The organism is Nonomuraea sp. NBC_00507 (genome assembly GCF_036013525.1).
In the GTDB taxonomy this organism is placed as follows: Bacteria; Actinomycetota; Actinomycetes; order Streptosporangiales; family Streptosporangiaceae; genus Nonomuraea.
On sequence record NZ_CP107853.1, the window covers coordinates 7,971,887 to 8,197,073 of the forward strand.

The 225,187-nt window shown below is 69.9% G+C and carries 230 protein-coding genes and 5 pseudogenes (1 of these 235 only partly in view); 121 read left to right on the forward strand and 114 right to left on the reverse strand.

Going from position 1 to position 225,187, the window contains the following annotated elements:
• Positions 1-74 precede the first annotated feature (74 nt).
• Entirely contained in the window at positions 75-617 is a 543-nt protein-coding gene (locus OHA25_RS38430; protein WP_327581821.1) for a TetR/AcrR family transcriptional regulator, read from the forward strand.
• Here OHA25_RS38430 and OHA25_RS38435 read toward each other — a convergent pair.
• On the reverse strand, positions 599-1,195 hold the full coding sequence (locus OHA25_RS38435) for an HXXEE domain-containing protein (protein WP_327581822.1): 597 nt from the start codon (positions 1,193-1,195) through the stop codon (positions 599-601). The two genes, OHA25_RS38430 and OHA25_RS38435, sit on opposite strands and share 19 nt — an antisense overlap.
• A gap of 122 nt (positions 1,196-1,317) precedes the next feature.
• Between OHA25_RS38435 and OHA25_RS38440 the strand changes: the two genes are divergently transcribed.
• Positions 1,318-2,034 (forward strand): hypothetical protein, encoded by a 717-nt coding sequence (locus tag OHA25_RS38440; RefSeq protein ID WP_327581823.1) that lies wholly within the window; start codon positions 1,318-1,320, stop codon positions 2,032-2,034.
• Between the two features lies 1 nt (position 2,035).
• Here OHA25_RS38440 and OHA25_RS38445 read toward each other — a convergent pair whose 3' ends face one another.
• Together OHA25_RS38445 and OHA25_RS38450 are read right to left on the reverse strand one after the other, a co-directional pair.
• Positions 2,036-4,738: an ATP-binding protein gene (locus OHA25_RS38445; protein WP_327581824.1), complete on the reverse strand. Its 2,703-nt coding sequence runs from the start codon at positions 4,736-4,738 to the stop codon at positions 2,036-2,038.
• On the reverse strand, positions 4,738-6,306 hold the full coding sequence (locus OHA25_RS38450) for an FAD-dependent monooxygenase (RefSeq protein WP_327581825.1): 1,569 nt from the start codon (positions 6,304-6,306) through the stop codon (positions 4,738-4,740). Before OHA25_RS38450 ends, OHA25_RS38445 begins: the two co-directional genes overlap by 1 nt.
• A 69-nt stretch (positions 6,307-6,375) precedes the next feature.
• On the opposite strand from OHA25_RS38450, the gene OHA25_RS38455 reads away from it, so the two are divergent.
• Positions 6,376-6,933: a TetR/AcrR family transcriptional regulator gene (locus tag OHA25_RS38455; RefSeq protein WP_327581826.1), complete on the forward strand. Its 558-nt coding sequence runs from the start codon at positions 6,376-6,378 to the stop codon at positions 6,931-6,933.
• Here the strand turns inward: OHA25_RS38455 and OHA25_RS38460 are convergent.
• The gene (locus tag OHA25_RS38460; protein ID WP_327581827.1) at positions 6,927-7,391 is read right to left on the reverse strand and encodes an SAM-dependent methyltransferase; all 465 of its coding nucleotides are present in this window, start codon (positions 7,389-7,391) and stop codon (positions 6,927-6,929) included. The genes OHA25_RS38455 and OHA25_RS38460 overlap by 7 nt on opposite strands.
• 106 nt (positions 7,392-7,497) lie before the next feature.
• Positions 7,498-8,145, reverse strand: a complete 648-nt coding sequence (locus OHA25_RS38465; RefSeq protein WP_327581828.1) for an HD domain-containing protein — start codon at positions 8,143-8,145, stop codon at positions 7,498-7,500.
• A 110-nt stretch (positions 8,146-8,255) separates the two neighbouring features.
• On the opposite strand from OHA25_RS38465, the gene OHA25_RS38470 reads away from it, so the two are divergent.
• A complete protein-coding gene (locus tag OHA25_RS38470) occupies positions 8,256-9,206 on the forward strand; it encodes a GlxA family transcriptional regulator (protein WP_327581829.1) in 951 nt (316 codons plus the stop codon).
• A gap of 13 nt (positions 9,207-9,219) precedes the next feature.
• Here OHA25_RS38470 and OHA25_RS38475 read toward each other — a convergent pair whose 3' ends face one another.
• Together OHA25_RS38475 and OHA25_RS38480 are read right to left on the reverse strand one after the other, a co-directional pair.
• Complete coding sequence (locus OHA25_RS38475) at positions 9,220-9,723, reverse strand: alpha/beta hydrolase (protein ID WP_327591101.1); 504 nt, start codon at positions 9,721-9,723, stop codon at positions 9,220-9,222.
• Positions 9,684-10,331 (reverse strand): alpha/beta hydrolase, encoded by a 648-nt coding sequence (locus OHA25_RS38480; protein ID WP_327581830.1) that lies wholly within the window; start codon positions 10,329-10,331, stop codon positions 9,684-9,686. Before OHA25_RS38480 ends, OHA25_RS38475 begins: the two co-directional genes overlap by 40 nt.
• Positions 10,332-10,441: 110 nt before the next feature.
• Here OHA25_RS38480 and OHA25_RS38485 point away from each other — a divergent pair, with 110 nt between their 5' ends.
• The 6 genes from OHA25_RS38485 to OHA25_RS38510 all read left to right on the forward strand — a co-directional run bounded on the left by OHA25_RS38485 (position 10,442) and on the right by OHA25_RS38510 (position 13,950).
• On the forward strand, positions 10,442-10,624 hold the full coding sequence (locus tag OHA25_RS38485) for a hypothetical protein (protein ID WP_327581831.1): 183 nt from the start codon (positions 10,442-10,444) through the stop codon (positions 10,622-10,624).
• A gap of 27 nt (positions 10,625-10,651) precedes the next feature.
• Positions 10,652-11,518, forward strand: coding sequence for a sensor histidine kinase (locus tag OHA25_RS38490; protein WP_327581832.1), 867 nt, complete (start codon positions 10,652-10,654; stop codon positions 11,516-11,518).
• Complete coding sequence (locus tag OHA25_RS38495) at positions 11,515-12,162, forward strand: response regulator transcription factor (protein ID WP_327581833.1); 648 nt, start codon at positions 11,515-11,517, stop codon at positions 12,160-12,162. The genes OHA25_RS38490 and OHA25_RS38495 overlap by 4 nt, the downstream gene beginning before the upstream one ends.
• A 153-nt stretch (positions 12,163-12,315) precedes the next feature.
• Positions 12,316-12,990, forward strand: coding sequence for a hypothetical protein (locus OHA25_RS38500; RefSeq protein ID WP_327581834.1), 675 nt, complete (start codon positions 12,316-12,318; stop codon positions 12,988-12,990).
• A gap of 52 nt (positions 12,991-13,042) precedes the next feature.
• Positions 13,043-13,252 carry a tyrosine-type recombinase/integrase gene (locus OHA25_RS38505; protein WP_327581835.1) on the forward strand — a complete coding sequence of 70 codons (210 nt, stop codon included), beginning with the start codon at positions 13,043-13,045 and terminating at the stop codon, positions 13,250-13,252.
• A gap of 41 nt (positions 13,253-13,293) precedes the next feature.
• Positions 13,294-13,950 carry a hypothetical protein gene (locus OHA25_RS38510; RefSeq protein ID WP_327581836.1) on the forward strand — a complete coding sequence of 219 codons (657 nt, stop codon included), beginning with the start codon at positions 13,294-13,296 and terminating at the stop codon, positions 13,948-13,950.
• On the opposite strand, the pseudogene tnpA (OHA25_RS38515) reads toward OHA25_RS38510, so the two are convergent.
• Positions 13,922-14,204: pseudogene (gene tnpA, locus OHA25_RS38515) on the reverse strand (IS200/IS605 family transposase); the annotation flags it as partial. The gene OHA25_RS38510 and the pseudogene tnpA (OHA25_RS38515) overlap by 29 nt on opposite strands.
• A gap of 24 nt (positions 14,205-14,228) precedes the next feature.
• On the opposite strand from tnpA (OHA25_RS38515), the gene OHA25_RS38520 reads away from it, so the two are divergent.
• The 3 genes from OHA25_RS38520 to OHA25_RS38530 all read left to right on the forward strand — a co-directional run bounded on the left by OHA25_RS38520 (position 14,229) and on the right by OHA25_RS38530 (position 17,994).
• Entirely contained in the window at positions 14,229-15,545 is a 1,317-nt protein-coding gene (locus tag OHA25_RS38520) for an RNA-guided endonuclease InsQ/TnpB family protein (protein ID WP_327581837.1), read from the forward strand.
• A 46-nt stretch (positions 15,546-15,591) separates the two neighbouring features.
• Positions 15,592-16,428: a phospholipase A2 gene (locus tag OHA25_RS38525; RefSeq protein WP_327581838.1), complete on the forward strand. Its 837-nt coding sequence runs from the start codon at positions 15,592-15,594 to the stop codon at positions 16,426-16,428.
• 294 nt (positions 16,429-16,722) lie between these two features.
• Positions 16,723-17,994, forward strand: coding sequence for a cytochrome P450 family protein (locus OHA25_RS38530; protein WP_327581839.1), 1,272 nt, complete (start codon positions 16,723-16,725; stop codon positions 17,992-17,994).
• 377 nt (positions 17,995-18,371) lie between these two features.
• Here OHA25_RS38530 and OHA25_RS38535 read toward each other — a convergent pair whose 3' ends face one another.
• The gene (locus tag OHA25_RS38535; protein WP_327581840.1) at positions 18,372-19,106 is read right to left on the reverse strand and encodes a GbsR/MarR family transcriptional regulator; all 735 of its coding nucleotides are present in this window, start codon (positions 19,104-19,106) and stop codon (positions 18,372-18,374) included.
• Between the two features lie 262 nt (positions 19,107-19,368).
• Here OHA25_RS38535 and OHA25_RS38540 point away from each other — a divergent pair, with 262 nt between their 5' ends.
• Positions 19,369-19,728 carry a DUF1048 domain-containing protein gene (locus tag OHA25_RS38540; RefSeq protein WP_327581841.1) on the forward strand — a complete coding sequence of 120 codons (360 nt, stop codon included), beginning with the start codon at positions 19,369-19,371 and terminating at the stop codon, positions 19,726-19,728.
• A gap of 78 nt (positions 19,729-19,806) precedes the next feature.
• Positions 19,807-21,048, forward strand: coding sequence for a serine hydrolase domain-containing protein (locus OHA25_RS38545; protein WP_327581842.1), 1,242 nt, complete (start codon positions 19,807-19,809; stop codon positions 21,046-21,048).
• Positions 21,049-21,289: 241 nt separating this feature from the next.
• Here the strand turns inward: OHA25_RS38545 and OHA25_RS38550 are convergent, their stop codons facing one another.
• Positions 21,290-21,712 (reverse strand): DUF4158 domain-containing protein, encoded by a 423-nt coding sequence (locus OHA25_RS38550; protein ID WP_327581843.1) that lies wholly within the window; start codon positions 21,710-21,712, stop codon positions 21,290-21,292.
• 399 nt (positions 21,713-22,111) lie between these two features.
• Positions 22,112-23,053, reverse strand: coding sequence for a tyrosine-type recombinase/integrase (locus OHA25_RS38555; protein ID WP_327581844.1), 942 nt, complete (start codon positions 23,051-23,053; stop codon positions 22,112-22,114).
• Between the two features lie 314 nt (positions 23,054-23,367).
• Here OHA25_RS38555 and OHA25_RS38560 point away from each other — a divergent pair, with 314 nt between their 5' ends.
• Entirely contained in the window at positions 23,368-24,042 is a 675-nt protein-coding gene (locus OHA25_RS38560; RefSeq protein ID WP_327581845.1) for a dienelactone hydrolase family protein, read from the forward strand.
• A gap of 187 nt (positions 24,043-24,229) precedes the next feature.
• A complete protein-coding gene (locus OHA25_RS38565; protein ID WP_327581846.1) occupies positions 24,230-24,364 on the forward strand; it encodes a hypothetical protein in 135 nt (44 codons plus the stop codon).
• 84 nt (positions 24,365-24,448) lie between these two features.
• Here the strand turns inward: OHA25_RS38565 and OHA25_RS38570 are convergent, their stop codons facing one another.
• Complete coding sequence (locus OHA25_RS38570; protein WP_327581847.1) at positions 24,449-25,138, reverse strand: response regulator transcription factor; 690 nt, start codon at positions 25,136-25,138, stop codon at positions 24,449-24,451.
• Complete coding sequence (locus OHA25_RS38575) at positions 25,135-26,013, reverse strand: sensor histidine kinase (RefSeq protein ID WP_327581848.1); 879 nt, start codon at positions 26,011-26,013, stop codon at positions 25,135-25,137. The genes OHA25_RS38570 and OHA25_RS38575 overlap by 4 nt, the downstream gene beginning before the upstream one ends.
• Positions 26,014-26,100: 87 nt before the next feature.
• Here OHA25_RS38575 and OHA25_RS38580 point away from each other — a divergent pair, with 87 nt between their 5' ends.
• The 3 genes from OHA25_RS38580 to OHA25_RS38590 all read left to right on the forward strand — a co-directional run bounded on the left by OHA25_RS38580 (position 26,101) and on the right by OHA25_RS38590 (position 30,310).
• A complete protein-coding gene (locus OHA25_RS38580; RefSeq protein WP_327581849.1) occupies positions 26,101-26,808 on the forward strand; it encodes an ABC transporter ATP-binding protein in 708 nt (235 codons plus the stop codon).
• Positions 26,805-29,108 carry an ABC transporter permease gene (locus OHA25_RS38585; protein ID WP_327581850.1) on the forward strand — a complete coding sequence of 768 codons (2,304 nt, stop codon included), beginning with the start codon at positions 26,805-26,807 and terminating at the stop codon, positions 29,106-29,108. The genes OHA25_RS38580 and OHA25_RS38585 overlap by 4 nt, the downstream gene beginning before the upstream one ends.
• Positions 29,109-29,740: 632 nt before the next feature.
• A complete protein-coding gene (locus OHA25_RS38590) occupies positions 29,741-30,310 on the forward strand; it encodes a TetR/AcrR family transcriptional regulator (RefSeq protein WP_327581851.1) in 570 nt (189 codons plus the stop codon).
• 454 nt (positions 30,311-30,764) lie between these two features.
• On the opposite strand, the gene OHA25_RS38595 is transcribed toward OHA25_RS38590, so the two are convergent.
• Positions 30,765-32,249 (reverse strand): alpha/beta hydrolase, encoded by a 1,485-nt coding sequence (locus OHA25_RS38595; RefSeq protein WP_327581852.1) that lies wholly within the window; start codon positions 32,247-32,249, stop codon positions 30,765-30,767.
• A 193-nt stretch (positions 32,250-32,442) separates the two neighbouring features.
• Here OHA25_RS38595 and OHA25_RS38600 point away from each other — a divergent pair, with 193 nt between their 5' ends.
• The 5 genes and pseudogenes from OHA25_RS38600 to OHA25_RS38620 all read left to right on the forward strand — a co-directional run bounded on the left by OHA25_RS38600 (position 32,443) and on the right by OHA25_RS38620 (position 36,117).
• A complete protein-coding gene (locus OHA25_RS38600; protein ID WP_327581853.1) occupies positions 32,443-32,568 on the forward strand; it encodes a hypothetical protein in 126 nt (41 codons plus the stop codon).
• A gap of 242 nt (positions 32,569-32,810) precedes the next feature.
• Positions 32,811-33,626 carry an oxidoreductase gene (locus OHA25_RS38605; protein ID WP_327581854.1) on the forward strand — a complete coding sequence of 272 codons (816 nt, stop codon included), beginning with the start codon at positions 32,811-32,813 and terminating at the stop codon, positions 33,624-33,626.
• A 30-nt stretch (positions 33,627-33,656) separates the two neighbouring features.
• Entirely contained in the window at positions 33,657-34,535 is an 879-nt protein-coding gene (locus tag OHA25_RS38610) for an alpha/beta fold hydrolase (RefSeq protein WP_327581855.1), read from the forward strand.
• Positions 34,536-34,856: 321 nt separating this feature from the next.
• Positions 34,857-35,507, forward strand: a pseudogene (locus tag OHA25_RS38615) (CocE/NonD family hydrolase); the annotation flags it as partial.
• Between the two features lie 85 nt (positions 35,508-35,592).
• Positions 35,593-36,117, forward strand: a complete 525-nt coding sequence (locus tag OHA25_RS38620; protein WP_327591102.1) for a CocE/NonD family hydrolase C-terminal non-catalytic domain-containing protein — start codon at positions 35,593-35,595, stop codon at positions 36,115-36,117.
• A 66-nt stretch (positions 36,118-36,183) separates the two neighbouring features.
• Here OHA25_RS38620 and OHA25_RS38625 read toward each other — a convergent pair whose 3' ends face one another.
• From OHA25_RS38625 to OHA25_RS38635, 3 genes are read right to left on the reverse strand one after another with little or no spacing between them, the layout of a single operon-like run.
• Positions 36,184-36,804 (reverse strand): DsbA family oxidoreductase, encoded by a 621-nt coding sequence (locus OHA25_RS38625; RefSeq protein WP_327581856.1) that lies wholly within the window; start codon positions 36,802-36,804, stop codon positions 36,184-36,186.
• Positions 36,805-36,819: 15 nt separating this feature from the next.
• On the reverse strand, positions 36,820-38,382 hold the full coding sequence (locus OHA25_RS38630) for an MFS transporter (protein WP_327581857.1): 1,563 nt from the start codon (positions 38,380-38,382) through the stop codon (positions 36,820-36,822).
• Positions 38,383-38,394: 12 nt separating this feature from the next.
• Entirely contained in the window at positions 38,395-39,378 is a 984-nt protein-coding gene (locus OHA25_RS38635; RefSeq protein WP_327581858.1) for a zinc-binding dehydrogenase, read from the reverse strand.
• A gap of 87 nt (positions 39,379-39,465) precedes the next feature.
• On the opposite strand from OHA25_RS38635, the gene OHA25_RS38640 reads away from it, so the two are divergent.
• On the forward strand, positions 39,466-40,149 hold the full coding sequence (locus OHA25_RS38640; protein WP_305918695.1) for a TetR/AcrR family transcriptional regulator: 684 nt from the start codon (positions 39,466-39,468) through the stop codon (positions 40,147-40,149).
• A gap of 30 nt (positions 40,150-40,179) precedes the next feature.
• Here OHA25_RS38640 and OHA25_RS38645 read toward each other — a convergent pair whose 3' ends face one another.
• Positions 40,180-41,505, reverse strand: a complete 1,326-nt coding sequence (locus OHA25_RS38645) for an RNA-guided endonuclease InsQ/TnpB family protein (protein WP_327581859.1) — start codon at positions 41,503-41,505, stop codon at positions 40,180-40,182.
• Positions 41,506-41,529: 24 nt separating this feature from the next.
• Between OHA25_RS38645 and tnpA (OHA25_RS38650) the strand changes: the two genes are divergently transcribed.
• Positions 41,530-41,961: an IS200/IS605 family transposase gene (tnpA, locus tag OHA25_RS38650; protein WP_327581860.1), complete on the forward strand. Its 432-nt coding sequence runs from the start codon at positions 41,530-41,532 to the stop codon at positions 41,959-41,961.
• A 145-nt stretch (positions 41,962-42,106) separates the two neighbouring features.
• On the opposite strand, the gene OHA25_RS38655 is transcribed toward tnpA (OHA25_RS38650), so the two are convergent.
• The gene (locus OHA25_RS38655) at positions 42,107-43,114 is read right to left on the reverse strand and encodes a tyrosine-type recombinase/integrase (RefSeq protein WP_327581861.1); all 1,008 of its coding nucleotides are present in this window, start codon (positions 43,112-43,114) and stop codon (positions 42,107-42,109) included.
• Positions 43,115-44,035: 921 nt separating this feature from the next.
• Here OHA25_RS38655 and OHA25_RS38660 point away from each other — a divergent pair.
• The 5 genes from OHA25_RS38660 (at position 44,036) to OHA25_RS38680 (ending at position 48,655) form a co-directional block, all read left to right on the forward strand.
• Complete coding sequence (locus OHA25_RS38660; protein ID WP_327581862.1) at positions 44,036-45,133, forward strand: NmrA family NAD(P)-binding protein; 1,098 nt, start codon at positions 44,036-44,038, stop codon at positions 45,131-45,133.
• A 12-nt stretch (positions 45,134-45,145) separates the two neighbouring features.
• Positions 45,146-45,349, forward strand: coding sequence for a hypothetical protein (locus tag OHA25_RS38665; RefSeq protein WP_327581863.1), 204 nt, complete (start codon positions 45,146-45,148; stop codon positions 45,347-45,349).
• Positions 45,350-45,864: 515 nt separating this feature from the next.
• Positions 45,865-46,566, forward strand: coding sequence for an SDR family oxidoreductase (locus OHA25_RS38670; RefSeq protein ID WP_327581864.1), 702 nt, complete (start codon positions 45,865-45,867; stop codon positions 46,564-46,566).
• A gap of 30 nt (positions 46,567-46,596) precedes the next feature.
• Positions 46,597-47,631 (forward strand): alpha/beta fold hydrolase, encoded by a 1,035-nt coding sequence (locus OHA25_RS38675; protein WP_327581865.1) that lies wholly within the window; start codon positions 46,597-46,599, stop codon positions 47,629-47,631.
• 49 nt (positions 47,632-47,680) lie between these two features.
• Entirely contained in the window at positions 47,681-48,655 is a 975-nt protein-coding gene (locus tag OHA25_RS38680; RefSeq protein ID WP_327581866.1) for an NmrA family NAD(P)-binding protein, read from the forward strand.
• A 53-nt stretch (positions 48,656-48,708) separates the two neighbouring features.
• On the opposite strand, the gene OHA25_RS38685 is transcribed toward OHA25_RS38680, so the two are convergent.
• The gene (locus OHA25_RS38685) at positions 48,709-49,980 is read right to left on the reverse strand and encodes an aldehyde dehydrogenase family protein (RefSeq protein ID WP_327581867.1); all 1,272 of its coding nucleotides are present in this window, start codon (positions 49,978-49,980) and stop codon (positions 48,709-48,711) included.
• A 152-nt stretch (positions 49,981-50,132) separates the two neighbouring features.
• Here OHA25_RS38685 and OHA25_RS38690 point away from each other — a divergent pair, with 152 nt between their 5' ends.
• Positions 50,133-50,903, forward strand: a complete 771-nt coding sequence (locus OHA25_RS38690; RefSeq protein ID WP_327581868.1) for an NADPH-dependent F420 reductase — start codon at positions 50,133-50,135, stop codon at positions 50,901-50,903.
• A gap of 50 nt (positions 50,904-50,953) precedes the next feature.
• On the opposite strand, the gene OHA25_RS38695 is transcribed toward OHA25_RS38690, so the two are convergent.
• From OHA25_RS38695 to OHA25_RS38710, 4 genes are read right to left on the reverse strand one after another with little or no spacing between them, the layout of a single operon-like run.
• Positions 50,954-52,285: a serine hydrolase domain-containing protein gene (locus OHA25_RS38695; protein WP_327581869.1), complete on the reverse strand. Its 1,332-nt coding sequence runs from the start codon at positions 52,283-52,285 to the stop codon at positions 50,954-50,956.
• Positions 52,286-52,327: 42 nt separating this feature from the next.
• Positions 52,328-53,887 (reverse strand): hypothetical protein, encoded by a 1,560-nt coding sequence (locus tag OHA25_RS38700; RefSeq protein WP_327581870.1) that lies wholly within the window; start codon positions 53,885-53,887, stop codon positions 52,328-52,330.
• 23 nt (positions 53,888-53,910) lie between these two features.
• Positions 53,911-54,921 carry an alpha/beta hydrolase family esterase gene (locus tag OHA25_RS38705; protein WP_327581871.1) on the reverse strand — a complete coding sequence of 337 codons (1,011 nt, stop codon included), beginning with the start codon at positions 54,919-54,921 and terminating at the stop codon, positions 53,911-53,913.
• Between the two features lie 41 nt (positions 54,922-54,962).
• Entirely contained in the window at positions 54,963-55,532 is a 570-nt protein-coding gene (locus OHA25_RS38710) for a dihydrofolate reductase family protein (RefSeq protein ID WP_327581872.1), read from the reverse strand.
• 156 nt (positions 55,533-55,688) lie between these two features.
• Between OHA25_RS38710 and OHA25_RS38715 the strand changes: the two genes are divergently transcribed.
• Positions 55,689-56,039, forward strand: coding sequence for a VOC family protein (locus OHA25_RS38715; protein WP_327581873.1), 351 nt, complete (start codon positions 55,689-55,691; stop codon positions 56,037-56,039).
• An 86-nt stretch (positions 56,040-56,125) separates the two neighbouring features.
• On the opposite strand, the gene OHA25_RS38720 is transcribed toward OHA25_RS38715, so the two are convergent.
• A complete protein-coding gene (locus OHA25_RS38720; protein WP_327581874.1) occupies positions 56,126-56,563 on the reverse strand; it encodes a winged helix-turn-helix transcriptional regulator in 438 nt (145 codons plus the stop codon).
• 130 nt (positions 56,564-56,693) lie between these two features.
• Between OHA25_RS38720 and OHA25_RS38725 the strand changes: the two genes are divergently transcribed.
• Positions 56,694-57,566 (forward strand): aldo/keto reductase family oxidoreductase, encoded by an 873-nt coding sequence (locus tag OHA25_RS38725; protein ID WP_327581875.1) that lies wholly within the window; start codon positions 56,694-56,696, stop codon positions 57,564-57,566.
• An 84-nt stretch (positions 57,567-57,650) separates the two neighbouring features.
• On the opposite strand, the gene OHA25_RS38730 is transcribed toward OHA25_RS38725, so the two are convergent.
• On the reverse strand, positions 57,651-58,376 hold the full coding sequence (locus OHA25_RS38730; RefSeq protein ID WP_327581876.1) for a carbonic anhydrase: 726 nt from the start codon (positions 58,374-58,376) through the stop codon (positions 57,651-57,653).
• A gap of 1,142 nt (positions 58,377-59,518) precedes the next feature.
• Between OHA25_RS38730 and OHA25_RS38735 the strand changes: the two genes are divergently transcribed.
• Complete coding sequence (locus tag OHA25_RS38735; RefSeq protein WP_327581877.1) at positions 59,519-60,334, forward strand: hypothetical protein; 816 nt, start codon at positions 59,519-59,521, stop codon at positions 60,332-60,334.
• Between the two features lie 194 nt (positions 60,335-60,528).
• On the opposite strand, the gene OHA25_RS38740 is transcribed toward OHA25_RS38735, so the two are convergent.
• The 3 genes from OHA25_RS38740 to OHA25_RS38750 are packed head-to-tail and all read right to left on the reverse strand — an operon-like array spanning position 60,529 to position 61,635.
• Positions 60,529-60,696 (reverse strand): hypothetical protein, encoded by a 168-nt coding sequence (locus OHA25_RS38740; RefSeq protein ID WP_327581878.1) that lies wholly within the window; start codon positions 60,694-60,696, stop codon positions 60,529-60,531.
• 15 nt (positions 60,697-60,711) lie between these two features.
• Positions 60,712-60,855: a hypothetical protein gene (locus OHA25_RS38745; protein ID WP_327581879.1), complete on the reverse strand. Its 144-nt coding sequence runs from the start codon at positions 60,853-60,855 to the stop codon at positions 60,712-60,714.
• 45 nt (positions 60,856-60,900) lie between these two features.
• Positions 60,901-61,635, reverse strand: coding sequence for a TetR/AcrR family transcriptional regulator (locus OHA25_RS38750; RefSeq protein ID WP_327581880.1), 735 nt, complete (start codon positions 61,633-61,635; stop codon positions 60,901-60,903).
• Between the two features lie 100 nt (positions 61,636-61,735).
• Between OHA25_RS38750 and OHA25_RS38755 the strand changes: the two genes are divergently transcribed.
• The 5 genes from OHA25_RS38755 (at position 61,736) to OHA25_RS38775 (ending at position 65,047) form a co-directional block, all read left to right on the forward strand.
• Positions 61,736-62,674: an NADP-dependent oxidoreductase gene (locus tag OHA25_RS38755; RefSeq protein ID WP_327581881.1), complete on the forward strand. Its 939-nt coding sequence runs from the start codon at positions 61,736-61,738 to the stop codon at positions 62,672-62,674.
• A 41-nt stretch (positions 62,675-62,715) separates the two neighbouring features.
• The gene (locus OHA25_RS38760) at positions 62,716-63,396 is read left to right on the forward strand and encodes an SDR family NAD(P)-dependent oxidoreductase (RefSeq protein WP_327581882.1); all 681 of its coding nucleotides are present in this window, start codon (positions 62,716-62,718) and stop codon (positions 63,394-63,396) included.
• Positions 63,397-63,476: 80 nt separating this feature from the next.
• Positions 63,477-63,848, forward strand: coding sequence for a DoxX family protein (locus tag OHA25_RS38765; protein ID WP_327581883.1), 372 nt, complete (start codon positions 63,477-63,479; stop codon positions 63,846-63,848).
• A gap of 90 nt (positions 63,849-63,938) precedes the next feature.
• Positions 63,939-64,136 carry a hypothetical protein gene (locus OHA25_RS38770; RefSeq protein WP_327581884.1) on the forward strand — a complete coding sequence of 66 codons (198 nt, stop codon included), beginning with the start codon at positions 63,939-63,941 and terminating at the stop codon, positions 64,134-64,136.
• A gap of 404 nt (positions 64,137-64,540) precedes the next feature.
• Positions 64,541-65,047: a F0F1 ATP synthase subunit B gene (locus OHA25_RS38775; RefSeq protein ID WP_327581885.1), complete on the forward strand. Its 507-nt coding sequence runs from the start codon at positions 64,541-64,543 to the stop codon at positions 65,045-65,047.
• A 423-nt stretch (positions 65,048-65,470) separates the two neighbouring features.
• Here OHA25_RS38775 and OHA25_RS38780 read toward each other — a convergent pair whose 3' ends face one another.
• The 4 genes from OHA25_RS38780 to OHA25_RS38795 form a co-directional block, all read right to left on the reverse strand.
• Positions 65,471-65,680: a hypothetical protein gene (locus OHA25_RS38780; RefSeq protein ID WP_327581886.1), complete on the reverse strand. Its 210-nt coding sequence runs from the start codon at positions 65,678-65,680 to the stop codon at positions 65,471-65,473.
• 70 nt (positions 65,681-65,750) lie between these two features.
• Entirely contained in the window at positions 65,751-66,203 is a 453-nt protein-coding gene (locus tag OHA25_RS38785) for a helix-turn-helix domain-containing protein (protein WP_327581887.1), read from the reverse strand.
• Positions 66,200-67,564, reverse strand: a complete 1,365-nt coding sequence (locus OHA25_RS38790) for an FAD-binding oxidoreductase (RefSeq protein ID WP_327581888.1) — start codon at positions 67,562-67,564, stop codon at positions 66,200-66,202. The genes OHA25_RS38785 and OHA25_RS38790 overlap by 4 nt, the downstream gene beginning before the upstream one ends.
• A complete protein-coding gene (locus OHA25_RS38795; protein WP_327581889.1) occupies positions 67,561-68,112 on the reverse strand; it encodes a hypothetical protein in 552 nt (183 codons plus the stop codon). The genes OHA25_RS38790 and OHA25_RS38795 overlap by 4 nt, the downstream gene beginning before the upstream one ends.
• Positions 68,113-68,258: 146 nt before the next feature.
• Between OHA25_RS38795 and OHA25_RS38800 the strand changes: the two genes are divergently transcribed.
• Entirely contained in the window at positions 68,259-69,449 is a 1,191-nt protein-coding gene (locus tag OHA25_RS38800) for a helix-turn-helix transcriptional regulator (protein ID WP_327581890.1), read from the forward strand.
• Between the two features lie 90 nt (positions 69,450-69,539).
• Here the strand turns inward: OHA25_RS38800 and OHA25_RS38805 are convergent, their stop codons facing one another.
• Together OHA25_RS38805 and OHA25_RS38810 are read right to left on the reverse strand one after the other, a co-directional pair.
• Complete coding sequence (locus tag OHA25_RS38805) at positions 69,540-70,373, reverse strand: class I SAM-dependent methyltransferase (protein ID WP_327581891.1); 834 nt, start codon at positions 70,371-70,373, stop codon at positions 69,540-69,542.
• 171 nt (positions 70,374-70,544) lie between these two features.
• Positions 70,545-70,748, reverse strand: coding sequence for a hypothetical protein (locus OHA25_RS38810; protein WP_327581892.1), 204 nt, complete (start codon positions 70,746-70,748; stop codon positions 70,545-70,547).
• A gap of 55 nt (positions 70,749-70,803) precedes the next feature.
• Between OHA25_RS38810 and OHA25_RS38815 the strand changes: the two genes are divergently transcribed.
• Positions 70,804-71,289 (forward strand): hypothetical protein, encoded by a 486-nt coding sequence (locus OHA25_RS38815; protein ID WP_327581893.1) that lies wholly within the window; start codon positions 70,804-70,806, stop codon positions 71,287-71,289.
• 41 nt (positions 71,290-71,330) lie between these two features.
• Here OHA25_RS38815 and tnpA (OHA25_RS38820) read toward each other — a convergent pair whose 3' ends face one another.
• The gene (gene tnpA, locus OHA25_RS38820; RefSeq protein WP_327581894.1) at positions 71,331-71,762 is read right to left on the reverse strand and encodes an IS200/IS605 family transposase; all 432 of its coding nucleotides are present in this window, start codon (positions 71,760-71,762) and stop codon (positions 71,331-71,333) included.
• A 25-nt stretch (positions 71,763-71,787) separates the two neighbouring features.
• Here tnpA (OHA25_RS38820) and OHA25_RS38825 point away from each other — a divergent pair, with 25 nt between their 5' ends.
• Positions 71,788-73,104 (forward strand): RNA-guided endonuclease InsQ/TnpB family protein, encoded by a 1,317-nt coding sequence (locus OHA25_RS38825; RefSeq protein WP_327581895.1) that lies wholly within the window; start codon positions 71,788-71,790, stop codon positions 73,102-73,104.
• 89 nt (positions 73,105-73,193) lie between these two features.
• Entirely contained in the window at positions 73,194-73,658 is a 465-nt protein-coding gene (locus OHA25_RS38830) for an NAD-dependent epimerase/dehydratase family protein (protein WP_327581896.1), read from the forward strand.
• A 362-nt stretch (positions 73,659-74,020) separates the two neighbouring features.
• Here OHA25_RS38830 and OHA25_RS38835 read toward each other — a convergent pair whose 3' ends face one another.
• The gene (locus OHA25_RS38835; RefSeq protein WP_327581897.1) at positions 74,021-74,716 is read right to left on the reverse strand and encodes a TetR/AcrR family transcriptional regulator; all 696 of its coding nucleotides are present in this window, start codon (positions 74,714-74,716) and stop codon (positions 74,021-74,023) included.
• A gap of 671 nt (positions 74,717-75,387) precedes the next feature.
• Here OHA25_RS38835 and OHA25_RS38840 point away from each other — a divergent pair.
• Complete coding sequence (locus tag OHA25_RS38840; protein WP_327581898.1) at positions 75,388-76,242, forward strand: NAD(P)H-binding protein; 855 nt, start codon at positions 75,388-75,390, stop codon at positions 76,240-76,242.
• Positions 76,243-76,665: 423 nt separating this feature from the next.
• Here the strand turns inward: OHA25_RS38840 and OHA25_RS38845 are convergent, their stop codons facing one another.
• A complete protein-coding gene (locus OHA25_RS38845; protein WP_327581899.1) occupies positions 76,666-77,193 on the reverse strand; it encodes a hypothetical protein in 528 nt (175 codons plus the stop codon).
• A 278-nt stretch (positions 77,194-77,471) separates the two neighbouring features.
• Between OHA25_RS38845 and OHA25_RS38850 the strand changes: the two genes are divergently transcribed.
• Positions 77,472-77,849 carry a hypothetical protein gene (locus OHA25_RS38850; protein WP_327581900.1) on the forward strand — a complete coding sequence of 126 codons (378 nt, stop codon included), beginning with the start codon at positions 77,472-77,474 and terminating at the stop codon, positions 77,847-77,849.
• A 347-nt stretch (positions 77,850-78,196) separates the two neighbouring features.
• On the opposite strand, the gene OHA25_RS38855 is transcribed toward OHA25_RS38850, so the two are convergent.
• Entirely contained in the window at positions 78,197-79,147 is a 951-nt protein-coding gene (locus tag OHA25_RS38855) for a helix-turn-helix transcriptional regulator (RefSeq protein ID WP_327581901.1), read from the reverse strand.
• Between the two features lie 207 nt (positions 79,148-79,354).
• Between OHA25_RS38855 and OHA25_RS38860 the strand changes: the two genes are divergently transcribed.
• From OHA25_RS38860 to OHA25_RS38875, 4 genes are all read left to right on the forward strand, one after another.
• Positions 79,355-79,933 (forward strand): ester cyclase, encoded by a 579-nt coding sequence (locus OHA25_RS38860; protein ID WP_327581902.1) that lies wholly within the window; start codon positions 79,355-79,357, stop codon positions 79,931-79,933.
• A gap of 276 nt (positions 79,934-80,209) precedes the next feature.
• Positions 80,210-81,055, forward strand: a complete 846-nt coding sequence (locus tag OHA25_RS38865; RefSeq protein ID WP_327581903.1) for an SDR family oxidoreductase — start codon at positions 80,210-80,212, stop codon at positions 81,053-81,055.
• Between the two features lie 68 nt (positions 81,056-81,123).
• Positions 81,124-81,606: a nitroreductase family deazaflavin-dependent oxidoreductase gene (locus OHA25_RS38870; protein ID WP_327581904.1), complete on the forward strand. Its 483-nt coding sequence runs from the start codon at positions 81,124-81,126 to the stop codon at positions 81,604-81,606.
• 350 nt (positions 81,607-81,956) lie between these two features.
• Complete coding sequence (locus OHA25_RS38875; RefSeq protein ID WP_327581905.1) at positions 81,957-82,937, forward strand: aldo/keto reductase; 981 nt, start codon at positions 81,957-81,959, stop codon at positions 82,935-82,937.
• 393 nt (positions 82,938-83,330) lie between these two features.
• Here the strand turns inward: OHA25_RS38875 and OHA25_RS38880 are convergent, their stop codons facing one another.
• Positions 83,331-83,588 (reverse strand): hypothetical protein, encoded by a 258-nt coding sequence (locus tag OHA25_RS38880; protein ID WP_327581906.1) that lies wholly within the window; start codon positions 83,586-83,588, stop codon positions 83,331-83,333.
• 75 nt (positions 83,589-83,663) lie between these two features.
• Entirely contained in the window at positions 83,664-84,230 is a 567-nt protein-coding gene (locus tag OHA25_RS38885) for a hypothetical protein (protein WP_327581907.1), read from the reverse strand.
• A gap of 392 nt (positions 84,231-84,622) precedes the next feature.
• Here OHA25_RS38885 and OHA25_RS38890 point away from each other — a divergent pair, with 392 nt between their 5' ends.
• The 5 genes and pseudogenes from OHA25_RS38890 to OHA25_RS61585 all read left to right on the forward strand — a co-directional run.
• Positions 84,623-84,997 carry a hypothetical protein gene (locus OHA25_RS38890; protein ID WP_327581908.1) on the forward strand — a complete coding sequence of 125 codons (375 nt, stop codon included), beginning with the start codon at positions 84,623-84,625 and terminating at the stop codon, positions 84,995-84,997.
• 185 nt (positions 84,998-85,182) lie between these two features.
• A complete protein-coding gene (locus OHA25_RS38895) occupies positions 85,183-86,028 on the forward strand; it encodes a septum formation family protein (RefSeq protein ID WP_327581909.1) in 846 nt (281 codons plus the stop codon).
• A 136-nt stretch (positions 86,029-86,164) separates the two neighbouring features.
• Entirely contained in the window at positions 86,165-87,256 is a 1,092-nt protein-coding gene (locus tag OHA25_RS38900; protein WP_327581910.1) for a tyrosine-type recombinase/integrase, read from the forward strand.
• Between the two features lie 42 nt (positions 87,257-87,298).
• Positions 87,299-87,655, forward strand: coding sequence for a DNA cytosine methyltransferase (locus OHA25_RS38905; protein ID WP_327581911.1), 357 nt, complete (start codon positions 87,299-87,301; stop codon positions 87,653-87,655).
• 14 nt (positions 87,656-87,669) lie between these two features.
• A pseudogene (locus OHA25_RS61585) lies at positions 87,670-87,897 on the forward strand (hypothetical protein); the annotation flags it as partial.
• A gap of 72 nt (positions 87,898-87,969) precedes the next feature.
• Here the strand turns inward: OHA25_RS61585 and OHA25_RS38910 are convergent.
• Entirely contained in the window at positions 87,970-88,611 is a 642-nt protein-coding gene (locus tag OHA25_RS38910) for a gamma carbonic anhydrase family protein (RefSeq protein WP_327581912.1), read from the reverse strand.
• Positions 88,612-88,940: 329 nt separating this feature from the next.
• On the opposite strand from OHA25_RS38910, the gene OHA25_RS38915 reads away from it, so the two are divergent.
• From OHA25_RS38915 to OHA25_RS38930, 4 genes are read left to right on the forward strand one after another with little or no spacing between them, the layout of a single operon-like run.
• Positions 88,941-89,114 carry a hypothetical protein gene (locus OHA25_RS38915; protein ID WP_327581913.1) on the forward strand — a complete coding sequence of 58 codons (174 nt, stop codon included), beginning with the start codon at positions 88,941-88,943 and terminating at the stop codon, positions 89,112-89,114.
• Positions 89,111-89,773 carry a putative 2OG-Fe(II) oxygenase gene (locus OHA25_RS38920; protein WP_327581914.1) on the forward strand — a complete coding sequence of 221 codons (663 nt, stop codon included), beginning with the start codon at positions 89,111-89,113 and terminating at the stop codon, positions 89,771-89,773. The genes OHA25_RS38915 and OHA25_RS38920 overlap by 4 nt, the downstream gene beginning before the upstream one ends.
• A complete protein-coding gene (locus tag OHA25_RS38925) occupies positions 89,770-90,324 on the forward strand; it encodes a hypothetical protein (RefSeq protein WP_327581915.1) in 555 nt (184 codons plus the stop codon). The genes OHA25_RS38920 and OHA25_RS38925 overlap by 4 nt, the downstream gene beginning before the upstream one ends.
• Before the next feature lie 40 nt (positions 90,325-90,364).
• The gene (locus OHA25_RS38930) at positions 90,365-90,547 is read left to right on the forward strand and encodes a hypothetical protein (protein WP_327581916.1); all 183 of its coding nucleotides are present in this window, start codon (positions 90,365-90,367) and stop codon (positions 90,545-90,547) included.
• Positions 90,548-90,628: 81 nt separating this feature from the next.
• On the opposite strand, the gene OHA25_RS38935 is transcribed toward OHA25_RS38930, so the two are convergent.
• The 3 genes from OHA25_RS38935 to OHA25_RS38945 form a co-directional block, all read right to left on the reverse strand.
• Positions 90,629-90,979 carry a DUF6300 family protein gene (locus OHA25_RS38935; RefSeq protein WP_327581917.1) on the reverse strand — a complete coding sequence of 117 codons (351 nt, stop codon included), beginning with the start codon at positions 90,977-90,979 and terminating at the stop codon, positions 90,629-90,631.
• A complete protein-coding gene (gene dnaE, locus OHA25_RS38940; RefSeq protein ID WP_327581918.1) occupies positions 90,976-94,524 on the reverse strand; it encodes a DNA polymerase III subunit alpha in 3,549 nt (1,182 codons plus the stop codon). The genes OHA25_RS38935 and dnaE overlap by 4 nt, the downstream gene beginning before the upstream one ends.
• Before the next feature lie 227 nt (positions 94,525-94,751).
• A complete protein-coding gene (locus OHA25_RS38945) occupies positions 94,752-94,940 on the reverse strand; it encodes a hypothetical protein (protein WP_327581919.1) in 189 nt (62 codons plus the stop codon).
• A gap of 104 nt (positions 94,941-95,044) precedes the next feature.
• On the opposite strand from OHA25_RS38945, the gene OHA25_RS38950 reads away from it, so the two are divergent.
• A complete protein-coding gene (locus tag OHA25_RS38950; RefSeq protein ID WP_327581920.1) occupies positions 95,045-95,371 on the forward strand; it encodes a hypothetical protein in 327 nt (108 codons plus the stop codon).
• A gap of 612 nt (positions 95,372-95,983) precedes the next feature.
• Here OHA25_RS38950 and OHA25_RS38955 read toward each other — a convergent pair.
• Complete coding sequence (locus OHA25_RS38955; protein ID WP_327581921.1) at positions 95,984-96,844, reverse strand: phosphotransferase enzyme family protein; 861 nt, start codon at positions 96,842-96,844, stop codon at positions 95,984-95,986.
• Between the two features lie 812 nt (positions 96,845-97,656).
• On the opposite strand from OHA25_RS38955, the gene recD2 reads away from it, so the two are divergent.
• The 3 genes from recD2 (at position 97,657) to OHA25_RS38970 (ending at position 101,961) form a co-directional block, all read left to right on the forward strand.
• Positions 97,657-99,858, forward strand: coding sequence for an SF1B family DNA helicase RecD2 (gene recD2, locus OHA25_RS38960; RefSeq protein WP_327581922.1), 2,202 nt, complete (start codon positions 97,657-97,659; stop codon positions 99,856-99,858).
• Positions 99,859-99,981: 123 nt separating this feature from the next.
• Positions 99,982-101,181 carry a L,D-transpeptidase gene (locus tag OHA25_RS38965; RefSeq protein ID WP_327581923.1) on the forward strand — a complete coding sequence of 400 codons (1,200 nt, stop codon included), beginning with the start codon at positions 99,982-99,984 and terminating at the stop codon, positions 101,179-101,181.
• Positions 101,182-101,397: 216 nt separating this feature from the next.
• Positions 101,398-101,961, forward strand: coding sequence for an NUDIX hydrolase (locus tag OHA25_RS38970; RefSeq protein WP_327581924.1), 564 nt, complete (start codon positions 101,398-101,400; stop codon positions 101,959-101,961).
• A gap of 156 nt (positions 101,962-102,117) precedes the next feature.
• Here the strand turns inward: OHA25_RS38970 and OHA25_RS38975 are convergent, their stop codons facing one another.
• Positions 102,118-102,873, reverse strand: a complete 756-nt coding sequence (locus OHA25_RS38975) for an SDR family NAD(P)-dependent oxidoreductase (protein WP_327581925.1) — start codon at positions 102,871-102,873, stop codon at positions 102,118-102,120.
• Positions 102,874-103,083: 210 nt separating this feature from the next.
• On the opposite strand from OHA25_RS38975, the gene OHA25_RS38980 reads away from it, so the two are divergent.
• Positions 103,084-104,025: an RNA polymerase sigma-70 factor gene (locus OHA25_RS38980; protein ID WP_327581926.1), complete on the forward strand. Its 942-nt coding sequence runs from the start codon at positions 103,084-103,086 to the stop codon at positions 104,023-104,025.
• 303 nt (positions 104,026-104,328) lie between these two features.
• Here the strand turns inward: OHA25_RS38980 and OHA25_RS38985 are convergent, their stop codons facing one another.
• Positions 104,329-104,616 carry a hypothetical protein gene (locus OHA25_RS38985; protein WP_327581927.1) on the reverse strand — a complete coding sequence of 96 codons (288 nt, stop codon included), beginning with the start codon at positions 104,614-104,616 and terminating at the stop codon, positions 104,329-104,331.
• Positions 104,617-105,567: 951 nt separating this feature from the next.
• On the reverse strand, positions 105,568-106,260 hold the full coding sequence (locus OHA25_RS38990; protein ID WP_327581928.1) for a TetR/AcrR family transcriptional regulator: 693 nt from the start codon (positions 106,258-106,260) through the stop codon (positions 105,568-105,570).
• Positions 106,261-106,511: 251 nt separating this feature from the next.
• Between OHA25_RS38990 and OHA25_RS38995 the strand changes: the two genes are divergently transcribed.
• The 7 genes from OHA25_RS38995 (at position 106,512) to OHA25_RS39025 (ending at position 112,312) form a co-directional block, all read left to right on the forward strand.
• A complete protein-coding gene (locus OHA25_RS38995; RefSeq protein WP_327581929.1) occupies positions 106,512-107,363 on the forward strand; it encodes a sensor histidine kinase in 852 nt (283 codons plus the stop codon).
• Between the two features lie 1,375 nt (positions 107,364-108,738).
• Positions 108,739-109,629, forward strand: a complete 891-nt coding sequence (gene sigJ / locus OHA25_RS39000; protein ID WP_327581930.1) for an RNA polymerase sigma factor SigJ — start codon at positions 108,739-108,741, stop codon at positions 109,627-109,629.
• Between the two features lie 197 nt (positions 109,630-109,826).
• Entirely contained in the window at positions 109,827-110,747 is a 921-nt protein-coding gene (locus OHA25_RS39005; protein ID WP_327581931.1) for an NADP-dependent oxidoreductase, read from the forward strand.
• A gap of 23 nt (positions 110,748-110,770) precedes the next feature.
• A complete protein-coding gene (locus OHA25_RS39010; RefSeq protein ID WP_327591103.1) occupies positions 110,771-111,226 on the forward strand; it encodes a cupin domain-containing protein in 456 nt (151 codons plus the stop codon).
• Entirely contained in the window at positions 111,223-111,384 is a 162-nt protein-coding gene (locus tag OHA25_RS39015; protein ID WP_327581932.1) for a hypothetical protein, read from the forward strand. The genes OHA25_RS39010 and OHA25_RS39015 overlap by 4 nt, the downstream gene beginning before the upstream one ends.
• 105 nt (positions 111,385-111,489) lie before the next feature.
• Positions 111,490-111,726: a recombinase family protein gene (locus OHA25_RS61590; RefSeq protein ID WP_442942223.1), complete on the forward strand. Its 237-nt coding sequence runs from the start codon at positions 111,490-111,492 to the stop codon at positions 111,724-111,726.
• 115 nt (positions 111,727-111,841) lie between these two features.
• Positions 111,842-112,312 (forward strand): YkgB family protein, encoded by a 471-nt coding sequence (locus tag OHA25_RS39025; protein ID WP_327581934.1) that lies wholly within the window; start codon positions 111,842-111,844, stop codon positions 112,310-112,312.
• A gap of 29 nt (positions 112,313-112,341) precedes the next feature.
• On the opposite strand, the gene OHA25_RS39030 is transcribed toward OHA25_RS39025, so the two are convergent.
• Positions 112,342-112,674: an NAD-binding protein gene (locus OHA25_RS39030; protein ID WP_327591104.1), complete on the reverse strand. Its 333-nt coding sequence runs from the start codon at positions 112,672-112,674 to the stop codon at positions 112,342-112,344.
• A gap of 62 nt (positions 112,675-112,736) precedes the next feature.
• Between OHA25_RS39030 and OHA25_RS39035 the strand changes: the two genes are divergently transcribed.
• Positions 112,737-112,973, forward strand: coding sequence for a trehalase-like domain-containing protein (locus OHA25_RS39035; protein ID WP_327581935.1), 237 nt, complete (start codon positions 112,737-112,739; stop codon positions 112,971-112,973).
• A gap of 30 nt (positions 112,974-113,003) precedes the next feature.
• Here the strand turns inward: OHA25_RS39035 and OHA25_RS39040 are convergent, their stop codons facing one another.
• The 4 genes from OHA25_RS39040 to OHA25_RS39055 all read right to left on the reverse strand — a co-directional run bounded on the left by OHA25_RS39040 (position 113,004) and on the right by OHA25_RS39055 (position 118,133).
• Complete coding sequence (locus OHA25_RS39040) at positions 113,004-113,441, reverse strand: hypothetical protein (protein WP_327581936.1); 438 nt, start codon at positions 113,439-113,441, stop codon at positions 113,004-113,006.
• A gap of 14 nt (positions 113,442-113,455) precedes the next feature.
• Positions 113,456-114,115: a tyrosine-type recombinase/integrase gene (locus OHA25_RS39045; protein WP_327581937.1), complete on the reverse strand. Its 660-nt coding sequence runs from the start codon at positions 114,113-114,115 to the stop codon at positions 113,456-113,458.
• Positions 114,001-114,465 carry a hypothetical protein gene (locus OHA25_RS39050; RefSeq protein ID WP_327581938.1) on the reverse strand — a complete coding sequence of 155 codons (465 nt, stop codon included), beginning with the start codon at positions 114,463-114,465 and terminating at the stop codon, positions 114,001-114,003. Before OHA25_RS39050 ends, OHA25_RS39045 begins: the two co-directional genes overlap by 115 nt.
• Before the next feature lie 518 nt (positions 114,466-114,983).
• Positions 114,984-118,133, reverse strand: a complete 3,150-nt coding sequence (locus tag OHA25_RS39055; RefSeq protein WP_327581939.1) for a BTAD domain-containing putative transcriptional regulator — start codon at positions 118,131-118,133, stop codon at positions 114,984-114,986.
• 136 nt (positions 118,134-118,269) lie between these two features.
• Between OHA25_RS39055 and OHA25_RS39060 the strand changes: the two genes are divergently transcribed.
• Entirely contained in the window at positions 118,270-119,406 is a 1,137-nt protein-coding gene (locus OHA25_RS39060) for a serine hydrolase domain-containing protein (RefSeq protein WP_327581940.1), read from the forward strand.
• A gap of 118 nt (positions 119,407-119,524) precedes the next feature.
• Here OHA25_RS39060 and OHA25_RS39065 read toward each other — a convergent pair whose 3' ends face one another.
• Both OHA25_RS39065 and OHA25_RS39070 read right to left on the reverse strand, forming a co-directional pair.
• Positions 119,525-120,919 (reverse strand): Tn3 family transposase, encoded by a 1,395-nt coding sequence (locus OHA25_RS39065; RefSeq protein ID WP_327591105.1) that lies wholly within the window; start codon positions 120,917-120,919, stop codon positions 119,525-119,527.
• 538 nt (positions 120,920-121,457) lie between these two features.
• Positions 121,458-122,582: a DUF4158 domain-containing protein gene (locus OHA25_RS39070; protein WP_327581941.1), complete on the reverse strand. Its 1,125-nt coding sequence runs from the start codon at positions 122,580-122,582 to the stop codon at positions 121,458-121,460.
• A gap of 126 nt (positions 122,583-122,708) precedes the next feature.
• Between OHA25_RS39070 and OHA25_RS39075 the strand changes: the two genes are divergently transcribed.
• The 3 genes from OHA25_RS39075 (at position 122,709) to OHA25_RS39085 (ending at position 126,774) form a co-directional block, all read left to right on the forward strand.
• The gene (locus OHA25_RS39075) at positions 122,709-125,621 is read left to right on the forward strand and encodes a glycoside hydrolase family 15 protein (protein ID WP_327581942.1); all 2,913 of its coding nucleotides are present in this window, start codon (positions 122,709-122,711) and stop codon (positions 125,619-125,621) included.
• Between the two features lie 64 nt (positions 125,622-125,685).
• Entirely contained in the window at positions 125,686-125,979 is a 294-nt protein-coding gene (locus OHA25_RS39080) for a hypothetical protein (protein ID WP_327581943.1), read from the forward strand.
• 33 nt (positions 125,980-126,012) lie between these two features.
• A complete protein-coding gene (locus OHA25_RS39085; RefSeq protein WP_327581944.1) occupies positions 126,013-126,774 on the forward strand; it encodes a GNAT family N-acetyltransferase in 762 nt (253 codons plus the stop codon).
• 194 nt (positions 126,775-126,968) lie between these two features.
• Here OHA25_RS39085 and OHA25_RS39090 read toward each other — a convergent pair whose 3' ends face one another.
• The 5 genes from OHA25_RS39090 to OHA25_RS39110 all read right to left on the reverse strand — a co-directional run bounded on the left by OHA25_RS39090 (position 126,969) and on the right by OHA25_RS39110 (position 133,848).
• Positions 126,969-128,111 carry a tyrosine-type recombinase/integrase gene (locus OHA25_RS39090; RefSeq protein WP_327581945.1) on the reverse strand — a complete coding sequence of 381 codons (1,143 nt, stop codon included), beginning with the start codon at positions 128,109-128,111 and terminating at the stop codon, positions 126,969-126,971.
• Between the two features lie 158 nt (positions 128,112-128,269).
• Complete coding sequence (locus tag OHA25_RS39095) at positions 128,270-129,799, reverse strand: helix-turn-helix domain-containing protein (protein ID WP_327581946.1); 1,530 nt, start codon at positions 129,797-129,799, stop codon at positions 128,270-128,272.
• A 16-nt stretch (positions 129,800-129,815) separates the two neighbouring features.
• Positions 129,816-131,531 (reverse strand): enoyl-CoA hydratase-related protein, encoded by a 1,716-nt coding sequence (locus OHA25_RS39100; protein WP_327581947.1) that lies wholly within the window; start codon positions 131,529-131,531, stop codon positions 129,816-129,818.
• Between the two features lie 689 nt (positions 131,532-132,220).
• Positions 132,221-132,901: a response regulator transcription factor gene (locus OHA25_RS39105; protein ID WP_327581948.1), complete on the reverse strand. Its 681-nt coding sequence runs from the start codon at positions 132,899-132,901 to the stop codon at positions 132,221-132,223.
• On the reverse strand, positions 132,898-133,848 hold the full coding sequence (locus tag OHA25_RS39110) for a sensor histidine kinase (RefSeq protein ID WP_327581949.1): 951 nt from the start codon (positions 133,846-133,848) through the stop codon (positions 132,898-132,900). Before OHA25_RS39110 ends, OHA25_RS39105 begins: the two co-directional genes overlap by 4 nt.
• Before the next feature lie 54 nt (positions 133,849-133,902).
• Here OHA25_RS39110 and OHA25_RS39115 point away from each other — a divergent pair, with 54 nt between their 5' ends.
• A complete protein-coding gene (locus tag OHA25_RS39115; protein WP_327581950.1) occupies positions 133,903-134,085 on the forward strand; it encodes a hypothetical protein in 183 nt (60 codons plus the stop codon).
• A 41-nt stretch (positions 134,086-134,126) separates the two neighbouring features.
• Positions 134,127-135,380 (forward strand): NAD(P)/FAD-dependent oxidoreductase, encoded by a 1,254-nt coding sequence (locus OHA25_RS39120; RefSeq protein WP_327581951.1) that lies wholly within the window; start codon positions 134,127-134,129, stop codon positions 135,378-135,380.
• A 22-nt stretch (positions 135,381-135,402) separates the two neighbouring features.
• Here the strand turns inward: OHA25_RS39120 and OHA25_RS39125 are convergent, their stop codons facing one another.
• Positions 135,403-136,281, reverse strand: coding sequence for a UbiA family prenyltransferase (locus OHA25_RS39125; protein ID WP_327581952.1), 879 nt, complete (start codon positions 136,279-136,281; stop codon positions 135,403-135,405).
• 112 nt (positions 136,282-136,393) lie between these two features.
• Between OHA25_RS39125 and OHA25_RS39130 the strand changes: the two are divergent.
• From OHA25_RS39130 to OHA25_RS39145, 4 genes and pseudogenes are all read left to right on the forward strand, one after another.
• A pseudogene (locus OHA25_RS39130) lies at positions 136,394-136,987 on the forward strand (type III polyketide synthase); the annotation flags it as partial.
• Positions 136,988-137,032: 45 nt separating this feature from the next.
• Positions 137,033-137,455 carry a 3-oxoacyl-[acyl-carrier-protein] synthase III C-terminal domain-containing protein gene (locus tag OHA25_RS39135; protein ID WP_327591106.1) on the forward strand — a complete coding sequence of 141 codons (423 nt, stop codon included), beginning with the start codon at positions 137,033-137,035 and terminating at the stop codon, positions 137,453-137,455.
• A 34-nt stretch (positions 137,456-137,489) separates the two neighbouring features.
• On the forward strand, positions 137,490-138,011 hold the full coding sequence (locus tag OHA25_RS39140; protein ID WP_327581953.1) for an isoprenylcysteine carboxyl methyltransferase family protein: 522 nt from the start codon (positions 137,490-137,492) through the stop codon (positions 138,009-138,011).
• Between the two features lie 4 nt (positions 138,012-138,015).
• Entirely contained in the window at positions 138,016-139,029 is a 1,014-nt protein-coding gene (locus OHA25_RS39145; protein ID WP_327581954.1) for an NAD(P)/FAD-dependent oxidoreductase, read from the forward strand.
• A gap of 327 nt (positions 139,030-139,356) precedes the next feature.
• On the opposite strand, the gene OHA25_RS39150 is transcribed toward OHA25_RS39145, so the two are convergent.
• The 6 genes from OHA25_RS39150 to OHA25_RS39175 all read right to left on the reverse strand — a co-directional run bounded on the left by OHA25_RS39150 (position 139,357) and on the right by OHA25_RS39175 (position 142,517).
• Complete coding sequence (locus OHA25_RS39150) at positions 139,357-139,611, reverse strand: hypothetical protein (protein ID WP_327581955.1); 255 nt, start codon at positions 139,609-139,611, stop codon at positions 139,357-139,359.
• Between the two features lie 710 nt (positions 139,612-140,321).
• The gene (locus tag OHA25_RS39155; protein ID WP_305918771.1) at positions 140,322-140,696 is read right to left on the reverse strand and encodes a nuclear transport factor 2 family protein; all 375 of its coding nucleotides are present in this window, start codon (positions 140,694-140,696) and stop codon (positions 140,322-140,324) included.
• A gap of 42 nt (positions 140,697-140,738) precedes the next feature.
• Entirely contained in the window at positions 140,739-141,035 is a 297-nt protein-coding gene (locus tag OHA25_RS39160) for a DUF952 domain-containing protein (protein WP_327581956.1), read from the reverse strand.
• On the reverse strand, positions 141,032-141,595 hold the full coding sequence (locus tag OHA25_RS39165) for a GNAT family N-acetyltransferase (protein WP_327581957.1): 564 nt from the start codon (positions 141,593-141,595) through the stop codon (positions 141,032-141,034). The genes OHA25_RS39160 and OHA25_RS39165 overlap by 4 nt, the downstream gene beginning before the upstream one ends.
• 20 nt (positions 141,596-141,615) lie before the next feature.
• Positions 141,616-142,197: a TetR/AcrR family transcriptional regulator gene (locus OHA25_RS39170; protein ID WP_327581958.1), complete on the reverse strand. Its 582-nt coding sequence runs from the start codon at positions 142,195-142,197 to the stop codon at positions 141,616-141,618.
• Positions 142,194-142,517, reverse strand: a complete 324-nt coding sequence (locus OHA25_RS39175) for a DMT family transporter (RefSeq protein ID WP_327581959.1) — start codon at positions 142,515-142,517, stop codon at positions 142,194-142,196. Before OHA25_RS39175 ends, OHA25_RS39170 begins: the two co-directional genes overlap by 4 nt.
• A gap of 163 nt (positions 142,518-142,680) precedes the next feature.
• Between OHA25_RS39175 and OHA25_RS39180 the strand changes: the two genes are divergently transcribed.
• A complete protein-coding gene (locus OHA25_RS39180) occupies positions 142,681-143,634 on the forward strand; it encodes a radical SAM protein (RefSeq protein ID WP_327581960.1) in 954 nt (317 codons plus the stop codon).
• A gap of 63 nt (positions 143,635-143,697) precedes the next feature.
• On the opposite strand, the gene OHA25_RS39185 is transcribed toward OHA25_RS39180, so the two are convergent.
• Positions 143,698-143,949: a helix-turn-helix domain-containing protein gene (locus OHA25_RS39185; protein ID WP_127933073.1), complete on the reverse strand. Its 252-nt coding sequence runs from the start codon at positions 143,947-143,949 to the stop codon at positions 143,698-143,700.
• A 659-nt stretch (positions 143,950-144,608) separates the two neighbouring features.
• On the opposite strand from OHA25_RS39185, the gene OHA25_RS39190 reads away from it, so the two are divergent.
• Positions 144,609-145,163: a hypothetical protein gene (locus OHA25_RS39190; protein WP_327581961.1), complete on the forward strand. Its 555-nt coding sequence runs from the start codon at positions 144,609-144,611 to the stop codon at positions 145,161-145,163.
• 201 nt (positions 145,164-145,364) lie between these two features.
• On the opposite strand, the gene OHA25_RS39195 is transcribed toward OHA25_RS39190, so the two are convergent.
• The 4 genes from OHA25_RS39195 to OHA25_RS39210 all read right to left on the reverse strand — a co-directional run bounded on the left by OHA25_RS39195 (position 145,365) and on the right by OHA25_RS39210 (position 149,766).
• A complete protein-coding gene (locus OHA25_RS39195) occupies positions 145,365-147,731 on the reverse strand; it encodes an ATP-binding protein (RefSeq protein WP_327581962.1) in 2,367 nt (788 codons plus the stop codon).
• 348 nt (positions 147,732-148,079) lie between these two features.
• The gene (locus OHA25_RS39200; protein ID WP_327581963.1) at positions 148,080-148,268 is read right to left on the reverse strand and encodes a DUF5999 family protein; all 189 of its coding nucleotides are present in this window, start codon (positions 148,266-148,268) and stop codon (positions 148,080-148,082) included.
• Positions 148,269-148,444: 176 nt separating this feature from the next.
• Complete coding sequence (locus OHA25_RS39205) at positions 148,445-148,960, reverse strand: hypothetical protein (RefSeq protein WP_327581964.1); 516 nt, start codon at positions 148,958-148,960, stop codon at positions 148,445-148,447.
• Positions 148,957-149,766: a MerR family transcriptional regulator gene (locus tag OHA25_RS39210; RefSeq protein ID WP_327581965.1), complete on the reverse strand. Its 810-nt coding sequence runs from the start codon at positions 149,764-149,766 to the stop codon at positions 148,957-148,959. Before OHA25_RS39210 ends, OHA25_RS39205 begins: the two co-directional genes overlap by 4 nt.
• 80 nt (positions 149,767-149,846) lie before the next feature.
• Here OHA25_RS39210 and OHA25_RS39215 point away from each other — a divergent pair, with 80 nt between their 5' ends.
• The 3 genes and pseudogenes from OHA25_RS39215 to OHA25_RS61595 form a co-directional block, all read left to right on the forward strand.
• A complete protein-coding gene (locus OHA25_RS39215; RefSeq protein ID WP_327581966.1) occupies positions 149,847-150,605 on the forward strand; it encodes a MerR family transcriptional regulator in 759 nt (252 codons plus the stop codon).
• A 44-nt stretch (positions 150,606-150,649) separates the two neighbouring features.
• Positions 150,650-150,958: an ArsR/SmtB family transcription factor gene (locus OHA25_RS39220; RefSeq protein WP_305918784.1), complete on the forward strand. Its 309-nt coding sequence runs from the start codon at positions 150,650-150,652 to the stop codon at positions 150,956-150,958.
• 44 nt (positions 150,959-151,002) lie between these two features.
• Positions 151,003-151,284, forward strand: a pseudogene (locus OHA25_RS61595) (SRPBCC domain-containing protein); the annotation flags it as partial.
• A 480-nt stretch (positions 151,285-151,764) separates the two neighbouring features.
• Here OHA25_RS61595 and OHA25_RS39225 read toward each other — a convergent pair.
• The 6 genes from OHA25_RS39225 to OHA25_RS39250 form a co-directional block, all read right to left on the reverse strand.
• Positions 151,765-152,799, reverse strand: coding sequence for a DUF4037 domain-containing protein (locus OHA25_RS39225; RefSeq protein ID WP_327591107.1), 1,035 nt, complete (start codon positions 152,797-152,799; stop codon positions 151,765-151,767).
• Positions 152,800-152,922: 123 nt separating this feature from the next.
• Positions 152,923-154,353: an adenylosuccinate lyase gene (gene purB / locus OHA25_RS39230; protein WP_327581967.1), complete on the reverse strand. Its 1,431-nt coding sequence runs from the start codon at positions 154,351-154,353 to the stop codon at positions 152,923-152,925.
• Between the two features lie 45 nt (positions 154,354-154,398).
• Positions 154,399-155,862 carry a hypothetical protein gene (locus OHA25_RS39235; RefSeq protein ID WP_327581968.1) on the reverse strand — a complete coding sequence of 488 codons (1,464 nt, stop codon included), beginning with the start codon at positions 155,860-155,862 and terminating at the stop codon, positions 154,399-154,401.
• An 88-nt stretch (positions 155,863-155,950) separates the two neighbouring features.
• Positions 155,951-156,532: a hypothetical protein gene (locus OHA25_RS39240; protein WP_327581969.1), complete on the reverse strand. Its 582-nt coding sequence runs from the start codon at positions 156,530-156,532 to the stop codon at positions 155,951-155,953.
• 13 nt (positions 156,533-156,545) lie between these two features.
• A complete protein-coding gene (locus OHA25_RS39245) occupies positions 156,546-156,998 on the reverse strand; it encodes a hypothetical protein (RefSeq protein WP_327581970.1) in 453 nt (150 codons plus the stop codon).
• A 313-nt stretch (positions 156,999-157,311) separates the two neighbouring features.
• Positions 157,312-160,623, reverse strand: coding sequence for an efflux RND transporter permease subunit (locus OHA25_RS39250; RefSeq protein ID WP_327581971.1), 3,312 nt, complete (start codon positions 160,621-160,623; stop codon positions 157,312-157,314).
• A 107-nt stretch (positions 160,624-160,730) separates the two neighbouring features.
• On the opposite strand from OHA25_RS39250, the gene OHA25_RS39255 reads away from it, so the two are divergent.
• Positions 160,731-161,186, forward strand: coding sequence for a MarR family winged helix-turn-helix transcriptional regulator (locus OHA25_RS39255; protein WP_327581972.1), 456 nt, complete (start codon positions 160,731-160,733; stop codon positions 161,184-161,186).
• A gap of 60 nt (positions 161,187-161,246) precedes the next feature.
• On the opposite strand, the gene OHA25_RS39260 is transcribed toward OHA25_RS39255, so the two are convergent.
• On the reverse strand, positions 161,247-163,538 hold the full coding sequence (locus OHA25_RS39260; protein WP_327581973.1) for a HelD family protein: 2,292 nt from the start codon (positions 163,536-163,538) through the stop codon (positions 161,247-161,249).
• 145 nt (positions 163,539-163,683) lie between these two features.
• The gene (locus OHA25_RS39265; protein ID WP_327581974.1) at positions 163,684-164,724 is read right to left on the reverse strand and encodes a LacI family DNA-binding transcriptional regulator; all 1,041 of its coding nucleotides are present in this window, start codon (positions 164,722-164,724) and stop codon (positions 163,684-163,686) included.
• 125 nt (positions 164,725-164,849) lie between these two features.
• On the opposite strand from OHA25_RS39265, the gene OHA25_RS39270 reads away from it, so the two are divergent.
• On the forward strand, positions 164,850-165,611 hold the full coding sequence (locus OHA25_RS39270) for an SDR family NAD(P)-dependent oxidoreductase (RefSeq protein ID WP_327581975.1): 762 nt from the start codon (positions 164,850-164,852) through the stop codon (positions 165,609-165,611).
• A 23-nt stretch (positions 165,612-165,634) separates the two neighbouring features.
• Here the strand turns inward: OHA25_RS39270 and OHA25_RS39275 are convergent, their stop codons facing one another.
• Complete coding sequence (locus OHA25_RS39275; protein WP_327581976.1) at positions 165,635-166,105, reverse strand: pyridoxamine 5'-phosphate oxidase family protein; 471 nt, start codon at positions 166,103-166,105, stop codon at positions 165,635-165,637.
• 141 nt (positions 166,106-166,246) lie between these two features.
• On the opposite strand from OHA25_RS39275, the gene OHA25_RS39280 reads away from it, so the two are divergent.
• Positions 166,247-166,612 carry a cupin domain-containing protein gene (locus OHA25_RS39280; RefSeq protein WP_327581977.1) on the forward strand — a complete coding sequence of 122 codons (366 nt, stop codon included), beginning with the start codon at positions 166,247-166,249 and terminating at the stop codon, positions 166,610-166,612.
• 10 nt (positions 166,613-166,622) lie between these two features.
• Here OHA25_RS39280 and OHA25_RS39285 read toward each other — a convergent pair whose 3' ends face one another.
• The gene (locus OHA25_RS39285; protein WP_327581978.1) at positions 166,623-166,964 is read right to left on the reverse strand and encodes a VOC family protein; all 342 of its coding nucleotides are present in this window, start codon (positions 166,962-166,964) and stop codon (positions 166,623-166,625) included.
• A gap of 98 nt (positions 166,965-167,062) precedes the next feature.
• On the opposite strand from OHA25_RS39285, the gene OHA25_RS39290 reads away from it, so the two are divergent.
• Both OHA25_RS39290 and OHA25_RS39295 read left to right on the forward strand, forming a co-directional pair.
• Positions 167,063-167,377, forward strand: a complete 315-nt coding sequence (locus OHA25_RS39290; protein WP_327591108.1) for an ArsR/SmtB family transcription factor — start codon at positions 167,063-167,065, stop codon at positions 167,375-167,377.
• A complete protein-coding gene (locus OHA25_RS39295; protein ID WP_327581979.1) occupies positions 167,374-167,796 on the forward strand; it encodes an SRPBCC domain-containing protein in 423 nt (140 codons plus the stop codon). The genes OHA25_RS39290 and OHA25_RS39295 overlap by 4 nt, the downstream gene beginning before the upstream one ends.
• Here OHA25_RS39295 and OHA25_RS39300 read toward each other — a convergent pair.
• The 4 genes from OHA25_RS39300 to OHA25_RS39315 are packed head-to-tail and all read right to left on the reverse strand — an operon-like array spanning position 167,793 to position 170,369.
• Complete coding sequence (locus OHA25_RS39300; protein ID WP_305918797.1) at positions 167,793-168,005, reverse strand: hypothetical protein; 213 nt, start codon at positions 168,003-168,005, stop codon at positions 167,793-167,795. The two genes, OHA25_RS39295 and OHA25_RS39300, sit on opposite strands and share 4 nt — an antisense overlap.
• Positions 168,006-168,008: 3 nt before the next feature.
• On the reverse strand, positions 168,009-168,743 hold the full coding sequence (locus OHA25_RS39305; protein ID WP_327581980.1) for an alpha/beta fold hydrolase: 735 nt from the start codon (positions 168,741-168,743) through the stop codon (positions 168,009-168,011).
• The gene (locus OHA25_RS39310) at positions 168,740-169,351 is read right to left on the reverse strand and encodes a LysE family translocator (protein ID WP_327581981.1); all 612 of its coding nucleotides are present in this window, start codon (positions 169,349-169,351) and stop codon (positions 168,740-168,742) included. Before OHA25_RS39310 ends, OHA25_RS39305 begins: the two co-directional genes overlap by 4 nt.
• Positions 169,352-169,397: 46 nt before the next feature.
• A complete protein-coding gene (locus tag OHA25_RS39315; protein ID WP_327581982.1) occupies positions 169,398-170,369 on the reverse strand; it encodes a helix-turn-helix transcriptional regulator in 972 nt (323 codons plus the stop codon).
• Between the two features lie 44 nt (positions 170,370-170,413).
• Between OHA25_RS39315 and OHA25_RS39320 the strand changes: the two genes are divergently transcribed.
• The 4 genes from OHA25_RS39320 to OHA25_RS39335 all read left to right on the forward strand — a co-directional run bounded on the left by OHA25_RS39320 (position 170,414) and on the right by OHA25_RS39335 (position 177,667).
• Positions 170,414-171,184 (forward strand): DeoR/GlpR family DNA-binding transcription regulator, encoded by a 771-nt coding sequence (locus OHA25_RS39320; RefSeq protein WP_327581983.1) that lies wholly within the window; start codon positions 170,414-170,416, stop codon positions 171,182-171,184.
• Complete coding sequence (locus tag OHA25_RS39325; protein ID WP_327581984.1) at positions 171,181-172,371, forward strand: MFS transporter; 1,191 nt, start codon at positions 171,181-171,183, stop codon at positions 172,369-172,371. The genes OHA25_RS39320 and OHA25_RS39325 overlap by 4 nt, the downstream gene beginning before the upstream one ends.
• A 149-nt stretch (positions 172,372-172,520) precedes the next feature.
• The gene (locus tag OHA25_RS39330) at positions 172,521-172,853 is read left to right on the forward strand and encodes a trypco2 family protein (RefSeq protein ID WP_305918803.1); all 333 of its coding nucleotides are present in this window, start codon (positions 172,521-172,523) and stop codon (positions 172,851-172,853) included.
• A complete protein-coding gene (locus OHA25_RS39335) occupies positions 172,853-177,667 on the forward strand; it encodes a tetratricopeptide repeat protein (protein WP_327581985.1) in 4,815 nt (1,604 codons plus the stop codon). Before OHA25_RS39330 ends, OHA25_RS39335 begins: the two co-directional genes overlap by 1 nt.
• 30 nt (positions 177,668-177,697) lie before the next feature.
• Here OHA25_RS39335 and OHA25_RS39340 read toward each other — a convergent pair whose 3' ends face one another.
• The 6 genes from OHA25_RS39340 to OHA25_RS39365 all read right to left on the reverse strand — a co-directional run bounded on the left by OHA25_RS39340 (position 177,698) and on the right by OHA25_RS39365 (position 183,474).
• Positions 177,698-178,459, reverse strand: a complete 762-nt coding sequence (locus OHA25_RS39340) for a TSUP family transporter (RefSeq protein ID WP_327581986.1) — start codon at positions 178,457-178,459, stop codon at positions 177,698-177,700.
• Positions 178,460-178,681: 222 nt separating this feature from the next.
• Complete coding sequence (locus tag OHA25_RS39345; protein ID WP_442942224.1) at positions 178,682-179,821, reverse strand: M20 family metallopeptidase; 1,140 nt, start codon at positions 179,819-179,821, stop codon at positions 178,682-178,684.
• A 593-nt stretch (positions 179,822-180,414) separates the two neighbouring features.
• Positions 180,415-181,032 carry an ATP-dependent Clp protease proteolytic subunit gene (locus tag OHA25_RS39350; protein WP_305918806.1) on the reverse strand — a complete coding sequence of 206 codons (618 nt, stop codon included), beginning with the start codon at positions 181,030-181,032 and terminating at the stop codon, positions 180,415-180,417.
• Position 181,033: 1 nt separating this feature from the next.
• Entirely contained in the window at positions 181,034-181,597 is a 564-nt protein-coding gene (locus tag OHA25_RS39355) for a ClpP family protease (protein ID WP_305918807.1), read from the reverse strand.
• 155 nt (positions 181,598-181,752) lie between these two features.
• On the reverse strand, positions 181,753-182,613 hold the full coding sequence (locus tag OHA25_RS39360) for a DUF2268 domain-containing protein (RefSeq protein WP_327581988.1): 861 nt from the start codon (positions 182,611-182,613) through the stop codon (positions 181,753-181,755).
• A 90-nt stretch (positions 182,614-182,703) separates the two neighbouring features.
• Positions 182,704-183,474 carry a hypothetical protein gene (locus tag OHA25_RS39365; protein WP_327581989.1) on the reverse strand — a complete coding sequence of 257 codons (771 nt, stop codon included), beginning with the start codon at positions 183,472-183,474 and terminating at the stop codon, positions 182,704-182,706.
• Positions 183,475-183,529: 55 nt separating this feature from the next.
• Here OHA25_RS39365 and OHA25_RS39370 point away from each other — a divergent pair, with 55 nt between their 5' ends.
• Genes OHA25_RS39370 through OHA25_RS39395 form a run of 6 tightly spaced genes read left to right on the forward strand, consistent with a single transcriptional unit; the run spans position 183,530 to position 188,406 of the window.
• Positions 183,530-184,531, forward strand: coding sequence for an AAA family ATPase (locus tag OHA25_RS39370; protein WP_327581990.1), 1,002 nt, complete (start codon positions 183,530-183,532; stop codon positions 184,529-184,531).
• Positions 184,528-185,472 carry a DUF58 domain-containing protein gene (locus OHA25_RS39375; RefSeq protein WP_327581991.1) on the forward strand — a complete coding sequence of 315 codons (945 nt, stop codon included), beginning with the start codon at positions 184,528-184,530 and terminating at the stop codon, positions 185,470-185,472. Before OHA25_RS39370 ends, OHA25_RS39375 begins: the two co-directional genes overlap by 4 nt.
• Entirely contained in the window at positions 185,469-186,416 is a 948-nt protein-coding gene (locus OHA25_RS39380) for a VWA domain-containing protein (protein WP_327581992.1), read from the forward strand. Before OHA25_RS39375 ends, OHA25_RS39380 begins: the two co-directional genes overlap by 4 nt.
• Before the next feature lie 11 nt (positions 186,417-186,427).
• Positions 186,428-187,033, forward strand: a complete 606-nt coding sequence (locus OHA25_RS39385) for a class I SAM-dependent methyltransferase (RefSeq protein ID WP_327581993.1) — start codon at positions 186,428-186,430, stop codon at positions 187,031-187,033.
• A complete protein-coding gene (locus OHA25_RS39390; RefSeq protein WP_327581994.1) occupies positions 187,030-187,569 on the forward strand; it encodes a TrmH family RNA methyltransferase in 540 nt (179 codons plus the stop codon). Before OHA25_RS39385 ends, OHA25_RS39390 begins: the two co-directional genes overlap by 4 nt.
• A 36-nt stretch (positions 187,570-187,605) precedes the next feature.
• Positions 187,606-188,406, forward strand: a complete 801-nt coding sequence (locus OHA25_RS39395) for a glycerophosphodiester phosphodiesterase family protein (RefSeq protein WP_327581995.1) — start codon at positions 187,606-187,608, stop codon at positions 188,404-188,406.
• 40 nt (positions 188,407-188,446) lie between these two features.
• On the opposite strand, the gene OHA25_RS39400 is transcribed toward OHA25_RS39395, so the two are convergent.
• Positions 188,447-188,866 (reverse strand): DJ-1/PfpI family protein, encoded by a 420-nt coding sequence (locus OHA25_RS39400; protein WP_327581996.1) that lies wholly within the window; start codon positions 188,864-188,866, stop codon positions 188,447-188,449.
• Between the two features lie 145 nt (positions 188,867-189,011).
• Positions 189,012-189,164 (reverse strand): hypothetical protein, encoded by a 153-nt coding sequence (locus OHA25_RS39405; RefSeq protein ID WP_327581997.1) that lies wholly within the window; start codon positions 189,162-189,164, stop codon positions 189,012-189,014.
• Between the two features lie 388 nt (positions 189,165-189,552).
• On the opposite strand from OHA25_RS39405, the gene OHA25_RS39410 reads away from it, so the two are divergent.
• From OHA25_RS39410 to OHA25_RS39420, 3 genes are all read left to right on the forward strand, one after another.
• A complete protein-coding gene (locus OHA25_RS39410; protein ID WP_327581998.1) occupies positions 189,553-190,917 on the forward strand; it encodes an MFS transporter in 1,365 nt (454 codons plus the stop codon).
• 217 nt (positions 190,918-191,134) lie between these two features.
• Positions 191,135-191,752: a hypothetical protein gene (locus tag OHA25_RS39415; protein ID WP_327581999.1), complete on the forward strand. Its 618-nt coding sequence runs from the start codon at positions 191,135-191,137 to the stop codon at positions 191,750-191,752.
• A 125-nt stretch (positions 191,753-191,877) separates the two neighbouring features.
• Positions 191,878-192,222, forward strand: a complete 345-nt coding sequence (locus OHA25_RS39420) for an RNA polymerase-binding protein RbpA (RefSeq protein ID WP_125637410.1) — start codon at positions 191,878-191,880, stop codon at positions 192,220-192,222.
• 86 nt (positions 192,223-192,308) lie between these two features.
• Here OHA25_RS39420 and OHA25_RS39425 read toward each other — a convergent pair whose 3' ends face one another.
• The 4 genes from OHA25_RS39425 to OHA25_RS39440 all read right to left on the reverse strand — a co-directional run bounded on the left by OHA25_RS39425 (position 192,309) and on the right by OHA25_RS39440 (position 198,606).
• Positions 192,309-192,803 carry an FxsA family protein gene (locus OHA25_RS39425; RefSeq protein ID WP_327582000.1) on the reverse strand — a complete coding sequence of 165 codons (495 nt, stop codon included), beginning with the start codon at positions 192,801-192,803 and terminating at the stop codon, positions 192,309-192,311.
• Positions 192,804-192,863: 60 nt separating this feature from the next.
• Positions 192,864-193,613, reverse strand: a complete 750-nt coding sequence (locus OHA25_RS39430; protein WP_327582001.1) for a polyprenol monophosphomannose synthase — start codon at positions 193,611-193,613, stop codon at positions 192,864-192,866.
• A gap of 2 nt (positions 193,614-193,615) precedes the next feature.
• Complete coding sequence (gene lnt, locus OHA25_RS39435; protein ID WP_327582002.1) at positions 193,616-195,673, reverse strand: apolipoprotein N-acyltransferase; 2,058 nt, start codon at positions 195,671-195,673, stop codon at positions 193,616-193,618.
• Between the two features lie 740 nt (positions 195,674-196,413).
• Complete coding sequence (locus OHA25_RS39440) at positions 196,414-198,606, reverse strand: HelD family protein (RefSeq protein ID WP_327582003.1); 2,193 nt, start codon at positions 198,604-198,606, stop codon at positions 196,414-196,416.
• Positions 198,607-198,930: 324 nt separating this feature from the next.
• Here OHA25_RS39440 and OHA25_RS39445 point away from each other — a divergent pair, with 324 nt between their 5' ends.
• Genes OHA25_RS39445 through OHA25_RS39470 form a run of 6 tightly spaced genes read left to right on the forward strand, consistent with a single transcriptional unit; the run spans position 198,931 to position 205,583 of the window.
• Positions 198,931-200,127, forward strand: a complete 1,197-nt coding sequence (locus tag OHA25_RS39445) for an ROK family transcriptional regulator (protein ID WP_327582004.1) — start codon at positions 198,931-198,933, stop codon at positions 200,125-200,127.
• 22 nt (positions 200,128-200,149) lie between these two features.
• Positions 200,150-201,481: an ABC transporter substrate-binding protein gene (locus tag OHA25_RS39450; protein WP_327582005.1), complete on the forward strand. Its 1,332-nt coding sequence runs from the start codon at positions 200,150-200,152 to the stop codon at positions 201,479-201,481.
• Between the two features lies 1 nt (position 201,482).
• On the forward strand, positions 201,483-202,421 hold the full coding sequence (locus tag OHA25_RS39455; protein ID WP_327582006.1) for a carbohydrate ABC transporter permease: 939 nt from the start codon (positions 201,483-201,485) through the stop codon (positions 202,419-202,421).
• Positions 202,418-203,314 carry a carbohydrate ABC transporter permease gene (locus OHA25_RS39460; RefSeq protein WP_327582007.1) on the forward strand — a complete coding sequence of 299 codons (897 nt, stop codon included), beginning with the start codon at positions 202,418-202,420 and terminating at the stop codon, positions 203,312-203,314. Before OHA25_RS39455 ends, OHA25_RS39460 begins: the two co-directional genes overlap by 4 nt.
• Positions 203,311-204,570 (forward strand): 6-phospho-beta-glucosidase, encoded by a 1,260-nt coding sequence (locus OHA25_RS39465; RefSeq protein WP_327582008.1) that lies wholly within the window; start codon positions 203,311-203,313, stop codon positions 204,568-204,570. Before OHA25_RS39460 ends, OHA25_RS39465 begins: the two co-directional genes overlap by 4 nt.
• A complete protein-coding gene (locus tag OHA25_RS39470) occupies positions 204,570-205,583 on the forward strand; it encodes an N-acetylglucosamine kinase (protein ID WP_327582009.1) in 1,014 nt (337 codons plus the stop codon). The genes OHA25_RS39465 and OHA25_RS39470 overlap by 1 nt, the downstream gene beginning before the upstream one ends.
• 187 nt (positions 205,584-205,770) lie before the next feature.
• Here OHA25_RS39470 and OHA25_RS39475 read toward each other — a convergent pair whose 3' ends face one another.
• The 9 genes from OHA25_RS39475 to OHA25_RS39515 form a co-directional block, all read right to left on the reverse strand.
• Complete coding sequence (locus OHA25_RS39475; RefSeq protein WP_327582010.1) at positions 205,771-206,448, reverse strand: FadR/GntR family transcriptional regulator; 678 nt, start codon at positions 206,446-206,448, stop codon at positions 205,771-205,773.
• Positions 206,445-207,572 (reverse strand): L-talarate/galactarate dehydratase, encoded by a 1,128-nt coding sequence (locus OHA25_RS39480; RefSeq protein ID WP_327582011.1) that lies wholly within the window; start codon positions 207,570-207,572, stop codon positions 206,445-206,447. The genes OHA25_RS39475 and OHA25_RS39480 overlap by 4 nt, the downstream gene beginning before the upstream one ends.
• The gene (locus OHA25_RS39485; protein ID WP_327582012.1) at positions 207,569-208,969 is read right to left on the reverse strand and encodes a glycosyltransferase 87 family protein; all 1,401 of its coding nucleotides are present in this window, start codon (positions 208,967-208,969) and stop codon (positions 207,569-207,571) included. The genes OHA25_RS39480 and OHA25_RS39485 overlap by 4 nt, the downstream gene beginning before the upstream one ends.
• A 170-nt stretch (positions 208,970-209,139) precedes the next feature.
• On the reverse strand, positions 209,140-209,616 hold the full coding sequence (locus tag OHA25_RS39490; RefSeq protein ID WP_327582013.1) for an Lrp/AsnC family transcriptional regulator: 477 nt from the start codon (positions 209,614-209,616) through the stop codon (positions 209,140-209,142).
• Between the two features lie 23 nt (positions 209,617-209,639).
• Complete coding sequence (locus OHA25_RS39495; RefSeq protein WP_327582014.1) at positions 209,640-210,233, reverse strand: GTP-binding protein; 594 nt, start codon at positions 210,231-210,233, stop codon at positions 209,640-209,642.
• A gap of 449 nt (positions 210,234-210,682) precedes the next feature.
• Positions 210,683-211,012: a hypothetical protein gene (locus OHA25_RS39500; protein WP_327582015.1), complete on the reverse strand. Its 330-nt coding sequence runs from the start codon at positions 211,010-211,012 to the stop codon at positions 210,683-210,685.
• Positions 210,979-211,218 (reverse strand): hypothetical protein, encoded by a 240-nt coding sequence (locus OHA25_RS39505; RefSeq protein ID WP_327582016.1) that lies wholly within the window; start codon positions 211,216-211,218, stop codon positions 210,979-210,981. The genes OHA25_RS39500 and OHA25_RS39505 overlap by 34 nt, the downstream gene beginning before the upstream one ends.
• Positions 211,219-211,369: 151 nt before the next feature.
• Positions 211,370-211,579, reverse strand: a complete 210-nt coding sequence (locus tag OHA25_RS39510; protein WP_327582017.1) for an AAA family ATPase — start codon at positions 211,577-211,579, stop codon at positions 211,370-211,372.
• A 67-nt stretch (positions 211,580-211,646) separates the two neighbouring features.
• Positions 211,647-212,420, reverse strand: coding sequence for a protein phosphatase 2C domain-containing protein (locus OHA25_RS39515; protein WP_327582018.1), 774 nt, complete (start codon positions 212,418-212,420; stop codon positions 211,647-211,649).
• A 27-nt stretch (positions 212,421-212,447) separates the two neighbouring features.
• Here OHA25_RS39515 and OHA25_RS39520 point away from each other — a divergent pair, with 27 nt between their 5' ends.
• Positions 212,448-212,795 carry a DUF6968 family protein gene (locus tag OHA25_RS39520; protein ID WP_327582019.1) on the forward strand — a complete coding sequence of 116 codons (348 nt, stop codon included), beginning with the start codon at positions 212,448-212,450 and terminating at the stop codon, positions 212,793-212,795.
• Between the two features lie 6 nt (positions 212,796-212,801).
• Here the strand turns inward: OHA25_RS39520 and OHA25_RS39525 are convergent, their stop codons facing one another.
• Entirely contained in the window at positions 212,802-213,911 is a 1,110-nt protein-coding gene (locus OHA25_RS39525; protein WP_327582020.1) for a M24 family metallopeptidase, read from the reverse strand.
• A 144-nt stretch (positions 213,912-214,055) separates the two neighbouring features.
• On the opposite strand from OHA25_RS39525, the gene OHA25_RS39530 reads away from it, so the two are divergent.
• Entirely contained in the window at positions 214,056-215,267 is a 1,212-nt protein-coding gene (locus OHA25_RS39530; protein WP_327582021.1) for a PP2C family protein-serine/threonine phosphatase, read from the forward strand.
• An 84-nt stretch (positions 215,268-215,351) separates the two neighbouring features.
• Positions 215,352-216,245 (forward strand): 5'-3' exonuclease, encoded by an 894-nt coding sequence (locus OHA25_RS39535; protein WP_327591109.1) that lies wholly within the window; start codon positions 215,352-215,354, stop codon positions 216,243-216,245.
• A 36-nt stretch (positions 216,246-216,281) separates the two neighbouring features.
• Here OHA25_RS39535 and menD read toward each other — a convergent pair whose 3' ends face one another.
• The gene (menD, locus tag OHA25_RS39540; protein ID WP_327582022.1) at positions 216,282-217,943 is read right to left on the reverse strand and encodes a 2-succinyl-5-enolpyruvyl-6-hydroxy-3-cyclohexene-1-carboxylic-acid synthase; all 1,662 of its coding nucleotides are present in this window, start codon (positions 217,941-217,943) and stop codon (positions 216,282-216,284) included.
• Positions 217,940-218,833 (reverse strand): o-succinylbenzoate synthase, encoded by an 894-nt coding sequence (locus OHA25_RS39545; RefSeq protein ID WP_442942225.1) that lies wholly within the window; start codon positions 218,831-218,833, stop codon positions 217,940-217,942. The genes menD and OHA25_RS39545 overlap by 4 nt, the downstream gene beginning before the upstream one ends.
• A 109-nt stretch (positions 218,834-218,942) precedes the next feature.
• Here OHA25_RS39545 and OHA25_RS39550 point away from each other — a divergent pair, with 109 nt between their 5' ends.
• From OHA25_RS39550 to OHA25_RS39560, 3 genes are all read left to right on the forward strand, one after another.
• Entirely contained in the window at positions 218,943-220,088 is a 1,146-nt protein-coding gene (locus OHA25_RS39550) for an AMP-binding protein (RefSeq protein ID WP_327582024.1), read from the forward strand.
• Between the two features lie 43 nt (positions 220,089-220,131).
• Positions 220,132-220,461 carry a hypothetical protein gene (locus tag OHA25_RS39555; protein ID WP_327582025.1) on the forward strand — a complete coding sequence of 110 codons (330 nt, stop codon included), beginning with the start codon at positions 220,132-220,134 and terminating at the stop codon, positions 220,459-220,461.
• 175 nt (positions 220,462-220,636) lie between these two features.
• Entirely contained in the window at positions 220,637-222,028 is a 1,392-nt protein-coding gene (locus OHA25_RS39560) for an RNA polymerase sigma factor (RefSeq protein WP_327582026.1), read from the forward strand.
• A 68-nt stretch (positions 222,029-222,096) separates the two neighbouring features.
• Here OHA25_RS39560 and OHA25_RS39565 read toward each other — a convergent pair whose 3' ends face one another.
• Entirely contained in the window at positions 222,097-222,495 is a 399-nt protein-coding gene (locus OHA25_RS39565) for a hypothetical protein (RefSeq protein ID WP_305918846.1), read from the reverse strand.
• A 114-nt stretch (positions 222,496-222,609) separates the two neighbouring features.
• On the opposite strand from OHA25_RS39565, the gene OHA25_RS39570 reads away from it, so the two are divergent.
• A complete protein-coding gene (locus tag OHA25_RS39570; RefSeq protein WP_327582027.1) occupies positions 222,610-223,170 on the forward strand; it encodes a TetR/AcrR family transcriptional regulator C-terminal domain-containing protein in 561 nt (186 codons plus the stop codon).
• Between the two features lie 197 nt (positions 223,171-223,367).
• Entirely contained in the window at positions 223,368-223,559 is a 192-nt protein-coding gene (locus tag OHA25_RS39575) for a DUF5999 family protein (RefSeq protein WP_305918848.1), read from the forward strand.
• Between the two features lie 9 nt (positions 223,560-223,568).
• Here the strand turns inward: OHA25_RS39575 and OHA25_RS39580 are convergent, their stop codons facing one another.
• The gene (locus tag OHA25_RS39580) at positions 223,569-224,159 is read right to left on the reverse strand and encodes an alpha/beta hydrolase family protein (protein WP_327582028.1); all 591 of its coding nucleotides are present in this window, start codon (positions 224,157-224,159) and stop codon (positions 223,569-223,571) included.
• Between the two features lie 81 nt (positions 224,160-224,240).
• Between OHA25_RS39580 and OHA25_RS39585 the strand changes: the two genes are divergently transcribed.
• Positions 224,241-224,594, forward strand: coding sequence for a hypothetical protein (locus tag OHA25_RS39585; RefSeq protein WP_327582029.1), 354 nt, complete (start codon positions 224,241-224,243; stop codon positions 224,592-224,594).
• Between the two features lie 10 nt (positions 224,595-224,604).
• Here the strand turns inward: OHA25_RS39585 and OHA25_RS39590 are convergent, their stop codons facing one another.
• Positions 224,605-225,187 carry the 3' portion of a hypothetical protein gene (locus OHA25_RS39590; RefSeq protein ID WP_327582030.1) on the reverse strand. Its footprint extends 206 nt past the window's final position, so the window shows 583 of its 789 coding nt (coding positions 207-789); its start codon lies off the right edge, out of view; its stop codon occupies positions 224,605-224,607.

Here is a 225,187-nt window from a genome sequence, read left to right on the forward strand (position 1 = left end):
CTTTCGTCGCATGCCAACGATTGTTGACCTAGTCGGCTAGCAAAGTCAACCAGTGTTGGCCTACAGTTGTTGGCATGAGAAGATCGGCAGCAGAGACCAAGGCGGTCATCCTGACGGTGGCGCGCGAGCGCTTCGCCGCCGACGGGTACGAGAAGACGACGATCCGGGCGGTGGCCACCGAGGCCGGCATCGACCCGGCGATGGTGATGCGGTACTTCGGCTCCAAGGAGAAGCTGTTCGCCACGGCCGCGGAGTTCGATCTGCGCCTGCCTGACCTGAGCCGGGTGCCGCCCGAACGCCTGGGCGAGACGATCATCCGGCACTTCCTGGGGCGGTGGCGCGCCGATGACGCGCTCCAAGTGCTGCTGCGTGCGGGGGTGACGAACGAGGCCGCGGCCCAGCGGATGCGCGAGGTGTTCGGCGCCCAGCTCGCCCCGATGCTCGTTGCCTTGGCCGGGGATCGGGCGGCGGCGAGGGCGGTCCTCGTGGCCTCGCAGGTGCTGGGGATGGCGCTGTGCCGTAACATCCTGAAATTTCCTCCTGCGGTTGACATGTCGGATGAGGAGGTGGTCGAGTGGCTCGCGCCGACCCTGCAGCGCTACCTGACCAGCGCATGAGCCTGCTGCTCCTCGGCTTTGAGCAGGCGGTTCTCTTTGATGAGGAAGTAGATGAGCAGGCCGCTCATGATGAAGTGGCCGCCGGCGGTGTACAGGCCGGGGAAGTAGCCGCCCTTGATGATCGGGAAGACGAAGTGGGCGATGCCGTTGAGCAGGCCCGCGCCCAGGGCGTACCACCACAGGAAGAAGTTGGCCGCGCGGATGCGGTAGAGCGCTCCTGCTCCGGCGAAGAAGTAGAGCGCGCCGAAGCCGAAGACGAAGACCAGCAGGAACTCCTTCTCCGGCCAGTCCCGCGGCGAGTCAAACAGCTCGACGATCTCGTGCGGGAAGCCGCCGGTGTACTCCTCGGCCATGTGGATGAGTTGGAAGCCGACCGCGCACAGGTAGAGGGCGATCACCTTTCTGGATTTCACCGGCCGGGCGTAGCTGAAGGCCATCCAGCCGCTCCAGGCCAGCACGCTGGCCACCACGAGGACGACGGCGCCCTGGAGGGGCAGGGTCAGCAGGGCCCAGGCGCAGAAGGCGACCGCCAGGATCGCCATGACGGTCGCCGAGTAGGGCTCGGGTCGTTGGGGCATGGCCCTGACCTTAGGAACCTCGAGGTGACCGCCGCCTCCGTCACGTGACTGATGTTCGTTCGCGGTCACATCAGTCAGCTGACGGAAGCGATCCCGAGCGGGCTCTGGCTAGTGTCTGCGCCATGAGGCTGATCAATGACCACTTGGCCGTCAAGGCCCGCGCGCTGCCCCCGACCGGCGACGGCTTTCTCCTGCTGGCCGGTGAGGTCGGCTCCTGGCGTGGCCCCTTCGCCGCCGCCCCCGTGCGGCTGGCCGCCCGCCTCAAGGCGCTGGCCTCAGGCCTGGAGGCGCGCGAGGTGAACGTGTTCCGCGCGGTCCTGCGCCCGCCCGGTGAGGGGGAGGAGGTGCTGGCCGCCCGAGGTCTCCGGCCGGCGCGTTTCGACCTCGTCGTGCTGATCCGCACCGCGTCGGTGGAGGCGGCCCTGGAGCTGCGCGAGAGCGCCGCCTACCAGGAACTCGCCGAGACGTTCCGTGCGGCCGCCCGCCATACGCACCAGATCGTTGCCGCCAATGCCGGACGGCTCGGCGACGTGGACCACCGCCAGGATCATTGCTTCCTGTTCAACTACTTCTACGCCGACGACCGCGAGACCCTGCTGCGGGTGTGGGAGTACACCGCCGGATGGTTCCAGGCCAAGACCGCGTTGCCCAACTCCGCGCTGATGCGGCCGGTGGACGGCGAGCCAGCCGACTACGGGCTCGTCAATCACGCGAGCTGGCCGAACTGGCGGACCTTTCTGCCGAGCCTGATCTTCCGGCCCACCTTCCGCAGTTTCGTGCTGGCCAACTTCAAGGCCAACGGCATCGCCGCGCAGCCGATCATCTACCGCCGGGTCTGACCTACGTCAGTTCCAGCCTGGCCAGTTCGGCACGGGAGGAGACGCCCAGCTTGGGGAAGGCCTTGTACAGGTGGGAGGCGACCGTGCGCGGGCTGAGGAACAGCTGCGCGCCGATCTCCCGGTTGGACGCGCCCGTGACGGCCAGCCGTACCACCTGGAGTTCCTGCGGGGTCAGTGCGGCCAGCGGATCACCGGCGCGGGCACGGTCCGGCAGGGAGGCGCCGGTCGCGCGTAGCTCGGCGGACGCGCGGACGGACCAGGGGGCGGCTCCGAGCCGGTCGAAGGCCTCCACCGCGGCCCGGAGCTGAGTGCGCGCCTCGGCGCGGCGCCTGTGGCGGCGCAGCCATTCCCCGTAGACCAGCCGGGTGCGCGCCTCGTCGAAGGGCTGCTCTCCCTCGGCGTGCAGGGCCAGCGCCCGCTCATACAGCCCCTTGGCTTCGCCGTCCGGGGCCAGAAGGGCACGGATCCGATGCAGGACGGCAAGCGGCCTTGCCTCGCCTGTGGCCTTGGCCCACTCCGCATAGAGTTTCAGCCTGCCTTGCGCGCGCTGCGGGTCGCCCGCCCGGACAGCGGCCTCGACATAGTCGGGCCAGGCATAGCGCCACAGGAAGGCGTGGCGCGCGGGACCGGTCGACGCCCGCTCCACCCGGTCGAGCACCGCCTCGAAACGGCCCGCTCCCAGGTCGAGCATCACTCGCGCGTACTCCGCCCAGTAGGTCCCCGGCATCCACCTGCGCTGTTCGGCGTCGCGGAGCGCCTCCTCGGCCATCGCCTCGCACTCCTCCTGTGCGCCGGCGACCGCCGACAGCCAGGCGTGCATGCCCGCCAGGTAGCTGCTCCACTGCGGCTGGCCGATGTCGGCGGCCAGGTCCAGTCCCGCGGCCACCGTGGCCCGCGCCGACCGGTGGTGCCCGCTGACGAGCTGGGCAATGGACAACATCGTCATGGCCTGGGGCATGCGTCCCAGCCGTCCTCCCGCTCGGCAGTCCTCCACAATCCGGGAGGCGCCCTCCCGCAAGCCGTCGTGATCGGCGCGGACAGTGGCCTGGAAGGTGAGGATGAACCACACCTCGAAGGGGATGGAATCGGCCGGGCCCGGTGTCCGGTAGGCGAGCGTGGTCACTGCGTCCCCCTCGATGATCAGGCGGAAGGCGCGGTTGAACGTGCGCACCACCTCGGCCAGCCCGCCACCGTCCGGACACAGTTCCTCGGTACGGCGGGCCAGCGCGAGCTGGTCGGGGCGGGGCGTGCTGGCCCAGGTGTAGAAGCCCGCCAGGCTCAGCAGCGACAGCTTGGCAAGCTGGTCGCCGGCCGCCTCGGCTCCCTCGTGCAGCAGCCGCACGCCGTTCAGCGGCCGGCCCGCCTCGATCTCCAGCTTCGCTCTCACCTGGGCCAGCTCGGCCGGCACGGACCCCGCGAGCGTGACTCCCTCCGCCAGCCGCAGCGCCTTGGCGACCAGCTCACCCGCGCGCTCCCACAGCCCCGCCTCGGCCGCGGCCCCGGCTGCGGCCGTCCACCGGCGTACGGCCTCGGCCGGATCGACCGACAGCTCGGCCCCGCGCGCGTAGGCCGCCGACACCGCTGTCTGGCCTCCGCGCTGCCGGGCGCGTAACGCCAGGCGCTCCAGCTCGCGCGCCACCTGTTCGTCGGGCTGCAGCGTGACAGCGGCCAGGTGCCAGGCCCGCCGGTCGTCGTCGACGGCTTCCGCCAGCGCCCGGTGCGCCGCCATCCGGACGCCGATGTCACAGACCAGGAGCACCGCCGTACGCACCAGCGGATGGCGGAAGGCGACGCCCTCCGGGCCCACCCTTGCCAGGCCGGCCCGCTCGGCCTCGGCGAAGTCGGTCAGCGAGGCACCGAGCAGGCCCACCGCCCGCGCGAGCACGCTCAGCGCGGCGCGGTCGTCGAGGGCTGCCACCAGCAGGCAGGAGCGGGTGGCAGCGGGCAGCTCCGCGATCCGGTCGCGGAAGCCGGTCAGCACCCGGTCGGTCACCGGCTCGGCCGTACCGAGGGTGAAGGACATCGGGACGAGCGCGCCCTTGCGCTGCTCGGCGGTGAGCATGCGGGGCAGCTCGACCAGGGCGAGCGGGTTGCCGCGAGCCTCGGTGAGGAGTTGGTCGCGTACGACCGGCGGCAGGTCGGATGCCTGCTCGGCGAGAAGCCGCCGGGCCGCCTCGGTGTCGAGCCCGCCCAGCCGCAGCTCCGGCTGCCCCGGGGTGGGCAAGCCCTCGCGCGCGGCGAACAGGACGGCCACCGGCTCGGTGTGCAGGCGGCGTGTGGCGAACAGCAGGGCGTCGGCCGACTCGCCGTCGAGCCACTGGGCGTCGTCGACCAGGCACACCACCGGGCCCGCCGCGGACAGTTCCACGAGGAGGTTGAGCGTCGCCAGCCCGACGAGGAAACGGTCACCCCGGGTCGGGCCGCCGAGGCCGAGCGCGCCGCGTAGCGCCTCGGCCTGCTGGGGTGGCAGTGCTCCCAGGTGGTCGAGGACCGGGCCTAGCAGCAGGTGCAGGGCGGCGAACGGCAGGTCGGCCTCGGCTTCGACACCGTTGACCCGCAGCACCCGTACCCGCGCATGCGTGGCGGCGTAGTCCAGGAGGGCCGACTTGCCGATGCCCGCCTCGCCACGCACGATCAGCGCGCCGGAGCGCGCGTGCAGCAACTCGTCAATGATCGCTTGTTCGGCCTGGCGCCCGTACAACATCAGATCGTGCTCGCGACGGTGAGCGACAGGGTTTGGTCGAGGTAGGTGTCCACGATGCTGGGGTCCTCGGTGCGTAGCGCGATGTAGCCGTCGGGGCGGATCAAGAGCAGGGTACCGGGGCGGGCCCGGTAGAGCCGGGGGGCCTCCTGTCCGATGAGTGCCAGCGGGAGGTCCGCCCGCCCGGAGCGCACGATCTGCAGGGGGCTGACGTGCGGGCTTCGGGGGGCGGAGAGGGCTTGGGCGGTCTGCGGGCCGAAGCCCAGCAGGGTCCAGTGCGTGCCGCGGGTGACGTCGAAGAGGCGGAGCGGGGCGCCGTCGGGGGTGGCGCCACGGGCGTCGGGCGCGCGGTCACCGGCCTTGGGGCCGCGACGCGGGCCGCCGGCCGCGGTGAGCGGCGAGTCGGGGTAGGCGAGGTCGAGTTGGCTGGTCATGGCCAGCAGACGGTTCATGATGGCGGGCAGCTTGACGAGCGGGAAGAGCACGCGGTCGCGCAGGAAACGGCGCACACCCTTCAGCGCGAAGATGGATTCGAAGCCGCGTGAGCTGCCGGCGATGACCTTGGCCGCGATGGGGATACGTTCGGTGCCGTAGCTGTCGAGGATGGTGTCGGGGGTGCCGGACAGGGCAGCGGCCAGCTTCCAGCCGAGGTTGTAGGCGTCCTGGATGCCGGTGTTCATGCCCAGGCCGCCGGCCGGGGAGTGCACGTGTGCGGCGTCGCCGACCAGGAAGACGCGACCGAACCGATAGCTGCCGACCATGCGGGCGTTGAAGCGGTAGCGCGACAGCCAGGACGCGTCCGACAGCGTCACATCCGCCCGGCCGGATCGTTCACGGAACAGCTCGCGGAACAGTTCCAGGCTGGGCTCGCCGTCGGGGCCGGGGTGCGCGCTGGCCTGGAACTGCCAGGCGGCGTCGGCGTTCGGCAGCGGCGCGACCGCCAGGTAGGAGCCGTCCTGGCCGAACCAGGCGTAGGAGGCGTCCGCGGCCAGGCCGTGGATCTTCACGTCGCCGACGAAGAAGACCTGGTCCTCCTGGGTGCTCCCGTCCATCGTCGCGCCGAGCAGGTGCCGCACGCTGCTGTGCCCGCCGTCGCTGCCGACCAGGTAGCGGGCCCGGACCGTCTGGCCGCCGGCCAGCGTGGCGGTGACACCGTCGCCGTCCTGCGTGAAGGCTCGCAAGGCGGCACCGTAGAGTACGTGGCCGCCGAGGGCGGCCAGCCGGTCGCGCAGGATCTGCTCGACCCGCCACTCGGGCAGCATCACTAGGTCGGGATACGGCACGCCCGGCCGCGGCCCCGTAGCGGTGGCCGTGGCAAGCTCCACCAGGAGCTCGTCGCCCTGGTGGAGCCGGAGCGGTAAGCCGATGCTGCCACCTGCCAGGATCTCGTCGATCACTCCGAGGTCGTCCAGCACCTCCAGGCTGCGTGGCTGGAGCCCCTTGCCGCGCGATCCGATCGCCGGAGCCTCGCCGGCTTCGACCAGGATGTGGTCCACTCCGCGGCGGGCGAGCTCGATGGCCAAAGTTAGCCCGGTCGGGCCGGCGCCGGCGATCAGGACTTGAGTGTTCACCAGAGCATCTCCTCAATCACTACATCATAGTACGACGTTGTAGTACGACAATGTAGTATGGTCAAGCACGTGCCCAGGGAGAGTGATCGACGCCAGCTGCTGGCCGACACCGCGATGCGACTCATCGACGAGGGAGGCCTCGCCGCGGTGACCCACCGCGCCGTCGACGCGGCAGCCGGAGTCCCGGTCGGCACCACGTCCAACTACTTCCGCACGCGGGCCGCCCTCTACGAGGCGATCGCCCACCGGATCCTGGACCAGCAGCTCGCCGCCCTGCAGGCTGCGCCGGTGTCCCCACTCGACCGGGAAGGCCTCGTCGACAGCCTCACGGCCGCCATCGACGCCGGGGACGGCCCGGCGCGCAACCGCTATCTGGCCCGGTTCGAGCTGTCGCTGGAGGCCGCCCGCAACCCCCGGCTGGCCGCCCTCATGCGCGACCTGCGCTCGGTGACCCTGCGCATCCGTACCGCCCAGCTCCGCGCCATCCACCCCGACGCGACCGACGAGCAACTCGACGCCCTCGGCTCGCTGCTGACCGGAGTGACCTTCGACCGCATCACGCTCGGCGTGCCCAGCATGAACACCCGTACACTCGTCGACGCCCTGATCACCGGCTTCCTTCAGTAGTAATGACGCATCAGCTCGCCCGCCCAGGCCGGCTGGACGATCTCGCCCTGCGGCCCGAACTCGGCCATATAGGGCTTGATGTCCAGCACCGGGCTGCCGTCGATGGCATCCAGCCCACGGACATGGACATCCAGTCCCTCCACGCCGAGCAGACGGCAACGAGAGACACCCAGCAGGTTGGGACGGTTCCTGCCGCGCTGGGCAAAGATGCCAACCTCCGGCCATTCCGGGTTCCCCCGCGGCCGGCGGGCGGAGAAGACCACCGAGGCCGGATCCACCAGATGGAACTGGAAGATCACCTCCAGGTGCGAGAACTCGTCCAGACCGGCAAGGGCATCGGGCCGGAATCGGGTCGCGTCGAGGCGGACCAGCGCCTGCTCGGTGTTCCAGTCGTCGTCGAACGCCTCGCTCCTCCCGCCGATCACCGTTCCGACCGGCTGTAAAGTGATGTGCTCCATGGCGATCCTCCATTGATCGGGTGGCTCCTCACGACCGTACGGGCCGGCAGGCTCGCCCGGATCAGTCATCTGACTGGTATGCCGACGGGACACAACATGCGCCTGCTCAAGCCCCCCAGCGGGAGGCGTGTGCCGCGAGTTCCAGACTTGTCGGGGCGCCGAATTCCCCTCGCTCCCGGGAGAGTTCGTAGGCGGGGGTATAGCGGGCGGCGGCTTGCGGGGCGCGTGCTGCGTGCCGGACGATGTCGTCGACCAGCGCGGTGACGATGTTCAGCCTTGGGTAGCGCAGGTGGATGGCCTCGCCCTGCGCGTCGGTCACGAAATCGACCCCAATGCCGAAGTCGCCACCCACGCCGCCGCGGGTGAGGTAGGCCAGCGTTCCGTGACGTTCGGCGATCCCGGGCGAGGTGTGCAGGGCGATCGCCTCCCAGACTGCGTCCGTCTCGCGCATGCCGTAGCCGTGCCTGGTGAGGAAGTCCGCGGCCATGTCGGCGCCTTCGACTTCGAAGCGTTGCTTGCCTGGAGCCGACGGCGAGGTGCCAAGGTCGTGCAGGACGCAGGCGTAGAAGAGAAGATCGGCGTCGAAGTCGGTGCCGGCCGTCAGCCCCTCGTGGTCGGCGAGCAGGACGGCGAACAGGTAACTGCGGATGCTGTGGTTGGCGACGGGTTCGCTCTCGCATGACCGGATGTGTTCGACGGCCTGGCGGGTCACAGGATCGTTGGGCAGCGCCGGGATGAGGTGGGCGATGTTCATGGTGTGACCGTAGGGGCGGGCAGGTCACCTCAGTCAGTGGCACTGATGCCACGTAGCGATAGAATCGTGCCATGGTGGGTCACGGATCGGATACCGCGCATCATGTGGTCGTGCTGGTCCTCGCGAACGTTCTCCCGCTGGACCTCGGAATTCCGCTGCAGGTCTTCGGCAGTTGGGAGGGCGGGCCGTACCAGCTGACGGTGTGCGCTGAAAGACCGGGGGTCGTCCCCTTGCACGGCAGTCCAGCACTGTCCATCGAGCATGGCCTGGACTGTCTGGAATCTGCCGACACCGTCATCGTTCCCGGCCAGGCCGACCCAGGTCCACCCTCCGCCGCGGTCCGCGACGCCCTGGCGGTCTCGGCGGCCCGGGGCGCCCGCATGGTGTCCATCTGCACGGGCGCGTTCGTTCTGGCCGCCGCAGGGCTGCTCGACGGACGCCACGCCACCACACACTGGCGGTACGCGGCGTCCCTGGCCCGTGCGTACCCACGGGTCATGGTGGAGCCGAAGGTGCTGTACATCGACGAGGGCGAGGTGCTGACGTCGGCCGGGGTCGCCGCAGGACTGGATCTGTGCCTGCATCTCATACGCCGCGACTTCGGAGCCCGCGCGGCGAACCAGCGGGCCCGCATGCTCGTCACCGCCCCGCACCGCGCCGGCGGTCAAGCCCAGTACATCGACCTGCCAGTACAGCCCCACCGTTCGAGAGGGCTGGCACAGCTGGAGGAGTGGGCGCTCCTCCACCTGGACCAGCCACTCACTGTGAACCACCTGGCGCAGCAGACCGGCATGTCCCGCCGGACGCTCATCCGCCGCTTCAACGCCGAGATCGGGCAGCCACCCATGCGATGGCTCCTGGAAGCCAGGCTCAGCCGCGCACGAGAATTGCTGGAGTCCACCGACCTCACCGTGGAAGGCGTGGCACGGCGTTGCGGCCTCGGCACACCGGTCAATTTTCGCACGCTGTTCAAAGAGCATGTCGGCGTCCCACCCAGCGTCTACCGCGATACCTTCCATCCCGCCATGGCAGAGAGATCTCCGAGTGGCAAGAAGCCATAGTCTTGGGGGGCGTTTACCAGGTCTTCACCTCGGGGAAGTCCTCCGACGGCCCGTCCAGCGGGGGCTGGGGCCGGCCCTTGAGGTGCAGGTCGAGGAAGGCCGTGACGTACGTGCGAGTGATCGTGATGGCGCGTTCTCCGTCGAGCGCAGGCGCAGGCAGTCCGAGTTGCGGCTGGAGCACCGCGTAGTCGATGAAGCTCATGTGCTCGGCCCCGGTCACCGTCAGCCAGCGCTTCCAGTTGCCAGTCACGTGCGGCCAGAAGGTGTCCCATGAGGTGTCGCTGCTGCTGGAGTGTGGCTGGTGCCTGGGGTTGCCGATCATCATGAAGGGCTTGTCCAGCGGCTTGGCCGGGGTCTTGGGGTTGTAGGTGCCGTCGAGGTTCACCGCGGCCTTGATCCGTGTGGAGAGGGGCAGGAGTTGGGCGGCGCTCTGGCCGCCGACCGAGTGGCCGACCATGGCGATGTTGTTTTCGTCGATCAGCCGGTTCCAGCGCTTGCTCTTGCCGAGCTGGTCCAGGACGAACTCGGTGTCAGCGCCCTGACCCGGGCGACCTTGGCTCCGGTCTCGGGGGTCTGGCCGGCCTTTCCCGCCTCGAAGGTGACGGTCCGGCCGTCGGGGAAGGTGGTGGCCACCGACTCGTAGGTGTGCTCGATCCCGGCGACCAGGTAGCCGCGGCTGGCGAACTCCTCGGCCAGCGAGGTCATGGTCGCCCGGGGCAGCGACATGCCGGGGGACAGGACGACCAGCGGCCAGCCGCCCCTGCGCTTCAGTGCCGGGGTGTCGACGCGGGCGTGGGTGGTGGTGTTGGCGAGCGTGTCGGCCGGGATGTCCTCGAGCTGCGGCACAGCTCTGATGATCAGTTCGGATTCCTGGGGAGTGACGTAGCGGGCGAGCTTGCCGCCGCCCTTCCTGGTCGGGTACCAGAGGGAGACCATCAGCTCGCGAACGATCCGGTCAGAGACCCATGGGTCGGGGCGGCTGGAGTCGACCAGGTGCAGGTCCGTTCTGCCCACCGGGTAATCGCCGGTCGGCGCGGGGAGGGCGGTCGCGGGCGTGGCGGCCGAAGCGGGGGAAGCGCTCAACGCAGACACCACGAGCAGGCTCGCGGTCAGGATCTTCTTCATGCGGTCAACCCTGCCGTGCGGCACCGCCGTACCGTCCCCGGCGAAAGTCACACGGCACCCGCGACTTTCGTAGGGGTATCTCGCACTTGTCGCGCATGCAGCCTCTCAGCATGCTTGACCAGGCCTGGAGGATCGTGGAGCGGGTCACGCCCTGGGCGCTCGGCGTGGTGGTCTTCCCGCTGTCCAGGGCGGCGGCGGCCGGTTCGATGGGAGTGCGGTCGGAGCTGCCCGTGCCGGTGCTCACAGTCGTGGCGGTGGGATGCGGCGTGGCCGCGGCCTTCGCCAGGCGGTAGCTGTGGCCGCTGGTCGCGGTGGCCGCCGTGGCCTACGCATGGCTGGTGATGTGGCCCGCCGCCGTCGTGGCCTCGTACTACGCGGGGGTGCGCCTTCGCCGCCGTGACCTGTGGCTGTATGTCGGCGCACTGGTCGCGGGCACGGCCGCCAACGTCGTGATCTTGGGTGGCGCCATGCTGGGGCTGCCGCTGGTCGCCGGGCTGTGGGTGCGCGCCAGGCGGCAGGTGATCGACGCGATGCACAGGCAGTCCGAACAGTTGCTGCGCGAGCAGGTGCTCCGCGCCGACCAGGCACGCGACCAGGAGCGGGCACGCATCGCGCGGGAAATGCACGACGTGGTCGCCCACCGGGTCTCCCTGATGGTCCTGCACGCGGGCGCGCTGGAGGTCAACGCCTCCGATGCCCGTACGGTCGAAGCCGCCGCGCTCATCGGCGCAGTCGGCAGGGAGGCGCTGACGAACCTGCGTGAGGTGCTCGGCGTGCTGCGCTCGCCCGCTCCGGAACGCGGCCCGCAGCCCACGCTGGCCGACCTGGATCGGCTGCTCGACCAGTCGCGAGCCCTTGGAATCGTGGTCAACCGCCACGACGAGGGCGAGGCCCGCCCGCTGCCGCCCACCGCCGAGCGCACCGCATACCGGGTGGTCCAGGAGGCGCTCACCAACGTGCACAAGCACGCGGGCGACGCCGAGACCGAGGTTCATGTCCGGTACGGCAGCGCAGAACTGGCGGTTCTCGTCCGCAACCGGCCTTCGCTCACCGGCGGCGGCCTGCCCGGTTCCGGATGGGGCCTGGTCGGGCTGCGCGAACGCGTCGAACTGGTCGGCGGCAGGCTGGAGGCCGGGCCGCGCGCGGAAGGCGGATTCCAGGTGCTGGCCGAGATCCCCACGGCATGATCCGCGTCCTGGTCGCCGACGACGAGGCCCTGGTCAGGTCCGGGCTGCGGATGATCCTCGAAGCGGCGGGCGACATCGCTGTTGTCGGCGAGGCGAGCGACGGCGACGAGGCCGTGAGCGCCGTGACCCGGCTCAAGCCACACGTCGTCCTCATGGACGTCCGCATGCCAGGCGCCGACGGCCTGGCCGCCGCCGCCCGCATACTCGCCGCTCCCCATCCGCCCAAAGTGATCATGCTGACCACGTTCGACCTGGACGAGTACGTCCACGAGGCCCTTCGCCTGGGCGCCGTCGGCTTCCTACTCAAGGACACCCCGCCGCGCGACCTGGCGACAGCCGTACGCACGGTCGCCGCAGGACAGGCCATGCTGTCGCCCACGGTCATCAAGCGGCTGATCGGCTCTTTCGTGGACAAGGCGCCCTCGCGCGCCGAGTCCGCCCGCCGACGGCTCTCGTCGCTGACCGCCCGGGAAGAGGACGTGATCAGAGCGCTGGCACGCGGCCTGTCGAACGCCGAGATCGGCCGTGAGCTGAGCCTGACGGAGGCGACGGTGAAGGCCCACGTCAGCCGGGTCCTGGCCAAGCTGGGTCTGGCCAACCGGGTGCAGGCAGCCATCCTCGTGCACGATGCCACTCTCGGCTGACAGGCGGGGTGCCGCCCTCAGATGTACGTGATAACAGCCCATTATCACGTACATGAGCCGTCAGCGATCATGGCCGACCTGCGGACCCGCCGCTGCGGGCCGTGCGCGATTCGGACACGTTATCCGGTACATCGCGTCTAGGGTGGGCACCCGATGACCGCGCCCAACCGGAAGATCACCGCGCTGCACGGCGATGACGTCAACCTCGCCGACGCCGCGGACAGGTTCCTGTCCACCAACCGGATGGCCAACCCCAACACCCACCGCGCCTACGCCTCCGCCATCGACCGGATCGTCGCCGAACTCGGCGGCGGGACCCGCCACCTCGCCGCGGTGAGCGACGAGGAGATCGGCGAGGCGCTCTTGGCCCTGTGGGGCGGATGTGCGCCGGCGATGTGGAATCGCAACCGGGCTGCGGTGTCGACCTGGCTCACCTGGTGCGCCACCAAGAAGCGGTGGGCCGCCCCCTCCGTCCCGGCCGACGCCGAACGGCGCCGCGAGCACCTCGACCAGACCAAGGCCGTCACCAAGACCACCATCCAGCGGCTGCTATCCCGCCGCGACCTGCCGCTGCGCGAAAAGGCCTGTGGCGGATGCTGTATGAGACCGCCGCCCGCGCCTGCGAGATCCTCTCCCTGGACGTGGAGGACCTGGACCTGGAAGGCCGGTGCGCTCCCCTTCGCTCCAAGGGCGGCGACACCGAATGGGTCCACTGGGACACCGGCACCGCCCGCCTCCTACCCCGGCTACTGCGCCTGCCTGACGGCCACCCCGACGGCCCCACCCGCACCCGCGGACCGCTGTTCCTGTCCGCCGCCCCAGAACTGAAGACCTCTGCCCGCACATCGGCCGGGCCCGCCTCGGCTACGACCGCGTTCGCGTGCTCTTGGAGGAGTACGCGGGACTCGATCCGCACCAGCTCCGCCATTCCGCCGCCACCCACCTCGGCGAGGCCAAGGTGCCTCTGCAACTCATCATGGCCAAGACGCGGCACAAGAACCCGCGCACCGCCATGCGCTACGTCAAGCCCGGCGGCGAAGCCGTCGCCGAGATCACTGCCATCCTCGGCCTGCCCCGCCGTACCCACTGAAGAAGCTCCCACCAGCGACAACCCGCTTCAAGATCCACTCAATGTGGGTTTTGGGCTTATGTGGGCCGGATACCATCTACGGCCGCTACCTCAGCACCAACGACGGCACCCCGCTCGGGTTCAAACGCCAGGGCACCGCGCTGGCCACCTTCAGCCTGCCCGACCTACGGGTGACCTCGGTCCGGCAGATGCCCGTCAGCGACTCCATGACCTGGGGCTCGGCGCTGTTGGAGGACGGCGGCTACAGCTACATCTACGGCAGCGAGTACGCCGAGGGCGCCAAGTTCGTCCACCTGGCCAGGGCCAAGGCCGGCGACCTCGGCGGCCCGTGGGAGTTCTGGACCGGCAGCGGCTGGTCAGACAAGGAAAGCGACTCCGCGCGCATGGTCAGCGGCGTCGGCGAGGGCATGTCGGTCAGCAAGGTCGGCAACCAGTACGCGATGATCACGCAGGAGAACAACGACCTGTTCAGCGGCTGGCTCGTGGCGTACGTGTCCAACGCGCCGACCGGGCCGTTCAGTGGGCCGACGTACCTGTACGAGGCGCCGGAGCCGGAGATCAGCAACCGGCGGCAGTTCGTCTACGTCGGCCGCCACCATCCGGAGTTGTCCGACCCCGGCAAGCTGCTCCTGACCTACGACGTCAACGCCTGGGACCCCGAGGATCTGCGCGGGCCGAGACCCCCTTCAAGGAGTTGACGAGGGGAGGACAGGGCGACCTTGGGCGGGTAGCGGACGAGGAGGTGGACGTGGTCGTGTGCGCCGTTGAAGTCGGTCAGTTCGCAGTCGAACTTCTCGCACACCTCTTTCATGATCTGTTCGCAGCGTTCCAGCATCGGGCCGGTGAAGACGTCCTGCCGATATTTCGTGACAAACACCAAATGCGCGGACAGGTCGTGGACGCGGTGACGTCCGGTTCTGATGTCGGGGTTCGGTTCCCATCGCGGTGACATACACCAAACGATAGAATGCGCTGCGTGGAGCGGGAGAAACGCAATCGCGCTCATGTTGCGCGCCTGGAGTTGGACCAGCGGCAGAGCGCCGTGTTGGACGGTCAGGCGCACAACGCGCGCCTACTGTGGAACCTGCTGCACGAGTTCTTCACCTTCCGGCAGGGCCGGTTCGCGTCCCTGGCCCAGTGCGACGAGGCCATCCGGGCCGCCCGTAAGGAGATCGACTGGCTCAAGGATCTGCCCGCGCAGGCGGCGCAGGCCGTGCTGAAGACCTACCGGCAGGCGTGGGCGAACTACTTCAACCCCGACCACCCCGCCGGGCGCCCCACGTTCAAGAGCCGCTTGCGCTCCCGGATGGCCGTGGACGTCCCCCAGGCGCGGGACCTGAACATCACCCGGATCGACCGCCGGTGGGGCGCGGTCACCATCCCCAAACTCGGCCGCATCCGCTTCCGGTGGACCAAGGACCTGCCCGGGGTCACGACAGGAGGCCCGCACGGGAAGATCACCGGGGCCCGATTGGTGAAGGAGGCAGGCGGGTGGCACATCGTGTTCCGTATCCAGACCGAGCAGCCGGTGCCCGCCCCGCATCCGGGGCCGCACACCGCGATCGACCGGGGCATCGCCGTACCCCTCGCCCTGGCAGGCGGAGAGAAGATCTTCCACCGTGACCGGTGGCTGTCCGGCGGGGAACAGCAGCGCCTGCTTCGTCTAGAGCGCAAAGCCGCCCGCCAGAAACGAGCCGCGAAACCCGGACAGCCCGCCAGTAACCGGCTGAAGCACACCTACGACCAGATCGCCCGCCTGCGCGCGAGAGCCAAGCGCCGGGCCATCGACTGGCAGCATCAGACCACCGCCGAGCTCACCGACCGGTTCTCCGTCATCGTGCTCGAAGACCTCAAGGTCAAGAACATGATGGCGAGCGCCTCCGGCACCATCGAAGCGCCGGGCAGGAACGTCGCCCAAAAACGCGGCCTGAACCGGGCCATCGCCACCGAGGCGTGGGGACGCACCGCCGAGTTCCTCACCTACAAGGCCACCGATAAAGGCGGCAAGGTCGTCCTCGTCCCGGCGCCGGGCACCAGCCAGGAATGCCACGCCTGTCACACGATCATCGAAGGCTCCCGCGAGAGTCAGTCCCGGTTCGTGTGCAAGAATCCAGCCTGCGGGTGGATCGGCAACGCTGACGTCAACGCCGCCCGCACCCAGTTGCATCGGTACAACTCAGCCGCCGGACGGGCGGTCACTGGACGTGGAGGCCCTGCACCACTGGGGCCGCTGAAGCGTCAAGAACCTCATGGCGGGACTACCCGCACCACCCCGCACGGGGTGGCCGCGTAGCGGCCATGAGAATCCTCCCCATTCATGGAGAGGAGCACGTCAATGGGTGGAGTTCAAGCCGAGTGGGACCGGCACGTGGTACCGGCTCGCCTGGCCGGCCACCTGGCACGAGGCCAGCATCGGCGCGCCGCTGTGGCGCGGCTACTCCTACGACTTCCGGGTGATCGCGGTCAACCGCGACGGCGAGAGCCCGCCGAGCTCCTCCGTCTCCGCGGTGCCGGACTACCCGAAGCCCCAGCCACCCAGCACCCTGTATCACACCGACGGACCCGGGTGGTCACGGATCTCCTGGAACGACAGCGGCTCCGACGTCATGTACTGGCTGTACTACCGGCCGGCGGGCAGCGGATCCTGGACCCGGGCCCGCTACCCCCTCGCCGAGTCGGAGATCACCCTGAGGTACCTGCCGATCGGCAGGTACGACGTCAGGGTGACCGCCGTCAACATGAGAGGCGAAAGCGCCGCCAGCCCCACGATCACGATCCGCCTGAAGCCGTCGAAAGCCCACATGCTGGCGATGCTCACGGAGATCTCGACCGCCGGGTGGAATCGCTGGCTGGGGCTCGACGGCGGTGACCCCTACTACATCGACGGCTACGAGTGGGACCACAGCACCGACCTGTGCTCGGGCAGTCCGGACCGGCCGGTCCTCGGGCTCGCCCCGTTCGAACGGGTCGACTGGCGCAAGCAGTGCGCGCGTCATGACTTCGGCAACCGCAACTACAAGGCCATGGGCGCCTTCGACTACAACCGGAAACTGCGCATCGACCGGATGTTCTACCGGGACATGCTGGTCGCCTGTGACGCGCAGATCGTGCACCACGTCAAGTGCATCGGGCTGGCCCACGTGTACTACGCGGCCGTCCTGAAGCTCGGCACGTGACGCTGAGCCGGTCCCGGTGCCAGCCGGGACCGGCTCACCGATGCGAGACCGCGTTCACCACATGCCCGGCCGGCCCGAGCCGCCACAGGACTCACCCCCTGGGTTCCCTGGGTCGCGCCGGCGTGGTGCCGGGCGGCAACCAGGCGCCGGTGCTCATTCCCAAGACACGCCCGGCACGGAATATGGCCTGGTCGGCAGGTGGAAGCTGCTCGGAAGTAAGACCGTTCGCTACTTGGCGTGGTTAACAGTGGCACGCACAGTAAGTATGACATTTGGTCAAAGGAGTTGTTGCCGATGCACATCCCCCTCCAACTGCCGGCTCCGAACGAGCGGACATCCCAAACGATCCGCCGCTATCGCGACGAGATCGGCCCCGTCCTGCGGGTCGAACTGCCGGGCAAGGTGCCCGTCTGGTTGGTGACCTCATATGACATGATCAACGAGGTCCTCGCGAACGACGGCATCCTCTACAGCAAGGACCCCAGGAACTTCACGGCCTTGCACGATGGCAGCATCCCCCCCGACTGGCCGCTGCGCCAGATCATCGAAGGCAAACATCTCCTGACCAAGGACGGTGCGGACCACCATCGGCTGAGAGGTCTCATCAACCACGCCTTCACGCCCGGCCGCGTGCAGGGGCTGACCTCACGCATCCAGAAGATGACGGACGCGTTGCTCGACCGGATGGCCGCCGAAGGCGGCGTGGTCGACCTCGTGTCCTCCTTCAACGCGCCGCTGCCCCTCACAGTGATCTGCGAACTGTTCGGCGTTCCGGAGGACGAGCGACCCCAGATCCGCGAGTGGGGCAACGTGCTGGTGTCGCACACCGCCGCTCCGGAGGAGTCCCTCGCCGCGAACAACGGGGTGCTCGGCTACCTGGCCGCCTTCATCGAGCGCAAGCGCCACGAACCCGGCGACGACCTCACCACCGGGCTCATCCGCGCACAAGAGGACGACGGCGACCGCCTATCCGAGGACGAGATGCTGTGGATCATGTGGCATATGCTGATCGCCGGTCACGAGACCACCGTGCACCTGATCGGCAACGCCGTCATCGCCCTGTGCTCGGACCCGAAGCAGCTCGCGCTGGCGCGTACGGAGATCGCCTGGGAGCAGGTGGTCGAGGAGACGCTGCGCAGCCGCACCTCGGTGGTGGGCATCATGTTGCGCTACCCCCGGCATGACGTGCAGCTCGCCGGGGTGACGATCCCGGCCGGGGAGGCCATCATGGTCGGCCTCGCCGGAGCGGGCACGGATCCGGCCAGGTTCGGCCGGGAAGCCGAGCGGTTCGACGTCACACGGGAGCCGGAGATGCATCTGGCGCTCGGCCGCGGTCCGCACTTCTGCCTCGGTGCGCCGCTGGCCAGGCTGGAAACACGCATCGCGCTGGCCTCATTGTTCGGCAGGTTCCCCGAGTTGCGCCTAGCGGTCGGGACGGACGAGATCGTCTACAACTCGTCGATCATCACCGAGGGACCGGTCAGGCTGCCGGTGGTTCTCGGTCCCGCGAGGGGCGTGCCCGGCGCGACCTCGTGCAGCTCGGCGTCGGCCCACGATTTCACGTAGGCAAGCGGAGTGACGCGACGGGCGGCAGGGAAGAAGGCCGCTCGGGCCAGTTCGTCCACAGGCAGGTTCGCCAAGCCCCCGCAGCACGGAACCCTCCCTGTCGCGCGTCGAGATGGACAGGCACACGCGGTCCGCGGAGCCGGCACGCCGGAAAGACCCGATCGGCCCGTTGAGGAGGAATAACCAAGTGAACGGCCTGCCCGAACATCTTGGGCGGTCGGGCCAGGCTGATCATCGCCCGCTGGAGTGTGCAATCCGCGGCGTCGGCAGCGCGGTGGGCCAACTCAAAGCGAAGGACTTGCTGTCCTCGCGGGTCAGCTTGGCCCACAGCCCAAGTAGGGCTGGAAGGGGCAGCCGGTGGATTTCGCATGATTGCTTTATTCGGACAGGGGTGCACGGGCGTTCCGGTCGGCCTGGTTCTGCTGCCACTGCTCCATGGCCTGTCGGAGGGGCACGTTCACCAAGCGTAGGAACTCGGCGGCGACGCCGAAGCGCGCGCCGGCCGGGGTCGCAGCCCCGAGGATCTGGGCCGCGCGCTGCGATGCGGCGATCAGGGTGTCGTTCTGCTGCATGGCCGCGAGGGTGGAGCGGACCCAGAGCTCGTCGTCAACGACGTAGCGCTCGCGGCGCCCGCCGGGAGTGCGTTCCCGCTTGATGAGCCCCTGCTGTTCGAGGAAGGCGACGGTCTGTGAGATCGACGCGGGGCTGACGTTAAGCCGATGGACCAGCTCGGCGGCGGTGAGGGTGCCGGAGTCGGTGACGTACAGGCAGGCCAGCACCCTGGCCGTCATCCGAGGCATGCCCTGCTGTTCGAGGAGCGTGGCGAAGGATTCGGTGAGGTCCTGGACCGCCCGGGGATCGCGCCCGTGACTGCTGTCGCCAACCGGCGGCGCCGGGGACTTGGCCTGGCGGTGCCGGCGGGCCCGCTGCTGGGTGGCCTCCTGCGCCCGCTGAGCCCTGTAGTCGTCGGGTCCGCCGTTGCGGGTGACCTCCCGCATGATGGTGGAGGCGGGCCGCCCAAGACGGCGGCCGATCTCTGTGTAGCCGAGCCCTTCGGCCAGCCCGGCAGCGATCTGCTGACGGTCCTCGCTGGTGAGCCTGTCTCCGGGCATCGACGCTCGTCTCCCATCTGCGTGCGTGCGCGGGCTCGGCGCCCGCTCTCCCGCCGCACAGTATGCATTCACTCGCACATCATTGCAATCCAGAAGCTTGATCACCTATTGCATTCAGTCTCATATTCATTGCAATCTTGGTCACATACCTGGGCTGTACAGGCTTTTTGGCGCCGAGAAATGTTGACCGAAGTTTGAATGCAATGTATTGTCACAAACGTTCAGCGATACATGAACGTCTGGCACAAAGGAGGCAGAGGATATGTCTGACATCGCAATGGGTGGCTTCATCGCGAGGATGATCGGCCCCAAGCGGCGGTGGCGGCAGTACAAGGCGCGCGTGGGCCAGCTCCCGCCGGACTACCGCACGGCGGTTGAAGCGATCGAGCGGCACATGATGCACTTCGTGCCGACTGACGGCGACAGCGACGCGTCGCGGTTCGAGAAACTCGCCGCCCTGTTCGAACAGGCTGCGGCGAACGGGACGCCGATCCGCGAGATCGTCGGGCAGGATCCGGTGAAGTTCGTCGAGGAGTTCGTCCGCGACTACTCCGACGGCGGTTACGTCCCCGCGCGTGCGCGCAAGCAGCTGACCGACGCCATCGCGCGCGTCGCCGCCTGAGACCGCCGGACTCCCGACTCTCGTGCGTGCCGCGCCGGGACGGGTCTTGCAAGATCAGACATTGTGTAAAGGAGATTCATGATGGGACACAGCAACAGCGGCTTCTCCAAGACCGGGCTGGACAGACTGCGCGACGTGCTGGCACGGCATGTCGAGTCCGGGAAGATCCCCGGGCTGGTCGCCCTGGTCAGCCGGGGCGAGGAGACCCACGTTGAGACGATCGGGACGATGTGCCATGACGGTGGCGCGCCGATGCGCCGCGACACCATCTTCCGGATGGCCTCGACGACCAAGCCGGTCGGGGCGGCGGCGGCGATGGTGCTGGTGGACGAGTGCCGGCTGCGGCTGGACGACCCGGTGGATCCGTGGCTGCCCGAGCTCGCCGACCGGCAAGTGCTGACGCGGCCCGACGGACCGCTGGACGACACAGTGCCGGCGCGGCGGCCGATCAGCGTGCGGGACCTGCTCACCTCCACCAACGGGCTCGGCATGGACATGACCGCGCCGGGCACCCCGATCATGGGCGCGCTCTTCGAGCGGGGCATCTACGGCCAGGAGGACGGATGGCTGCTGCCCGCGCCGGACCCGGATGAGTGGATGCGCCGCCTCGGCACATTGCCGCTGATCTGCCAGCCCGGCGAGCGGTGGATCTACAACCTCAGCAACGACGTGCTCGGCGTGCTGGTGGCCAGGGTCACCGGCCAGTCGTTCGAGGAGTTCCTGCGCGAGCGCATCTTCGACCCGCTGGGCATGAAGGACACCGGCTTCCACGTGCCCGCCGACAAGATCGACCGGCTGCCGCCGCTGTACGCCCCCGACTGGCAGACCGGAGAGTTCCGCGTGGAGGACCCTGCCGGAGGGGGACACCACAGCACGCCTCCGGCGTTCCAGTCCGGCGGCGGCGGACTCGACTCCACCGCCGACGACTACCACGCCTTCTTCCGGATGCTGCTCAACGGCGGGATTCACGACGGCGAACGGATCCTGTCCCGGCCCGCCGTCGAGATGATGACCACCAACCAACTTCCACCCGAGCAGCTGGCCGCCCGAGTGGCCTTCGGCCGCGACTCCGTCCATCGGGGGTATGGCCTGGGACAGCACGGCGGCTGGGGCTTCGGCATGGCGGTGCGCACCTACCGGGGCGACTACGCCCCCGTCGGCCAGTTCGGCTGGGACGGCGGCAGCGGCACCACCGTCTACGCCGACCCGCACCACCAACTCGTCGGCATCCTGCTCACCCAGACCGGCATGTCCACCCCGGATTCGGCGCGGGCCATCCACGACTTCTGGACCACGCTCTACCAGGCCATCGACGACTGACAGCCCATCCTGCCTGGTCGAGTCGGTCCGATAGAAAGACTTGGCCAGGCTGCGGCCTTCGAGCGCGCACCCTTGTTGGTCATGTCCGGAAACGGGAAGTGTGGCTCAAACGATCAACAAGTTGCCGTCATACGCTGCCGAGCGAGCCGAGAGCACCGATGCTCAGCCGAGCGCTCTCGGCACTGGCACCAGCGCCCTTTTGATCAAGCAGCCAGCTCGACGTCGGTGAAGTCGACCTCTTTTAGCAGGGGATCGAACGGGTCTGGCTGGTGGTGTAGTTCGTCGGTGGCGTACGCGCCGAAGCGGCTGACGTGGCGAAGATCGTGGCGTTCACCTCAGCACGGATGCTGGTGGCCAGGTCCTCCAGCGTCGTGTACCCGAGCAGTTCCAGCCGGAGGCGGAGCAACTCCTCGATCGCCACGTTGATCAGGTCCGCCGGGTTGTTCTTGGCCTGGGCCGCCTTCCGGATCGCCGCCGCGGCGATCGCCCGGGCCCGGCCCGCGTCGTACTGCACTCCCTGACGCTGGCGCACGAGCTTGCGATGCGCCTTAGCGCTGCCGGAGGAGCCATGGTCCGGCCAGACGTCCTCGGGCAGCTCCAGAGAGCGCCGGACGTGATCGATCACCACCTCGGGGATCTCGTCCGGGGACGGAAAGCGCGCCATCTTCTGAAAGCACTTCAACGCCGGCACCAGCGCGAAGCGCGACTCCGGGCTGCCGGTGCCCTTTCGGCCCAGTCCACCTCTTCCGACGACGGCGTGAAGAACACATGCAGCACCCGCGCCGATGTCAGCCGCTTGAACTGCGGATAGGCGGTCCGCTCGATCCCGGCGTCCAGACGCCGAAACCGTAGCGACGATCAACTCCACCAGACACCTTGTTCACCAAACCGCAACCAAACCAATGCGGAGGGTCACATCATCCGACGCACATGCCCTCTGGGCTGCGGCTCAGCACCCCGCTGCCCCTTTCTCTCGTACTTGGTCTGGCCCCCGAGTGCCCGCACGATCCTCACCTACTCGGCCCGGAACTCCTATAGCTCCGGCGAGCCGCCACTCAGTTGATCAGTGGGTACGGCGGCGCGGTGCCAGGACCTCGGTGACCTTGGCGATGGCTTCGGCGCCGGGTTTGACGTAGCGCATGGCGGTGCGCGGGTTCTTGTGCCGGGTCTTGCCCATGATGAGCTGCAGCGGTACTTCGGCGTCGCCGAGGTGGGTGGCGGCGCTGTGGCGCAACTGGTGCAGGTCGAGGCCGGCGTACTTGTCCAGCAGGACGCGGGCGCGGTCGTAGCCGAGGCGGGCGCGGCCGGTGTGCGGGCAGATGTCGCCTTCGGCCGGGCGGCGGGCGGGGACCGGGCGGCGTTCGCACAGGAACAGCGGGCCGTGGGTGCGAGGGCTGCCGTCCGGGAGGCGGAGCAGGCGGGGTAGCAGGTGGGCGGTGCCGCTGTCCCAGTACACCCATTCGGTGGCGCCTCCCTTGGAGCGGATGGGGGCGCGGCGGTGCTCCAGGTCGAGGTCCTCGACGTTGAGCGCGAGGATCTCGGCGGCCCGGGCCGCCGTCTCGTACAGCATCCGCCACAGCGTCTTCTCGCGCAGCGGGATGTCGCGGCGCGACAGCAGCCGGTGGATGGTGGTCTTGGCCACGGCGCGGGTCTCGTCGGCGCTTTCCTTGCGGCGTTCGGCGTCGGCCGGGACCGACGGGGCGGCCCAGTGCTTCTTGGTCTGGCACCAGGCGAGCCAGGAGGTGATGGCGGCGCGGTTGCGGTTCCAGGTCGCCGGCGCGCATCGGCCCCACAGTTCGGTGAGCGCGGCGCCGATCTCGGTGTCGGTGATGTCGGCGAGCGGCCGGTCGCGGCCGAGCCGCTCGATGGTGCGGTCGATGGCCGAGGCGTAGGCGCGGTGGGTGTTGGGGTTGGCGGTGCGCGGGGTGGCGAGGAAGGTGTCGGCGGCCGCGGCGAGCGTGACGTGCCCACCGCGAAGGGCGGTGATCTTTGGTGCGGCGGTCATGCCAGCCGCCGGGCGGCGGCCACTGTGCCGACCTGGGTGATGTACCGGATAACGTGCCGGAGTCGCGCAGCGTCCTGGCGAGGGGTTCTCCTGGCCGACGTGCCGCCGTGATCGCTCATGTACGGGACCGTTATCACGTACATCATGTGGGCCAATGACCCTCGAATGTACTTCCTAGCAGCCGGTTAACGACGGGCAGATAATCGACTCGCGCGTCAGCGGGAATGCCGGTCTAATACCGCCATGCGCATCACCTCGGAAACGTGCACCGACGGCGTCCGCGAGCAACTCTTCACCATTGGAGACATCCCTGGGTGCTCTGGACGCCCGCCGAGGGCACCGGTCCCCGCCCACTGGTCCTGATCGGGCATGGCGGCGGCCAGCGCAAGAAGGGATGGGAGGTCGTCTCCCGAGCCTTCCCCTACGTCACCTCCTGCGGCTTCGCGGTCGCCGCGATCGACGCGCCAGGTACCGGCGACAGGCCGGAACACCCGGAAATCCGGCGGCTCGTCGCACTCATCCAGGAACAAGAGGCCGCGAGCGAGCCCTTCCGGTCCTGCCCGGAGTGGCCCGCCCTCAACGAAACCGTGGCGGCGCAGCTAATCCCCGACTGGCAGACCACCCTCGACGCGCTCCAGAAACTGGATTCCGTCGGCGACAGCCAGCCCGTCGGGTACTACGGTCTGTCCCAGGGCGGTGAGATGGGCATCCGCCTCGTCGCGGCCGAACCTCGGATCAAAGCCGCGGTCTTGGGCCTCGTCGGAAGCGACTGGCTCATCGACATCGCGGCGCGGATCACGATCCCGGTCGAGTTCGTACTGCAGTGGGACGATGAAGGCAATCCGCGGGACTCGGTCATGAAGCTGTTCGACGCACTCGGCTCCGCCGAGAAAACCTTGCACGCCAACCCCGGCGGCCACTTCCGAATCCCGGCTTTCGAAATCGACAGCTCGATCCGATTCTTCGCTCGGCACCTGAGTAGCTCCTGACCACGGCCCACCGCTCGGGTTCGTGCGATGAGCCCCAAAGTAGCTCTGCGTAATGATGGCTACCGTTCGTGTTCTCAGAAATGACCATTTCTGCGAACACGAACTGTGACTGTGATTACTCAGAGCTACATTGCGTCTGGTCGCGCCGACCCGAGCGGCGGGCCACCACGGGTGCCACGCCGACGCGATGGCACAGCTCGAGCAAGCCGTCGACACCGACCAGACCGAGCTTTACTCGCGCAAGAAGTGGGTCAACGTGGGGTTCACCGAACCTGAGATCAACTCCGACCCGGAGCTGCGCACCACCACAGTGCGCGGCTGACCAAAGGTGCGGCGCGTGGGGCGACGTCGGGCCGCAGGTGCTCAAGAGTGGAAAAGGGCCACCACACCGGCGCGGCGCAAGCTCCTACCCGCTCTCACCCGGCGAGACCAGCCCCGTCTCGTAGGCGAGCACGACCGCCTGCGCCCGGTCTCGCAGCCCGAGCTTGGTGAAGATGCGGCCGACATGCGTCTTGACGGTCGACTCGCTGAGGGTCAGGGCCTTGGCCAGCTCGGTGTTGGACAGCCCCTGCCCCAGGAGCCTCAGCACCTCCAGTTCGCGAGGCGTCAGCCCGACCAGTTCGCGGTGTGCGGCGGCTGGGGCGGGGGCGGGCCGCACGTCGGCGCAGGCGTAGCGCTCCACCAGCCGGCGGGTGATGGAGGGGGCCAGCAGCGCGTCGCCGGTGCTGACCAGGCGCACGGCGGCGGCCAGATGCTCGGGGGTCACGTCCTTCAGCAGGAAGCCGCTGGCCCCCAGCGACAGCGCGGCATAGACGTAGCGGTCCAGGTCGAACGTGGTCAGCATGATCACCCGGCAGGTCGGCAGCTCCAGCAGGATGCGCCGGGCGGCCTCCAGGCCGTCCATGTTGGGCATGCGGATGTCCATCAGCACCACGTCGGGGCGCAGCTTCCGCGCCGCCGCGACGGCCTCCGCCCCGTCGGCGGCCTCACCCACTACGGGGATGCCGCGCGTGGTCAGGATCAGCCGGAAGCCGCCTCGCACCAGTGCCTGGTCATCGGCGATGAGCACCCGCGGCACCGCCTCTGCCGCGCTCACGGCCGGTCCAGCGGGATACGCGCCCGCACGCGGTAGCCGCCGCCCAGCCGCCGCCGGGCATCCAGGTCGCCGCCGTAGACGGCGACCCGCTCACGGAGGCCCATCAGCCCGCGGCCCGCGCCGTCCCGCTGATCGGCGGGGGCCGGCGCATCGCCGGTCAGAACGCTCGGCCCGCTGTTGAGCACCTCCACCCGCAGGTAGTGCTCGGCATAGCGGACCGTCACCTGCGCCTGCACGCCGCTACCGTGCTTGAGCGCATTCGTCAGCGCCTCCTGCACGATCCGGTACGCGGTGACGTCGATCCCGGCGGGCAGCGGCCGCGGCGCCCCCGAAATGCGCACTTCGACGGGCAGACCGGCGAAGGCGAACCGGTCGACCAACGCGCTCAGTCTGCTCAGGCCCGGCTGCGGCGACAACTCGCTCTCGTGCGGCTCGTCCTCGCCGCTCTGCGACGGCGCGAGCAGCCCCAGCAGGTGACGCAGCTCGGTCATCGCGTCCCGGCCCGCGCCCTCGACCGCCCTGAGCGCCTGCTCCGCCTCCCCTGGCATCGTCGCCAGCACCTCCCGGGCCGCCCCGGCCTGCACCACCATCAAACTCACGTTGTGGCTGACGATGTCGTGCAGCTCACGGGCGATTCGGGAACGCTCGCCCTCCACCGCGGCGCGGGCCGCGCTCTCCCGCTCCCGCTCCAGCAGCCAGCCGCGCTCCTCCAGCGCCCGCCGGTGCAGGCGGCGCGCACGCACCAGTGCCACGCCCAGCCACCCCGCCACGGCGCAGGCCGCCACCAGCGCCACCAGCAGCCACCCGGCCCCGGAATCCCACACGCCTTCAATCTCCCAGATGCCGGCCGGCAGCGCATCAGACCGGGGTTCCACAGCCGTACATCTGTGGTACGACACCGCCACCAGGGTCAGTCCGCGGGCCGATGCCGCCACCCGCACGCCTGCCCTACGGTTCTCCAGGTGAACAATGATGACCGGACCGGCCAGCCCGTCGTACGGCTGGACAGCGTGCGCAAGGAGTACGGCGCGACCACGGCGCTGAACGGCCTGGACCTGCGGATCCACGCCGGGGAAGCCGTCGCCGTGATGGGACCGTCGGGATGCGGCAAGTCGACCCTGCTCAACATGATCGCCGGCCTTGACCGCCCGACGGCGGGCACGGTGGAGGTCGACGGCCAGGACCTGGGCGGGCTCGACGAGACGGGGCTGGCGCTGTTCCGGCGCCGCCACATCGGCATGATCTTCCAGTTCTTCAACCTCATCGACGACCTGCCGGCGCTGGACAACGTCGCGCTGCCCGCGCAACTCATCGGCACCTCCGCCCGCCACGCCCGCAGACGCGCCCTCGAACTGCTCGACGAGCTCGGCATCGCCGCCCGCAAGGACGCCTACCCGGCCACGCTCAGCGGCGGCGAACGGCAGCGCGTGGCCGTGGCCCGCGCCCTGATGAACCGCCCGGCCCTGCTCCTGGCCGACGAGCCGACCGGCGCGCTGGACAGCCGCTCCGGCGAGCAGGTGATGGACCTGCTCATCGACCTCAACCAGATCGGCCAGACCCTGCTGATCGTCACCCACGACCCGCACCTCGCCACCCGCTGCGCCAGCCGCCTGGTCGAACTCGCCGACGGCCGCATCGCCCGGCACAGCACGCTGGAGGGGGTCGAATGAGCGCCGTGTGGCGCGCCGCCCGCGCGGCCGTACGCCGCCGACGGCTGCAAACCGTCATCACCGGGCTGGTCGTGCTGTCCGGCACCATCACCACCATGCTGGCCCTGGGGCTGCTCGACGCCGCCACCACCCCGTTCGACCGGGCCTTCGACCAGCAGCGCGGCGCCCACGCGGTGGCCGTCTTCGACACCGCGAAGGTGTCGAGGCAGCAGCTGGCCGAGACCCGCGACCGGCCCGGCGTCGAGGCCGCGTCCGGCCCCTTCGACCAGGCCCTCATCACCTTTCCCCGGACCACCGACATCCCCGAGGCCGAAGGTCCCCTCAAGATCGTGGGCCGTGCCGGGCTCGCAGACCCCGTCGACCGCGTCCGCCCCCTGCAAGGACGCTGGGCCACCGCCCCCGGCGAGATCGTCCTCAACCTGCGCAACGCCGACGCCCCGCCCCGGCCCGGCGCGCTCGGCTCCCGCCTGCAGGCCCCCGGCCTCCCGCCGCTCACCGTCGTCGGCTTCGCCTCCAGCATGAGCCAGTCGGCCGATGCCTGGGTCACCCCCCAGCAGGCCGCCGCGCTGCGCCCCGGCAGCATGCAGATGCTCTACCGGTTCACCGACCACGACACCGAGCAGGAGGTACGTGCCGCCCTGGAGGCGGCCACCGCCGGGCTGCCCGCCGGAGCGCTGAGCGTCGCCCGGTCCCACCTCGCGCTGCGCCACGCCTACGCCAGCTCGGCCGACGCCTACCTGCTGTTCATGACTCTCTTCAGTGCTCTCAGCCTGCTCGTCGCCGTCCTGATCGTGGCCAACGTCGTCAGCGGCGCGGTCGTGTCCGGCTCCCGGCACATCGGCGTGCTCAAGGCCGTGGGCTTCACCCCCAACCAGGTGGTCATCGTCTACCTCACGATGGTGTCCGTGCCCGCCGTCGCCGGCAGCGTCCTCGGCACGCTCCTGGGCAGCATGCTGGCCGGGCCCGTGCTGCGCACCGCCTTCCAGGGCGTCGAGAACGGCGCCGCCGACATCGGGATCAGCCCCTGGGTGCCGGTCGCCGCGCCGGCCAGCATGCTCGTGCTGGTCCTCCTGGCCGCGCTGGTGCCCGCGCTGCGCGCCCATCGGCTGCCGGCCGCCCGGGCGATCAGCGCCGGCAGCGCACCCGCCCGGGGCCGAGCCCTGGCCGTCCAGCGATGGCTCGGCGGCACATGGCTTCCCCGCCCCGTCAGCCTCGGGCTGGGCCAGCCGCTGGCCCGGCCCGGCCGTACCATGATGACCTTGGCGGCGATCGTCCTCGGCGTCACCACCGTCACCCTCACCACCGGCCTGACCAGCACCATGCTCGCCTTCGCCGAGGCCGACTCGGCCTCCCGGGTGGTCGTACGCGCCGGCAAGCCCGCCTTCCAGCAGACCGCGCCCACGCTCAGTGACGAGCGCATCGAGGCGCTGCTGCGCTCACTGCCGGGAGCCGGCAAGGTGACCGCACAGGTGTTCGTCGAAGTGCACCTGGCGGGCCACGCCCAGCGCAGCGACGTCAACTTCCAGCGGGGTGACCCCTCCACCCTGGCGCCGCAGGTCGTCCAAGGCCGCTGGCTGGAAGGGCCGGGCGAGATCGTCGCCCCGCCGCCTTTTCTGACCCAGCGCGGCCTGACGGTCGGCGACCAGGTCACCCTGCAGCTGGACGGCAAGCAGGCCCGCGCCACCATCGTGGGCCAGCTCATGAACGGCGACGTCCGCTTCCTGTGGTCCTCCTGGCAGACCCTCGCCACGCTGGCCCCGCAGACCAGCGCCGACCACTACGAGGTGCAACTCACCCCGCACGCCGACCCCGAGGCCTACGCCAGGGCCGTCAAAGCGGCCGACCCCGGTCTCTACCCCTCCGTCGCGGTCCCCGACTCCCTCGTCACCACCACCGTCGTGGGGCTCGCCTCGGTCTTCACCACGCTCATCATCGTGGTGGCGGCGCTGGGCGTCTTCAACACCGTCCTGCTCAACACCCGCGAACGCCGTCGTGACCTCGGCATGCTCAAATCCATCGGCATGACCCCCCGCCAGGTCACCACCATGACCGTGACGTCGATGGCGGCGCTCGGTCTGGCCGGCGCCCTCATCGGCATCCCCTGCGGGATCGCCGCGCACCGCCTGCTCGTGGACAACGTCGGCATCGTGGTGTTCCCCGCATTCATGAAGGACGTCTGGCAGCCGCCACAACTCGCCCTCCTGGCCGCGGCGGGCGTGGCCATCGCCGTCCTCGGCGCGCTCATCCCCGCCCGGTCCGCCGCCCGCCTCACCATTGCCGCCGTCCTTCACAACGAGTAGGCCGGGCACCGCTGCGCGGGCCGCCGGGCTGAACCTGGCAACAACCTGAAGCTCACAACCGAGTACAGCGGCACGTTCCAGTACTCCTGGGGGCCGCCCTGGTACAGCGAAGGCTACGGCGCCGGCTGGACGGGCCGGATCAAGATCTACGACACCGCGCTACGGGGCTTCGGGCTGGTCGACGAGCCTTACTTCGACGAACCGATCATCAACCGGCGATCAGACGAAACCTCGGAGAGAACCGTGCAGCCGGGGCAGACCCACAAGGCCGTCGGCGTGAGCGGCCATCGATCCGGCCGGTCACGTGACGAAGCTGCCCGTCGGTCTGGTCAACGCCGGCAAGGGGGCCGCTGTCGGCGGCAAGCAGGTCAACCTGGGGGCGCAGATCAGCGAGTCGATCAAGAAGTCCACTGCGAGCGGGGACATGATCGACCGGAGGCCGATGGACGAGAAGGAGGTGAAGGGTGACGCGGGGTTGACCCGGCGCTGGGTGATGTTGGCCGTCGGTCTCCTGGTGGCCGCGCTGTTCGGGTTCGGATGTCCGCCCGGCTGTGCGCGGCGCCGGATATCGCTGCGGCACGCCTGGAAACCGATCGGTTTTCATTTCGCCGGAATGGAGTTAACCTCGCAGTATGACCACCGAAGTGAGGCTCAGTCCCCGAGAGCGGCTGCTGGAGGCGGCGGCCACGCTCACCTACCGAAACGGTGTCGGCATCGGCATCGAGGCGCTGTGCAAGGCGGCGGGGGTGTCGAAGCGCTCCATGTATCAGCTGTTCGAGAGCAAGGACGAACTGCTCGCAGCGAGCCTGGAGGAGCGCTCGTCCGCCTTCGTGGCGAAGCTCCTGCCGGGGGCGGATGATGGCCGTTCACCCCGCGAGCGGATCCTGCACGTCTTCGAGCAGGTGGAGTTGCAGGCGGGCGCGCCCGAGTTCCGAGGCTGCCAGTACCTCGCTGTGCAGATCGAGCTCAAGGACCAGAGCCACCCTGCGAGCCAGGTGGCACACCGGGTCAAGGGGAACCTGATGGCCTTTTTCCGTGCCGAGGCCGAGCAAGGCGGGGCGAGCGACCCGGATCTGCTGGCCCGGCAGCTCAGCGTGGTCTTCGACGGCGCCAGCGCCCGTGCGGGGATCGGAGCCGACACCCTGACAGGGCTCATCGCGCCCACCGTGGTCACCCTGCTCGATGCGGCAGGCGTGCACTGACGCATCACCTTTTCCAGCAGGCTCGGTGACTGATGTGCACTCCAATGGCCGGCATCGTTTGCAGGCCGTCTCACCAGAGAGGTTCCTCCTGATCGACCGGGGAGAAAGTAGGCAGGGATCCGGCCCACCGGGGCCCACTGTTACGTTGAGGTCGGGCGATGGGAAATATCGCTTGAGTTGCTCCTGAGCCTCTTAGGCCTCTTTTGCCGCAGGGCCTGGGTTGAGCAACCAGTGCTCCCGCCTCTTGGGGTATTGGCGAGATTTCAGGCACCCGGAGTGTGGGTGGTCGGGTCGATCACAAAATGGGGCAATCATCGATGGTGTGACCTGGCTATTCGCCTCTGCCACGGTTCCTTGCCCGGGTAGCGCAATCTCCGGTGACAGCTCGGGCGGCGACAAGGCAGACGCCTTGCCGCGGCCCATGCCGTCCTTCTGAATGGGTGCGATGTGACGTTCAGTCCGCATGGCAGGTGAGGTCAGTGGCGGGCAGGGTGCCGTCGCGGAAATAGGTGTTTACCGCGTTGTCCACGCAGGGGTTCGGCAGGCGGCCGAAGATGCCGTGCATGCGCACGTCCTGGAGGCTGACCAGGCGGGAGGCGGACATCGCCCGGTGCAGGTTCACGCCTTCCTGGTAGACGGTCCGGGTGTCGAGAGTGGCTTGGACGATGAGGGCGGGTACGTCGTTGCGCACGAAGGTCTTGGGTTCGCGGGGCGGCGTCCAGAACGCGCAGGCCGTGATGTTGTTCGCGTATGGCCCGAACACCGGCTGGCCGCCCCGGCTGCGCTGGATGTTGCGCCAATACCACTCCGGATCCCGTGGCACGGCGGCGTCACCGCAGATCACGGCCGCCTGGCTGGACAGATCTTGGGGCCGACCCGTCAGCATGAAGCGCAGCTCGTCGTCGAAGTCCTTGCTCGGCTGGACCGGCTTGCCCTCGGCGGCATCGGCGATCTGCCGCACCCGTGCGGCCAGGTGGGCGTTGTAGCGGGCGTCATGCAGCAGCGTGAACATTGTCATGGGAAGAAACCGCTCATCCAGGAGGTGCTCGCCGATGCGGATCGGCGATCTGGCCGCCTGCCTGATCAGGTCCTGGACTCGGTCCCGCACCTGCCGCCGTGTCGTGCCGAGGTGGTAGTCGGCGTCGCGGGCCGCGGTCCAGCTTGCCCACGCATCCAGCGCGGCCTCGTTGATCGGCCCCTGGTTCCTGATCGACCCAGCCATGTACGCGGCCGGATCGATCGCGCTGTCCAGCACGATCCGGTCGCTGCGGTGCGGGAACATCTGGGTGAAGACCGCGCCGAGGTAGGTGCCGTAGGACATGCCGAAGTAGGAGGTCTTCTCCTCCGCTAGGGCGCCGCGGATGACGTCCATGTCCCGCGCGGTGTTGCGGGTGGTGATGTGGGCGATCCTGTCGCCCTCCGTGCGCGCGCATCGCCGTGCGAGACCGGCCTGGGTCCGTACGGCGTCGCGGAAGTCTGCCCGGTCCAGCCCGGCCGACCAGAGCATGTGCCCGATGGGCCATCCGCAGTCGATCGCAGCACTACGCCCGACCCCCCGCGGATCCATGCCGATCAGGTCGTAACGGGAGGAGACCTCGGGGGTCATCGCCCCGCGGATGTAGAGCATGAAGTGCAGGCCCGCGCCGCCGGGACCGCCGGGGTTGGAGAGCATGATCCCGCGCCGGCGCTTGGTGTCGGTGGCCTTCAGCCGCGAGATCGCCACCTTGATCGTACGGCCCTGCGGTTGGGAGTAGTCCAACGGCACCATGATCTCGGCACATTGGGCGCCCGCCTGGTCCAGCGCGGCATCCCCGCAGGCCTTCCACTCGACGTCTTGTTCGTAGAAGCGGCTCAAGGTGTTGGCGCCGGCGACCCCGGTCCCGGTCAGCACTCCGGCCCCTACCGTCAGTGCGGCGAGCACAGCAGCTACCCGTTTCATTCATCGTCCTCGGATAAGGGGATGTCGTGGGCGCGCTACAGCCTGCTGGTTGATCGAACCGAGGCGCGCACCACGGAGGGAACGGAAGCAACCGTAGTTGACTAATTTGCATTCAGTCAACCAGAGTTGCTTATTTCGGAGAGGGTCGGCGTCCCCGGACCCGCCCGCGCCATCGTGGCCGGCCTGATGCAGGATGAGGGGGAACCGTGACCTCGTACCCGCGGCCGCTGGCGCGCTGTTCGCTGCCTACGCCGCGGCGATGGCCGCCGTCACGCCGCTGGCCGGGCGGCTGACCGACCGCCACGGTGCGCGCGCATGACGCAGCGCCCCGCCCGGCCTGCTCCGAGATCCCATAGGCGACCGCGAAGCTCCCGCGCGGTACGGCGCAAAGCTTGTGCGTCTGACCCCGGCGACGGTCGAACGCCGACCCTCTGCCAGCGGGCAACGTGAACGAAGGGTGACGCGCCTGGATCTGTTTCCTCCTTGAGCTTGCACCGGGAAACCGGTCGGTTTACAGTGAGGGAAACCGATCGGTTTTCTCACTGAGCTAGGGAGTCCAGGATGGCGACAAATCGGCCGGTAGCGCTCGTGACGGGTGCGTCATCCGGCATCGGAAAAGCGGCCGCGCTCGCGCTGGTGGAAGCGGGCTTCGACGTGGTCGGCACAAGCCGTGACACCTCGCGCGTCACCCCGCTCGACGGTGTGACCTTCCTCGACCTCGACGTGGCCAATGACAAGTCGGTCACCGCCGCGGTCCAGCAGGTGTTCGAGCGGTTCGGGCGGATTGACGTGCTGGTCAACAACGCCGGCATGGGCGCCATCGGTGCCGTTGAGGAAAGCTCCGTCGCGCAGGCCCAGGACCTCTTCAACGTCAACGTCTTCGGGGTGATGCGGATGACGAAGGCCGTCCTGCCCCGTATGCGCGCTCAAGGACGCGGCCGCATCATCAACCTCTCCTCCGTGGTCGGCTTCCTTCCCTCGCCTTATATGGCCGCCTACGCCGCCTCCAAGCATGCGATCGAGGGATACTCCGAGTCCTTGGACCACGAGGTCCGCGAGTACGGCGTCCGGGCGCTTCTCGTCGAGCCCGCCTACACCACCACCGGATTCGAGGCCAACAGCCCGCGCCCCGACACGCCCCTGCAGGTCTACGCGGACCAGCGGCGCGCCTTCGACCGCATGATGGAGACAGCGATCAAGGACGGCGACGACCCCGCCACCGTCGCCAAGGTGATCGTCGAAGCAGCGACCGACCCGAAGCCGAAGCTGCGCTACACCGCCGGATCCCTGGCCGGACGCGCAAGCACACTGCGCCGCATCGCTCCTGCCCGGGTTTTCGACAAGCAGATCCGCAAGCTCAACCAACTGGCCGGCTGACGCCTGCCCCGCCACAAGGAGTCGGTTGATATGCCCAGCCAAGAGGCGCGTCCCACGATTGACATTCCGGGGACCACCAGCCACACCATCGCCCCGCGCGGAGGGCGCCACAGCCATGAGGGAAGGCTGCGTTACCTCAAAGCGGGCACGGGTGCTCCCCTGGTCCTGCTGCACACCGTGCGAACGCAGGCCGAGCACTTCCGCGCCCTCATCCCCTTGATCTCCGACCAGTACACCGTGTACGCCCTCGATCTCCCGGGGATGGGCTACTCCGAGATCGTGCCTGGTGCGTCGTACCAGGAGCCGGCGATGCGCGCGGGCGTCGAAAGGCTCCTCAGCGAACTCGACCTCTATGACGTGACGTTGGTCGGGGAGTCCATGGGTGCGGTGCTCGCGCTGACCACCGCGGCCGATCTGCCGGAGCGGGTACGGCGCGTCGTTGCGGTGAATGCGTACGATTACTGCGGCGGAATCGCCCGGTCCGGTCTCCTCGCCCGTGTGGTGGTCGGCGGTGTTCTCGCTCCGGGGGTGGGCCCGGTGGTCGCCGGGGTGGAGCCCAAGGCCATCCTCCGCAGGGTCCTGCAGGGCGGGCTGGTGGACAAGACCGCTTTGCGGGCGGACTACGTGGACGAGCTCCTCCAGGTGGGCAGCCGGCCCGGCTACCCGACCGTCGCCCGGGCCGTGTACCAGAGCCTGCCCAGCCTCATCGCGGCCCGCGCGCGCTACACCGCGGTCAAGGCCCCCATTCACCTCGTTTACGGGGAGAAGGACTGGTCCCGGCGGTCGGACCGGGAGGCCAACAAGGAACTGCTGCCTGCCGCCGATTTCACGCAGGTGCCGGGAGCGGGCCACTTCATTGCTCTGGAACGGCCCCACGTGCTGGCCGACCTGTTGAACGCGGTGGCGTGACCGCCCCGAGACCGGAGTGATCACCCCCATTCGGGTGTGGTGCGTGAAGGAAACCGACTTCCACTATGTCGCGTGAAGGCCTCGTGGCAGGCAAAGGAGCGGCACATGGCGGAGATGCGGATCGAGTTCGATGTTCCGGCGCAGATGCGTGACGGCACCGTGCTGCGCGCGGATGTCTACCGGCCCGGCGGTACGGACCGTGGCCGGTGCTGCTGAGCCGGCTGCCGTACGGCAAGCAGTCGCCCATGGTGGCCATGGTGCTCGACCCCGCGGCGGCGGCCAGGCGCGGCTTCATATCCCGGCTCGTACGGCTCGGTCGGCATGTGCGGCGGCAGCTATTTCGGCAACACCCAGTGGATGGCGGCGCTGTCGAAGCCGCCGGAGCTGAAGGCGATCGCGCCGTTGTTTACGTGGTCCGATCCGGACGACGGCCTGTTCTCGCGCGGCGGCGCGATCGAGCTCGGCATTACCGTGCCCTGGTCCCTCATGCAGGGCGCCGACACCCTGATGCGCCGTCACCGCACCGACCTCGCCGGGCTGCAGAGGAGCATCGCCGGGCTCGTGCGGGATCTCGACGGCTTGGCGAGCAGCGGTTACGGGGAGCTGCCCGCCGGGCGGTTTCCGGCGTTCGCCCGGCACGGCCTGCCCGAGCTGGGCTACGAGCGTTCCCGGCGGGAGCCCGATTGGGCGCGGTCCTGTCGCGTCGCGGGCCGGCACGACGAGGTCGATCTGCCTACCTTCCAGGTCGGCGGCTGGTACGACATCTTCTGTCAGGGCACGCTCGACAACTTCACCGCCATGCGCCGTGCCGGCCGGTCCTCCACGCTGATCATGGGCCCGTGGAGCCACGCCAACTGGCGGCACGTGGTCGGTGACGTCAACTTCGGGTTCGGCGCGAACTCCGACTTCATGGGCATGCGGGGTCGCGTGACCGACATGCAGCTCGACTGGTTCGAGCGCACGCTCCGCGAAGGGGAGCCTCCGGAGCCGGACACGGGCAAAGTGCTGCTGTTCGTCATGGGGATCAACCAGTGCGGAATGGCCCTTGTCGCGGGCGGTGGACACGGACTTCCATCTGCGCGCGGACGGACGCCTGACGCACGAGCCGCCCTCCACCGCCGAGCAGCCCGAGGAGTTCACCTACGACCCCATGGATCCGGTGCCCACCACCGGCGGCGCGCTCTTCATGTCCGACGACTTCCGTCCCGGGCCGCTCGACCAGACGGCGGTGGAGGCGCGCGAGGACGTCCTGGTCTTCACCACCGAACCGCTCGCCGAGGACGTCGAGGTGACCGGCCGGGTCCGGGCGGTTCTCTTCGCCACGGACGGACCCTCGACCGACTGGGTGGCATGCCTGGGGTGGGTCTTGGAGCTCCCGCTCCACTGCACGCCGCGTCAGCTAGAGGTCCCTTCCCCCCGCGTGAAGGCGAGTCGGTCGGAGTCCGTGCCGGTTTCGATGATGGCCGCGTCGAAGGTGAGCTGGTCGGCGTTGGCGGGACCTTCGGAATCGAATGTCGCTTCGAACGAGCCGTATCGAGCGACGTGCTTGACACGGGGAGGGCGTTGTCGCGGCCCGACATGAACGAGACGCGGATCTCGATGGTCTGGGGGTGGCCAGATCAAAGTGGCGAAGGCGGCAGCTTGCGGCTCAGAAGCGTGTCGCGCGTTCGAGGAGGCTTGTCAGAACGGCAGGTTCCTGAACGGCCGAGACTGGCGGGGCTCCGTCAATGACGAGTGCAGGCACGCCTCGGATTCCCCTCTGGGTGGCGCGGCGTTCATCGGCTCGGACTTCAGCGCTGAACGCGTCGCCGGTCAAGAGTTCACCTACCTGGGCGAGATCAAGTCCGGCCTCGACGCCGAATGCTTGGAGAACGTCCGGGTCGGCGATGTTACGGCCCATGGTGTGATAGCCGTAAAGGAGACGTTCCAGAACGGCGTCGGCCAGGCCGCAGGTGGCGGCCAGGTGGATCAGGCGGTGAGCATCGAAGGAGTTGACGGGCCGGACCTGGTGCAGGTTGAGTTCCAGTTCCTCGGCTGCGCCGAGCGCTTGGATGTGGGCCACCCGGGCGCTCGCTCGGGCTGGGTCGTTCTGGTAGGTGGCGATCACCTGCGCCGCCGTCAGGCCGGGGATGGGGCTTCCGTCCGGATCGAGTTCGAAACTGCGCCAGACGACGTTCACATCGTTTCGGCCCTTCAGGGCGGTGGCCAGTCTTCTCTTGCCGATGTAGCACCAAGGGCACAGGACGTCGAAGTAGACCTCGACTTGCATGATCGTTCGGTCCTTTCAGTCGAGCGCTGGGGTGGGCGTCGTGGCCTGTTCGGGATGGCTCGGTGGGTGCGGCCGTGTTGCGCGCCGCAGGGTAAGGGTCAGCAGTAGGGCGAGCGCGATGAGCAGGGGGATCGTGATGAGCGCGTGCACGTGGAGGCTGTGGGCGAACGCGTCCCGAGCGGTTTGGGCCAAGGGGATGCCGAGGCTTTCGGGGAGTTGCTGGGCTGCCTGGAGCGCGGCGGGCAACGTCTCGCGGGTGGCTTCGGCGACCTTGGCGGGGACGCCGTCGGGCGTGTGGCCGATCATGTAGTTGCCGTAGACGCCGGTCGCGATGCTGCCGAGCACGGCGATGCCGAGCGCGCCGCCGAGTTCGGCGCCGGTCTCGGAGATCGCTGAGGCGGCCCCGGCGCGTTCGGGCGGTGCCGCGCCGAGGACCAGGTTGGTTCCCAGGGCCATGAACGGGGTCAGCCCGGCGAAGAGGAGGACGGAGCCGGACACCAGGATGACGGGGTTTCTGTCCACCTGGGTGAGCAGGATGGGACCGATGACGGCGAACGCGGCTCCGGCGCTCATGAGGACGACTGGGCGGATTCGGTCGGTGAGGCTGGAGACCACCAGGGCCACGACGGTACCGGTGATCGCGGTGGGCAGCTGCCATAGTCCGGCCTCCAACGGAGAGAAGCCGAGCACCAGTTGCAGGTATTGCGAGGTGAGCAGGCTGGTCCCGAACAGCACGATGCCGACCAGCACCATGCCTGTGACGGATACGGCGAAGGCAGGGAAACGGAACAATCCCAGGTCCAAGAGCGGGTTGGACAGCCGCCGCTGGCGGCGTACGAATACCACGCCGATCATTAGGCCCGCGACCAGGACACCAGCGGACGGCAGGGCGAAGCCGTGGACGGCGAGATCCTTGATGCCGAACACGATCGTCAGAGGAGTCAGCAGTGACAGGACCACGCTGACCGTGTCCAGCCGCCCGGAAGCCGAAGCGCGGGATTCAGGGATCAGGAAGGGGCCGGTGACCAGCAGCAGGGCCATAGTGGGAACGGCGAGCAGGAACACCGACCCCCACCAGAAGTATTGCAGCAGCACACCGCCGACCAGCGGGCCGAGCGCACCACCGCCCATGAAAGCCATCATCCAGATCGTGATGGCCAGGGTGCGCTGCCGGACGTCGAGGAACAGGGCGCGGATGAGCGCCAGCGAGGACGGCGCCAGAGCGGCGGCGGCGACTCCCTGGATCGCCCGTGCTGCGATGAGCGTGCTGGCGCTGGGGGTGTATGCGGCGGCAACAGATGCGCCGGTGAACGCGACGGCGCCGACCAGCAGGATCCGGCGGTGCCCGAGACGGTCGCCGAGCGTACCCATCGTGACCAGTGATCCGGCGACCATGAAGCCGTAGATATCGGTGATCCACAGCAGTTGGGGGCCGTCGGGCTCCAGATCGGCGCTCAGGCTTGGCAGCGCCAGATAGAGCACGGACATGTTCATCATGACCAGCACGGCGGGGACGCCCAGGACCGCCAGGGCGGTCCACCCCCGCACTCCGGCTCTGGCAGGGGGCTTATGGGCCATGGGAATCCGATCTCAGCCGCGGGCATTGCTGGCGGGGATGAGTAGGGTCTTGCCGATGGTGGTCCGGGCCTCGATCGCCCGGTGCGCGGCGGCCGCCGCCTCGAGCGGGAAAGTCTGGCCGATGACCGGACGCAGCTTCCCGTCGGCCGCGAGGTTCAGCGCGTCGACGATGAGAGCGCGGGTTTGGGCCGGGTTCGGTGCGGTGGTGAGGCCGATGACGCCGATGGAGCGTGCCTGGAGTTCGCCTTCGTCGAGTTCGGCGTCGGCGCCGCCGGCCATTCCGTAGATGCTCACGCGTCCGCCGTCGCGTAGCGCTGCGATCGCCTCGGTGCCGATCCGGCCGCCGACCCCGTCGAAGACGAGATCGAGTCCGGCGCCGCCGGTCGCCTCCGCCACCCGATCCAGCCAGTCAGGCCGGGAGTAGTCGACATAGGCGGCCGCGCCCAGTGAGGTGACCAGCCCGGCCTTGCCGACGCCTCGCGCAGCGCCGATCACGTGAGCATCCGCGGCGGCGGCGAGTTGCACCAGCAGGCTGCCGACACCCCCTCCCGCAGCCTCCACGAGAACCCGCTCCGACGGCTTGATCTCCGCCTGCCGGTACAGCAGCAGCGCCGTACGCCCATCGGCCAGCAGCGCGACCGCATCCTTGAGCTCCAGACCCGCGGGAACCGGAACCGCGTCCTGGGCCCGAGCCAGCGCCAGCTCGGCGTAACCGCCCTCGCCGCCGGTGGTGGTGACCACGACTGTTCCCATCAGGGCCGGGTCCACGTCTGCTCCGACGGCAACGATGCGGCCGCCCACGCCATTGCCGGGTATGCGGGGTAGCGCGGGCCTGCCGAACGGCCCGTTGCCCGAGCGCACCTGCGTCTCGACGAACGTGATACTCGCGTACGCCACCGCGACGAGCACCTGCCCCGGCTCTGGCACGGGATCTTCGACGTGCCGTATCCACAGGACCTCCGGCCCTCCGAACTCTTCCATGACGACGGCGCGCATGACACTCCTCTAAACGGATAGATTCGCTTCGTTTGGACAGAACCTATAACGGAGTGAATCGCTTCGCAAAGCGGATACAGTGAGCGCATGGCCCGCAGAGCTCCCCGGCACGCAGAAGCCGAACGCAACGACCAGGCCCTCCTGGAGGCCGCCAAGAAAGTCCTGGCCGTGGACGGAGCGCATGCATCGGTGGCGACGATCGCCGCACGCGCCGGAGTCGGCATCGCCAGCCTCTACCGCCGCTACCGTTCCAAAGACGAGCTCTTCCAGCACCTGTGCGCGCTGTCACTCGACCAGTGGATCCAGGCCGCCGAACGCGGCCTGCGACACAACGACCCTTGGGAAGGGCTCGCTCACTACATCAGCGCCTGCATCGAGTTCAGCGGCGGCTCCCTCGGGCCGCTGGCCGGCACGATCGCCGTCACCGACGAAATGGCGGCCAAGTTCACCAGGTCCGATGAGCTGATGCGAGCGTTGGTGGCCCGCGCGCACGCCGCCGGAGTGCTCAGACCGGACGCCACGGCCATGGACATCTCGCTCCTGATCGAACAACTCGGCAAGTCCCCCCTGATCGAACAACTCGACCGGCAGGGCCGCACCGACCTGACCGACGCAGCCCACAACGCCCGAAAGCGCACGATCGCCATCGCTCTCGACGGCCTGCGCTCCGGCCACCCTCAGCTGCCCGGGACCGCACCCACTCCCGCCCTCCTCGCCGAACGCTGGGAGCACGCCCCCACAGACTCGACGAGGACGCCAGGACGGCCTTGACGTGCTCCTCCCTTTGATTGGGGAGGATTCTCATGGCCGCAACGCGGCCACCCCTTGCGGGGCGGCGTGGGGAGTCCCGCCATGAGGTGCTTGACGCTTCAGCGGCCCCAGTGGTGCAGGGCCTCCACGTCCGGTGACCGCCCGTCCGGCGGCTGAGTTGTACCGATACAACTGGGTGCGGGCGGCGTTGACGTCGGCGTTGCCGATCCACCCGCAGGCTGGATTCTTGCACACGAACCGGGACTGACTCTCGCGCGAGCCCTCAATGATCGTGTGGCAGGCGTGGCATTCCTGGCTGGTGCCCGGCGCCGGGATGTAGACGACCTTGCCGCCCTTGTCGGTGGCCTTGTAGGTGAGAAATTCGGCGGTGCGGCCCCACGCCTGCACAGCGATGGCCCGGTTCAGGCCGCGTTTTTGGGCGACGTTCCTGCCCGGCTGTTCAAGGGTGCCCGAGGCGCTCGCCATCATGTTCGTGACCTTGAGGTCTTCCAGCACGATGACGGAGAACCGGTCGGTGAGCTTGGCGGTGGTCTGGTGCTGCCAGTCGATGGCCCGGCGCTTGGCTGTCGCGCGCAGGCGGGCGATCTGGTCGTAGGTTGTCTTCAGCCGGTTACTGGCAGGCTGACCGGGTGTCGCCGCTCGTTTCTGGCGGGCGGCTTTGCGTTCCAGACGGAGCAGGCGCTCCTGCTCCCCGCCGGTCAGCCACTGGTTACGGTGGAAGATCTTCTCCCCGGTGGACAGCGCCAACGGTACGGCGATGCCCCGGTCGATCGCGGTGTGCGGCCCCGGATGCGGGGCGGGCACCGGCTGCTCGGTCTGGATACGGAACACGATGTGCCACCCGCCTGCCTCCTTCACCAACCGCGCCCCGGTGATCTTCCCATCCCGGCTGCCCTTGGTGACCCCGGGCAGGTCCTTGGTCCATCGGAAGCGGACCCGGCCGAGTTTGGGGATGGTGACCGCGCCCCACCGGCGGTTGATCCGGGTGATGTTCAGGTCCCGCGCCTGGGGGACGTCCACGGCCATCCGGGAGCGGAACCGGCTCTTGAACGTGGGGCGTTCGGCCGGGTGGTCGGGGTTGAAGTAGTTGGCCCACGCCTGCCGGTAGGTCTTCAGCACGGCTTGCGCCGCCTGCGCGGGCAGGTCGTTGAGCCAGTCGATCTCTTTGCGGGCGGCCCGGATGGCCTCGTCGCACTGGGCGAGGGAGGCGAAGCGGCCCTGCCGGAAGGTGAAGAACTCGTGCAGCAGGTTCCACAGTGTGCGCGCGTTGTGCGCCTGGCCGTCCAACACGGCGCTCTGCCGCTGGTCCAACTCCAGGCGGGTGACATGAGCGCGGTTGCGTTTCTCCTGCTCCACGCGGCTCATTCTATCGTTTGGTGTATGTCACCGCGATGGGAACCGAACCCCGACATCAGAACCGGGCGTCACTGCGTCCACGATCTGTCCGCGCATTTGGTGTTTGTCACGAAATATCGGCGGGACGCACTCACCAGCCCCATGCTGGAACGCTGCGAACAGATCATGATAGAGGTGTGCGAGAAATTCGACTGCGAGCTGACCGACTTCAACGGCGCACACGACCACGTCCACCTCCTGGTCCGCTACCCGCCCAAGGTCGCCCTGTCCTCCCTCGTCAACTCCCTCAAAGGCGTCTCAGCCCGCTACCTCCGCCAGGAATACAACACCCACGTCCGCACACACCTATGGAGCGGCCACTTCTGGTCCCGCTCCTACTACGCAGGCTCGACCGGCGACGCCAACCTGGCGACCATCCGCACCTACCTCCAGTCCCAGGACCGGCCCCAGAAATGAGACAACACCAGACGTCGTCGCACTGGATTCCCAAGAGTGCGGGTTAGGGCACGTTCAGGCCCTTGGGGGCCTTCCCGCGCGGGCCTTCACCTCCCGCCTGAAGGCGGGATGCCGCGGTTGGCGGCGGCCAGGCGCAGGTTCCATCTCATCGTCGTAGTCCTTCCAGCTGAGCGGCGATGCGTTGCTGCCCGGCGATCCAGGCGTCCTCGATATGGGTGCTGGGGACGTGGACGTACTTCATGGTGGTGGCGATCCAGGCGTGCCCGAGGGTGGCCGGGATCGCCACCAGGTCCATGCCGCCCAGATAAAGCTGGGAGGCGCAGAAGTGGCGAAGGACGTGGGGAGTGATCACCTCGGGCCAGTCCGGCAGGTGCGCCTGAGCGGCCCGGGCCAGCGCCGCGCGCAGAGTCTCATCACCGACACGGGCGGCACTGCCGTCGATGTTCTTGCGTTCGGACGGCAGCAACGAGGCACCGGGCCGGGTGTGGTCGTCGCCGAACTGGGCCCACACGTCCTCAACGAACCAGCGCAGCGTCGCCGCAGCGTTGTTGATCAGCGGGACCATGCGTTCTCGCGGTCCGGACCCGCGGGCGCCCTTGCCGTGCCGGACGTGCAGCTTGCCGAAGCGGCCCAGCTCCCACTTGATGTCGGCCAGGTCGAGCTTGCAGGCCTCGTTCACCCGCAATCCAACCTCCGACATGAGTCGGCAGGCAGTGTAGTTGCGCGCGGCCGGGGCAAACTTGCGGCAGGTCGACAGCTCTTCCCGCCAGCCGGCGAACAACCGGCTGACCTGGTCGGCGGTGGGCGGGATCCGTAGCCTGGGCTGTTGGCCGCCACGGGGCCGGTTCATCTCGTCGATCGGGCACTCGACGACCCGCCCGGTGGCCTGGTGGATCTCCACCTTGTGCCGTAATTCGAGAAACAAGAAGTAAGTCTTGATCGCCTGAGCCCGGGCCAGGCGTGTGCCCTTGGCCGTGTTCCGCAGCACCTTGCCGAAGTAGGCATCGGCATCGGCCGGGTCCATGTCCCACAGCGGCCGCCCGAACCAGGCCCGCGCCTGCTCCAGATGCATCACATCCGAGCTGATCGTCCCGTCCGACAGCCCCGCCGCGGCGCGGGCGAGCACGAACCCGGCCAGTACGTCAGTCTCCAACGCATCCAAATCGTCCGGAGTCGCCGAGGCTCGCGCCACACGAAGATCCCGCACCACCGCCAGCGCCAACTCTGGCCTCCTCGTCTTCGCCATCTGTGCAAGACGAACGACGAGGACGATAGACCTTCAGAATCTCTGAAGTCTCATCAATCCTGCAAGAACTAGGGATCCCAGGAAGTAGGCTCGCCCCGGCCGGATGCCGCCAGGTCGGCACGGACATGGATGAACGCGGCCGCCTGGGCAGGGCCGGCCTCAGTTGACCTGGGCCTTTTCCGATGGCCCCTCGGAACCAGCCGTGCCCGCTTTCGTCGCTCATCGTGGCATGCGTGTGGACGGCGGGCGTGGATGCCCTCATGGCATACGCGGCAGACGACGAGGGTCTTGCGCCGCGGAACCGCATAATTCGCAGACCTCGGCGGTGAGCCGTTGGATCAACTCCAACCGGCGGCCAGCTCCTGGTCGGTCCAGCGGCGCGTGGACAAGTGGAACGGCCTGTCGCCGGTGATCCGCAGCGCTCTCCCGGAGGAGTCCGCCAGGCGGAGCCAGCGCCAAGAGCGAGGGCATCAACCGCGTCCGCACCGCTCAACTTTGAAGACCCGGACACCGGGCGCTTGCCGTCTGGAAACCGATCGGTGTACGCTGTCGGAAACCGATCGGTTTCCGGTGGGAGCGCCCATACCAGCATCAAAGACGCGGTCGCCGTCGTGACAGGGGGCAGTCGCGGCATCGGGCAGGCACTGATGGAGGCCCCCTACGAGTGTGGAGCCGCCAAGGTCTGCGCGACCGCCCGCGACCCACGGGCCATCGGCGCAGCGTCAGTCGGTGCCGTTGATCGCCAAGCTGATGCAGAGATCCGTCTCGAACACGCCGCGCTCATCGCGTACTGATCGTGTGCGTACTTAACTTCTGGAGTAAAAAGCCATGTCTTCTCACACCACCTCCACCATCTTCGTCATCGGCGGCACAGGGGCTCAAGGGATGCCCATCGTCCGCGCTCTTGTCGCCGACAAGAAGTACTCCGTTCGAGTCCTCACCCGCGATCCCACCTCCCCCCGAGCCCAGGCCCTCCTCGGGCTCGGCAACGTCTCCATCCTCGAAGGGTCATTCGCCGACGAAGACGTGCTGCGGGAAGGATTTCGCGGCTGTGACGGGGCATTCATCAACATCGACGGGTTCAACACCGGCGAGAAAACCGAGACCTACTGGGCCATCCGCAGTTACGAGATAGCGATCGAAGAAGGAATCAAGTTCTTCGTCTACGGAAACCTCGACTACGCCCTCAAGAAATCAGGCTACGACTCCAGGTTCCGCACCGGCCACTATGACGGCAAAGGCCGTATGGCCGAATGGGTACTGTTCCAAAACGAAACGAACAGGGACAGGATGGGGGCGGCGGTCTTCACTTCGGGTCCCTACATTGACATGGTGATCTCACCGCTCACGCCCATGACGCCCACCATCGAGGACGGTGTCGTCACGTGGCGAGTCCCTCTCGGCGAGGGAGCCGTTCCCCACGTGGCTCTCGACGATTGCGGATTCTACGTTCGCTGGCTCTTCGACCATCCAGAGCGGGCTAATGGCATGGACCTCGAAGTCGCCATCGAACAGATGACCTATGCCGATATGGCTGCGGCGTTCGAGAAGGTTACCGGGCATCCGGCACAGTACATCGACACTGATCTGGACACCTATTGGAATGGTCCGGACCTGAAGGGGCTTGCTGATCACCCTGCCGGATACAACGCCGATCCGAACGACAAAAGCACCATGAGCTTCCGCGACAATTTCACGGGTTTCTGGAATGTATGGAAATACGGAATCATCACCAGAGATTACTCTCTGCTAGACGAAATTCACCCCAATAGGATTAGAAGTGCTGAGGAGTGGTTCCGTCGAGAAGACCAGATGGGAAGGGACCTCGGCAAGGGAAGTCTCTGGGAGCGGGTCCAGCCGGAGAACTGGAGCGTCGACTCTGCGATCCTTAAGAGCAGTGCGGATTTCAGGACGGGCAAGTTGTAAGGTTGTAAACGGGTGAGCGGCAATTCGAACCCGATCTCGGCCAAAGCACGGGCCGACTTCGGCTTCCGCAACGCCGGCAGCCAACGCGTTCAGCTCGGCCTTCGACACCCCCCGCGACCCGCCGCGGTGCGGGACCGGCATCTGCTCTACGGCCTGAGCCTGCGGCTGCACCTGCACGACGCCTCGACGGGCATTGCGTTAACCACAACAGCATGACATGGGACCGTGCTGTCAAGCATCAGATGGGCCTGGACAAGCGCCACGACGCCGCGCCGGCCAGTCGCCCCGGCCGGATGACGCCAGGTCGGCACGGGCACGGATGAGCGCGGCCGCGATATCGCGAGGACACCACAGGTAGACCACGACCCATCGCGCATCCGGCACCGGCTCGGCCAGGGCCTTGACCGCCTCCGGCCGGCCGACCTGCGGCACCGGTACGAATCTCGCGCACAGCTGCGCTCGTTGCCAGAGCTGTTGCTCGCATGCTGTGGTCACTGCCACGCCCCGGCTTCACCCGGACGGTGTCCCACCGGGTCCGCCGGAACCACGAATGAACCGGTTGCCGCGGTGTGCTCACGCATCCACTTGGTGAGCGCCTCCTCGCTCGGCTGACTTCCTTGGTTCTGTTTTGAAACTCACATGGTGATGGTTTGGCCCAACTGGATTTGCATGATGAAACCGATCGGTTTACGGTGGAGGAAACCGATCGGTTTCACGTTGTGGAGGCAGTCATGACAGCAATCAAGGGCGCCAACGTCTTCGTCACCGGAGGTGGCCGGGGCATCGGCAAGGTGCTGGTCGAGGAGCTCTACGCCCGCGGTGCCGCCAAGGTGTACGCCACGGCCCGCGACCCACGCACGGTGACGAACCCCGATGCCGTCCCGCTGGCGCTCGAGGTCACCGACCCGGCATCCGTGGTGACCGCCGCCGAGCAGGCCCAGGACGTCACCATCCTCATCAACAACGCGGGCGCCTCCGTCCGCGCTTCGTACCTCGGCTCCCCGATGGAGGACGTGCGCCGGGATCTGGACACCAACTTCTACGGGCCGCTGCTGCTCACCCGGGCTTTCGCGCCGATCATCGAGCGCAACGGCGGGGGCCACATCCTCAACGTCCACTCCGCCCTGTCATGGCTGGCCGACGGCACGCCCTACAGCGCCTCCAAGGCCGCCCTGTGGTCGCAGACCAATTCCTTGCGCCTGGAGTTGCAGCCGCGCGGCATCGCGGTGACCGGGCTCCACGTGGCCTACGTGGACACCGATATGACGTCGGGTATCGACGCACCCAAGGCCGACCCCCGCGATGTCGCCGTGGCCGCGCTCGACGGCATCGAGGCAGGGGCACACGAGGTGCTGGCCGACGACACCACCCGCTGGATCAAGTCGCAGCTGTCCGCTGACCTCGAAGCCATGTACGCCCAGCTGAAGAAGTAGCGCGTACTCACCGACCTCAAGGAGGTCCTTGTGGAAAGTTCGCTCACCCACCGCTTCGTCGACGTGAACGGGGTCCGGCTGCACATCGCCGAGCAGGGGCAGGGGCCGCTGGTCCTGCTGCTGCACGGCTGGCCGGAGAGCTGGTACTCCTGGCGTCACCAGTTCGGGGCGCTGGCGGCGGCCGGGTACCGCGTCGTTGCCCCTGACCAGCGCGGCTACGCCCGCAGCGAGCAGCCGCCGGACGTCACGTCCTACACCCTGCTCCACCTTGTCGGCGACGTGATCGCCTTGATCGAGGAGCTGGGGGAGGAGCAGGCGGTCGTCGTGGGCCACGACTGGGGCGCACCGGTGGCCTGGACAGCGGCGATGCTGCGCCCGGACAAGGTCCGCGCGGTGGCCGGGCTCAGCATTCCGCCGATCCTGCCCGGCGGAATGGTCCCGCCCTCGATCACCCGCACCCAGTACGGCGAGGGCTTCTACCAGGTTTACTTCCAGGAGCCGGGAGTGGCTGACGCGGAGTTCGCCAAGGACATCCCGGACTCCTTCCGCCGCCTCCTGGTCGGCGCCTCAGGCGACAACCCGCTCGGCAGGGAGCCCCGCCCGCTGGTCATACCCAACGGTCTGGGCCTGCTGGACATCATGCCGCAGGCGCCCGCTCTCCCGGCCTGGCTGACGGAGGAGGACATCCAGGCCTACGCCGAGGACTTCGCCCTGCACGGCGAGCAGGCCTTCACCGGAGCCTTCAACTGGTACCGCAACATCGAACGCAACAACGAGCTGCTCGCGCCTTTCCGGGGGCGCGGGATCGACGTCCCCGCGCTGTATGTGGTGGGAGACCGTGACATGGTCACCTCGTTGCGTGGCCCGGACGGGGGGAGCTCGCTGAGCGAGCTTTTGCGTGGCCAGGGCGGGCCGGGCAACCCGCTGAGCGCTGTCGCGCCTCACCTGCACGGCCCGGTGGTGCTGCCGGGTTGCGGGCATTGGACGCAGCAGGAGCGTCCCGCCGAGGTCAACGCCGCCCTCCTCGACTTCCTCGCCCGCATCGACGGCCAGGCGCCCCGATGACACTTCGCGGAACCCGCTGACCCACCCTAACCAGACAGAGGACACATCGATGTCAGAGCGCAATCCCATCCTGATCACCGGTGCCGCCGGTGAAATCGGCGGTGTGAGCAGAACGATGGTCGAGATGCTGCTTGACCAAGGGCACCCGGTGCGCGCGTTCGTGCGGCGGGACGACGAACGCGCGCACGCGCTCCGCGAGGCCGGGGCCGAGGTCTTCGTCGGTGACCTGCTCAACATCGCCGACGTGACCGCCGCGCTGAAGGGCTGCCGACGCATCTACTTCAGCATGAGTCTGTCGCCGTACTACACCGACGCCGTCGCGCTGATGGCCGCGGCGGCGCGGGCCCAGGGCGACATCGAGGTCTTCGTCAACATCTCCGAGTACGAGCAGTCGTTCATGACGTTCGAGAAGATGACCGCACCGGACGAAGAACGGCGTTCGTGGCTCGGCGGGCTCATATCGGACTGGTCGCCGCAGCAGCGGGCCCACTGGGTCGCCGAGCGGGTGCTGGAGTGGTCCGGCCTGCCGACCGTCAACGTGCGGGCGGCCATGTTCGTCGAGAACCCCCTGATGACGTGGCTGGCGCTGGAGCCGCTGGGCAACGGTGAACTGCGCCTGCCCTTCGGCCACCACCGGCTCGCGCCCATCGCGGGGTACGACGTGGCGGAGGTGTGCGCGAAGATCCTGGCCGACCCGGCGCCGCACATCTCGAAGTCCTACGAGCTCAACGGCCCGGAACTGAAGGACATGCACGGGTTCGCGGAGGACTTCGGGGCCGTGCTGGGACACCAGGTCACTTACGTTCCCGTAGAGGTCGAAACCTGGAACGAGACCTACGTGGACAGCGCCCTGGCCGCGTTTCCGCACACTGCGGAGCACCTGAAGACCCTGACCCGGCTGATGGGCGGCGGGGGCTACCGCGGCGTCACCGACCAGCTGGAAACCCTGCTCGGGCGCCCGCCGAAGACCGTGCGCTGGGCGCTGGAGAACCATCCGCGCATCCGGAAACTGGCGACGGCCTGAGCCGCTGAGCGCTCCAGAGCACGAAGATGCCTGCCCCCAAAGTCCTGTTCCGGTCAGGACGTGAACCGGCCGCTGGGCACGACCACGTACTGGCGCAGATACAGGTCGCGGAAGCTCACCGGACCGCGCGGGCCGGGCACCCGGTCGATGTTGATGCCGGTTTCCGGCAGCCGCAGCAGCTTGAAGCCGTCGAGGAGCCGTGTGGTGGAGTTCCAGAAGACCCCCGAGCCGGCGTAGGCGTCGATGAACTGCGCGGCGGCGGCCGGGTCCTCGGTCGCGATGGCGGCGGCCAGCCCAGAGGTCTCTTCATTGGCGATCCGAGCCGCGTGCAGCGGGCCGTCGGCGGCGTCGACCGTCACGGTGGCCGCACGCTTCGGGTCGAGCGACCACTCATACCCGCGCGGGTGGGTGTGCGGGGGCAGGGAGACGGTGATGCCGAGGCGGTCCAGGACCTGGAGAATGCCGGGGAGCCGCTCGTCGTACACGGATCGGTCGATGAGCAGCAGATTGAGCCGGTTGCACACGCCCAGCCGGTCCAGGCTGTCGGCGATCAGCTGGTGCACGGCCTTGTCGTCGGCGGCCGAGTCCACGTACAGGACCCCGCCGCCGTCGGCATGGGCGAGGGTGCGCACGCCGTGGCGGGCGGCCTCGCGGCCGAGGTCGCGGGTGCTGTCTCCGCTGCCGCGCAGGATGACCAGCGGAATGAGCTCGGGCAGGGACACCAGCGCGTACGCCGCCGAGCGGTCTTCGCTGGGCACCAGCTGGATGGCGTCCGGATCGAGGCCGGCTTCGCCGAGGGCCGGTGCGATCACCTCGTCCACGATGGCTCGGGACGAGCGGAGTGCGGCCGAACCGGTGCGGAGCACGCCTGCGTTGCGTGATTTGAGGAACTGGGAGGCGATATCGAGGGTGACGTTCGGGCGTGCCTCGAAGTTCGCGCCGATGACGCCGACCGGCCTGCGGCGCTCCAGCAGGGTGAGGCCGTCCGAGCGCTCTTCGAGGGCCTTGTCGCGAGGCTCGTGCGCCACGTCCGCCAGCGTGCGCAGCTCTGCGGCCATGCTCTCCAGTCGTGGGCCGGTCAACCGCAGCCGGTCCTGCAGGGCGGGTGACATCCCGGCGGACACGGCTGCGGCGAGGTCTTCTTCGTTGGCGGACGTGAGAGTGTCCCGCGCTGCCCGCAACCGTTCCGCCATGGCGCGCAGCGCGGTGTCGATGGCCGTGTCCGTCGCGTTGTGGAGGGTCGCGCAGCTCTGCTTGGCTCGGATCGCGCAGGCACGCACCGCCTCTTCGGCGGAGCGGGTGTCACGGTTGTCGTCGCTGGTCAAGGGGCGTCCTTCTGCGGGCCGAGCGTATTGGCACCTTCAAGAGGATTGTAGCATCGTTCAACAATCCTATGGAATGGCGCCTCCCGAGGCGGGCCCTCTGGTCACAGCTCGGCCGCCACTGATGTGAGGTCCTAACGGGGCCAGGGTGGCCCATGCGTTCACGGGTATGGGCTCGGGGCGGCCACAACATAGGGGGAGGAATCGCAATGTCGACTCTGGGAATCATCGGAAGCGGAAACATCGGGTCGGCGGTGGCGCGGCTGGCGGTGGCGGCGGACATCGACGTGGTGATCGCCAACTCTCGCGGCCCGCAGAGCCTGGCAGGCCTGGTCGAGGAGCTGGGGCCGCGAGCTGTGGCAGGCACCGTGGAGGAGGCTGCCCGCGCTGGTGAGGCGACCTTGCTCAGCATCCCGCTGAGCGCCTACAGCTCCGTGCCTGCCGACCTGTTGCGGGGCCGGACCGTGCTGGACACCGGCAACTACTACCCCTCCCGCGACGGCCGCATCGCCGAACTCGACTCCGAAAAGATGACCACGACCGAGCTGGCCCAGCAGCTGTTGCCCGGCGCGCTGCTGGTCAAGGCCTTCAACAACATCCTGGCCCACCACATCCCCCAGCTCGCCCGGCCCGCCGGGGCCCCAGACCGCAGCGCGCTGCCCATCGCTGGCGATGACCCCGGCGCGAAGGCTCAGGCAGCGGAGCTGATCGACCGGCTCGGCTTCGACACCGTCGACGCCGGAACCCTCCCCGAAAGCTGGCGCTTCGAGCCCGAGTCCGGCGCCTACACCCAGATCTACCTCGCCGACCCCGACGTGCCGGTCGAGCGCATGCTCCAGGCCCCCGCCGCGCCGCTGCCGGCCGACACATTGCGCGCCGCGTTGGAGGCCGGCCAGCGAGTGAAGGTCGCTGACCGCACCTTCTAAAACTCACACCGAGGCAAACGGCGGAGGTGCCTAGTCTGTCCGGCGGGCGGTCAGGCGTGCCAGCCGGTCACCCCGCCCGGCACCGGCGCCGCCGGGTCGTAAGGCTCGCGGGTGAAGATGAACGTGTTGAGGTCGAGATGGTCGGCCGCCACCCGCAGCGTCTCCCCGGCGTAGTAGCCGTCCAGCCCGCGCCAGGTCCCGTCCGGCTGGGGGACGAACCGCGAGGCCCGCCCGGCCCCGCCGACCGGCTCCAGTGACAGGCCCCGCTCGGGCAGCAACCGCAGCGTGTACGGCTTGGGCCCCCAATGCCACAGCCCCGTCAGCGCGAGCAGGTTCGGGTCGGCCGGCACGGGCCGCCATTCGTCGGGCAGCCGCGGCTCGTACTCCTCCAGGATGTCGAGCAGGTCGGTGAGCAGCCGGCCGCTGAGCCCCGAGGTGGTGTTGGCCATGAACAGCACCCCGACCCCTTCGGCCGCGTCCGCCCACACGGTGGCCAGGAACCCGGGCATGGATCCGCTGTGCCCGGCCAGGCGCCGGCCGCCGTCCCTGGACAGTTGCAGGCCCAGCCCGAACCCGCCGGTCCAGGTGTCGCCGTCGTCGACGCCGACCGGTTCGCGCATCTCGGCCAGCGTGTCGCCGCACAGCACGCCGCCGGTGTCGCCGCACAGGAACGCCGCCCAGCGGGCCAGGTCGTGCGGGGTCGACCACAGTTGCCCTGCCGGGCTCATGGCGTCGGAGTCGTGCTCCGGCTCGGCGAGCACGACGTCGGCCCACGGGTGCACGGCGTAGCCGGTGGCGTGCGGGGCGCGGGGGCGGGCGGTGGTGTCGTTCATGCCGAGCGGGGTGAGCACCTCGCCGTGGACGGCCTGCAGCCAGGTGGTGCCGCGCAGGTGGGCGACGAGCTCGCCGAGCAGGGCGAAGCCGACGTTGGAGTAGTGGAAGCGGCGTCCCGGCCGGTGTTTGAGCTCGCCGGGGCCCAGGCGCTTGAGCAGGTCGGCGGCGGGGATGCCGGGGGTGCGTTCCCACCAGGCGGTAGGGGGTTCGGCGGTCAGCCCGCCGGTGTGCGACAGCAACTGGGCGATGGTCAGGTGGCCGTGCGGGGCGCCGGGCAGGTGCGCGTCCAGGGGGTCGGTCAGGGCCAGCGCCCCTTCGTCGCGCAGCCGCATGACGACCACGGCGACCATGGATTTGGTGATGGAGCCGAGCCGGTATTGGGTGGCGGCGGTCGGGGGTGCGTCGCCGACGCGCCCCCGGCCGCCGAACCACGCCGTCCGCCCGTCGCGCACGATCGCGGCCGTCAGCGACGGCACCCTGCATTCGGCCTGTTCGACGGCCAGTCTGCGCAGCAGGGCGCGGGCCGTCGCGTGTCCCACCTGACTCATGAGCGACAAGAGTAGCCGCTGGATCGGCGCCTGCCGCTCCGCTCAGATCAGCACCAGCCGCGGCCCGATCAGCTCGCCCTGGTGGGGCTGGGGGTGGGCCTGGTCGTGGTAGTAGTGACCGGCGTACCAGACGACGACGTTGGCGCCGTTGATGTTCTCGCCGTTGAGCCAGCGGTTGATCGCGGCGCGGTCGCGGGGGCCGGGGTTGCCGTCGTCGAGCTCGCGCGGGTGGTGGCGCAGGAACCACAGGTCGGACACGCCGTAAGCGTCGGCGGTGCCGTCGAACTCGCCCGGATGGATCTGGAAGCCGCGGCCGGACGCCTTGTCGCGTACCTGCCAGTAGCGGGCCCGGGCATCGGCAGGGCGGCGCCGGCGGGAGGTCTCGCGGATGATCGGGACGGGTTCGGGGATGATCGAGCCGGTGTCGTCGATCTGCTCGACGACGTCGTTGCCGGCGCCTTCGATGTCGAAGTCGAGCCGCCAGTAGGCGTGGTGGCGGTGCACCAGGCATGTCATGGGGTTGCGGGTGGCGGCGAATCCGAAGCGCGGGCTGATGTCGCCGTTGTCGCCGAGCCGCCAGTCGCTGGCGTAGCGGTACCAGCCGGCGGCGATCTCACTGACGATGCGCAGTTCCTCGCCGTCGTGGTGGAAAGCCACGCCCTGGAAGTTGCCGGCGTCGGTGTCGGGGCGCTCCAGGATGGTACGGGGGCTGCTGGTGCACAGCCGCCACCCCCACCCGACCGGGTCGGAGCCGGTGGCCGAGAACCGGGTTTCGAAGGCGACGTCGTCGCGGAAGGTCGTGCCCTCCTCGTATTCGACGTTGAGGATGGGCAGGTGGGCCTGGCGCAGCAGGAGCCGGCCGCGGTAGCGGACCTCGCGCAGCTCGACGCCGCCGCCCAGGCCGGGGTTCTGCGGCGCCGAGGCGCGCGGCCGCACCACCAGCAGGTTCCACAACTCGGTGGCGCCGCGGTGGACGCGCACGCGTACCTGGTCGGGGCCGCCGCGGTCGACCAGGGAGTCGACGCCTTCGGGGACGCTGTTGTCGCAGTCGTGGTGCATGCGCACGTTGACCCCGGCCGGGGTCCAGTCGACCACGTGGTTGACCAGGTCGACGGCGACGATGCGGTGGCGCAGCCCGGTCGGCTCGGCCGGCGTGTACACCCCGAGCGTGGGGCGGCGCACGGTGGTGCCGTCGGGGTTTTCGGCGTCGGCCAGCGGCGGCATGGGCCGGTAGACCACGACGTCGTCGCCGGCGGGGAAGCGGGGGTCGGCGCGCAGGATCGCGGCGGCGGCGAGGAGTTCGGCGCGGCTGGGCTGGGGCCGCCAGGCGCTGGGCCGAAGGTCGGCGCGTTCGGGCCGGTCCAGGGTGCCGCGCAGCTCGACGGCGCGGTTGCCGACCGGGTCGAACACGCTCGCCTGGAACGGTGCGTTCTCGCCGGGGTCGTGGCCGAGGCCGGGGGCGAAGGCGACGGTGAGCCTGTCCGGGCCGGCCACCTCCAGCGCCGATAACGCCTCAGGATGCTCGGCGATCGCCTGGCGCAGCCGCTGCTCGGTCAGCCCGGCGCGGGGCACGGCTTCGATCGTGACGCGTACGTCGTCCATGGACTCTCCAGTTGTCGGGCTGGTCACCGGGAAGGGGCGCGGTCGAAGGTGTCGAGGATGAGCGCGGTGGCGTCCAGGTCGCGGGCGGTGGCTCCGAGCCTGGGCACCTCGATGGGGCCGGGCCAGGTGTGGCCGCCCCCGTCGACCGTGTACAGGCGCAGTGTGGCCCCGCCGGGGCAGGATTTCCAGCCGCGCAGCCGTACGTGCTCGCTCAGGCCGCTGCTGGTGCGGCCGGCGCAGCCGTGCGCCTTGGCCCAGCCGTCCATGACCTGCTCGACCGGCGCCAGCACCACCAGCTGAGCCAGGGCGCGCAGGTCGCCGGTGGCGTCGCGGAAGGGGTGGCCGCCGCGGTAGGGGACGATGCGGTCGGCGGTGCCGTGGAAGGCGATGATCGTCGTGGGGCGGGGCCGGTCACAGGGGGGCGCGATGTTGAGCCCGGCCACGGCGGCGATCCCGGCCAGGCGGCCGTCCATGGCGCACACCAGGCCCGCGGCCATGCCGGCGCCGTACGACATGCCGGCGGCGAACTCGCGTCGCGAGTCGACGCACAGCCGCTGCTCGAGCCGGTCCAGCAGCGCGGTCATGAAGCCGGTGTCGTCGGGGCCGCCGGTGTGGGGCAGCGTCCAGCCCATGCGGCCCTCGGCGGCCTGCGGGGTGGCCACGATGTAGCCGCGCAGCGAGCCTTCGGCGGCCAGCCGGCTGTAGGTGCTCTGCTGGCGGGCCGAGGAGCCGAGGCCGTGCAGGTCGAGCAGGACCGGGTGGGGGCCGTCGCCGTCGGGCACCGACAGCAGGAAGCGGCGCTGCTGCCCGCCGTGGGTGAGGGTGTGGCTGCCGGGCCGCAGCGGCTGGGCGGCCTGGCAGCCGCTGGTGGGAGACGGCGTGGGGGTGGGGACCGCGGCCTGCGCGGGCGGGCGCGGGGCGGGCGGGCCGCCGCAGCGGGTGGCCAGCAGGACCGCCAGCATCACGATGATCGCGCCTTTGGCCATGGCCGCCTCCCGCCCGCCTGCCGGTCCCTTGAGGGCAGTGTGCTGCACGCCGCGCCCCCGCGCACCCCTTCGCCCGGCCCTGGCCCCACCTACCTGGCAACCCGGAACCGCAGGTGCGTGACCGCATCGGAGGCGATCACCCGCGTGCGCTCCAGTTCGATGGGGCTCAGGTCCTCCAGCAGCCGGGTGCCGCCGCCCAGCATGACCGGCACCAAGCTGATCTGCAGCTCGTCCACCAGCCCGGCGCGCAGGAACTGCCGCCCGGTCTGCGCGCCCATGACGATCACCTCCTTGTCGCCGGCTGCGTCCTGTGCGGATTCGATGCTGCTGGCGATGCCGTCGGTGATGAAGGTGAAGGTCGCGCTCTTCATGGCCAGCTCGTCACGGGCCTGGTGGGTGAGCACGAAGGTCGGCACCGGGAACGGCGTGTCCTGCCAATGGGGCAGACCGACGTCGAACGTACGCCGGCCGACCACGACCGCGCCCGCCGAGGCCGTGATCGCGGCGATGATCTCCGTGTCGCGCGGATCGGGCCGCTCGGTGAACATCCACTCGTGCAGCCGCATGCCGCCCTCGCCCATCGGATGCTCGGCGCCGACGTGCGGACCGGCGACGAACCCGTCCAAGGACATGCTCTTGTACAGCACCACGGAACCCACGTGACCTCCTGGACATCGTCTTCAGGAGGTGGACCGCCCGCCCTGCCGTAATTCATCGGCACACGCTGGGCTCGGGCCGGCATCGGGAGGCCGTGAGCGCAGGGGAGTGTCGATCATGGCTCGCCCAGGGTGAGGTGGCCCGTTACCCTGACCGTCATGCGAGCGCACCTCAACCAGATCGTGGTTGACTGCCGGAATCCGCACCAGTTGGTTCGCTTCTGGGCGGCCCTGCTCGGCGGCGACCCCGTGGATCGTGCCCGGGGCTGGTCCCACGTCGAACCGCCCGGCAGCGTGCGGCTGGCGTTCCAGCCCGTGGCAGAAGACAAGGCCGGCAAGAACCGGCTCCATCTGGACATCGTGGTGGACGCGATCGAGCCGGCCATCGCCTACGCCCTGCGGCTGGGCGCCGCCCGGATCGGCGAGACCGTCTGTGACGACCAGGGCTCCTTCCAGGTCATGTCGGACCCCGAAGGCAACGAGTTCTGCTTGGTCACCCCTGCCGGCTGATGCCACCCGGCCGGCTCACCGCAGGAACAGGTGCTCCTGCCTGGCGAAGTCTCGGCCGGCGTGTTCCATATCCTCGTGGTGCTCTCTCAGGTGACGCGGGTGTCGTAGGTCTCGCGGTTGGCGAGCACATCGTCCATGTGCACCTCGGCCCAGGCCTTGAGGCCGCGCATCATTTCGTACAGTGACAGGCCGAGATCGGTCAGCTCGTAGGAGACCGTGACGGGCACGGTCGGCGTCACGGTGCGGGTCACCAGGCCGTCGCGCTCCAGGGAGCGCAGCGTCTGGGTGAGCATCTTCTGGCTGACGCCGGCCAGCAGGCGCAGCAGCTCCGAGTAGCGCATCGCCCGGGGCTCGCCGGCGCAGTCAGTGCCTGGCTGGTGCGAGCTGCCGAGCGCGGCCAGGATCAGCGTGACCCATTTGTCGGAGATCCGGTCGAGCAGTTTGCGACTGGGGCAGGCCGCCAGGAAGGCGTCGTACTCCACCTTGGCCTGTGCTCTCTGCTGGACTGCCGTCTTCGTTGCCATCGACCACTCCTCTCACCTGCGGATGCCTTACGCACTCCGAAGTGCCTACTTCCGCATAGGAAGCTACACACCAATGATGGTGCAAGGCGCTGTCAGGCACCATCCCTGAGCTCAACACGAAAGGCACAGTATGAGCACGCTCTCCGCTTCGCTTCCCGGCGGCACCTGGACCCTGGGCGATCTGACCGTCACCCGGTTCGGCTACGGCGCTATGCAGCTCGCCGGCCCCTGGGTCATGGGCCCGCCTGCCGACCGCGACGGCGCACTCGCCGTTCTCCGCGAGGCCGTCGCCCTCGGCATCACCCACATTGACACCGCCGACGCCTACGGGCCGCGCTTCACCAACCAGCTGATCCGCGAAGCGCTGCACCCGTACCCGGACTCGCTGCACATCGTGACCAAGGTCGGCGCGACCCGGGACCAGGAGGGAGGCTGGCCCCCGGCCCGGCGGCCCGAAGACCTGCGCCGGGCCGTCCAGGAGAACCTGGAGAACCTCGGCCTTGAGACGCTGGAGGTGGTCAACCTCCGGCTCGGCGACGCCCAGGGTCCCCAGCCCGGCTCGCTCGCCGAGGCGTTCGACACACTCGTCGAGCTCCAGCGGCAGGGCCTGATCCGGCACCTCGGCGTGAGCAACGCGACGGCGGAACAGGTCGCCGAGGCACAGGCGATTGCGCCGATCGTGTGTGTGCAGAACATGTACAACCTTGCCCACCGCCAGGACGACGAGCTGATCGATGGGCTCGCCGAGCAGGGCATCGCCTACGTGCCCTTCTTCCCGCTCGGCGGCTTCAGCCCGCTGCAGTCCTCGGCGCTCACGGCCGTGGCCTCCCGGCTGGACGCGATGCCGATGTCGGTCGCCCTGGCCTGGCTGCTGCAGCGGTCGCCGAACATCTTGCTGATCCCCGGCACCTCGTCGGTGGCGCACCTACGCGAGAACGTTGCGGGCGCGGGCCTCTCGCTCTCCGAGGAGGACCTCACCGAGCTGGACAAGATCGGCCGCTGACGGCAGAGCGAACGTAATGCTCTTGGCCGGTGAACATCCGTGAGAGCCGGCGACCCGGCGCGAGCGCTGCCCACTGCGCCGGGGTCAGGCGAGGCGGCTGACCTCGCCGGTGTCGATCGAGTAGTAGGCGCCGATCACCTTGAGCTGCCCCTTGGCGATGCGCGGGGTGAACAGCCTGTCCTTCTTGAGCTGGTTCACCACGTCGATGGTGTGGATGCGGATCATCTTGTCGACGTCGCCGCCCGAGCGATTGTAGGACGAGCGCAGCGATGAGGCGATGGTGCTCAGCTCTCCCGGCAGCTTCTTGTGGTCGTGCAGCGACTCCGCCGCGGCCGTGACGGCGCCACAGCGCTGGTGGCCGAGCACGACGACGAGCGGGGTGCCCAGTTCGGCGGGGCCGTACTCCGCCGAGCCCGTGACGAGCGGGTCGATGGTCTGCCCGGCGGTGCGCAGCACGAACACGTCACCCAATCCGGTGTCGAAGACGAGCTCGGGCGCCACCCGCGAGTCGATGCACGAGAAGACGACCGCGAACGGGTCCTGCTTCTGCGCCACCTCCGCCCGCCGCGCCGTGTCCTGGTGCGGGTGTGTGGAGGTGCCGGCCACCCAGCGGCGGTTGCCTTCACGCAGTCTCGCCCAGGCCGCATCGGGTGTGGCGGGACGCTGCTCCGGCGTGGTGGTCCCGCTCGAGGACGGAACGCTCTGAGCATGGACGGCGGTGCCCGCAGCGGCCGTCCCGGCGAACAGGCCTCCCACGGCAAGACCGGCGCGCAGCAGCCCTCGCCGGCCGATCGGTTGATCATTTGGCATGGCCTTGAGTATGCGCCGCCCACGCGTTTACGCGCTAGAAAATGTAACACTCATCACAGGGAACATCGCACACTGTTATGGCCAGCATGGTCCGGCCGGTCACGCCGGGGCCGTCCACGACGCACTCTCCCCGGACGACGAGCGCCCTGGTGGCCGCATTGCGGCAAGCACTGGCAGGTCAGACGTGGCCGACTCGTCGTAGGCCGTCGGCGGCGTGGTCCTGCAGCAGGCGTTCGCCTTGCCATCAGGCCGCGAGGGATGCGTCGGTCCCGTAGAGGAGTTGCTGAGGGCCGCAGGGCCACATTGCCGGGTGATGTACTCAACTTCAGGCGGATTGCGGCGACTTCGCGGAGCGCAGCCACCAACGGGTGAGAAGCCACATGCGCGGCGGAGACCGTCGCAACCCGCGGCTCATTGGGCTTGGTTCACTCACCAATCCCAGTCATGTCCCCAGGGGCCCCACCACCAGCGCCGACGGCGGCGGCAGCGACGGCGACGCCACCAGCGGCGGCGTCTGCAGCCCCCTCCTTCCTCGAAGCCAGGCATTCCGGCCATCATTTCCCCCCGTGGATTGGTACCAGAATCCTCTATGCCGACATTAACACCCAAATCATGACAAACTATGATATATTCTTCATTTTCGCCGAGATTTGACGGCAAATTCAATACGTAAAAGCCACTCATGGCCGTGCTTACCAGGACATGGGAATCGTGGCCCTCATGCCAGGAGCAGTGGTGACCGCCGGACCTTCCCAGCCTGGTCCGTCGGCGAAATGGCTAGCGTCATCCTGAAACACCGACGCGGAAGGGCAACCAGCGTGAACAAGGGCCAGCTCATCAAGGGCGCCTGAACCGCATGCCTTGGCGCTGACGACGCGGCGGCCCAGCGATCGGCCGGCATCGCAGTGGAGGGAGCAGAAGACTCAGAACCTCCAAGCTCATAGGGAATCCGGTGCCGGGCCAGCCCCCTTGAGGCTATGGGGAGCTTATGCGCAGTGTGGCACAGCACATAACCTGTGTGCCGTTTGACGTATTGAGGAACGCTTGAGTGCCCTTTGAATGGTCGCGAACGGTCGATGGAGCTTTTCGTCTCGTGACGGAGATCCATCGGCAATTTCCACCACAATCAAAGGATAGGCACCATGCGTATCACCAAGCACCTGGCTCGACTGGCGCTGCCGACCCTCGCCGCCGCCGCGCTGGCCGGCGCCCTGGCCACCCCCAGCCACGCCGCCACCCCCACGGCCTACGTCACCAGCGTCAACGACCTCTACTACGAGGGCAGCGACTTCGCGAACAAGATCAAGCTGGTCAGCTTAAGCGCTGGGAGGATCGTCACCCTGGAAGATACCACCGGCACGGGGATTGAACCCGGCACTGGGTGCCGGCGGAATGGATCTTCCAACAAGGTCGTCTGCGAGGTCAGTACGCCGATCAAGGTCATCAAGTTGATGACCGGCGGCGGCCCCGACGAGGTTCGGGTGGACACGTCGCTCACCACCCGGATCGAGGGCGGGGCGGGCCGCGACACCTACTTCGGCGCCTCCACCTCCACCGGTACCAACGTCACCTTCAACGGCGGTGACGAGGTCGACACGGCCGACTTCGGACTCAGCACCTCCGGTGTGCTGGTCGACATGGACGACCAGGCTGACGATGGCCGCCTGAACAAGGACCACGACAACATCGACACGACCGTGGAGAACCTGCTCGGCAGCGACTTCGACGACTCGCTGCGAGGCAACTCCAACAAAAACTGGATCGTCGGCCGTGAGGGCGCCGACGCGCTGCGCGGCGGCAACAACGACGACGAGATCTGGGCCACGGAGGCCGCGGGAGCCGACGGCTCCAAGGCCGACAAGCCAGACCTGAGCTGCGGCACCGGCAACGACATCATCCGCGTTGACCTGACCGATCCGCAGGTTTCCGGCGACTGCGAGACCGTCGATCGGCGCTGATCATGCCTGGTGGGGAACCTGCCTCAGTCCTCCGTGACCGAGGTCTCCACCAGTCAGCCACGTGTGGCATCACTTTAGGCCCCGGCATCCTCACTCCGAGGAGGATGCCGGGGCCTTTCGTCTGTGGCGTGTCACGCCGCGCGATCAGATCGTCGATCCGGTCGGCGAGGCGCCGTTCAACGTCGAGGAGTGCCTCAGAGAAGGACCCGTGGGTCATACGGCTCGGCCGGTGCGAACTCGTCGCGCCATGCACGCTTGCTCAGCTCCGAGGGGGATGCCCCGGCCTGCCGGGCTTCCAGCAGCTTGTCCGGGTCGACGAAGTGGCCGATGGGCTTGGCGGCGAAGTCGGGGGAGTGGCGCATGTGCTCCATGGAGGTTCAGCTGTCGCCGTAGTTGTCGACGTGGAGCTCGACGCTGTTGCCGTCGGGGTCGGTGTAGCAGAACGCGGTCTGGGCGCCGGCGTCCGTGCACAGCACGGGGCCGATGCCCTCGGCCTTGCGCGTTGACAGCGTTCTTGCCAAACCCTCCAAGCGCCGGAACCCGGCCCGGTCTCCCGCAGGGCCGCCTCAACGGCCGCCCGCACGCTCCGTTGCTTGCTCCCTGGCCCCACCACTGTCACCCGCCGGACGGGCGAGGCGGACCATGGCGCGATACAGGGCGGTGGGCGCGGGAGCCGGCTCCAGCGGGGGCAGATCGGTGCCGGGAGTGGCCCAGGCGCGCAGCATCTGGCCGACCAGGCGGCGCCAGGTGTCAGATGCGGCGTCTGCGGTGGCGGCGACGACGCCGGCGTTGGCCATCAGCAAGATGACCATGTCCTGGTCGGTGAAGTCCTCCCGCAGGTGGCCGCTGGCCTTGGCGCGGGCGATGAGGTCGAGGAAGCCGTTGTAGGCCTCGGTGCGGCGGGCTTCCAGGGCTTTGGCGGCGGGGAAGGTCATGGCCAGTACGTCGGCGAAGCCGCGGTCGGCGGCCTGCATGGCGCAGACGGCCTGGACGTAGCCGGTGAAGCCGTGCCAGGGGTCGGGGTCGGCGAGGGCCTGGGCCGTGGCGGCGGCATAGGCGTCCATGCGGTCGGCGAAGACGGCGTTGATGAGTTCGTCGGGGGTGGCGAAGCGGCGCGACAGGGTGGCTTTGCCGACGCCTGCTTCGCGGGCGATGCAGGCCATGGAGACGCCGAGGCCGTGGCTGGCGTACAGGCGGCGGGCGGCGGCCAGGATGCGTTCGCGGTTGCGTTCGGCGTCGGCGCGCAGTCCCGAACCGGGCTGCTCGCCCGAAGACTCGGGGGAGTCTGCGGAATGATCCATGCCTTCCACTCTACCCAAGTGGAACAACCTACCCAATTCTCTTGTTACGCTGGGCAGCACAAACTGGGTAACCCGTTCCACTTCTCGAAAGGTGCAGCTCGTGCGCGCTGTCACGCTGAACTCCGTCCCTGAGGCCCCGGCCGTGGCCGACGTCCCCACCCCGCAGCCAGAGGCCGGGGAGGTGCTGGTGAAAGTGGCTGTCTCCTCGATCAACGGGTTCGACGCCGCCACCGCGGCCGGCTACCTGCAAGGGGCGATGGAGCACCGCTTCCCGCTGGTGGTGGGCAAGGACTTCGCCGGCACCGTCGAGGCGCTCGGCGAAGGCGTCGAGGGCTTCACGGTCGGCCAGGCGGTCTTCGGCGTGGTGATGAAGCCGTTCCTGGGCACCGGGTCGCTGGCCCAGTACGTCACCGTGTCCGCCGGCTACGGCATCGCCCCCATCCCCGAGGGCCTGGGCGTTCAGGAGGCGGGTGCGCTGGGCCTGGCCGGCACCGCGGCGCTGGACAGCCTCAACGCCGTCGCCCCGGCCGACGGCGAGACCATGCTGATCTCCGGCGCCACCGGCGGGGTGGGCGCGCTGGCCGTGCAGCTGGCCGCCGCCCGCGGCGCCCGCGTCATCGCCACCGCCCGCCCCGGCGCGGAGGCCGACTTCGTCACCGGCCTCACCGACGCCAAACTCGACCTCGTCGACTTCAGCGGCGATCTGCCGGCTCAGGTCCGGGCGCTCGCCCCGGAAGGGGTGGACGCCGTGCTGCACCTGGCGGGCGACGGCCCCCAGCTCGCGAGCCTGCTGCGTCCGGGCGGCCGCCTCGCCTCCACCCTCGGCCTGACCGCCGACGCCGTCGAGGTTTCCGGCGTCACCATCCACACAATCATGGCCGACACCAACCCGCAGACCCTGACCGCCCTGGCCACCCAGGCCGCCTCGGGCGCGCTGCGCGTCCCGGTCACCGCCACCTACCCGCTGGAGCAAGCCCCGCAGGCGTTCGCCGCCTTCGGCACCGGCGCGCTCGGCAAGCTCGCCATCACCTGCTCCTGACCCTGTCCGACCCCGTCCATCACCACGAAAGAGATCTGATCGTGCCCACCATTGCCATCGTCGGCGCCGGTCCCGGCATGGGCCTGGCCATCGCCCGTACCTTCGGCAGCCGCGGCTTCGACGTCGCGCTGATCGCCCGCACCAAGGACAAGCTCCAGACGCTGGTCGACCAGCTCGGCCAGGAGGGCATCACCGCTGAGGCGTTCCCTGCGGACGTGCTGGACCGCCCATCGCTGACCGCCGCCCTCGACGCGGCAGCCGGCCGCTTCGGCGGCATCGACGTGCTGGAGTATTCCCCGGCGCCGCACTCGCCGGTGCCCGGCCTCACCATGGCCGTCCCCAGCGAGGTCACGGTGGACAACCTGCAGCCACAGTTCGAATACAACGTCTACGGCGCGCTGGCCGCCGCTCACGCGGTGCTGCCCGCCATGCGGCAGGCCGGCGCCGGGACACTGCTGTTCACCACCGGCGGCGGCTCGGTGCACCCCGTACCCATGCTCGGCAACGTCAACGCCGCCGCCGCGGCGCTGCGCAACTGGGTGCTCAACCTGCACAACGAACTGGCCGGCAGCGGCGTGTACGCCGCGCACGTGGCGATCAACATCTGGATCGGCGAGGGCGGCCCCGAGGGCATCCCGACCGCCACACCCGAGCAGATCGCCCCCCTGTACTGGGACCTGTACGAGCGCCGCGACCAGCCCGAACTCGTCTTCAACGGCTGAGGCGGCCGGCCACACCCCCGCCAGGCGGGAGCACCACGAGCCGGGCTCCCTCTCACCCCTACCGTCAAGGAGATCTTTCGATGAACGTCGTCCTGTGGATTGTGCAGGCCATCCTGGCCGCCATGTTCGGCATGGCCGGAGTGATGAAGTCCACCCAGCTCAAGGACAAGCTCGCCCCCATGCTGCCGTGGGTGGAGGACTTCTCCGCCGGCACCGTCCGCCTCATCGGCATCGCCGAGTTGGCCGGCGCGCTCGGGCTGATCCTGCCCGCGCTCACCGGCATCGCGCCCGTCCTGACCCCGCTGGCCGCGACCGGCCTGGCCGTGGTGATGGTGCTGGCCGCACTCACCCACGCCCGCCGCAAGGAGCCCGGCGCGATCGCCTTCAACGCGGTCCTGTTCCTGCTGGCCGCGTTCGTCGCCTGGGGCCGCTTCGGCCCCTACAGCTTCTGACCCCGCGCCGCTGACCCCTGCCTCTGCCGCGAGGAGCCAACCACCTCATGAGTGTCACCGTCTTCGGCGCGACCGGCGGCATCAGACGACGTGCCGGCGGTCGGCGACGTGAACCACGACTGGCCGTTCCCCACGGCCGCCGTCGCCCACCACTGCGGCAGCGGCACCACGGGGCCGGGGTGGGGGGTGCCCGCCGTGGCCGTGCCGGTCATGTACGGCCAGCCGTTCTGGGCGTCCAGGCTGACGGCACTGGGCGTGGCCCCGGCCGCGACCCCGTTCCGCCCCTGACGCCCGCACGACTGGCCGCCGCACTCGCCACCGCGGGCCCGGCCACCGAACAGGGTGACAGCCGCCGAACATCCAACACATTGGGATGACCAGCAAAACGGCGTCACCTGATGGCCCTGGGCACACCAGATCATCACCGCCCTGAGCCGGCTGCGCGTCCTACCCGCCTCGACCTGACCAACACCAACCGCCCCAATGACGAAGAAGGGATCAACGCCGGCCCGACGGGACAGCCAGACCACCACACTGACCACAACGCGAATTCAACCTCAGACGGACACCTCAGCCGCCCACACGAAGATCGCGGCCCAGGCCAACCCCTCTTCGCTCGATGTCTTTTCGCTTAAGCTTTCTTTGGGTATGCATGGAGTCCTCTGACAATCCTGTCCACGAAAGGCCCTTTCGTGAATCCCCTCTTTCCGGACAACTACTACGAGCCCGCTATCGGACTCGTCATTTTCCTCGTCACCCTGTTCGTCGTCGGCAAACTGCTCGTACCCCGCTTGCAGAAGACGCTGGCCGAGCGGGTCGACGCGATTGAGGGCGGCATCATGAGGGCAGAGGAGGCCCAAGCCAGGGCCCGGAATCTTGAGCGGCAATACCACGAGCAACTGGAAGAAGCCCGGCGCGACGCGGCGCGGTTGCGGGAGGAGGCCCGTCAGCATGGCGCACAGATCAGGGCGGAGTTGCGCGCGCAGGCGCAGGCCGAGGCCGGCAACGTCATCGCGATGGCGCGGGCCCAGATCGAGGCCGACAGACAGGCGGCGTTCGCCCACATGCGCCCGGAGATCGGCCGTCTGTCGACCGCCCTGGCGGGCCGCATCATGGGGGAGTCACTGGAGGAGGACGTACGGCAGACCGGCATCGCGGAACGATTCCTGGACGAGCTGGAGAACCGAACAGTTTCTTGAGGTAACAGGCCGATCATTGGCCGAGACCGCGGCATAGTGGCCTGACGACCTCTATAGTGAATCCATTTCGTCCTCCCGTGGCCTGGGCGATGCGGTGGTTTTTGAGGACGGCGAGACCTTGCTGGTTAACTGCCTCTTCGTGATTGGCCCGGCCAGTGTTATCAGGTGATCGCGTGAGATGACGATGCGTGACCGTTGAAGGGACTGCTCTGGAACGAGAAGCACCCGTGGTGGTAGATCATGTCCTCGCCAAAGAAGCCGGTTCGGCCTATAGGCCACCGACGTGCTGCGGCTGCGCCCCGACCACTTCGACCCCGACCTGCCCGAGATCGACTTCACCACCCTGGCCGAGGCGGCGTAGGCGGCCATGCGGGGCAGGCTCGCCCAGCAGCTTGGCGATCGAGGTGAGCGACCGTCCAGTGCTCAGGGCCCGGCCTGGGTGAGCAGCACGATGAGTTGGAGCATGCCGTAACCGGTTGCCGCCGGCAGTTGGAGCAGGAGCGGCACCAGCGGGAACGAGCCGAACGTAGCCATCCCGAATGCGATACCGGCGATGTTGGTCGTCCACACGCCGCGGCGGGCGAGCATGCGCCTGTGCACCAGCGGCGTACGCCCCCGTAGCTCGGCCACCACCCATGCGACGAGGGCGAAGGCCGCCCCGCCGAACAGGCCCAGTGTCAGGCCGCTGGCCCAGGTCCTGGGCTCAGACGAGCAGCTGGAGCAGGTGGCGCGCAGCCGTGTGCTGGGCGTGCATGAGCCGGTATTGGCCGGGTGGCATGCCGTAGGCGTGCTTGAAGAGGCGGTTGAAGTGGGTGGCGCTGGCAAAGCCCCAGCGGGCGGCGATCGCGGCGACCGGGCGGTCGGCCAGCGTGGGGTCGGCCAGGTCGCGGCGGCAGTGCTGCAGCCGCCGCGTCCTGATCCACTCGGCCACCGGTTGCTGTTCCTCGGCGAACAGCTTGTACAGCTGCCGCAGTGAGATGTGGTGCGCGGCGGCGATCGACTGGGGTGACAGGCGCGCATCGCCGAGATGCCGCTCGATGTAGCAGTAGATCTGCCGCCGGTGGGCCCGTCGGCGCGCGGCCGGTGCGTCGAGCTCGGTTAACAGGGTGGCGAGCGCGAGGCCGAGCGCGGCCTCGGCAGGCGTAGCCAGTGTCATGGCGTCGGGGGGATGGGATGGTGGGAGCGGATGACGTCGCCGGGGTCGACCTGCGCTTTGACGCGTCGTAGCCGCAGGTAGGTTTCCGGCGGGAACAGGGTCGAGGCCTCGGCCGGGCCTTCGGCGAAGTTCAGATAGCGGCGGCCGGTGTCCCACGGGCGCATGGCGCCGGTGAGCCGTTCCAGGTCCTCGGCCACGGCGGCGCCGGTCTCGGGCCGGTCGGCAATGCCGCCGGCGATCAGGGCGAACGTGGCGTCGATCGAGGTCAGCGCCCCGCTGCCGGGTGTGGGGCGGGCCAGCGCCGCGCCGAGTTGGCGCAGCTCCACCGTCACCAGGCGGGATCCGGAGCCAGGCCCCGCCGTCTGCACCAGCGCGTCGATCCCGGCCGGCGGCAGCTCGCCGAACAGCCGGTGATCGCTGATCACGGGGACGGGCTGTTCGGGGTCCAGGTGCAGCCGGCTGAGCGCTGCGGGCGCCACCATGGCGAAGGTGTCCAGGCCGGGCGCAAGCCCACGCAGCGGGGCGAGCACCTGCTCGCCGAACCTCTGGTCGCCGAGCACGGCGGCGTCGATGTTGACCACGGAGCGTCCGGGCAGGGGTGCGGCCGGCTCCGGAAGGTGCAGGATGCGGGCGGAGGAGGTGATCTCCTCCGGGGCGGTGGCCTGCCAGGTGTTCCAGGCGTGCAGCACCTCGCCGGCGCGTTCCCACGGCCAGAACAGGCCGCCGGCGTAGATGCGCGGGATCGGCAGGAGCTCGAATTCCAGCGCGGTGACCACGGCGAAGCTGCCGCCGCCGCCGCGCAGCGCCCAGAACAGATCGGGCTCGTGGCCGGGGTCTGCGCGGATGAGGTCGCCGTCGGCCGTGACCGCCTCGGCGGCCAGCAGCCTGTTGCAGGCCAGGCCGTGTTTGCGGGCCAGCCAGCTGAGCCCCCCGCCCAACGTGTAGCCGGCGACGCCGACGTCGGGTGAGGAGCCGGCCAGTGCGGCCAGTCCGTGCTCGGCGGCCGGCTCCGCGACTTCGATCCACAACGTGCCTGCTCCGATGCGTGCCTGGCGAGCCTGCGGATCGATGTGGACGCCGTTCAGGTCGGCGGTCTTGAGCAGCACAGTGTCGTGCAGGTCGGCGAGGGCGGCCGCGGCGTGGCCGGTGGTCTGCGCCGTGATGCGCAGGCCGCGCTCCCGCGCCGCGGTCACCACGGCGGCCACCTCTTTCGGCGTGGTGGGGACGGCCACGGCGACGGGTTGCTGATCGGCGGCCAGGTTCCAGGCCTGGCGCGCGGCGTCCCAGCCCGCGTCCCCGGGCAGCAGGAACCGTCCCGGCAGGGCACGGCGCAGCGTCGTGTGGGTCGGCGTGGTGCTCATGGGCAGCTCACCCGCCGATTCCACTGCGCGAACGTGCCGGCCGGGTTGCGCTTCCACACCCACGCGTGCAGGTCGTAGTGGACCGGCTGGCCGGGTTCGTGCCCGGCCATCGGGCCGTCGAACGCACGCCCGAACAGGCGCGGCCGGTCGGTGTCGGTGCCTGGGTCCTGGTCGGCGTCGGTGCGGTAGTACTCGACCCCGATCAGACGCAGCCGCCCGGCGCGCCGCTCGTACAGCAGCAACTCCGGCCGTCGCAGGTCGATCGCCGGGTCGGCGGACAGTCTCGGGTGGGCGTAGTGGTAGCCCATCGCGCCGGTGCCCTCCGGATCCTGGGCGCAGGCGCCGGCCGCGCGGTAGCCGGCCTTGCGCGCCACCTCCACCGAGTGGAAGCGGGCCGTGGCCTTGCGGACCTCGGCGATCTGCCGGCCCACACCGGCCCCCGCTCCGGGCGCGGGCCGGTCCTGTGTCACCGCGGAGGCCGTGGCAGGGCTCGCGGCGAGCGCCACGAGGCCGAGCGCGAGGATGGGAAGGATGCGAGAGTTCGTCATCGTGTGCCTCCCTTGGCTAGGGGAAGGCACCAGTCTGGCCACGCTGCGGTGAGGCGATGGAGACCGCGATTGCGGGGTCCTGGCCGACCGGCACCCCCTCATTCGGGGGGTTGGCGGCCTCGTGCGGGCCTGGCCATAGTGGAGGGATGAACGGGAGTTGGAATGCGACCACTGCCGATCACCATGCGTTGCTGCTCAAGCACGCCGCCGCGGCCGAGAGCATCGCCGAGCTGTTCCGCGTCACGTCCCAGCATCTGCGCCGGCTGATTCCGTATGACGGGTCGGGTTGGTTCGCCACCGATCCGGCGACCGGACTGCCGACCGCGCCCAGCCGAGCGGAGAGCGTGTGCAGCCACGACCCCGACGTGTGCATGGCTTACTGGGAGCGCGAGTTCCTGACCCAGGACGTCAACCTGTTCCGGGATCTGGCTCGCGCGCCCGTCCCTGCCGCCGCGCTGCGGGCCGCAACCCGTGACCGTCCCGCCCGCAGCGCCCGCTACCTCGAGTTCGTCCGGCCCTGGGGGTTCGGCGACGAGCTGCGCGTGGTGCTCCGTGCCGGTCGCGGCGCCTGGGGGTACGTCGCCCTCCTCCGCAAGCAGGGACGGCCCGCGTTCGACACCCACGAGATCGAACTGGCCGCCAGCCTGTCGACGCCGCTTGCGGAGGCGATCCGCGTACACGCGCAACAGCCTGCACGCCCGCTCGTCCCGGGCGAAGGCCACGAGCCCGGCCTGATGCTCTTCAGCTCCGACGGTGTGCTGATCTCCAGCAACGATGCCGCCCACGGCTGGCTCGAAGAGGTGCGCGGGGATTGCTTTGTCGACCCACCTCGCCTGGCTGCACCCGGTGTGCTGGAAGCACCCGATGCCGCCTCGCCGCCGATGGTGGTCTTCGGGACGCTCATGCAGGCCCGGGCCATCGCCGAGGCACGCGAGCGCGGCATCGCCCGGGCCAGGCTGCGCTCTCCTGTGACCGGCCAGTGGGTCGTCTGCCACGCATCATGCCTGCGGAACCCCGACGGCCGGCCCGGCAACCTGGCGCTCGTGATCGAGCCCGCGAAGGCGGCGGAGATCGCCCCGATCATCGTCCAGGCCTACGAGCTCTCCCCTCGCGAGCAGGAGATCACCCAGCTCATCGCCCAGGGCGCCGCGACCGCCGAGATCGCCGGCCGGCTCAGTCTGTCCGCGCACACGATCCGCGACTACATCAAGGCGATCTTCGAGAAGGTCGGCGTCTCCAGCCGCGGCGAGCTGGTGGCCAGGCTCTTCGCCGAACACTACGCGCCCTTGCACTTCGAGCCCGGCAACCTCGACGCCGCTGCATGCCCAGAGGAGTGAACGCCCCCTGCACTCCACGTTGAGGCGGGAACGTTCACCGGCTTGCCGGGGCGTCAGTGATTCGTTGGCTGTTCCGGACTGGTGGGAGTGTCACTGCCCGTGGCGCTGCGGTGGGGAGGGGACACGCTGTGCGGTGAGCACGGGCTGGAAGAACCCGCTGGTGGCCGGGGTGTGCCAGCTGATGCCGGTGAAGCCGGCGTCGGCCACGGAATCCGTCAATTGCCGACGGGTCAGCGCCCAGTAGGTGGTACGGCGCACGCGGACATCCCAGGTGCTTCCGGCGGGCAGGAGCTGGAAGTGTTCCAGCGTGTAGCGCTCGCCGTCTTCGTGCCAGTGCCACAGCTGGAAGGTGATCACCTGGCCGTCGGAGGTCTGGGACACCTGGGGAGGTGTCGCCGTGGGGTGGGTCCGGCGGGCCTCGTCGTAGGCCCGGACAGTGATCACCAGTAGTCCGCCGTCCCGGAGTACCCGTCGCATGCCGAGGAGGGCTGTCTGCAGGTCTTGCGGGGAAAGCAGATGCGGGAGTGAGTTGTCGGCACACAGGACGACGTCGAAAGCGGATGTTGTGAAGGGAAGTGAGCGCATGTCCGCCGCGGCTGTGGGAAGACTGGTGCCGCGGGCCGCGGCTTCGACAGCGGCGCGGGCGGCGGCGACGGGGCTCAGGTCGCTGCCGACGACCTTGTATCCGGCCAGAGCAAGCCCGATCGACTGGGTGCCGATTCCGCAGGAGCAGTCCAGAACCAGGTGCGGTCCTGGCCCGAGACGCGGACGGATGAGCCCGTCCAGCGCCTTGGCCTGGCGCGCCATGCTCGCATCCCAGTCCGGGTAGACCAGGTGGTAGTCGGCGGCCAGCTCATCATAGAAGTCCCTCACCGAGAACCCGGACACGCCTCCCACCGTAGTACGAGCGTCGTGCGTGCTCACGGGCCTGGACCTTCAAGCTGCACTTGTCCAGGCCCAGCCGCCCATCGGCGACCCTTCTCGCTGCGGATGCGGGCGCATTCGCGGCGCTGTGCGGCCGGCCCGGCCGGGGGTGGCGGTATTGAGTGGCGCGTCGGCGCAGGTAGGCAGGCCTACAGGTCGCGAGACAGTGCCCTACGATCCCGCACGATCCCGCACGATCTCGCACCGGCTTGTGTCCTTGCTCGTCGGGCAGCCGACGAGCACGTACCAGCTTGGCCATCTGGAGCTCCTCGGGCGGCGCTTGTGCGGGCCGTACGCCAGCACGTCGGTCAGCCCCAGGTCGGCCGCCGCACGGACCGCCTGCGGGGCCCACGTACCAGTGATCCGCCGCATCATCTGCGCAAGCTCTTTCGCATCTGCGCATCGTCGGCCGCGCTGTCATCGCGGGGTCATGAGCACGACGGGCATGCTCCTTGCCCTGCCGTGCACGCTCACGTGCAGACCCCGGCTGGGCGGGCAGGCTGGAAGCATACGTGTTCTTCTCCTCGGCGGCACCTGGTTCCTCGGCCGGCGCGTAGCCGAATGGCTTGTGCAGCGCGGTGACGCGATCCTGCTGGCTCGCCCCGATCGTCCCCGCCGTGCCGCCGTCTACGAGGCCTACACCGGCCTGCGCTGCGGCCGCGAGCTGTCGCCGCTCCCCTTGACCGAGGACTCGCCCCTGCGCCGCGACCGCTACCCCTACCGGGGTGCCGGTCATCCCGACGTGCCCGATGACTACGACAAACTCGATGTCGAGGAGCGCTGGCTGCCGCGGGGCGCGATCGTGCTGCGGCTTCCGCTCATCTACCGAGGTGCGGGCCAGTGCTCGCTCCCGCTTTCAGGCGGGAGGTGTAGGCCCGCGCGGGAAGGCCCCCAAGGGCCTGAGCGTGTGCCCTAACTCGCGCTTCGGGACCAGTCGTGAGCGCGTCTGGTCTTGTCTCATTTCTGGGGCTGGTCCTGGGATTGGATGTACGTGCGGACGGTGGCCTCGTTCGCGTCGCCGGTCGAGCCCGCGTAGTAGGAGCGGGACCAGAAGTGGCCGCCCCACAGGTGTGTGCGGACGTGGGCGCTGTATTCCTGGCGCAGGTAGCGGGCCGAGACGCCTTTGAGGGAGTTGACGAGGGAGGACAGAGCGACCTTGGGCGGGTAGCGAACCAGGAGATGGACGTGGTCGTGTGCGCCGTTGAACTCGGTCAGTTCACAGTCGAACTTCTCGCACACCTCTTTCATGATCTGTTCGCAGCGTTCCAGCATCGGGCCGGTGAGTGCGTCCCGCCGATATTTCGTGACAAACACCAAATGCGCGGACAGATCGTGGACGCAGTGACGCCCGGTTCTGATGTCGGGGTTCGGTTCCCATCGCGGTGACATACACCAAACGATAGAATGCGCCCCTGTGGAGCAGGAGAAACGCAACCGCGCTCATGTCGCCCGCCTGGAGTTGGACCAGCGGCAGAGCGCCGTGTTGGACGGCCAGGCACACAACGCGCGCACACTGTGGAACCTGCTGCACGAGTTCTTCACCTTCCGGCAGGGCCGGTTCGCCTCACTCGCCCAATGCGACGAGGCCATCCGAGCCGCCCGCAAAGAGATCGACTGGCTCAACGACCTGCCCGCCCAAGCGGCGCAAGCCGTACTGAAGACCTACCGGCAGGCATGGGCGAACTACGTCAACCCCGACCACCCCGCCCGGCGCCCCACGTTCAAGAGCCGCCTGCGCTCCCGGATGGCCGTGGACGTCCCCCAGGCGCGGGACCTGAACATCACCCGGATCAACCGCCGGTGGGGCGCGGTCACCATCCCCAAACTCGGCCGCATCCGCTTCCGATGGACCAAAGACCTGCCCGGCGTCACGAAGAGCGGCCCGCACGGGAAGATCACCGGGGCGCGGCTGGTGAAGGAGGCAGGCGGGTGGCACATCGTGTTCCGGATCCAGACCGAGCAGCCGGTGCCCGCCCCGCATCCGGGGCCGCACACCGCGATCGACCGGGGCATCGCCGTGCCCTTGGCACTGTCCACCGGAGAGAAGATCTTCCACCGTGACCAGTGGCTGACCGGCGGGGAACAGCAGCGGCTGCTCCGCCTGGAACGCAAAGCCGCCCGCCAGAAACGAGCCGCGAAACCCGGACAGCCTGCCAGCACCCGGCTGAAGACAACCTACGACCAGATCGCCCGCCTGCGCGCCAAAGCCAAGCGCCGGGCCATCGACTGGCAGCACCAGACCACCACCCGGCTCACCGACCGGTTCAGCGTCATCGTGCTCGAAGACCTCAAGGTCAAGAACATGATGGCGAGCGCCGCCGGCACCACCGAACAGCCGGGCACGAACGTGGCCCAAAAACGCGGCCTCAACCGCGCCATCGCCGCACAGGCATGGGGACGCACCGCCGAGTTCCTCACCTACAAGGCCACCGACAAAGGCGGCAAGGTCGTCTTCACCCCGGCACCGGGCACCAGCCAGGAATGCCACGCCTGCCACACGATCACCGAAGGCTCCCGCCAGAGTCAGTCCCGGTTCGTGTGCAAGAACCCAGCATGCGGGTGGACCGGCAACGCCGACGTCAACGCCGCCCGCACCCAGTTGTACCGGTACAACTCAGCCGCCGGACGGGCGGTCACCGGACGTGGAGGCCCTGCACCACTGGGGCCGGTGAAGCGTCAAGCACCTCATGGCGGGACTACCCACACCGCCCCGCAACGGGTGGCCGCGTAGCGGCCATGAGAATCCTCCCCCGTTCATGGAGAGGAGCACGTCAAGGACCGTACGACTGGCAACGCCGCGAGCAGCCGATCTTGCGCCGCGTGCGCGCCGGGCGAGCCCGCATCCCCATCGGCGCGGCCAACCTGCTGTGGACGCGCTGCCATGTCGACGACGTGGCCACCGGCGTCCTGGCCGCGCTCGACAGCAGGGCGGTCGCCGGGCAGGCGATCAACCTCGGCGAGACCAGCACGGCGACGATCGGCACGTGGTTTCGCCAGATCCTTTCGGCCGCCGGTTCATCGGCCGAGCTGGTTCAGGTGCCCGATCGCGCCCTGCCGCACGACCTGGCTCTGTCCGGGATGCAGGCGCAGCATCTGCTGGTCTCGGTCACCCGAGCCCGGTCCTTGCTCGGCTGGACTGCCGGCGACCCCGCCGAACGCGTGGCCGGCTCGGTGCGCTGGCACCTGGCCCACGCCCCCGGCCGACGTCTGGACGGACACGGACACGGCGGCCGACGAGGCCGCGCTCGCATAGCCGGTGTCTTTGTCCGAACCGGCCACGGGTGAGGATCACGCCCATGACAAGGAGGCCGGCCAGGAAGAACGCGCGATCAGGGAGTCGCGCGCAACAGCGACAGCGCCGCACGCCACCTCATCCATCGAGGCTCGCAAACCCTCGACCGGGTACCGATCAGCGTTCCCGCTAAGTGGGTCGTCAAGTTCCACGTGGGCTCCGAGCTCGAGGCCGCCGTCGCGGCGCGCAAGCCGTAGCTGATCGGTCCGCCATGATCACGGGCGCGAGGCCACGGGGCTTTGCTGCACGCCGTGCGGCGAGCAGTTCGTCAGCATGCCCGCCTACCAGGCCACGTTCATGCCATATGAGCAGATCGTCTGAGCCGCGATGACCTTGATGACACGCCGCCTGATCGTCATGGCCGAGCCCGGCTAACCGCCACTATTGCGGCTGGGTCGAGCCGGCGAACCAGCGCACCTTCGGCCATGGCGATCAGCCGGTGGGCGACCGCATCCCGGGACAGGCCGCGGCCGGTGAACAGCAGGTCGAAGGTGTCGAAGCCGGTGATCGCGAAGAGGATGTCGGTGGCCTCCTCGGCCGTGACATCTGCCCGCAACAGGCCCTGGTCAGCCAGACGCTGAGCCAGATGGCACATGCCTTCGGCGCGTCCCCGCTCGTCGCGTTTGACAGTGTCGGCCAGGGCATCCGTATGCAGCGCGGCCATCGAGTAGACGGCGCGGATGACGTCACGTTCGTCCGCGTACACTTTTGCGCCGGCGCGGAGGCTGCCGCGCAGGTGTTCACGAGCGTCGGGGTGGGCCACGGCAGTGACGATGCGCTTGAACCCAGCGCGGTCCAGCAGGTCGTGGAACACCGCATCGAGCAGCCCGGCCCGGGACTCGAAAATCACGTAGATGGTGGATCGGGCGCCCCTGGCCTTCTGTGCCACCTTGTCCAGGCTGAGCGGCTCGGATGGCGCTTCGCTCAGCCAGTCGTGGCCGCCCACACCGACGACAAGCCGCCCGACAATCGGCCCGTCGTCATCACCGACCCGGTCCCCGGGGGCTTCGGCTCCTGGCATGAAGTAGCCGCAGTCCAGTCCACACTGCACGACGCCGCCATCTCGATCATCGATGCGACTGCGGGCGGAGACCAGTTCGGCTCGATCAGCGCCAACCCGCTCGACCGCGCCGTGAAGGTCTATTGGAAGGGGGCCTTCCCGAGCGGGTCGAGCGGCTCTTCGACCAGCTCCGGCGCACGGTCCCGGTGCAGGTTCTCCCGGCCCGCTACTCGGAGCGGGAGCTTTATCCGAACAGAAGCGTCTCACGCGGGAGACGCCACCCGGCCACCTCGCCGAGCTCGGCCCGCTGCCCGACGCGAGCGGGCATTCCCCGATCACGGGGACGCTAGGGACCTTCAACGCCAAAATCCTCACCTCCTGATCCAACCGCGGGATCATGTGGACTCCCGGCTCGGATATCCGAGCCGGGAGTCCACGACGGAAGCGGAGAAAACTCTCTACGAGGAACTAGTTACATGGGCTGGCTTGCGATGGAGGACATGTAGGTTGCCGGGACTGCGGCCCAGGAGGCAGACACCCTGGTGAGTAGCGCGGCAATAATCTCGCTAGTGCGGTGACCACATACGTTCACCGGGTCCTCGACCCTCGGTTTCTCCTCACCAGGTTATAAAGGCGGCGCTGATGAGCAGTGCTGCGTGCCGTCTTGCTGACGAGCGCCCTTTAGGACCGGAATTGACCTAAATTCCAGTTACTGTCCTCCCATGACGATCTTGGTAACCGGCGCGACCGGGAACATCGGCCGGCATGTGGTGGACAAGCTGCTCGCATCAGGCAGGCAGGTACGGGCGTTGACGAGAAGCCCCGACAAGGCACGCTTGCCGACGAAGGTTGAGGTCGTGCAGGGAGATCTGACCGTGCCGCAGAGCTGGCCGGCTGCGTTGGCCTCGATCGAGAGCGTGTATCTGTTCCCCGTCCTTGACGGGATCCACCAGTTCCTCGACGTGGCAAAGAGGGCGGGCGTGCGACGGGTCGTGCTGCTGTCTGGAGCATCGGCCTCTGGTGAGACCGAACGCGACCGCCAGAGCTGGACCTACCCGCAATATCGGGCCGTCGAGAGCGCGGTGGAGGGCGCTGGCCTGGACGAATGGACATTCGTGCGTCCAGGGCCGTTCGCGGCGAACTTGTTGTGGTGGGCGCATTCCATCCGAACCGAGGGTGTGGTGCGGGCGCCGTATGGCGATGCGGTGTATCCGCTGATCCACGAAGCCGACATCGCGGCCGTCGCGGCCTTGGCGCTGACCGAGAACGGGCATGCCGGTGCGAAGTACACCCTGACCGGGCCCGAGCTGACCTCGCAGGTGGAGCAGGTGGCGACGATCGGCAAGGCGATCGGGCGTGACATCCGATTCGAGGAGTTGACCGAGGAGCAGTGGCGCGGTTCGGTCGGCAGGTTCCTGCCGCCGGGCGTTGTCACCGACTTGCTGCGCTACTGGTCGGAGACGGCAAAGAACCCGAGCACCGCGCTGCCAGTCCTACCGACGGTCGAGCGACTCACTGGCAGACCGGCCCGTACCCTGCCCCAGTGGGCCGCCGACCATGCCCATGACTTCTCCTGATGCGGTGACCACGAACGTTCGTCAGGTTGGCTGATCATGCTGCTCGGGTGACCGGTCGTCCCCAGCGGCGTTGTCTCTCGCTTTTCGATTCGGTCGGCTCACCCAAGTGGGACATCTGGACGTCACAAAGTGGCAGTCGAGGTTGCGGGATCTTGCCAGGCTTGACAACCGTGTCTACCCTCATGATCAGTCTGAGATTCGTGTAGCTACGTCGGGTTTCCTCCCGTACGTACGGTTCAGACGACGCGCTGAGAGCGTCGTTCCCACGCGAACGCGACGTCCCCCATACCTCGGATACCCCCCGAGACAAGCATCTCTCAGATTCAAGATCGCGAGCTGGCCCTGGATGTCCCGGTCCAGGGCCTTTCGCATGCCCTTCGACCAGCGCCGGAGCGGTCACCTCGCCGAGGGCCATGCGGGGCACTAGTACCTGCGGCAGTCGTGCTTGGCGAGAACCAGGGTCATCCCGGCGACCTGGTTCGTCTTGTAGGACACGTAGAAGAGGTAAAGTGCCTTCTTGTTGCCCGGCACGCCGGCGGTAGGGTAGCCGCCCGGACCACGCCGCAGGTCGGGGTAGGCGGCCTTCAGTTGCGCCCTGGTGGAGCCGATGCCGATGCCCTGGGGCGTCTTGAGGCCCGAGGGCGCGACGATCATGGTCATGCCGTACTTCCTGGAGATGTACATCCCTACCCGGTAGTTGGGGTACGGGTTCTCCTTCAGGTCCCAGCCCGTGCATCTGGCGTGGTCCCCGACTGATTTGCGGATGATTCTCCCGGTCGCCTTGGCCTTCGCGGCGCTCATGCCGAGCTTCAGGTTGCCGTACCCGTACGGTCCCAGCGTCGCCTTCCGGGCGGCGAACGCGGCGGGCGCGACGGCGACCGGCGCGAGCCCGCCCGCCAGCGCCACCACCAGCGCCGAGCGGCCGATCCGTAGGGCATTCGTGCGGTTCATGCGCTTCCTCCTTGATCTTTGACGTGATCACTTTAGTGATAGTTCGGACTGGTAGTTGGGGATTCGCGGAGTTGCGGGCGGGCGCCGCCGCACTCGGGTCACGAACCGGCGTCGGCTTTCACGCACGCGGCCGTCTCGGAGATCTCTTCATGTGGTGGCATTCGATCGACTACCTCAAGTGGGACGGCCGCGAGCGCGGCATGCTCGCCCACCGCGGTTCCCGGCTGCACGAGGTGCCCCGGCTTATGCTGTGGTGACGGATCCGCGGTCACCGGCCGGTGGTCGACGGGTACGGCCCGCACAAGCCTGGCCTTGATGCGGCCCGCTGGGTGGCGTGCGACCGGTGTGGCATACGCCCCGACCCACAAGGCAACCTCGACCCCGAGCAGGACGACGTTGGCCAGCCGTACCCCGAGCCGATCCACAAGTTCGGCCCCTCGACGGCGCTTCTCGCCGCTTTCGAGCCGAATAGGCCTGTGCACTGGCCGCGCAAGCCGACCGGGACGCTCGGCGGCGAACTCGTCCTCGGCAAGACGTTCGGCGTATTCTCCGCCGAGGTCACCATCGGCGCCGTCGGCGCGGAACACACCTTGTCCGCGCACCTGCGGAGACCGTTATCTGGGGTTCTCAAGCGAAGTAGCTGGTCAGCCGCTTGAAGGCCTGTCAGGCACGTAAGGCAATTAGGTGGCCGCAGCCGTCGCTCCGGTGGATCACCGAGGCGACCATCAGCGGCGATTCCGCTGTAGTGATCAGGCGACTACTGGTATGCAGGTGTTGGGGCGGGTTCGGCGCCACGACGTCTGAAAGTGGGACACCGGGGCGTCATCATGCGGTCATTACTGACGGACGGCCTCGCCCTCGCTCTCAATCTTGATCTTGCGGCCGACTGCCACGCCGCCTGGCCGCCCGTGAGGTCATGGTCGCCTTGGGCATCCCGACATCGGCAAGGTCCACGAGGTCGGCCGCCGCCAGGTGCGGGGTGCGGTGCGCAGTGTGTCGGCGATCAGTCGGTTGTCTCGGCCGATTCGGGGTCGTTGGTCGGGGCGTGCTTGTCGATGGCGTCGTGGGTTGCGGCCCAGCTGGCCAGGAGGTTCAGGGCGTCCCGGGTGGGTGAGGCGGGTTCGGCGGTGTAGGTGAGGAGGAACTGGCTGGGGTCGGCGCCCAGAGGGAAGGTCTCGAACGGCAGGTCGAGGTCGCCGACGACCGGATGGTGGAGGAGCTTCACGCCGGTGGTGTGGATCCGGACGTTGTGGGCTGCCCAGCGGCGACGGAAATACTCGCTGCGGGTGGACAGCTCGCCGATCAGGTCTGTGAGTCGCCTGTCGTACAGGTCGCGGCCAGCTTCGGCGCGGAGCATGGCGACGGTGTCGTTGGCGACCTGGTCCCAATCGCGGAAGAACTCAGTCGCCTGCGGGTCGAGGAAGACGAACCGGGCGTTGTTGGGCGGCCGTACCGGGTCGGCGTAGACCGGGGAGAACAGGGCGCGCCCGATAGGGTTGGTGGCCAGGATGTCCCCGCGTCCGTTGAGGATGAACGCGGGTGTGCCGGTCATGGAGTCCAGGACGCGCTGCACCGGTGGGCGGACGCGTTGCTGGACCGGGCGGCGCCGTGGTGGGCGGGTCGTGCCGGCACCGCGCAGGAGGTCGAGCAGGTGGATTCGTTCGGCCTCGTCGAGCTGGAGTGCTTGGGCGATGCCCTCGATGATGCACTCGGAGACGCCGGTAGCGTCGCCGCGTTCCAGCCGGGTGTAGTACTCGCTGGAGATGCCCGCGAGCAGGGCCACTTCCTCGCGGCGCAGCCCGGTGACCCGCCGGCGCTCTCCGCCGTACACGGGCAGTCCGGCCTGCTCAGGGGTGACCTTGGCCCGTCGCGTGCCCAGGAATTCCCGGATCTCGGCGCGGAAATCACCACGAAAGTCGCGATTAGTGCCATAAGGGTCGTTTCTGCTCGCCATGTGCTCCACTCTACGAGCGCTTCCTTCTGCCAGGGGGTCCCTCTCAGTGACCCCCTCATCAGTGACTCCCACACTCCCGTGACAACGGGTTTTGTTGGTAGCGCACCGCCCCACAGTGGTGTGAATGGGCTGGATACGGCGCTTGTGCCACCGGTTTCCAGCCCCTCTGCGGCGCCGTCGGCGCCGCGATTCTCGGAAGGACGAATCATGCGTCGATACACCAAGCCGGCTGTCGTCGTCACGGCGCTGGGTGCACTCAGCCTCGCGGTCTTCGGATCGGGTGCCGCGGACGCGGCCAGCACCGTCGGCGGCAACACCGGCTCCGGGCCGTCGCCTCGCATCACGGCGGAATCCCCCTCGTGGCACCACGGGATCTCCCAGGTGAACAAGCGCATCATGCAGCGCTACACCAGCGAGTTCCTGCCCGGTCGCGATCCCGCTCTGGCGAGAAAGTTCGTCAGCCCGGACATCGTCGTGCACTTCGGCGGCCAGACGTGGCAGGGCCGGGACACCTATCTCGGCATCGTCGCCGCGAACCTGAAGGCCTTCCCCGACCTCAAATGGACAGTGGAGGACATGCGGGCCGAGGGTGACACCGTGGCCATCCGCTACAGCATGACCGGCACCCACAAGGGACCCTTCGCCGGAGTCGAGGCGACCGGCAAGGCCATCCGCTCGGAGAGCATGACGTTCTACCGCTTGCCCCACGGCAAGATCGTCGAGGAGCGAGCCCAGCTCGACATGCTCGGCATCCTCCGGCAGATGGGCGCCATACCCGCCGCATAACAGCGGAGCCCTGCGCTTCGCCCTCCTGCGACGCGTCCGTCCCTGCTCCCGAGGCCGCCAACCTGCTCGCAGGATGACCCGCCGGCGGAGAGTTCATCGAGGGTGAAGGGCGACGACTCTGGAAGTTTCTGTTGGCAGTGCGCCGCCCCGCGGCGATGGGAATGGGCCGAATACGGCGCTTGTGCCGCTGGTTTCCAGCCTTCTGCAGCGTCGTCGGCCCCTGTGATCATCGAAATCACCCAGGTGCCCGATCAGGGCACCTGAAAAGGAAATCTCATGAGCAAGGTCATTTTTGTCACGGGTGCCGGACGCGGTCTCGGCACGGACATCGCCCGCGAGGCCCTCGCCGTCGGCCACCAGGTCGTCGCCACCGGCCGCCGCCCCGAACAGGTCGAGAAGACCCTCGGCGGGCCCCAGGACAACCTGCTGGTCACCAAGCTCGACGTCACCAGTCCCGAGGACGCCGAAGCCGCCGCGCAGGCCGCCGTCGACCGCTTCGGCCGCATCGACGTCCTCATCAACAACGCCGGGAACCTGTTCACCGGCTACTTCGAGGAGATCTCGCCCGCGCAGATGCGCCAGCAGTTCGAGACCAACCTCTTCGGCCCGATGAACGTCACCCGCGCCGTCCTGCCGCTCATGCGCCGGCAGCGCGCCGGCCACGTCATCACCATCACCTCGACCGCCGGCCTGGTCGGCATGGAATTCACCTCCGCCTACGCCGCCTCCAAGTTCGCAGAAGAGGGCTGGATGGAGTCCCTGCGCTACGACGTCGAGCCGTACAACATCCACACCACGGTCGTGGAGCCCGGCTACTTCCGCACCGAGCTCCTCGGGGACGGCTCCACCACCTGGCCCGAGCTGTCCATCGACGACTACGCCCCGCGCACCGCCCCGAGGATCGAGGGCATGAAGAGCATGAACGGCCGGCAGCCCGGCGACCCCGCCAAACTCGCCCGCGCCCTACTCACCATCGCCGGCCAAGACAAGCCACTGCAGCGCTTCGTCGCCGGCGCGGACGCCATCGAGGCCGCCCAGACCAAGGCGAAGGAACTCCTCGCCCAGGCCGAGGCCTCCCGCGAGCTGGGCGGCAGCCTGGCCAACGACGACACCCAGGCCTGAGCAACACGCCCCGCACCCCGGCCGAGGCGGAAGCCAGGTGCATCTTCGACAGCATGGAGGCAGGCAACATGCCACTCAAAGGCGAGTACGAGCCGAGCACGGCGCAGTTTGTACGTGACCAGGTGGAGCTGTACGAAAGCTCCGGTGGTACGCAAGGAACGACGCTGAGCATCCTGGTTGCACGTGAAGAAGACGAGAAGCTACGGGACCTGCCCGTCGTCATCCTGACCACCCTGGGCGCCAAAAGCGGCAAGATCCGCAAGACTTCCGTCATGCGGGTGGAGCACGACGGCTCCTACGCCGTGGTCGCCTCCATGGGAGGAGCCCCCACACACCCGGTCTGGTACCACAACGTGGTGGCCGACCCCCGGGTGGAGCTCCAGGACGGCCCGCTGCGCCAGGACATGCTGGCACGCGAGGTGACCGGGGACGAGAAGGCCGTGTGGTGGGCTCGAGCCGTCGAGGCGTTCCCAGACTATGCCGAATACCAGAAGAACACCGACCGGCAGATCCCGGTCTTCGTTCTGGAGCCGGCGGCCGAGGAACACTGACCCCACCTGACAGCGGCCAGTTCGAAATCCCCCACGGACGGCCAGTACACGCCCGGCTACCTGAACGAAGCCATGCGCATCACCAACGGCCAAGGCGTCGATGTCGTCGGCAGCCTGGTCTACGACGACGCCACGCCTGAGCAACACGCCCCGCACCCCGGCCGAGGCCGCCGCCGGGTACGCCTGCGGCAGCTGCCCCTATCTGGGGAACGGCACCGGCGCCGGCAGCGCGGGCCACCGAAGCACGGCCCTTTAGCGGGTGGGCACCGCACTGGTCATGGCGCGCACAGGCCATGACCACAGGCCATGACCACCGACCGGGCCTGACGACCACTGACAAGGAGTACCTGATGAAGCACGTATCACTGGGCGGGCTTGATGTCGCTCGCATCGGCCTGGGAGCCATGACCATGGCCGGCGTCTACACCACGGGCGGGGGGCTCGATGACGCCGAGTCGATCCGCACCATCCACCGGGCGCTGGACCTCGGGGTCACCCACGTAGACACCGCCGAGATCTACGGCCCCTTCCACAGCGAGGAAATCGTCGGCAAAGCCATCAAGGGCCGACGCGACGACGTTGTCGTGGCGACGAAGTTCGGCCTGGTCTCCCACTCCGGCGGCGGCCCCGGCGTGATCGACAGCAGCGCCGCCAACGTGAAGGCCGCCGTCGAAGGCTCGCTCAAGCGGCTCGGCACCGACCACATCGACCTGTACTACCAGCACCGCGTCGACCCGAACACGCCCATTGAGGAGACCATCGGCGCGCTGGCCCAGCTGGTCGCCCAAGGCAAGGTACGCCACATCGGGCTCTCCGAGGCCGGCCCCGAGACGATCCGCCGGGCACACGCCGTGCATCCGGTGGCCGCGCTCCAGACGGAATACTCCCTGTGGACCCGCGACGTCGAGGCCGAGATCCTTCCGCTGCTGCGCGAGCTCGGCATCGGGTTCGTGCCCTACTCCCCGCTCGGCCACGGCCTGCTGACCGGGCAGATCCGCACCGTCGAGGACTTCGCCGATGACGACTGGCGCAAGACCAACCCGCGGTTCACCGGCGAGAACTTCCAGCGCAACCTGCGCATCGTCGACGAAGTGCAGGCCATCGGCGCCGAGATCGAAGCCACCCCGGCACAGACTGCGCTGGCGTGGCTGCTGACCCGCGGCGACGACATCGCCCCGATCCCCGGAACCCGGCGGGTCTCGCGCGTCGAAGAAAACACCGCCGCCGACGGCATCGAACTCAGCGCCGCTCAGCTCGACCGCTTGAACAACCTCACGCCGGCCGCGGGCGAGCGCCATGACGAGGCGAACATGGCCAGCATCGACCGGTGACCGCGGCGCCGCTGCGCTGTCTTGAAGACGCCGAGGTCACGAACCCGCGGCTGCGGTTGCAGTTCTAAGCTCCCGCCCACGTGAGGGTTCAATTGATCTCACGGCCGCAGAAACCCCATCCCGTACCGGCGCATGTATGGCGTGTACTCGCAGGGACTGCGCCGCAGCCTTACAAGCCGACGACGGTCTCGGGGCGGACTGCTGGACGACACCGCCCACGGGAGGGACGCAAGGACCTGCCGCTGGACCGGCTGCGCGACCGGGTGCTGTTGGAAACCGCCTACCTCTGCGGCGCCCGCGCCGCTGAGGTCTGCGGCATGTATGAGGAGGGCCGGCTCGCGAACGGCGCGGGCGTCTGGACCTCGCTCACACGGTGTTTCCAGACGCCCATGCTCAGGCCAGGAGGCCCAGGGTTTCGGGCGTCTCCCAGGCCGTCAGATGCCGCTCAGGGTCGGTTTCCTCCTGCGCGCACTGGTTGATCAGCTCGGCGAGGGCTCGCCGATCCTGCTCGGGGAGCTCATGCAGGAGGGCGATCACCGGCGCAAGCACCTGCATCGCGGCCCCGGGCGCGATGGCGTCGTCGTCGCTGAGGTCAAGCCTGATGACGATCTCCGTGAGGGCTTTGGCAAGGGTGCGTTCGAGCGTGGTCATGACGTGGCTCCTGGCTGGTCGTTCGGGGGGCGGTGCGTCCTCAGGCGGGCTGCCATGACGCGAAGGCGGCCGGGGTCAGCCTGCTGCCGGCTCGGTGAGCCGGGCTTCCAGGTCGGCGATCATCTGGGTCAGCAGGCTGGTGTTCTCCTGCCGGACCGACTGCGGGCCGACCTTGTCGATGCCGGCGACCTTGGTGATGCACTCGTCGGCGGCTTGGGCCATCGTGGCGAACTCCTTGCGCGCGATCGAGTGGGGGTTGCCGGCGTCGAAGGTGGTGGCGCGGTGCATGTCCTTGACCGATGTCATCGCCGCTCGTGCGGCGGACATAGCGTCGCGGGCGCTGAACTCATCGCCGTGTCCGTGGCGCATGTAGCGGGTGACCCAGACCCGGCGCCGGGCAGAGTCGCGCCGGGCGGGGTCGGTCGAGGGCATGAACCTCTCCAGGCGGTCGCCCCGGTTGGCCGCGATCACGCGGACGACGCGGACGGCCCGCCGCAGCCGGTGGCCGTCGGGGATCTGGACGCCGGCGGCGATGTCGGCGTAGCTGACCTCGCGCCCGTGGTTGCAGCGCAGCCAGATCATCACCTCCGCGACGTCGTTCTCGGCCTGCGTCCAGCCCATCGCGTCACGCCGCCGGCTCACAGCAGCCCGCCGTTCTCGTCCAGGAACTTCGCCAGCGCGGCGTCATCCAGGGCCGAGCCGGTGGCCAGGTCGCGGACGGCGGTGACCGAACTCCTCGACCAAGGCATCCCACAGGGGGCTGAAGCTCATCCCTACGGTCTACCCGTGGTTCCGGAAGTGGACGCTGCCGGTAGCCTCTCGGACTGCGCGCTGCTGACGAAGGTCGCCCAGTGTGGTGGCGGTCGCGGCGTTGCGCGGTCCGTTGGCTTCGGCGATCGGGCGAGGCTGCGCTTGCCACGGCTGTGATGCTTCGCGCGGGCTGGTAATGATCTGTTGCCGAGCTGCGATTTTCTGTCATGTCGGGTTTTCAGCTTGTGGCGTCTCTCGTGGGCTCTCTCGCCTGGCCTGTCGCTGTGGTGGTGGCGGTGGTGGCGTTGCGGCGGCCTTTGGCTGCGGCCATTGGGCGGGTGAAGCACGGGGTGGCGGTGGAGTTGGCGGAGGTGGAGCAGGCCCGGGAGAGCGTGGAGGAGGAGCTGGCTCAAGCGCAGGCGTCCGACGCCGCCGAGGTTGATGCGCTGGTGAAGAAAGCGGCTGAGTTGGGCTGGCATCTCGGCCGCTGGGGAATCGGCCGGGTCGCATCTGATGTGAGGACGGACGTGATCGTCGATCGCTCTGGGGAGAGACCAGTGGTGCGGTTTGCTTGGGTGCGCGACCTTACTCACGACCCGGAGTTCGCGGAGCGTTGGGACGAGCTGTTTCCCGCCCTGCGGGGGTTCCCGTCCGGCTGATTGACGCGCCTCCTCCGAGCTTTGATGATCCTGCTTAGCTCACGATAACGTCACTTATCGTGAGTTAGGATGATCTCCGAGAGCGCTTGATCACGAGATGGTTGTCTTGTTCGCGAACCTTTCCATGTCCGGACTTACCCTGCCACCCGCCACGTTGTGGCCGCCTCCGCGTGTGAAGGGATCCCATGCAGGCCGCGGTTCGACTTCCCGTTCTCGTTGTCGCTGTCCTTGCTGTGACGGGCTGCGCCGCCACGGGTGGAAACATCGTGGCGCCGAGACAGTCAACGCCCGCCTCGCCGTCCGTCGCGTCCGTGGCACCGACGCCATCCCCGACTCCCAAGAACAGCGCCGACGAGGAGTCCTCCCAGGCCGGTACGTGCCTTGACTGGAGGACGTCCGTCCGGGAGGTGCCGTGCGATCGGCCCCACAACTTCGAGGTCATGCTCTCGAAGCAAGTCGATCAGCGGCGAAAGCCGTCCGAACGATCCATGAGCCGCACCTGCAGGTCAGCCTTGACCACATTTCTCGGCAGCGCTGACGTGGCCGCGAGCCGGTTGGAGGCGACGCACCTCGATGCGCGGAAGGGTAAGGACGGAAAATGGCGATTCCCCTGCCTGGTAGGGGAACTAGGACCGAAAGGCGATGCGGTGCGGCGCACGGGCACGCTCGCCGGCGCCCTGGCTAACGGCCTGGGCGTCTTCCAGCGTTGTCTGGTGGGCGAACCGCTGGAGCACGACCCCCTCCGGGTGGTGCCCTGCACACAACCACATCACAGCGAGGCGATACCCGGCGTGATGCCCATCGAAGAATTTCCAGCTGGGGAGAAGGGCCTGAGACAGGTGGCGTTGCGTGCTGGGGTCTACTGCGAGAAGACCGTCGCGGCCTACCTCGGGGGCACCAGGCGGGGCGCCGATTCGAGCGGCGTGACCCCGACGCGAGAAGCCTGGCTGGACGGCATGACGGACGCGGTCTGCTTCGTGGTCAGCAAGACCCCGGTCAAAGGAGTCATGAAGTCGACCGGCCGGCCGTGACCGCCCAAACACGGAGCCCAGCCACGCGCTGTGAGGTGGCCCAGACAGGACAATGGTCGCGACGCTCTGAAGCGCGCCCGGTGTACCCACCGGGCGTTCAACCAACCCAGAACAAGCAAGCGCAAGAGCTCTCAATATGACGTCCCTCGACACGCTCGGCCCTGTAGACGACCCCGCGTTGCGTGCCGGGCTCGACAACATTGCCGAGAGTGCCCAACCACCCGAAGGCCGGGGAGTGACCGGCGAGCTGGAGCTCCATGGCGGCGGCGAGGTGGTTTCCGCGGAGGACGCCGTGTTGTGGGCCAGGCTCGCCGAGCTCGACCAGGCGGCCGAGGAGTTCGAGCCCCGCTCGGAGAACACTCTGCGCAGCTACGCGAGCGACTGGAGGGTATGGGAGCGGTACGTCGCCGAGGTGGGCATCCCGCTGGAGGCCGGCACGCCGGGCGCGTTCCTCGGGTTCGTGATCTGGCTGGGCAAGGAGGGCAAGGCCCCGTCGACGATCCAGCGGAACATGTACGGCGCGGCGGTGTGCCTGCGTGAGCGCGGGGTTGCCGTGCACCCGGACGGGCTGAAGAAGGCGAAGAAGGCGGTCGACGTCCTCGCCCGCATGCTGGCCGAGGAGGGTGAGCAGCGCGGCCGCGGTAAGGCCCCCGCGTTGACGGTGATGCAGCTCCGCGCGATGTCGAAGGCGTTGCCGGACACGTTGAAGGGGTTGCGGGACCGGGCGATCCTCACGGTCGGCTTCGGCATGGCGGCGCGCCGGTCGGAGCTGGCGAACCTCCTCGCTCGGGATGTGGTCGTGGTGGCAGACAAGGGCCTGCAGGTGTTCAGCCGGTACGGCAAGACCGGCGCCCGATCGCCCGTGATCAAGAAGGGTGAGAACGAGTGGACGTGTGCGCAGCGCGCATGGCTAGCGTGGGCGGCGGCCGCGGACCTCGACCCGGACGGGCCTGCGTTCATGCGCTTCAACCGGCACAAGATGATGGGCCCGATCTCCGGGCAGGGCATCGGGATCGCCGTCGCGGACGCGGCCAAGGCGGTGGGCCTGGTGGGCATCACGGGGCACAGCATGCGCGCCGGCCTCGCCACGGCGGCGCGGGAGGCGAAGCACGACTACAAGACGATCGCCGAACAGGGCGGTTGGGCGCCGAACGGCACTGCGCTGCACGAGTACCTGCGTATCGTCGACCAGTGGGCGGACAACGCCACGGCCGGGATCGGGATGTGACCCGGCTCCGGCTGTGGGAGCAGCTCTTCTGGCTGGGGGGCTGTGGCGGGAGACCCGGCCAGGCCAGGGACACCCGACGCGGCTGAGTCTCAAGCGGCTGAGCTTCAACGAGCCGTCCTCAACCATCGTCGCCAGGGAGACACGGCAGGCACCGCCGCCATCACCCACCCCGACCACCCGCGATACCCGACCCTGGCGGAGCTGCGCCGCATGGGCGGCTTCCCGGACGACTTCGTGCTCACCGGCAACTACCAACGGCAGTGGGAACGCATCGGCCGAGCCGTTCCGCCCGTGATGATGGAGCGGATCGCCGAGACCGTCCGCGACGAGCTGCTCGTCCCGCTGCGTGACGCGGGGAGGATCTGGTGTGCGGTGTCGTCGCCGGTCTCGGCAAGCTGAACATCGCCCCGGCCGTGGCCGCGCTCGCGCATCGCGGACCCGACGCGGCCAGGACGGGAGCGGTGGCCGGCGTGCACCTCGGACACACCCGTCTCGCGGTCCAGGACCTCGACTCCCGGTCGGATCAGCCGTTCCGGGACGGGCCGGTCACGATCGCGTACAACGGCGAGATCTACAACGCCGCCGAGCTGCGCCAGGCCGTGGAGGAGCGCGACCCGGGCCGGACGTGGAAGACGACCGGTGACACGCGCACGCCGCAGTGGAATCCGGACGGCGCGTCACCTCACCACAGCACAAGGGTCGCTGATGCGGCGCTAGCCGAGATTCAGAACCTCATCGTCCGCGTGCGTGCCGAACTCGGCGACGCGCACCTCCGCGATGTGCTCGTACCGGCTGATCCGGTCGGTCCACTCCGCGTCGACGCCGAACGCCACCTGCGCGAAGCCCACCTGCCTGACGGCCTCGGCCAGGCCCGGATCGCCAGGTGCCAGCAGCCGCACCGGCGCGTCAAGCGCCACGGTGTGCGGCGGCACGAAGTACTCGTCCGGCAAAACGGTGCGCGCATGGACGAGCGCGCCGACAGCGACAACCGAGCCGGCCCCCAACCGTGCGCACTGCAGGACCGTCGCCGCGGTCGCCACATAGACGCACCTGCCGACCTCGCAGCCCAGCAGCGTGGCATGCGGCCCCACGAAGACGTGGTCGTCGACAAGCACCGGCTGATCGCCGGCGACCGCAGACCCGCGCAACACTGCGTTCTCGCAGATCACCGCCGCCTCCCGGACCTCGATCCGAGCCCCCTCGGCATCGAGCACCGCACCGTACATCACCCGCGCCCTCGGCCCCACACGGACATCACCAACGAGCGTGGCCGTCGGGGCGACGTAGGCGGTGGGATGGACCTGCGGTTCATACCCGCGGTGCCGGATGCGGATTCCCTGCGCTTCAGCGATCATGAGCGGATTCTGGCCCGACCGACCGCGAGCATGCTGGCGGATTTCAGACGTCGCCGTCGAACTGATTGCCAAGCGCCACCACTAGGAAGGCGATTACCTGTGCTTCCCCGACCCGAACGGGAGCCGGGCAGTGGCCGCCCCTGCGACATTGGATTTCGATCTTGTTGTGCGTGCGGGTGTGGATTGTGCTCCGCTGGTCCTGGTCCTGGTCCTGGTGTTGAGGGCGGTTCTGGTTTTGGGGGCGACTCTGGCTCTGGGTGCCGTTTTGGCCGTGGCCGTGGCCAGGAGTGCGGGTCACCCGACTCTTGATCTTGCGGACGGTAATAGGGATGGCCTGCCAGTCAGGCTGGAAGTCGGTCTCGGTGTTGTTGGTGAGCGCCGCCGACCACATCCGCTACCTGGTCGACTACGGCCGCGGATGCCTGTCCCTGCTCGACGGCATCGACGACGACTTGACCGACGCCGGGCGAGCGCTCGCCCAACGGCTCAAGGAGGCTCTATGAAGACGGCGACACGTCCCCAGGCCGTCGTGCTGACCACCTGGGAGACACCCATCTACCGGGCAGGGCTGGCCGACCCGGACACCCCGGACGGCGGCGCCCGCGCCCGGGAGGTGATCGGCAAGCTGCGCGATCTCATCCTGGACGCCGAAGGCCGCGACAACGACGCGCACACGTTCGGGGTCATCGGCGCTCAGAAGTCCAGCATGGACATCCTGAAGTGGGATCACCCGGCGGTGGCATGGCTCCGCGAGCAGATCCGTACCGCCGTGTCCGCGATGACCCGCGACGTTCTGGAAGAACGCGCGCCGGAGGTCGAAGACACATACGGGGTGATCGCGGAGGCATGGGCGGTCGTCTACCGGTCGGGCGGCTCCCACCGGTTGCACACGCACCACGACTCCATCTACTCCGGGACGATCTACATCGAGTGCGGCGGAGTCAGCGCCGCCTCCGGGAATCTGCAAATGTTCGACCCCCGCCCGGCCGCGATCGCCCGCGGCGTCACTCCCGGGGTGTTGTCGATCGAGCCGCGCCCCGGCCTGCTGGTGGCGTTCCCGTCCTGGCTGCCGCACTCCGTGCAGGCCACCCAGCACACGGACGGGTTGCGGATCTGCATCGCGTTCAACGCCTCCTACGACCGGACGGGAGGAAAGCTGTGACCATCGCCAACATCGGGCCGGGCCTGGTGACCGCCTCTACCGTCCGGCAGATCGACCTGACCGGCATCGCCTGCGCCAACATCCTCGATCGGCATACCGCAGCCAGCTCGTTCACCACCCTTCCGCTGCACGAGGCCGTCGCCGACATCGAAGCGCTCCGCCAGGCGTTCGTCGCCGATATGAACGCCCTCGCTGAACGGGGGATCGAGGGAGGCACAGCTGGCGGGCCCGTCGCCGACGTTCAGATGGAGGCGCAGATCTGGCTGGGCGGTTACGAGAAGCCGATGTTCGCCGTGCCGAACGACTACCTCGCCTGGTGCTTCCTCGAGGTCGTCGCGCCGGTCGAAGCGGACGCCGGAACGGTCGCGGTGTTCGACCCCCGCGCGGGAAGCGCCATGACGGCCATGCCCGGCCTGCCCTGGGGCCGCCAGCTCACTATCACTCCGTCCGCCGGTTCCCTGGCCGTCGTCCCCGGTTGGCTTACCTGCTCCATCGTCCCCGTCGAGAAAGGAAAAGCCATCGCCGTCGTGGTCGCAACGTCGATCACATAGGTAGTTCCGTTCTCAACCCGATCTCCGAAGGAGAAAAGGAATGGAAGCGAACAACGTCGGTCTCGGCCTGAACGCCCCCGGCCTCGGGGTCTCCGTTGACGCCGACCAGGTGCAGCAGTACCTCGCACTGGCCAGCCAGGGCGCGATCGTGTCCGACTCGAACAAGTGCGGCGCGGTGCAGAACAACTTCGCGCTGACCGCTCAGACGACGACTCGCCTGTAGCCGCCCTGCTGCACCCCTGAAAAAGGCTGGCCCCCGCCGCGCACATCGGCGGGGGCCAGCCCTTTCTATCGCGTGCGACGGTTACAGTTGGCCGCTCCGCCACAGCGCGGTCTCCGCCTCCAACCGCTGTTCGTTCACGGCTGGCACCGACACCTGCTCGGCCCATGCCACCAGGAGCTGGGCGAACTCCTCCCGCTGCTCGGGGCCCGCACTGCCGTGCACGTGGAACCACGTGATCAGCGGGGCCGCGGCCGGCGCGTCGGTGTCGCAGCCCGCGCACAGCACGACCCCGTTCCGGCCCTCCACGGCGGCGCCGCTGGCGTTCGTCCACTCGTTCGGCACCCTTGCGAGCAGCAGCCCTTCCGCGCTGCAGCGCGGACATGTCGGCGGCTCCTCGGCGGTGACGATGTCGATCCGCCGCTGCCCGGTCACAGCGAGATCGCTTCCGGGCCGAACAGCTGCTTGATGTCGGCCGAGAAGCTTGGCTCCGGGTTGATCCGGAATTCCGGCAACGACAGCGTCACGGTCTGGCCAGCCATCCGCCGCAGGTTGATCAGCACCGGCACCTGTCCCTGGTGCAGCTTGAGCACGTTGCGCAGTTCGTCCACGATGCTCTGGTTGAGGCGTTCCTCACGCAGGAGCAGGGTGACCGGCGCGTCGCTGCTGATGCCGGACACATCCAGCAGAGTGAGGTCCTGGGCGAAAATCGAGATGGCGCCGTCGCGGTTGTTGATCTGCCCCTTGACGGCCACCACTGAGTCTTCGCGCAGCTCCGGCCCGTACAACTCGTAGCTCTTGGGGAAGAACAGACACTCCACACCGGCGTCCATATCCTCGACGGTCGCGATGGCCCAGACGTTTCCGGCTTTGTTGACCCGCTTGTCCACTTTCGTGATCATGCCGCAGACGGTGACGTCGCCCCGGTCTTCGCGGCCGCTGTCGAGCAGGTCGGCGATGGTGGTGTCCCGGTTGCGGGCCAGCATCCGTTCCGTGCCGGCCAGCGGGTGGTCCGACACGTACAGGCCGAGCATCTCCCGCTCGAAGTCCAGCTTGGTCTTCTTGTCCCACTCCATGTCGGGGACGGTGATCGTGAAAGCGGTGTCGTCGCCGTCGTCGTCCATCCCGCCGAACAGTGAGTCTTGGCCGTGGGCCTCGTTCTTCTTGATGTCGATCACGGACTCGACGGCCTGCTCGTGAATCATGAGCACGCCCTTGCGCGGGTGCTCGAGCGAGTCGAACGCGCCCGCCTTGATCAATGATTCGATGACCCGCTTGTTGCAGACCGAGAGAGGCACCTTGGCGAGGAAGTCGTCGAAGTCGCTGTAGCGGCCCTTCTGCGTGCGGGCCTTGACGATGCCCTCGACGACGTTCGAGCCGACGTTGCGGACCGCGCCCATGCCGAACCGTACCTGGGTGTCGCCGACCGCGACGAAGTCGAGCTGGGAGTCGTTGACGTCCGGCGGCAGGACCTGGATGCCCATCTTGCGGCACTCGGCCAGGTAGATCGCGGCCTTGTCCTTGTCGTCGCCCACGCTGGTGAGGAGGGCGGCCATGTATTCGGCGGGGTAGTTGGCCTTCAGGTAGGCGGTCCAGTAGGCGACGAGGCCGTACCCGGCGGTGTGCGATTTGTTGAAGGCGTACCCGGAGAAGGGCAGCATGACGTCCCACAGCGCGGTGATCGCGTCGTCGCTGTAGCCGTTGCCGCGCATGCCCGCCTGGAAGTTGGCGAACTCGGCGTCCAGGATCTCCTTCTTCTTCTTGCCCATGGCGCGGCGGAGCAGGTCGGCGCCGCCGAGGGTGTAGCCGGCCAGCTCTCGGGCGACTGCCATGATCTGCTCTTGGTAGACGAGCAGGTGGAAGGTCGGGCCGAGGATGGGGTCGAGGGCGTCCTTGAGTTCGGGGTGGATGGGCTCGATGTCCTGGCGGCCGTTCTTGCGGTGCGCGTAGTTGGTGTGCGCGTTGGCTGCCATCGGTCCCGGCCGGTACAGGGCGAGCACGGCGGCGATGTCCTCGAACCGGGTCGGCTCCATCAGCTTGAGGAGCTGCCGCATGGGGCCGCCGTCGAGCTGGAACACGCCGAGCGTGTCGCCGCGGGCCAGGAGCTGGTAGGTCTTGGCGTCGTCGAGCGGCATCGTCAGGGTGTCGAGCTCGATGCCCCGGTTCTGCTTGATGATCTTGATGGCGTGGTCGATGATGCCCAGGTTCCGCAGACCCAGGAAGTCCATCTTGACCAGGCCCATGGATTCACACGAGGGGTAGTCGAACCCGGTGATGATCACCTTGTCCTTGTCCCGCATGTGCATGGGGATCAGGTCCAGCAGCGGCGTTGAGGACAGGATGACGGCGGCCGCGTGCACGCCGGTGCCGCGGATCAGCCCTTCGATACCGCGGCCGGTGTCGATCACCTTGCGGACGTCCTGGTCGGACTCGTACAGGGCGCGGATCTCGTTGCCCTCGTTGTAGCGCGGGTGACCCTCGTTGAACAGGTCCGCGAGCGGCACGCCCTTACCCATGACGTCCGGCGGCATCGCCTTCGTGATCCTGTCGCCGACTGCGAACGGGTAGCCGAGGATGCGGCTGGCGTCTTTGACCGCAGCCTTGGCCTTGATCGTGCCGAACGTGTTGACCTGCGCGGTCATCTTGTCGCCGTACTTCTCGGTGACATAGTTCACCATGCGGTCGCGCTGGCGGTCGTCGAAGTCGAGGTCAACGTCCGGCGGGTTGATCCGCTCAGGGTTCAGGAACCGCTCGAACAGCAGGCCATGCTCCAGCGGGTCCAACTCGGTGATGCGGGTGGCGTAGGCGACGATCGACCCGGTGGCGGACCCTCGGCCAGGGCCGACCGGGATGCCGTTCTCACGGGCGTACCGGCAGATGTCGGCGACGACGAGGAAGTAGGAGGAGAACCCCATGGGGCCGATGACCTTCATCTCGGTCTCGTACCGGTCCCACACCTCCTGCGGGACCGGCGTGCCGTACCGCATCGCCAGACCGGCTTCACACTCCTTGCGCAGCCACGACTCCTGCGTCTCGCCCTCGGGCACGTCCGGGTAGTCCGGCATCCGGTTGACCTCGGCGAACACCTCGCTGTAGTCGCCCACCATCTCGGCCACGAGCAGCGTGTTGGCGCACGCCTCCGGCAGTTCAGGGAACAGCGCCCGCATTTCCTGGGCGGTTTTGAGGTAGTAGCCGGAGCCGTTGAACCGGAACCGGTTCGGGTCGTCCTTGTTCTTGCCGACGCCGACGCACAGGAGGCTGTCGTGGGCGTCGGCCTGGTCCTCGGTGACGTAGTGGGAGTCGTTGGTGACCAGCAGCGGAATGTTGAGCTGCTTGGCCAGCTTGAGCAGGTCGGCCCGGACCTCGCGCTCGATGTCGATGCCGTGGTCCATCAGCTCGAGGAAGTAGTTCTCCTTGCCGAAGATTTCCTGGTATTCGCCGGCGGCCTTGACCGCTTCGTCGTACTGGCCGAGCCGCAGCCGGGTCTGGACCACTCCGGACGGGCAGCCGGTTGTGGCGATGATCCCGTCCGCGTGTTCGGCGATCAGCTCCTGGTCCATGCGCGGCTTGCCGTAGTAGCCCTCGAAGCTGGCCAGGGACGACAGCCGGAACAGGTTCCGCAGCCCGTTCGCGTCTTTGGCCCACATGGTCATGTGGGTGTAGCGGCCGCCGCCGGAGACGTCCTTGCCGCCCTCGCCGTCGGCCACGCCGGTCTCGGCGCGTGAACCCCAGAAGACAGGCTTCTTGTGGTAGCGCGACGCGGGCGCCACGTACGCTTCGATCCCGATGATCGGCTTGACGGGGAAGCCCTTGGCCACCGATTGGAACTCGTACGCGCCGAACATGTTCCCGTGATCCGACATCGCGATCGCCGGCATCCCGAGCCGCTCAGCTTCCTTGAACAGCGGTTTCATCTTCGCCGCACCGTCAAGCATGCTGTACTCAGTGTGAACATGCAGATGCACGAACGAGTCGCTCACGCGCTCCCCCAACTCCCAACGGCCCAAATACTCGGCTGAGCCTATTCCTTCTCCTGGGGCTGTTGGGGCGATGCGATACAGAGTCCCATGGGTTGTTGCCACCCTGTTGCCCACGCTCCGTGCACGGCCCGCTGACGTGGCCATATACCGCCGGCAGCGCCCGGTTGCCAGCGGGGGCTAGCTAGCCCAGCCAGCGGCGTAATCACGGCCGCGGTCCCGCTTCGTGCCTAATCCTGGCGGGCACTGTAGGGGATCTTCTTCCTGTGCTGCCAGATGTTCAACGCCGTCTGGACGAAGTCCTGCGGCCCGTTGCCGGTGATGTCGCAGGCCGCGGTGAGACGGGTGTCGGTGAGCGGGTTGAGGCGCATGGAGAACTGGCGCTCGTCGCAGGCGCCCAGCCCCCGCCGACACGGCAAGCGCCGCCACAGCTAACCCGCCCGCTGCCCGCTGGCACTTCCCCGCCAGCTGGCAGCACCTACCGAACGGAGCAACCCTGAACCGCCCCATCGCCAAGCCCGGCTTGATCGCCGACTCCCAGGGTTTCCTCGTCGCCATCCTCCGGCACGACCACGGGCCGACCGCCCCCGTGATCGCACCGCCGCAGGTGTTCTTTGAGAACTTCCGGGGCGTCGTGGTCCAGGCGCTGGCCATCCCCGACGTGTACGCGCGTGACGTGGCCGTCGCCGCCCCCACGGTCTGCTCGGAGTTCGTGTCGATGTGCGAGGATCCCGAGGCGTTGCCATCCGGCTTGGCCGCGATCGTGGGCACGATGTCGCGTCTCAACGCGCGCCGCACGGGTATCGCCCGCCAGCGTGCCGAGCAGCGGATGAAGCGCTACTTGGACTAGCGCCCACACGGAAGCCGCGCGGTTGCTGGCCGCGCGGCTTTCGCGTGTCCGTCTCGCCTACGCCGCACCCCCTCGCCGCCAGCCGCGCACCCGCCTGCACCGCACCCGCTGATCGGAATGCGCGCGAGCCCGCGACCCACCCGCGGGCCTGGCTGCGACTCCCAGTTATAGATGGCGGCTGCGAGCTGGGTGACCGGCGGAGTTGTGGCGTTTCCCCGAGTCTGTTGGCGGAAATTCCCAGGTGTTCTTGGCGGCTGCGTACACGATCTTGATGATCCGGTGTGGATGCATGGCGCCCTATGAGTGCTCGCGCATAAGATCCGACCCGAGCGATGCCACAACGATCGTTATCTGGGGTTGTCGAGCGAACTTGCTGGTCAGCGGCCTGAGAGTCGTCAAGTCACGTTAGGCAAGTAGGCCCAGAGTTTCTGGCATTTCCCAGGCCGTCAGCTGCCGCTCAAGATCGGCTTCCTCCTGCGTGCACGATCGATATCTGGCGGGCCCACCTGCTCAGCAACGAACTCGAACACCCGCCAGCGGAATGAGCCGACCCAGAACCGTGATCCGGCGTCGATCGCGCCGCAATCTCGTCGATCGACGCATCGGGCGACCTCAGCTATCGCAAAAAGGTCGGGAGAGCACAAGATCGGCGTCCACTCGGCGCAACCCGTCGAAACCCCAGGTGTTGATGCCCTCCAGGTCGACCTCGTTGTAGATGCGAACTGCAAGGTCGCGCAGCGAGCGGGCAAGCCGGGCGTACTCGAGGTGGGTGAGGTCGAGTCGCTCCGCGCCGTAGGCGCGCAGGAAGCGCACAGGGTCGGGCCCGCACAAGGCGGAGAACACATCGTGCTCGCGCGGCGCCAGCATCGCATGACCCCAGTCGAGCAGCGTCGCGATGTGACCGTCGCGGTCAACGAGGACGTTGTGAGGGAACAGGTCGTGGTGGCACACGACGTGGGGCACGTCGATCGCGCGTGCCCGTTCGATCACCGCTTCGAGCCGGTCAACGTTGGCCATGACCTCGTCGCGGCGGTCGACGATCCAAGGGTGGTCGTGCCGGTCGCGCAGCACCTCGATGCACCACTCGTCCATATCGGTGCGGGGCAGAACGAGGTCGGTGATCTCGTGCACGGCGCGCATCGCCCGCGCGATCGCGTCAGCGTCGTTCCACGTTCCCTGGTGGCCATCGACGAACGGGAACAGCGCATAGCGCCGGCCATGGTGCTCGGAGGTGTACGAGCCGTCAAGAGCTCGCTCCGCCGCAGGAACGGGGATGCCCCGAGCTGCCAACTCAGCGGTCAGCGCCAGACCGGAGTCGCTGTCGGGCTGCTGACGCCAAAGCTTCACGAACCAGCGCCCGTCGGTGAACGCATCCGCTTCGAACCCGCCCGGATGCGGCCGCAGCTCGCCCACCTCGATACCGAAGGCGTCGCGGACCTGAGTCGTCGTCGGCGGTCGTACTTCGTTCCACATCGACCCAGGACGCTACCGCTGCCGAGGGCAGCCGGTCGACTTCTTTTTGCGAGCACTGGCTCGACGTGGCCGACCCGCCGGTGTTGAACGCCCGGCCCGCCGCGCGCAGCCCCGCTGGGTACGCGCCAACAAAACCTGGGAACCGCCATCTATAGCTGGGGGTCGCACCTGGCCGATCCGATCGCACAGTCACAGGTGACATAAAGCCTGCCTATGCGACAGCTACCGTGCTTCGGCTCAACTGTGGTCAGGACCCGCAGGAAAGGCGAAGCGGCGAGAATCTATAACGTAAGGACCGTCAAATCGGACATGAAACCCTGCAACTGCCGCCTGGGACCCTAGTTGATCTGGTGTTTTTCGCCCAAAGAGCGAGTCGCGGACAATGAGATGTCCGATTTCGGAGCCTTTACGTTATAGATGTACGCGAATCGCCTCCCCGCTGATCTGGCTTGCGGGATTGCTAGCGAGATCAATTCGGATCAGCCTGCTGGCGCGCGCGAGCCCTGCGGCGCTGCTCTCGGATGATGGCCATCAGCTCCTCGACGGAGCGGCCCCCGGGGACATAGGCGGCGCGGGCAGCCTCCTCGGGGGACAGGGAGTCTCGGCGAGCCCGCGCCTCAGCAAGGACTCGACCTGCAGCAGCAAGCGCTTCGGCGCGGGTCGTCATAGATCCACTCTCGCACGGGCGTGCGAACGGCTGGCCGTGAGATGCCTCACGAGCCAGCAGATCCGCTGGCCGCTCGGCGACTTGTCAGTGCTGCTCTACTCTTGCCACCAAAGCAGGCGTGAGAGGGGTTTGCGTGAAGCCTGGCGTGGATGGTTCACTCGTTTCATCCTTCGATGCGGTTCTCGAACGCATCACCTACGCCAACGAGGACACCGGCTACACCATCGCCCGCGTCGCCACCGAACGCTCCGGCTCCGAGCTGCTGACCGTCGTCGGCCCGCTGCTGGGCGCCCAGGTGGGGGAGTCGCTGCGGCTGCAGGGCCGCTGGACCTCCCATCCCCGCTACGGCCGCCAGTTCGAGGTGTGGTCCTACACCACCGTCCTACCGGCCACCGTCCAGGGCATCCGCCGCTACCTCGGCTCCGGTCTCATCAAGGGGATCGGCCCGAAGATGGCCGAGCGGATCGTCGACCACTTCGGCACCGCCACCCTCGACGTCATCGAGCAGCACCCCGAACGCCTGACCGAGGTGCCGGGCCTGGGCCCCAAACGCACCAAGATGATCGCCGCCGCCTGGGACGAACAGAAGATCATCAAAGAGGTGATGATCTTCCTGCAGGGCGTCGGCGTGTCCACCTCGATCGCGGTGCGCATCTTCAAGCAGTACGGCGAGCAGTCCATCTCCGTCGTCAAGACCCAGCCGTACAAGCTGGCCGACGACGTGTGGGGGATCGGGTTCAAGACCGCCGACACCATCGCCCAGGCCGTCGGCATCCCGCACGACAGCCCCGAACGCGTCAAGGCCGGCCTGCGCTACACGCTGTCGCAGGCCGCCGACGACGGCCACTGCTACCTGCCGGCCCCCAACCTGGTGGCCGACGCCGTCAAGATCCTCGACGTGGGCTCCGACCTCGTCGCCGCCTGCCTGGAGGACCTCGTCGCCGAGGAAGGCGTCGTGCGCGAGCCCGTCCCCGCCGGAGACTCCGTGGTGCCCGCCGTCTACCTGCCGCCCTTCCACCGCGCCGAGCAGTCGCTGGCCTCCGGCCTGCTGACCCTGCTGCGCAGCGGCCACGACCGGCTCAAGGCCTTCGCCGACGTCGACTGGGCCAAGGCCGAGGCCTGGCTGCACGCCCAGAGCGGCGCCGAGCTCGCCCCCGAGCAGCGCCAGGCCGTCCGCCTGGCCCTGACCGAGAAACTGGCCGTGCTGACCGGCGGGCCCGGCTGCGGCAAAAGCTTCACCGTACGCTCCATCGTGCTGCTGGCCCGCGCCAAACGCGCCCGCGTCATCCTGGCCGCCCCCACCGGCCGCGCCGCCAAACGCCTGGCCGAGCTGACCGGCCACGAGGCCACCACCGTCCACCGGCTGCTGCAGCTGCGGCCCGGCGGAGACGCCACCTTCGACCGCGACAACCCCCTGGACGCCGACCTGGTCGTCGTCGACGAGGCCTCCATGCTCGACCTGCTGCTGGCCAACAAGCTCGTCAAAGCCGTCGCCCCGGGCGCGCACCTGCTGTTCGTCGGCGACGTCGACCAGCTGCCGTCCGTCGGCGCCGGCGAGGTCCTCAAAGACCTGCTGGCGGCCACCGACATCCCCCGCGTCCGGCTCACCCAGGTCTTCCGCCAGGCCCAGCAGTCCGGCGTCGTCGTCAACGCCCACCGCGTCAACACCGGCCGCCACCCCGTCCTGGAGGGCATGAAGGACTTCTTCCTGTTCCCCTGCGAGGAGCCGGAGGAGATCGCCGCCCTGACCGTCGACGTCGTCTCCCGCCGCATCCCCGCCCGCTTCCGCCTCGACCCCCGCCGCGACGTGCAGGTCCTGGCCCCCATGCACCGCGGCGCGGCCGGCGCCGGCGCGCTCAACGCCGCCCTGCAGGAAGCCCTCACCCCCGCCGTCGAGGGCATGCCCGAACGCCGCTACGGCGGCCGCGTCTTCCGCGTCGGCGACAAGGTCACCCAGCTGCGCAACAACTACGACAAAGGCGCAGCCGGGGTGTTCAACGGCACCGTCGGCATCGTCACCGACATCCGGCCCGACGAGCACAAGCTCACCGTCCTGACCGACGAGGACGAACCGGTCGACTACGCCTTCGACGAACTCGACGAGCTCGCCCACGCCTACGCCGTGTCCATTCACCGCTCCCAGGGCAGCGAATACCCCGCCGTCGTCATCCCGCTGGCCACCAGCGCCTGGATGATGCTGCAGCGCAACCTCCTCTACACCGCCATCACCCGCGCCAAGAAGCTCGTGGTGATCGTCGGCTCGCGGCGGGCGCTGGCCCAGGCCGTACGCACCAAGGGCGCGGGACGCCGGCACACCGGCCTCACGCACCGCCTGACGCCGCGTTGACCTGCACCTGACCACAACAAGTGATCTAAATGTGACCGAACTCTCCCAAATCATTCGTCGTCTTACATGCAGGAGCATTAAGGTTTTTGAGGTGCCTTTGGTGCCCTGGGGGAGAGGACCATCTTGAACGTTACGCCTACATGGAGGAGACCGGCCGCCGCCGCTGTCGCGCTGCTGGCCGCGGCCGCCCTGACCACCTCCTGCTCGAACGGCGGCACCACCACCGCCGCCGACCCCGGCGTACCCGAAACCAGCACCACGCCCACCCCCCAGGCACCCACCGTCACCATCACACCCGCCGAGGGCAGCGCCAAGGTCAACCCCGACAAGAAGATCGTCATCACCGCCGCCGGCGGCGCCCTCGAGGACGTCGCCGTCACCACCGGCGAGGAGCAGATCGAGGGCCGCTTCAACGCCGACAAGACCCGATGGGTCTCCAAAACCCCGCTCAAGCCCTCCACCGGCTACACCGTCACCGCCAAGGCCGGCGCCACCACCGCCACCAGCGCCTTCACCACGGCCAAACCGCAGCGCGCCCTGCAGGTCATCGACGTGACCCCCAACGCCAAGGGCGAGACCCTCGGCGTCGGCGCCCCCATCATCGTCACCTTCAACCAGCCGGTCGACAACAAGGCCACCATCGAACGCGCCCTCGAAGTCGACGCGGAAAAACCCGTCGAAGGCGCCTGGCGCTGGGTCGACGACACCAAGGCCATCTACCGCACCGCGAAATACTGGCCCGCCCACCAGAAGGTGACGTTCAACGCCGACATCGCCGGCATCAAGGGCGGCAAGGGGCTGTACGGCACCAAGGACTACACCGCCACCCTCAAGATCGGTGCCAAGCAGATCAGCAAGGTCGACACCCGTACCAAGCGCATGTACGTCTACCAGGACGGCAAACGCGTGCAGACCATGCGCATCAGTGCCGGCATGGCCACCACCCGCGAATACACCACCACCTCCGGCGTCCACCTGACCATGGAACGTGGCAATCCCGTCCGCATGATCTCCCCCGGTCGCAAGAAGGGCGACCCCGGCTACTACGACGTGATGATCGGCCACGCCGTCCGCATCTCCAACTCCGGCGAGTACGTCCACGCCAAGAACAACGTCTGGGCCCAAGGCGTGCGCAACGTCAGCCACGGCTGCATCAACGCCCGCCCCGACCAGGCCAAATGGTTCTACGACAACGTCCAGCGCGGCGACGTCGTCGAAATCGTCGGCACCGACCGCGAACTGGAGTGGAACAACGGCTGGGGCTATTGGCAGATGCCGTTCAAGGAGTGGAAGAAGGGCAGCGCCCTCAACGGCAAGGCCTGACCCCGGCACCCCGGGCCGGCACCCGCCGCCGCACCGGCTCGGCCGGCACACCCGCGCACCGATTCACCACGGCGTAGCGGCGGGCTCATCACCAAGGCGTCGTGGATGTGGTCGCGGACACCTCAGCGGATGCGCAGGCGGCCTAACCAGCGCTCCAGCGTGATCGCTCGTTCCCATGGACCGGCCGGCAGGATTGCCGCCGTTAAGCTGATCTTCGTGAGAGACGGACATGAGGCCCCTGTGATCCTGCCCGAACCGCGGACCGCGATCGAGGCCGCCGACATCGAGCGGGTCCGGGCGCTCCTCGGCGGCCCCGACCCATGGGGGCGGGGGACCTCGCTGCACCTCACCGCGTCCGCGCTCATCGTCCATCCGCCCACCCGGCGCGTGCTGCTGCGCTGGCACGCCCGTCAGCAGGCATGGCTTCAGGTCGGTGGCCACGCCGACGCCGGCGAGTCCGACCCGTTGCAGATCGCGCTGCGGGAGGGAGCCGAGGAGACCGGGCTGACCGATCTGACGCCGTGGCCGGATGGGAGTCCCGTTCACCTGGTGATCGTCCCCGTACCGGCGGCGCCGCATGAGCCCGCCCACGAGCATGCCGACCTGCGCTTCCTGCTGGTCACTGACACGCCGGACGCGGTGCGGCCCGAGAGCCCTGACTCGCCGCTGCGCTGGCTCTCGCTCGCTGAAGCACGGGAGTTGACCACAGAGGCCAACGCGCGCGAGACCATCGACCGCGCCGCCGCCCTCCTCGGCGCTGCTCATCCACGACAGACCTGACCTGCGTCCTGATGCCGAGCGGCCGGCCCGGCGTCGCTCGAGCCCAGGTCGATGTACACGTAGTGCGGCTCGTGGGGGAGGCGGGAGGTCGCAGGCGCGGCTCATGGGGCCGGCCTGCGTGGATCAGGGCCGCTGCAGCGGTGCGACTGCGCAAGGCTACCAGGGCAGCAGGCCGTCCTCGCTGAAGAACCCTGCGGTGGGTCCGTCGGTGCCGAGCGTGGCCAGGCGCACCACGACCGCGGCGCCCTGCGCGGGCGTGAGGTACCCGCTGTGGTTGTTGCTGTCGGTGGCGACGAAGCCCGGGGCGGCGGCGTTGACGAGGATGCCGTCCTTGCGCAGCTCATTGGCGTACTGCACGGTCAGCGCGTTCAGCGCGGACTTCGACGGCGTGTACGCGGCCGACGGCAGCAGGGCTGCGAACGGGCCGTCCGGGTCGCTGGTGAGGGTCAGCGACCCGGCGTGACTGCTGACGTTGACGATGCGCGCCGCCGGCGAGCGCCGCAGCAGCGCGTTGATCACCGCGATCACCCCGAACACGTTGGTCTCGAACACCGCCCGGACCATGTCCAGGTCGACCGAACTGGGGACCTGATCGTAGGCGTCTTCCGGCGAGACCTTCCCGGAGCCGGTGATGCCGGCGTTGTTGACCAGCACGTCAAGGCGGCCCCAGCGCTCCTCGACCCACCTGGCGGCCTCCTGCACGGTGGTCAGGTCGGTGACGTCCAGGGCGACCGCGTGCGCGTCGCCGCCCGCCGCACGCACCGCCGCAGCGGCCTCCTGGCCGCGCCGCGGATCTCTCGCGCCGATCACCACCGTTATGCCCATCGCCGCAAGCCGCTCGGCGATCGCGCGGCCGATCCCCTTGTTCGCCCCGGTGACCATCGCCACCTTCTGTGTGGTGTGCTCGTTCATGACCAAACTCCTGTCGGGGAAAGTCTGTTGCGTGGAGTTGCCTGCCGCGCGGTCGTGCGCGCGGCGTCCTGGCGAGCAAGAGATCCCGGTGACCCGATCCCTGTGACAGCGCGGTGCTGTGACGTGCATCACCGATCACGGGTGTCACAAAGCGGAGGGGGCCGGGATCGTATGCATGCACGGTCGAGAACGAACAGGCAGGAAGCAGCAATGAGCGAACGCAGCGAGCAACCGACGGACACAGCCGGGCCCCTCGCTCGTGGCAGCATCCGCATCGACTCCGCTGTGGACCCGGCCACCGAGGTGTTCCTCGCCCACCGCAACCTGCTGTTCACGGTCGCCTACGAGCTGCTCGGCTCGGCCGCCGACGCCGAGGACGTCCTGCAGGAGACCTGGCTGCGGTGGGCGGGCGTCGACCACGCCACCGTGCTGGACCGGCGCGCCTACATGGTCAAGATCACCACCCGGCAGGCGCTGAAACGGCTGCGCACGCTCGGCCGGCGCAAGGAGTCCTACGTCGGCCCCTGGCTGCCCGAGCCGCTGCTGACCGCCCCGGACGTGGCCGAGGATGTGGAACTGGCCGACAGCGTCTCGATGGCGATGCTGCTGGTGCTGGAGACGCTCACCCCGACCGAGCGGGCGGTGTTCGTGCTGCGCGAGGTGTTCGACCTGGACTACGACGAGATCGCCGACGCCGTCGGCAAGAGCCCGGCCGCGGTCCGCCAGATCGCCCACCGGGCACGGACCCACGTCGCCACGCGCCGACCCCGCGGGAGCGTCACCCCAGCCCAGACCCGCGATGCGCTGCAGGCGTTCCAGCGCGCGGTCGAAACCGGCGACCTGCAGAGCCTGCTCGACATCCTCGCCCCCGACGTCGTCCTGTTGACCGACGGCGGTGGAGTCGTGCAGGCCGCGCTGGCGCCCATCGTGGGGGCCGATCAGGTGGCCCGCGTGCTGGGCAGGATCGCCGGCACGGCGTCGCTGCAACCGGCCCAGGTCAACGGCTACCCGGCGCTGCTCCTCCGGCGGGGCGGCGAGACCGACACCGTCGTGGCGGTGCGCATCGACGACGGCCTCATCACCGGGCTCTACGCCGTGCGCAATCCCGAGAAACTGTCGCGGATCCAGCATGAGACTGCCCTGCACCGCTGAGTCGCCCTGATCGCGATCGTCACCATGCCCGTCAGGGCGCTGTTGTCTCTGACCGCCAGTCCTGGCGCTCACGCACCCGGAGCGCTGTTCAAACGGACTGACCGACAAACGCGGCTATGCGTCATCGACACCATCACTCTGGCCCTGGCGGCGGGGTTGCGATCGTAGCCGAGACGCGCGGCTGCCGAGAAGAGGCACGGACCGCGGGTTTGCGGCGCTGCAGGCGCCGGGCCGGGTTGGTGGCCAGCAGTTCCTGGCGCCGGGCCCAGGTGGTGAAGGAGCACAGTGCCGACAGGTGCCGGTTCAGGTGGCGGCGGCCGCGCTCTTCCGGCGGTCCATCACCGCTGCGTAGTGCTCGGGGGCCAGGGCGGCGACGGGATGGGCCGGGCCGGTCACGATGGTCAGCCGGGTGAGGGCCTCGGCGTAGCCGGTGCGGGTGGTGGCCGCGGTGATGGAGTCCAGGAAGCGCTCGACCGCCGGCCCGACCCCAGCCGCGCTCGTCGCGCCGGAGGCCGAGTCGGGGACGGAGCCGGGCCGGCCACGACGGACACGGGCGACCTCCTGCCCAGGCGATGTGACACATAGTCGCATCAGGGCGGGCGCGGTCTGATTGGTGGTGTTCGGCGGCGGCGGCCCTTAAGCTCGTGGAAGGTCTCGATCCGGTCGACCACGTTCTTGACGGTGCGCACCTGGGCGGCGGCCAGGGCCCGCACTTGCGGGGTGGGCAGCGGCAGCGCGGCGACCTTCTTGGTTGGGTCGCCGTGGCGGAGCAGCCGTCGGGGGCGTGCGCGGTAATCCAGGTGAACAGTGCCGACAAGTGGGCCAGGTGGTTGTTGACGGTCGCGGCGGCCATCGGCGCCGCCTTGCCGTCGCGGCCGCGGTTGCCGGCGGCGGCCAGATGGTCGCGCCCGGCGGTGACTTCGCGCGGGGTGACGGCCGAGAGCCGGTCGTGGCCGAGACTGTCGGCGATCCAGGCGCCGAAGCGCTCCAGATGCCGGGAGATCTTGGCGGCGACCTCCGCCGCGATGGCCTCCGTGGCAACCTCGATGCTGCTGACACTGGCCCAAGGCGAGCAACTGCCACAGAACCGCGTCGAGCAGGTCCAGCACCTTGCGCCGGAACTCGGGCGGGTAGCCCCGTCGTCCCATGCCACTTTCCTCTCATCAAGCGGCACAAGAATCCAGCCCCACCTCCACTCAACCCGGGACACACCAAAGTCTCCACCGAACCCGGGGCGATTCACTACTGCTTCTCCTGTGTAACGCATGGAGGGTGGAGATGTCCGCTACCTGCAGGGCCGGCGTCCCCACCACCGCCACCACGCCCGCAGACCGACCGGACGAGCAGCGGTCCGCCCGCACATCGTTTCCTTGAGGCGAGTTGCCTTGAGTCAGCGATCCTCACGCACCTACCAGCGCTCGCTCCCATCTCCCCGTGTCGGGCCAGGCTGATCATCGCCCGTTGGAGTGCGCAAGTCCGGCATGGGATCTACACCGATCTCGCGCACACCCCGGCTACATCCGCCACGGCCGTCCAGGAGAACTACTTGGATCGTCCGGTTCCAGTGCCGGAACGCCCTCGCGGTGCGGTGGCGAGGGCCGGCCAAAGTACGGCCACGACGCTTTCGGGAAGCTCCTCCTTCGGCTCGCCGGAGTAGAACGCGGCGAAGTAACTGCCGAAGCACATCATCGCGATCGTGCGGGTATCGATGTCGGCGTTGACCGCGTGGCGTTCCTGCAGTTGCTTCAGCACCTCCTCCACCAAGGCGACGCGAGGCTCGACACCGCGCTCGCGCAGAATCTCAAGCAGCTCCGGGGTGCGGGGTGCCTCGCCGGCGAAGTTGCCCATCAGCACCATGGCGTCGGGATTGAAGTACGCGGGGTCGAGTCGGCGGACGGCTTCGACGAGCGCGTCTCGAGGGTCCAACTCGGAAAGGTCGACGGTGTATGTCTCGCGCTGCTTGCGAAACCCATAATCGAGCGCGTCCATCACCAGGTCGAACTTGTTCTTCCAGCGGCGATAGAGCGTGGGTCGGGTCACCTTGGCGTCGGCGACGATGTCACCGATCGTCATCCTCGAGTAGCCGTCGCGTACGAGCCGCTCGCGAGTGGCCCGGATGATGGCTTCGTCGATGGCCGTGTCGCGAGGCCGGCCTCCCTGATGCGTACGTTCGGTCTCGCCTGTCGTGCCATTGCCGCCACGTTGTTCGCCCTGCGGTTGTCGTCCTCGGACCATGGCTCACCTCGCGGATGACGGCTGGGCCCATGCCGTACGAGATACGTTACAGATCGTAACTGTAACACAAACACGGCTACTGAAAGGTTGGGGAATATTACATTACAGTCATTTGCTGTAACGTAAGTGCGAGCGGAGGGAGGCTCGGCCGTCCACAAGACGTTGCCTCGCGGGTTCGGCTTCACCGCCGACGCCACGGTGAGCCCGCACATCAAGACCAAGAACTCCCGACACCTGAAGGGAAAGCAGCCATGAGTGCTACAGACAGACTTGCTCAGCTCGAGGCGATCAGGGCCCAGATCTCCCAGATCACGGTGAGCGACCTCAGCCTGCGTGTTCCCGTACCGCCGGGCGACGACGAGATCACCCGGCTCGCCACCACCACGAACCAGACCCTCAGCCAGCTCGACGGCGCGGTGGAGCAGCTACGCCAGTTCGCCTCCACGACCAGCCACGAGCTGCGCACCCCTATCGCCGGGCTGCGCACGCAACTGGAGGAGGCGTTGCTCTACCCCGACGACGTCGACGCCCGACAAACGCTCCAGACGGCGCTGACCACCGCCGACCGGCTGGAGGCGATCGTCAATGACCTGCTGCTGGCCCGACTCCGGGCCGCCGACCCGCGCCCCCCGGAGAAGATCGACCTCGGAGAGCTCGTCACCGCCGAGGTGAGCGCGCAGTCCAAGTCCGTGCCGATGAACGTCCACGCACCTGCCGGGGTGGAGATCCACGGCTTCCGCATGCAGCTGATCCGCGTGCTGGGCAACCTCCTGGCCAACGCGCAGCGGCACGCCGAATCCTCTGTCGAGGTCACTGTCGAGCCGGCCGACGACGGGGTCGCGGTCGCGGTGACCGACGATGGGCCCGGCATCCCGCTCGCGCACCGCGAACGCGTCTTCGAACGCTTCGTCCGCCTCGACGACGGCCACCGCCGCGATCCCGGCGGAAGCGGGCTCGGCCTGGCCATCTCCCGCGACATCGCGCACGCCCACCACGGCACCCTCACGGTCGAGGACTCGCCACGTGGAGCGAGGTTCGTGCTGGGGCTGCCGCTCATCAGCGGATATCCCACAACACCAGCGAAACGAACGGTACGGGCATGATGCCCGGTGCTGAACCAGCACGGAGAAGCTGAGGGTCAGGCCGTCGGTGATGACGGGCAGCTTGAATTCCACCGGACCGGTGGGCCGCTTCCGCAAGACCACATCGTGACGGAAACCGGTCAGCAGGGCGGTAATCACCAGGTCGGCGCCTGGCAGACAGGCGGCGCCCTCGTAGACGGCCTTGTTGCCCTCGATCCGCGGCGTCGGCAGCGCGGTGGGCCAACTCAAAGCGAAGGACTTGCCGTCCTCGCGGGTCAGCTTGGCCCACAGCCCAAGTACGGCTGGAAGGGGCAGCCGGTGGATATCGAGCAACGCGACCTGCGGAAACGCCGAAGATCGCATTATCGCACCGGGCTTATCCCACCATGTTCGAGCCGGAACCCTAGCGCACCCCGCCGCGACCAGGGGACTGTCCCCTTCACCGTTACTTGGTCTGCGCCCCATTTAGGTAGCAGACCGGTCCAGCAACACCCAAGGACGATCAGATCAGGTCGGCACGCGGCCAACGCCAGGCGAAATGCCCCCGAAGTGGCCCATTTCGGGGAAGTCTCCGCCCGCATCCCCGGTTGGGGAACTTTGAAACTTAAATGAATGCGCATACGCCGGTCCACGTCCGACCGGCACACCATGAACGGGGAGATGTCATGTCCATCCAGCACTACCTGCCCATCACGCTCGGCACGATCGGCTCGGACAGCGATTTGCCGCGCCGGCGAGGCCCCAGCTCCAGGCGCCGCCGCCGCAGCCGAACTCGTCGATGAACGGTTGTCCCTCGGCACCCTCGCCAGCATGTGGGCGAGGATGCCGAAGCATTTTCCCAGCGGGCCCAGGCCCCCGCTGAGCATGGACGATGCCCTTGACCACGTGGACTCCGTGGCACGCGCGAGGGGCGGCCGGCCTGTGACCTGGCGACCGTCCAGGCTCCCGCTGCGGCCACCGCGGGCACGCCATCCCGGCCCGCTAGCGGTTGGCGGCAGGGGGAAGAGCTGTTCGGCGTGCTCCTCCTGGCGCACCTGCTCGGCGTCGATCTCCATCCACAGCTGCTGCTCGAGATAGTCGCCGCAGTCAGAGGTGTGGAGCTGGTGGACGGTTACCCCGTCTTCCACCCACATCATGACAACCATGTCGTCGTGCCGGTAAGCCCCGGGGCGCGGGCCACTTTGGGGTTGTCATGGTGGCGGTCCATCATCGCTACGCGAACGTGCAGGGCCGGGGGCTGTTTCACAGGCGACCAATGAAACACCGCCCTGTCGAATGAAGTACGACGCGTCGTCGGTGTGAGCGTGCACGCTGGCTCGCTTCCGGGGCTGTCTGCGTAGATCCCGAGCTCGGATGACTACGCTGGATCCGCAAGATGGAGGAGGTCGCGATCTGTATGGGCAACGAGAACGCGCCTGGACGGTCTGAGCACGAGGACACGCTCGGAGCCGGATGGGAGAGGCATCGGCCCGCGGTTTTCGGCGTGGCCTACCGGTTGCTGGGCAGTGTGGCCGATGCCGAGGACGTGACCCAGGACGTGTGGCTGCGGGCGGCCGGCACAGATCAGCAGGACATCGATGATCTGCGGGCCTGGCTGGTGACGGTGGCCGCACGGCGGTCGTACGACATTCTCAAGAGTGCCCGTTTCCGCCGGGAGACCTATGTCGGGCCGTGGCTGCCGGAACCGCTGCTGACGGGGCCGGACGCATCCGAGCCGGTCCTCGTCGATGAGTCCGTCGGCTCAGCGATGCTGCTGATCATGGAGGAGTTGAGCCCGCCGGAGCGGGTGGCCTTCGTCCTGCACGATGTCTTCGGTCTCGAGTTCGTCCGGATCGCCGAAGTGCTGGATGTCTCCGTGCCGGGTGCCCGGCAGTTGGCCTCGCGGGCGCGGCGGCGGGTGACCGACGCGAAGCAGTCTTCGCCGCAGGCGTCGAAGGCGGAGCGCGAACGTGTGCTGGCGGCCTTTCGCGCCGCCTACGAGGCCGGGGATCTGGCTGGCCTGGTCAAACTGCTGCACCCGGACGCCGTCTACGTCACCGATGGCGGCGGCGAGGTCGCCGCGATGCGCAAGCCCATCTATGGTGGTGAACGCGTCGCTGAGGTGATGGTGCGCGTGGGCCGCCAGTGGCGTCCGGACCGCATCGACCTCGTCGAGGTCGGCGGCGAGCTCGCCCTGGTGTGCCACCGGGAGGGCCGTGTCTACTCCGTGGACACGCTGCAGATCACAGACGGTCTGATCGCCGCGTACCGCAGGGTCATCAACCCGGACAAGCTTTCTCACGTCTGAGCTGTCACAACCCGAGGGGCCACCTCGTCTCCCTGATGAGAACCCAAAAGGAACAGACGAAGGAACGCTCGTGAGCGGATGAGATCGATCATGCCGGACGGCACGCGTCCACCTGCTGCGTTCCTCCGACGAGCCGCGATGAGCCCTGCGTGTGAACGGGCTGCGCGCTCGAGCGCCCCTCCCCAGGAAGGATCTTTGTGCAAGCCATCACTGTCCGAGACCGTGAAGCCGGTCTCGCCGGGCTGTCCCTGTCGGACATGCCCTACCCCCACGCGGCCGAGAACGACGTCATCGTGCGAGTGCACGCCGCGGGCTTCACCCCTGGAGAGCTGGACTGGCCGGCCACGTGGACCGATCGCGCAGGCCGCGACCGGACGCCGAGCGTGCCCGGGCACGAGTTGTCGGGTGTCGTCGAAGAGCTGGGGTTCGGCACGACCGGCTTGAGTGTCGGCCAGCGGGTGTTCGGCCTGGCTGACTGGACCCGCAACGGCTCGCTCGCCGAGTACACCGCGGTGGAGGCCCGCAATCTCGCGCCGCTGCCGGCGGACGTCGACCACACCCTGGCCGCCGCACTGCCGATCTCCGGCCTGACCGCCTGGCAGGGCTTGTTCGACCACGGCCGCCTGACCACAGGCCAGACCGTCCTGATCCATGGCGCCGTGGGCGGCGTCGGCTCGATCGCGGTACAGCTCGCCCGCGAGGCCGGCGCCCGTGTCATCGGCACCGGCCGGTCCGCCGACCGGGACAGGGCGCTTGCACTGGGCGCCGACACCTTCCTGGACCTGCAGACGGAGAAGCTGGACGACGTCGGCGAGGCCGACGTCGTCTTCGATGTGATCGGCGGAGACATTCTTGACCGATCGGCCGCCCTGGTCCGGGCCGGCGGCACGCTCGTCACCATCACCCTGCCGCCCAAGGTTCAGCCCAAGGCCGGGCGGGCGGTCTTCTTCGTCGTCGAACCCGACCGCGCCCGGCTCACCGAGCTCGCCACGCGACTGAGGGACGGCCGGCTCAAGCCGGTCGTCGGCGCCGTACGGCCGCTCGCCGAAGCACCCGCCGCGTTCGCCCCCGCCACGCGCACCCGGGGCAAGACGATCATCCGCGTCACAGAAGACTGAACAGGAGACCCAGTGTGATCGGCATGCGGATCGCCGGTGGACTGCTGGCCGTCGCCACGCTGACTGCGGCCACGCCCCGCTCCACCTGGGACCAGCCCGCCCACGCCACGACGCCGACCGCGGCCGTGACATCGAAGCACCCCACCGAAACCCTCAAGCCACTGCTCCAGCAGAGCCTTCCGAAGGTTAAGGGCAAGACGTTCACCTCGGCGATCGTCGACTTCCCGCCCAACGCACGTGCGAGGCCGCACCGGCACGGCAAAGCGTTCGTCCACGCCTACGTCCTCGAAGGCACCGTGCGCAGCAAGCTCGCCGGCAAGCCCGTGAGCACGTACCGCCAAGGCGAGAACTGGGTTGAGCAGCCGGGCGCCCACCACGTCCTCACCGAGAACACCAGCCGGACCAAACGGGCCGAGCTCCTGGTCGTCTTCGTCTCCAACGCCGGAGACAAGCTCAAGCTCGACGACCCGAGGGCATGACCACGCAGCGCGTCAATACCGCGCGGCTCAGCGCGGCCGATGTCGACGGGGCCGGTGTGTTCCGGGTGCTCGAGGGGGAAGGCGTCGGCACGTTCGCGAAGTCCTGGAGGGAACCGCTCGACACCGTGGCCGAGCAACTGGTGAAGGCACATGACTGACGTGTTGTCGCAAGGCCATCTGGCCCGGACGTGACCTCATGCTCAAGGGCCTGCGCCGCGGCGACACCTTAAAGGTCACCCCGGCTCGACCGGCTGTTCTCCTCCATCCAGAATCTCGTCGTCCGCGGCACCGAACTCACCAACCGCGGCATCAGACTCCAGGTCATCGAGCAGAACATCGACAGCGAATCCTTCGAAGGCCGCGACCTGTTCGGCATGCTCTCCGCCCTCGCGGAACTCCAGCGAGACTTCGTCACCGCCACCACCAACCTGCCCGTGGTCACGTCCCGGACCAGCCGCACGGACACGGCCCGGCCGCATGGTCGTCGCCGACCGCCGTAGCGGTGATCGGCGGTGGCCTCGCCACCGATGGTGAAGCATGACCTGATGCTCAGGGTTGGTTGATGTTTCGAGCCCTACACTGGGCGATATAAACGACGCATTAGGGGAGGATTTCATGGAAATGCACCGCATCGGAAAAATAGTGCGCAGTGTGGGGATTTCGACCGTTCGGTATGGACTTGTGATCAACCTTCTGGAGATTGGGCGAATAAAATTTGAAGACTACGAGGTAGAAAATATTCGTCCCCTCGTAACCTCAAGCCCCCCGCTCTCATGGCTTATCGCCAGATTGGGGGAGAAGAAGGTCGCTAGGTTGATCGGCGTCACTGAAATCGTTCTGGGCTCGTTGATCGGAGCAAAACCGATTGCGCCGAGAGCGTCAGCCCTCGGCAGCCTCGCCGCCGTCGGCATGTTCGCCACCACCCTCAGCTTCCTGGCTACGACGCCCGAGGCGTGGCAAGAGACAAGCGGGGAACCGAAGCTGTCCCTCGCGGGGCAGTTCCTGGTGAAGGACGTCGTGCTCCTCGGAGCCTCCTTGCTGACGGCCGCGGACGCCCTGCAAGCCGCCGGTGGCGCGGACCCGTAGGACGGACCCAGCCATGAGGGATGTGCCGGTCATGCCGCCCGGCCGTCCTCACGCCCCAGAATTATCGGAGCGGCTTCGACCACAGTGACCTGTGAACCGAACCTGCGGTCGATTGAGGCGAACTCGATGCCCTGGTATCCGCCGCCCACGATCGTAAGCCGTCCGGGCAGGGGTCGTGCCGCTGGGCCGATCGGTCGGAAACAAGGCGTCGGGATCGGCACGGACGTACTGGCGGAATGCCAGGGGTGTTCGGCCGATCGGTCGAGCCAGCGCGTCGACGTCCGCGGAGCGACTTGGCCCGTGCGGAGCGAAGGACAGTCCAACGGCAGAGATGTGCACCGCCATGTCGGGATTGACGACATCGCCAGGATCCAGTGCGGACAGTTCGACCAGTTCTTGATGCCAATGGCAGCCGGGAGCACTGATGAGCACCACACCCATCGCCGACCTCGCGTTGGTGTCCGATCGCCATTCCGCCGGCCTGATCAGCCGGGACGGATCGGCCGAGTGGCTGTGCTTCCCCCGGTTCGACGGGCCGTCCGTCTTCGCCCGCCTGCTGGACGACGAGGCCGGGCACTGGGCGATCCGCCCGGCCGTCCCGTATGAGACGACGCGCCGCTACCTGGGGTCGTGGTCATATCTCAACGAGATTTCTCGATAAGCGTTGAGCCACAGGTCAGCGAGGTTCTTCTCAGGTGGTCCAGCCGTGTTTGGTGATGAGTTTGGTCAAGGCGTGACGGAGTTGGTTGATGCGTTCGGCGGCGTCGGGTCCGCGGATGCCGATGGTGATGGTGGTCTCGGTGGCGTGGTAGACGGTCTGGCAGCCTTCGGCCGCGGTACGGGCGGCGGCATGGATACGGCCGCGGACCGCGATGAGCTTGCGTGGATCCGTGCGGTCGAGACCGTCGATGGTGAGGTAGCACAGGAATGGGCCGCACTCGGTGAGCGGCCCATCGGTGAGACCGTCTTCGATAGCTTTGCGGATCTTGGTCCTGTCGTCGCTGGTCATGGGGCGTCGGCCGAGCCAGTCCGGCCAGCCGTCGGGCCGGACGGGCACGGTGTGGGTGCCGGGGCTTTGAGCTTGTTGATTGTGCTTGGCGGGTTTGGTGTCGTCTGGATTGGTGGTCATCTCGCCCAAGTTGGCTAAACGATGAGGTGGCGCATGGCGGCTTGTTTGTCGTCGTTGGTGGGCTGGCTGTAGATGCGCAGCGTGTCGAGGCGGGCGTGGCCGGCCATCTCGGCGACCGTGACGAGGTCCTCGCCGCCGCGGATGAGCTGGGTGACGAAGGTGTGGCGGCCGATGTGGGCGGTGGTGGGGTCCTCCAGGCCGGCGGCCTGGGCGATGGCGGTGAAGACGGCCGAGGCGCTGCGGGCCGACAGGCGCCCGCCGCGTCGGTTGAGGAACAGGGCCCGCTGGGTGGCGGCGCCGGGCCAGGAGCGGCGCGCATCCAGCCAGTCGGTCAGGGGCTGGCGCAGCTGGGGGTGGACGGGCACCTCGCGGATCTTGCCGCCCTTGCCGTAGACGGTCAGCACGCCTTTGCGGGCCGACAGGCGCACGTCGGGCACATCGAGGGCGACGGCGTCGCCGATGCGCAGCCCGGCGTAGAAGGGCAGCAGGGCCAGGGCGCGGTCGCGGGGGTGCGGCCAGTCCTCGATGGCGCGCAGCCAGCGGATCTGGGCCGGGGCGTTCATCGCCTTGGGCGCGGTCTTGGGGATGTCCTCGCGGCCGATGTCGGCCTTGCCCATGCCGCGCCGGACGTGGAAGTCGTCCAGGGCGGCCAGGGCGTTGTTGACGTAGCGCACCGAGCGTTTGGGGTCGGCTCGCGCAGCAGGTAGTGGCGGTAGTCGCGTACCGCCCAGTCGCGGGCGCGGCGATCGGTGAGCGGATCACCGTTCAGGGCGGCGGGCCGCCCGGCGAGCCAGGCCAGGTACATCCGCACGCGCGAAGCGTAGGTGCGGCGGGTGTCGGCGGCCAGCGGCACCTGCTCCAGCGCGGCGCTGTAGTCGGCGAGCGTCTGCTGGTAGCCGACGGGCAGCGGGGTGGGGCGGGCGCCGTGCTGCTTCGGCCGTGCCGCGTCCGCGGCTGACTTCGTGTTCTCGGAAGTTGTTCCGGGGGGTTGTGATCCGTCCTGGACCGGATTCTCGGAAGTCACTACGGGAGTGTACTTCCGAGAAACGTTATTCTCAGAAGTTCGCGCGAACGAGCCTGTCGCCGTTCCCGGTGGTGTGCCGTCCACGTGGAGGATTGCCCGTGTCTCTTGCCAGATCAGACGTGGACTCAGATCGTTCAGGACTGCACCAAGTCCGGACTCGGCCAGCTGGTGGCCACGTCGGTCCAGTTCACGCTGGAGTCCGTTGATGGTGTTGCCCCTGGTCGACGAAGACGAGATCAATCTCGTCGCCGCATAGCAGCAGGGAAATGACCTCGCAAAACCGTGTTGCTTTGCGAAATGCCCGCACGGGCGCCTCGCCTCGAACGGCGCATCCCAGTGCAGTGAGAGCGGGCCAGCCCTGTGAACACCGGCCCCATCGACATAGGACACCTCAACCGTGGCGACGGCGAACAGGGCGGCCCCTGTGGATCTCAGTCCGATGTGCGGCACAGTTCCTACTCCATGTGACGTTGTCCGCACGCCCCGACGGACGCCACTGGAATCTCACTGGAAGCAGGTCAAGGTGAAGCGCCCGCCATTGTTATCAGCCTGTCGGTGGCCTTGTGCGGTGTCAGGTCGGCCCCTCGTTGGTAGGCGGTTTCGTAGTCGGTACGGCCGAGCCGTACCGCGAGCGCCTCCGCAAGCGAGCGCAGCTCGGTGTCGCCGTGGTCGAAGGTGCCGCGAATAGCCTGGCTCAGGCCGAGCGCGGTGGCCGCACCGGCCGGGTCGCCCTCCAGGAACAGCAGCCTGGCCAGGAGGTGAGCGGCCAAGGGGGCGTCCATGTTCGCCTGCGCCGCGTAGACAGCGCGGGGCAGTAGTTCGCGGGCGCGTACGGCGTTCCCGGCGGTGAGGAGGTTGGCCACCCGAGCGAGGAGCAGCCGATTGTCTGCGTGCTCGGCCGCCAGGGGCAGCTTGTGGGTGAGCGTCTCCATCCGATCGAGCTCTTGATCAGCGCGTTCGACCTCTCCGGAGCGGCGGTGCAGCTCGGCCAGGATGCCGAGCACCTCGATCTCCAGCGCCGGCTGGCCACGCTGCCAGGCCGCTCGTTCGGCGGTGTCGATGTCGCGCTTGGCGCCGGTCAAATCGCCGGCACGCATGCGTTCGGTGGCGAGCCCGAGCCGACTCGAGACCTCGTCCTGCGAGCCGAGGTCGATAGCGATCGCGAGGCTGTCCTCGTAGGCGGTGATCGCCTGGTCGTGGTCACCGGCGATGGCGTGGTTCTGCGCCAGGCCGTACAGCGCCTTGGCCGCCCACCACCGATCGCCGACCTCCTCGAACGCGTGCAGTGCCGTGGTCATCGCGGTCGTGGAGCTTTCCCGGTCGCCCTGTTCGCGATGGCGCATGGCTTCGATCATGAAGGTGCAGGCGATCGCCCAGCGGTCCGAGCCGCCGCGTACTCGGGCGATCTCCCTTTCGGCCAGCTCATCCAGCCCGAGCAGCGGTGCCATCACCAGCACGATCGTCAGCAGCATCGGGTAACGCCGCAGAGCGCCGGTGCGCACGCAGTCGTCGATGAGCGCGCCCAGCCGGTCGGTGAGCGGCTCGCCCGAGCCGACGATCAGATGGATCGCGGTGAACGCGGCCCGGGCGTCCGCGGGCAGCGCGTCGCCGAACTCGGCGACCTTGGCGACGTAGGCCTCGGCGCGGGCGTCGTAGCGGTGCATGACCCAGTACCAGTACAGCGGCCCGAGAATCCGGGCGGAGCCCGAGGCGTCGCCGCTTTTGATGGCCGTTTGCAGGGCGAACATCAGGTTGTCGTACTCGGCCTGGAACAGCCGCAGCGACTCCGCCTGCTTGTCCGAGCGCAGCAGCGGCTCGTGTTCGTCGGCCAGGTCCGCGAAGTACCGGGTGAGCCCACGCAGGACGGCGTCGGTCCCTCCTGCGAGCCGGAGCTTCCCCGCCGCGTGTGCCCGGATGGTTTCCAGCATCCGGTAGCCGTCGCCGGCCCGCTCCACGATGGACTTGTCGACCAGGGAGTCCAGGAGGTAGACGACCTCGTCCGCGGGAAGCGTCTCATCCGCGCAGACCGCTTCGATCGCAGCGATACCCGTCCGCGCCGGAAATATCGATATCCGGGCGGCCAGTGTGCGTTCTTGTGAGGTGAGGAGATCCCAGCTCCACTCAATGACCGCATGTAGCGTCTGCTGGCGGGGCTGGGCGGTCCGGTTACCGGTGCTGAGCAGCCGGAAGCGGTCATCCAGCCGCCGGGCGATCTGCTCGGCGCTCATGGTCCGCAGGCGTGCCGCGGCCAGTTCCAGGGCGAGCGGCAGCCCGTCCAGCCGGCGCACGATGTCCACGACCGGCCGCGCGGTCGACGCGTCCAGTGCGAAGCCGGGTCGTACGGCTCCCGCCCGGTCGAGGAACAGCCGCACCGCGGCCGATGCGGAGGCACGATCACGATCTGCGTGCGCCGGGGGGAGGCCGAGGGGTCCCAGGCGGCACAGCGCCTCACCCATGACGTCCAGCGGTTCCCGGCTCGTGGCCAGGATGGTCAGGTCCGGCTGGCGCTCCAGCAACCGCCCGGCGAACTTCGCGACGGCTCCGGAGATCTGTTCGCAGTTGTCCAGAACCAGCACGCCTTCACCACCGGCGAGCAGGTTGACCACCCGCTCCAGTAGCGTGCCGGCCGGCTGGGCTCCGGGGAGGCTGATCGTGCTCAGCACCGCCTCCACCAGCCCGTCGGCCGTGTCCACCGCGGCCAGGGAAACCAGCCAGACCCGGCCGCGCTGATGGACCCGATGCCGGCTCACCGCCTCCACGGCCAGCCGGGTCTTGCCCACTCCTCCGGGCCCCACGACGGTGACCAGCCGGGAGGACTCCAACAACCCGGCCAGCAACCTCAACTCGTCCTCGCGGCCGACGAAGCGGGTCAGCTGGGCCGGCAGACGGCCTCGCACCGCCTCCGGCCGGACCTGTTCCGCCTCGGGGATCTCCAGCTCACCCCGCAGCACGGCGAGATGCGTCTTGCGCAACTCTTCGGAGGGGTCGACGCCCAGCTCCTCGGCGAGAGTCCCGCGGACCCCTTCGAACACGGCCAGCGCATCGGACTGGCGGCCCGCCGCGTGCAGGGCTCGCATGCGCAACCCGGCCAGTCGTTCCCGGAGCGGATGGGCCGCGGCCACCGCCTCCACATCGGCCAGAATCTCGCCGTGGTGGCCAAGCCGTAGCTCCGCCTCGAAGCGGTCTTCGAGAGCTCCGATGCGCAGTTCGTCCAGGCGGGCGCCAGCCGTACCGGCAAAAGGAATGTCGCGCACGTCGGCCAGCGCCTCCCCCCGCCACAGCGCCAGCGCCTCCTCCAGCAGCGAGGCCGCCAGCTGCGCAGCGCCCGCCGCCAGTTCGCGGCTGCCTCGCTTGGCCTGTTCCTCGAAGCGGACCGCGTCGACCTGCTCGCTGCGCAGGCGCAGGCGATACCCGCCGGCCACCGTCTCCACCACCCCAGCCCCGGCCAGGGCCTTGCGCAGGCGGTGCACCAGCGCGTGCAACGCGTTGAGGGTGCCTCCGGAGGAGTGGTCCCCCCACAGGCCGTCGAGCAGCGAATCGACCGACACCACTTCGTTCCCGGCCAGTGCCAGCCTGGCCAGCAGTGCGCGAACCCTGGTGCCGCCCAGGTCGATCGGCGCGCCGTCGTCGGCATACGCCAGAACCGGCCCCAGCACCTCAATCCGCATGCCCGACAGGCTATCCGGTGGGCTGAGAGCGCCTTACAGCCAGCCGGCGCCGGTTGGAAGAGAGATATAAGAGGCCTGTCAGAGCTACCGAACATCGTGGAGGACGTAACGAAGAAACATCCCGAAAGGCAGTGCGATGGCAATCATCAAGAACGTGCAGCAGGTGCTCGACAGCGCGGTGGCCGAGTACGGCGCGCCCGGCGTCATCGCCGCGATGCAGGACGAGAATGGCGCCTGGACCGGGTCGGCCGGACTGTCCGACCTTGAGACCGGCCGCCGCCGGGAGCCCGGGGAGCAGTTCACCATCGGCAGCGGCGCCAAGGCATTCACCGCCGCCGCGATGCTGACGCTGGAGGCCGAGGGCAGGCTGAGCCTCACCGACACCGTGGAGCAGTGGCTGCCCGGCGTAGTGCGCGGCAACGGCAACGACGGCCGTCAGATCACCATCGGCCAGCTGCTGACCCACACCAGCGGCCTGGGGATCACCGGCCTGAACGTCGAGATCGCGCGCAAGTACCACACCCGGCCCGGGTTCGCCGCACACCGCTATGACGTCTGGACCGTCGAGGAGTTGCTGAAGCTCCAGATGGCCATTCCTCCGTTGTATGCGCCGGGTTCGGACTTCGCCTATAGCAACGGCGGCTACCACCTCGCCGGGGCAATCATCGAGAAGGCGACCGGGCGAAGCTACGAGGATGAGGTCGACCGGACGGTCGTCCAGCCGCTCGGACTGACCGGCACCTATGCGCGGGCCCTCGACGAGCGGCAGTTCCGGGGACCGCACGCCAGGGTCTACACCAGGCAGTTCATCAAGGACGGCGTGGACCCTGCAAGCCTCACGCCCGACAACTACGAGTCGCTGATGGAAGGCCCCGACTCCGATCCGGTCGACGTCACCGACAGGACTATCTGGGGGTGGGCCGCGGGCGGCGTAGTTTCGACCACCAGCGACATGCTCCGGTTCGCCAAGGCGATGATCACCGGCTCGCTGTTGCCGCCGGCGCAGCATCGCACGATGTGGAGCACGGTCCCCACCAGGGATTGGCTGCCCAACACCCGCTACGGCACCGGCGTGAGTCAATGGGCGCTGGCCGACGGCCGCACGCTCCACATCGTGGCCGGTGTGGAGCTGGGCACCGCCAGTTTCACCATGGGTACTCCTGACGCCCGACGCCTGGTCTCAGTAAACATCAACTGCGACTGGAACTGGTACCCGGTCTGCAGCCAGATCGCCGACTCGGTGTTCGGCTCACCCTTCCTCCCACCTCAGTAGCGCCTGCTGACATCGCCCGGACGGGCACCGCGCCGCCGGCACGTCCGGGCGATCGCCCAGCCCGCGGCCGCCTGATCGGCCGTCGTTCCAAGGCCCTCGCGCGGCTCACCCATGAACCTCATTCCTCCTCATCGGCGGCCGGATCGCGAAGCTCGCGCAGTCCTCCGCCCACTTCGGGGCGGTTGAACGGATAGAAGCCGTGGAAGTTGATGTGTTCGAACATCAGAGGCAGGAGTCGGGCGCGGATCTCGGGCGTGACCTGCCCGCCCTTGATGCCCAGCGCGCCGGTCTCTAGCTTCTTGACCGCCGCATCGATATAGAGCGAATTCCACCAAGTGATGGCGTTCAGCCCGAGGCCGAGCGCGCCCACCTGGTCCTCCATGCCGCGTTCATAGCCCCTGGTCAGGCGGCCGAGGTTGCCGAAGAAGACGCGGCGGGCGAGCTGGTGGCGGGACTCGCCGATGTTGAGCTGAGCTCCGATCATTCTGCGGTAGTCCTCGACGTGGATGATCTGGAGCAGGTGCAGCGATTTGAAGACCCGGCCGTAGTGGGCGAAGGCGTTGCCCAGTCCGGTGAGGCGGCCGTCGGCCGTCATCATCCGGATCAGGTCGTAGGCGCGGACCTGGTTGGTGGCCAGCGACCCGGCCACCCGCACCATGTCATCCCAGTGCTGCACGATGGCCGGTAGCGACACCCGGCGCAGGCCCAGGGCGTTGAAGTCGCCCCAGGCATTGGTGGCACGATGGCCGCGGGTGATGTCGCCGTCCAGCATCGCCACATCGATCCACCACAGCTGGGTGTCGGTGATGTCGGCGTGCCGCGGCGCGAACTGGTAGCCGCAGATCGCGAACAGGCCGTATACGACGTCGCTGTAGCTGCCCTGATCGGTGGTGATCACCTCGGGGTGCTCGGCGGCGTCCAGGCGGTGGATGGCATCCAGGATGAACAGCGAGTCGCGCAGCGTGCCGGGCACCAGCAGGCCGCCGAGCCCCATCACCTTGTCCGAGACGGTGTTCAGCCAGGTTGAACCGCGTGCGCGCTTGCCGATCCCCCAGTAGAGCGGTGAGGGCCGGGCGTGCAGGGAACGGACGGGCACCACGAAGCGCATGCCGTCCACCGAGGCCACCAGCCCGCCGCCCCAGTCGGCGGTGATGTCGATGCCCGCCTGCTTGTCGACCAGGCGGGCCGAGGCCGCGGCGATGCCCTCACCGTGGAAGTAGCCCTTCTCCACGCCGAGCAGCCGGTGCTCGGTGAGCGCCGCCACCCCCTCTTTGATCACCGGCACCAGGCCCACGTTGCACGAGCGGGCCACGGTGAGCGCGGCCAGGGTGATGTCGAGGTCGTCGCGGCGCAGGTGCGAGCCGGTGATATGTCGCATGCGGTCGAACATGCCGGTCTTGGCGTGCGTCTCCAGCAGCAGCTCGGGGTAGTCGATGCGCGGCAGCATCGCGGCCACCGCGTCGTGGACGGCCTGGAAGCCCTCCGGCAGCGGGGCCGCCTCCAGCCGCGACATCTGCAGCTTGCCGCAGTTGATACTGACCGACGCGTTCGCTGCCAGCCCGGCGGCGACCTGGGTGTAGGCGTCGTCGAGGAGGACGGCCAGCTCGCGCAGATGAGCGCGGGGGTCGGCCTGCAGGCCCAGCGCGGTCAGCACCGAGGCGCGCTCGCGTACCCACAGCCGCTCCTCGATCAGCCGGGCGCGCGGGTTGCCCCACTTGTCCGCGCCCACCGCGTACACATCGCGGCGCCGTAGGGCCACGTGCAGGGCCTCCAGGATCGAGAAAACATATGCGGGCCTGTCGATCAACGGTGGGTCCAGCTTGGGGTTGCCGAACACCAGCCGCCGCCAGGACCCGGTCACCAGTTCCTCGAATCCCTTGATGTGCTCGCGGCCCGGCTTGCGCGCCGCCACCACCTTCGGCAGCCCCTTCACCGCAGCGACCACCAGGGAGCCTGCCGCCGTCGCCCCCCACGGCACCACCGAGGCCAGCTGCTCGATGAAGGGCCTGACCGTGCCGTAACGCGCCGTCAGTTCCGCCCGCCACTCCAGATCACCGTCTTCCTCCTCGGCGGGCAACGGCAGCAGCTCGGCGACCGTGGCCAGCGCCGCCTCCAACTGCTCCCGGCTGACCACCTGCACCACCGCGTCCACCACCTCGCTCGCCGTGGTGTCCTTCGCAGCGCCATCGCCATCCACCCGGGTCGGTGGGATGTCGCGCACGATCGCCCACCCGGCCGCCAGCCTGGCCGCCGCCACCCGCAGCCGGGGCAGGTTGCGCAGCTTCTCCTTCTCCCCGGCCCGGCTGGCCTGCGACAGCAGCTTCGTCCACAAGCGTGGCCTCGCGCCGGTCATCCTCCAACTGCCTGATCCGGAAGGCCTTCGCGGTGGTGCCGAACCTGGCCAGCTCTGCCATTTTCACCGGCGCCACCGCGCTGCAATCGACCGCCCCGGTGCCCAGCCCCAGCACGTACGCCGACCGGTCGAAGGCCTCGCTCAGGCCCGTGCCCGACAGCTTGGTCACCGCGGTGCGCATCCACTCCAGCACCGACACCTTCTTGCCCTCGGGCACCGTGAGCGTGGCCACCAGCTCCCCGCGCATGTGCCGCGGCGCCGCCTCCACCAACACCTTGTTGATCGCGGTCAACCCCGCCCGCCGCACCTCGGTCACCAGCCGCGACACGGTCGTGATGCCCGGCAGCAACACCCGGTTCTCAATCAGCCACAGCACCGCTCGATCGAACAACTCCCGCTTGGAATCGCGCGTCTTGGCCACCCGCGAAGCGATGAACTCCGCCACCTCGGCCTCAGCCTCGCCGAACTCCCGATACTTCAGCAGCTTGCGGATCTGCGCCGCATGATCGTAAGGAGTCTGCCACCGGTCGCCGTACTCCTTGACGACCGTCCAATCCTCGATCCCCAACTGCTCGGCAACGTAGCGGATCGCCACCTCCGGCACCTCTGCCGGACCGGAGTCAGTCAGGAACGTGCCGAGCATGCGCGCGGTCCCCCACTGCAAGGACCAGCCGAGCCGGTTGTGCTGACCGCGTCGCTTCAGCGCCTCCGCCAGCGCGGCCTCGTCCAGGAAGAAGAACCGCTCCAGCTCTTCGGGCGTCGGGTCCGCCATGAACCGGCCGTACCGGCCCACCTGCTCGTCAGACAGATACTCATGCGGCACGAATCGTCACCGTACGGGGATGCTGCGTTACTACTTGCCGGTATGGCCTAAATCGAGACCCGTTTGTCCCCGCTACAACGCCAACACACCGCTGGCCTGCGCCACAGCGCTTATCGAGAAATCTCGTTGGGATATGACCACGACCCCTACCTACCGCAGACGATGGTGCTGGAGACCACCTTCCGCACCGGGAGCGGCACGGTCGTTCTCACCGACGCCCTGCTCACCGGCCCGGACGACGGCGGCCACCGGCTTGGCGTCGGTGTGCCGCACCTGCTCGCCCGACGGGTGTCCGGCGTCGGCGGCGAGGTGCCGATGGAGATGGAGTACCGGCCCCGGCCGGAGTACGGCCTGATCTACCCGATCCTGTCCGTCGTCGACGGCGGCGTGACCGCCCGCGGCGGCGCCGAGTGGCTCGTGCTGACCACGCCGGTCCCTCTCGGCATCGGCGACTGCAGCGGATACGGCGTGTTCACGGTGCGAGAGGGCGAGACACGGCACTTCGGGATGCACCACTCGACGCTGCAGGAGACTCCCTCGCGGGTGTGGGACCAGGCGGAACTGGCGGCCCGGCTGGACGACACGATCGTCGCCTGGCAGTCGTGGTCCAGCCTCCACCAGGCCTACGACGGCCCGTGGCGCGACCTGGTGCACCACAGCGGGCGGGTGCTGCAGGCGCTGTCCTTCCAGCCCAGCGGCGCGATCGTCGCGGCCGCCACGACGTCGCTGCCCGAATGGGCCGGCGGCGAGCGCAACTGGGACTACCGGTACACGTGGGTACGGGACGCGTCACTGACCATGGGCGCCCTGTGGGTCGCGGCCTGCCCCGACGAGGCGAGCGACTTCTTCGCCTTCCTCACCACCGCCGCCCCATCCCTGGGCAAGGACCGCGCGCTGCAGATCATGTTCAGCGTCCGCGGCGAGCACGACCTGAGCGAGCGCACCCTGCCGCACCTGCGCGGCTGGCGCGGCAGCCGACCGGTACGCGTCGGAAACGACGCGTGGAACCAGCGGCAGATCGACGTGTACGGCGAGCTGCTCGATGCGGCCATGCGCCTCGAACGGCAGATCGGCGACATCGACGACGACGTCCGGCGCTTCCTCGTCGCCTGCGCCGACACCGCGGCCGAGCGCTGGATGGAAAAGGACCAGGGCATCTGGGAGATACGCGGGGAGCCGCGGCACTTCCTGTACTCCAAGCTCATGTGCTGGGTGGCGCTGGATCGCGGCATCGCCCTCGCCGGCCTCCTACGGGCGCAGGAGCATGTCGAGTCCTGGCGGCGGACCCGCGCTGAGATCCGCGAAACCCTGCTGCGCGAGGGCTGGAACGACCGGGTAGGGGCGTTCACGCAGGCCTTCGGCTCCGACGAGCTGGACGCCAGCGCCCTCATGGTGCCGATCGTCGGCTTCCTTCCCGCGGGTGACCCGCGAGTGCTTTCCACGATCGACGCCGTCACGGACCGGCTCACCGACGACCAGGGCCTGGTCTACCGCTACCGCACCGCGGACGGCATCGACGGCCTCGCCGGCGAGGAGGGCACCTTCCTGCTGTGCTCGTTCTGGCTGGCGCAGGCGCTCGCCAGGTCGGCCGGGCCAGGGAGGCTTTCGAGCGAGCCGCCGCGTACACCAACGACGTGGGCCTGCTGTCGGAGGAGGTCGACCCCAGGAGCGGCGAGCTGCTCGGCAACTTCCCGCAGGCGTTCAGCCACATCGGGCTCATCAACACCGCTTGGGCCATCGACGAAGCCGAACGAACCGCACGGGCCGGCGGGGCGGCGGGCGCGGGCGGCGGGAGCAGCGATGGCCGGATGGCGTGAGATCACCGCCGAGTTCGCCGGCACGGCGCTCCTGCTCCTGCTCGTCGTCAGCGCGATCGTCGCAGGCTTCGCACCCGGCTCGCCGCTCGTCGATACGGTGCCGAACGAGGACCTGCGGAGGCTCCTGACGGGCGTCCTGACCGCCACCGCGGCGGCGGGGATCATCTACTCGCCACTTGGCCGGATCAGCGGCGGCCACCTGAACCCCGCGGTCACGACCGCGTTCTGGGCGCTGGACAAGATGACGTCCGGTTCGGCGCTGAAATACGCCGCAGCACAGGTGGCGGGCGCGATCACCGGCGCGCTGGCGGCGCGTCTGGTGTGGGACGGCGCGGCGGCCAGCGTGCGGGTCGGCGCGACTGTACCCAGGCTCGGCGGCGCGGCCACCGCGCTGGTCGCCGAGGCCGTGATGACGTTCCTGCTCCTCACGCTGATCCTCACCTTCGTCGACCGCCCGCGCCTGATGCCGTACACCGCGGCCGCCGCGTCATCGCTCATGGCCGTACTGGTGTTCACCGAGGGGCCGGTGTCCGGCACCAGCCTGAACCCCGCCCGCAGCATCGGCCCCGCGCTGGTCGGCGCCACCTGGACGGGACTGTGGGTATACCTCGTGGCACCGACACTCGGCGCGCTCACCGCGGCGCTGCTGCACCGGCGCCTGTGGGGGACCGTGGCCTGCGCGAAGCTCATGCACGACCAGGCCTACCCATGCCGCTTCCTGAACTGCGCCTACACCTCACCCGAGGACCGCATCCGGCGGCCGTCCGCACCGGCTCCGCAGCTCTGTCGCCCATCCCCCGTGGTATCGGCCGGTGGCGACCGGGCGCCCGTAACCATCGCTCACGGAGGGAGCACCGAAGATGAAGGCGATCGCCGTACATCCCGGGAAGGCCGACAGCGCCCACATCACGGACGTACCCAGGCTGGCCGTGACCGACGCCCTGGACGGCCGCAGCGTGCGCTTTCCGGAAGGAGCGTGGAGATCGACACGCATCGCCGGATCTCTGCCGGGCGGCTCCCCTCCTCGGCGACGGCGACGAACGCCCGCATCTCCCGCAGCTCCACGCCCCCATCGCACCACGGTACGGTTCCCCTCGGGCCGCACCGGGAGGGCCTTTCGCGTGGCGGCCTAGACGGCGGCGCGTCCGCCGTCGACCGGCGGGATCGCGCCGTGGACGAAGCCGGCCCGGTCCGAGGCCACGTCGCCGCGCTGGCTGAGTGAACAACACGCACAGGCGACGCCGGACAGAGGGTGCTCCGGGGGCGTGGCCGGGCATGCCTTGGCCATGAGCCGATATGAGGTCCTGGCGCCCCACCTGCACGAGGGAGTACCGCTGGCACGGCTGGCGGCCGACCAGGGCGAAGGCGGCCCCTCGTACCGGACCTTGCAGCGGTGGCTGGCCTGCTACCGGCGAGCAGGCCTGGACGGCTTGGCTCGCACCATCCGTAGCGACAGGGGCCTGCGGCGTTTCCCAGGCGAGCTGGTGGCGTCCGTCGAGGGGCTGGCGTTGCGCAAGCCCCAGCCCAGCGTGGCCACGATCCACCGGCAGGCCGAGAGCATTGCCAAGGCGCGCGGCTGACCCGTACCCGGATATTGGACGGTCCACAGCATCGTGACCGAGCTGGACCCTGCGCTGGTCACCCTTGGTCTGGAGGGGACCCGCCGTTATCGGGAAGCCTACGAGCTGGTGTACCGGCGGGAGGCCACCAAGCCGAACGAGATCTGGCAGGCCGATCACACCGAGCTGGACATCTGGGTGCTGGATGAGCGGGGCACGCCGGTCCGGCCGTGGCTGACCGCCGTTGGAGATGACCACTCCCACGCCATCGCCGGGTACGCCGTCAACTCATGGGGAGGAGCATGTCAAAGTGGCGGCGTGAAGATCCGTAATGGAACACCCGACGACATCCCCGCCGTGCTGGCCATGTTCGACAGCGCCGTCGCCTGGCTGACCGCCCAGGGACGCACCGGCCAGTGGGGCAGCAGGCCCTTCACCGGCGACCCGCGCCGCACCCAGCAGGTCACCACCTGGGCCGAAAGCGGCGGCATGCGCATCGCCGACATCGACGCCACCCCCGCCGGCTGCGTCGTCGTCGGCCCCGCCCACGACTACGTCACCCCTGCCGCCGAACCCGAACTCTACGTCCAGGCCCTGGTCACCGACCGCCGCCACGCCGGCCGCGGGGTCGGGCGCACCCTGCTGGACTGGGCCGCGCAGCACGCCCGCGGCCTCGGCGTCGGCCTGCTGCGCGTCGACTGCTACGCCGGCGATGACGGCCGCCTCGTCGCCTACTACGAAAGCTGCGGCTTCACCCGTGCCGAACCCTTCACCGTGGGGGAGTGGCCCGGCATGCTCCTGCACCGCCGTCCATGACCACGTCGCCGGTCCACGTCGCCGGTCTGGCCCTGACCGGGCCGGCCGGCAGGGGCTGAGCCAGCACCCCGGATGCCGGCATGGCGAAGACCGCCGGACCGGACAGGGCGGGAGAGCGATCCAGTCCCGGCAGCGCCCAGACCGGCCAGGACCTCGCTCCGGGTAAGGAGCGATGATCGCCGTGGCCGAAGCCGTCAGCGGGGCGGCTTGCCGCGCAGCAGCGGATGCGACCGCATCGCCACCTCCAGCTCGCCCGGCAGTTCGTCACGGTAACGCCCCAGCGTCGACAGATCACTGTGCCCCAGCACCCGCCGCACCGCGTCCATGTCCACCGCATCGGCCAGCAAATGCGTCGCCGTCGTATGCCGCAACCCATGCGGCGTCACCGACCGCCGACGGTCCGCATCCACCCGCGCCTGCACCCGATCGATCACCGCCTGCACGTCGCCCCGCGCCAGCCGCCGCCCCCGCCATGACAACAGCAACGCCTTGTCCGGCACGGCCGGCCGCCCCCGCTCCAGATACACCTGCAGGACCCGCGCCACGTCATCCGGCAGCGGCACATCCCGCGTACGCCCGCCCTTGCCGAAGATCCGCCAATAGCGCACCCCGTCGTTGGTGAAGAAGTCCTCCACGTTGGCCCGCACCAGCTCCGACACCCGCGGCCCCACCGTCGACAACAACAACACGATCAGCCCGTCACGCAACTCCGTGCGCTGATCACGCCGTTTGCCCGCCGCCGGCGTCTCCTCCGGCAACGCACGCGCCGCCCCGATCAGCCCCTGTGCCTGCTCCCGCGTCAACGCCCGCCGATGCGGCCGCAACCCGCCCCGTTCCTTGGCCGTCACCGTCGAGGCCGTCATCGGGTTGATCTGCACCCACCCGGCCAGCGTCGCATGCTGGAACAACGCCGAGATCGACCTACGGAACCGCGCCTGCGACGACGCCGACTGCCCCGAGGTGGACTGTCCCGAGGCCGACTGTCCTGCCGCCGCTTGCCTGGCGGTCCCGTCCGCCTGCGGGTCTCCGGCAGATCCCGGCCCGGACCGGGATCCGCTGCGCCCGCCCGCCGCCGGACCGCCCGCCGCCCGCGCACGCGCCGAGCGCCCGTCCGGCTTACGCGCGAACGCCAGCAACACCGCGTCCACGTCCTCGCCCGTCAGATCGTCCAGCACGACCCCGGCACCGGCCAGCTCCACCAGCGTCGCCACATCCCGCGCATAGACCTCCGCCGTCGATGGCGACAGCGCCCCCGTCAACGTCCTGGCCCGCACCAGCTCCACATAACGATCCGCCGCCTCGGCCACCGTCAGCCGCTCGAGCTCCGCAGGCCGCACCCCCGGCCACCCCCTCCGCCTCGCCACCAACCCGGCCACGACGGTAGCGGCCCGCACCGACAAAAACGCCACCCCGGCACGCAGGCAACCTCATCCGGCAGGCGGCGTCCTCGAGTGAGCGGCGTCCCCGGGCAGGCGATGTCCTCGGAGGAGCAGGGTCAGATGTCGCGGAACGTCTCGATCCGCGCCCCCAACGCGTTCAGCCGCTCCGCCAGATCCTCGTACCCGCGGTTGATCACGTACACGTTCCGCAGCACCGACGTGCCCTCACCCGCCATCATCGCCAGCAGCACCACCACCGCCGGCCGCAGCGCCGGCGGGCACATCATCTCCGCACTGCGCCACCGCGTCGGCCCCTCCACCAGCACCCGATGCGGATCCAGCAACTTCACCGACGCCCCCAGCCGCGTCAGCTCCGTCAGATAGATCGCCCGGTTGTCATACACCCAGTCGTGGATCAACGTCGACCCCTGTGCCGCCGCCGCGATCGCCGCGAAGAACGGCACATTGTCGATGTTCAGCCCCGGGAACGGCATCGGATGAATCTTGTCGATGGGGGAGACCAGCTTCGACGGCCGCACCGTCAAATCCACCAGCCGGGTACGCCCGTTCGCCGCCGGGTACTCCCGCCCCCGGTCGTGATCGAGCCCCATCTCCTCCAAAACCGCCAGCTCGATCTCCAGGAACTCCACCGGCACCCGGCAGATCGTCAGCTCCGACGACGTCACCACCGCCGCCGCCAGCAGACTCATCGCCTCCACCGGATCCTCAGAGGGGGAGTAGTCCACATCCCGCTCGATCACCGGCTGCCCGTGCACCGTCAGCGTCGTCGTGCCGATCCCTTCCACCCGCACCCCGAGCTGCTCCAGGAAGAAACACAGATCCTGCACCATGTAATTGGACGAGGCGTTGCGGATCACCGTCACCCCGTCATGCCGCGCCGCCGCCAGCAACGCGTTCTCCGTCACCGTGTCACCCCGCTCGGTCAACACGATCGGCCGCGACGGCGACACCCCCCGATCCACCCGCGCGTGATAGAACCCCCCGGTCGCCGTGATGTCCAGCCCGAAATGCTTCAACGCCGACATGTGCGGCTGCACCGTCCGCGTCCCCAGATCACACCCGCCCGCGTACGGGATCTGGAACCGCTCCGTGCGGTGCATCAACGGCCCCAGAAACATGATCACGCTCCGGGTACGGCGCGCCGCCTCGGTGTCCATCGCCTCCAGCTCCAGCCTCGCCGGAGGCACGATCTCCAGATCGCTGCCCTCGTTGATCCACCGCGCCCGCACCCCGACCGACGCGAGCACCTCCAGGATCCGGTACACCTCCTCGATCCGCGCCACCTTCCGCAAGATCGTCCGCCCGGAGTTCAGCAGCGACGCGCACAGCAACGCCACGCACGCGTTCTTCGACGTCTTCACATCGATGCTGCCCGACAGCCGGCGCCCGCCCACCACCCGCAGATGCATCGGACCGGCATAACCCAGCGACACGATCTCACTGTCGAGCGCCTCACCGATCCGGGCGATCATCTCAAGACTGATGTTCTGGTTACCGCGCTCGATCCGGTTCACCGCACTCTGCGACGTCGCCAGCGCATCCGCCAGCTGCAGCTGTGTCCAACCCCGATGCTGCCGCGCATCCCGGATGAGCCGGCCGATCCGCACAAGATAATCATCTGCCACAACAGCAGACCATATCTCACATATGAGATTCACCCGCGACCGCGGGGGCCGACGCGCCGGACAACTCCCGATGACGCGCCAGATGCGCCGGAGTCGCCACCGGGCGCTCCTTGTGCACGAACGCCCGCCGTGCCGCCCGGAACCCGCTGCGGTCGTCGAACATGTCCCGGCTCATCTCCGCCAGCTCCTCAGCCCGGTAGGCATCCAGCGGCTTACGCCGCTCATCAGCCTCCCGCGCCTGCCGCCGCCCCGCCAGCAGGCGATCATACGACGGATCCACCGCCAGCCGTTCGGCATACTCCAGCACCCGCCGCTCGAACTCCAGCCGCGACCCGCCCAGCATCCGATCGGCGAGCCCCAGCTCCACCGCCTCCGCCGCCCCGATCGGCAACGCCTCCTGCGTCAACCGCAGCGCCTGCTCCGCCCCCACCCGCCGCGGCAGCACATACGTCCACAGCTCACTGCCGAACAACCCCATCGTCCGGTAATGCGGATTCAGCACCACCGCATCCCGCACCACCACCCGATCGGCACCCAGCCCCATCATCACCCCGCCGGCACCCGCGTTACCGCCGATCGACGTCACCACCAGCTGCCGCGTACACCCCACGATCTCCCGGCACACCGCGTTGATCGCGTTGATGTTCATCCACGCCTCCAGCTCCGGATGCCGCGCCGCGTCGATCACGTTCAGATGAACGCCGTTGGAGAACACCTCCCCACCCCGCACCACCAGCACCCGCGTATCCTGCGCCGCCGCATACCGCAGCGCCGCCGCCAGCCGCCGGCACTGCTCCGTCGACATCGCCCCGTTGTAGAAGTCGAAACTCACCACCCCCACACCGTCACTGCGGTCATAGGTGATCTCGCTGTACCCCGGCCGCTCCGGCACCCCCGCCACCAGCTCACCCAGCGCCATCGCGGCCGGCAACTTCACCGCGCCCTCCCGCTCCAGCCGCACATGCCCCACCCACACCGTGCCATCCCCGGTGTGCACCAGCACCGCGCCCTCACGCCGCGCCGCCACCCGCCCCGGCTCCCCGGCCAGCTCCGGACCCCGGTACACGTCGAACACCCGCACCGGCAGATCACACAACACCGCCCGGCCGCCCGGAGACCCATCGGCCGCCCGCACCCGCCGCACGATGTCCTCACCCGGCTCCTCCCAGGCGAACTCCCGGTCGGCATGCCGCATCGCCCGCCGCAACCGCCCCCGGACCTCGGGGGAGCGGTAATCCAGCGGCGCCGGCCGAAACGACGGATCAGCCGCCTTGACCGCCACCTCCGCCACCAGCTCCACCGCCGCATCCGACACCGGCCCGTTGTACAACGCCGACTTGCGCGGCGCCCCCGAGGAGTCACCGGCCGGCATCGCGAACATCCGATACCCCCACAGCGGGCCCGCGTCCATCTCCTCCACCGCCTGCAACGCCGTCACCCCCCACTCCGGCGCGGCCTCGGCGATCGCCCAATCCAGCGACGACGGACCCCGATCCCCGGGCGGCCCCGGATGAATGATCACCGTGCGGACGTTCCGCCACACCCGCGACGGCACCCGCTCCTTCAAGAACGGGCAGATCACCAGATCCGGCTTGGCCAGCTCCACCGCCTCGGCCATCACCTCCTGCGACACGGCCAGTTCGACGCTCACGTCATGACCGGCCCGGCGCAGCTCCAGCCACGCGCGCTGAGTCAGGCCGTTGAAGGAGGAGCACAGCAGCAAGATACGCAACGCCAGACTTCTTTCCAGGAGAGCGGGGGAGAGGGGCAACGATCACGGGCACGCACACGGATCTAACCTGCCACCGCAGACCGGTCCCACCGGCCCCGGCCATTTACGGCAGTCCCATAAGGCCCATACATGCATCGATGCTGACACGAAAAACACACTGCTGCTGACACTTCGCCGCAAAAAGCCCGCCCGATCAGCCCCACTTGACCCGCTTTGCCCAAAAGATCCCCAAGGAGGACCGGCATCACCGCCCGACGCACCCGGCCGCTCCGGCACGATCCGGCAGGCCCGATAGCCGGAGCCGCAGAAACCGACCGCCGATGAGATCACAGGAACAACCGGCCGGCTAGCAAGCGGCGGTGCCGCCCTCCCCGTGGTGAGGGCACCGGCCATGGTGATCAGACCCGGTGCCGGCGGGTACGGCCAGGCCGACCCGGATCGGGCACGCCCGTGCAGCCCCACAGCAGGACCCGCAGAGCCGGCTCGACGCGCTGCGCCAGGCAGGCAGGCAGGCAGGCGGTGAACCGATCCTCTCGAGAAGATCAGTACCCGCGACACGGTGCCGCCAGAGCCCGCCACGGCGATAGAGCACGCTCCCACGATCGAGGCGGCGCCACCGGGGACCCGTGGCCGCCGTTCAGCCTTCCCCACGACATCGGGGTCGCCGGCCCCCTGGGTTCGCCTCCAGATCAGGACCGGTGTCCGCCTCCCGGCGTCACCAGCCCGGACTCGTACGCGTGGATCACCAGATGAACCCGCGTGGTGGCGTCGAGCTTGGTGAGCAGCCTGCTGACATACGTCTTGACCGTCGCCGCCCCGATGAACAGCCGCTCGGCGATGTCCCCATTGGACAGCCCCTGAGCGACGAGCCGCAACACGTCGGCCTCCCTGTCGGTCAGCTCGGGCAGGTCCCCGCCGGCGGCCACGACGGGCGGCATGACCGCGAACGCCTCGATGAGCCGGCGCGCGATCGACGGCGACAGCAGCGCGTCCCCGTCAGCGGCCACCCGCACCGCCCGCAGCAGCTCGGCCGGCCGCGTGTCCTTCAGCAGGAACCCCACGGCCCCCGCCCGCAACGCCCCGAAGACGTATTCATCCAGCCCGAACGTCGTCAGCAACACGATCTTCGTCAGTGCGCACGCCGGATCACCGGTGATCCGGCGGGTCGCCTCGATGCCGTCCAGCACCGGCATCCGTACGTCCATCAGCACCACGTCCGGCCGGGTGGCCCGCACCAGCCGAACCGCCTCCTCACCCTGCCCCGCCTCGCCGACGACCTCCAGATCGGGAGTGGCCGCCAGAAGGGCGACAAATCCGGCCCGTACCAGCTCCTGGTCGTCGACCACCACGACCCGCAGCGACGTCGTCATGGGCTCACCCGTTCCCTGCCGGCGGACAGCGTGGCACGGACGCTGAAGCCGCCGCCCGGCCGCGGCCCCGTCTCCAACGTCCCGTCGAACAGTGCCACGCGTTCCCCCATCCCCACCAGGCCGAACCCGCCCCGGCCCACCGGTGAACCCGGTCCGTCGTCGTCGACCCGAATGTCGATGAGTCCCTCAGCCGCCCGCACGCCGACCGTCACCGGGCTGCCCGGCGCGTGCTTGCGGGCGTTGGTGAGTGCTTCCTGCACCACCCGGTAGACGGTCAGCCGCAGGCTCTGCGGCGCGTCCGCCACCGACGGGTCGATCTCCAGCGTGATCGGGCCGTGGGTGGCCCGGTGCACCGAGGCCTGCAACTCCAGCTCCGCCAGCCCCGGCGCCGGCGCGAGGCTGGCCGCCGCCGTGTCCGGCTGCAGCAGGTGCAGCATGCGGCGCAGATCGTCCATGGCGGTGTGCGCCGCGTCCTCGATGGCCGTGAGCGCCGGCGCCACCCGCTCCGGATGGGACGTGATGAGGTGCCCGGCGACACCGGACTGGACGGCGATGACCGACAACGTGTGCGAGACCACGTCGTGCAGCTCCCGCGCGATGCGCAGCCGTTCCTCCACGACCGCCCGTTCGGCCTCCCGGGCCTGCCGCCACTCGGCCTCCAGCGCCAGCTCGACCGCCTGGTCCATGGCCAGCCGCCGGTGCCTGGCATACCGGCCGAGCGCCCACACGACGGTGACGGCGGCCACGGTGACCAGGGCGAGCGGATGGTCGAAGTACGGGGCACGCAGCAGGGCCAGCACGCCCATCCCGGCGTAGACCAGGGCCAGGCCCGCCACCGCGACCGGGCCTCGCCGTCCGGCCGCGACCGTGTACAGCGCGATCAGCATGCACAACGACGTCAGCCCGCCGTTCCAGCCGAGCGCCGCGATCGTGAACGCCGACACCACCACGCCCAGTGGGACAGCCCCGGCCTGCTGGCCCTCGCGGGCCTGATCCCCAAGATGGTGCTCTGCGGGCTCGGCTTCGCCGCGCTCGCCGTCGCCGGCTGGAAAGGCCGCGGCATCTCGCGAGGGGCGTGCGTCCTGCTCAGCCTCGCCGCGCTGGCCGCCGTGCTGCTCCCGCCGCACCAGCCCGCCGCCCTCCTCGGCGGCCTGGCCCTGGCCTGGGCCGCCAAGTCCGCCTGACCCCGCCACCTGCACGAGTCCGTACACGGCAGAAGGCCGGCATGGCCGCCACAGCCGTCCGGCCCGCCCTCACCGTCGCCATGGCCGCCACATCCGCCCTCGCCACAGTTTCCGACAGCACGTGCGGTGGGGACAGACCTCGCATGGACGACATGTGGGACGTGGCGATCGTGGGAGCGGGACCGGCGGGCTCAGCGGCGGCCCTGCGAGCCGCACAACTACACCCGGAACTGCGCCTGCTCCTGCTGGACAGAGCCGACTTCCCCCGCGACAAGCCGTGCGGCGACGGCATCGCCGCCCACGGACGCGACGAACTGGCCCTGCTCGGGCTGCCCGCGCTCATCGACGACTACCGGCCCACTCCCCGCCTGACCGTGGTCTCGCCGGGCGGGGTGCGGGTCTCCGCCGAGGCCGCACGGCCCAATCACGTGGTGCCGCGCCGGGTGTTCGACGCCCGCCTGGTGGCCGCCGCGCAAGCCAGGGGAGTAGAGGTACGCCGCCACCGCGTCAAAGACCTCGTCCTCGACGGGTCCAGCGTGGTCATCGACGGACGGCTGCGCGCCCGTACGGTCGTGGCCGCCGACGGAGCCGACTCGGTCGTGCGCCGCCTGATCGGCCTGGCCGCCCCCGCCGACAAGCACACCGCCATCGCCGTACGCGGCTACGCCGACGTGCCCGAGGAAGACGATGTCCAGCTCATCGCCATGCAAAAGGCAGGCTGGCCGGCGTACGCGTGGTCGTTCCCCATCGGCGACGGCACCGCGAACGTCGGCTTCGGCATGCTCCTGCCCCAGCTGCGCGCGGCCGGGGCACCCGGACGTCAGGTGCTGCACGGCAGGCTCGCCGACCTGCTGCCCGACCGGCCCGCCCGCGACCTGCGCGCCCACCACCTGCCCCTCTCGACCGGCCGGCCGGCGCCCGGCGCCGGCCGGGTCCTGCTCGCCGGCGACGCCGCCGGGCTGATCAACCCGCTCACCGGCGAGGGCATCTACTACGCGCTGCTGTCCGGGCGGCTGGCGGCCGAGGCGGCCGTGGAGTCACCGGACGATCCGCTGACCCTGTACCGGGACAAGCTGCGCAGGGCGCTCGGACGGCACCTGCGCACCACCGACGCGCTGGCCCGTCTGGCCCAGTACCCCGGTTTCATCGACGCGGCGATCGAGACCGCCGCGCGCCGCAAGGAGGTGTTCGACCTGCTCGTCGACGTGGGACTCGGGGCCGGAACGGTGCCTGCGCCGCTCGCGCTGGCCGTGGCGATGCGGTGGCTGCACAGATCCCTGCGCGCCGGGCGATGAACGAGGCGTGAGGCCAGGCGGGTCACGCCGTGAGCGAGGCGCCCCCGGCGACCAGGAGGATCACATCCACGGCCGCCACGGCGACGGCCGTGACGAACGGCACCCGCGCGGACCTGGCGGCCAGCAGCAACCCCATGGCCGCCAGAGCCGAGGCGGCGGCCACCGCCAGCCAGCCCGCCACGCCCGCGGCGGCGCCTGCGGGACCGAAAACGAGCAGACAGGTGGCGGCCACCAGTGGCACCGGCACCAGGAGCCGCACGCGGGCGGCGCCCATGCGCTGCGGCCAGCCACGCACACCGCTGTCCAGGTCGCCCGCGATGTCCGGCAGCACGTTGGCCAGATGCGCGCCCACACCGAGCAACGCGGCCGCCGCGACCGCCCACCACGCCGGCCACGGCTCACCGGGCAAGCCCAGCGTCACGAAGGCCGGCAGCACGCCGAACCCCACGGCGTAAGGCGCCCACGACAGGACGGTCGCCTTCAGCCCGACGTCGTACCCCCACGCCGCCAGCACCCCCGCGAGGTGCAGCCCGCCCGCCCACCAGCCGGAGGCCAGCGACAACGGCACGCAGCAGGCCAGGGCCACAACAGCGGCGACCCAGACGGCACGCACGCTCACCGCGCCGCTCGCGACGGGCTTGCCCACGCGCCCGGCCGCCGCGTCCCGCCCGGCGTCGATCGCGTCGTTGCACCAGCCGATCGACAGCTGCCCCGCCAGCACGGCCGCACCCGCCAGCACGCACCCGGCCACATCGCGCCCCGTGGCCACGGCCAGCGCGGTGACCAGAGCGGTCACGGCCGCGGTCGGGCCGGGATGGCACGCGCGCACCAGCCCGACGGCCAGCCGGCCCGGCCCAACGACGGCGGCGGCCCGCCCGGGGTCGGGGTCGGGGTCGGTCACACAGTGATCGTAGACCGGGCGATCGCCGCCGAGAATTCCCACGCCCCATACATGGCTTAAATGACCATGTGGACGGGAAAGTGCGGGGAGCGAGAGTTGTCGGCAGCCGAGGGAGAACTGCATGACCCATATCGCCGCAGTCCGTTACGCCTTCCCTCCCCACCGATACCCACAAGCCCAGCTCACCGACATGGCCGCCCGCCTCTGCCTGCCCCACAACGCCGACCGGCGCCTCCTCGACCGCCTGCACCGCAACGCCCAGGTGGACTACCGCAACCTCGCCCTGCCCATCGACCAGTACGACAAGCTCAACGGCTTCGGCGCCGCCAATGACGCCTTCATCTCCGTCGCCGAAGAGCTGGGACTCCAGAGTGTGAAGGCCGCCCTGGACGCCGCCGCACTGAAACCGACCGACGTCGACATGATCATGTTCACGTCGGTGACCGGCATCGCCGCACCCTCCATCGACGCCCGCCTGGCGGCGGCACTCGGCCTGCGGCCCGACGTCAAACGGATCCCCATCTTCGGCCTGGGCTGCGTCGCCGGAGCGGCAGGCATCGCCAGAATCCACGACTACCTGCACGGCTGGCCCGACCACGTGGCCGTCCTGCTGTCGGTGGAGTTATGCTCACTCACCGTCCAGCGAGGCGACTCCTCACCCGCGAACCTCGTCGCCAGCGCGCTGTTCGGCGATGGCGCCGCCGCCGTCGTGGCCTGCGGCAGCGGACGACAGACGGCCGGCCCCACCGTCGTGGCCACCCGCAGCCACCTGTATCCAGGCTCCGAGCACGTCATGGGATGGCAGGTAGGCGACACCGGATTCCGGGTGATGCTGGACGCAAGCGTCCCGGCCCTCGTACGACGCCACCTGGCCCACGACGTGCACCACTTCCTGGCCGACCACGGCGTGACAGCCAGCGACGTGACGGCCTGGGTATGCCATCCCGGCGGGCCGAAAGTGCTCCAAGCCGTGTCCGACGAGCTCAGCCTGCCCACGCACGCACTCGACGTCACCTGGCGCTCGCTGGCGGCCCACGGCAACCTGTCCTCCTCCTCAGTCCTGCACGTGCTCGCCGACACCCTCGCCACCCGCCCGCCCGAACCGGGAACCTGGGGACTGATCATCGCCATGGGGCCCGGCTTCTGCTCGGAACTCGTCCTGATCCGCTGGTGACCGCACCCATGACCCGACTTCTGGTGACCGCCTCATGACCTGGTATCTGATACTCGTCCTGCTGGTCGGCCTGGAACGCGTGGCCGAACTGGTCGTCGCCCGCCGCAACGCCGCATGGAGCATGGCACGCGGCGGCGTCGTAACCGGTCAGGGGCACTATCCGTGGATGGTGGCCCTGCACACCGGGCTGCTCGTCTGCGCGCCACTGGAGGTGGCGCTGGGGGAGCGACCCTTCCTTCCCGCGCTCGGCTGGCCCATGCTCGCCCTCGCCGTGGCGGCCCAGGCCTTGCGGTGGTGGTGCATCACCACGCTCGGGCCGCGCTGGAACACGCAGGTGATCGTGGTGCCCGGCCTGCCGCTGGTGACCCGCGGCCCCTACCGCCTCCGGTGGCTGCGGCATCCCAACTACGTGGCGGTGGCGGTAGAGGGGCTCGCGCTGCCGCTGGTGCACACGGCCTGGGTGACCGCACTGGCGTTCACCGTGCTCAACGCCGCCCTGATGGTGGTGCGGATCCGATGTGAGAACGCGGCTCTCACCCTCTCCTCGAAGCGGTGACAGCGTGATCGACGTGCTCGTCGCCGGCGGCGGCCCGGCCGGACTGGCGACAGCCGTACACGCGGCGCTGGCAGGGATGGAAGCGGTCATCGTCGAACCCCGCGCCTGCCCCGTGGACAAAGCGTGCGGCGAGGGCATCATGCCCGGCGGGGTGACGGCACTCGAGGCGATGGGAGTGCAGATCGAGGGACGCGCGTTCCGCGGCATCCACTACCTCGACGGCCGCAAAGACGTGCGAGCCACCTTCTCCACCACCCCCGGACTGGGCGTACGCCGCACACAGCTGCATGCCGCACTCGCGCGCCGAGCCGCCGAACTGGGCGTCAAGACCATCACCGGCAAGATCACCCACGTCGAGCAGAACCGAGACGCAGTCCAGGCCGCCGGGCTGCGAGCCCGCTGGCTGGTGGCCGCCGACGGACTGCACTCCCCGCTGCGCCGCTCCCTCGGCCTCGACCTCCCCGCACGCGGACCCCGCAGATACGGCCAGCGCCGGCACTACAGGATCGAACCATGGACCGACTTCGTCGAGGTCCACTGGTCGAGCGCCGGCGAGGCCTACGTCACCCCCGTCGCCGAGGACCTGATCGGCATCGCCATACTCAGCTCGGCGCGGCGCGGCTACGACGAGCACCTGCGCGCCTTCCCCGCCCTGAACCGCCGCCTGCGCGGCCCCGCCGTCACCCCCGTGCGCGGCGCGGGCCCGCTGCGCCAGGCCGTGCGCACCCGCCGCGCCCAACGCGTCCTGCTGGTCGGAGACGCCGCCGGCTACATGGACGCGCTCACCGGCGAGGGCCTCTCCCTGGCCGTACGCTCGGCCGAACTGCTGGTCAGATGCCTGGCCGAGGACCGGCCCGAGGACTACGACGGCGCATGGCTGCGGCTGTCTCGCACGCACCGGCTGCTGACGGGCGCGCTGGTGCAGGCCACGCGCCGCCCCGGCACGGCCCGGCTGGTGGTGCCCGCCGCCCGCCGCCTGCCCGGCCTGTTCACCGGCATCGTCAGGATCCTCGCCTGACCCTTTTCGTGGGGGAGGGGTGAGCCCTTGCCACAGCACACCTGTCGCGGGCAGGAGACCCGATGATGAGCCAGACCGTTCACGACGCCCTTCGTACGTTTCCCGATCCCGCATGGCGATGCCGTTCATCACTGACCATGACCTTGCCGGACGGACCTCTCACAAGTGGGGCAGCAAGGTACATATGCGTGATACCGAACAGAATCCACGTTCTGTCTGGTATCGCACTACATGTCCATCATTGAGCGAATTCACGATGCGAGGGCGCCGCCCATCGGCGGCCCGGGTCGCGGGGAAGCAGGTCTGCAACGGGGCGTCCCGTGACCGTCACAGCCGGTTGACGAAACGCGCGGCGGCGCTCTGGCTCATGCCGGTTTCGCCGCGTACCAGGAAGACGGCTTCCTGGATCTGGCCGAGGGCTTTGAGCTCGCGGGCCTGGTCGACCAGATCGGCGCTCGGGTTGGGGCGGTTGCGAGGCCGCTGGGTCAGGCGTGCGGCGACGATGATGAGCCAGATCGCGGTTGCGGTGATGACGGCCGTGAGCACGATGATGCTCGGGGTCGCGATCTCCAGGGGTGACATGGGCTGCGACTTCCCGCGGTTCGGGGGTTTATGCGGCGGTTCGTTCGTTGCTTGATAATGAACATTATGTCAAGTAGGCGCGGTCGGCGCCGGGTGGGGCTCCCCTCGGCGGATGAGGGTGCAGCGTCTGATGGGACAGTTGTTTCCGTCACACCCGGGCGCCCGGATCCGAGGCTCGACGGTGGGCGGCGCGGGGCGGGATCGGCGTCCTGAGCGGCGCTTTCGCCACATGCGCGGCCACCGCGGCGCCACTGCCGTGGCTGGTCGGCTGGTCTGACGGCGGGTTTGACGTTATGTTGATTCGCTGTCCTTCGCACCGGTTGTGGACTTAAGGTGGAGCTTCTGCTATCCGCGCCGCGAGAGGAGCAGCACGTGGGGAGCCAGTCGGTATTGTGCCCGGTGTGTCAAGGGGTTGTGCCCGCTTCGGGTAAGGAGTCGTATACGGCACTGAGGGGCCGTCTGATCGTGACCAATGGGTACTGCGCCGGCGGGTGTGCCGAGCGGCGTGTGGAGACGGCTGAGCAGACGCGGCAGGTGGCGCGTCCGGAGCCGGTGGCCGGTGCGGAGGCTGCGCCGATGCGGCCGGCCGTGGCCGGTGGGCGGCCTGGTGGTGGGCCGTTGCGGGTGGTGCGCTGAGCCATTGATGTGCTGAACCCGCTGGTGTGTCAGACCGTTGGTGTGCTGAGCCGCTCCCCCGTTGCCGGGCCTGGTCAGGCGTGGCCGTCGGTGGTGTGCCAGTAGTCGCGGGTTTCCAGCGCGAGCCCGTCGGGGTCGAAGCGGGCGAAGACGCAGCCGGCCAGGGTGGTGGGGCGGCCGTTGTCGCGGGCGTGGACGCGGAATTCGATCGCGGCCCGGTCTCCGTCGACGAGGGGGATGGCGAAAGTGACGGTGGGTTCGCTTTCGCCGGTGAAGGACCAGGCGATGTAGTCGGCGATGGCCTGTTTGCCGTGGTGCGGGGGGCGGAACGGCATGCTGGTGTGCACGGCGTCGTCGTGGTAGAGGGCGGTGATGGCGGCGACGTCGTGGTGGGTCCAGGCGTGCTGCCAGGTGTCGGCGAAACGCTGGGCGGCCGCTCGGGTGTCCATACCGGTCATTGTGGCCGATGTGTGTGATGCGGTGCCGCGTTTTCAGCCGGTGTAGGGGCGGACGGCGGTGACGGCCGTGATGGGCAGGGGCCCGTACAGGTGGGGGTAGCCGTTTTCGGTGCGGACGTCGAGGCCGGCGGGGTCGATGTCGAGGATGAGCAGCGGTGCGGTGACGTGGCGGTAGTGGGCGGTGTGGACGTCGCGTAGCTGGGCCAGGTCGTGGCTGCAGTGGATGAAGCCTTCTTGCTCGAGGGTGCGGCCGAGGGTGGAGATGCGGTATTCCCCTGCTTGCCGGGCGGCGTGCCAGTCGGCGGCCAGGGCGAGGTGGTGGAGGGTCATGTGGCCTGTGCGGTCCATTCGGTGTCGAGGATGGCGTAGATGGCTTCGCTGGCCCATTCGCCTTTGACGTATTCGTTGTCGATGAGGGTGGCTTCGCGGCGCATGCGGAGTTTTTCCAGGACGCGGGCGGAGGCGGTGTTGCGCGCGTCGAGGCGGCCGGTGATGCGGTGCAGGCCGAGGCCGGTGAAGCCGAGGTGGAGCATGGCGCGGGCGGCTTCTGCGGCGTAGCCGTGGCCGTGGTGGTCGGGGTGGAGGATGTAGCCGATCTCGCCTTGGCGGTGCTGCTTGCTGGTCCAGATGAGCAGGACCGAGCCGATGACGTCGCCGGTGCGGGGCAGGGTGACGGCCAGGTCGAGGGCGTCTCCTTCGTCGCGCAGCGCGGTGCGGGTGGTCTTCTTGTCGAGGAAGGTGCGCGAGGTGTCGCGGTCGCGGGGCTCCCAGTAGAGGTAGCGGGCGACGTCGGGGCGGGATTCGTAGGCGTGGACGGCGTCCAGGTCGGCTGGGGTGAAGGGCCGCAGGAGGAGGCGTTCGGTGGTGATCGGGTAGCGGGGCTGGAGCACGCAGGCAGTGTAGGGAGGGGTCATCGGGGGTGCAAGGCGTTTTCGATGGTGAGGGTGAGCAGGGTGCCGGCGTCCTCCAGGGGGCGTTGTTCGACGACGTGTTCGAGCCAGAGGGCCGAGAGGGTGGTGTAGACGAGGCGGACGCGGGGGTCGGTGCCGGGCAGGTGGAGGGCGTCGGCGATGAGGTGGATGCAGCCGTCGCTCCAGCGGCGGGCGATCTGCTGGAGGACGGGGTCGCGACCGGCGTGGACGTACAGCTCCCACAGGCCGAGCTGGCGGGTGCGGTCGGCGGCGGCGACCTGGGCGGGCAGGCCGAGGAGGCCGTGCTCGGCGATCCAGGCGCGGGTGGTGTCCAGTTCGGCGGTGACGAGCTGGGCGAAGGCTTCGGCCAGGAGCTGGTCGCGTGAGGCGAAGTAGTAGGTGGTGGCGGCCAGCGGCAGGTGGGCGCGTTCGGCGACGGCGCGGTGGGTGACGGCGGCGAATCCTCCGTCGGTGAGCAGGTCGACGGCGGCGGCCAGGAGGGCGGCGCGGCGGCGGCGGCCGCGGGCCTGGCCGGTGGTGTGGTGGGGTGCGGAGCCGGGGTGCTCGGGCTGCGGGTTCAATGGCCACCTGCGAGGTTGAGGACGACGACGCCACCGATGATGAGCAGGATACCGCCGATCTTGAGGGGGGTGAGGGTCTCCCCCATGAAGGCGGCGCCGATGAGGGCGATGGCGGCGGTGCCCGCGCCCGACCAGACGGCGTAGGCGGTGCCCATGTCGAGGTGGAGTTTGAGTACTTGGGCCAGGAGGGTGAAGGAGGTGATGTAGCCGGCGGCGACGAGGAGGGTCCAGCCGAGGTGGGTGAAGCCGTTGCTGAGTTTGAGTGCGGAGGTGGCCAGGACTTCGGTGGCGATGGCGAGGGCGAGCAGGAGCCAGGCCATGGGTGTCCCCCAGACTGAAAGTGGTACGAGTGTACCAGTTTATCGCGGCTTTGAGCGCCGGGTGGGCAGCGGGTGGGCCGGCGCCGGTGGATCCGCACCCGTGGGGCGCGTGGTGGGCGGAACTGCTTGAAAACGCAGTCGAATACGTGTTCCACTGGAGGGTGTGGCTTGGGACGCGCTTTCGCTTGTTGACGCCGCCGACGATCGTCCGCTGATCGAGCGGCGCGCGGTGATGCGCGGTGATGTCCTGGAGATGCAGGCCCGCACGATGATCGAGCGGGTGCCGCAGGTCGCGGGCATCGCGCAGCGGTGGGCGGTCTCCCCCTACCGTGGATGCGCCCATGCCTGCCGCGGCTGTGGCGCCCGCGCGGGGCATCGCCGGCTGGGTTTGGACGCGGGGCGGGATTTCGAGACGCGGATCGTGGTGAAGCCGAACGCGGTGACGCGGTTGCGGGCGGATCTGGCGCGCTGGGGCGGTGAGGAGCTGGCGGCCGGAGTCAGCGGCGACTGTTATCAGGCGGCGGAGGAGACCTACCGGTTGATGCCGGGGGTGATCGGGGCGCTGGCCGAGGCGGGGGTGCCGTTCACCGTCTACACCAAGGGGCCCCTGGTGTTGCGTGACGCCGACCTGCTGGCGCAGGCGGGGGCGCAGGTGGCGGTGTCGATCGCGTTCGTGGACGAGCGGATCCGGCGGGCGGTGGAGCCGGGCGCGCCGTCGGCGCAGGCCCGGCTGGAGCTGGTGTCGGCTCTGGTGGAGGCCGGGGTGGCGTGCCGGGTGCTGATGGCGCCGGTCTTGCCGCTGCTGAGCGACGCGGCCGATCAGCTGGCGGCGACGGTGCGGCGGATCGCGGGCACGGGGGCGCGGGCGGTGGAGCCGGTGGTGCTCAGGCTGCCGCCGGGCACGCGTGGGTGGTATCTGGAGTGGCTGGGGCAGGCGCATCCGCAGCTGGTGGCCCGTTACGAGGAGTTGTACGACCGGTCGGGGTTGCCGTCGGCCGACTACGAGCAGCGCATCACGGGGCAGATCGCCCAGTTGTGCCGGGTGTACGGGATGGGGTGCGGTCCGGTGGTGGCGCAGGGGCGTGAGCCGCTGGTGGCGCAGCTGGCGCTGGTGTAGATCCTCGAGCCCGGACGTTGCGGGAGGGCGGATCACCCGTGTGCCCGCCGCTCCCCCGGTTTGTCAGGTGGGTGCGGGGGTGGAGCGGGTGGCGAGCTGGTCGAGGGAGACGCCGAGCACGTCGGCCAGCGCCGCGATGGTGAAGAACGCGGGGGTGGCGATCCGGCCGGTTTCGATCTTGCGGAGCGTCTCGGCGGACATGCCGGCGGCGGCGGCGACCTCGACGATGCTGCGCTCGCCCCGGGCTTGGCGCAGCAGGTGGCCGAGGTGCTCGCCGCGCAGGCGTTCCTCGGGGGTGAGTGGAGGTCGGACCATGCCTTCAGTCTACACCCCCGGGATATCAATACCGGTATTGTTATCGTGTAGAGGCGTCGTGGGCGACGATGAGGCCGGAGCCGGGCAGCGGAGCGGCGCCGAGCAGGCGCAGGCAGTGCGGGTGAAGGGCGGTGTGCCGCCGCCGAGCATGCCGGTGCCGATCATGAGGTGCGGTTCGACGACCAGGCCGCTGGCCGGCAGGTCGTTCCAGAGCGCGTGGCCGCCGAACAGGAGGATGTCGCCCTGGCCGGGGGCCGCTGTTGAGCTCGTTGGTCGCCGTGTGGGCCTTGGCGCGGGCGACGATGCGGGTGTGTGCCACGGCGCGGTCTGCTCGGGGTGGGGGCGCCGGACACGACGACCTTGTCGGTGCGGCAGGCAGCCGCGTGGCGTTGTCGTCGTCGAACGCCTCCTCGAACGGCAGCGCCATGACGTCGCCGCCGGGCCCTTCGACGTGGTCGTTCGAGCGAGACGATGGTGCACACGATGAGCCGGCGCAGGTCCGGGTCTTCCCGTCGGCGTGGGAGAGACGGCGCCGGTGGCGGATTCATCGCTCCCGCCGGGGTTTTTCCGCGGTCGGGCTACGTACGTACCGCATCTAGGTACCCATATGGGGATTTGTCCCGTATTGGCTGCTTCGGGGCGGTGCGCATGCTGGACACATGCTCACGCAATCGGGGGAAAGGATCAGCGTGGAAACCATGTGCCAGCCGCACTTCACCCAAGGCAACCTGTCGCGGGAAAAACCCGCCTGGCGTCTGCCCTCCTGGAACGGCCTGCTGGCCGTAGGACATGACCTGGCGCTGCGCGCCGGATGGGCCGGACAGGAACGCACCGTCACCTGGACGCTGTCGGCCCGGCCCTCGGCCGTGCGCACCGCGCGCCGCCTGAGCGCCGCCCGGCTGTCGGCCTGGCAGCTGGCCGAGCCCACCACTGAGACCGCCGCTGTGCCCGCCGCTGAAACCGCCACGGGGACCGCGGTGCAGCTGGTCGAGCGGCTCGTCGCCGACGCCCTCGCCCACGGCGCCGAGAAGATCAAGCTGACGTTGTCGGCCGAGGACGGCCTGCTGCGCTGCGAGGTCGACGAGCAGCGCGCCTCCCCTGCGGTCGTCCGGCCCTCCCGCGCCGCCTGCGCCGACCTGGACCGGCTGGCGTGCTGCTGGGGCGCCGCCGGCGCCGCCGTCTGGTTCGAGCTGCGCCTGACGCCGCAGCACTGACCGTTGAAAGGGAGTCACCCCTACCGTGCGCAGAATTCAGATCCGCACCACCAAGAAACCCCGTATCCGGCTCGGCCTGGACCTGCGGACCCCGTCAGGGCGGGCACTGCCGTACTGACCGGCAGCCGGCCCGGGCCACAAGCACGCCCGATGGCCGGTTCCGGCCCCCTATGCTGCCACAAGGCCGGAACCGGTGCCTGATCACGACGCCGCGTCGTCGTCGGCGCGGGCCTGCTCGCCCACCCACACCGCGATCTGGGCGCGGGAGCTGAACCCGAGCTTGGTCAGGATGTGCTCGATGTGGCCCTCCGCGGTCCGCTGGGCGATCACCAGGGAGGCCGCGATCTCCTTGTTCGTCATCCCCTGCGCCACCAGCTGAGCGATCTCCCGCTCGCGGCGCGTCAGCGGCGCCTGCTCCCCCTTGGCCTCCGGCGCCTGCCTGGTCTCCGCGCCGCCGGGCTTGTCCTCGGCCAGCGCGTAGGCCACCGCCTCCTCATACGGCAGCCGGGCGCCCCGCCGCACCGCCGCCGCGAAAGCCCCCTCCCCCAGCGCCTGACGCGTACGCGCCTGGCACTCGTCGTGATAGCCGGCCAGATGCCCGTACCCCGACAGCGGCGCCCCGACCAGGCTCCACACGCTCTCCAGCACGCCCAGCAGCCGCGCGGCCCGCTCGTACAGGCCTTGTGTGGCGGCGATCCAGGCCAGCACCTCGATCGTGATCCCCACGCCCAGCTGGTCGCCGAGCGACCGGTTGAACGCCAGGCTCTGGCGCTCCAGTTCGGTGGCGCGCGGCAGGTCTCCCTGACGCCACACCTCCACCCCCAGCGCCATCATCGTGTACGCCTTGTGCCAGCCCTCCCCGTGGGCCTCGCATACCGCCAGGGCCTGCTCGGCCGTGGCGATGGCTGCCTGCGACTGGCCCAGGAACGAGCGGGCCAGCGACAACCGGATGAGCGACAGGGCCAGCCCGACCGGGTCGCCGGTGGCGCGATGGCGGTGCAGGGCCCGCTCGTAGCAGCCGATCGCGTCCTGGGGGCGCTCCTGGCACATGGCGACCATGCCGGAGAACAGCTCGGCGTACCCCAGCAGCGCCTCGTCATCCAGGCGCAGGCCGATGCGCCGGCACTCCTCCAGCATGGCCTGCGCGGCCGGCAGGTCGGCCTGGATGACGGCCAGCCAGCCGCCGGCCCACAACGCGCGGCCGCGTACGTCGTCAGGTGAGGAAACGGTGGCCAGTCCCCGTTCCAGCCAGGCCCGTCCCTCACCTAGGTAATAACTGGTGATCCAGTGATACAGCAGATCGGCGGCCATGCTCAGCCCGGTCGTGGCATCGGCCGGCGTCGTCAGCCAGCCGTCCAGGGCGCTGCGCAGGTTGGCGTGCTCCAGCTGCAGCCGGGTGAACCAGGCCACCTGATCCGGCCCGAACACCTGCGCACGGGCACGGACGGCCAGGTCGCGATAATAAGCGCGATGCCGCCGCCGCAGCCGCGTCTCCTCGCCGCGCTCGCGCAACCGCTCGCGGCCGTACTGGCGCAGTGTCTCCAGCATCCGGTAGCGGACGCCGCCCGGATGGTCTTCTCGAATCAGCACGGACTTGTCCACCAGGCCGATCACCAGGTCGAGGACGTCCTCGCGGTCGATGCCGCTCCCGCAGCAGACCGTCTCGGCCCCCTCCAGGTCCAGGCTCCCGGCGAACACCGAGGCTCGATGCCATAGCAGCCGTTCCTCCTCCGAACATAGGGCGTGACTCCAGTCGATCAGGGCGCGCAGCGTCTGGTGGCGCGGCAGCACCGCCCGCGACCCGCCGGTCAGCAGCCGGAACCGGTCGTCCAGCCGCTCCAGCAGCTGCTTGGCCGACAGGGCGCGCAGCCGCACGGCGGCCAGCTCGATCCCCAGGGGCAGGCCGTCCAGGCGGCGGATGATGCCGGAGACGATGTCGCGGTTGTCGTCGGTGACGGCGAACGAGGGCACCACGGCACGGGCCCGCTCGGTGAACAGCTGCACCGCGTCCGTCTGCGTCAGCGTCTCCAGCGGCGTGCTGCCGTTGCCGTTGGGCAACGGCAGCGGCGCCACCGGCACCGCGTGCTCGCTGGCGATGCCCAGGACGTGCCGGCTGGTGGCCAGGATGCGCAGCTCGGGTGCGGCGCGCAGCAGGGTGTCGGCCAGCACGGCGCACTCGCCCACGACGTGCTCGCAGTTGTCCAGGATCATCAGGGCCTGCTTGTCGCGCAGGTGGTCGATCAGGACCCGCATCGGCGGCGTGGTGCTGTGGTCGAGGATCTCCAGTGCCTCGGCCACGGCCCGGGTCAGCATGTCCGGCTTCTCCAGCGTGGCCAGTTCCACCAGCCACACACCGTCGCGGAAGGCGCGCCGCACCTCGTGGGCGACGCGCAGCGCCAGGCGTGTCTTGCCGACTCCGCCGACGCCGGTCAGCGTGACCGCCCGCGAGACGGACAGCAGCTGCCGGACCTCGGCCACCTCCTGCCGACGTCCCACGAAACTCGTCACCTCGGCCGGGAGGCTGCCGCTGTGCTGCCCCCGGGAGGCGCTGTTCGTCACCGTTGTCATGGCGCCTTTCACGACGCGGCCTGGCGGGTCACCATGGCGCCGTGACCCCGTCGTCGCCCCCAGGTTATGTCCCGGCCGTTTTCCGGGGCCGTTCACGCTAAAAACCCACAGGAAGTTTTTGCCTCCCATGGGCATGCCGCGACCCCGCCTTGACCAGCCTCCGCAGGGCGCGCGGCACGGATCGCGAGGGAGGATCCGTGCCGCGCTCGTGCGGCCGGTGCGCGGCGCACCGGGTCGCCCTGTGCGCGTGAGCAGGGGGACCTCACGCGTCCAGAGCCGCGGGCGCCGGGAGCGCCGTGGAGGAGAACGTCCAGGGCGCCGGCGGCGCCCCGGACGGGGTGGGCGGCCTCATGCCGCGGTCAGCACCGGTACGGGCACGACGCTGCGCCCATCGGGCAGCAGCTCGCCGGTGTCGTCGAAGAACACCACCCCGTTGCACAGCAGGCCCCATCCCTGCTCGGGGTGGTAGGCGACCAGACGCGCGGCCTCGCGGCCGGCGGAGTCGGCGGGCGGGCATGGAGGCAGATGCTGGCACATGACGCGAATCCTCGAACTTTCCGGTTCCCTCGCTCCCCGCCTTCTCGCGGGTCACACCATCAGCGTGCCTCCACACCCACCCCTAGAAAGAGGTGATAAATCCCCATTTAGGTACCTATGTCACGTACGTAAGTGGAGGGCCGCCCCCACCCGGAGACGACCCTCCACCCCAGCCGTCAGCCGGCTGCGCGCACCGGCTGGCGCAACACCGTCCGCGGAAGCGGAGCGTCGAACGCCGTCAGATACACCTCGTGATGCATCCCGTGAGGCACCAGGCCCTTCCCGGCCATGAACTCCTCCATCACCGCCAGCGACACATGCTCCTCACTGAACGGCCCTTCGTGAACCACCTCCACACACAACCCCTCTGTGAACGTCACCACCTGCACCCGATCCACCGCCGCCCCCGAGCCCCGCGCCGCCTCCCGCGCCCGCTCCAGCGCCCCCGCCTCCACCGGCCCCGCCGGCGGCAGCAGCAGGTGCCAGCGCCACGACTCCCGCTCCACCTCCAGCCCCGGCCGCTCGTCCTCCACCCACCACAGGCCCTCCAGCGGCCCACCCGGCCCGCCCATCGGCCCGGCCACCGCATACAGCGCCCGGATCGCGGCCCCATGCTCGGCCCCGCCCGGCTCCCCCACCCCCGACACGCACAATCGCGTCACCGCACCATGCGTCACCAGCTCAGGGATCATTGCTCCTCCTCCATCGCGACCATCACGTCCGTCGTCAGCTCCTCCGGCGAGGTGAGCGCCGGATCCGACACGTACAGCTCACGGATCGGGCCAGCCACCGCATGCCGCCGCTCGGCACACCACGCCAGCACGGCATGCGCCGTCAACGAAATCTGCTCATAAGGCCCGACATGCGTCGCACACGCGAACACACCACCGGGCAGAACCTGCACCTCCGCTCCCCCGCCCAGCTCCTCACCCACCGATCCGCCCACCTCATCGCCCAGCACCAGCGCGACCGACACCTCCACCACCTCGCCCAGCTCCACCGGGAACAACCCGATCAGCCGCACCTCCGCCCCGCCCGCCGGCAGGCACCGCAACACCCGGCGCACCGCCGCCGACGTGGCCCGCCCGATGTCCTCCGGGCCCCGCGCCACCTCCCGCACCACCGCCACCCGCCGCGGCGGCTCGGCCACCAGCCGCACCCGCGCCGACGGCAACCCCTCGGCCATCACCCGCTCCAAAGCCGCCAGCATCCGCCGCCGCCGCGCCAGCTCCGCCTCCAGCTCCGCACGCACCGGCGCCAGCGCCTGCGGCCCGCCCGCCAGCACCTGCGCCACCACCGCCAACGGCACGTCCATCGACCGCAGCAACCCGATCGCCAGCGCCTCCCGCGCCTGCGCCGCCCGGTAATACCGGTAACCCGTCCCCGCGTCCACATACGCCGGCCGCAACAACCCCAGCTCGTCGTAGTGCCGCAACTGCTTGACGCTCAACCGGCCCAGCCGGGCGAACTGCCCGATCGGCAGCAGATCCTCTTCCACACCCCCAGCATGGGGCCTCCCCCCAAGGGAGAGTCCAGCCGGCTTGACCCTCACGCAACGGCAGAGCGCACAGTGGAGACATGAGCTTCTCCGTAGGGCAGGTCGCCCGGCTGGCCGGCATCACCGTCCGCACCCTGCACCACTACGACGAGATCGGCCTGCTCACCCCCGGCGAGCGCACCCGCGCCGGCTACCGCCGCTACACCGACGCCGACCTCGTCCGCCTGCAGCACATCCTCCTCTACCGCGAACTCGGCTTCCCCCTGGAGGAGATCGCCGTCATCCTCGACGAACCCCCCACCGACGAGCTCACCCACCTGCGCCGCCAGCACGAGCTGCTCACCCGCCGCGCCCAGCACCTGCAGCACGTCATCGCCGCCGTCGAACGCGCCATGCAGGCCCGCACCCTCGACCTCCCCCTCACGCCCGAAGAACGCTTCGAGATCTTCGGCGGCTTCCGCCCCGAAGACCACGACGCCGAAGTCGAACGCCGCTGGGGCGGCACCGCCCAGTACGCCGAAAGCCGCCGCCGCGTCGCCGCCTACACCAAGGCCGACTGGCTCGAGCTCAAGGCCGAGGCCGCCGCCATCGGCGGCGACCTCGTCGCCGCCGTCAAGGCCGGACTGCCCGCCGACGGCGAGCACGCCATGGACCTGGCCGAACGCCACCGCGGCCACATCACCCGCTGGTTCTACGACTGCAGCCACGACATGCACCGCCACCTGGGCGACCTGTACGTCGACGACCCCCGCTTCACCGCCGCCTACGACGCCCTCGCCCCCGGCCTGGCCGGCTACCTGCGCCAGGCCATCCACGCCAACGCCCGCCGCCACCCCTGATACATACCCTTGCAGGCATATAACCGGGTGAGTATATTCGGGATATGCGCTTCGACGTGCTCGCAGAACCCGCCCGACGCCACATCCTCGACCTGCTCCTCGAACGGCCCCGCCTCGTCGGCGAACTCACCGCCCACCTCGGCCTCACCCAGCCCGGCACCTCCAAACACCTGCGCGCCCTGCGCGAAGCCGGCCTCGTCACCGTCCGCAAAGACGCCCAACGCCGCTGGTACGAACTCCGCCCCGCCCCCCTCGCCGAAATCGACGCCTGGCTCACCCCCTACCGCCGGCTCTGGACCCACACCCTCGACCGCCTCGAAGCCCACCTCGACACCATGGAGGACGACCAGTGAACGAAACCCTCACCCTGCACCCCGACGGCCGCACCACCGTCCGCATGCAACGCCGCCTCCCCCACCCACCCGGCAAGGTCTGGCGCGCCATCACCCAGCCCGAACACCTCGCCGCCTGGTTCCCCGCCGAGGTCACCATCGACGGCGACCGCATCACCCACCACGACCCACCCCACGTCTTCGCCCACACCTGGGGCGACGACCACCTCCGCTGGGAGCTCGAGCCCGACGGCCCCGGAACCCTGCTCACCTTCACCCACACCTTCACCGACCGCCACGGCGCCGCCAGCTTCACCACCGGCTGGCACACCTGCATCGCCGCCCTGCGCGCCCACCTCGACGGCCGCCCCTTCCCGCACGACCCCACCGCCATGGCCCGCCTGCACGAGGACTACATCCACATCCTCGGCCTCGACCCCGCCACCGTCGACGGCGACACCCTGCGCCTGGAACGCCAGCTCACCCGCCCCGCCGACGACGTCTGGCACCACCTCGACGGCGACCAGGCCACCCTCGGCGACACGCCCCCCGCGCCCTTCACCGCCACCGGCGTCCCGGCAGGCCCCGTCACCCGCACCGAAACCGGCAAGATCCTCGAATACGACACCCCGAGCGGCACCGTCCGCTGGGAACTGACCCAGGGCACCGGCCACGGCGCGCGCCTGATCCTCACCTGCACCGGCGACCCGGCCACCCTGCCCGCCTGGCGCGTCCGCGTCGAGGAACTGGCCGCTGCCCTCGTCGGTTGGTTGTCGATGGGTGCCTGGCGATTTTGCCGAACCCCGCGCCCTTTACAATGTAGATCACTAAGCGGTGAGGCCCAGCGCGGCCGCCGTCGCCGCTCTGGCACGCCCGGGGGCCATCAGCAGATCCGTCGAATCCGACAGCTGATCCACGCACCCCACCGCCGGCAATCCCTTGATGGTCGCATCCGACACCGACGCCATCAGCGCCTCGGCGAACCGGTCTCCCCCGATCACCCGGAACGGCCGGTCGAAAAACCCCCGCACCCCCTCATCCAGCCGCTCGGCCAGCGCCACCCGGTTCTGCAACGCCGCCACCCGCTCGTACGCCCCCGTCAGCCCCTCCTCGCGCCGGCGCCACGATCGCGCCGCCACGGCGGCCCCCAGGCACTCCCCCAGCTCCGCCGAGCCCGGCAGCCGCGCCAGCGCACTGCCGAGCCATTTGGGATACGGCGGGTAACGGCGGCGCAGCAGCAGCGCCAGCCGCATCACCTCCCGCGCCAGCCGCGCCCCCTCCACGGCCGAGCCCAGCTCATCGCCGACCTCGCCGCACCGGCCGGGAAACGGCTCCTCCTCCGCGATCCGCCGCCACTGACAAGCCAGGACATACCGCCACACGTCCTGCGGATACCAGCGCAACGCCGCCCTGGCCGCCTCCAGCGCGCCCAGCCCGTCGTGGAAGACCTCCCCGCACGTCACCTCGGCCAGGCGCTGCCACGGCACCGACAACCAGTCCAGCAGCGACACCCCGGCCCGCGGGTCGAACCCGAGCATGTCCGTCAGCCACGCGCCCGGCTCCGTCACCGTCACGCCTGGCCGCACCTCGCCGTGGTAGCCGAACACCGTCGGCAACCCGCGGAAACGCTCCGGCAGGCCCGCCACGACCTTGGCCTCCACCTCGGCCACGTCCGCCGCCGCCGTGAACAGCAGCACCCGCGGCCCCCAGTCGTGATCGGCCGACCGCGCGGTGTCGAACGCCAGCACCTCCGACCCCGGGCCGATCAATGCCGCACTGTGCGGCACCCGGGGCACCAACGGGGCCACGACCTCGTGGTAGAAGTCCCGCGACAACTCAATACCAGGCACAAAGTTGGACATCACCCCGTCAACTGTGCACGAGCGCCGCCCGAACCACACCCCGTTTTCCCCGCGGCGGCCCGGCAGGTCAGGAGGCCGGGTCAGGCGGGCACACGCCCGGCCCTCACGCCGCGCAAGCGCGCGTCACAAGATCGCGCCCGGCCGGTACACCGCCGCCTCAGGATGCGCCGCCACGACCTGGCCCACCTGCTGCGAGACCGCCTCCACCTGATCGGCCGCCGCCCCCGTGAACGACACCCGGTCGGCCAGCAACGCCTCCAGCTGCTCACGATCGAGCGGGAAACGCTCATCGCCGGCCAGCAGGTCCAGCAGCGCGTTGCCGGCGCCGCGCGAGCGCATCGCCAGCGCCGCCGCCACCGCGTGTTCCTTGATCAGCTCGTGCGCCTGCTCGCGGCCCATCCCCGCCCGCACCGCCGCCATCAGCATCTTCGTCGTGGCCAGGAACGGCAGGTAGCGGCCCAGCTCGGCGGCGATCACCGCCGGGAAGGCGCCGAACTCCTCCAGCACCGTCAGCATCGTCTCCACCAGCCCGTCGAAGGCGAAGAACGCATCCGGCAGCGCCACCCGCCGCACCACCGAGCACGACACGTCGCCCTCGTTCCACTGGTCGCCCGCCAGCTCCCCCGTCATGGAGGCATAGCCGCGCAGCACCACGGCCAGGCCGTTGACCCGCTCGCACGAGCGCGTGTTCATCTTGTGCGGCATCGCCGACGAGCCGACCTGTCCCTCGGCGAACCCCTCGGTGACGAGCTCGTGCCCGGCCATCAGCCGGATCGTCTTGGCCAGCGACGACGGCGCCGCCGCCAGCTGCACCAGCGCCGTGACGACCTCGAAGTCCAGCGACCGCGGATAGACCTGCCCGACGCTGGTGAAACGGGAGGCGAACCCCAGATGCGCGGCCACCCGGCCCTCCAGCTCGGCCAGCTTGCCGCGGTCACCGCCCAGCAGGTCCAGCATGTCCTGGGCGGTGCCGACCGGGCCCTTGATGCCGCGCAGCGGGTAGCGGCCGATCAGCTCCTCCAGCCGCCGGTAGGCCACCAGCAGCTCATCGGCGGCCGTGGCGAACCGCTTGCCCAGCGTGGTGGCCTGCGCCGCCACGTTGTGCGAGCGGCCCGCCATCACGCTCGCCTCGTGCTCCTCGGCCAGCGTCGCCAGCCGCGCCAGCAGCGCCACCGTCCGGTCGCGCACCAGCAGCAGGCTGTCGCGGATCTGCAGCTGCTCGACGTTCTCGGTCAGGTCCCGCGAGGTCATGCCCTTGTGCACCTGCTCGTGCCCGGCCAGCGCGTTGAACTCCTCGATGCGGGCCTTGACGTCGTGCCGGGTGACGCGCTCCCGCGCCGCGATCGAGTCCAGATCGATCTGCTCGACCACCTTGTCGTAGTCGGCGATCGCGCCCTCCGGGACCGCGATCCCCAGCTCGTCCTGCGCCCGCAACACCGCCAGCCACAACCGCCGCTCCGCGACGATCTTGTATTCGGGCGACCACAGACGGGTCAGCTCCGGCGAGGCATAGCGGGTGGCCAGGACATTCGGGATACGCGGCTTCGACGTCACGTCGGACAAGTCTATGCACCCGCCCGCGACGCCTCGCGCGCAGGCTCAGCGTCCCGGCGGCACGAACACGTACCGCCGCCGGCCCCCGTCCAGCCGCAGCTCCACCGCCGTCCAGAACGCCAGGAACGGGGCCGGCGGCCGGCGGGAGGTCGTGATGACGCCCACCCAGTCGCCCCGCCGCAGCGCGGCCCTGATCGACGACGGCACCGACGACCGGCCGCCGTAATGACGGAAAACCCCATGCGCGGCGCACCGCGTCAGGAAGGCGATCTGCACGGCGTCGTGACCGTACAGGAAACACGGCGGGCGCAGGCCCAGCTGCTGCAGCCGGGCCGCGACCGCCGGATTCACGGCACGGGCGGCGTGGACGGCGCCACCGTGGACGACGACGGACCTCGCCTGCAGGACGAAGTAGCACACCACGGCGGCGACGGCGAGCACCGCGGTGCCGCGTCGCCGGCACAACCACACGACCCCCGCGGCGACCGGGAGGGCCAGCAGGGCGTACGCGGGCAGCAGGAAACGCGGAGCGGCATAGCCGACGGTGAAGAGGTAGACGAAAGCGAGCGACAGGCCGCAGGCCGCGGCCGCCAGCAGTGAGCGTCGCCGCGCCGCCCACACGCCCAGCCCCGCCACGACCGGCACGGCCGCGAACCAGGCGATCTGCGCCAGTGGGTAACCCCCGCACTCGACGCCGAAGCGGCACAGCAGCGGCCCGTTCAAGGCCCGCAGATGATCGGGCAGGCTGAAGTGCAGCCCCGTCGCGTTCTCCGCCCCCGCCGCGCGCAGCCGCGCCAGCGGCCCGCCGAACCGCACCAGCGCCTCGCCCATCCACTGCGCCCAACCGATCGCCAGCCCCGCCGCCACCGCCGCGAGCAGCCGCACCCGCCGCCGCACGATCCCGTACCCGAGCAGCGGCGCCGCCAGCCAGGTCGCATCCGAAGGGCGCAGCAGTGACGCCAGGGCGAACGCCACCACCACCCCGGCCGCGACCAGCCGGGACCGAGGGCGCCCCTCGGCCAGGCAGGCCAGGCCCACCCCGGCGACAGCGCAGTAGGCGAGCCACATGTTCGGCATGGCCTCGTTGCCGTACAGCACCGACAGCCACAGCCCGGCGAACAGCGCGGCGGCCAGCGGCGCGAGCGGCCCCGGCCGCAGCCGGACCCAGGGCGCGTAGGCCAGGAACAGCGCGATCCCGGACAGCACACTCAGATACCCGCGGATGGCCGTCACCGACGGCGTGAGGAGCGCGACGGGCGCGGCCAGGAGCTGAACCCCGCGGGCGCGTGGCGCGGTGAACTCGGCGGCGGGCACGCCGCGGGCCACCTGGCTGAGGTAAACGCTCTCGTCCCAGCCCAGCCCGATCCGCGCCGTGAACACCAGCTGAACCACCGTGGAGCAGACGGCTACCAGCGCCAGCGCCCCGTAGGGGCGGCGCGCGGCGGCCCACACCCGCAGCCGGGCCACCGCGCGCCGCCCCGTCACGGCCGGATCCTGGGACTCATCCATGCGCCCCACGCTACGAACGGCCAGGTAAGAGACCGTTCAGAGCACGGTCAGCGGCGCGCACGCCTGCCCCCTGGGGAGCGGCAGCTCCTCAGGACATCGTCTCCAGTTCGGCACGCGTCAGCTTGATGGTGTTCTCCGGCAGCGGCGCGGGGTTGCTGGAAGCGTCCAGCGGATACTTCGCCTGGACGGGGTTGAGCAGCGCGGCCGGAGAGTCGGGGAAGGTTTCCAGGAACAGGATGTAGCCGCTGTCCTGCTTCAACGGCGTGGTGTGCTCCTCGGCGTAGGTCACGCCCTCGAAGACGCCCCCCAGCTCCTTGACCTCGATGGACTGCCCCACCTGAGCCTGGCCTTTGAAGACCTTCAGCACTTGGGCGGTGGAGACGGTGATGATCGTCGGCGGGCCCTCGGGCTGAGCCGCCGCCGCGGGCGGGGCACCCGCCTGGGGATTCAGCTTCGGATCCGTCACGGCCGGATCAGGCGCCGCCACCTGTCGGAGATAACGCGGCGCCCCGACGATGCGGGCCTCGACGACCAGGGTCGCCTTGTCGAAGAGCGCGTCCGCGCTCTCGTAGTGGGGATAGTCGGCGCGATAGAGAACGGGCTCGGCCTGAGCCGAGCACGCGGTCACGACCACCGCAGCGCAGACGAGCGCGCCAAGACGCCTCAACACGGCACGGCCTCCTTTAGTAGTAGGAGTTGACGTCGGCGACATCATGCGACTGGGGTCTCGTCATCGTATTACGGTTCCGGCTCGTGTTCATGATCGACGTGAGCGAGTTGTGCGCGAGATTCAACGCGTGCCCGAACTCGTGAACGAGCGTGCTCGTGACGAAATTCGCGAAGTTCGACGCGTCCCTGTTGATCGTCCGGGAGTTCAGCCGGATGTACATGCAGGAGCCCCCGCACCGCTGGTAGTACCCATACCAGGTGTCGCTGTACGAGCTCGCCGTGATCGTCGAACCCGATAACGTGCTCTTGTAGAAATTGGCCGGGCTGGCGGTCGCGTTCCAATTCGACAGCGCCGCGTTCATCGGCGTCTGCCAGGTGCTGTTATAGCTGTAGGGGTAGATGGCGATGCTGGCGATGTCCTGGCCGGTGCCGTTCCAGTGGGCGAATGCCGGATTGGCACCCGTCACCCCCACCAGCATGACGGCGAGGACCGCGAATAACCCTCGTCGTGCGTTTCGCTTTAACGCTCCCGAATGCATGTCGAGACGTCACTCCTTGCGCCCTGGGGGTGGCATGCATGAAAACAAAACGGGCCTGACAACCGAGATGACGCTCAAGGCCCGGGTCGTGAAGGGGGAGGTCGGAAAAACTCTGTGAAGCGTTTCGACGGAGTATGAACGGCACATGATCAACCTGTCAAGGGGAATCTGATCGAGCGGACACCCCCACAAAAAAAAGCGCGCCCGCACGGCACCAGGCCGTGCGGGCGCGCGAGACGACTCACGTGGCCGGCGTGAGAACCTTCTCCTCCGGCTCCTCGGTCGCAGGCGCGGCCGGCGTGCGCCGCATCCGCTCCTTCGTCCGCTCCACCACCGTGTACAGCGTCGGCACCAGGACCAGGGTCAGCAGCGTCGAGGAGATCAGCCCGCCGATCACCACGATCGCCAGCGGCTGCGAGATGAACCCGCCCGACCCGGTCACGCCCAGCGCCATCGGCGTCAGCGCGCAGATCGTGGCCACCGCCGTCATCAGGATCGGCCGCAACCGCCGCCGGCCGCCCTCGATCACCGCCTCGACCACGCCCATGCCCTGCTCGCGATACTGGTTGATCAGGTCGATCAGCACGATCGCGTTCGTCACCACGATCCCGATCAGCATCAGCATGCCGATCAGCGCCGGCACGCCCAGCGCCGTGTCGGTGGCCACCAGCAGCCCGACCGCGCCCGTCGCCGCGAACGGGATCGACACCAGCAGGATCACCGGCTGGATGAAGCTGCGGAACGTCGCCACCATGATCATGAACACGATCGCGATCGCCGCCAGCATCGCCAGCCCCAGATCGGCGAACGCGTCCGCCTGATCGGCCGACGCGCCGCCCATCTCATAGGAGGCGCCCGAGCCCAGCTGCAGCCCGTCCAGCGTCGTCGTCAGCGTCTGCGTCACCGCGCCCAGGTTCCCGGCGTCGGCGACCTTGGCCGAGACCGTGGCCGAACGCTCACCGTCGATCCTGGTCACCTGTGTCGGACCGGCCACCTCCTTGACGTCGGCCACCGTCGACAGCTTCACCGTCCCGGCCGCCGTGGCCAGCTCCAGATCCTCGACCGCCTCGACGTCCTCCGGCGCGTCCGCGCCCCGCAGCACCAGATCGCTGGCACGGCCGTCCAGCGTGATCTGACCCAGCGGCGCGCCGCGGAACGCCTGCGCCACCGCCTGCCCGATCTGCGCCTCCGACAGGCCGCGCTCGGCGGCCTCCTCACGGTCGACCACGACCTCGACCCGCGGCGCGCCGGCCTCCAGGTTCGACGACACGTCCCGCAGCCCGGACACCTCGCCCATCGCCCGCGTGACCTCGTCACTCGCCGTACGCAACGTCTCGATGTCGGGCGCGCGCACGATCACGCTGACCGTGTCGGAGTTGAACCCGCCGCCGCCCCCGCCCACGGTCACCTCACCGACGCCGGACAGGCCCGCGATCTTGTCGCGCAGCTCCTGCTCGACCTTCGGCGTGTCGGCGCCGTCCTTGAGGGTGACCGAGTACGAGGCCGAGTCCGCGCTGCTGCCGCCCCCGCCGAAACCGCCGCCGCCGAAGCCGCCGCCGCTCCCGCCGACGTTCACCTGGTAGGTCTCTACCGCCTCCACGTCCGCCAGCACGTCCTCGACCTGCTGGGCGGCCTTGTCGGTGGTGGCCAGGTCCGTGCCGACCGGCATCCGCTGCGACAACGAGATCGTGTTCTGCCCCGAGGAGTCCAGGAAGTTCGTCCGCAGGCCGCCGGCCAGCCCCATCGTGCCGACGAACACCGCCACCCCGATGAGCACCGTCACCAGCTTGAACCGGGTGGCGAACCGCAACACCGGCAGATAGGCCCGCTGCAACGGCGAGCGCAGCTCCTTGGCCTCGGCCTCCTCCCGCTGCTTGCGCGCCTGCTCGGGCGTCAGCTCCGGCGTCTTGAGGAACCAGTACGCCAGCACCGGCACCACCGTCAGCGACACCACCAGCGAGGCCAGCAACGCCACCGCCACCGTGATCGAGAACGGGCCGAACAGCTCGCCCACCATGCCGCCCACAATCGCGATCGGCGCGAACACCGCCACCGTCGTCAGCGTCGAAGCCGTCACCGCGCCCGACACCTCACGCACCGCCGTCAAGATCGCCTGTAGTCGTGCCTCGCCGTAGCCGAGATGCCGCTTGATGTTCTCCAGGACCACGATCGAGTCGTCCACGACCCGGCCCACCGCGATCGTCAGCGCGCCCAGCGTCAGCATGTTCAGCGAATAGTCGCCCGCCCACAACACGATCAGCGCGATCACCACCGACAGCGGAATCGACACCGCCGTCACCAGCGTCGAGCGCACCGACAGCAGGAACACCAAGATGACCAGCACCGCGAACGCCAGACCCAGCAGGCCCTCGGTGGTCAGGCTCTCGATCGACTGCTCCACATACGGCGCCTGGTCGAACACCACCGACACCTGCGTGTCGGAGCTGTCGCCCAGCGCCCGGGTCAGCTCCGGCAGCTTCTCCCGGATCTCGTGCGAGATCGTCACCGCGTTGCCGTCCGGCATCATCGTCACCGACACGCCCAGGCTCGACGTGCCGTCCGTACGGGTGATCGTCGTCGCGTCGGCCAGCCCCCGCTTGATCTCCGCGACGTCGCCCAGTTTGACCGGCTTGAGCGGCTTGGGCTTCGCCACCTGCTGCGGCAATCCGCCCTGACCCTGCGCCTGGCCCTGCTGAGGTTGCCCCTGCTGGGGCTGGCCCTGCTGAGGTTGCCCCTGCTGGGGCTGGCCCTGCTGAGGTTGCCCCTGCTGGGGCTGGCCCTGCTGAGGCTGGCCCTGGGCCGGCGTCTGCTGAGACTGGGCGGGCGTCAGGTAGAGGCCCTTCAGCTTCTCCACCGAGTCGACCCGCACACCCACCTGCACCGTCAGCGTCTTGCCCGCGTCGGTCAGCGTGCCCGCCGGGATCGGAGTGCCATTCGCCTTCAGCACGTCGGGGATCTGCGCCGCCGACACACCCTTGTCCTTCATCTTGTCGGCGTCCGGCTCGATCGTCACCACCTCGTCACGGGTACCGGTGACCGCCGCCTCCCGCACGCCCGCCACGCCCTGCAACTCCGGCACCATGATCCGGCGCAGCTTGTCGGCCATCGCCCGCGAGTCGCCGCCGTCGCCCACCGCCAGCACCAGCACCGGCAGGTCGTCGGTGTTGCCCGCCGTCACCTGCGGCTCCACCCCGTCGGGCAGCGTCACCCTGCTGACGGCCTGCTGCATCTTGTTCAGCGACGACTCCACGTCGGTGCCGTAGGCGAAGGCGACCTGGATCGACGCCATGCCCTCCCGGGAGGTGGAGGTCATCTGCTCCATCCCCTCCAGCCCCTGGAAGGAGTCCTCGATCGGCTTGGTGACCTGCTCCTCCACGATCTCGGGCGACGCGCCGGGATACGGCGCCACCACGAAAGCGCCCGGGAACGACAACGACGGAAGCAACTGCTGCTTCAACTGCGGAATCGTGAACACGCCGAACGCGCTCACCACCAACGCCACCAAGACGACAAGAGTCCGATTGACCAGGCTCAACCTGGCGAAAGCGGTCATAGGGGCTCCCCCTCCAGAGTTTCGCCCCAGACTAACACTTCGCCTCGTACGAATATTTAGATCAACCGAGCATTCCTGATAACCTTCTCAGGAACGAGAGGGCGGCAGTGAACGACGAACGCGAAGACCTGATCCGGCGGATCACCGAAACACAACGTGACCTGGGACGACTGTTCGCCCAGCAGCGATCGTCGCTCTTCGACTCCAACCTCACCATGCGCCAGTTCAGGGTCATCATGCTGCTGTCCGCCGAAGGCTCCGCCTCCGGCCAGGAACTCGCCGCCGGCCTCGGCGTCGGCCTCGGCACCGTCACCGGCATCGTCGACCGGCTCATCGCCCAAGGCCTCGTCAGCCGCCGCGAAGACCCCCACGACCGCCGCGTCCGCCGCGTCGAGCTCACCACCGCCGGCGCCAGCCTCATCGCCGACATCAACGACACCGGCGCCGGCCAGCTGCGCCGCATCATAGAGCACCTCGACACCGAGACCCTGCGCAACCTCGACCAGGCCACCCGCGCCATCCGGGCCGTCGCCGACAAACTCGACAGCGAGCCGGACCAGTGACCCCTCTCCGTCGCTGCGACGGTTTTGGGAGAGCGTGGTCAACGACTCAGCCCGCCGCCTTTACATTGTAGATTTCTGAGCCAGGCGGGACAGGACGCCCGGCAGCTCGCCCTCATAGGCCACCGTCAGCCGCCGCGTCGCCCGCGTCACCGCCACGTACAGGTCCCGCCCGCCCATCGGCGACTGCGCCAGGATCCCCGCCGGGTCCACCACCACCACCGCGTCGAACTCCAGCCCCTTGGCCTGCTCCACCGTCAGCACCGCCACCAGCGCGTCCAGGCCCCCGCCCGGCCACAGCCGCGCCGCCTCCTCATGGACCGCGTCGGAGGTCACCACGCCCACCCGGCCCTCGCCGATCGCGGCCAGCTCCTCCTTCACCAGGGCCGGCAGGCCCGAGACCGGCACCCGCACCGCCCGCGGCCGCGCCCCGCCGGACCGCACCGACTCCGGCGGCTCCTGCCCCGGATCGAAGGCCCGCAGCACCTGCGCCGCAACCTCCATGATCTCCGACGGCGTGCGGTAGTTGACCTTCAGGTGCTCCACCCGCCACCGGCCCTCCAGGTAGGGGTCCAGCACCTCCGCCCACGAGCGCGCCCCCGCAGCCGACCCCGTCTGCGCGAGGTCGCCCACCACCGTCAGCGACCTGGCCGGCACCCGCCGCATCACCATCCGCCAGGCCATCGCCGACAACTCCTGCGCCTCGTCCACGATCACGTGCCCATAGGCCCACGAGCGGTCGGCCGCCGCCCGATCGGCCGTGGTCAGCTCCGCCCCGTCGTCGGCATGCCGCTCGGCCAGCACGTCGGCCCGCTCGAAGATGCCCTCCTCCAGCACGCCCGTGGTGTGCAGCACCTCATCGGCGTACAGCAGCCGCTCGGCCTGCTCCTCCTCCTCCCGCCTGGCCGCCACCCGCCGCGCCGAGTCGTCCTCGCCCAGCAGCTCGGCCACCTCGTCCAGCAACGGCACGTCCCCGGCCGTCCACGGCGCGCCGACCGGCCGCACCAGCGTCCGCCAGTCCAGGCCCGGCGGCGCCACCGACCACAGCGTCTCCGGCGAGCACAGCAGCTCGCCGATCAGCCGCTGCGGCGTCAGCTCCGGCCACAGGTCGTCGACCGCGCGCCGCACCTGCGGCTCCTGCCACAGCCGCCGCGAGGCCAGGTCCAGATCCACCTCGTCCAGATCGCCCTCCAGATCGAGGGGCTCGGCCAGCTCCTCCATCTCCGGATCGCCGTTGGCCAGCTCCTCCAGGTGCAGCGACTCCTCCAACGCCCGCGCCTCGGCCCTGGCCAGCTCCTTGAGCATCTCCGTTACGTACAGCTTGCGCGCCATGTTGTGCGGCAGCCGCACCGCCCGCGCCCGATGGCGCAGCCGCACGCACACCGCGTGCGGCACCCGCAGCGCCAGCCCGTCCAGCTCCACCACCAGATCACCCTCCGGCACCCGCTGGCGCAGCTCCAGCGCCCGCGCCACCACCCCGGCCATCCGCACGTCGCCCTTGACCACCGCCGCGGCCGGGCCGTCGGCCGCCACCGCCCGCACCCCCGGGAACATCTCCCCGACCGTCGTCATCACCACCTGCGTCTCCCCCAGCGCCGGCAGCACCTGCCCGATGTAGCGCAGGAACATCGGGTTGGGGCCCACCACCAGCACGCCGCGCCGCTCCAGCGTGTCGCGGTGGGTGTAGAGCAGGAACGCCGCCCGGTGCAGCGCCGCCACCGTCTTGCCGGTGCCCGGGCCGCCCTGCACCACCAGCGCGCCCTGCCACGAGGCGCGGATCACCCGGTCCTGCTCGGTCTGGATGGTGGCCACCACGTCGCCCATCCGGCCCGTCCGCCCCCGGCGCAGCGCCGCCAGCAGCGCCGCCTCGCCCACCAGCGTGCGCCGCTCCCCCTCGCTCATCCCCTCCAGGTCGAACACCTCATCGTCGATGCCGACCACCACCCGGTCCTTCAGATGCAGGTGCCTGCGCCGCACCAGCCCCTGCGGATCGGTGGCCGTGGCCACGTAGAACGGCCGCGCCGCCGGCGCCCGCCAGTCGATCAGCACCGACTCGTGCCGCTCGTCACGCAGCCCGATCCTGCCGATGTAGACGCTGCCGCCCGAACCGTCGTCGATGCGGCCGAAACACAGGCCACGCTCGACCGCGTTCAGCTGCGCCAGCCTGCGCGCCTGCTCCGAGGCCAGCGCCTCGCGCTCGACCATCGCCTGGCGGGTGCCGCCGCCCCTGCCGTACACCTCGCGCAGCGCCGCCTGCGCCCGCTGCCTGGTGACGTCGAGCAGCCCGTACAGCCACGACACACGCCGCTGCTCGGTGTCAAGAGCTTCCGCGCGACCATCTTGACGATTAGCCATTCGGTGGTATACTCCTAACCGGAGGATTGTGGAGCTCGTGCCCAATGTGGGCATTGGAGCATACTCCCCACCCGCGCCCGCGCGCAAACCTCGCCACGCGCCCACTCGGCCACGCGCCCCTTCCAGAGGCGACAGCGCGGCTGCCTTAGGCCTCCGGAGCGGGAGGGGCCGTGGAGCGACGAGGCACCAGAGTCGGCGTCACCGAGAAACGCACCGACGACGTCCGGCCCTCGATGCGTTCCAGCAGCAGCCGCCCCGCCGTCCGCCCCATGACCGCCCCGTCCTGATCCACACTCGTCAGCGAGATGGTCGACACCGCCGCCAGCCGCGTGTTGTCGTAACCGGCCAGCGACACATCCGCCGGCACCGACAACCCCGCCTCGTGCAACGCCCGCAGCGCCCCCAACGCCGCCAGGTCCATCCCCGCGAAGATCGCCGTCGGGCGCGGGGAACGGCCGAGCAGCTCACGCGCCCCCTCATAACCGCCCTCCTCGGTATAGGAGGTCAGCGCCATCGCGATCTCAGCGTCCAGCCCGTGCTCACGCATCACCCGCTCGTACGTCGCCGCCCTGATCGACTCCAACTCCACCCGGCCACGCCCCCGGGCGGCGGGCTTGTTCCCGATGTGCGCGATCCGCCGGTGCCCCAGCCCGATCAGATGCCGCACGACCAGCTCCGCGCCCAGCTCGTCATCGTCGTAGACCGCGTCGTACACCGCCGACTTCTCATGCGGGCCCAGCACCACCATCGGCATCTGCGCGGCCACCGCCTCCAGCCGCGCCCGCCCCACCCCCGGCGCGATCATGAGGATGCCGTCCACCTGCCGGTCCACCAGAGCCTCGATCGCCCGCGTCTCCCCCTGCGTCCCCGGCCCGCCCTGCACCATGATCGCCTGATAGTCGGTGCCCGCGAGCTGCTCCGACAACCCATCCAGAATGTCGGGGAAGAACGGGTTACGCAGATCCGGCAGCAGCACCCCGATCGTGAACGTGCGACCCCGCATCGCCCGCGCCGCCGCCTGCGGCCGGTAACCGAGCTCCTCGATCGCGGCCTTGACCCGGTCGCGCATGGCCGGGCTGACCCCATAGGCGCTGCGCAGCACCTTCGACACCGCCGTCGTGGACACCCCGGCGTGGCGCGCCACATCGGCGATCGTCACCCGCCGCGGCCGCTCGCGCGTGGCCATCCCCCCGCCTCTCCCTCGGACGTGCCGATTGTACGAGCGCCCGCCCGGCCCGCGGGACAGCGCACCACCACCCGGCACACCCCGCGCAGCCCCGGGGGCACGCAGGGGTGCTAGCTTCTCCGATCGTGTCCGACTACCTGCGGGAGCTGTTCTCCCTCCATGGCCGCCGCGCCCTCGTCACCGGCGGCAGTTCCGGCATCGGCTACGCCATGGCCGAGGCGATCGGCCGGGCCGGCGCCGAGGTCGTGCTGGTCGCCCGCAGAGCACACGAACTCGACCAGGCCGCCGCCCGGCTGCGCGACCACGGCGTCAGCGCCACCCGCATCAGCGCCGACCTCGGCGAGCGCGACGACGTCCGGCGGGTCTGCGACACCGCCGGCGACATCGACATCCTCGTCAACGACGCCGCCAACAACATCCGCAAGCCGATGGCCGAGCTCACCGCCGACGACTACGAGCAGACCATCGCCGTCAACCTCACCGCCCCCTACCTCCTCGGCCAGCACTTCGGGCCGGCGATGGCCGAACGCGGCTGGGGCCGCATCATCAACGTCGGCTCCCAGCAGACGATCAGCGCCTTCGGCGACAGCGGCGTCTACGGCGCCGCCAAGGCCGCCCTCGCCGGCCTGACCCGCTCCCAGGCCGAGGCGTGGTCGGCAAGCGGCGTCTGCGTCAACACGATCATCCCCGGATTCGTGCTCACCCCGCTGACCGAGCCCGCCCAGGCCATCCCCGGCCGCGTCGAAGCCCTCGCCGCCCGCCACATGGTCGGCCGCAACGGCGTGCCGCAGGACTTCGCCGGAGCGGCGGTGTTCCTCGCCGGCGAGGCCAGCGCTTTCGTCACCGGCCAGATGCTCTTCGTCGACGGCGGCTTCTCCGTGCACTAGACCCGGCGCCTTTACAATGTAGATCACTTGCGGCGGATCTGCCGCACTCCCACCCCCTCACGCCAGGTGTCCAGGACGAGCTCGTCCGCCTCGACCCTGGTCCACACGACCTCCGTCAGCTCGATCCTGAACAGGTGCGAACCCGGCTCCGGCGTCTCGAACGACGCCGGCACGTCCGCGCGGGCGATCTCCACCGCCCGGCCGGCCAGTTTGATGTCGCCCTCCCACGTCGAAGGATCGGAGCCCTCCGGGTCGCGGGAGGTGACGTGCAGCGCCATCCGCGGATCGCGCCGCAGGTCGGCCGCCTTGACCGCGCCCGACATCGACCCCGTCCACAGCTCGCCGTCCTTGAAGCTCGTCTCGATGCCGCTGACCCGCGGCGATCCGTCCTTGCGCAGCGTCGCCAGCACCTTGTGCCGGTAACCGTCCATCAGCCTGCGCGCCACCGCCGCCAGTTCCGGCGCCTGCCGCTCGAACTCCTGCCATGAAGCCATGCCTCCATCATGGCCGCCGCCGGCCCGCGCATCACCATTCGTCCGCAACCTCGGCGGGCTCGTCATCAGGGGTTTGCGCAGGTCAGCTCCTTGTAGCGGCATAGTCGCGGTGGAAGACTGGATCTAACGGAAGGGGGAGTCATGATCGAGGTCAAGAGCATCGACAAGCCCGACGAACGCCGCGACTTCCCGCGGGGGCACCTGGAAGTGTGCAACCTCAGCGGGCTCACCTTCGGGGTGGCCACGTTCGACCCCGGCTGGCGCTGGTCGGAGTCGGTCAAACCGATCGTGGGCACGGACTCCTGCGAGGTCCACCACAACGGGTTCGTGGTCCAGGGACGGCTGCGCATCCGGATGAACGACGGCGGCGAAGCCGAGATCGGCCCGGGAGAGGTGTTCGTCTGCTCGCCGGGACACGACGCCTGGGTGGTGGGCGACGAGCAGTGCGTCGTCTACGACTTCGCGGGCGGCATGTCCGACTACGCCAAGCGGCCGGCGACCGCCTAGCCCACCAGCACTACGCGAAGCCGGGGTCGGGCTCCCAGAGGCTGATCTGGGTCCCCTGGTCGTCGGTGCAGGAGCAACCGCGGCCCGACTTGCTCGCGAACACCTCGCCGGTGCTGCCGCCCAGCTTGCGCACCTGCTCGACGGCCGCGTCGATGTCGCTTACGTGGTAGTAGAGGTTCGGCTGCGTGGACGGCCCGCCGCTGACGAAGCCCATCGGCACGGCCGTGTTGGTGACGTGCAGGTACGTCTCGTGCTCGCGGGTGAACTCCCAGCCGAACAAGGGCCCGTAGAAGGCGGCCGCCCGGTCCAGGTCCGGCACGGACAGCGTGTAGTAGCCGAGCTCGACATTCATGTACGAACCTCCGCAATAATTGTCGCTATCGTTAAGCATCAACAGCCTAACGGAAGCAGGCAAATATTAACAACGACGTTAACGATCTGGACGCCACCCTGGCGGCGCTCGCCGACCCGACCCGGCGCAAGGTGATCGACCTGCTGCGCGAGGGCCCGCGCCCGGCCGGCGAGCTGGCCCAGGCCGTCCAGATGAGCGCACCCGCCCTCAGCAGGCACCTGCGCGTGCTGAGGGCCGGCGGGCTCGTGCAGGCCGAGACCGGCGGGACGGACGCCAGGCTGCGCCTCTACACGCTGCGCCCCGAGCCGTTCGCGGCACTGCAGGCGTGGCTGGACCAGGTGCAGGCGTTCTGGGCCGAGCAACTGGGCTCGTTCAAGGAACATGTCGAACGCGCACGGAAGGACACCCCGTGAACACGGTCCGTGCCGGCGTCACCGTCCCGGTCGACCCGGCGACCGCGTTCCGGATCTTCACCGACGAGATCGACAGCTGGTACGTCCGCGGCCGCCACAGCTGGGTCGACCCCGCCCGCGCGGTCGGCATCCGGTTCGAGGACGGCTATCTGCGCGAGCTGTGGTCCGACGGCGGCCACGTCGACACCGGCAAGATCCTCGCCTGGGAGCCGCCGCACCGCCTCGTCTGGGCCGACCTGATCAACGAGACCGGCCGGATGGAGATCGAAGTGGCCTTCAGCCCGGTCGACGGCGGCACCGAGGTCGTGCTGGAGCACCGCGGACTCGACACGCTGCCGCCCGACGTGGCCGGGCGGATCCGGCGCGGCTACTCCTGGAACATCGTCCTGCGCTGGTACGCCGACCAGTGGGTGGGCTAGCGGCGGCCGTATTTCTTGTGCACGGCCTGCTTGCTCACGCCGACCGCGTCGGCGATCTGCGCCCACGCCAGCCCCGCCACGCGGGCCCGCCGCACCTGGACCGCCTCCAGGCGCTCGATCTCGCGGCGCAGCGCGGTCGTGGCCTGCAGCGCCAGCAGCGGATCATCGTCCTGCGCCTGCCGCATCAAGGTCGCCAGGTCGTTCGTCATGCACTAAAGGTAATCCAGCAGCAGCCGCGCGATCTCCTCCGGCCGTTCCAGGGCGGGCAGATGCCCGGCCCAATCCAGCTCCACCAGCCGCCCCTGCGGCAGCTCGCCGGCCAGGTGCCGGGCACACCGCAGGAACCACTCCAGGTCGTGCGCCCCGACCACCACCAGCGCCGGAACGCCGATCGCCGCCGGCGTGAGCTCGGTCTCCACCTGCTCCGGCTCAGGGTCGGCGGCCAGCTGCAGCTCGTACGCGTTCCGCTGCATGGCCGCCAGCCGCTCCCGGGCCGCGGCCGGCGCGTGCGGCCCGAGCAGGGTGCGCACGGTCAGCCCGGCCGCACCGTCGAGGTCGCCCGCCTCCAGCAGCCGACCCTCCTCCGACCAGTACGCCCGCACGTCGGAGGTCGGCGGCACGCCGGCGACGGGATTGAGCAGCACCAGCCGGTCGGCGAGCCCGGCCGCCGCCAGCTCCAGCGCGACCCGGGTGCCGCCCGACGAGCCGACCAGCGCCGCCCGGCGCACGCCCAGCCCGGCCAGGACCTCGGCCACGTCCGCCGCGTCACTGTAGGGGGCCTCGGCCCGGTACGGGGTGCGGCCGTACCCGCGCAAGTCCACCGTGATCACCCGGAACCGCTCGGCCAGGGCCTCCACCTGCCCCTGCCACATACCGGAGTCGGCCGCCGTCGAATGCAGCAGCACCACCGGCTCACCCGCGCCGTGCTCTGCGTACCAGATCGTCACCGCGACTCCACCACCAGCCGCACGCCCAGCCCGATCAGCACCACGCCGGAGATCTGCTCCAGCCGGCGCCGCACCGCCGGGCGGCCCAGCCAGTCCTTGGCCTTGGCCACCGCCCAAATGAGCAGCCCGTACCAGAGCAGGTCGATGAGCACCCACACGACGGCCAGCGTCACCAGCGTGACCGGCACGTTCTGCCCCGCCGGGACGAACTGCGGCAGGAACGACATCGCGAACACCGCCGCCTTCGGATTGGCCAGGCACGTCCCGACTCCCGCCAGGTACGCCCCGCGCCACCCCGGCGCCGTGGCCACCTCGGCAGGCGGCGCCCCCTTGCGGGCCTGCCAGAGCGCCTGCGCGCCCATCACGACCAGCACCACGGCGCCGATCACCCGCATGACGTCGTAGGCCACCTGGGAGGCCACCAGCAGCGCCGACAGCCCGAAGGCCGCGGCCAGGCCCCACAGCAGGATGCCGGTCTCGTTGCCCAGCGTGGCGGCCATGCCGCTGCCGCGACCGGCCCGCAGGGTCTGGCGGAGGATGATGGCGGTGCTGACCCCGGGCACCATGGCCACCAGGACGCACGCGCCCGCGAACGCGAGAAGATACATGCCGGGCATCCTGGCAGAACACCGCCCCGGAACGCGCCCGGATTCTTCAGCCGTAGAGCTTGCTCAGCTCGGCGACCGCCTCCCGCATCATCGTGCGCAGCTCCGGCGGCTCCAGCACCTCCACGTCCGCCCCCATGCGCAGCAGCAGCCACCGCGCGTGCGTGATCGACTCCACCGGCAGGGTGAGCGTGACCCAGCCCTCCGGATCGGGCTCCCCGGCCGCCGCCAGGGCGGCGTCGACGACGTCGCGGCCCATCGTGTACGCCAGCAGCTCCTCCCGTCCGGGGGCGAGCTTGACGACGGCCTCGGCGGTGTACATCCGCTCGCGGAACTCCTTGGCGTACGCGCTCCAGAACGCGCCCAGCTCGAACCCCTCAGGCCGCGGGAAGTGCCCCGGCAGCGTCTCCAGCGTCAGGACGCGCGCCACCCGGTAGGTGCGCGGCGAGCCGTCCGGCGGAGCGGCCACCAGATACCAGGAGCCGCCCTTGAGCACCAGCCCGAACGGGTGGATCACCCGGTCGACCTCCTGCTGCCCCCAGCGGCGGTAGGTCATGTGCAGCGGCCGCTGCTCCCACACCGCCTCGGCCACCTCGCTCAGATGCGGCACGTCGTCGCCCGAGCGATACCAGCTGGGCACGTCCAGCAGGAACCGCTCCCGGATGCGGGAGGCGTGCGAGCGCGGCTCGGGCGGCAGCGCCGCCAGCAGCTTCAGCTCCGCGGTGGCCGCCACCTCCGCCAGCCCCAGCTCCGCCGCCGGCCCCGGCAACCCGGCCAGGAACAACGACGACGCCTCCTCGGCGGTCAGCCCGGTGAGCCTGGTGCGGTAGCCGTCCAGCAGCTGATATCCGCCCACCGGCCCGCGATCGGCGTAGACCGGCACGCCGGCCGCCGACAGCGCCTCCACGTCGCGGTAGACCGTACGGACCGACACCTCCAGCTCGGCGGCCAGCTCGGGCGCGGTCATGCGGCCGCGCGTCTGAAGCAGCAGGAGGAGGGAGAGCAGGCGGCTGGCGCGCATACCCGCCATTGTATTGCGCACATAAGTCGTGTTTGTATGAACACGTGGAACGTTTGCAATCCATCATGAACGCCTTGCGCGCGCAGGACAGCGTCTCGGTCGCCGAGCTGGCCGCCGAACACGGCGTGTCGGAGATGACAATCAGGCGTGACCTCGACGAGCTCGCCCAGCAAGGGGTGGTGCGGCGGGTCAGAGGCGGCGCGCTGTCGCTGCTGCTGCGCGGTGAGGAGCCGCCGTTCGGCGTGCGCGAGCGCGAGGCGGTGGAGGCCAAGAGGCGCATCGGCGCCGAGGCCGCCGCCCTGCTCGCCGACGGCGAGGCGGTGGTGCTGGATGGCGGCACGACAGCACTGGACGTAGCCCGCGCCCTGGCCGATCGCCGGCTGACCGTGCTGCCGCTGGCCCTGCAGGCGGTCTCGCTGCTGGCCGCCGCGCCCCGGGTGCGGCTGGTGCTGCCCGGCGGCGAGGTACGCAAGGGCGAGCTGAACGTCATGGGGCCGCTGACCGAGAGCTCCATCAAGGCGCTGCGGTTCGACACGGCGGTCATCGGCTGCTGCGGGCTGTCGGCCGAGCACGGCCTGACGGCGCACGATCTGCCCGAGGTCGCGGTCAAGCAGGCGGCCATCGCCGCGGCCAGGCGGGTGATCGTGGTGTGCGACTCCGGCAAGTTCTCGCGTACGGCGTTCGGCGCGGTCTGCCCGATCTCGCGGCTGGACGTGGTGGTGACCGACTCCGGCATCCCCCGGGAGCAACGGGACGCCCTGGTGGCGGCGGGCGTGGCGGTCAGGGAGGTCGCCGCCGCCGGGGAGACCGGATGAGACGTCCGCAGGACGGCCGGACGAGCCGCTTCAGCGGCGGCCCGATGGGGCGCGAACGCACGGCTGTCTACCTGCTGTTCTTCCTGGCGGGCGCGGCCATCGGCACGTGGACCGCCCGCATCCCCGCCATCAAGGAACGCCTCGGCCTCGGTGACGGCCACTTCAGCCTCGCCCTGCTGGCCATCGCCGCCGGCGCGATGATCGGCATGACGGCGGTGGGCCGCCTGGTGGACCGCCACGGCAGCCACCGCGTCATGATCCCCGCGGCCCTGGTGCAGGGCCTGGTCCTCGTCCCGTCCGCGTACGCGCCGGACCTCGGCGTCCTGGCCGGGACGCTGCTGCTGTTCGGGATCGCGCACGGGGTGCTGGACGTGTCCATGAACGCCAACGCCGTCGAGGTCGAGCGTGCCTGCGGGCGGCCGGTCATGTCGTCCTTCCACGCCGTCTTCAGCATCGGCGGGTTCGCCGGCGCCACCACCGGAGGCCTGTTCGCGCACCTGGCGCTGACGCCCGCGGCCACGTTCTGGACACTGGGGCTGGTCATCGCGGCGCTCGCGTGGTGGGCCGCGAGGTGGGCGCTGCGGCCGGTCCCCTCCGGTGCGTCGGCCTCGGCGGGCGGGAGCGGGCTGCCCAAGGGGACCCTGTTCCTGGGCGTGCTGGCGTTCTGCTGCCTGGTCGGCGAGGGGGCGGCGGCCGACTGGAGCTCCGTCTACCTGCGTGAGGACCTGGGCGCCTCGCCGGGGTTCGCCGCCGCCGGGTACGCCGCGTTCTCCCTCATGATGACCGCGGGCCGGCTGGCGGGCGACCGGCTGGCGGCCAGGTTCGGGCCGGTGCCGCTGGTGCGCTGCTGCGGGCTGCTGGCAGCCGCAGGACTGGGACTCGCCCTGCTCGGCGGGCATCCGCTGGCGGGCGTGGCCGGGTTCGGCTGCTTCGGGGCGGGATTGTCCTGCATCGTGCCGCAGGTGTTCTCGGCCGCGGGCCACCGGGACCCGGCCTTCGCCGGGCGGGCGCTGGCGCGGGTCGCGTCCATCGGATATCTCGGGTTCCTGTCCGGGCCCGTGCTCATCGGAGCGGCCGGCGAGGTGGCCGGCCTGCCGCGGGCGCTGGCCGTGCCGGCGCTGCTGGCCGCGTTCGTCGCCCTGACCGCCACGGCCCTGCGGACCCCTGCGGGCGAGCCCGTGCGCTGACCCCGTCAAGGGACCACCCGAAGGCACCACTGACCCGGCCGTCGTCTGCCGCTTCGAGCACGGCATCGTCACAGGCGCATGACACGCCTATCCAGCCGGGCATCCCACGTTTACCCTGTGTCCGTGCGAATGCGGCGTACGGAGACGGCATGAGCGGGCGATCACGGATCGGCCTGGCCGAGACCCTCGGTCAACTGCGGGCGGAGCTGGCCGAGGCGCAGGCGAAAGGGGCGGACGAGCGCCTGCGCTTCGAGATAGCCGAAGCCGAAGTGGAGTTCCAGGTGGCGGTGTCCCGCGAGGCCACGCCCGGAGGGAAGATCAAGTTCGAGGTGGTCGCGGTCGGCGGGGTGGAGCTGGGCGCGGACGGGAAGCTCGCCAAGGAGACGACCCACCGGATCACCCTGAAACTCGCCGTCAAGGACGGTGAGACCGGCCGCAACGCGGAGGTGGCGGACGCGGCTCCCCGCGGCTGGGGCGACTGATGGACCGGCGGTGCCTCGCCGACATCCGCGCGGGGACCGCCGAGGAGGTCACGCGCTCCGGCTCCGGCTACCGGATCGGGCCGCGGCTGATCCTGACCGCGCGGCACACCGTCGTGGCCGACGGCGTGGCGCTTCCGAAGATCGTGGTGTCCCTGGGGCACCCGCGAGATCAGCCGCCGACCCGCCATGACGCCACCCTGCTGGACTGGCGCGCCCCGGACGACGCCGACGTGGCGCTGCTGCTCATCGACGGCCCCGCCGGGCCCGCGAGCCCGGTCCGCTGGGGCCGGATGACCGGATCCGACCCGGTGGACTACACCGGATGGGGGTTCCCGCAGTTCGCCGGGTACGGAACGGACGACCGGCACGTGGAACAGCTCTCCGGTGTGATCAACCCCGATTCGATCGGAGCGAAGGGCGGCTTCCCCGTCGACCAGCGCGCCTTCCCCGATACCCCCGGACATCCCTGGCGCGGCGTCTCGGGGGCCGCGGTGTTCGGCGCGTCCGCCGGGCTGCTCATCGGCGTGGTCGTCTACGACGACACCGCCTTCGCCAACCGCCGGCTGCACATGATCCCGGTGACGGCGTTCTTCCACGACCCGGAGTTCGGGCGGCTGCTCCAGGCCGAGACCGGCCTGCGCCCGGCGCTCGAATCGGTCGAACTGCACGGCCTGTTACGGGGCGAGCCGATCGAGCCCCGCGCCGGGACCCCCGGCTCGCTGCTGGCCGCCGCCCGCGAGACGGTGCCGTTCCACGGCCGCGGGGAGCTGCTGGACGAGCTCGCCGGCTGGCGCGACGACGACCGGCCGTTCTCCCTCAAACTGATCACCGGGGAGGGCGGGCAGGGCAAGACCAGGCTGGCCGGGGAGCTGCTGAGGCGCACCCCCGCCCACTGGATCACCGGGTTCCTCGGCTCCTCCGACGACGACGCTGCACGCGTCCTGACCCGCAGCAACCATCCGGCGCTCATCGTGGCCGACTACGCCGAGGCCACCGCGCACCGCGTCGCCTCCCTGCTCGGCACGCTGCTCCAGACCCCGCCCAGGCGTAACGTCCGGCTCCTGCTGCTGGCCCGCACCGACGGCGCCTGGTGGGACAGCCTGCGCGGCCAGCTCGAACGCGAGACGCCGCACGCGCTGACCCCCGCCGTACGGCTGACGCAGCTGGCCGGGGATCGCGAGGAACGGCACGCCGAGTTCGACCGGGCCGCGGCGGCCTTCGCGACCCACCTCCTCCGCCTGCCCGGCCTGCCGCAAGCCGACTGGCCCGCCCTCGCCGACCGGGTCCGCTCCACCCCGCCCGACCTGGCCGCGGAGACGTTCGGCAACGCCCTCACCGTGCACATGGCGGCCATGAACGCCCTGCTCCGCGCGGCCGCGGAGCAGGAGCCCGCCACCGACCCCGAGCACGAGCTGGCCCACCACGAGCGTGCCTACCTGTACCGCCTCGCCGCGAGACGCAACCTGCTCCGGCCGGGGATCCTGTCCACCCGTCTCGACGACGACGAACGCCGAGCCGAGTCACTGCGCGCGCTGGACCGGGCCGTCGCCGGGATCATCCTGATCGGCCAGTCCGGATGCGACCCGGGCCGGGCGTCGTCCGTCGCCGCCCTGGCGAGCGAGCCGTACGCGGAGGAGGTGGTGCGCTGGCTGGCCGCCCTCTACCCGCCCTCCGAGCAGGACCGGAGCGAGGGCAAGGTGCTCGGTCCGCTCCAGCCCGACCGCCTGGCCGAACGCCTCCTCGGCCAGATCCTGGCCGAGTCCGAAGACGGCCTGCTCACCCGGATCGCCGCCCTCGCCCAGGACGGCGAGAGCGCCTCAGACGTGCTGCACGTGCTCGCCCGCACGGCCGAGCGCCCGCTCTTCCGCCCGGCGACCGACGCCCGCATCGAGCAGTTGATCACGGACCTCCCGGCGCCCTACGCAGAGGAGGCGCAGCTCGTCGCCCTCTACGTCGACCGCCCCGACCCACTGCTCGGCGGGCTGGCCAGGCTCGGCGACAGGGATCCCGCCGAGCTCAAGCGCCGGCTGTGGGCGGTCGCCGATTTCTTCCCGACAGGCGCGGTCAGCATGCTGTGGGGCGGCCTCTACCTCGCGGAGCTGCAGAGCCTCCTCTTCGGTGAGCTGGCCGAGACGGACCGGGACGCCTATCTCGCCGACCTGGCCCGCTCCCTCATCAATCATGGCTCCCGGCTCGGCAACACCGGCCAGCACGCCGAAGCGCTCGCCGTCAGCGAGCAGGCCGTCCGGCACTGCCGCGAGCTGGTGGCGCTGGACCACTCCGCCCATCTCCACGACCTGAGCACCGCACTCCTCAACCACGCCAGTCACCTGTCGAACAACGGTCGCAGGGCCGAGGCTCTCACCGTCAGCGAGGAGGCCGTACGGCTCCGCCGGGAGCTGTCCGGCCGCGGACTCGACAGCGACCTCTTCAACCTGACCTTCGCGCTGAGCAATCACACGGCCTACCTGGCGGAGGTCGGGCGATTCACCGAGGCCCTTCCCCTCGCCGAGGAGGCCCTGCGGCTCCGGCGGCAGCTGGCCGAGCGCGACCGCGACCGCTACCTCCCCGAGCTGGCCTCGCTGCTCAGCGAGCACTCCATCACCTTGACGGCCATCGGCCGCTTCACCGAAGCCGGCGCCGCCAGCGCGGAGGCCGTCCGGGTCTACCGCGAGCTGGTCCCCGCCGACGAGGACGTCTTCCTGCCCGGCCTGGCGAGGGCGTTGAACCACCACGCCATCGCCCTCATGGGGGCCGGCCGGTCCGGCGAGGCTTTCGCCGACCTCGACGAGGCCACCCGCCACTTCCGCCACCTGGCCGAGCTCAACCGCTCCGTCTTCCTCGACGAGCTGGCCATGACACTGACCAATCACGCCAGCTGCCTGGCGGAGACCGATCGCCCCCACGAGGCCGTCACCGTCGGCGAGGAGGTCATCCTCATCTACGGCGAGCTGGTCGAGTTCCACCGGGAGGGTTATCTCCACCGCCTGGCCAAGGTGGTGATGAACCAGGCCGACTCGCTGATGGCGGCCGGACGAACGGAGGAGTCGGTGGCGGTCGGCCGGCAGGCCGTCGGCCACCTCCGCGAGATGACCGCGATCGACCGCGACGGGTTCCTCGCCGACCTGGCCGGCTCGCTGGCCAGGCAGGCCGGCCACGAGGCCGAGGCCGGCCGGCCCGCGGAGGCGGCGGCCAGCGCCGAGGAGGCGGTCCGCCTGTTCAGGGAGCTGGTCGAGGTGGACCGCGAAGCCTTCCTCGCCGATCTCGTTCTGGCGCTCGCGTTCTACCTCGACGACCTGGCCAAGCCGGAGGAGCGACTCGCGATCAGCGAAGAGCTCGTCCGGCACCGCCGGGATCTGGCCGACCGCGACCGTGATCGCTACCTTCCCGACCTGGCCATCTCGCTCGGCAACCTCGCGATCGCCCTCGCCGGCGCCGGACGGTACGCCGAGGCCGTCCCCCAGGGCGAGGAGGCGGTCCGGCTCTGGCAGGAGCTCGTGGATCAGGACCGGGACGCGAACCTCCCCGACCTGGCCATTTCCCTCGGCAACCTCGCGTCCAGCTACTCCAGGACCGACAGCCACGCCCAGGCCGTCGCCGCCGGTGAGCAGGTCGTGCGCATCCAGCGCGAGCTGGCCGTACCGGCGGACCTGGCCAGGGCCCTGGGCCGACTCGCCACCTTCCTGTCGAAGGCGGACCGCCATGAAGAGGCCATCGAACGGCTGCGCGAGCTGACCGAGCTGGACCGCGCCACCGGCCTGCCCCACCTGGCCCGCGCCCTGACCAGCCACGCGACCCGGCTCACCGACGGCGGCCATCCCGCCGACGCCCTCGCGGTGAGCGAGGAAGCGGTGCGGCTCTGCCGCGAGATGGCGCAGCCCCCTGACCTCGCCATCGCGCTGAACAACCACGGGAACCGGCTCGCCGACGTCGGTCGCTTCGCCGAGGCCGTCTCGGCCGGCGCGGAGGCCGTGCGGCTCCGGCGGGAGCTGGCCGAGCCCGACGGGGTCACCTACCTGGCCGAGCTGGCGTCGGCGCTGAACAACCAGGCCGGCCACCTGGCGGGGGCGGACCGTCCCGGCGACGTCCCCGCGATCAGCGAGGAGGTCGTCCGCTGTTACCGGGAGCTGGCCGAGCTCGACCCCGGCACGTACCTTCCCGACCTGGCCACCTCGCTCAGCAACCACGCCAACTCGCTGGCGGAGGCGGGCCGCCTCCTCGAGGGCGTCGCGGCGGGCGAGGAGGCCGTACGCCTCCACCGCGGGCTGGCCGGCAGCGATCGCACCCGCCATCTCCGCGACCTTGCCATGGCCCTCAACGACCTCGCTCTGCGTCTGGCCGACACCGGCAGGATCGCCGAGGCGCTGCCGGCCAATGAGGAGGCCGTCCGGCTCCACCGCGAGCTGGCCGAGCTCGACCTGGACGCCTCGCTGCCTTTTCTGGCCGGCTCGCTGCTCAACTTCACAGTCCACCTGGCACAGGCGGGCCGCCCGGACGAGGCCCTGCCCGTCGGCGAGGAGTCCGCACGGCTCTACGAAGCGCTGATGGAGGTCGATCCCGACGCGCACGTCTTCGAATATGCGCAAAGCCTGGGAGCGTACGGATCCGTGCTGGTCATGGCCGGGCACCATCGAGAGGCCGTCATGCCGCTGGTGGCCGCGTTCGGCGTGGGCCAGCAGCTGCCCGACGCGGACCAAACTCTGTATCCGGCCCTCATCAACGATCTGACGGTGGCCTACCGGGGCGATCCCGAGGGGGTGGTCGCCGAGTACGAGGCAATCACCGGTGAGGCGTTCCCCGGCTGGATCCGATGATCGCGCGGTCATCGGCCCCCCTCGCGGTTGTCAGCCGAACTGCTGCCAGCCCAGCCTGACCACCAACGCCGCCACGACGCACACCAGCACGATCCGTACGAAGGCCGCGCCCCGCTTCAGCGCCATCCGCGCGCCGAGCTGGGCGCCGGCCACGTTGCACACCGCCATCCCAAGGCCCAGCGTCCACTGCACGTGCCCCTGCAGCCCGAACACCACCAGCGCGCCGACGTTCGTCCCGATGTTGATGATCTTCGCAGAGGCCGACGCCGAGACGAAGTCCAGCCCGAGGATGGTGGTGAAGGCGATGATGAGGAACGTTCCCGTGCCCGGCCCGATGATGCCGTCATAGAACGCGATCCCCACCCCGGCCGCCGCTACCGCGGCCAGCACCCTGGCGTTGGTACGCAGGTGCGGCCGCGGCACTGACCCGAAGGACGGGCGCAACGTCACGAACGCCGCCACCGCCAGCAGCACCACCATGATGGCCGGGCGCAGCACCTCAGCGGAGATCGCCGCCGCGGCCCACGCCCCCAGGCCCGCGCTCAGCACGGCCAGACCCGCGCCGGGGATCGCCACCTGGCGGTCGACCTTGGTCGAGCGGGCGTAGGCCACAGCAGCCGACGTGGTGCCGAAGACGGACGACAACTTGTTGGTGGCCATCGCCTCCACGGTGGGCATGCCGATGATCATCAGGGCGGGCAGCTGCAACAATCCACCGCCGCCCACGACGGCATCGACCCACCCGGCGCCCGCCGCTGCGACCAGCAGCACCAGGACCTGCTCCAGCGGCACGCCACTCCCCCGATTTCCCCCAAGAAACCCCAAGAGTGTACAAGTGCCGCATTAGCCGCCTGTTGCCGCCCTACCTCATGGTCACCAAAAGGCCCGCTATCGCCTCGCCGCCGTGTCCGCGCCAACGCCCAACGCGGCGGCAAGGCACGACTCGACGGCACGCGCCGTGCGCGGACGGCGGCGGCACAGGTGCCGGCACCGCGGACACGGGCGGTGAGCCGATCAGGCGTCCATGGCCAAGGCCTGGAGCAGACCGGCGGTCAAGGCAGCACGTTCGATCATGCCCTCCACGCTGATGTGCTCGTGCCGCGCATGCGCCCCCGCTCCGACGGCGCCCAGGCCATCCAGGACGGGCACGCCCAGCGCGGCGGTGAAGTTGCCGTCGCTGGCCCCGCCGACCGAGCACTCGCACAGGTCGAGGCCCATGTCGAGGGCCACCTCACGAGCCAGGGAGAACAGGCGCGCCGTACCCGGCCCGCGTTCCATGACAGGACGGTTCCATGCCCCGCGCACCGCGACGGACGCCCGCGGGTCATGGGGTCGCAGGCCGGCCAGGGCGGCGTCCACCCGCTCGGCCTCGGCCCGGCTGGCGACGCGGACATCCACCTCGGCCCGCGCCGCACCGGCGACCACATTGGAACCGGTGCCACCCGAGACGACGCCCACATTGACCGTCGTGCCCGCGCCGGGGTCGGCCAGGTCGTGCAGCCACCGCACGGCCCTGGCCAGCTCGTCGATCGCACTGGCGCCCTTGGCCGGCTCGAGCCCGGCGTGCGCCTCCACGCCGGTAAAGGTCAGATGGAAGATGCCCACCCCCTTACGCGCCGTCTTCAACGCCCCCTCCGCGCTGGCCTCGAACACCAGCACGGCGGCCACATCCCGAGCCGCCTCCTCGATCAACGGCCGTGAGGCAGGGCTGCCGATCTCCTCATCGCCGTTGAGCAGCAGCCGCAGCGGCGGGCGCGGCAGCCCCGCGGCCTCCAGCGCGCGCAGCGCCCACACGAGCTGGACCAGGCCCGCCTTCATGTCGAACACGCCGGGCCCGGTGGCCCGGTCGCCGTCGAGGGTGAACGGCCAGGAGCGCAGCGTCCCCGCCGGCCAGACCGTGTCGTAGTGGGCCAGCAGCAGGACCGGGGCGCCACCCCGGCCCGGGTAGTCGTTGATGCGGACGTCCCCGTAGACGCCGCCGTCACCGCGGCCGCCGACGTCGCCGAGCACACCGCCGTCGATCCGCCGGGTGGCCGCCGGCGGGCCGAGCCGGGCCTCCAGGTAGCCATCGAGCCAGTCCAGGGCCGCATCCAGCAGCGCCTTGTCGTTGCTGGGCGTCTCGAGCGACACGTACGCGGCCAGATCGGTGAGCATCTCGGCACGGCACCCGCCGATCCAGGCGCGCAGTTCCCCGGCCTCTACCTCGTGCTCCACGGTCATCAGGCGACCTCCAGGTCGGCGAGGCGAGGCTCGCCCATCGGTCCGCGCCCGGCCTGGACGTCGGCCCCGGGCGGCACGACGGCAGCGCGCCGGCCCCGGCGGCCTCGGCCTCGGCGAAGACGGGCGCGGTGGGGGGTGGAATCGGACGGGAGGGCGGCGGACGACGATGTCGCGCCAGATGACGCCGGAATCCTTCGGCAGGGTACGCAGCCACGCCGCCGGACGATCCGTCGCCCCCTGTCATACCCGCTCCGGGCCCCCGACTAGACCCGAGCAGACCCACGGCCGCACGACCGGGCACGACCTGGCCACGCCTTCCGCACCTGCCGAACGGCTCACCGAGCGACCGATCCGAGCCACCGATCCCGAGCCACCGGTCCGAGCCACCGGCGCCACGCCCATGCGAGCCGCTCATCACGCCACTGGCAGCGCACGGTGCCCGCCGCGATCCGAGCGGCGTACGCGCCGCACCATGGCGAAGGCGGCGCGCCCGGAGCACGGGCGCGCCGCCTTGGGCGGGAACGAGGTCAGTGAGCCGGAGCCAGCGTGCGCTTCCTCGAGGCGTAGATGTCGTCCACCAGCCCGTAGGACCGCGCCTGCTCAGCGGTGAAAATGCGATCCCGTTCGATGTCCTTCCTGATCTCCAACGGCGACCGTCCCGTGTGCCGGGACAAGATCTCCTCCTGCTGGTCACGCATCCGCAGGATCTCCCTGGCGTGGATCTCCAGGTCGCTGCCCTGCCCGCGCCCGCCCTCGGTCGCCGGCTCGTGCAACAGCACTCGGGCGTGCGGGAGCGCGGCCCGCTTGCCCTGCGTGCCCGCCGCGAGCAGCACGGCGGCCGCCGAGGCCGCCTCGCCGATGCAGACCGTGTGGATCTCCGGCCGGACGAACTGCATCGTGTCGTAAATGGCGGTCATCGAGGTGAACGACCCGCCCGGCGAGTTGATGTAGAGATTGATGTCCTGGTCGGGATCGATCGACTCCAGCGTCAGCAGCTGCGCCATCACGTCGTTGGCCACAGTGTCGTCGATCGGCGCGCCCAGGAAGATCACCCGGTCCTCGAACAACTTGTTGTACGGGTTCATCTCCTTGATCCCGTACGACGTCCGCTCCGTGAACGACGGAAGCACGTAACGCCCGCTCATCTCAGTTCATCCCCTCGGCGATGTGATCGACGATTCCGTAGTCCAGGGCCTCCTGGGCGGTGAACCAGCGGTCGCGGTCGGAGTCGGCCTGGATCCGCTCCAGCGGCTGGCCCGTGTGGCGGGCGATGATCTCAGCCATCCGCCGCTTAGTGTAGATCATGTTGTCGGCCTGGATCTGGATGTCGCTGGCCGAGCCGCCGATGCCGCCCAGCGGCTGGTGCATGACGACGCGGGAGTTGGGCAACGCGTAACGCTTGCCCTTCGCGCCCGCCGTCAGCAGCAGCTGTCCCATGGACGCGGCGAACCCCATCGCCACCGTCGCCACGTCACACGGAATGAACTGCATCATGTCGTAGAGCGCCATCCCGGCGGTCACCGAGCCGCCCGGGGAATTGATGTAAAGGGTTATGTCGCGTTTAGGGTCCTCGGCCGCCAGCAATAGGAGCTCCCCGCAGAGCCGGTTGCATATCTCGTCGTCGACCTCCTGGCCGAGGACGACGATGCGTTCCTTCAGCAGACGCTGGCTGAGCTGGTCAGGCCAGGCGGCGCGCTGGGTCTCCGTCATGACGGTCGCCTTTCTGTGCGGGTATTTCTGTGAAAGACGCTAGACCGGGACGCGATGAATGAAGGAATCTTTTCGCTGGTGGCGCATTTCTCTAATGGCGCATTCCACCGAGAGCGAATTTCTCTCGACAGGCAATCGCGGATGTGCCGGGGCGGTCAGCGGATGCCGCCGCGGCGCATGAGCTCCGCCGCCGGCAGCAGGGTGGCCTCGGCGGCGGTCAGGCCGGTGGCGGCCAGCACGCGGTCGACGAGCCGCAGCCCCACTGCGTACCCCGCCATGTCGGGAATGCCGCGAGGCTCCTGCCCGAAGTTCCGCACAGCGGTGTCCCCCAGCACGTACGCCGACGTGTGCCGCATCCCCTCCAGGTCGAAGTCCGCCATGATCAGCTCGTACGCCCGGTCGAACGCCTCCCCCGTCACCATCGACGACCACGGCCCCATGGCCTCGGGCCCCGACAGCTCCCGCACGAACGCCTCGGCCAGCCCTTCGGCCAGCACGTGCTCGCCCACGGTCACCGTGACCGGGTTCCACTCGACGTTGGTGAAGCGCACGTTGTGGTGGAACTCGTGCACCGCGCAGTGCGCGATCCTGCCGATCACCTCCTCCGACGGCCAGGCCAGCAGATACAGCCATCCGGGCGAGCCGCCCATGCCGTAGTAGCCGCCGGTGATCTTCATCAGATGCTCGTCGTCGGGATTGCCCAGCACGAACATGACCTGCAGCGAGTCCGCCTGCTTGGCCTCGCGGAGCGCTTCGGAGGCGCGTTCCAGCTCGCGCCGCACCTGACCGAGCACGTCGGCCTCGATCATGCGCCGGACGGCGGGCAGGTAGCGCGGGTCGTCGGCGTCGACCCGGAAGCCGCCGCCCTGGTGGTGGATGCCGACGATGTCGCCGGGCACCGGGATCGCCGAACGCATGGGCGCCAGCATCTCCCGCAGCGCCTCGGGCCGGTCCTCCAGCGGCTTCTCGAGCAGGCCGGCCATCGCCGCGAGGGTGTCGTGAACGATAAATTCCATGACGAGGACGCTAAAGCCTCACGCCACGTGAGGCTCAAGCGCAATTCACCTGACTCCGCCGCCGGGAATTGTCCCGGCGAAGAAGCCGACTTACAGCGGTGACTCCTCGCCGGGCTCGTCCCCGGGCGTGCGGCCGGGCGTGGCCTGCCCGCTCTCGGTCGGCGAGGGCGACGGAGACGGCGAGGGCCGCGGCTCCGGCGTCTCCGGGGTCGGCGGCGGCGTCGGCACGAACACCGTCGGCGGCAGCTGCCTGGGCTGCGGCTCGCTGTCACGCCTGCCGAACAGCAGCAACAACAAGATGGCCGTGACCAGCAGCAACAGCAGCGCCAGCGCCAGCGCGGCCATCAGCACCCGCCGGCGCGTCTCGGTCAGCGGCCGGCGCTGCCTGGTCGGCCCCGGCAACGCCGGCGCGCGGTCGGTCAGCCAGTACGGGACAAAGTCCGGGCCGTGCGCCTGCCCGATCAGCGTGCCGCCCACCATGACCGGCTCCAGGAACCGCTCGGCCCCGGGCTGGCCGGGCGTGTACGGCACCGCCACCCACGGCGCGCGCCCCTGGTCGCTGTCCAGCACCGCGGGCATGCCGTCCAGCACCGCGCCCCGCTGCCGGGAGCCACGAGCCAGCCAGCCGCGCACCCCGGACCGCCCGCCGGCCGCCTCCCTGATCCCGGTCACGAACCGCTCACGCGCCGCGGCATCGAACGCGGCCCCCCGGGTCAGCACGGCCAGCGACACCGCGCGGCCGTCGGGCCCCTGGCCCAGGTACACGAAACCGGCGGGCGCCTGATGCAGGCGCGCCTGGACCACGTAGCGCCCCAGCCGGGGCGGATCGCCGTACTGCAGCGGACTTGCCACGTTTGCCATGAAAGCACAGACGTGGCGTCGTGCACGTTTGCGGCGTGTTTGGTGGAATGAGGTCATGAGCGTCGCCGAAGAGCTGCCAGGCGGAGGAGACGCGGCACTGCTGCGTCAAAGTCTCGACGAGGTCCGGCGAGTCATCGTCGGCCAGGACCACATGGTCGAAAGGCTCATCGTGGCCCTGCTGGCGCGCGGGCACTGCCTGCTCGAAGGCGTCCCAGGCGTCGCCAAGACCCTCGCCGCCTCCACCCTGGCCACCGTCGTGGGCGGCACGTTCGCCCGGATCCAGTTCACCCCCGACCTCGTGCCGAGCGACATCGTCGGCACCCGCGTCTACCACCCCTCCAACGAGAAGTTCGACGTCGAGCTCGGCCCCGTGTTCGTCAACTTCCTGCTCGCCGACGAGATCAACCGCGCCCCCGCCAAGGTCCAGTCCGCGCTGCTGGAGGTCATGGCCGAGCGCCAGGTCACCCTGGCGGGCGTCACCCACCCGCTGCCCAAGCCGTTCATCGTGCTGGCCACCCAGAACCCCATCGAGTCCGAGGGCGTCTATCCACTGCCGGAGGTGCAGCGCGACCGGTTCCTGTTCCGGGTCCGCGTCCCGCACCCCAGCGCCCACGAGGAGCTGGAGATCCTGCACCGCATGAGCGTGACCCCGCCCGTGCCCGAACGCGTCCTGGACCCCGACAAGCTGCTGGCCCTGCAGGAGGCGGCCGAGCAGGTCTCAGTCCACCAGCTCGTCGCCGACTACGTCGTCCGGCTGGTCATGTCCACCCGCGCCCCCGCCGAGTACGGCCTGGCCGACCTGGCGGAGACCATCGAGATCGGGGTCAGCCCGCGCGCCACGCTGGGCTTGGTCGCCGCCGGGCGGGCCCTGGCCCTGCTGCGCGGCCGCGACTACCTGCTGCCCGACGACGTGCGCGACGTGGCCGTGGACGTCATGGGCCACCGGCTCATGCTCACCTTCGACGCCCTGGCCGACGGCGTCGACCCGGAGCAGGTCGTCAAGCAGATCCTGCACGCCGTACCCCCGCCTCTCGTGGTCTGGAACCAGAACCGTTGAGCCCGGGCACAGCTGAGCAAGCGCTGCGGCGGCTGGAGCTGACCGTCACCCGGCGGCTGGACGGGTTGCTGCACGGCGCGCACCAGGGACTGCTGCCCGGCACCGGCAGCGAGGCCGGCGACAGCCGCGTCTACGTGCCCGGCGAGGACGACGTGCGCCGCATGGACTGGAACGTCACCGCCCGCACCACCGTCCCCCACGTCCGCGACCTCATCGCCGACCGCGAGCTGGAGACCTGGGCTCTGGCCGACCTGTCGCCCAGCATGGACTTCGGCACCGCCGACACCGACAAGCGCGACCTGGTGATCGCCGCCGTCGGCGCCATCGGGTTCCTGTCCAGCCGCCTGGGCGACCGGTTCGGCGCGCTGGTCCTGCACGACGAGTACATCCACCGCATGCCCGCCCGCACCGGCCGCCCCGCCCTGTACGGGCTGCTGCACTCCCTCATGGACGCCCCCCGCGGCCGCGTCGTCCAGGACGCGCCCGACCTGGCCGAGGGCATCGAGGTGCTGTCGGCCAGCCGCCGGCGCCGCGGCATGCGCCTGGTCGTCTCCGACTTCCTCGACGCCCACCCCGACCTCGACCCCGACGCCGAACGCCCCTGGGAACGCCCCATCCGCCGCCTCGCCGCCCGCCACCAGGTCCTGGCGGTCGAGGTGATCGACCCGCGCGAGCTCGAACTGCCCGATGTGGGGCGGGTCGCGTTCACCGACCCCGAGACCGGGAAGGTACGCGAAGTGCACCTTTCGCCCAAAGTCCGGCAGGCGTACGCCGAAGCGGCCGCCCTGCAGCGCGAGGGCACCCGCCTGGCGCTGCGCCGCGCCGGAATCGCCCACCTGGTGCTGCGGACCGACCGGGACTGGGTGTTCGACGTCGCGCAGTTCGTGCTGCGCCAGCGCCGCACGGCTCACCTCGCCCATGCCCACAGGAAGGTGACATGACGTTCCTCGCCCCCTCGTGGCTGTGGCTGTTCCTCCTGGTCGCGCTCCTCGTGGCCGGATACGTCGCGGCGATGTTCGCCCGCCGCCGCTACACCGTGCGCTTCACCAACCTGGCCCTGCTCAACCTCGTCGCCCCCGCGGGACCCGGCTGGCGCCGCCACGTCGCCCCCGCGTTGTTCCTCGTCATGATGTCGTTCCTGGTCATCGGCGCCGCCAAGCCCGCCGACCAGGTACGCGTCCCCCGCGACCGCGCCACCATCATGATCGCCCTGGACGTGTCGCTGTCCATGGACGCCGACGACGTCCAGCCCAACAGGATCGCCGCCGCCAAGGCCGCCGCCCAGGCCTTCGCGCGCGAGCTGCCCGACCGCTTCAACGTCGGCCTGGTGTCCTTCGCCCGCTCGGCCAACGTCGTCATCTCCCCCACCACCGACCACCAGGCCGTGGTCGCCGCGATCGGGAACCTCACCACCCGCCCGGGCACCGCGATCGGCGAGGCCGTCTTCAACTCGCTCGACTCACTGCGCTCGTTCGACCAGCAGGCCGCCACCGACCCGCCGCCCGCCGCCATCGTGCTGCTGTCCGACGGCGACAACACCTCCGGCAGGTCCGTCAACGAGGCCATCGAAGCGGCCCAGCAGGCCCGCGTCCCGGTCTCCACGATCGCGTACGGCACCCAGGAGGGCACCGTCAACATCGACGGCCGCCCGGTGAACGTGCCGGTCAACAAGCAGACCCTGCAGTCGCTGTCCGACGGCACCAGCGGCCGCGCCTACGCCGCCGAGTCCGGCAGCGAGCTGCGCGAGGTCTACGAGCAGATCGGCACCTCGCTCGGCTACAAGCTGGTCAACCAGGAGATCACCCAGTGGTTCATCGTGGCCGCGATCCTGGCCGGGCTGCTGGTGGCCGGTGCGGCGGTCATGTTCGGCTCGCGCATCCCGTAACGTTTTGCCACGTGAGCAAAGGTAACGGGGCCCACTACTTCTCCGAGCGGCCGGAAAGCGCGAGCCGGCCGGGCTCGGTCGACCTGGTCCTGCCCGACCTGCACCTGCGGCTGGAGACCGACAGCGGCGTCTTCTCGCCGGAGCGGGTCGACATCGGCACCCGCGTGCTGCTGGAGACCGTCCCGCCGCCGCCGCAGGAGGGCGACCTGCTCGACCTGGGGTGCGGCTACGGGCCGATCGCGCTGACCATGGCCTCCCGGGCGCCCGAGGCCACGGTGTGGGCCGTCGATGTGAACCGGCGCAGCGTGGAACTGACCGAGCGGAACGCGCAAGCCGCCGGCCTTTACAAAGTAAGGTCAGTCCATATTGATGACATGCCAGATGACGTGAAATTTCGGGCTATCTGGTCCAATCCTGCGATCCGTATTGGGAAGCAGGCCCTGCACGACATGCTCACCAGGTGGCTGACCCGGCTGACGCCCGACGGCGTGGCCTACCTGGTCGTCCAGAAACACCTCGGCTCGGACTCCCTGCAACGCTGGCTCGGCGAGCAGGGCTGGCAGGCCTCCCGCGAGGCCAGCCGGGCCGCCTACCGCATACTGAAGGTGACCCGATGAGAAGGCAGCTGCGCCCCACCGACGTCAAACGGCTCAACCGCACCTGGCGCAGGCGGACGGAAAACCGGCTCGGCCTGATCATCGAGTCGGTCACCGGCCCGTTCAACATCGGCTCGATCTTCCGCAGCGCCGCCGCGTTCGGGGTGGACGAGATCTGGCTGGCCGGCAACGCCACCCCGCCCACCAACCCCAAGGCGGGCAAGACCGCGCTCGGCACCGACCGGCTGGTCACCTGGCACGAGCCGGTCCCTGCCACCGAGGCGGTCAAGGCCGCCAAGGCGGGCGGCTACACGGTGCTGGCCGTCGAGCTGACCGCCGAGGCCGTGCCGCTGCACAAGGCCGGCCTCGACCGCGACGTGTGCCTGGTGGTCGGCAGCGAGGACCACGGCTGCTCCCCCGCCCTGCTCGACGCCGTCGACGGCGTCTGCTACATCCCGCAAGTCGGCCGGGTCGGCTCCTTCAACGTCGCGGTGGCCGCCGCCATCGCCCTGGCGGAGGCCCGCCGCCAGGAGTGGGAGAATCTTGCTGATTCGTAACTGCAGCCTTCATCCCGGAAGGGCATACTTCTGGACGTGCTCAGCCGCCACTTCACCTTTCTCGACCATCCGGGCCCGCTCGCCTTCGCCCACCGCGGAGGCGCCGCGGAGGGCGCGGAAAACTCCGTCGCCGCCTTCGAGCGGGCTGTCGGGCTCGGCTACACCTACCTGGAGACCGACGCGCACGCCACCTCCGACGGCGTCCTGGTCGCCTTCCACGACCACACGCTCGACCGCGTGACCGACCAGCGCGGCCGCATCTCCGAGCTGCCCTACCGGGCGGTCAGGCAGGCCCGCATCGGCGGCGTCCACGAGATCCCGCTCATGGAGGACCTCCTGGGCACCTGGCCGGAGATCCGCTTCAACATCGACGTCAAGGAGGCGGCGGCCATCGCCCCGCTGGCCGAGGCGGTCAGGCGCACCAACGCCTACGATCGCATCTGCCTGACCTCCTTCTCCGATGAGCGCCTGATACTGGCCAGGGCGGCCATCGGCAGGGAGGTGTGCTCGGCGCTCGGACCGCGCGGCGTGGCCGCGCTGCGCGCCGCCGCCACCACCTCCGGCTACGGCCGGCTGCTGGCCCGCCTGTCGCGCGTCGGCATCCCCTGCGCCCAGGTGCCGGTGGGCTTCCGCGGCCTGCGCGTCACCACCCGCCGCCTGGTCCGCACCGCGCACGCCATCGGCATGCAGGTGCACGTGTGGACCATCAACGACCCCGCCCGCATGGAGCGCCTGCTCGACCTCGGCGTGGACGGCATCATGACCGACAACGTCACCGGCCTGCGCGAGGTGCTCGAACGCCGCGGCCAGTGGCATCCCCACGGAATGGCGGCCTGACAGACCATCCGGCGCTCACGGAGAATGACCACGTACGCGCTTACGCGCCGGCCGTGGTGACCAGCTTGATGAGGGCGTCGGCCGCCGGGGCCGAGGTGGCCGGGTTTTGCCTGGTGACCTGCTTGCCCCGCACCAGCGGCGTGCCGTCCTCGTTGACCGTGTGGCGCAGGACGCCGGGAGCGTGGCACACCAGAGCGAGTGGCTTGCCCGAGCGCAGGGTCGTCTCGATCAGGCGCGCGGAGTCGGTGTCCTCGGCCAGATCCCAGAGCGGGCCGTGGCCGCCGGGATAGAAGACCGTGTCGAAGTCGTCGGCCGAGACCGAGTCCAGACGCACGGTGTCCGCCAGCGCCGCGGTGGCCTCCGGGTCGGCCTCGAAGCGCCGGGTCTGGTCGGTCCGGAAGCCGGGTTCGTTGCTTTTCGGGTCCAGCGGCGGCCGGCCGCCCTGGGGCGAGGCGAGCACGGTCTCCCAGCCGGCCTCCTTGAAGCGGTAGTACGGCGCCGCCAGCAGAACCCGGTCTTACGGCCGGTGTCCCCCAGCTTGTCGTGCGAGGTGAGAACGATGAGAACCGTGCGGTGGATCTTGACCATGACGCTCGCGCCGAGTGTCACGGCAAGGCACGTGCCCTGACACTCTCCACGCTCTGCGTCTGCCGCCGCTGCTGCCAGCAGGCCATCAAACGCTCGGCGGCCGACTCGCCGGACCGCGCGAGGATGCGGTCCATGTCGGCGATGCAGTCCGCGAAGTAGCTCTTCAGCATCGCCGCGTAACCCTTGTGGGGGGCCAGTTCTGCTTGGAAGTCTTGCGCCTCGCGCTCGGTTGCGAACCGGCGCTCTCGTCACCGACCGGTCTCGTCCTGGTACGGGAGCCGCCACTTACGGCAGCATGCCTTGGCGGCGTGGGGACACGGCTTGCCGTTGCCCTGTACCTTCTTGATGGTTCCACGGCCTCGCCGAGTCATGGGTTTGAGTCCTTTCGCCGGGAAGGTGATCATTGTATGGTCATGGGCGCGACACGCGGATTTCAACGACGACCTGCGAAAATAGGCCGTGCGTCAAGCATGACCGACAACGTCACCGGCCTGCGCGACGTGCTCGAACGCCGCTGCCGGTGGCACCCCGGCAACCTGGCCGCATAAGAGGAGCAGCATGACCCTCCCCTCACCCCCCGCGCTCTTCGACGACTCTCCCGCCGCACGCAAACGCGAGCAATGGGGCTGGTACTTCTACGACTGGGCCAACTCCGCCTTCCCCACCACGGTGCTGACCGTCTTCCTCGGCCCGTATCTCATTACGATCGCGGAGAACGCCGCCGGCGGCGGACAGTACGTGGACGTGATCGGCTTCGACGTCCGGCCGGGCGCATACTTCTCCTTCGTCGTCGGGGTCGCCGCGATCCTGCAGATCGTGTTCATGCCGGTGGCCGGGGCGCTGGCCGACCACACCGGGCGCAAGAAACAGCTGATGGGCTTCTTCGCCCTGCTCGGCGCGCTGGCCACGGTCTGCTTCTGGTTCGTCAGCGACGGCCGCTACATCCTGGGCGGTGCGCTGTTCCTCGTGGCCAACGTGGGCTTCGCGTGCGCCTTCGTCATCTACAACTCCTTCCTGCCTGAGATCGCCACGCCCGATGAGCGCGACAAGGTCTCCGGGATGGGGTGGGGGTTCGGCTACCTCGGCGGCGGACTGCTCCTCGCAGTCCATCTGGTGCTGTTCCTCCAGGCCGAGTCGTTCGGTCTGGACTCCGGGACGGCGGTGCGCATCGCGCTGAGCTCAGCCGGGCTGTGGTGGGGCGGATTCACGATCATTCCGCTGCTGCGGCTGCGCAACCGGCACGCCCTCGCGCCGCGCTCCGAGTCCGCGGGGCAGGCGATCGGTGGCACGTTCCGTCAGCTCGGCCGTACCGCCGCGGGGTTGCGCGCCTACCCGCTCACGCTGGCGTTCCTGGTGGGCTACCTGCTGTACAACGACGGCGTGCAGACGGTCATCTCGTTCTCCGCGACCTTCGCCGAGAAGGAGCTGCAGCTCGGCAAGACCGTGCAGATCGGCGCCATCCTCATGGTGCAGTTCGTCGCCTTCTTCGGCGCGCTGCTGCTCAGCTGGCTGGCCTCGCGCGTGGGCGCCAAGCGGGTGGTGCTGGGCGCCCTGGTGGCCTGGACGATCGTCGTCACGATCGCTTACTTCCTGCCCGCAGGTTCAGCTCTGGCCTTCTACGCCCTCGGCTTCGCCATCGCCATCGTCATGGGCGGCACGCAGGCGCTGTCGCGCTCGCTGTTCTCGCATGTCATCCCGAGGGGCAAGGAGGCCGAGTACTACAGCCTCTACGAGATCAGCGACAAGGGCTCGACGTTCCTCGGCTCGTTCACACTCGGCATGGCCTTCCAGATGTCGGGCAGCTACCGGCTGGCGATCATCTCGCTGATCGCCTTCTTCGTGCTCGGCGGCGCCATCCTGGCCGCGGTGAACCTGCCCAAGGCCATCCGCGCCGCGGGCAACCAGGTGCCCGAGAAGATCTAAGCCGGCGCGGCGAGCAGCATCGTGCCCGGCCCCTTCGCCGCACCGGGGCCGGGCACGGCCGTCACCGTGTTCGGGCATGGCCTCGCCGCCACAATGCGGGCAGATGACGACTGGGAAGCGGTCGTCGCTCCGGAACGAGAGCGCTGCTCTTGACATCAGTGCGCCATACCGAGAGCATTGCTCTCACAACAGAGCGACGCCCTCTTCAGGAGTACCCATGTCGATCCGGCTCACCGCCGCCGCCTTCGCGACCGGCGGCATCCTATTCCTCGTCTATCCGGCGATCCGCCCCTCCGGCGACGACGCCACAGCGATGGCCTCCACGGAATGGGTGATCGGGCACGCCGCCGCGATGGCCGGTTTCATTCTGCTCGGGTTGGCGGTGCTCGGCCTGCACCAGGTGCTCGGCGACCGGCTGTCGCTGCGGGCGGCGGTGGTGACGTGGATCGGCGCGGGCCTGACGCTGCCGTACTACGGCGCCGAGGACTTCGGGCTGAACGTGATCGCCAAGCGCTCGCTGCGCGACCAGGCGCCCGGGCTCATGGAGCTGGCGCAGGAGTTCAGGTATGGGCCGCTCGCGGTCACGATGTTCGCCGCCGGACTGCTGCTGCTCGGCGCCGGCACGGTCATGGCGGCGATCTCGGTGTGGCGCTCGCGCACGCTGCCCCGGTGGAGCGGGACGGCGCTGGCATTCGGGTTCGTGCTCTTCATCCCGCAGTTCTTCGGCCCGTATCCGCTGCGGATCGCACACGGCGCGCTCATCATGATCGGCGGGCTTTGGCTGGCCGGAGCCCTGGCGACGGCCCGGACCGGAGCGGAATCGGCACCCGCCTGAATAACCGAGGCCCCAACCGCGATTGGATCACCCCGCAGGTGGGAATCCCATCACGGTATCAAGCGTTAGACACCGTGGGAGACAGACCCCCCACTTCAAGGGGGCCCTGTAGGAGGCATTGAGACATGGGCGAGCGCGCGCTTCGTGGCACCCGGCTCGGGGCAACCAGCTACGAGAACGACCGTAACACGGATCTGGCTCCGCGCCAGGAGGTGTCCTACACCTGTCCGAAGGGCCATCGATTCGAGGTTCCGCTTGCCGCCGAAGCCGAGATCCCCGCGACCTGGGAGTGCCGCATGTGCGGCGTGACCGCGGTACGCGTGGACGGCGAGCAGCCGGAGTCCAAGAAGACGAAGCCCCCGCGGACGCACTGGGACATGCTCCTGGAGCGGCGCTCCATCGAAGACCTTGAGGAGGTGCTCAACGAGCGGCTCGCCGTTCTGCGGGCCCAGCGTCGTAAGAGCGCCTGACCTCTTCTCACGGTGAAACCCCCGGGCCGGCGGCCCGGGGGTTCTTCATGCGCGCACGCCGGCTCGCGTGAGCCGGCCAAGGCCCGTCAGTCGCGCTCCTCCCGGATGACCTCGCCGTGCACCACCCGGCCGCCATGCGGAGCCTCGCCCTGCGGAGCGGCGGCGCCGGGAGGCGGCGGGAACAGGTTCGCGTACGGCGACGCGGCCGCCATCTTCTTGACCCGGCGCTCGAAGAACCACGCCCCCAGGCGGCGCATCATCGGCCGGGTGAACGGCAGCACACACAAGAACCCGAACACGTCGGTGAAGAACCCCGGCGTCAGCAGCAGCGCGCCGCCCACCAGCACGAGGCCGCCGTCGGCCAGCTCGCGGTTGGGCATCCGGCCGGACTGCAGCGCCTCCTGCAGCGCCCGCCAGGCCCGGCGTCCCTCACGGCGCACGATCCACGCGCCGAGGAGGCTGTCGGCGATCAGCAGGGCCACGGTCGCCGGGCCGCCGATCACGGAGCCGACCTGGATCAGCAGCCAGATCTCCAGAATGGGGACGACCAGGAAGGCCAGGAAGAGCAGGAGCCGCATCATTTCCTCGATTCCGCACACACGCGTACGCCAGGAACAACGCCCGGCGCCCCGCAAGCGTTCCTATCCTGGCTCGCCTTTGCGGCGCAGCCGCCTCGGCAGGCCGGTGACGCCCCACATGCCGATCCGCCACAGCGCCTCGGACATGACCTTGCCGCTCATCTTGCTCTTGCCCACCGTACGCTCCACGAACGTGATGGGCACCTCCACCACCCGCAGCCCGTGCCTGGACGTGCGCAGCGTCAGGTCGACCTGGAAGCAGTAGCCCTGCGACTCCACGCCCGACAGGCCCACCTTCTCCAGGGTCGCGGCGCGGTAGGCGCGGAACCCGGCGGTCGCGTCACGTACCGGCAGGCCCAGCATGACGCGGGTGTAGATGTTGGCGCCCTTGGACAGCAGCTCACGCCGGTGCGGCCAGTTGACCACCTTGCCGCCGGGCACGTAGCGGGACCCGATTGCCAGGTCGGCGCCGTCCACCAGCGCCTCCAGCAGCTTCGGCAGCTCCTCCGGCTGGTGCGAGCCGTCGGCGTCCATCTCCACCAGCACGTCGTAGCCCTCGCTCAGCCCCCAGCGGAAGCCGGCGATGTAGGCCGCGCCGAGACCCTGCTTGCCCGGCCGGTGCAGGACGTGCACCTGGTCGTCGGCGGCGGCGAGCTCGTCGGCCACCTCGCCGGTGCCGTCGGGGCTGTTGTCGTCGGCCACGAGCACGTGCGCCTCCGGCACGGCCGCACGCACCCGCCCGACGATCATGGGCAGGTTGTCGCGCTCGTTGTAGGTCGGTACGACGACCAGCACCCGGCCGAGAGTCTCCATTGTCAGTCGTTCCTCACCTGGTCGCCTCGCCGCCTGGTGCGCCACGCGGCGACCGCGGCGGCCGCCGCTCCCATCACCATCAATGCCCACTCAGGAAGTGCTCCCACCTTGGTGGCGAGCGTCTCCTGGGTGCGTACGGGCACCTTGACCACGTTCATGTCCGCGACCAGCTCGCGGGTCTGCCATGCGACCTTACCGTCAGGCGTGACGAAAGCGGAGATTCCGGTCGTGGCGGCGGTCACCACGGCCCGGTTGTGCTCGACGGCACGCAGCTGCGACATCGCCAGCTGCTGCGGCGGCAGATTGGACAGGGCGTAGCTGGCGTTGTTGGTCTGCACCACGAGCGGGGTGCCGCCGGCGCGCACGGTGCGGCGTACGGTGTCGTCGTAGGCCACCTCGTAGCAGTTGACCGCGCCGACCGTGACCCGGCCCATCTTTAGATCGCCCGGTTTGTCGCCGGGGACCGACTGCCTGCCGACCAGGCCGGCCCGCTCCCACAGCGCCAGCACGATGTCCTTGAACGGCGTGTACTCGCCGAACGGCACCAGGTTCTGCTTGTCGTAGTAGGCGCCCGCCCCGGTTACCGGGTCCCACACCAGGCTGCGGGTGGCACGGTGCTCCTCGCCGATCGCGACGACGGCGCCGACGAGCGTCGGCACCCCGACGTCGCGTACCGAGTCATGAATGATCTGGCGGGCCACCTCGTCTTGGTAGGGGTCGATGTCGGTGGAGTTTTCCGGCAGGACGACGATGTCAGGCTTGGGGAGTTTGCCGGCCCAGACGGCCGCGGCAAGGCGTTTCGTCTCGTTGGCATGATTTTTCAGGACAACGGCGGGCTCGTCGCCGAGGGCGTACATGCCGCGGCCCGGGACGTTGCCCTGCACGACGCCGACGTTGATGCTGCGGCCCTCGTCGCCGGGCCGCGGGATCGCCAGGGTGAGCACGGGCACGGCCAGCGCCAGCCCCACTGGGACGGCTCTGCGCCACGCCCGGCTCCGTACCAGGACGGCGTGGGCCAGCAGGGCGCCGCTCAGGGTGGCGGCGAACGACACCAGCGGCGCGCCGCCGAACGCGGCGTAGGGGGTGAACAACGACTCACCCTGGCTGAAGGCCACCCGCGCCCAGGGGAAGCCGCCGATGGGCACCAGGCCGCGGGCCCACTCCATGGCCACCCACAGCCCACCGAACCACACCGGCCACCCGGGCAGCCTGAACACCAGCGCGGCCAGGGCGGCCATGGCGGCGTAGAACAGGCTCTCGGTGCCGACCAGCATGAGCCAGACGTCGTCGCCGATGGTGCGCACCCAGGCGAGGGCGGGGAACAGGAACACCGCCGCGCTCAGGTAACCCAGCCAGGCGGCCCGCCTGGGACGGGCGCCGTACAGCGAGCCGGCGATCAGGGCGATGCCGAGAGGGGCGCACCACCACCAGCCGAGCGGCGGGAAGGCGGCGAACAGCGTGATCCCGCCGGCCACGGCCGCCACGACACGGGCGGCGAGCACTTTCCGCGTCTCCCGCCCGGTCTGCCCCGGCGCGGCCGCCACCGTAGGCGGCGCCGCTCCCCCGCCTGCCGGTGTCCCGGACGCCGCATCCTGCCCCGTCACGTCCTGCCGCGTCGCGTTCTCCCGGGCCGTGTCCTGCTCCGTCGCATCCAGTCGCGCCGTGTCCTGCTGCGCCGCATCCAGTCGCGCCGCATCCAGTCGCGCCGCATCCAGTCGCGCCGCATCCAGTCGCGCCGCATCCAGTCGCGCCGTGTCCAGCTCGGTCGCGTCCTGCCGGGCCGCATCCTTATGGGCCGCGTCCAGCTCCGTCGCGTCCTGCCGGGCCGCATCCTTATGGGCCGCGTCCTGCCGGGCCGAGTCCTGCCGGGCCGCATCCTGCCCCGTTGCGTCCTGCCCTGTCGCAGGGGCCATGTCATCCGCGCCGAGGAGCGTGTCCCGGACCTCGGCTGCTACTCCCGTCGCCTTCTGCGGCGCATCGGCCGTCGAGAGGCCGGGGTCGCTGGTCGCCCTGCCGCCTGCCGACACCTCACGGTCCGGGGCGGCCACGGACGCATTCACGCGCTCTGAGCCGACCGTCTGCCCGTCCACCTGCGTGCGATCGCGCTCGCGGCCCGCCTCGGGAGGGCTAATCCCATCAAGGATGGCCGAACCGGAGGACGTGGCGGGAGCGGTGTCCCTGACGGGTGCGCCGGACGGCGCGTCAGGCGAGCGCGGTTCGGCCCCGGCAGTAGGAGATGAGCCGTGCCCGGTTTCGGGCGGTAGGCTCGCTCTGTCCTGAACCACTCCGGGATCTCCTCGCCACCGTCGAACGCCTGCTTGCGAAAACGCTACCGCCCCACGGCCGCGCTCGAGCCAGCGCGGGCACAAGAAAGATCGATGAATCGACGTCGCGGCAGGGTGATCCCGCGACCCACGGGATCACCCGGCGCACTGACGATCCTGCGCACGAGAGCGGGAAGAGGGCCCGGAAACCCTTCGGACCGGACCCGTCTCGTCGGCGGCGAGCTCGGAATTCCGTTGTCTACTGGGCTCCCGGACCCGTCCCGGGTCCAACCCCCCGCCCGGTTGGGGTGCCCCGACTCGACGGACCGACGGCCCTGCACCTGGCTGTGTGGACGAAGCCACGCTCCGTCACGGACGCAGGATCCGGCGATGTCAGAGACGGCCAACCGGCCAAGTCCCGTGCTGGACTGCGCAGCAAACTACCGACTCCACCTCAGATGTCAACCGTGTCCCGATCAGCAGAAACATCAAGTTTCCGCAGGTGGGACATGTATGACCTGCCGCCGCAATGCAGATCAAAGCCCACTTGCCGGTGCCGGCGAGCGGCTCGGCAAGCCCTGCAGCGCCGGGGAAAGCGGCCGCTCGTGAACGACGCCGAGCCGCTGCGTGGCCCGGGTGAGAGCAACATACAGGTCGCTGGGCCCCCGTGGCGACTGGGCGGCGATGAGGTCGGGCTCGGCCACGATCACCGAGTCGAACTCCAGCCCCTTGGCGTCGGCCACCCCCATGACGGCCACCGGCGCGTCAAGCGCTTCGGCTCCCCTGGCCCGCCCGGCTCCGGGCGTGACCACCACGGTTCCCGCGACGCTCGCCGCGACCTCGGAGCCCAGCGACGCGAGCAGCGCGTCCGGCACCACCACGGCCACCTTGCCGCCCTCGCCGACCTCGTCCTTGGCCAGCTCGGGCAGCGCCGACAGCGGCGCAGACCAGGGCTCGACGCCCAGCTCGCGCACCGACGTGGGCGCCTCGAGAGCGGGGTCGACGGTGACCAGGACGCGGGCGGCCACGGCCATCAGCTCGACCGGCGTGCGGTAGTTGACGGTGAGCCGCTCCTGACGCCAGCGCCCGGCCACGTACGGATCCAGGACCGACGACCACGACCGCGCCCCTGCGGCCGAGCCGGTCTGGGCGATGTCGCCGACGATGGTCATCGACCGCGTCGGGCAGCGGCGCATGACCGCCCGCCAGGCCATCGGCGACAACTCCTGTGCCTCGTCCACGATCACGTGCCCGTAGGCCCATGAGCGGTCGGCGGCGGCGCGTTCGGCGGTGGTGAGGTAGGGGCCCTCGCCGCGCTGGCGTTCGGCCAGCCGCTCGGCCTCCATGACGTCGGACAGGCCCGTCAGCTCCAGGACCTCGCGGGCATAGGCGAGCTCGGCCTCGCGCTGGTGCTCCTCGGCCTGCCGGGCCGCGGCCAGCTCCTCCTCCGCCTGCAACGCGGTGGCGCGCAGCACCTGCTCGTCGATCTCGCCGAGCAGCTCGGCGGCCTCGTCCAGCAGCGGGACGTCGGACTCGGTCCAGTCCCCTCCGTCGCGGCGCAGCAGCGCGCGTTCCTCGGGCGTCAGGTGAGAGGCAGCGTAGCCCAGCCGCTCCGGGGAGCCGTACAGGCCGAGCAGCAGCCGCTGCGGCGTCAGATACGGCCACAGCCGGTTGAGCGCCGACTTGACCACCGGCTCGGTCCGCAGCTCCTCGCGCAGGTCAGCCAGCTCCTCATCGTCGATGAGCCCCTTGCCGATCTTGCGGGCCTGCTGCCTGGCCAGCGCGTTGAGCAGCGACCTGACGAACACCGTGCGCGCCTGGTTGTGCGGCCGGCGCGACCGGGCGGCCTTGTTCCTGGCCGCTTCCAGCATGGAAGCGTCGATGGTGAGCGTGATGCGCCCGATGGGCAGTTCGATGGGCTTGCGCGGCACCTTCTGGCGCTCGCGCACGGCCTTGGCGATGACCTCGGCCATGCGCAGGTCGCCTTTGAGCGCGGCGACCTCGGGGCGCTCCCTGGCGGTGGCGGTCACCCCCGGATACAGCTCGCCGACCGTGGACAGCAGCACGTCGGTCTCGCCGAGCGAGGGCAGGACCTGCTCGATGTAGCGCAGGAATGTGAGGTTCGGGCCGATGATGAGCACGCCGCGGCGCTCCAGGCGTTCCCTGTGGGTGTAGAGGAGATAGGCGGCGCGGTGCAGCGCCACGACGGTCTTGCCGGTGCCCGGGCCGCCCTGCACGACCAGCACGCCGTTCAGGTCACTGCGGATGACGCGGTCCTGCTCGGCCTGGATGGTGGCGACGATGTCGCGCATGCGGCCGGTGCGCCGCTCGTCGAGGGCGGCCAGCAGCGCGGCCTCGCCGTTGAGCGTGGCGCGGTCGGCGTCGCTGAGCGAGTCGAGATCGAGCAGGTCGTCGTCCACGACGACGACCGTGCGGCCCTTGGTCTGCAGGTGGCGGCGCCTGGTCACGCCCATCGGGGCGGCCGGGGTGGCGCGGTAGAACGGCTGCGCCACCGGGGCCCGCCAGTCGATGAGCAACCGCCGCTGGTCGTCGTCGGTCATGCCGAGCTTGCCGATGTAGAGCCGGCCCTCCTCGACGTGATCCAGCCGTCCGAAAACCAGGCCGCGCTCGACCGCCCAGAGGCGCGCGAGCCTGGAGGCGTACATGTCGGCGAACGTGTCACGCTCCGACCGGTTCTGCATCGTGCCGACGGCGCCCGAGGCCAGCACCTCCTTCAGCTGGTGCTGGGTACGCTCGCGCAGCGTGTCGAGCCGATCGTAGAGGCGGGTGACATACGCCTGCTCTCTGGCGAGCTCCGTTTGACGAGTTGCCGCCTGACCATTAATGTGGTTAATGGGACACTCCGGGCCATTCTGCTTGTTGTTACGACAAACGACGACATTAGCATGCCTGTCGAGGTACTCTGCCCCTCTTTTCTTTCCTTCCCAGGCGTTCGGTTACGTCTTCATTTCGGCTCTTGACCATTCCGGCGGCTCCGCCTTACGTTCCTCTCAAGTTAGGAAAGTTTCCTAACTTCGAACGAAGGAGTCACCGTGAGCGGTCCCGTGCCGGGGACACCCAGTCTGCTACGCGCCATCAACGATCGCGCGGCCTTGCAGGCACTCCTCGAACGCGGCCCGCTGACCCGCCCCGAGATCGGCGCGCTCACCGGGCTGTCCAAGCCCACGGCATCCCAGCTTCTCGCCCGGCTGCAGGAGGCGGGGCTGGTGGTGCTGGACGGCATCAGGGAGGGCCTGCCGGGCCGTACGGCCGAGGTCTACCGGATCAACCCGGCGGCCGCCTACGTGGGCGCGCTCGACGTCACCCCCGACCGTATCGAGGTCAAGGTGGCCGACATCACCGGCGCGATCGTGGGCGAGCACACCCTGCCCACGCCGCGCCGCCCCCACGGCGAGCTGGTCGACCGGCTCAACACGGCGATCCTCGGCGCGAACCCGCCGGACAAGCTACGCCGGGTCGTCATCGGTGTACAGGCCGCGATCGATCCGACCACCGGCAGGCTCGGGTACGCCGCCACCAAGGACGTGCCCGGCTGGCAGATCCCCGACCTGGTGCCCACGCTCAGCGCCGGGCTCGGCGTGCCGGTGGACGTCGAGAACAACGTCAACCTCGTCGCGCTCGCCGAGCAAGCGCACGGCGCGGCCCAGGACAGCCGGGACTTCGTGCTGCTGTGGGCGGACTCGGGCATCGGCTCGGCCATCGTCATGGGCGGGCGCATGCACCGGGGCGCGAGCGGCGGCGCGGGCGAAGTGGGCTACATGCCGACCCCGGGCGCGCCGACGGCCCGCGAGGCCGGCCGCCTCGGCGATCACGGCTACCAGGCGCTGACCGGCGGCCCGGCCGTGCTGAAACTGCTGCGCTCGTACGGCGTGCGCGGCGCCGACTTCCGCCAGGCCGTCGCGAACGCCGTCCAGGCGGCCGCAGGCACCGGGCAGAAGGCCGACGACGCCAGGGCCGGGCTGCGTGACATCGCCGCCCGCCTGGCCGTGGGCCTGGCCGCCATCACCTCCGTCGTCGATCCCGGCCTGATCGTGCTGACCGGCGGCGTGGTGCTGTCCGGCGGCGAGACCCTGCGCGAGCTCGTCGAGCACGAGCTGCACGCGCTCACCATCCCCCGCCCTCGCGTGCGGCTGTCGAGCGTCGAAGGCAACCCGGTCCTGGCCGGCGCCCTCGACCTGGCCCTCGACACCGTACGCGAGGAGGTCTTCAGCTCCACCGTTCCCTCATGAACTCTGGCAGGAGGCACCCCCCGTGCGCTTCGTCCCCCTCGCGGTCGCCGCAGCTCTCGCGCTGACCGCCTGCACCGCCGGCAAGGAGGCCGGGCCCTCGCTCGGCGCCCAGCCCAAACCCTCAGGATCCGCTTCCCAGGCCCTTCCCGCCGCCACGATCGAACTGTGGCACGGCTTCTCCACCGACGCCGAGGTCAAGGCGTTCGAGGACACCATCGCCGGGTTCAACAAGAAGTTCCCGCAGATCACCGTCAAGGCCACCAAGGGCGTGCAGGACGACCAGATCACCCAGGCCATCCGCGGCGGCAAGGCGCCCGACGTCGCGGCCTCGTTCACCACCGACAACGTCGCCCAATGGTGCAAGTCGGGAGCGTTCCAAGACCTCACCCCGGTGATCCGGCAGGACGGCATCGATCTGACGGTGCTGCCGGCGGTGGCACGTTCCTACACGGCCTTCGACGGCAAGCAGTGCACGCTGCCGCTGCTGGCCGACGCCTACGGCCTCTACTACAACAAGGCCCTGATGAAGGGCAACGAACCGCCCAAGACGCTGAGCGAGCTGACCGAGCTGACCAAGAAGCTCACCGTCCGCGACGCCGACGGCGAGATCAAGGTGGCCGGCTTCATCCCGAGCGTCCAGTACTACGAGAACAGCCCCAGCCACATGGGTCCCATGGTCGGCGCCAGGTGGTACAACGACGACGGCACCTCGGCCATCGGCTCCGACCCGGCCTGGAAGCAGCTGCTGACCTGGCAGAAGGAGCTGGTCGACTGGTACGGCCACGACAAGCTGGAGAAGTTCCGCAAGAGCCTGGGCGACGAGTGGAGCGCCGAGCACCCGTTCAACAAGGGCAAGGTCGCCATGATCCTGGACGGCGAGTGGCGCAACGCCATGCTCGCCAATGACGCCAAGGACCTGGACTACGGCACCGCTCCCCTGCCCGTCGCCGACGACAAGCCCGACCTGTACGGCAGCGGCTTCACCGCCGGCACCGTCATCGGCGTGCCGAAGGGCGCCAAGAACCCGCAGCACGCCTGGGAGCTGATCAAGTATCTGACGACCGACACGAGCTCGCTGGTGACGCTGTCGAACGCGCTGCGCAACGTCCCCACGACGAAGGCGTCGATGGAGTCCCCCGACCTGGCCAAGGACGCCAATTTCACGACGTTCCTCGACATCTTCGCCCACCCGAAGACCTCGACGCTGCCCGCCAGTGTGAACAGCGTCTTCAACCAGGAGGTCCTGGCTTCCTTCGTCGCCAAGTGGGAGAAGGGCTCCGTGCCGGACCTGGACGCCGGGCTGAAGAACGTGGACAAGCAGATCAACGACAAGCTGAAGCTGTCCGGAGGCTGATGTGAGCGTCGTCCACGCCGCGCCGCCCCCATGGCGGCGCGGCGAGGGCCTGCGTGCCCTCCTCTGGTTGTCGCCGTGGATCGCCGGCGTGTCGATCTTCTTCGTCTACCCGCTGCTGTCCACGGTGTACTTCTCCTTCCACCGCTACGACATGTACACCCTCGAGTTCATCGGCCTGGACAACTACCGTTACCTGCTGCAGGACGCCAGGGTGGCGACCTCGGCGCGCAACACGCTGTGGCTGGTGCTCATCATGGTCCCGGCGACCGTGCTGTTCTCGCTGGCGCTCGCGCAGCTGGTGGTCAGGCTCAAGGCCGGCGTCGGCCTGCTGCGGACGATCTTCTACCTGCCGTCGCTGGTGCCGATGACGGCGGGCACGATCACGTTCGTCTTCCTGCTGAACCCGGGCACCGGCCCGGTCAACGTGGTGCTCGCCTGGTTCGGCGCCGAGGGGCCGGACTGGTTCGGCGACCCGGCCTGGTCCAAGCCCAGCCTGACGATGCTGTCGCTGTGGGGCTGCGGCCAGCTCATGGTGATCTTCATGGCGGCGCTGCTGGACGTGCCCAAGCACCTGTACGAGGCCGCCGCCATCGACGGCGCGGGCCCCTGGCGGCAATTCCGCAGCGTGACCCTGCCGACGATCGCGCCGGTGCTGCTGTTCACCCTGGTCACGAACGTCATCTACGCGCTGCAGTACTTCTCCCAGGCCATGATCGCCTCCCGCGTCGCCTCGGGCGTGACCGACTCGGCCGGCAGCTCCTTCTTCCCCGGCTACCCGGACGAGTCGTTGCTCACGCTGCCGCAGTGGCTGTTCCACGTCGGCTTCCGCGACTACACCATGGGGTACGCGTCCGTGCTCGCGCTGCTGCTGTTCGGCACCTCCATGATCTTCACGCTGATCCTGCTGCGGCAGTTCCGCCGGGCCGAGGAGGTCTCATGAGCGCCACGATCACCGCGCCGCCGCGGACGGCGCTCGCCCGGGGCGCGCGGCACGACGGGGCCAGGGCCCGCAGGCGCCGCCTGCTGATGTGGATCGCCACCCACGCGCTGGCCATCGCGCTCGCGCTGATGTTCCTGGCGCCCGTGGTGTTCATCGGGCTGACCGCGCTGATGACCGACGATCAGGCCCTGACCAGCCAGTTGTGGCCGCAGAGCTGGAACTGGGACAACTTCGCGGTGGTGTTCGAGAAATCGCTGCTGCTGCGGTGGGCGGGCAACACGCTGATGTACGCGGCGCTCGGCACGGTCTTCACCCTGGTGTCGTCGGTGCCGGTGGCCTACGCGCTGGCCCGGTTCCGCTTCCGGGGGCGGCGGCTGGCGTTCCTCGTCGTCATCACTACGATGATGCTGCCGCCGCAGGTCGTGGCGGTGCCGATCTACCTCGTGTGGGCGCGGCTGGGGCTGACCGACAGTCTGTGGCCGCTGATCCTGCCGCTGCTGCTGGGCGATGCGTTCTCCATCTTCCTGCTGCGCCAGTTCCTCCTGACGATCCCGCGCGACTACACCGACGCCGCCAAGGTGGACGGCTGCTCGGATATCCGGACGCTGCTGCAGGTGGTGCTGCCGATGGCGCGCCCGGCGATCGCGGCGGTGGCGCTGTTCCAGTTCTTCTACTGCTGGAACGACTACTACGGGCCGCTGCTGTACGCCGGCGTCGAGCAGGAGAAGCTGACGTTGTCGCTGGGCCTTGCGACGTTCAAGGCGTTCCACAGCGTGCAGTGGAATCTCACCATGGCCGCCACGCTTCTGGTGACGGCGCCGGTGATCATCGTGTTCTTCCTCGCCCAGAGAGTGTTCATCGAGGGCGTCACCTTGACGGGAGTGAAGGGTTGAAACTGGCCGTGGTCGGGGGCGGGTCGACGTACACGCCGGAGCTGATCGACGGGTTCGCGCGGCTGCGCGAGGAGCTGCCGGTGGCGGAGATCGCCCTGATAGACCCGGACGCCGCGCGGCTGGACCTGGTGGCGGGGGTGTCGCGGCGGATGCTGGCGCACGCCGGGCACCCGGCGCGGGTCCTGGCCACCTCCTCGGTCGCCGAGGGCGTCGCCGGGGCGCAGGTCGTGCTGTTCCAGCTGCGGGTGGGCGGGCAGGCCGCCCGGGAGCTGGATGAGACGTGGCCGCTGGAGTGCGGCTGCGTGGGGCAGGAGACGACGGGCGCGGGCGGCCTGGCCAAGGCGTTGCGCACGGTCCCGGTCGTGCTGGACATCGCCGAGACGGTGCGCGAGCAAGCCCCGGACGCCTGGATCGTGGACTTCACCAACCCGGTCGGGATCGTCACCCGGGCGCTGCTGGACGCCGGGCACCGGGCGATCGGGCTGTGCAACGTGGCGATCGGGTTCCAGCGGCGGTTCGCCGCCTGGCTCGGCGCCGACCCGGCCCGGGTCTCCCTCGGCCACGTCGGGCTCAACCATCTGACCTGGGAGCGGGCCGTCTACCTCGACGGCCGGGACGTGCTGCCGGAGCTGCTGGCCGAGCACGGCCAGGAGATCGCCGAGAGCCTCGGCCTGCGGCCGGGCCTGCTGCGGCGGCTCGGCGTCGTGCCGTCCTACTATCTGCGGTATTTCTATGCCCATGACGCGGTGGTGCGCGAGCAGCGCTCGAAACCGTCGCGGGCCGCTGAGGTGGCGGAGATGGAGGCACGGCTGCTGGAGCTCTACGCCGACCCGTCCGTGGTGGAAAAGCCCGAGCTGCTGTCCCAGCGGGGCGGGGCGTTCTATTCGGAGGCGGCGGTGGCGCTGATCGCGTCGTTGCTCGGCGATCGGGGCGACACGCAGGTGGTGAACGTGCGCAACGCGGGCACGCTGCCGTTCCTCGGCGACGAGGCGGTGATCGAGGTCCCGGCGGCCGTCGGCGCCGGCGGGGCCGTGCCGCTGCCGGTCGCGCCCGTCGAGCCGCTGTACGCCGGGCTGATCGCGAACGTGTCCGCGTACGAGACGCTCGCCCTGGAGGCGGCCCTGCACGGCGGCGCCGACCGGGTGCGTGACGCGCTGCTCGCCCATCCGCTGATCGGGCAGGACGAGCTCGCCGAGGAGCTGACCGGCCTGCTGCTCGAGGCAGGGCGCGAGCATCTGCACTGGACGGTGGACTAGTGGCGCGTCCCAGGCTCGTTCTGGCCGTGGACGGCGGCAACAGCAAGACCGACGTGGCGCTGGTGTCGGAGGACGGCGAGGTGCTCGGGACGGGCCGCGCGGGCCCGTTCGTGCCGCAGCGGGACGGTGCCGCGGCGGCCGTGGGGGTCGTCGAGGCGGCGGTCGCCGCGCTGCCGCCCGCGGACGGTGTCGAGGCGGCCTTCGCCGCGCTGGGGTCCGCGGACGGTGTCGACCACGTCTCGGCCTGCCTGGCCGGGGCGGATCTGCCCGTGGAGGAGGAGGCGCTGGCCCGGGAGTTCACGGCCCGGGGGTTCGGGGCGGACGTGGTGGTGCGCAACGACACCTTCGCACTGCTGCGGGCCGGCGCGTCGGCCCCGTGGGGGGTGGCGGTCGTGTGCGGGGCCGGCATCAACGCGGTCGGCGTCTCCCCCACCGGCGAGGTCGCCCGTTTTCCCGCGCTCGGCCCGATCAGCGGGGACTGGGGCGGCGGCCACGGCCTCGGCGAGCAGGCGCTGTGGCACGCCGTGCGCGCCGAGGACGGCCGCGGCGTGCCGACCGCCCTGGCCGCGCTGGTCACCTCCCACTTCGGCACGCGGACGGTCGAGGAGCTGGTGCTGGAGATCCACTTCGGCCGGCTGGACGGTGCGCGGCTGCACGAGCTGGCGCCCGGCGTGTTCGCGATGGCGGCGGCCGGGGACGCGGTGGCCCGGTCGCTGGTGGCGCGGCAGGCCGAGGAGGTGGCGGTCATGGCCGAGGTCTGCCTGCGCCGGCTCGGGCTGCTGGAGACGCCGGCGGAGGTGGTGCTCGGCGGCGGCCTGCTGACCGCCCGGGACCCGCTGCTGACGTCCCTGCTGGACACGGAGCTCGCGGTGCGCGCGCCGCGGGCCGAGCCGGTGGTGGCCGACGTGCCGCCGGTCATGGGCGCGGCCCTGCTCGGCCTGGACCACCTCGGCGCCCCCGACGCCGCCAGGACCCGCCTGCGCGCCCACTTCGAGCCGTCTCGCACCCCCTGACCCCGCACAGAACCGCCTGCGCAGGCGCGTGACGCATGGCACCGCCGGGGGGCGTGGCCCATAGCGCCGACGTGGCCGCACGGCGCCCTGTGGCGCTTGGCGGGCTCGACGCACAACGCACGACGCCCTGGCGCTTGGCGGGCTCGACGCACGGCGCATGGCGCGCGGCGCGGCGCGGCGCCGGCCGTCAGGCGCGGAGGTCCTCGTCCTGGAGGAGGCGGGCGCGGCTGTTGGACAGGTGCACGCGGACAGCGGCGCGGGCGCCCTCGGCGTCCTGTCGCCGGATCGCGGCGTAGATGTGGTCGTGCTCAGCGACGATCCTGGCGAAGTCCGGCCGGTCGGGACGCAGCCGGTCGCGCGGCATGATGATCATCGACGGGCCGAGCGAGGCGAGCAGATCGGCGAAGTACCGGTTGCCGGTGACGAGCGCGATCCGCAGGTGGAACAGGTAGTCGGCGTTGACCGCCGCGCTCGGGTGCCCGGCCGCCGACTCGAAGCTCTCCAGCGCCTCCCGCAGCCCCGCCAGCCCGGCCTCGGTGCGGCGGGCGGCGGCCAGCCCGGCCGCCTCCACCTCGACCCCCATGCGGAAGTCGAGCAGGTCGAGCACCTCCTGCCGGGTGCTGGCGGGCGCCGGGTCGAAGCCGGTCGTGCTGGGCCGGGCCAGCACGAAGCTGCCCCGCCCGTGCTGGGTCTCGATGAGCCCGGCCGCCTTCAGCCGCGCGATGGCCTCGCGCACGACGGTCCTGCTCACGCCGTACGTCTCCACGAGGTCGCTCTCGGTCGGCAGCCGCTCGCCGGGCCTGATCACGCCTTCCTGGATGCGCGCGGTCAGGGTGTCGACGAGCTGCTGCGTGCGGCTGGTCACGTCGTCTCGTAGCGCTCGGCGGTCCACTTGGCCGCCTGCTCGCTCAGCGTGACGCCGATGCCCGGCCGGTCCGGCACCAGCATGCGGCCGTCGCGGATCTCCAGCCGCTCGTTGAACAGCGGCTCCAGCCATTCGAAGTGCTCCACCCACGGCTCCAGCGCGTAGGCGGCGGCCAGGTGGAGGTGGATCTCCATGGCGAAGTGCGGCGCGAGCTGCAGCCTCTCGTGCTCGGCCAGCGCCGCCAGCCGCAGGAACGGGGTGACGCCCCCGATGCGCGGCGCGTCCGGCTGGATCACGTCCGCGCCGCGCGCCCTGATCAGCTCGGCGTGCTCGCCCACGCTGGTCAGCATCTCGCCGGTGGCGATCGGCGTGTCCAGCGCGGCGGCCAGGGCCGCGTGCCCGGCGTGGTCGTAGGCGTCCAGCGGCTCCTCGATCCAGACCAGGCCGTATTCCTCCATCGCCCGGCCCATCCGCGCGGCCGTCGGCCTGTCCCACTGCTGGTTGGCGTCCACCATGAGCGGCACCTGCTCGCCGAGGTGCTCGCGCACGGCCTTCAGCCTGGACAGGTCCGCCCGGGTGTCCGGCTGACCGACCTTGATCTTGATGCCGCCGATGCCGCGCTCCAGCGCCGCCGTGGCGTTGTCCAGCACCTGCTCGATCGGCGCGTGCAGGAATCCGCCCGAGGTGTTGTAGCAGCGTACGGAGTCGCGGTGGGCGCCGAGCAGCTTGGCCAGCGGCAGGCTCGCGCGCTTGGCCTTCATGTCCCACAGCGCCACGTCCAGCGCGGCGATGGCCTGGATCGCCAGCCCGCTGCGACCGACCGACGCGCCGGCCCAGCACAGCTTGTCCCACAGGCGGGCGATGTCGTTGGGGTCCTCGCCGACCAGGTTGTTCACGATCTCCTTGGCGTGCGCGTACTGGCCGGGGCCGCCGGCGCGCTTGGAGTAGGCGAACCCGATGCCCTCGTGCCCCTGCTCGGTGCCGATCTCGGCGAACAGGAACGCGATCTCGGTCATCGGCCGCTGCCGGCCGGTCAGCACCTTGGCGTCGCTGACCGGCGTGTCGAGGGGGAGGTAAACGGAGGACAGACGCACCCAGGCAATACGATCCGCAGAAGTCATCATGATGACATCCTATGTTGTCGTACAACCCAGGCGCCAGCCACGAGGGCGGCGGCCGCGGCGTAGGCCGGGGTGCCGGCGGAGGTCAGGTACGCGACCGCGCCCGCCACGGGCACGCCGAGCCACTCCCAGCGGCCGTCGAGGGCCACCAGGGCCACGATCAGCAGGGCGTACCAGGGGAAGCCGGGGGTGAGGACGAGGAAGGCCGTGCCGGTCAGCACGAGCGCGCCGCGCCACGGGCGATCGGGGTCGCCGCGCCTGAGGACGTGGAGCAGGACGGCGGCGAGGATCGCCAGGGCGGCGGGCAACGCCCAGGAGTCGGGCAGCACCCAGCGCAGGAGCGCGTACCTGTCGCGGGCCCCGGCCTCGTCGTAGCCCTCCTCGGCCAGGTAGCCCGACAGGTAGCCGAACACCGACCCCTGCGAGGCGAGCACGTACGGCAGGTAGGCGAGCACCACGACCAGCACGGCCGGGACCAGCGTGCGCAGTGCGGCGCGCCAGGCGCCTGCCGCCGTCCCGGCGAGAGCGCCGGGGATCACCACGGCGGGCACCAGCTTGACCGCGACCGCCGCGCCGAGCAGCGCGCCCCGCCCGAGCGGCCCGGCGCGGGCGGCGCCGAAGGCGAGCACCACGGCGGCAACAGCGAGCATGTCGACGTGGGCGTTGTTCACCGCCTCCATGGGGACGGCGGGGCACCACGCCCAGTACGCGGCCGGCCGGACGTCACGCCTGCGCAGCATGATCAGCAGGGCGGCGGTGGTGCCCGCGGCCAGCAACGCGCCGGAGACCTGCAGCGGCTTGTGCCGGGCGCCCTCCGGCGACAGGCGGTCCACCAGCAGGAAGTACGCCTCCGCCAGCGGCGGATAGATCGTGTGCACGGTCGGCCGGTTGATCCTCGTGCAGGCCCCGTCGATCGGATAGAAGCGCCCCTGCGCGCAATCGGGGAACAGCCAAGGGTCGCGGAGGTGGGCGAGGGCGGGGTCGGCCGGCGTGCGGTCATAGGGAGACAGGCCGGCCGACTGCACGCGGCCGTCCCAGGCATAGCGGAAGGAGTCCGTGCTGGTGGCCGGCGGGCCCAGCAGGCCCGTGGCAATCACCGCCAGCCCGCCCGCCAGCACCAGCCGCCCGGCCGGGCGGCCCGGCACGCCACGCACCGCCCACACCGCGCCGCCGAACAGCACCCAGGCGGCGGCATACCACCAGAAGACGCCCTGGGGGGCAGCGTGGAAGACGACGGCGAGGACGCTCACCTGCGCGGCGATCAGCACCGCGGCCACGCCCGTCCGCGGCCACACGCGACGGGCCGCACGGCCGGGTGCGCTCTGGGGCGGTGCTTGCGCTGCCGCGCCGTCCCGCGGAGCGGCGGTCAGGCGCGGGTGCTGTCGTGGTGCGGCCCTCATGGTGTGCAGCGTCGCACTGCCACGCCCGGACCGGGCGGCGACGCGGCGATCCGTCCGCACTTCGTAAGAGGTGTGCTGGGCGATGCCTGCCAAGAGCCCACGGCCGCGCCTTGGGCAAGGGCCGCCGTAGGGCGGTCAGGCGGACTTGGGCAGGTGCCGCCTTGGGGCGGTCAGGCGGAGTTGTCTTGGGCGGGGGCAGCTTCGGCGGTCATGTCGGGGGCGCGGTGCTCGTACGGTGTGCTCAGCACCACCGTGGTGCGGGTGGAGACGTTCGCGGCGGCGCGGATCTGCTGCAGGAGGTCCTCCAGCGCCACCGGTGAGGCGACGCGCACCTTGAGGATGTAGCTCTCGTCGCCCGCCACGCTGTGGCATGCCTCGATGGCCGCCAGGTGGGCCAGCCGCTCAGGGGCGTCGTCGGGCGCGGCGGGATCGATCGGCTTGATCGACACGAAGGCGGTCAGCGGAAGCCCGATCGCGTCGTGGTCGATGATCGCGGCGTATCCGCGCAGGACGCCGCGCTTTTCCAGGCGGCGTACGCGCTGGTGCACCGCTGAGACCGACAGCCCCGTCTCCCTGGCCAGGTCGGTGAAGCTCATGCGGCCGTCACGGGCCAGTAGCGTGACGATCCGGCGGTCGATCTCCTCCATCGGTCAAAGGTAGCCGGTCGTGGTCACGACATGGTCCCGACCGGAGTGACCCCCCGGCGCATCGCGTGCTCCACCAGCGTGACGAGGACCTCCCTGCCGGAGTCGCGCCTGCGGGCGTCACAGCGCACGATGGGGATGTCCGGCTCCAGGCCGAGCGCGTCACGCACCTGGCCGACGGTGAACGGCTGCGTGCCCTCGAAACAGTTGAGCGCCACGATGAACGGCTGCTCGCGCTTTTCGAAGTAGTCGACGGACGGGAAGCAGTCGTCCAGGCGGCGGGTGTCGGCCAACACCACCGCGCCCAGCGCGCCCATGGCGAGCTCGTCCCACACGAACCAGAACCGCTCCTGGCCCGGGGTGCCGAACAAGTAGAGCATGTAGTCGTTGCGGATGGTGATGCGGCCGAAATCCATGGCCACGGTGGTGGTGAGCTTGCGCTCGACGCCGGACAGATCGTCGACGTGCGTGCCGACCTGGGTGAGCGCCTCCTCCGTACGTAGAGGCCGGGTCTCGGAGACCGCGCCGACCATGGTGGTCTTGCCCGCGCCGAATCCCCCGGCGATCAGGATTTTGATCGCCGTCGGTAGCCGCCAATGGTCAGAGCGACCGAATTCCATCCAGCACCGCCCGTACATCTCCCGCGCATGCGCGGCCCGCCCTTGAGGTGCCGTGGTCAGTGGTACCTGTCAAGGTGTGTTTGAGAAGGCCGATCCACATGCCTGGCATCGAGACACCCTAGCAACGCCACATTTTCCACTCAAGCCGCAATTTTTTGCAAGAATCAAAATGTCACGGTTTGTCGCTCAGGGCCCTGTTATTCGCTGGTTCCGCTCCCCCAGAGTCAAGTCCGCTTGTCATGGCCGCGGACCCGCCCTTCACGCTGTGTGGCCGGGGTCGGCAATGCCGGTGAACCCGGCCTGAATCCGAGCTGTCTGCCCAGGTAGGCGGCGGTGCGGGGGCTGCGCTCGCGAACCGGCTCGATCAGCAGCGCCGCGCTCGCGCGCGAGCGCGGCCATCGCGTCGGTCACCTCGGCGCGGCTGACACCGAGCCCCAGAATGTGTCGCTTCAGGTGGGGCCTTCACCCAGGCATCGCCCGTGTAGATCCGGTAGGGCAGGTCCGCGAAGCACGAGCCGCGGCCGTCGGCGTTGTCGAGGTAGCGGGCCAGCGTGGGCGCGGCCTGCGTGTCCCGCCACACCCACGCCCCCTAGCATCCTGGCGAGCTGGTCACGCCAGAGCCACTGCAGGCCGTCGAACTCCTTGATGGTGCCCAGCTCATCGCGCAGGTCGGCCAGGAACCGGGTGACCGCCGGGCGGGGCACGGCGCCGTCGGCGACGGCCAGGCATTCACGGGTCAGGCGCTTCACCTGCTCGCGGGTGGTCGCGGTGTGGTCCACGAGCCGATCGCCGGCCAGGACCCACAGGGCAGCCAGGGGTCGGCGACATCACGGACGGCGACCACCACGAGCACCCGGCCGGCCCGGAGCCGTCGCAGCACGTATCCCAGGGCGTGCAGCGACGGCCGGTCCGCCCACTGGGCGTCGTCAATCAGCACCACCACCGGCCCGTGCGCCTGTAACGCCCCGATGACCTCGCAGATCACCTGCCCCGCCGCGCACGGATCCTGCCCCGCCGCCGCGAACCGCGCCTCCGGCCCCGCCGCCTCCGGCCCCGCCGCCTCCGCCCCGCCGCCGCGAGGCCCTCCAGCGTCGCGGCACGTCCGTCCGGGCCCGCCGCATCGTCCACGAGCTGCCTTAGCACACCGAGGGCGAGCCACCGCTCCCCTCCTCACCGCCGGCGGCCGACACCCGCACGCCCGCCTCCCCGCCGAGCGTGTGGCGGACCAGGGCGGTCTTGCCGATCCCCTCAGGTCCCTCGACCACGACCCTCCTGGCGCGGCCCCCGCCCGCCGCGCGCAGCTCGGCGCGCAGCAGGGCGAGCTCCGCCGTCCTGCCGACGAACATGCCCGCTCCCTCCCCCATGGCAGAGCAAGGTGGGATGCCTGATACACGCCGGTCTGTCTAGATGCGGTCAGCCCGGAGCAGGCCGCAAACGCCCCCACGCCACGGAGGCGTCGTCGTGCCGCTTCCCCCGGACCGGCCCACGCGCCTCCTCCAGCCCCCGCACGGCCCCGATCACCGCATCCGGCCCCTCGCCGTCCAGCACGGCCACGATGTCGTCCCAGTTCCAGCCGTACCAGTCGACGAGCCGGGCCACCCCGTCGGTGCACACCCCGACCCCTCGCACCTCCCGTACGTCCACCGCCCCGCCCACGCCCTGGGCGGCCGCCTCGGGCCGCGCGGCGGCAACCCAGAAGCCGCCCGGCGCGTTCCGCATCCGCCGCACCAGCTCCACCGTGTACGGCCGCCCGCCCGGCAGCCGCTCCAGCCGATCATCGGCCACCACTGCGACCCCGCCACCCGCCCGCGCGAGGACGACCGGCGAATCGCCCAGCACGAGGTATTCCACCCGCTCCCGCCCGATCCGCACCATGGCCACCGTGGCGGACGGCGAATCCGGGTTGCCCAGATCGCACCCGCCGCCGTGCGCCGCCACCGTCTCCTCGATGGCCCGCTCCAGCACCCCGGCCAGCGGCGTGTCACCGTCCGCGGCCAGCCGCGCCGCCAGTGCCCCGCCGAGCCGCGCCACCAGCCAGGTCACGTCGTGCACGCAGCCGCTGTCCACCCCGGCCGCCGCCGTGGCCCCGTCGAGCACGACGATCCAGGACGGCCCGGCGATCACCAGATCCTCGTTGGGCCGGTCGGCCGAGCCGGGACGGGTGGCGTAGGTGACCTCCGCGAACATGACAGCGACTGTGCCACAGTTGCCCTCATGACGATGACCTACGAGCTCGGCGACGTCGTGGCCGAGCGGCAGCTGGAGGCCGTCGCCGAGGACGGCGCCCGTACGCCCGTGACGGTACGGATCGGCAGGCCGAGGCCGGACCGGCTCAGCTCACACGGGGATTGGTGCTGCCCCCATCAGATCGCAGGGCTGGGCGAGGAGCGGGCCGGGGCGGCCTTCGGGGTCGACTCCCTGCAGGCGTTGCTGCTGAGCGTTTACAAGCTGCGGCTGGAGCTGTCCCGGCGCGCGCAGGACGCGCGGGTCCGGCTGGACTGGCTGGACCAGCCGGACCTCGGCCTGAAGGTGGACCCGGAGGTCCACAAGCTCCTCGAGTGACGGCGCTTACACGATCACGAGCTCGCGCGGCGTGTTGTTGAGCCGCTCACCTCCGCTGTCGGTGCACACGACGATGTCCTCGATCCTGGCCCCGTGCCGCCCCGGCAGGTAGATGCCCGGCTCGACGGAGAAGGCGAAGCCGGGCTCCAGCGGCTCCCCGTTGCCGGCCACGATGTAGGGCTCCTCGTGCGTCTCGATCCCGATCCCGTGCCCGGTCCGGTGGATGAAGTAGTCGCCGTATCCGGCCTCGGCGATCACCTCGCGGGCGGCCGCGTCGACCGACTCGCACGAGACGCCCGGCCGCACCGCCGCGCACGCCGCATCCTGGGCGCGGCGCAGCACCTCGTAGTAGGCGCTGAACTCGGCGGGCGGCTCGCCCACGCTGTAGGTGCGGGTGGAGTCGGAGCAGTAGCCGCTGTGCAGCTGGCCGCCGATGTCGACCACCACCGGCTCGCCTTTCTGGATCACCCGGTCGGACACGTCGTGGTGCGGGCTGGCCCCGTTGGGGCCGGAGGCGACGATCACGAAGTCGACCGTCGCGTGCCCGGCCGCCAGGATCGCCTCGGCGATGTCCCTGGCCACGTCGCGCTCGCTCCGCCCGGCGCGCAGAAACTCGGGGACCCGCCGGTGGACGGCGTCGATCGCCTCCCCCGCCTCGCACAGCGCCGCCACCTCGGCCGGGGACTTGCGCATCCGCAACTGCCGCAGCACACTCCCGGCCAGCACCTGCTCGGCGTCCGGCAGCACCTCGCGGAAGCGCAGCGACGACATGGCCCACATCCGGTCGGCCAGCCCGACCTTGCCGGCCTGCCCCAGCCGGGCCGCCGCGATCGCATAGGGGTCGTCGGTCTCGTCCCAGGCCACGAACTCCAGCCCGAGCCGCGATGCGGGCGAGGCCTCGGCGGCAGGCAGCTCCAGCCGGGGCACCATCATGAACGGCTCCCCCGCCGCGGGCACCACCAGGCACGTCAGCCGCTCCAGCGGCTTGGCGTCATAGCCGCTCACATAGCGCAGATCGGGCCCTGGCGTGAGCAGCAGGGCGTCAAGGCCGCTCTTGGCGGTGGCCTCCTGCACGGCGGCCAGACGGGACACGGGATACAGGTCTGAGGACGTCACAGGCCCAAATCTACTCCGCCCCGGGTCTCCCACTATCCGCGAAAAGCTCTCACAACACGGGAAGCACTCGCTACACTCCGTTCAACAACGATCACGTAGTGTGGGGACAATTGTTCAGATCCACTGCACTTTGAGAGTGAGACTATGGTCGACGTCATAGGCGCGGCCGGGCTGCTCGGGCACAAATCCGATGCGGAGTTGCTCGCCGCACGGCTGGCGCACGCGCAGCGGCTCGGCAACATGGGCTGGGCGGAATGGCACCTCCACACCGGCCAGACGATCTGGTCCGAGCAGGTGTATACGATCTTCGGCCGCGACCCGGCCCAGGGTCCCATCGCCCTGCCCCAGCTCGCCAAGCACGTCGAGCCCGCCGACGTGGCCGCGCTGGACCGGCTCCTGTGGTCCGCCGTGCAGAGTGTCGAGCCGGTCCAGGCCGAGTTCCGCATCCGCCGCAGCGCGAGCTCCGGCGATCTGCGCGACATTCGCATGGTGCTCGAGCCGCTGATGGCCCCCGGCGGCCCCATCGGCCTGCACGGCGTCATCCAGGACATCACCGGCCGCCGCCGCGCCGAGCGCCTGATGTCGGAATCTCGCCGCCAACTCCTGGAGGCCCGCGAGCAGGCTGCCGAGGAGCGCCACGTGATGCTGGCGCTGCGCGATGCGATCCTTCCCGATCCCGCCTGCTATCCGGGCCTGCCGGACACCAGCATCGCGGTGCGCTACGTGCCCGCCGAGAAGACCGCGAACCTGGGCGGCGACTGGTTCGAGGCGGCCCCCTCCCCCGACGGCCGCCTACTGCTGGCCATCGGCGACGTCTCCGGCCACGGCCTGCCCGCGATCGCGCACATGGCCCAGCTCCGCCACGCCCTGGTGGGCCTCGCCATGACGGGGCGGCCCGCCAACCGGCTACTGGACTGGCTGAACGAGCTGGTCCTGCACCAGCTCAACGACACCACCGCCACGGCGGTCATCGGGCATCTGGACCCGCGGACCCGGGTGTTCGCCTGGAGCCAGGCCGGCCACCTGGCGCCCATCCTGGTCCGCGACGGGGTGGCCAGCCGGCTCGGCCAGCCCAGGGGCGTGCTGCTCGGCGCCGCGTGCGGGCGCCCGTACGAGCTGGCCACGACCCGGCTGCGGCCCGGGGACGTGCTGCTGCTGTTCACCGACGGCCTGGTCGAGCGGCGCACCCGCGACATCGACGTCGGCCTCGACCTGGCCCTCGCCGCCGCCGCCCACGTGCGGGGAAGCGAGCTGGAGTCCGGGCTCGACCGCCTGCTGTCCGACATCGGCGGGCCCAACCCCGAAGACGACGCCTGTCTCCTGGGGGTTGGCATCCTGGGGGATCCCTGCGCATAGACCGGAGCAACGAGCAGGGTCCGAGAGCGGCAGCTTGCGTAACCAGCGAGGACCCGTTGGGAGTGCGACCATAGACACGTGCTGATGGTTCTGGACACCCCGTCCCTCTACTTCCGCGCCTTCTACGGCATACCGGAGTCGATCATGGCCCCCGACGGCTCGCCCGTCAACGCCGTGCGCGGCCTCATCGACATGATCGCCACTCTCGTGCGCAAGCACTCCCCCGCGGAGCTCGCGGCCACCATGGACGCCGACTGGCGTCCGGCCTTCCGCGTGGCGGCGATCCCGACCTACAAGGCGCACCGCGTCGCCCACGGCAACACCGAAGTGGTGCCCGACGCGCTCGTGCCACAGATCGCCGTCATCCAGGAGGTGCTCGACGCGCTCGGCATCGCCCGCCTGGAGTCCGCCGGTTACGAGGCCGACGACGTCATCGGCACGCTCACCCACCGGTCGGGCGGCGCGGTCGACATCGTCACCGGCGACCGCGACCTGTTCCAGCTGGTCGACGACGCCCGCCCGGTCCGCGTGCTCTACACCGCCCGCGGCATCCGCAACCTGCAGATCGTGGACGAGGCGTTCGTCACCGCCAAATACGGCGTCCCGGGCCGCGCCTACGCCGACTTCGCCACGCTGCGCGGCGACCCCAGCGACGGCCTGCCCGGCGTGAGCGGCGTCGGCGAGAAGACCGCGGCCGCGCTCATCACCCGCTTCGGCTCCCTCGAGGCCCTGCTCGAGGCCTTGGACGCGGGCGTGACCGACGGCTTCCCCGCCGGCAGCCGCACCAGGCTGGCCACCGCCCGCGACTACCTGAGCGCCGCTCCCGCGGTGGTCAAGGTGGCCCATGACGCCCCGCTCCCGGCCGCCGACCTGGCACTGCCGGCCAAGCCGCGCGACCCCGAGGCGCTGGTGCGCCTGGCCGACCGCTACGGCCTGGACGGCCCGCTCAACCGCCTCCTCGACGTGCTGGGCGGTTGACCGCCCGGACGCCGCAAGGCGGCCAGCAGCGGGCCGCTAGGTGGCCAGCAGGGCGCGGACGGCCGCCTGCGCGGCCTCACGCAGGCGGGCGTGCATGAGCACGTTCTCCTCGCGGTCGGTACGCACCTCGACCACGCGCGGCCCCTCGCCGCGCAGCGCCTTCGGCAGCTCCGTGATCTCCGACACCAGCGTGTAGGGCGTCCCGGTCGCGGCCGTCGCATACCCGAGATCGACCCCGTGCGGCGTGCCGAAGACCCGCTCGAACGGATCGCGCACCGCCGCCTGCGGCAGCAGCGAGAAGATCCCGCCCCCGTCGTTGTTGACCACCACGAAGCAGACGTCGGGCCGGGGCTCGCGGGGCCCGAGGATCAGCCCGTTCTGGTCGTGCAGGAACGACAGGTCGCCGAGCAGCGCGAAGGCGGGCCCGTTGTGCGCCAGCGCCGCCCCCATCGCGGTCGAGACCAGGCCGTCGATCCCGGAGGCGCCCCGGTTGGCCATCACCCTGATGCCGCGCCGCGGCCGCATCGCCTGGTCCAGGTCCCTGATCGGCATCGACGACCCGCAGAACAGCAGCGCCCCGTTCGGCAGCGCGTCCACCAGGTCCCTGGCCAGGCGCGGCTCGCTGACACCCGAGACGTCGAGCACCTCGTCCACGGCCGACCTGGCCGCGAGGTCCGCCCGCCGCCAGGCGTGCAGCCAGCTGTCGTCGCCCGCAGCCACCGGGATCTCCACCGCCTGCGCCACCTGTGTGGCCGACCTGGTCGGGTCCGGCCAGCGGTCCAGGTCGGGCGCCACAACGATGTGCTCCGCGGTCCGCCGCAGCCAGGACAGCAGCGGCCGCGACAGCCCGGGCCGCCCCAAGGTGACCACCACATCGGGCCGGTGCGCGTCGGCGAACTCAGGCGTCCCCAGCAGGTAGTGGTAGGTCGAGATGGCGTGGTCGCCGTAGCGGGCACCGCCGTTCGGCTCCGACAGCACGGGCCAGCCCGCCATGCCGGCGGCGGCCACGTAGCGGCGCACGTTCGCGGCGCCGTCACCGACGACCAGCACGCCGCGCCGGGTCGGCGGGATGTGCAGGGCGATCGGCGGGGGTGCGACCCTGGCCCGCACCCACGGGCCGTTGGCGCCGCCGTCGAGCGGCTCGCACCAGGTGGTGTCGCCGTCGGGGATGAGCGGCTCCCTGAAGGCCAGGTTGAGATGGACCGGGCCGGGGTTCGCCGGTCCGGCGGCCCGCTGGTAGGCGCGGCAGGCCAGCGACCGCCAGTAGGCCACCTGCCCGGGGCGGTCCTCCGGCACGCCGACCTCGGCGAACCAGCGCGTGGCCGTCCCGTAGAGCTTGATCTGGTCGATCGTCTGGTTGGCGCCGGTGCCGCGCAGCTCGGGCGGGCGGTCGGCGGTGAGCACCAGCAGCGGCACGCCCGACTCGCTCGCCTCGATCACGGCCGGGTGGAAGTTCGCGGTGGCCGTGCCGGACGAGCAGATCAGCGCGACCGGCCGCTCGGACCGCTTGGCCAGCCCGAGCGCCAGGTATGACGCCGAGCGCTCATCGATGCGCACGTGCAGCCGCACCCGCGACTCGGCGTGCAGCGCCAGCGCCAGCGGGGCCGAGCGCGAGCCGGGCGCCAGCACCACGTCGGTCAGGCCGCAGCGCACCAGCTCGTCGACCAGCACGGTGGCCAGCGCGGTCGCGGGGTTCAACGTGACGCCTCCTGCATCCGGCGAAGCCACTGGGGAGATTCAATCTCAAAAGCCGACAACTGCTGATCATCCACTGATGGGCGGCGTACCGCCAGCCGCCCGTCCACGGGCGTCAGCGGGTCGTCCACGACGTCGCCCGCCAGCAGCGGCAGCGTGCCGAGCCCGCACGCGTACGGCAACGACGGCAGCGCCGCCGCCAGCGCCAGCCCCGCCGCGAGACCCACGGAGGTTTCGACGGCGCTGGAGACCACGGCGGGCAGCCCGCACGCCTCCACCACCCGCAACGCGTTTCGCACCCCGCCCAGCGGCTGCACCTTGACCACCGCGACGTCGGCCGCCTCGGCCGCCCTGACCCGCAGCGGGTCCTCGGCCCGCCGGATGGACTCGTCGGCCGCGATCGGCACGTCGCAGGCCCGCCGCACCGCCGCCAGCTCCTCCAGCGTGGCGCACGGCTGCTCGGCGTATTCCAGGTCGTAGGTGTCCAGGCGCTTCAGCCGCCGCACGGCCTCATCGACGCTCCACGCGCCGTTGACGTCGACCCGGAGCCTGCCCGCCGGGCCGAGCGCGTCACGTACGGCCTCCACCCTGGCCACGTCCTCGTCGAACGTCTGCCCCCGCTCGCCCACCTTGACCTTGGCCGTGCCGCAGCCGGAGCGCCGCACCAGCTCGTGGGCCTGCTCGGGGTCGACCGCAGGCACCGTCGCGTTGACGGGGACGCTGTCACGCACCGGCTCCGGCCAGCCCTCGAAGGCCGCCTCGTGGGCGCACGCCAGCCACCGGGCGCACTCGCGCGGGCCGTACTCCGGGAACGGGGAGAACTCCCCCCACCCCGCCGGGCCGCGCAGCAGCACCCCTTCTCTGACGGTCTGTCCCCGGAAACGCAGGCGCATCGGGATTCGGAAGACCACGGGACCCCCGGGGGCTTCGGGAGAACCTGCCACGACCCTCCCCGCTTTCCCCTGCGCCGCTGTCCGACGTGTCGCCATTAACCTTACGAGCATGTGGAGGAACCCGTCGCATCCGGACCGTCCGCTGCATGCCATTGTGCAGCCTCCGGGACCCGCACTGTTCACGGCCGTCCGCGACGCGCTGACCGGCGACGGACCCGCCGTCCTCCCCCTGCCTCCCGGCCAGGCCGATGCCGCGCTGGCCGCGCTGCGCCCCACCCACGTTGACGGGACGCCCCAGGACGGCGGCGCCGGCGTGCCCGCCGACGTGGCGGTCGTGATCGCCACCAGCGGCAGCACCGGCACGCCCAAGGGCGTGATGCTCTCGGCCACCGCGCTGCGCGCCTCCGCGGCCGCCTCCCTGCGGCGCGTGGAGGCCTCCAAGGGTGAGCGCTGGCTGTGCTGCCTGCCCATCTCCCACGTCTCCGGCCTGCAGGTCCTGGTGCGCGCCCTGCTGTCGGACAGCGAGCCGATCATCCACCCGCGCTTCGACCCGCGCGCGGTCCTGGACTCCGGCGCCGACCACGTCTCGCTGGTGCCGACCCAGCTGCACCGGCTCGTGGAGCTGGGGGCCGACCTGTCGGGGTTCCGCACCATCCTGCTCGGCGGCGCCGCGCCCCGTCCTGGCCTGCTGGAGCGCGCCCGGGACCTCGGCGGCCGGATCGTGACGACGTACGGAATGAGCGAGACGTGCGGCGGCTGCGTGTACGACGGCCGGCCCCTTTACAATGTAGATCTCAAGATCGGCGAGGACGGCCTGATCCGGATCGCCGGTCCCGTGCTCTTCTCCGGCTACCGCTCCGGCGAGCCCGACCCGTTCGACGGCGGCTGGTTCGTCACCTCCGACCTGGGCGAGCTGGCCGGCGGGCGGCTGCGGGTGCTGGGCCGGGCCGACGACGTCATCAACACCGGCGGCGAGAAGGTGATGGCCGCCGCCGTGGCCGCCGTGCTCGGCACCCACCCCGCGATCGCCGACGTGGCCGTGATCGGCGTGCCCGACCCCGAATGGGGCGAGCTCGTCACCGCGGTCGTGGTCCCCGCCGCCCCCGACACGCCACTCACGCTTGCCCAATTGCGGGCATACTGCCGCGATAGGCTTCCCCCTCACGCCGCCCCGCGCGAGCTGCGCCTGGTCACCGGACTGCCGCTGCTGCCGAACGGCAAGACCGATCTAGTACGGCTGAAAGCAGGAACCTGACGAGGTGCGGCTGCGTCAGAGTGGGGAGAAGGAGGGAGCCTTCATGGACCAGACCCGCAAGATGTGGGCATCCGTGGCCATCATCGGCGTGATCGTCGTCGCCGGCGTCTCGGTCGCGGCGGCCGCCTCCGCGGGCAGGCTCGACCAGGTCGGCGAGGAGACCAGAGCTGTGGTGGAGAAGGCATCACCGTCCGGTCCGCCGGCGACGCCGGCCCCGTCTCCCGAGCCCACCGATGACGACATCGTGGTCTCCCGGGAGGTCAACCCCGACCCCAGCAAGGTGCTCGAATACTGGACGGACGAGCGCATGGAGGACGCCGAGCCCATGCCCATGCCGGAGGTCACGACCGGCGAGATCGACGTGACCGAGTAAGACCCGCACGAGGGGCGGCTCGCCACGTGGGCGATCCGTCCCTTTTTGGCATTTCGTCCGGGCGGGAACAAATGGCGGAGAATGGCGTTATTGATACTGGTGCGCCGTGCGGACAACGAAGCCGCCCGCCATAACCTGCCTGATCGCTTCTACTCCGTACGGAGGAGGTGTCCTCATGCCCACATCCGCCGTGGCGACCCCACCCGCGACTCTCGACCAATTGCTTGAACGAGGGCGTAACCAGGGTCACCTTTCTCTGGCGGAGCTGCGTGACGCGTTCGCCGAAGCCGGGATCAGCCCCTCTGAGGGCCGCACGATACTGCGCGAACTGTCGGAGGCCGGCGTGAGCCTGGCCGCCGAGAACGAGCCGTCTCTCAGCAAGACCGCCCCCAAGAAGACCACCACCAGGAAGCCCGCACAGCCGAAGGCCACCGAGGAGCAGGGAGAAGCCGCTCCGAAGAAGTCTTCGACCTCGCGAGCAAAGGCTACCGGCCGCAAGGCGGCCAAGGCAAAAACCGACATGCCGGCCGTGGCGAAGGGCGTCGTCCCGCCCGACCCCAAGCCGGAACACGAGGAGGACGTGCCCGACGACATCGTCATGACCTCTGAGAACGAAGAAATCGAGACCGAGCAGCTCGACCTGGACGACACGCAGTCCACCATGGGCGACTCGGTGCACACCTACCTCAAGTCCATCGGCCGCCGCACGCTGCTGACCGCGGCGCAGGAGGTCGAGCTGGCCAGGCGGATCGAGGCCGGCCTGTACGCCGAGTACAAGCTGGAGACCCACCCCGAGCTGCCGCTGGACGTCCGCGAGGACCTGCGCATGGTCGTCGAGGACGGCCGGCAGGCCAAGGACCACATGCTGGAGGCCAACCTGCGGCTGGTCGTCTCGGTGGCCAAGAAGTACACCGACCGCGGCATGTCCCTGCTGGACGTGGTCCAGGAGGGCAACCTGGGGCTGATCAGGGCCGTGGAGAAGTTCGACTACACCAAGGGTTTCAAGTTCTCCACCTACGCCATGTGGTGGATCAGGCAGGCCATCCAGCGTGGCTTCGCCGACTCGGCGCGGACGATCCGGCTGCCCGTCCACGTGCTGGAGATGCTCTCCAAGCTGTCGCGGATCGAGCGTGACATGCACCAGCGCCTGGGGCGCGAGCCCACGCCCGAGGAGCTGGCGGTCGAGCTGGACAAGACGCCGGACCAGATCGAGGAGCTGCTGCGCACCAGCCGCCAGCCGATCTCGCTGAACGCGACGATCGGCGAGGACGGGGAGACCACGATCGGCGATCTCATCGAGGACGTCGACTCGCCGGAGGCCTCGGAGATCGTCGACCGCCAGCTGCTGGGCGACCAGCTGCGCGGTGTGCTCGACAACCTCTCGCCGCGGGAGTCGAAGATCATGGCGCTGCGGTTCGGCCTGGTGGACGGCAAGCCGCACACGCTCGACGAGATCGGCAAGCACCTGGGGCTGACCCGGGAGCGGATCCGTCAGCTGGAGAAGGAGTCGCTGTCCAAGCTGCGCCACCCGAGCAACACCCGCCCGCTGCTCGACTGGGCCAGCTGACCGCTCTGAAGCAAAGCCCCGGCCACACGAGGGAGGCGTGACCGGGGCTTTTCCATGCGCGCGTCGAGTCAGACGGTGGAGGGCACCGGGCGGGGCACGCTCGGGATCCCCCAGAGCCGGTTTTCCTCGCGCAGCGTCCGCAGCCGCTCCACCTCATCGGTCCACATCCGGCCGGCCGGCGTGGCCCGGGCCTTGCGCCGCGCGATCCGATCGTCGTAGGACTTCACCCCGAACGTGGCCCGCTGCCCCGCTTCGGCGGCCCGCAGCGCGTCGGTCAGCGCCCGGTCGAACGCCCGCCCCGCGGCCAGCAGCTCGATGTCGTCGGCCGCCGCGGCCCGCAGCTCCCGCAGCAGCTGCTCGGCCTGGCGCGCCTTTTCGAGCAGCTCGGGGAAGCTCTTGGAGATCTCCTGGTCCGCGTGATAGCGAACCTCGGCCTCCCGGCTCACCCGCGGACGGAAAAACGCCATCGACCCTGCCCTTTCGCCAGCCTGCACCTCGTTCAACCGCCAAGAGTACGCCGTCGCGCGACACGAACGGAAATCACCCCGGCGCGGCCGCCTTTACATTGTAAGATGATCGCCATGCCCGCCAAGCGACCACCCGTTCCCCTCTCCCGCGAGCGCATCATCGAGGCCGCGCTCCACATCGCCGACAGCCAGGGCCTGCGCCGGCTGACCATGCGGCGCCTGGGCGACGCCCTGCAGGTGGAGGCCATGGCCATCTACCACCACCTGCCCCGGGGCAAGGAGGCGCTGATGGACGCCCTGGCCGAGCACGTCACCACCGTGCGCGTGGAGCAGGGCCCGACCTGGCAGGAGACGGCCAAGGCCTGGTGCCGGGCCGAGCGCGAGCTGCTGCGCGAGCACCCGGGCGTGCTCGCCCTGGCCCTGACCAAACCCCCGAAGGGGGCCACGGCCCTCGCCGTCAGGGAGCAGGTCGAACAACTCGCCGACGGCGGCCTGGACGACGCGGCGCAGGCCGTACGCGCGCTGCGGGCCTTCGTGTTCGGCAGCGTCGCCGTCGAGGTCCAGCAGTCCGGCTGGGCCGATCCCGAAGTCGACGAGTGGGTAAGACCGGATGAAAGAGCCGACATGGACTTCGAGCGCGGACTCGACGCTCTCCTCAAGGGTTTGCAAACGTGATGCGCGTGTCACGCTTGGCCCGTTATCCTGCATAAGGCACGCTGTGTCGAAGGTCACACGTTCCGGGGACCCCCCTGTAACAGTCCGAAGGGACTATGTCGGAATGTGTGACGGACATCGCACACTTGCCAAAACGACAACCCGAGCCGCTCCCGTCCCTCAGCGGGGGCATTTCACGAGATATCGGAGGCACGCCGATGTGCCCGCACGACCCGGCCTGTCCGGATGCAGAGGCGCCAGACCGCGAGAAGGCACGCACTCTCGCCTGCCACCCCGAGCAGGGATGGAGCCTGCTCTGCAACGGCGTCGTCCTGTTCGAGGACACCGGGGAGCTCCTGCCCAGCGGCGCCAGCATCGAACCGCACCGGCCCGTGGTCGGCGCGGCCTGACCTACGGACCTACGCGTAGTGGGTGATCCACTCCGCCACCACCTCGCCCACCCGGGCGGGGTCCTTTTTCAGGTCGTGGCCCTCCCCCGGCAGCACCACCAGGAGCGCCGCGTCCGCCGCGTCGGGGATGCCGAACGGATCACGGTCTCCGTTGACGACCAGCACGTCCACCCCGGCGCCGCGTAGCTCCTCGGCCCTGGACCGCTCGGGCTTGCCGGGCGGATGCAGCGGGAAGGCCAGCGCCACGACCGCCGCCGCGCCGACCGCCTTGGCCGTACGGCAGGCGACCCGCGCCCCGTTGCTCCGCCCGCCCTGCACCAGCGGCAGCTCCGGCCACCGCGCACGCAGCTCGCTCAGGACGACCTCCCATGCCTCGTCCTGCCGGGCCGGCGAGCCGGGCGCCCGCGCCCCCGCCACCCTGAACGCCTGGGTCACCCTCGCCACGACGGCCCCGGCCCCGAGCGCGGCGGCACGCACGGCCACCAGGTCGGGAGCGTCCACTCCCCCGGCGGCCCCGTGGGTCAGCACGAGCAGCAGCCGCGGCTCGGCCACCTCGTCGACCTCGACCATCGCGGGCCCTCGCGGGGTCATGACCTCCATGGGAGAACCGTACCTTCGGACGATTCCGGCCTACCCCTCAGGGCTGATGACGGCGTGCCGCGTACGGGGCATGATTTTCCTATGCCAGACAAGCGTCCCCTCCGGGATGATCTGCAGGCCACGCTCGACGCGCGCCGCGATCTCGGCCCGGACTACGAAGCCGCGTTGGTCGAGTCGTTCGTGGAACGTCTCGACGAGACGATCGCCGCCCGCGTGCAGGCCGAGCTGGCCGTACGCGGCGCCGCCCCACACCGGCACCAGGGCAAGAACCCCGGCTCCGCGATGATCCCGGTCGCGCTGGGCTCGATGGGCATCGGCATCCCGCTGACGGCGATCGCGGCGGGCAACGCCGGCCTGGTGGGGCTGACGATCACCTGGCTGGCGATCGTCATCATCAACGTGGCCGCCGCCGCGGCCATCATGCGCCGCGGCTGAGCCGGGCCCGTCAGGCGTCGCGGTCGTAGCGGAGGCGGACCTCGGCTGCCAGGCTCTCGTCCTCGTGCTCCAGCCCGTACGCCCACACCCGCTCGGCGTCCTCCTCCCGCCCGCGCAGCGGCAGGGTGCGGGCCAGCAGCTCGATGGCCAGCGCGCTGGTCTGGGGGTCGGCGCCGCCCTCCACGGTGTCGGCGAACTCGGCGCAGGCCAGCTCCAGATGCGCGATCCCCAGCTGCACCCGCAGCCCCGGCACGTCCTCCTCGGGAGCCGACTCCAGCGCCTCCATGAGGACGTCGGCCGCCATCCCGGGCTCGTCGTGCTCCATCAGCAGATCGGCCAGCTGCCGGGCCGCGTGTGCGCCGATCTGGCCGTCGCCGGCCGCCATGGCGGCCCGCAGCTCCGCCTCCGCCTCCTCGAGGCTCGTGGCCAGCCGGGCCAGCGCGAGATGGGCCAGCGGCACGTACGCGGCGGTGCCGACGCCCAGCACGGCCTGCCAGGCGGCCCTGGCCTGCTCGGCCCGTCCCTCCCGCTCGAAGCCCTGCGCGAGATGGCAGGCGGCCTGCGCGGCGTATTCAGGATGGCCGGTGGACAGC

Bases quoted from the DNA above. Each gene is read 5' to 3' on its own strand.
- OHA25_RS39490 (WP_327582013.1), bottom strand. From the start codon at position 209,616: ATGGAGGAGATCGACCGCCGGATCGTCACGCTACTGGCCCGTGACGGC.
- OHA25_RS39160 (WP_327581956.1), bottom strand. From the start codon at position 141,035: ATGACCCTCCACCACCTCGCCCTGGCCGCCGACTGGCACGCCGCCCGG.
- OHA25_RS38845 (WP_327581899.1), bottom strand. From the start codon at position 77,193: ATGAACCGCACGAATGCCCTACGGATCGGCCGCTCGGCGCTGGTGGTG.
- OHA25_RS39420 (WP_125637410.1), top strand. From the start codon at position 191,878: ATGGGCGAGCGCGCGCTTCGTGGCACCCGGCTCGGGGCAACCAGCTAC.
- OHA25_RS39405 (WP_327581997.1), bottom strand. From the start codon at position 189,164: ATGCTGAAGAGCTACTTCGCGGACTGCATCGCCGACATGGACCGCATC.
- OHA25_RS38445 (WP_327581824.1), bottom strand. From the start codon at position 4,738: ATGTTGTACGGGCGCCAGGCCGAACAAGCGATCATTGACGAGTTGCTG.
- OHA25_RS39140 (WP_327581953.1), top strand. From the start codon at position 137,490: ATGACCTGGTATCTGATACTCGTCCTGCTGGTCGGCCTGGAACGCGTG.
- OHA25_RS39325 (WP_327581984.1), top strand. From the start codon at position 171,181: ATGAGACGTCCGCAGGACGGCCGGACGAGCCGCTTCAGCGGCGGCCCG.
- OHA25_RS38730 (WP_327581876.1), bottom strand. From the start codon at position 58,376: ATGCCAAATGATCAACCGATCGGCCGGCGAGGGCTGCTGCGCGCCGGT.
- OHA25_RS39350 (WP_305918806.1), bottom strand. From the start codon at position 181,032: ATGAGCGGGCGTTACGTGCTTCCGTCGTTCACGGAGCGGACGTCGTAC.
- OHA25_RS38865 (WP_327581903.1), top strand. From the start codon at position 80,210: ATGAGCAAGGTCATTTTTGTCACGGGTGCCGGACGCGGTCTCGGCACG.
- OHA25_RS38610 (WP_327581855.1), top strand. From the start codon at position 33,657: ATGCCCAGCCAAGAGGCGCGTCCCACGATTGACATTCCGGGGACCACC.
- OHA25_RS39425 (WP_327582000.1), bottom strand. From the start codon at position 192,803: ATGATGCGGCTCCTGCTCTTCCTGGCCTTCCTGGTCGTCCCCATTCTG.
- OHA25_RS38870 (WP_327581904.1), top strand. From the start codon at position 81,124: ATGCCACTCAAAGGCGAGTACGAGCCGAGCACGGCGCAGTTTGTACGT.
- OHA25_RS38785 (WP_327581887.1), bottom strand. From the start codon at position 66,203: ATGACACTGGCTACGCCTGCCGAGGCCGCGCTCGGCCTCGCGCTCGCC.
- OHA25_RS39485 (WP_327582012.1), bottom strand. From the start codon at position 208,969: ATGAGGGCCGCACCACGACAGCACCCGCGCCTGACCGCCGCTCCGCGG.
- tnpA (WP_327581894.1), bottom strand. From the start codon at position 71,762: ATGTCACCGCGATGGGAACCGAACCCCGACATCAGAACCGGGCGTCAC.
- OHA25_RS39040 (WP_327581936.1), bottom strand. From the start codon at position 113,441: ATGACCACCAATCCAGACGACACCAAACCCGCCAAGCACAATCAACAA.
- OHA25_RS39335 (WP_327581985.1), top strand. From the start codon at position 172,853: ATGGACCGGCGGTGCCTCGCCGACATCCGCGCGGGGACCGCCGAGGAG.
- OHA25_RS38640 (WP_305918695.1), top strand. From the start codon at position 39,466: ATGGCCCGCAGAGCTCCCCGGCACGCAGAAGCCGAACGCAACGACCAG.
- OHA25_RS38735 (WP_327581877.1), top strand. From the start codon at position 59,519: ATGCGTATCACCAAGCACCTGGCTCGACTGGCGCTGCCGACCCTCGCC.
- OHA25_RS38530 (WP_327581839.1), top strand. From the start codon at position 16,723: ATGCACATCCCCCTCCAACTGCCGGCTCCGAACGAGCGGACATCCCAA.
- OHA25_RS39150 (WP_327581955.1), bottom strand. From the start codon at position 139,611: ATGTCACCCCTGGAGATCGCGACCCCGAGCATCATCGTGCTCACGGCC.
- OHA25_RS39300 (WP_305918797.1), bottom strand. From the start codon at position 168,005: ATGACGAACGACCTGGCGACCTTGATGCGGCAGGCGCAGGACGATGAT.
- OHA25_RS38430 (WP_327581821.1), top strand. From the start codon at position 75: ATGAGAAGATCGGCAGCAGAGACCAAGGCGGTCATCCTGACGGTGGCG.
- OHA25_RS39480 (WP_327582011.1), bottom strand. From the start codon at position 207,572: ATGATGACTTCTGCGGATCGTATTGCCTGGGTGCGTCTGTCCTCCGTT.
- OHA25_RS39080 (WP_327581943.1), top strand. From the start codon at position 125,686: ATGAGCCGATATGAGGTCCTGGCGCCCCACCTGCACGAGGGAGTACCG.
- OHA25_RS38540 (WP_327581841.1), top strand. From the start codon at position 19,369: ATGTCTGACATCGCAATGGGTGGCTTCATCGCGAGGATGATCGGCCCC.
- OHA25_RS39575 (WP_305918848.1), top strand. From the start codon at position 223,368: ATGTGCCCGCACGACCCGGCCTGTCCGGATGCAGAGGCGCCAGACCGC.
- OHA25_RS38900 (WP_327581910.1), top strand. From the start codon at position 86,165: ATGACGTCCCTCGACACGCTCGGCCCTGTAGACGACCCCGCGTTGCGT.
- OHA25_RS38440 (WP_327581823.1), top strand. From the start codon at position 1,318: ATGAGGCTGATCAATGACCACTTGGCCGTCAAGGCCCGCGCGCTGCCC.
- OHA25_RS38895 (WP_327581909.1), top strand. From the start codon at position 85,183: ATGCAGGCCGCGGTTCGACTTCCCGTTCTCGTTGTCGCTGTCCTTGCT.
- OHA25_RS38680 (WP_327581866.1), top strand. From the start codon at position 47,681: ATGTCAGAGCGCAATCCCATCCTGATCACCGGTGCCGCCGGTGAAATC.
- OHA25_RS39345 (WP_442942224.1), bottom strand. From the start codon at position 179,821: ATGCTCACCGATCTGGCCGCGTACGTGTCGCTCGAGACGCCCAGCAAC.
- OHA25_RS39530 (WP_327582021.1), top strand. From the start codon at position 214,056: ATGGTCGACGTCATAGGCGCGGCCGGGCTGCTCGGGCACAAATCCGAT.
- OHA25_RS38800 (WP_327581890.1), top strand. From the start codon at position 68,259: ATGAACGGGAGTTGGAATGCGACCACTGCCGATCACCATGCGTTGCTG.
- OHA25_RS38795 (WP_327581889.1), bottom strand. From the start codon at position 68,112: ATGACGAACTCTCGCATCCTTCCCATCCTCGCGCTCGGCCTCGTGGCG.
- OHA25_RS39030 (WP_327591104.1), bottom strand. From the start codon at position 112,674: ATGTCGTCAATCCCGACATGGCGGTGCACATCTCTGCCGTTGGACTGT.
- OHA25_RS38485 (WP_327581831.1), top strand. From the start codon at position 10,442: ATGCTTGACCAGGCCTGGAGGATCGTGGAGCGGGTCACGCCCTGGGCG.
- OHA25_RS38720 (WP_327581874.1), bottom strand. From the start codon at position 56,563: ATGGCAACGAAGACGGCAGTCCAGCAGAGAGCACAGGCCAAGGTGGAG.
- OHA25_RS39260 (WP_327581973.1), bottom strand. From the start codon at position 163,538: ATGGCTAATCGTCAAGATGGTCGCGCGGAAGCTCTTGACACCGAGCAG.
- OHA25_RS39200 (WP_327581963.1), bottom strand. From the start codon at position 148,268: ATGTGCCAGCATCTGCCTCCATGCCCGCCCGCCGACTCCGCCGGCCGC.
- OHA25_RS38510 (WP_327581836.1), top strand. From the start codon at position 13,294: ATGTGGGTTTTGGGCTTATGTGGGCCGGATACCATCTACGGCCGCTAC.
- OHA25_RS38555 (WP_327581844.1), bottom strand. From the start codon at position 23,053: ATGACCGCCGCACCAAAGATCACCGCCCTTCGCGGTGGGCACGTCACG.
- OHA25_RS38985 (WP_327581927.1), bottom strand. From the start codon at position 104,616: ATGCGACTATGTGTCACATCGCCTGGGCAGGAGGTCGCCCGTGTCCGT.
- OHA25_RS38990 (WP_327581928.1), bottom strand. From the start codon at position 106,260: ATGGTCCGAGGACGACAACCGCAGGGCGAACAACGTGGCGGCAATGGC.
- tnpA (WP_327581860.1), top strand. From the start codon at position 41,530: ATGTCACCGCGATGGGAACCGAACCCCGACATCAGAACCGGGCGTCAC.
- OHA25_RS38765 (WP_327581883.1), top strand. From the start codon at position 63,477: ATGAACGTCGTCCTGTGGATTGTGCAGGCCATCCTGGCCGCCATGTTC.
- OHA25_RS38740 (WP_327581878.1), bottom strand. From the start codon at position 60,696: ATGCGCCACTCCCCCGACTTCGCCGCCAAGCCCATCGGCCACTTCGTC.
- OHA25_RS38670 (WP_327581864.1), top strand. From the start codon at position 45,865: ATGACAGCAATCAAGGGCGCCAACGTCTTCGTCACCGGAGGTGGCCGG.
- OHA25_RS38535 (WP_327581840.1), bottom strand. From the start codon at position 19,106: ATGCCCGGAGACAGGCTCACCAGCGAGGACCGTCAGCAGATCGCTGCC.
- OHA25_RS39280 (WP_327581977.1), top strand. From the start codon at position 166,247: ATGATCGAGGTCAAGAGCATCGACAAGCCCGACGAACGCCGCGACTTC.
- OHA25_RS39560 (WP_327582026.1), top strand. From the start codon at position 220,637: ATGCCCACATCCGCCGTGGCGACCCCACCCGCGACTCTCGACCAATTG.
- OHA25_RS39410 (WP_327581998.1), top strand. From the start codon at position 189,553: ATGACCCTCCCCTCACCCCCCGCGCTCTTCGACGACTCTCCCGCCGCA.
- OHA25_RS38840 (WP_327581898.1), top strand. From the start codon at position 75,388: ATGACGATCTTGGTAACCGGCGCGACCGGGAACATCGGCCGGCATGTG.
- OHA25_RS39510 (WP_327582017.1), bottom strand. From the start codon at position 211,579: ATGTTCGTCGGCAGGACGGCGGAGCTCGCCCTGCTGCGCGCCGAGCTG.
- OHA25_RS38460 (WP_327581827.1), bottom strand. From the start codon at position 7,391: ATGGAGCACATCACTTTACAGCCGGTCGGAACGGTGATCGGCGGGAGG.
- OHA25_RS39060 (WP_327581940.1), top strand. From the start codon at position 118,270: ATGGCAATCATCAAGAACGTGCAGCAGGTGCTCGACAGCGCGGTGGCC.
- OHA25_RS39195 (WP_327581962.1), bottom strand. From the start codon at position 147,731: ATGACAACGGTGACGAACAGCGCCTCCCGGGGGCAGCACAGCGGCAGC.
- OHA25_RS39380 (WP_327581992.1), top strand. From the start codon at position 185,469: ATGACGTTCCTCGCCCCCTCGTGGCTGTGGCTGTTCCTCCTGGTCGCG.
- OHA25_RS39555 (WP_327582025.1), top strand. From the start codon at position 220,132: ATGGACCAGACCCGCAAGATGTGGGCATCCGTGGCCATCATCGGCGTG.
- OHA25_RS38855 (WP_327581901.1), bottom strand. From the start codon at position 79,147: ATGGCGAGCAGAAACGACCCTTATGGCACTAATCGCGACTTTCGTGGT.
- OHA25_RS39330 (WP_305918803.1), top strand. From the start codon at position 172,521: ATGAGCGGGCGATCACGGATCGGCCTGGCCGAGACCCTCGGTCAACTG.
- OHA25_RS38995 (WP_327581929.1), top strand. From the start codon at position 106,512: ATGAGTGCTACAGACAGACTTGCTCAGCTCGAGGCGATCAGGGCCCAG.
- OHA25_RS38700 (WP_327581870.1), bottom strand. From the start codon at position 53,887: ATGGACGACGTACGCGTCACGATCGAAGCCGTGCCCCGCGCCGGGCTG.
- OHA25_RS39225 (WP_327591107.1), bottom strand. From the start codon at position 152,799: ATGTCCAACTTTGTGCCTGGTATTGAGTTGTCGCGGGACTTCTACCAC.
- OHA25_RS39235 (WP_327581968.1), bottom strand. From the start codon at position 155,862: ATGGATGAGTCCCAGGATCCGGCCGTGACGGGGCGGCGCGCGGTGGCC.
- OHA25_RS39105 (WP_327581948.1), bottom strand. From the start codon at position 132,901: ATGACGACGTCGCTGCGGGTCGTGGTGGTCGACGACCAGGAGCTGGTA.
- OHA25_RS38550 (WP_327581843.1), bottom strand. From the start codon at position 21,712: ATGGCGCGCTTTCCGTCCCCGGACGAGATCCCCGAGGTGGTGATCGAT.
- OHA25_RS39495 (WP_327582014.1), bottom strand. From the start codon at position 210,233: ATGGAATTCGGTCGCTCTGACCATTGGCGGCTACCGACGGCGATCAAA.
- OHA25_RS38810 (WP_327581892.1), bottom strand. From the start codon at position 70,748: ATGATGCGGCGGATCACTGGTACGTGGGCCCCGCAGGCGGTCCGTGCG.
- OHA25_RS39315 (WP_327581982.1), bottom strand. From the start codon at position 170,369: ATGCGCGCCAGCCGCCTGCTCTCCCTCCTCCTGCTGCTTCAGACGCGC.
- OHA25_RS38500 (WP_327581834.1), top strand. From the start codon at position 12,316: ATGACCGCGCCCAACCGGAAGATCACCGCGCTGCACGGCGATGACGTC.
- OHA25_RS39415 (WP_327581999.1), top strand. From the start codon at position 191,135: ATGTCGATCCGGCTCACCGCCGCCGCCTTCGCGACCGGCGGCATCCTA.
- OHA25_RS39155 (WP_305918771.1), bottom strand. From the start codon at position 140,696: ATGGACACCCGAGCGGCCGCCCAGCGTTTCGCCGACACCTGGCAGCAC.
- OHA25_RS38880 (WP_327581906.1), bottom strand. From the start codon at position 83,588: ATGACCACGCTCGAACGCACCCTTGCCAAAGCCCTCACGGAGATCGTC.
- OHA25_RS39580 (WP_327582028.1), bottom strand. From the start codon at position 224,159: ATGGAGGTCATGACCCCGCGAGGGCCCGCGATGGTCGAGGTCGACGAG.
- OHA25_RS39360 (WP_327581988.1), bottom strand. From the start codon at position 182,613: ATGGAATTTATCGTTCACGACACCCTCGCGGCGATGGCCGGCCTGCTC.
- OHA25_RS38585 (WP_327581850.1), top strand. From the start codon at position 26,805: ATGAGCGCCGTGTGGCGCGCCGCCCGCGCGGCCGTACGCCGCCGACGG.
- OHA25_RS39570 (WP_327582027.1), top strand. From the start codon at position 222,610: ATGCCCGCCAAGCGACCACCCGTTCCCCTCTCCCGCGAGCGCATCATC.
- OHA25_RS39565 (WP_305918846.1), bottom strand. From the start codon at position 222,495: ATGGCGTTTTTCCGTCCGCGGGTGAGCCGGGAGGCCGAGGTTCGCTAT.
- OHA25_RS38595 (WP_327581852.1), bottom strand. From the start codon at position 32,249: ATGAAACGGGTAGCTGCTGTGCTCGCCGCACTGACGGTAGGGGCCGGA.
- OHA25_RS38635 (WP_327581858.1), bottom strand. From the start codon at position 39,378: ATGCGCGCCGTCGTCATGGAAGAGTTCGGAGGGCCGGAGGTCCTGTGG.
- OHA25_RS38605 (WP_327581854.1), top strand. From the start codon at position 32,811: ATGGCGACAAATCGGCCGGTAGCGCTCGTGACGGGTGCGTCATCCGGC.
- OHA25_RS39205 (WP_327581964.1), bottom strand. From the start codon at position 148,960: ATGATCCCTGAGCTGGTGACGCATGGTGCGGTGACGCGATTGTGCGTG.
- OHA25_RS38660 (WP_327581862.1), top strand. From the start codon at position 44,036: ATGTCTTCTCACACCACCTCCACCATCTTCGTCATCGGCGGCACAGGG.
- OHA25_RS39585 (WP_327582029.1), top strand. From the start codon at position 224,241: ATGCCAGACAAGCGTCCCCTCCGGGATGATCTGCAGGCCACGCTCGAC.
- OHA25_RS39310 (WP_327581981.1), bottom strand. From the start codon at position 169,351: ATGTATCTTCTCGCGTTCGCGGGCGCGTGCGTCCTGGTGGCCATGGTG.
- OHA25_RS38815 (WP_327581893.1), top strand. From the start codon at position 70,804: ATGAGCACGACGGGCATGCTCCTTGCCCTGCCGTGCACGCTCACGTGC.
- OHA25_RS39035 (WP_327581935.1), top strand. From the start codon at position 112,737: ATGAGCACCACACCCATCGCCGACCTCGCGTTGGTGTCCGATCGCCAT.
- OHA25_RS38565 (WP_327581846.1), top strand. From the start codon at position 24,230: ATGGCACAGCTCGAGCAAGCCGTCGACACCGACCAGACCGAGCTTTAC.
- OHA25_RS38915 (WP_327581913.1), top strand. From the start codon at position 88,941: ATGGCCTGCCAGTCAGGCTGGAAGTCGGTCTCGGTGTTGTTGGTGAGC.
- OHA25_RS38435 (WP_327581822.1), bottom strand. From the start codon at position 1,195: ATGCCCCAACGACCCGAGCCCTACTCGGCGACCGTCATGGCGATCCTG.
- OHA25_RS39275 (WP_327581976.1), bottom strand. From the start codon at position 166,105: ATGGCTTCATGGCAGGAGTTCGAGCGGCAGGCGCCGGAACTGGCGGCG.
- OHA25_RS39285 (WP_327581978.1), bottom strand. From the start codon at position 166,964: ATGAATGTCGAGCTCGGCTACTACACGCTGTCCGTGCCGGACCTGGAC.
- OHA25_RS39520 (WP_327582019.1), top strand. From the start codon at position 212,448: ATGACGATGACCTACGAGCTCGGCGACGTCGTGGCCGAGCGGCAGCTG.
- OHA25_RS39010 (WP_327591103.1), top strand. From the start codon at position 110,771: ATGCGGATCGCCGGTGGACTGCTGGCCGTCGCCACGCTGACTGCGGCC.
- OHA25_RS38495 (WP_327581833.1), top strand. From the start codon at position 11,515: ATGATCCGCGTCCTGGTCGCCGACGACGAGGCCCTGGTCAGGTCCGGG.
- sigJ (WP_327581930.1), top strand. From the start codon at position 108,739: ATGGGCAACGAGAACGCGCCTGGACGGTCTGAGCACGAGGACACGCTC.
- OHA25_RS38860 (WP_327581902.1), top strand. From the start codon at position 79,355: ATGCGTCGATACACCAAGCCGGCTGTCGTCGTCACGGCGCTGGGTGCA.
- OHA25_RS39115 (WP_327581950.1), top strand. From the start codon at position 133,903: ATGGTGCTCTGCGGGCTCGGCTTCGCCGCGCTCGCCGTCGCCGGCTGG.
- OHA25_RS39430 (WP_327582001.1), bottom strand. From the start codon at position 193,613: ATGGAGACTCTCGGCCGGGTGCTGGTCGTCGTACCGACCTACAACGAG.
- OHA25_RS38630 (WP_327581857.1), bottom strand. From the start codon at position 38,382: ATGGCCCATAAGCCCCCTGCCAGAGCCGGAGTGCGGGGGTGGACCGCC.
- OHA25_RS38725 (WP_327581875.1), top strand. From the start codon at position 56,694: ATGAGCACGCTCTCCGCTTCGCTTCCCGGCGGCACCTGGACCCTGGGC.
- OHA25_RS38930 (WP_327581916.1), top strand. From the start codon at position 90,365: ATGGAAGCGAACAACGTCGGTCTCGGCCTGAACGCCCCCGGCCTCGGG.
- OHA25_RS39550 (WP_327582024.1), top strand. From the start codon at position 218,943: ATGTGGAGGAACCCGTCGCATCCGGACCGTCCGCTGCATGCCATTGTG.
- OHA25_RS38690 (WP_327581868.1), top strand. From the start codon at position 50,133: ATGCGTTCACGGGTATGGGCTCGGGGCGGCCACAACATAGGGGGAGGA.
- OHA25_RS39545 (WP_442942225.1), bottom strand. From the start codon at position 218,833: ATGCGCCTGCGTTTCCGGGGACAGACCGTCAGAGAAGGGGTGCTGCTG.
- OHA25_RS39065 (WP_327591105.1), bottom strand. From the start codon at position 120,919: ATGTCGCGGCTGGAGGCGGCCCCGCTGCCGGAGGGCTTCCAGGCCGTC.
- OHA25_RS38600 (WP_327581853.1), top strand. From the start codon at position 32,443: ATGAGGGGGAACCGTGACCTCGTACCCGCGGCCGCTGGCGCGCTGTTC.
- OHA25_RS38790 (WP_327581888.1), bottom strand. From the start codon at position 67,564: ATGAGCACCACGCCGACCCACACGACGCTGCGCCGTGCCCTGCCGGGA.
- OHA25_RS39120 (WP_327581951.1), top strand. From the start codon at position 134,127: ATGGCCGCCACAGCCGTCCGGCCCGCCCTCACCGTCGCCATGGCCGCC.
- OHA25_RS38955 (WP_327581921.1), bottom strand. From the start codon at position 96,844: ATGTGGAACGAAGTACGACCGCCGACGACGACTCAGGTCCGCGACGCC.
- OHA25_RS38750 (WP_327581880.1), bottom strand. From the start codon at position 61,635: ATGGATCATTCCGCAGACTCCCCCGAGTCTTCGGGCGAGCAGCCCGGT.
- OHA25_RS38480 (WP_327581830.1), bottom strand. From the start codon at position 10,331: ATGAAGAAGATCCTGACCGCGAGCCTGCTCGTGGTGTCTGCGTTGAGC.
- OHA25_RS39370 (WP_327581990.1), top strand. From the start codon at position 183,530: ATGAGCGTCGCCGAAGAGCTGCCAGGCGGAGGAGACGCGGCACTGCTG.
- OHA25_RS38875 (WP_327581905.1), top strand. From the start codon at position 81,957: ATGAAGCACGTATCACTGGGCGGGCTTGATGTCGCTCGCATCGGCCTG.
- OHA25_RS39175 (WP_327581959.1), bottom strand. From the start codon at position 142,517: ATGGCCTGGCTCCTGCTCGCCCTCGCCATCGCCACCGAAGTCCTGGCC.
- OHA25_RS38590 (WP_327581851.1), top strand. From the start codon at position 29,741: ATGACCACCGAAGTGAGGCTCAGTCCCCGAGAGCGGCTGCTGGAGGCG.
- OHA25_RS39055 (WP_327581939.1), bottom strand. From the start codon at position 118,133: ATGCGGATTGAGGTGCTGGGGCCGGTTCTGGCGTATGCCGACGACGGC.
- OHA25_RS39390 (WP_327581994.1), top strand. From the start codon at position 187,030: ATGAGAAGGCAGCTGCGCCCCACCGACGTCAAACGGCTCAACCGCACC.
- OHA25_RS38975 (WP_327581925.1), bottom strand. From the start codon at position 102,873: ATGAACGAGCACACCACACAGAAGGTGGCGATGGTCACCGGGGCGAAC.
- OHA25_RS39015 (WP_327581932.1), top strand. From the start codon at position 111,223: ATGACCACGCAGCGCGTCAATACCGCGCGGCTCAGCGCGGCCGATGTC.
- OHA25_RS39460 (WP_327582007.1), top strand. From the start codon at position 202,418: ATGAGCGCCACGATCACCGCGCCGCCGCGGACGGCGCTCGCCCGGGGC.
- OHA25_RS38715 (WP_327581873.1), top strand. From the start codon at position 55,689: ATGCGAGCGCACCTCAACCAGATCGTGGTTGACTGCCGGAATCCGCAC.
- OHA25_RS38545 (WP_327581842.1), top strand. From the start codon at position 19,807: ATGATGGGACACAGCAACAGCGGCTTCTCCAAGACCGGGCTGGACAGA.
- OHA25_RS39365 (WP_327581989.1), bottom strand. From the start codon at position 183,474: ATGGCAAACGTGGCAAGTCCGCTGCAGTACGGCGATCCGCCCCGGCTG.
- OHA25_RS39025 (WP_327581934.1), top strand. From the start codon at position 111,842: ATGGAAATGCACCGCATCGGAAAAATAGTGCGCAGTGTGGGGATTTCG.
- OHA25_RS39185 (WP_127933073.1), bottom strand. From the start codon at position 143,949: ATGGTCCGACCTCCACTCACCCCCGAGGAACGCCTGCGCGGCGAGCAC.
- OHA25_RS39265 (WP_327581974.1), bottom strand. From the start codon at position 164,724: ATGGCCACGCGCGAGCGGCCGCGGCGGGTGACGATCGCCGATGTGGCG.
- OHA25_RS39355 (WP_305918807.1), bottom strand. From the start codon at position 181,597: ATGACGGAGACCCAGCGCGCCGCCTGGCCTGACCAGCTCAGCCAGCGT.
- OHA25_RS38910 (WP_327581912.1), bottom strand. From the start codon at position 88,611: ATGATCGCTGAAGCGCAGGGAATCCGCATCCGGCACCGCGGGTATGAA.
- OHA25_RS39190 (WP_327581961.1), top strand. From the start codon at position 144,609: ATGCTCACGCAATCGGGGGAAAGGATCAGCGTGGAAACCATGTGCCAG.
- OHA25_RS39215 (WP_327581966.1), top strand. From the start codon at position 149,847: ATGAGCTTCTCCGTAGGGCAGGTCGCCCGGCTGGCCGGCATCACCGTC.
- OHA25_RS38920 (WP_327581914.1), top strand. From the start codon at position 89,111: ATGAAGACGGCGACACGTCCCCAGGCCGTCGTGCTGACCACCTGGGAG.
- OHA25_RS38625 (WP_327581856.1), bottom strand. From the start codon at position 36,804: ATGCAAGTCGAGGTCTACTTCGACGTCCTGTGCCCTTGGTGCTACATC.
- OHA25_RS39220 (WP_305918784.1), top strand. From the start codon at position 150,650: ATGCGCTTCGACGTGCTCGCAGAACCCGCCCGACGCCACATCCTCGAC.
- OHA25_RS39515 (WP_327582018.1), bottom strand. From the start codon at position 212,420: ATGTTCGCGGAGGTCACCTACGCCACCCGTCCCGGCTCGGCCGACCGG.
- OHA25_RS39535 (WP_327591109.1), top strand. From the start codon at position 215,352: ATGGTTCTGGACACCCCGTCCCTCTACTTCCGCGCCTTCTACGGCATA.
- OHA25_RS38695 (WP_327581869.1), bottom strand. From the start codon at position 52,285: ATGAGTCAGGTGGGACACGCGACGGCCCGCGCCCTGCTGCGCAGACTG.
- OHA25_RS38465 (WP_327581828.1), bottom strand. From the start codon at position 8,145: ATGAACATCGCCCACCTCATCCCGGCGCTGCCCAACGATCCTGTGACC.
- OHA25_RS38980 (WP_327581926.1), top strand. From the start codon at position 103,084: ATGAGCGAACGCAGCGAGCAACCGACGGACACAGCCGGGCCCCTCGCT.
- OHA25_RS39250 (WP_327581971.1), bottom strand. From the start codon at position 160,623: ATGACCGCTTTCGCCAGGTTGAGCCTGGTCAATCGGACTCTTGTCGTC.